Raw genomic sequence first — 230,686 nt, forward strand, 5'->3', positions numbered from 1 at the left:
CTAAAACGGATGAGAGTAGTTTCCGTATTAATGTACAGTTTCCGGTAGGAGAGAATATTGATAAAACCAATTCTGAAGTGAGACAAATGGAAGAGTTTCTTACAACAATACCGGAAGTGAAAAATTATTTGTCAAGTGTTGGTCAACCTGCGGGGAATTATGGCGGAATTAGTGTGCAAATGGTTGACCGTAAAGAGCGTGGAAGAAGCGTATGGCAAGTTACAGATCAGGTTCGCCGCTATTTGCGGGAAAATTTTCCCGAAGCTGTTGTACAGGTTAGTGAAACGCAATCTTCCGTTGCCGGAGTATCAGGCAGTACAGGAACCGGTGGCAATGGACCTAGTAATGCGCCTATACAAATTGAAATACGGGGAGCAAATTTAGAGGGTATTGTTAAAGCTTCCTATAAAGTTCAGGATATTTTAGCAAATCTTAAAGGGACAAAAGATATTCGCAGTTCTTATACAGAAGGGGCACCGGAATTGCGGCTCATAGTAGACCGGGAAAAATTGAAATTTTATAATACGACGGTAAACGATATAAATAATGTATTTTCCGGGGCGATAGCCGGTACACTGGCAGGATATTATGTGAACGACCCAAATAATGACAGCCAGGATACCGATATTTACGTTCGCATTAAAGGCAGTGACGGTTTTAAAGCTTCAGATATCCGTTATATACCTGTGCAGGCCGGTAGTAATTTAATAAAACTCAGCGATGTAGCGAGAGTGGAGGATAATGTCGGGCCGGTAATGCTGCGCCGCGTGGATAAACAAGAGTCTATCAATATTTCAGCAAACATAACGGATCGACCCTTGCAGGAAGTTCTTGATGATATTAGCAAAAATATAAAGCCTGGCGATTTAGGGCAAAACATTACCTACCGGTTTACCGGTCAGGCAGATAATATGAAAACTACTTTTGGTGAAATGGCCCAGGCGTTGGGATTATCGCTGATCCTGGTGTATATGGTGCTGGCTATCTTATATGAATCAATTTCTACGCCTTTAATCAGGATGTGTTCTTTGCCGTTTGGCTTAATTGGTTCATTAGCCTTTTTGGCGATTACTTATAATACGATCAATTTGTATTCGTTGATTGGTATTTTGGTTATGGACGGCGTTGTGGCTAAAAATGGTACTTTGTTGTTAGATTATACTTTAACGTTAATGGAAAGTGGGATGAATGCCCGGGATGCCATCATTGAAGCGGGGAAAACCAGGTTAAAGCCTATTTGTATGACAACATTAACAATGATTTCGGGGATGATGCCGACGGCTTTAGCAATGACAGCTGGTTCGGAAACGAGAGTCAGTATGGCATGGGTTATAATTGGCGGCCTTCTTTCATCTACTTTCTTTACACTTATTGCGATTCCGATTATCTTTTTATTCTTTTATAAATACCCGATGTCTAAGTGGTTTACTCTTTCGGGAATAAGTACTAAGTTAAAACATTTAATACTTCAAAAATCTTGATAAAATCTTGATAATTTCCCAATAAAACCTAGATTTATATTTGTTATCTTAAATAAAAGTGCTTTGTTAATGAAATGCACCGAAAAAGGGAGGAAAGAATCTTGATGAACATTTTAACGAAAAAGAGTATTCTAGGGTTGACGGCGGGCGTAGTTATATTAGCAGGTTCAGTGAGTCCATTAGCTGTTCAGGCAGTTGCTGAAAATGACGGGGCTTGTCAGACGCCAGCCATGCATCAGCGCCACTTCGATCCGGAAAAAATAGCTCAAAGAATAGCTGAGACATATGATGTCAATAAAGACGATGTCTTAAAGTATTGTAATGATGGTATCAGATTTAAAGATATATCTAAAGCAGCTTTTTTAGCCAAAGCCAGTAACAAATCTCTAAAGGAAGTTATGGAAGTAAAAACTTACAATAATACCTGGAAAGATGTAGCTCAATCGTTAGGAGTGACTAGAGAGCAAATGAAAGCTACCCGCAATGACATTGCGGCTACCCGCTTGGAGAACAAATTGCAAATTTCTAAACAAACATCATTGGCTTTGCTGCAGCAAGGCTACCGTGCACATGATATCGCAGTAGCTAATGCATTATCAAACAATACTAACAAACCAATTAGTGATGTGCTGGCTATGAAGAAGATCAACAATACCTGGCATGATGTTGCGAGTGATTTAGGCGTAGACGATAATACATTAAAAAAAGATATGAAAAATATCAGAACAGCTTTTCATAATAAAGGATTTCATGGCCAACATCGATTTTTCATGATGTAACCATAAAGATGGTAGCATATAGGCGGTACTTTTGAGGACATATGGGGAAATTCACACGGGGATGATAATTGATATAAGAGGTTGACCTAAAGAAATTTAGGTCGGCCTCTTTCCTTAATACACAATAAATCATAGGTTAAACTGGCTAAAGGATTTCCAAGGTCGTACTGGAATACTAAAGAAGGGGTGAATCGTAGTGGCGAAAATATTAGTAGTCGAGGATGAGGAAAAGTTACGAAAAAGTGTAGAAAAATTTCTCATTAGTGAAGGATTTACTGTTTGCAGCGCTGATAATGGAATGGATGCAGTAAAGAAGATTAAAGCGGAAATACCTGATCTAATGATACTTGATATCATGCTTCCAGAACTAAGCGGTATTCAGGTGTGTCAAATTGTACGACAGGATAGTGACATTCCCATTATTATCGTGACTGCCTTGGGCTCTGAGGAGGACATACTTACCGGACTCGGCAAAGGTGCTGACGATTATATTGTAAAACCATTCCGGATGCGGGAACTTGTGGCGCGTATTCAAGCGGTGCTGCGCCGTCGCTTACCGGCACAATTTTTAAAAAAAGTGCTGTATTTGGGTGAACTTACGATAGATCTTGAAACTCTGCGTTTGTTTAAAAATGGTAATAGAATATCTCTGACGCCAACGGAGTTTCGATTACTGAGTATGCTGGCTAAAGAACCGGGAAGAGCATTTACCAGGTTGCAATTATTAGAGGGAGCAATAGGAGAATCTTATGAAAACTATGAGCGAGTCATTGATACCCACATTTTTAATTTGCGCAGAAAAATTGAATCAAATCGCGGAAAACCCCGCTATATTGAAACGGTCTTCGGAATAGGATATCGATTTGGAGACACGATATGAGATTGAGAAAGCGAATTCTTAAATATCTTATTTTATTAATCGTGATTACTTCTATGACTAATATAACGATTAATTATTATCTAAATCAGCGTTACGTAGAATACTTTAATAATGCTATACAAGATGCTTATTCTAAAGCTATTATGAGTCAATTAATTACTTACTATCAGACTTATGGTTCTTTTGATAACATCAATGATGAGGGCATATTGCCCAAAGAGGTACACGTACAGCTTTCTAAGCATTTTCTCCATAGGGAAATTACTATCCACAAGGTGCATGTCGATGGTATCTGGCGTGTCTTGCTTGAAGATGAGCAAGGGAATATTCGTTTAGGTCAGGATTTAGCAGACAGCCATGTTGGGCCAGGCTATCCTTTAAAACTACAAGATAAAGTTGTTGGCACCTTATGGATTATACCCAAGGACAGCAGCGTGTTAGAGTTTTCTCGCCACTATCTATTAGGGCCATTAGTATTACGCAATATTTGGACGATTATTATTGCTTCAATGGTGGCTTTTCTTATCGCTTTTTTCTTTTCCAATTATTTAATGGAAAGAATTAAATTACTGGCAGAAGCTGCTCGCAAGATTGCCAACGGCAATTTGGACCATAGAGTTAGCATCACGTCTCACGATGAACTTGAAGAATTGTCGGCAGACTTTAACTTTATGGCAGATCGGCTACAAGAAGAAAGGCAACTGCAGCGACAACTGCAAGCCGACGTTGTGCATGAACTGCGGACACCGTTAGCCGTGAGCCAGGCTATTTTAGATTCTCTGGAAAATGGAGTAATCAATTGGAATGAAAAAACATTGTCATCACTGCAAGAAGAAACAAACAGGATGAATCGATTAGTCTCCGATCTTTTCGAACTGAGTAGAGCTGAAAATAAACAGCTTACCTTCCATAAGGAACTCTTTTTGGTTAGCGATCTTCTTGCTAGGATAGAAGAATCCTTTCTCGAAGTAGCCAGAAGACAGGAGGTAAATTTTGGGATAGATATAGATCCTTTATTGGAGAATGCTCTACTTTACGTTGATGCGGATCGAACGGTACAAATATTTGTTAATCTTTTACATAATGCTCTGCGTTATACAGTCCCAGGCGGCAGTATTTATGTGAGCGCTAACAAAAGTGAAAAGACAGCTGTAATTTCCGTCAAAGATAATGGGACAGGAATTCCAGCAGAGTATTTGCCACATATTTTTAATCGCTTCTTCCGGGGAGAAAATAAAGCTCTTCCTAGTGGGGGATCAGGCCTGGGATTAGCAATAACTAAGGAATACACTACCATGCAGGGTGGAAGTATAAAAGTTGAAAGTACTGTCGGAAAAGGGACGATTTTTACGGTTATACTGCCTTTAGACGAATGTGAATGCTGAGTAGATGGACTCGTCCTATAAACTGCTCCTGCGATTTCTTTACAGAAATTAATTATACTTGATTTCGAAATTAATAAAAGTGGAAGAGAGAATTATGTGAATATTACAAATGGGGCTAAAAATAAATTCAATAATCCGTTTATATCTTTAAAACATAAAAATTTCAGATATTATTGGATAGGCATGTGTGTTTCTTTAATAGGTACCTGGATGCAAAATATAGCTCAACCATGGCTAGCATACACTTTAACTAATTCACCATTTCTATTAAGTTTAATTGGAATACTTCAATTTACACCAATGCTACTATTGTCATTATTTGCAGGGGTTATTATAGATAAATCTTCAAAAAAGAAGATTTTAATAGTTACTCAATCAGCTTCACTTATAATTACTTTAATACTTGCAATATTAGTATGGACAGGGAAAATACAATATTGGCACATTCTAGTTATGGCGACAGCCCTTGGAATTGTTAATACCATTGATATGCCATCACGTCAGTCAATGGTCATAGAGCTTGTGGGTGAGGAAGATTTAATGAATGGAATTGCATTAAATTCTATGGCTTTTAATTTAGCAAGAATTATAGGCCCTGCAATTGCAGGACTAGTAATGGGGTATGCTGGTATTGCAGTTTGCTTTTTTATAAATGCTATTAGCTTTGCAGCAGTTCTAATAAGTTTATTTTTTATTAAGATAAAGCCAGTAGAAAGGAAACCTAAAAATAATACCAATGTATTAGAAGAAATCAAAGATGGACTTAGATACATTTATCATAAGGATAGTCTTTTATATACTGTAGTAGTCCTGGCTATAATAGGTACATTTGCGCCGAATTTCAATGTGCTTGTTCCTGTTTTTGCAAAGGAAATACTGAAGCAAAATGAAGCAGGCTTTGGTATCCTAATGTCTTTTCTGGGATTGGGATCATTTTTGGGTGCAATGTTCATAGCTACTTTAAGTAAATCAGGACCTCAAAAGTTTGTTATTTATATTGTGCCTTTAATTGTAGGTATTGCATTAATTATTACTGGTTACACTAATGCGTATTTAGTAACTGGAATACTTCTGTCAATTACTGGATTCTTTTTTATTGCATTTACTTCTAGTGCAAATTCAACATTGCAGCTTAATTCAAGTAATGAATACCGTGGCAGAGTTATGAGTATATATACTTTAGTCTTTTCTGGAACCACACCTTTTGGAAATCTTTATGCTGGATTGTTTGCAGAACATTTTAATGCAAGAGTAGGTTTTGTAGCTTGTGGTGCTATAATAATTATGCTTATGATTCCTTTGTTTATATATAAAAGGATAAGAAAAGTCATTTCCTAAAAAGTTTTGCCACTAACTTTAAGCTCTAAGATTAGTTACAATCAAACAAATTTGCGAAATAATCTTGACGGTACTGGATAGTTTTGAGAATATTATAAGTATTAAAAATTCTAAAAGACAGACTTATTTAGCCTGTCTTTTTTCGTGTGCAATCCTTTTTGTTCGAGTTATAAAGTCGTCCATAATAGTGGCTGCTTCTTGTTCTGCTGATTCAAGTATAGCGTTTTGCTAGTCGAGCGTGTATAAAGCGTTATCAGGCTGAGCAGTCCAGAAAAGACTCAAACTGAGCAACCACTGGTATGATATGTAAAAGCTCATTTCAGTATCACAAGCCTTCCATGTTGGAAGCTAACTCCTTTAGGGTACCTTCCAATATCTGTGCAGCCTTTTCTATAGCGTCCCAATCGGACTCCTCTGCAGGAGAATGGCTAATACCGCCGATACTAGGCACAAAAATCATACCTGTAGGTATATGCTGGGCAAATATCATTGCGTCATGCCCTGCCCAACTGGGCATTTTTTTGCAGGTTATTCTTAGCTTTTTCCCTATATTGCAAATAGACTGTATCACTTTATCATCCATAGGGATAGGTGGTACTTGATTTTCTTTTATGATATCCACATTTACCTTATAGTCCCTCTGAAGTTCTTTCAATTTCTCTATGATTTCTTTTCGAACTCTCTCAAGCCTGGCGACATCTTCGGACCGAATTTCAATAGTCAGCTTAACCTCTCCCGGAACCACGTTTTCAGCATTAGGCCAAACATCCAGTTTGCCAATAGTAGCAACATAATTTCCCTTTGCTGCCAAAGCCTGGTTATATATATAAGATATGAGAGAAGCAGCTGCAACTAAAGCATCCTGACGAAGCTCCATGGAAGTCGTGCCTGCATGATTGGCTTTTCCACGTATGTTCATGACAATCCGGTTGATACCGACAATAGCGGACACTACGCCGACAGCAATACCCTCTTGTTCAAGTTTTCCTCCTTGTTCCACATGAAGTTCAATAAAGCAAAAACCGTTCTGAAAAAAGGAGTCCTTACTAAATGGCTTTTCTCCTAATCCCATCTCTTTGAGAAAGCCTAAAAGCGAATGACCGGAAGCAGCGACAAAACTTTCGGGATTTTTCCCGCTAAATTCACCAAGCATTGCCCGACTGCCAAAACAAACTGTTCCAAACCGTGTTCCTTCCTCTTCGATAAAGGCAATCACCTTTACGGTTCTTAATGGACGCCAGTTCTGCTTATGCCAACTACGTACACACTCTACAGCAGCAATTATACCCAATGCTCCATCAAAAGCTCCGCCATTCGGCACAGTATCAAGATGTGAACCGCTGACAACAGCAAGCAGAGATTGGTCGCGTCCGGCATAGGTTCCAATTAAATTGCCAATCGAATCGATTTCAACGTTCATACCGGCCGTTTCCATATAGGATTTAATCAATACCTGTGCCTGCCTAAATTCAGGAGAAAAAGACAACCGGGTAATCCCGCCTGCTTCATTTTGACCAATAACTTTTAATTTTTCAAAAGATTGCCGAAGTTGCGCTAAATCAATGCTCATTCTAACCTCCCTTATTTTAAAAAATTATTTGATATTTCATTTGCAATTTCTGTAAGATCCGCAAGTAAACTATCTTTAATATTTATAAGGTTATTTACAAAAAGGGTTGTACTAACTGTTGCGATTAATTGATTGCTTTGATTCAATATAGGTACGGCCATACTACTGACACCAAGTTCAAATTCTTCAATTTCAGAAGCATATTTGTTTTTGCGTATTTCGTCAAGATTTTTTATTAAAGCCTCTTCAGACATAATCGTATAAGGTGTATATTTTTTGAATTCGAAGTTTTTTATAGACAATTTATTATTGTCGTAAAGGTTGTAGAGTATAAGGAGTTTTCCCGAAGATGTAGCATATAAGGGTAAGGCTGTATATTCAGATAAAATAATTGTATAGGCTGTATTGCTTGGATAAGCGCAGTATATAGAATAAATTTGATGTTGATTGACTAGTTGTAAACTTGCAGTAACATGATATTTTTCGGCAATATTATTTACGTAAGATTTGGCAGAGGTGATATAACTTTCTACTTGTTTTTGTATAATATTGGCTTTGCCAATAAAATAAAATCCTAAGCTATATAAATTATTTATTTTGTCATGTATTAATAATCCATTGACTGCTAATGTATTAATAAGACCACGTGTCGTATTGATATTTAATTTTACCCGTTGACTTATATCATTTAAAGATAAATGATGTGAAGTATCATTGAAACAATTTAATATATCTATGGACCGTTGAACCGACTGAATTATTTTTATAGACTGGTTTAACATAAAATACCTCCCCAAAAGAATAAAGCGAATATTACACAGATTATAACTTGAATAATGTAAAAAATACACAATTATTTCTAAAAGTCTATTGTTCGGCTGTAGAAAAGGAATTCGCTTTTTCTACAGGGATTCTCAAGAGCGCTACCGTTTGCCGCGGTAAAGAAGTAAAATAGTTATTGACAAATATAATGTAGCATGGTATAACAAACTTGTCAAACGATATTGCAAACAAAAAAACTACATTGTCGTCAAATAAATGGTCGGGGGTGATTATTTAAATCCTAGCGAATACTAGTTATAACAATGGATACAGGAAAAAATTAGTGGAGGAAATGTTACTGTGAAAAAAATTTTAATAGTATTGTCAGCATGTTTAATGATTGGTTCCCTGTTTTTATTTGGCTGTAGCTCTTCAAAATCCGATTCGATTAAAATAGGTGTTGCAATTCCATTAACCGGCGCTAGTGCACAAGACGGCGAAGCAATTAAGAATGGTGTAAAATTGGCCACTAAGTTAATTAATGATGAGGGTGGAATTAATGGTAAAAAGATTGAATTAGTAGTGGAAGATGATAAAGGAGATCCATCGGAGGCGGCAACAGTTGCTAATAAATTAGCGCAAGATAAAGATATTTCTGCCATTGTTGGTCATTTTAACAGTTCTTGCACCCTGGCTGCTGCGCCAATCTATAACCAAGTTGGGGTAGTTCACGTATCACCTGGTTCAAGTGCAGCTGCAGTCAGCAAAGCTGGTGATTATACTTTTCGTGTAATTACGACAGATGCAGTTCAAGGAAGCTCATTGATGAATTGGGCAGTAAAAGATTTAGGTTATAAAAATATTGCTGTCGTATATGAAAATACAGATTATGGTGCAGGATTAGCAGAGGTAGTTTCCAAAGCTGCCGGTGATTTAAATACTAATATTGTAGCCAAAGAAGCTTATGAAGTGGGAGCAACCGATTTTAGCACTGTTTTAACCAAGATTGCCAATAGCAATGCAGATGTTATTATTGTTGGTGGTTTATACAATGAAACAGCTTTGATTGCAAAACAGAAAAATAATTATGGTTTAAGTAAAATGCAAATTATGGGTGTTGATGCAATTTATTCTGATGCTTTGATTAAATTAGGTGGAGCTGCAGTAAATGGTGTTAAGCTGACAGGTTATTTTTCGGACGCAAGTCAGGATCCTGTAGCCCAAAATTTTGTTAGTAAATATAAAGAAGCTTATAATAGTACGCCAAGCACCTATGCTGCGTATGGATATGATGCTACCTTGGTAATCATTGATTCTATCAAAAAAGCTGGTATTGATCGCAAAGCAATTCGGGATTATATGGCAACTATCAAGGATTTAAAAGGAGCAACCGGCAGCAATAGTTTTGATGAAAATGGAGATGTTATTAAACAACCATTACGCTTAGTCATACAAGATGGGAAATTTACTATAGCTGAAAAATAGTATTAGAGGGGAGCTCTACATGTTTTTTCAACAATTGATAAATGGAATTACTGTTGGTGGGAGTTATGCATTGATTGCCCTTGGCTATACTATGGTTTATGGAATACTGAAAATAGTAAATTTCGCCCATGGCGATGTATTTATGATGGGTTCATTTTTAGGATTGTTCTGCATGCAGGTATTGGGAATGCCATATATGGTGGCATTCCCCGTAGCAGCTATAGCAACCGCGGTTATGGGGATCTTTATGGAACGTGTTGCGTATCGTCCTATTCGTGTGGCAGATAGTCTTGCGGTTATGATCAGTGCATTAGGAGTATCCATTTTTTTAGAGAATTTGGCAATGGTTTTATGGGGAACCGGTACCCATGCTTTCAGCGGTATAAGCGGTATTACAATCACCACATACGAATTTAACAAGGTGATTTTATCTAATATACAAATTGGGGTTATTGTTTTATCTATTTTGTTGATGATAGGCCTGTATTTTATCGTAAATAAATCAAAAATCGGTGTTGCTATGCGGGCAACATCACATAGTATTAAATCCGCAAAATTGATGGGAATTAATACAGATCGAATTATCTCCTTTACCTTTGGAATTGGCTCCGCTTTAGCTTGTATAGCCGGTATGTTAGTTGGGATCTATTATGATGCGGTATATCCGTTAATAGGATATTCTTATGGATTGAAGGCCTTCGCTGCTGCTGTTCTTGGCGGAATTGGCAGTATACCAGGTGCAATGCTTGGTGGTTTTGTAATGGGCATTGTCGAAACTCTTGGGGCATCCTACATTTCCACCGGGTATAGAGATGCATTTGCGTTTGCTATTTTAATCATTGTATTAATCTTTCGTCCCGCTGGTATTTTAGGTAAAAAAGAAATCGATAAAGTATAATGAATAATTTTTTTTTGGCTTTGATTGTATTTATGCCGCTTGACGGGGCAGAATGGAGGCTACAATGGATAAAGTGCAGCAATTTATTTTAAAGAATAAAAAGATTGTATCATTATTAGGGGCTGTAATATTATTGATGCTGCCGTTTATTGTTACCAACTCTTATTTTTTGCATATCTGTATTACAGTTTGTATTTACATTATATTAGCCTTGAGCCTAAATTTAGTTACAGGTTATGCCGGCCAGTTAGTATTAGGGCATGCAGCTTTTTATGGAATTGGGGCATATACAGGCGCCATGTTAATGTTATTTTTTCATGTCAATTTTTTTATAGCACTAGTAGGGAGTGCTTTAGTGACAGGTATCTTCGGGTTTCTTTTGGGAATTCCGGCTTTACGATTGCGTGGCGATTATTTAGCCATTGTAACTTTAGGATTTGGCGAAATCGTACGTTTGGTATTTGTAAATTGGAAAGAGGTTACACGTGGACCGGCAGGACTGCCTGGTATCCCGGCTCCTGAAATAGTAGGATTTACGTTAAATGGACGTACTGCATTCTACTATTTGGCTTTGATTTTAACGGTTTTTACAATTTTCTTCATGGTTAAGTTGATTAATTCGGGTGTAGGTATGGCCATGCAAACAGTAAAAAATGATGAAATTGCTGCTGAAGCCATAGGTATACAACCTCGAAAATATAAACTGCTGGCATTTGTTATATCGTCGGTTTTTGCCGGTATCGTTGGGTGTTTTTATGCTTCCTATCTTAGTTATGTAAGTCCAACAGCTTTTGTTTATAATACATCGATGACGATTCTTACCATGGTTGTATTAGGCGGATTAGGAAGTATCGTTGGATCGATACTGGGAGCGACTATATTAACTATATTACCTGAGATGCTACGATTCTTGAGTGACTATCGTATGCTGATTTTTGGTGCGCTGATGGTATTCATGATGATTTATAAGCCGGAAGGCTTTTGGGGGGCAAGTAAAAGAAGAAAAAATATTTATAAAATCAATGCAGGAGGTACTGATCATGGATCAGATACTTAAAACAGTTAATATTACAATGCAGTTTGGCGGCTTAACTGCGGTTGATAATGTAAATATAACGCAAAACGATGGAGAAATCTTATCTTTGATAGGTCCCAATGGCGCAGGAAAAACTACTCTTTTTAATATTTTGACTGGTGTTTATAAACCAACATCCGGACAAATTTTTTATCATGGTGAAAATATTACCGGGCTTAAACCATATCAGTTAGTCAGAAAAGGTATCTCGAGAACGTTTCAAAATATAAGACTATTTAATGATATGACTACATTAGAAAATCTTTTAATTGCTAGTCCAGATTGTAAAGATGAGGGTATTTTCGAGTCAATTGTTGGGGGAGAAAAATTAAAGGCGAAACGTAGAAATGTAGTAGCTGTATGTGAATCGATTCTTGAAACTCTTAAGTTGCAAGATCAGATAGATGAATTGGCATGCAATCTTCCTTATGGTAAACAGCGCCTGCTTGAGATAGGAAGAGCTTTAGCTACAGAAGCAGATTTTCTGCTACTTGATGAACCTGGTGCCGGGATGAATAGCATGGAGAAAGATGAATTAGCACAAGTGATTCATTATATTACCAAGGATCTGAAGAAACATGTGCTGCTAATTGAACATGATATGAAATTCGTTATGGGGATTTCTGATCGAGTTGTCGTATTGGACCATGGTGTAAAAATAGCAGAAGGTCTACCAGCGGAGATACAAAACAATCAACAAGTGATAGAAGCATATTTAGGTAAGGGTATTCCTGATGATGAATAGGAAGTGAATAAGTATGGCACTGTTAGAGATAAAAAATTTACAAGTTAAATATGGGGTTATTCCAGCATTGAAGGGAATATCTTTTTCTGTTGAGCATGGGGAAGTTGTTGCGATTATTGGCGCTAATGGAGCCGGAAAAACGACAACCCTTCATGCGATATCCAGCATCGTTTCTAAAAGTGGCGGCAATGTATTCTTCCAAGATCAAGATATAACAAATAACCCGGCACATGAAATTGTGGCCATGGGAATATCACAAGTACAGGAAGGTAGAGGTGTATTTTCCAATTTAAGTGTTTTGGAAAATTTGCAATTAGGGGCTTATTTAAGAAAGGATAAAGCAGAAATTGCTAAGGACTTTACTTTTATATATGAATTATTTCCCAGGCTGGCAGAAAGGCAAAAACAGCTTGCAGGTACGTTGTCCGGTGGTGAGCAGCAAATGTTAGCGATTGGCAGAGCGTTGATGTCGAGACCAAAGCTGCTGCTGTTAGATGAGCCGTCAATGGGACTTTCCCCGTTAATTACGGAAAATATATTTAGGACAATAAAAAAATTAAATAAAGAAAATAAAATGACTATTTTACTTGTAGAGCAAAATGCGCAAATGGCGTTATGGGCTTCTAATCGTACGTATATCATGGAAACAGGGCAAATAGTCTATAGTGGTAATTCAAAAGAAATGAAAAATGATGATTTTATCAGAAAATCTTATCTGGGCCAATAAGCTTATTTATTGGAAGTGCAAAAATTAGATGGGGGAGATGTAATTATGGAAGATCAAAAAATGAAAGATCCTGTATCAATGTTTGTTTTATTTGCTCAGATGTTTTCTATTACTGCTAAAAATTTAGAGAAAGAATTTGGTCAAAAGGGATTGGATGTTTTGGCGGATTCTGTAAAGGAATTCGGTGTGATGAGAGGAAAAGATATTGCTTGTCGCGCTGCATCCCGCGGCAAACAAAATACATTAGAAAATTATTTGGATAATTATGATATGGAAAGAAGTGAACTTTTCGGATATACCAATGAATTCAAACCGGATTGTGTCTGCCAGGAATTTACAAAATGTATATTTGCAGAAACATGGATGGAAGCTGGTGAGGAGAAATATGGGAGAATTTATTGTAACAATATCGATCCAGCTATTGCTTACGGATATAATAAAAATTTAGAGTGTCAGCATGAAAAAATCATGTACGATGATAAAAGATGCACATTTTGTTTCAAGATGAAATAAAGGAAATGCAATTATTTGATTAAGGTCAGAAGGGTGAGGAATATGGAAACAAGACCTGTAATTTATGATCCTAATGGTAAGCCAAGAGAAATTTACAGTGGCGTTCCATCTTTTTTAGGGCTGCCGGTGGCAAAAAGTAAAGAGGATTTAAAAAATTATGATTTCGCTATTTTAGGTGTTCCCTGGGAAGGTGGATGCACTTATGGAGGATATTCTTCTTGCGTAATAGCACCTAAAACAATTCGGTCCGTATCATCAAGATATACCGGCTATTTACCAGATTATGATATTGATACGTTTGATAGTTTAACTGGCTGTGATTATGGTGATACGGTAGTACAGAATGGAAATTATGAATTAACTTTTAACTCGATACGAGAAAAATATGCGGATATTATCGAAGGCGGACAAATTCCAATTGTGTTTGGAGGAGATCATTCGATAGCCTATCCTCTTATCCAGACCCTGGCAAAAAAGCATAAAAAAAGAGTCGGTGTAATTCATTTTGATGCTCATTTAGATAATTATCCGGCATTTGGTGATGATTTATATTCTAGGTGTTCACCATTTAATCGATTGTATCAGGATGAAAATATGGATCCGACTAAAATCGTTCATATCGGTATTCGGGGAGCAAGAAATCATCCACAAGAACGTAAGGAAGCTCGTAAATATGGCGCAGCGGTGATTACTGCCAAAGAGATAAAGGAAACTGGTTATATGGCTTCCATAAAAAAAGCCTTGTCAATTGCTCAGAAGGATACCGATGTCTTATATGTAACGGTATGTTCCGATGTATTGGATGGAGCTTTCAATCCACAAGGACCGATAGATCCCTGCGGCTTAACTTCATTTGAATTGGCTATGATGGTGAATGAGTGCGCCTATGCCGGTGCATGTTCCTTTGATTTTGTAGAAATTTATCCGGAAACTTCCGGTGCACATGTTTCAGCCCATACTGGTACCTGTTTAGCCTTGTATTTTATGAATGGTGTAGCCAGAAATCGTTTAGAGAAAAATCAAAAATTAAATAATTGTTCTAATTATTGATTTATCAAATTTCCAAGCTGTAGGGCGCAAGTTCGGATCTGTTGCCTGCTCAGTAAAATAAATCCTTCCAGGCATTTGCCAGGAAGGATTTATTTGCAAGTGATATGCTCCCCTTAAAGGAACAGTTGAAATAATAAAAACTGTCTCCTTTAAGGGGAGTTTTTATTATGAGGGGATACAGTTAATTCTAAATTACAAACTTATAGCCTACTCCCCGGAGGGTTTGAATAAAAGAAAACTGAGAATCTGTTCGTTTGATTTTTTCCCGTAATCGGCTTATTAAAACTGTAACAGTATCTTCGTTTCCTACGTAATCATTCTGCCATATTTGGTATAGCAATTGTTTTCGCGTAAATACTTTGTTGGGGTGTTTTACCATAAACCATAAGATATCGAATTCTTTAGCGGTTAGTTCAATAGGATGATCATCCAAGTATACTTCCCGGGATGTAGGATTGATAGTTAATCCATTATGACTGTAGCTCGAGCCGTCAATACTTGACGAATGGTTTTCCTCTTTAGTACGCCGAAGGATAGCTTTTACTCTTAGGCACAGTTCGATTGGGCTAAATGGTTTTGTTAAATAGTCATCAACGCCCAAATTGAATCCTAGAATTTTATCTACCTCTTGATTTCTAACAGAGAGGATGATGATTGGTATAGAAGAGGTTTCGCGAATGGTCCGACATACCTGGAAACCATCCACTTTAGGCAGCGCAAGATCAAGGATAATTAAGTCATAGTCCTGGCGTTGAAATTGCTCAATGGCTTGCTGACCATCAAGGGCAGTGGTAACTTCATAGCCTTCTCGCGTTAGACAATGTTCAATAATTCTCAAGATTTTTGGTTCGTCATCTATAACCAAAATTGTAGGCACCAGAATCGCCCCTTTTTTGATATATCAGTAATTTAAAGATAAATTAAGCTTCAGTTGGGATTTGTTGTATCGGTAAGGTAAAGTAGAAAGTGCTTCCCTTTCCAAGTGTACTTTCTACCCCAATGATTCCACCATGAAGTTCGATCAGATGTTTAGTGATTGCCAAGCCTAAGCCTGTTCCTCCATATTCCTTGGTTGTTCCGGAATCGACTTGGAAAAATTTATCGAAGATAAATGCAAGATCGTCTTTGGACAGTCCCTTTCCAGTATCCTTTACAGATACCAATAGCTTCTCCTCATCGTCCAGATAACTAACTTTTAAATGAATACTTCCACCAGCTGGTGTAAACTTTACGGCGTTGGATAATAAATTCATTATGATTTGCTTTACTTTATTTTTATCAGCTTGAATTACTGGGAGTTCATTAGATATTTCAGTAGTAAGAGTCAAACCGGCTCTGCTGGTTAGCGGTTGGAAAATTCGTTCCAATACTGCAGTAATTTCAGTTATATCGAAGACAACAGGATGAAGAAGCAATTTTCCTTTCGCCACTTTTGACAAATCCAATATATCTCTAATTAAATCCAGTAGATGGTGGGCACTTTGATAGATGTCGTATACATATTCTGTTACTTCTTGTTTTTCTGTTCCGTATTCCAGGATGATTTCAGCATAGGCAATCATCGCTGTAAGCGGCGTTTGCAGTTCATGACTCATAGTAGCAATAAACTCGGATTTAACTTCGCTCACTTCGGCCAATTTTCTATTAATATCTTGTAATTGTTGTTGATGTGCTTGCAGGACTTGGTATGCTGAAGCTAATTCGTTTGTTCGCTCACTAACTTTGTTTTCTAGATTATCGTGCAGTTCTTTAAGGTTCATAGCCATAGATTGAAAGTTATCATACAGAGTTTGGATTTCGAAGTTTCCTATTACTCGCGGGTCACGAACCTCTAGATCGCCCTGACCAATTTTTTGTACTAGCGCTGTCATGTATTCGAGGGGTTTAACGAAATTTTTTCGGATAAGAAGGTAGGTTATAGAAGTCAGAGTCAGCCAAAGTGCAAACATGGCCAGCAAGCGGCCGGTAAGCATCTTTTGGTAATTAGCTTCCATTTGTTCCATTGGCGCTACAATACTTATTGCTCCGGCGAAATCTCCTATTTTCAAGCCTTCTTTAGGGAAACCGGCGATGTCTGGTTGCCCCGCGGGTTCACCATGGCAGGCTAAACAGCTACTGTCATAGTATAAAGGGCGCATGTAACGAAAGACTTTTTTCTCGTTCAGTGTATCAACAGCCCATTCTTCATCAAGGTTTCTATCACCTGACAGTTTTTTTAGCATTTCAACTTCAAATTTATCTGGCGAGTTTTGGGGATTTCGTACAGTTAAGTTAGTTTGCTTGAAAGTATATCCCATTGTACCGTTAAACAATTCAGATATGCCCCGAATAGCAACAGATGGATTAAGATTTTTAAAATGCAGGGCACCATTTTGGTCTTTGTTGATTAACTCCTGCTTTTGGGCGATGAAAGTCCGGGTATAAAGTAAGGAGTTAGCCAGTACCGCAGTGCTTTTATGTAAATCCTCTAACGCTTGCTGGCGTTGGACATAACTATCCCAGGCCAGATAAAGTAACATTAATATAGTAATAGTTGTAGTTAGAAATATCATAATTTGGGTGTTAAGGCGCGTTCGGTTCAGCATTTTTTGCCACCTTTGGATATGTACCTAATAAATAAAGCTTTTCCGGAATTGCCCGAAAAAGCTAACTAAACAGAATAGGTAAGTTTGGTTTCAGGCCAGCAACCAATTCTATCAATATTGACAATACCTGTACGTAACTATGATGCCCATATCTTAGCAGAGGCTGAGTCAATAGTCAATGACCAGCTGCCCTTCCTATCTTCTGTTTAGCTAAATGTAAGATTGAGTAATGATTGGTTAAGGGAAATAATACCTAACTTTTATATTTTGTTTTGCATCTGTTACGCTTAGGGAAAGTTTAATGAAATAAAGTTTGTGTATAATTTAACTAACTTAAATATGCTTACTATCCCGGGTATTGAGTATATGAGAGTAATCTCTAAAGGGGGTATAAACTCAAGGATTTTTGCACATCACGTCGATTTGTCCATTCCTATGTTCACCAGGGTTCAAAAAATTTTTACCCAGTGTTAATGGTTTTCAGTTGCCTATTAACACATCAGAGTTAATATGAGGATAATAACTCTCCCGAATGAGAAAACCGCCAACTGCGTTTCTTTGATTTGGTCATAAGTATGCTAAGTTACTATCGTTAGGAGCCGATAGTGACTCAGTATGCAGGGGTGTACCATTTTCAGCAATTTTGGCAACAACATCATGTTTAGCAAGGTACTGCCGTGGAGCCGGCAGTACCTTGCCATATAACCGTTGTAATGTATTCAGAAGTTATTGCAGCACATGTTGAGGTACTGACAGTCGGAGCCAGTATCTCAACATATGTGGTATGCCTTGGTGATCGATTAGTACCCTTTAGAAAGTGACCTGTGATCTCAATTGGATTATGGTTATTGTGAAAAAACTAGTTAAGTGCTAACAAAGGCACTGGATAGATACGTAATGTAAAATGGATTAGCTAATAGATAGTTGATAATTGATATCCAATGATGGAATATATGGGGGTAAAGAAAATGTCCGAATTTGAAAAATATACGATTGATATAGCGGCTCATCCCATGCTGGATAGAGCGAAAGAGCTAGGATTTCTAACTACTTTTGATAGAGCGAAAGCGCAAGAACCACGTTGTACTTTCGGTAATACCGGTATTTGCTGCCGTATTTGTCTGCAAGGCCCTTGCCGTATACTGCCGAAGAAACCAGGCGGCAACAAAGGTATCTGTGGTGCACGTGATTACACTATCGTTGCCCGTAACACGGTTCGTTATATTGCTGGCGGTGCTGCCGCTCACTCCGATCATGGCCGCGAAATTTCTGAAGCTCTTTTGCATACGGCCGAAGGTCATTTCAAAGATTATCAAATTGCTGATACTAACAAGCTTATGTATGTGGCTAAAAATATCGGTGTTGAAACCGAAGGCCGTGAAATAAATGCTATTGCTAAAGAGGTTGCTAATGCTGCACTGGATGAATATAGGCGCATTGATGAAAATGAAGAAGTTACCTGGCTGAAATCGTATATCCCTGAGAACACTCTTACTATTTGGCGTAAAACAACGATTATGCCTACTGGTATCAATCTTAGTCTGGCAAAATTACTGCATCAAACCCATGTTGGTAATGATAGTGACCCAATTAATATTACCTTTGGTGGTCTGAAGGCTGCACTATGTGACCTTGATGGATCACATCTTGCTACTGATTTATCTGATATTCTTTTTGGTACTGGCGTACCTGTAGTAACGGAAGCTAATCTGGGTGCTATCAAAGCTGATAAAGTGAATATTGCCGTTCATGGCCATAATCCGTTGCTTTCGCAAATGGTTGTTAAAGCTGCCAAAGAAATGCAGGAAGAAGCTAAAGCTGCCGGCGCAGCAGGCATCAACCTTGTTGGTATCTGCTGTACCGGTAACGAAGTTCTTATGCGTGAAGGTGTTGCTATTGCCACTAACTTTGCTACCCAAGAATTAGCAGTTTTGACAGGCGCTATGGATGCTATGGTTGTTGATGTTCAGTGTATTATGCCAAGCTTACGTTCAGTAGCTGAATGTTTCCAGACTAAGATTGTTACCACTTCGCCAATCATGAAAATTCCTGGATCTTACCATTATGGGTTTGATGAAGCTCATGCCATGGATAGTGCGAAAGAAATCATTCGCTTGGCAATTGACGCGTATAAACAACGTGATCAAGCGATAGTTAACATTCCTAATGTTACAAATAAAGTTGTTGCAGGCTTCAGTCTTGAGGCTATGCTCAATATCTTCAAGAAAGTTAACCCGGAACATCCGTTGCGGGTTATCGCAGATGCTATCGAAGCTGGTGAAATTAAAGGCGTTGCTGCTCTTATTGGGTGTAATAACCGAAAAGTTACCCATAACTACAACCACACCATCATCGCTCAAGAATTAGCTGAAAATGATGTATTGTTGCTCGCCGGCGGCTGCTCTGCCCAGGCTCACGCTCTGTCCGGGATGATGAATGGCGAAGCTGTACAGAAATATGCTGGTGAGGGTCTGAAGAAATTTTTTGCTCGCCTGAATGCAGTATCAGGTTTAACTGAAGATCTGCCTTTGATGTTCCATATGGGCTCTTGCGTTGATTATAGCCGCATGCAGCTTTTTGCTAATCTGTTAGCAGCAGAAATGGGCTTAGATCTTGCCGAACTTCCTTATGCAGTCAGTGCTCCGGAAGCTATGTCTGAAAAGGCTGTTGCTATTGGTTCGTGGAATGTTTGCTGCGGTAATCCTATGCATGTTGGTGTTAACGGTCCTACTGTCGGCAGCCAACTTGTTGATGATGTTGTTACCAAAATTGCGGAAGATGTATTTGGTGGATTTTTCTTTTGGGAACCAGATCCCCATAAAGCTTCGGCTAGAATGATCGACATTCTCAAAGAACGTAATTGGAAAAATGTTATGCGTAAAAAAGCCCGTGATGCCAAAGCAGCTAACTAATCACTGTTTCGGACTATATTATTAACTATCAATAGAAGATAATGAGAATTTGACTCTATGAAGGAGGACGAAAAGCAATATGTCTATGGAGCTTTTTAAAGGCGCCTATGAAGGTGCTGTCACAGCTACCAGCTATGCAGAAATTCTTCTGGCAAAAGCGATTAAGGAACACGGTGCTGATTGCCCGGTTAAATATCCTGATACTGCCTACAGACTGCCTGTAATCACTGCGCTGAGCGGTGAAGAAGTAAATACCATTGGTGATCTTGCTCCGATTCTTAACCGGATTCGTACCACCAATATTCGTGAAGAACTGAATTTAGAAAATGCGAAACTTAACGGTGAAGCTACCCTGTATGCTGCTGAAATTATCGAAGCCCTACGGTATATTAATGGTGCAAAACCTGATAAATTTCCGTACTGCGGTTTCGTCACTGATCCTATTCTTCGTAAATTTGGCGTACCTTTGGTTGACCAGACAATTCCTGGTGTTGCCGTTATTGTTGGTAAAGGTAAAGACAGCAAATCCACTGCCAAACTGGTAAAAGAACTCCAGTCCAAAGGCATTATGATTTTCTTGGTTAACGAAGTAATTGAGCAATGTATTGAAGAAAACGTTAAAATTGGTTCTGAATTCATTACCTTCCCAGTTGGTAACTTTACCCAGGTTATCCATGCTGTTAACTTTGCTTTCCGGGCTGGTCTCGCTTTCGGCGGTATCCCTGCCGGTCAGCGTGAACGGGCTATAGAATATCAATTGAAACGCGTTTTCGCGTTTGTTATTCAGCTTGGGCCTAATGATGTTGTTAAAACTGCTGCTGAATTTGGTGCTATGTTCATGGGCTTCCCGACAGTTACCGATCAGCCGGTAGCCGAAGAAATTCCTGAGTGGTATCAATCTGAACCAGATTATGAAAAAATCGGCAAACTGGGTCTTGAGATCCGCGGCGTAAAAATTAAGATTGTTGATATTCCTGTACCTATCACTATTGGACCTGCTTTTGAAGGCGAAACCATCCGTAAAAAAGATGCCTGGGTTGAGTTCGGTGGCGGCCGTTCTACCAGCTTTGAGCTTGTCCGGATGGTTGGTGTTGATGAAGTTGAAGATGGTAAAATTGAAGTTATCGGACCAGAAATTGACGAGATGCCGGAAGGCAGTGTCTTCCCACTTGGCTTTATGATTGATATCTATGGCCGTAAAATGCAGGAAGACTTTGAAGGCGTGCTCGAACGCCGTATCCACTACAACCTTAACTATGGTGAAGGCTTGTGGCATGTAGCCCAACGTAATATGATGTGGGTGCGTATTGGTAAGAATGCCCATGATGTTGGCTTCAAAATCAAAGACTTTGGTGAAATCCTGCTTGCGAAATTCAAATCCGATTTCCCCGCGATTGTCGACCGTGTACAAGTTACCATTATTACCGATAAAGACGTTATTGAAGAAAAAATCAAAATCGCTATTGAAAAATATGCTACCCGTGATGCTCGTCTCAAAGGCCTTACTGATGATGTTGAAACATATTATTCTTGCCTGCTCTGTCAGTCCTTTGCACCAAACCATGTGTGCGTAGTATCGCCAGAACGCTTAGGTTTATGCGGTGCTGTTAGCTGGCTTGACGCCAAAGCTTCTAACGAAATTAATCCTCTTGGCCCAAATCAGCCGATTGAAAAAGGGGAATGCCTTGATGCTGAAAAAGGTCAGTGGAAAAACCTTAATGACTTCATTTATGCTAATTCCCACAACACGGTCGAAGCCGTAAACTTCTATACGCTTATGGAAAACCCAATGACATCTTGCGGTTGCTTCGAAGCCATTATGGCGATTTTGCCGCTGTGTAATGGTGTCATGATTACAACTCGTGAACATGCTGGCGAAACTCCTTGCGGCATGACCTTCTCCGCTTTGGCAGGTACTTGCGGTGGCGGTATGCAGACTCCTGGTTTCATGGGTCTCGGTCGTCGGTACATTACCAGTAAAAAGTTTATCAAAGCAGACGGCGGCCTTGCACGTCTTGTCTGGATGCCGAAAGAGCTCAAGGAATTCTTAGGTCAAGACCTTATTGATGCTGCAGTAGCTGAAGGTCTGGGTGCAGATTTTGTTGATAAGATTGCTGATGAAACTGTTGGCATTAGCGAAGACGAAATCCTGCCATTCCTGGAAGAAAAACAACATCCTGCGCTCAAATTGGATTCTTTGATGTAAGCGGAAGCTTACCTGCGTTGAAAAGGCTGTGACAATCTTCACCAGAGGCTTTTCAACGCATTTTTTCCAAAAAATCAAAGTAGCAATTTTGGCTGACCTATATCGAATTGGCAACCGGTAATATGTTTATGGAAGAACTTCATTAGTATAATACATAGCAAACATGGGAAGAGCCATCCTCACTTAGCTGTTGAGTTATGGCTCTTCCATGTTTTACAAAAGAAAATGCCGGTTAATCATATTGGCGCTTTCAATTTAGCCGTGAGATGAATATGATATTGCAGATTACTGCTAGATAAGGAGGCCACTAACTTGTCTCACTTTGCTATTATCAATGTCGGTAAAGAAGGGTTTGAAATTGTGCCGCTAACACCTGAAGGTAATACCTACATATCGCACTGCAGGGGAGTGATGACGTATTCTAAGCTGAATAATGCCAAATCAGCAGTTAAGCGAATGGAAGTGACATTAAACAAACGTATCAAAATTTAAATAGCCGGTTAATCCGGCTGAGATATCCCATTATAGAAGGAGCCGTGTTGAAACGTAAGAGTTTCAGCACGGTTACTTCGGCACTGTAGACCATTTGTCAGCAGAACGTCTGCCGCTACCGAAGAACAACGGGCTTCGATGGAAGAGATTGCATCGTCTAGCCAGGCGCTGGCTAAAATGGCGGAAGAGCTACGTAATGTTGTATCACATTTTAGAGTATAAAAACCAAGCGTATTCATAGCAGTAGTTGAGCGTCGTGAAGGGTACGTTTCAGGCAAGAGGAATATCCTGACAGTAACAGCGCACGGGGGCAATTTTGTCTTGTTTACTGGGAAAAAATAATAATTGTAAAAATTATAAATATTATAAAAGGTTTGCAGGAATATAGAAATGAACAGCGAATATACATTACTAAAGAGTTCCGAGTTGCTATCGCCAGATAGGTGATAGTAAACGTGGGTGCGAGAAGGGATTTTCGTGCCAGCCATTGCGCAAAGGAAGTCCGTTAACACGGGCTTCCTTTGTTTATTTATCCTATATTAGACATGTAGTTAGTGTTTTGTGAATATTATGTGACGCAAGTCAGAGACGAAAAAACTTAATAGTTGCTTCCGATTTATTACTATCCCACTGGGAGGTGATAAACATACGGTATGATAAGCAATTATCGTGCCCGCCAATGCGCAAAGGAAGAGGTACTAAAATTTTTTAGCACCTCTTTTTTTATATTTAAAAATAAAAAATTAATTAGGAGGGTTTTTTATGAGTAAATTTATCCGTGTAGACATGGCAACAAAGAATGTTGCTACCAACGAGGTTCCTGAGAAGTACGCCGGCATAGCAGGCCGTGCGCTTACTTCCAACTTCGTCGCCGACGAAGTGAAACCAACCTGTCATCCACTGGGAAAAAACAACAAATTGATTTTTGCACCCGGTTATCTTACCGGTACCAACGCTGCCAATTCCGGCCGGCTTTCCTGTGGCGCTAAGAGCCCGTTAACCGGTGGTATCAAAGAAAGTAACACTGGCGGTACGTTTGGTCAAAAGATGGCCAAAATGGGCATTAAGGCAATTGTGTTTGAAGGAATTCCGGCAGAAGATAAGTATTACGTGGTCAAAGTAACTATGAATGATGTGACCATTGAAGACGCTCCTGCTGAAATCATTGGCATGGGTAACTACGAAGCCATTAAAGTCCTGCAGGCAAAATATGGTGCTAAAGCCGGTGTGGCCATCATTGGTCCGGCCGGTGAAATGAAGCTTTCGGCAGCCAACATTTCCTTTGCCGATCCTGAAAGCAACATCCGCAGCGCCGGCCGCGGCGGCCTGGGCGCTGTCATGGGTTCCAAGAAGATAAAAGCGGTTGTTATTGATGATACTGGCGCTCCCGGTGTTCCCATTGTTAATAGCGAGGATTTCAAGAGTGCTGCCAAGCGATTTGCCAAAGCCCTTACAACTCACCCGGTTACCAGTCAGGGTTTAACCAAATTCGGTACCAACATTCTGGTCAACATTCTGAACGAAGCCGGCGGTCTGCCTACTGAAAATTTCCGCCGTGGCCGGAACGAATGGGCCAATGACATCGGCGGCGAAACTATGACTGCGACCATGGAAGCCCGCGGCGGTAAGCCCAGCCACGGCTGCCATGCCGGTTGCATCATGCGTTGCTCCCAGCACTATGTTGATAAGCAAGGCAAATATATTACCAGCGGTTTTGAGTATGAGACTATTTGGGCTCTTGGCGCCAACGCCAAAATTAATGACCTTGACCTTATTGCCTATGCCGACCGTGAATGCGATGATGTTGGTGTAGATTCCATTGATATCACTGTTGCCATTGGTGTTTATATGGAAGGCGGTGTCATTCCCTGGGGCGATGGCAAGGCTGCCCTGGAATTGATTAAAGAAATTCGCAAGGGCACTCCTCAAGGCCGGATTCTCGGCTGTGGTGCAGCAACCGTAGGACGCGTCTATGGCCTTTCCAGGGTTCCTATCGTCAAAGGCCAGGCAATTCCAGCGTACGACCCGCGTACGGTTAAGGGTGTAGGTTTGACCTACGCTACCACTCCGATGGGCGCTGACCATACGTCCGGTTATGCGGTTGCGACCAATATCCTCAAGATCGGCGGCGATGTCGACCCGCTGAAAAAAGAGGGCAACATCGAACTGTCCCGCAACCTGCAAATTGCCACTGCCGCTGTTGACAGCACTGGTATGTGCCTGTTTGTTGCTTTCGCTATCCTGGACATTCCTGATGGTTTCCAGGCGTTGATTGATATGATTAATGCCCAGTACGGTCTGTCCCTTACCGCCGATGATGTTACTGAGCTCGGAAAATCTGTTCTCAAGGCTGAGCGCGGCTTCAACCACAGGGCTGGCTTCACCAATGCCGATGACCGTTTGCCAGAGTTCTTCGAGGAAGAATGTGCACCACATAATACTACCTGGGATTTCACAGATGAAGAAATCGACGAAGTCTTCAATTTCTAGCCGATAAAAGGCCGGGCTTAGGCCCGGCCTTTTTTATAACTAATGGCAAGATAACCAGTTTACTAAGTTGCATTTCATTTGAAGATATGGCTGGAATAGAAGACGGAATTGCCGCCTGAAAAAATATCGTACTGACGCGTTCCATAAGGTCATTGCAAATTATTTTGGTGTATACTACTAAGGGGAGGCGATTAGGTGATACTTGAGCGGGAACAGATAAATAGATATTTAAGGCATATTTTAATACCTGAAATAAGCGGTCCTGGACAGAAAAAATTGTTGGAGTCGTCAGTTTTCATCTGCGGAGAAAATGTAACCGACACGGCCCCTGCTATATACTACCTTGCCGCAGCGGGTGTAGGTCATATAGGGTGCCATTTTGAAGACTCCACCGGGGTTGACAGGCTATTTGACAACATACACGATTTAAACGAGGATGTCACCATTGGACTATCAGACGATAGCAATAGTGATTTTCGCATTTTTTTAGGTAAGCCGGAGTTTATTAGTAAAAAACAGGAGATGATTTATACCAGTTTTGTACCTTCAGTACTATCCCTTTATAGAGGCTGGAAGGGCGGCATGCAAATTTGTAAAAATAGTGACTGTTTGCATTTCTTCTTAGCAAAGCTGGCAGATGTCCAGCGAAAATTGGGGATTGAGGTTCATGATAACACGATGAAGGGGGATATATTCTCGAACTGTGTTTCAGGTGCGCTATGCGCGATGGAAGTTATAAAGCTTGTACTTGGTATCGGCGGATCAGTAGATGATTTTTTATACTTCAATCTTCTATCTATGGAATTTTTAAAATCCGGCGAAACTGAACTTGAACATACGCTACACGAGCTATGTACTCTGAAGCCGACAGATTGTCTAGACGCTGCCTTAGGAGATCGCAAAGTGCTGATTGTGGGGACAGGTGGACTGGGATCTCCTGCCGCGTATGCACTCGCACTAGCAGGCGTTGGAACAATCGGTCTGGTCGATTATGATATTGTTGAGATAAGCAACCTCAATCGTCAAATACTTCATTCTATGTCAAGGATTGGAATGCCTAAGGTGGAATCTGCCGCAGTATTTTTAAAAAGTATAAATCCGGGTCTTACTATAAATCGCTACAACACCAGTTTAAATAAGGAGAATATTTTTGATATTATCGCAGGCTATGATGTTGTAATTGATGCAGTAGATAATTTCCCAACCCGGTTTTTATTAAACGATGCCTGCTTTTTTGCAGGAAAACCGATGATAGACGCAGGTGTAATCAGATTTGACGGTACTTTTAGGACCATTTTACCTCAAAAAGGTCCCTGTTATCGTTGTACACTTCCTGATATTCCATCTTCAGACAGTATACCGTCATGTGCCGAATCAGGCGTACTTGGGCCGGTACCAGGAATAATGGGCTTTATCCAATCAGCTGAGGCTGTAAAATTCTTATCAGGTCAGGGAAATATTTTAAGTGACAGAATGATCTTCTTTGATGGACTGTTTTCTGATTTTTGTACCATAAAAATAAACAGAAACAATACCTGTCCGTTATGCGGTGCAGACCCGACTATACATGAGCTCCAGGAATATGTATTTATGTGCCCGGATGATGTTGATGAAGGCAGCAATTGAATAATAAGTAATTATTAAAAAATTATAAATATTATAAAAGGTTTGCAGGAATATAGAAATGAATAGCGAATATACATTACTAAAGAGTTCCGAGTTGCTATCGCCAGATAGGTGATAGTAAACGTGGGTGCGAGAAGGGATTTTCGCGCCAGCCATTGCGCAAAGGAAGTCCGTTAACACGGACTTCCTTTGTTTATTATCCTATCTTGGACATGCGGTTAGTGTTTTGTGAATTATGTGATGTAAGTCAGAGACGAGAAAACGTAATAGTTGCTTCCGATTTATTATTATCCCACTGGGAGGTGATAAACCGTAAGGTATGATGAGCAATTATCATGCCCGCCAATGCGCAAAGGAAGAGGTACTAAATTTTTTTAGCACCTCTTTTTTTATATGTAAAATTAATTAGGAGGTTTTTATGAATAAGTCAGGCTATCCCGGCCTATGATCCGCGTGCCATTAAAGGTATCGGTCTGACGTATGCCACTACTCCAATGGGAGCCGACCATACATCAGGTTACTGTATTGCTACAAACATCCTGAAAGTTGGCGGTTATGTAGATCCGCTTAAGAAGGAAGGTCAAGTAGAACTTTCCCGTAATCTGCAAATTGCCACAGCTGCTGTTGACGTAACTGCCCTCGGAAAATCAATTCTTAAAGCGGAACGGGCCTTTAATGCAGCAGCTGGTTTTACGAACGCGCATGATCGACTGCCGGAATTTTTTGAATATGAGCCTTGCCCGCCACATAATGCTGTTTGGGACTTCACGCCGGAAGAAATCGACGAAGTCTACAATTTCTAGCCGATAAAAGGCCGGGCTTGGGCCCGGCTTTTTATTAAAATAAGTATAGGGGGGATTTGTATGGTAGTGGAAGTGCGTTTATATGCTACGTTGAGGCGTTATACGCCAACAAGGCCGAATGGTGTAATAACAGTAGAAGTGCCTGCTGGGATTACTGTGCTTGATTTAGTGAAAAAAATTGAAGTTGATCCGACAGAGATTCACTTGATTATGATAAATGGTATAGGGTGTGAGCTTGAGAAGATAATATGTGATGGCGACCGGGTTGGCTTGTTCCCACCAGTAGGTGGTGGTTAGCCGTAAATTATAGCATAAGTGAAGGATTAATAAGAAAGGAGTGGTTTGCATGACGATTGTTGCTTTGCCCATGATGGACCCTGTTTATATTGAATGGAAAAATTTTCTAAAAACGGGTAATCCCTATAAGTGCAACGCTCGTCAGCAGATTGTTGAATCGTGGGACCGGTGTTATCATGGGGGAGTAGATCCTTATGAGAATAAAATTCACCACAGGTTGGATGATTTGAACCTACATAAGGTGTTAAAAGAAAAAGAAAAACTTATTGAGATAGCAAAACCCTTTATGTCTAAGCTTCATGAATTTTTTAAAGGAGCGGGCCTTATCGTTGTATTAACTGATGAAAATGGCTGCATTCTTGAAATGTCGTGCGACGAAGATATGCGGCAGCATCCGATGACTAGCTGCTTTTATCCTGGCATTAGCTGGCAGGAAGAAGTGGTAGGGACTAATGCCATTGGAACGGTACTAAAGCTGGGAGAACCACTCCAGGTATCGGGTGCGGAGCATTATTGTAAAAAAATTCATTCTTTTGTCTGCTCAGCGGCATCAATTTTTGATTCTAATGGACGGATTATTGGCGTTCTGGATATATCCTACCCGTCCCGTACGTCCCAGTTGCATACATTGGGAATTGTAGCAGTTATTGCGGAAGCTATCACTGCAGAGTTAGGAATTTGGGAAAAAAACTGTGAATTGGATTTACTTAATAAAAGGATGACCAAATTTTTTAATACTGTTTCTGATGGTGTGCTTATCGTGGATAATAATGAGGTTGTAGTTGAAATAAACCCTGCTGGCAAAGCTATGCTCGGAAAATCGGAGCAATATGTTGTCGGGATAGAACTTAATCGGTTATTTTACAATAAATCGGGAGCGCTTCTAGCTAATAATAACCGGTATCATAATATCGAAATAATTGTAGACACTAAAGGAGGCGACCAATTTGTAGCTTCCCGGGAGCCGATAATTAATGATCATGATGTGATAACTGGTGGGATTATTTTTCTCAGACATAGTAAACAAGTGAAAAATATGGTGAATTTAAATCATAGTAACGGCAACTCTGCAACCTTGCAGTTCAGTGATATTATTGGCCAAAGTGTTGAAATACGCGAAGCTATACATGTTGCAACACGGGCGGCGGCCACGGCATCAAATGTTTTGCTATATGGTGAAAGTGGTACAGGTAAAGAAATATTTGCTCAGGCCATTCACAATCAAAGTAGCAAGCATAACGGACCATTTGTGGCTGTCAATTGCGGGGCAATTCCACGGGAGTTGATTGGCAGTGAGTTATTTGGCTATGAGGAAGGGGCTTTTACGGGGGCGAAACGAGGCGGAAAACCAGGTAAATTCGAACTAGCTTCAGGTGGAACTCTTTTCTTGGACGAAATTGGTGATATGCCACTTGAACAGCAGACCGCCTTACTAAGAGTGATACAAGAAAGAAAAGTGGCGCGTATTGGCAGCGATAAGATGATTCCGGTTACTATTCGTCTGCTTTGTGCCACACACAAGAATCTACTGGAAGAAGTTGAAAAAGGGGCCTTTCGACTTGATCTTTTTTATAGATTAAATGTGTTATCAATTATTATTCCGCCGTTACGGGAGCGCCGCGAGGATATACAACCGCTTTTTGAACATTTTTTAGAAAAGTTAAGTCACGAACAGGGATGCGAATTTTCTGTGGAAGACGAAGTCATTCCTTATTTAACTGGATATCACTGGCCAGGTAATGTCCGAGAGCTACAAAACGTGATTGAACATACGGCATGTTTAGCTGAAAATGGAGTTATTACGGTTGGTCATTTACCTGAAATGCTTTTTGCACCGGAATCACGCATGGTACTAGCATCACCACAAATAGATGAGACTGTTTTCAGCAGGGAACAGAGACAGAAGATGGCGGAATTTACGGAGAAATATAAGATAATTAGTAAGCTTGATGCATTTGCTGGAAATGTTAGTCGGGTAGCGAAAGAATTAGGGATATCTCGAAAAACTTTATATAATAAGATGCGATTGCACGCTATCAAAAACTAGCCAAAGCAACGTTGGCCAATCTCTTTTTATGTGCTGAATCAAGAGGCTGCTAATTGCTCTAAAGTAAGTGTTACCTTAAAGTGTGTAAAAAGTGTAACCTTATTGCACAATTTTACACACTCAAAGGTAACACTTATGGCGCAGTTGAGTAGCAGCCGATATAGTCCATTGGATTAATCCAATGCCCAAGATAAGCGGAATTGCCGGGTTTAAGACCATTGACACTTTATTTTAAATTTTTTGAATAGTTGGCATAACAATTGCGATAATATATTGCGAAAGTCAAATAGCTAAGTGGGCAGGCGATTACCTTTAGGATAACACTGAATTTTAAAACTAAGGAGGTCGAAACTTAGGGTAATTTCGTTTGAGCCTATTTATAAAAAATTAAGGGGGAATTGTTAAGTATGGAAAAGAAATCATTTGGGTATTTTAATCCGCCAGTAGCTATCATGGGCGTTGGGTGTCTTGAGGATATAGCTGATTACATTAAGCCTATGGGATTCAAAAAAGCGTTAATCGTTAGCGATAAAGTACTTGTTGAAATCAAACTTATCAAAAAACTTACCGATATTCTTGATAAAATTGGCGTAGGTTATTCTATTTTTGATGGCGCTCAACCAAACCCAACAGTTGGTAACGTTAATTCTGGTTTGAAAATACTCAAAGACAACGGTTGCGATTTTGTAATGTCCTTCGGCGGCGGTTCACCACATGACTGCGCTAAAGGTATTGCTCTTGTTGCTTCTAACGGCGGCAAGATCGAAGATTATGAAGGCGTTAACAAATCAGCTAAACCGCAAATGCCTTTGATCGCAGTTAATACCACTTCCGGTACTGCCAGCCAAATGACTCGTTTCTGTATCATTACCGATGAAACCAGACACGTTAAAATGGCTATCGTTGACTGGCATACAACCCCTATTATTGCTGTTGATGATGCTGATTTAATGCTTGCTATGCCTCCTTCCCTTACAGCTGCTACTGGTATGGATGCTTTGACTCATGCAGTAGAAGCTTATGTTTCCATAATTGCTACCCCTGTTACTGATTGCGCAGCTATCAAAGCTATTGAATTAGTTTCCGGTTTCTTGAGAAGAGCTGTTAAAGACGGTAAAGATGTTGAAGCTAGAGAAATGATGACCTATGCTGAATATCTTGCTGGTATTGCATTCAATAATGCCAGCTTAGGTTATGTACATGCAATGGCTCACCAACTTGGTGGTTTCTATGATCTTCCACATGGTGTTTGCAATGCAATCCTGCTCCCGGCTGTTTCGGACTTCAATGCAAAAGTTGTTCCTGAAAGATTTGCCGATATTGCTAAAGCTATGGGCGTAGATACTGCCGGTTTATCTGCTGCAGACGCTGCTGCTAAGGGGATCGCTGCTATTCGCCAACTTTCTGCCGACATCAATATTCCTGCCGGCCTGAAAGATCTTAGAGGCTTCAAAGAAAGCGATATTCCAACACTTACTGCCAATGCGCTAAAAGATGCTTGCGGTCTTACTAATCCTAAACAAGCTACTCCTGAAGAAATCACTGGTATCTACAAAGCTGCTATTTAATATAAGTAGAATTATAAAATCAAACAAAATTGAAATAGTTACCATTTGATAGTAAAAAGGGTTGGTTTATATTCATCATAGTATGATATAAACCAACCTGATTTAATTTTCAGTGAGCACGAGTATAGTCAAAATATGACATTTGATTTTGCGTTAACAGGTCGTTTCAATGTTATTTATGGTATAATGGAACAAATGAAGAGTGTTAGCTATGGTAAATAGAGAATCTACGTATAACATTTGACGGCTTGCAGCAGTTTATATCTGTAGATAGAGAAACTGTTGTCGTAATCACTGATAACCAGAGAGCAAAAACTTCAATACCAAAGCAGCGAAGAAAGCTAATGAAAAAATCGAGACGGTTGCAAAGACGCGTAAGCCGTTTTATCTAAAAATAAAGGAGTGAAAAGCCGGAATAAGAGCGCAAACTTACTAAAACTGGAAAGAAAAATTAACAAAATTTATCCCAAGTAGCGTAAGTTTTGTTATTCGAGTTATAAGTTTTTGTGAGTTTCTTGTAACGGCTTTCGATTATTATGAAATCAATTGCAAACCATGAAGAGCTTAAAAATAAAATTATTGAGTTAGCTAAACAGGGAAAGCTAACTTGTGAGGACGCTCATCAGTTAGCTGAGTCTGAGGGCGTGTCGGTAGTAATCATAGGCAAGGTGGCCGTAGAAGTTGGGGTAAGAATTTGCGATTGCCAGTTAGGCTGTTTTGGGAAGTATAAGGAGCGTTAATTATGGAGTATTTTAATTGTATAGCTTTAAAAGAGGCAGAACAATTGATAGTGAACGAATTAGACGGGCTTATAGTTGGAAGCGAACAAGTCTCTTTGGTCGAAGCTTTAGGACGCATTGCGGCAGAAGATGTTGTTAGTAAAGAAGATTTACCGCCTTTTAGCCGGTCAACTGTTGATGGGTTTGCAGTACATGGCATGGATACATTTGGGGCGGGGGAAGGTGTGCCTGCGTTATTTGATATTGTGGGTGAAGTGGCTATGGGGCAGCAGACTGTTGTTCAGCTAAAACCTGGACAGGCTGTGACTATACCTACTGGTGGTATGTTGCCAATTGGAGCAGATGCTGTCGTTATGATGGAACATGCAGAACGACCTGATAGCAGCAGTCTACTAGTTCTAAAGGCAGTTGCACCCGGAGAAAATGTAGTTGTTAAAGGTGAAGATATTAGTGCGGGACGCCACTTGCTGCGTCAAGGGCAGAAAATTCTGCCGCAGGACATTGGGGCGTTGGCCGCCTGCGGTTGTGCAGCAGTGTTAGTACGACAGAAGCCTGAGGTCGTAATTATTTCCACCGGTGATGAGGTGGTCGATGTGGCTTGTACTCCGGTAAGCGGTCAAATTCGTGATATTAATTCCTATGCGTTGGCAGCAATGCTCGAAGACGCCGGGTGTATAGTTAAGCGTTATGGAATAGTAAAAGACCAATATGAGGATTTGTTAGCGGCATTATCGCAGGCGGTAAACCGTTGTACTATGATAGTTGTATCAGGCGGCAGTTCAGTTGGGGTTAGGGATCATACGGTCAGAGTCATCAAAGAGCTGGGCAAGTCTGATGTAGTGTTTCACGGGGTGGCAATAAAACCTGGTAAGCCTACTATTTTTGGTATGATTGGAAAAGTGCCGGTATTTGGTTTACCAGGCCATCCAGTGGCTGCGATGACTGTTTGCAGTCAAATAGTAAAACCAGCAATACAAATTCTCCTTGGTCAGACGAGTAAAGATGTTTATACTATACCAGCCCGGATGTTGCGTAGTATGGCTTCGGTACCGGGCAGAGATGATTATATTAGAGTGCAATTAATTAAGAAGGCTAGTGAATATTGGGCTGAGCCGGTTTTGGGAAAATCGGGTTTAATTAGCACCATGTCTGCAGCTGACGGCATTGTACATATTGCCGCTGACAAAGGCGGCTTATATAGTGAGGAAATGGTACAAGTGGAACTTATTACAAAACAGTAAGGATGAGGCATTTTGTATAAAGTTAAAGCGTATTTAGATAGCCTGCCCCGGGATCAGGCTGAGAAGTTGTGGTGGGAAAAACTTCTTGCTGTGGACTATTTCACCAATTTACCTGTGGAAGAAGTTAGTATCAATGATGCGTTAGGACGGGTAACGGCTCGGTGCGTGTATGCCAGGCAGTCAGTGCCGCATTATAATGGGGCGGCAATGGATGGTATTGCGGTAAGGGCCCAGGATACCTTTGGGGCAGGGGAAACTACCCCGAAAAAGTTGCTGCTGCTGAAGGCTGGCGAACCATTTGTAGACGCAGGCTGCTATATCGTAGATACCGGGGATTTAATGCCACTCGGTACTAATGCGGTCATAATGGTTGAGGATGTACATTTATCAAATGGATATGCGGATATTATTGCGGCTGCTGCGCCGTGGCAGCATGTTCGTGTTATTGGCGAAGATATTGTGGCTAATGAAATGGTATTGGCAGAGCATCATGTTATTACTCCTTCGGATATTGCGGCTTTGCTGGCAGCAGGACTGGATAGTGTAGAAGTTGTCGCTAAGCCCAAAGTGACAGTTATTCCTACAGGTAGTGAATTAGTGGCGACTCATCAGGAGCTTACGCCAGGGGCTATTTTAGATGTTAATTCTCATATGTTGTGCGCGGCTGTAACCAATTGGGGCGGCGAGCCGACACGTCATGAGATCGTGTATGATGATTACCAAAAGATTAAAAAAGCTATTGCTGATAGTTTGAAGGTCAGTGATATGGTCATTACTAATGCTGGAACATCAGCTGGTACGGAAGACTTTACTGCCGATATACTCTCAGAGCTCGGTGAAGTGCTGGTACATGGTGTAGCAATTAAACCAGGTAAACCGGTAGTATTGGCCATCTGCCAGGGAAAACCTGTCATCGGGCTTCCTGGATATCCGGTATCAGCGATGTTGACAGCTGATCTATTTGTTCGTAATGTGCTGCATGCCAGGCAGAAACTGCCTCAACCGGAGGTTAAAACAGTGGCAGCCACTATGTCCAGACAAGTTTACTCGCACATTGGTGTCGAAGAATATGTTAGGGTGTCACTTGGCGAAGTTCAGGGAAAATTTGTTGCTGCACCGTTAGGACGCGGAGCTGGCTTAATAAGTTCCTTAACTAAGTCTCAGGGGATGGTGGTTATTAAAGAGACTAAAGATGGTCTGGCTGCGGGAACTGTTACAGAGGTTAAACTATTTGGCAAACAACAGGCTAGTAAAAATATTTTATCAATAGGCAGTCATGACCTGGCACTCGAGATTCTGGGCGTATTTTTAGGCCGACAGGCTAGCCTGTCGTTGTCCTGCGCCAATGTTGGCAGTATGGGTGGTATTATGGCGATACGCAATAATGAGGCGCATATTGCGGGGATACATCTGCTTGATGAAAAGACTGGTGAATATAATGTTTCCTATGTAAATCGCTATTTAAAAAACAATGAATCTTGGCGATTGGTGCATTTAGCTATGCGAGATCAAGGGTTAATGGTCTTGGCAGGAAATCCAAAAGGAATTCAGGGACTGGGTGATTTAGTACGCTCAGATATTGAATACGTCAATCGCCAGCGGGGAGCTGGCACACGAATGTTACTGGATTATCAGCTGCAAAAAATGAATATAGAGTCAAGTAAAATAGTTGGCTATGATAAAGAGGTTGGCACTCATATGGCAGTAGCAGCCACAATTGCAGGCGGTTCTGCTGATACCGGTATGGGTATACGTGCTGCAGCTAAAGCACTTGGACTGGATTTTATTCCGGTAGGTCAGGAGCGGTATGATCTTATTTTGAATTTTGCACCTGAAGATGAAAGGCCTGCGCTAATTATAAAGATTTTACAGTCGCCAGAGTTTCGGCAGCAAGTCGAGGCGCTCGGTGGATATGATTTGACAGATGCTGGGAAATTGATGGCTCTGAGTTGATATGGAAAAAAATAATTAGGCACATGTATATAATATAACGTAAGAGGGTATACTAGTTGTGTAGCGGTGTCCTCGAAGAGAAACGAGATTGCGAAACATTATAATTGAGAAATGCGCATATAGTAAGCACCATATACATAAAACTCCTGCCGGTTTTCGGCAGGGGTTTTTAAAATTGTAATAAGGTAAGACTATTGGTGGAGGTGATAAAAATGCCTGTACCCAAAACAGGGCCTGATAAATTTGGCATTGAGCATGAAGTCAGGAATGAAAAAGGGAATAAGGAACTATCTGATGAAGAGGTACGTAAAAAAGCAAAGCATTTTGGGAATAAGGATTAATGTGCTTGAATAAAATAACCCGTTGCCGGCGACACGCCCGGATGGCGCTAGTGCCGATTGCCCCATGGATGGCAAGCAATTCGGCCGTCCTAAAAGACTTGGCACAAGCCAAGTCTTTTCTTATCGCAATACTATCTAACTCTTGGTTATTTTTCTGTTTGCATGATCGATAAAACTGTAGTACAATTTTAATTGTTAACCATATAATTTGCGAATAGTTAACTATAAGCTCATTGTAAACTATAATATTTAAAATAGTTAACATTGAGCGGGGAGGAGTAGCATGAAATGGATGTAGCTATGGCAGAAGATTTGGGGTTGCGGCCCTTAGCGGCAAAAGATGCAAAGTAGAGTTAGTTGGGTAGCTGAAGTTGGTATGTTGGCCGCTCTTATAACAATAACTAGCACCTTCAAGCTGCCAGGACTGTTGCCGGGAACAGAATTTCAATTGTCAGCGCCATTGGCCACAGCTATCTGTGTGGTGTTTGGGTTTGGCAAATATATTACGGCAGGTGTGCTGTCCAGTGTAGTGGGCTTAATGCTTGGTACTCAGTCATTGTTAAATGTGTTTATTGCCATGGTATTTCGTGTCACTGTCGGCATGCTGGTGGTGCTATTAGGACGCTCCTGGCCGGTAATTGTTCTGGCTGGTCCGATAGGTTCGGCTATTGGCAGACTGGTATTGGGTGGGATGATTGGTAAAGCGGTAATTCCACTTTTGTTGGCCGCTCTTCCAGGGATGATTTATACAGCTTTATTGACTTGTCCCGTAACAGCTTTGCTGCAACGGGTAAAAGAACAAAGGGAGAAGGTAATGCGTCATGTTGTACAGCGTTAGAATGCGGGCAGCCCAAGGTGATGCGCATGAGAAGGGCGGCAGGCATATCTCGGGTGCCGAGCGGCTGGTAAGTCAGGACCGACTGCCAGCTGTAGCGGCAGCTATGCTCAGACGCGCTTTGTTTCATAGTCGGGGAACGGCTGATTTTATCAATCTTACTGTCGAAACAGTACTAAATGAAAACATACAAACAGTAAGCTGCCTGCCAATTGCAACTGTTGCTGTTCCTAGTGTAGCTGCAGGCCGGGCGGCGGCACAGGTTGAACTGATTAAGGCCGGTGTTGCACCGGCAGCTGTGGCTGCGGGGATAAAAGCCTTAGCAGGATTAAAAGGAAGTCTGAGGGGCGCTATGTTAGTTGATGCTCAAACTGGTGTCAGACTTGATGATAACGATGAACGGGGAATTCGTGTGTCGCGGATGGATATTGCTGATGAGCAGGCCTATTTGTGTTGGCTGAACCATCAGGGGCACAGCAATATTCATATTCAGGAGGCAGTAGTGCTGGCTTCTAAGGTTATGTCGGCACCCGGGGTAGCCGCCGAGTTATGTTGGTCTGATGACCCTGAATATGTAACAGGCTATGTATCCACACCAATGCTGTACACCCGTTTCACGCAGTTGAAGCCTTATGGCAGTCCTATTGGCGGCCGGATTTTTTTCATAAAGGAAAACACTGACTTGGAGCAACTGGCAGATTATTTGCAATATCAGCCTGTACTGATTAGCGTCCCTGCAGAGGAGGTCAGTGCTGATGCAATTTTTGACTGATTTCTTAGAACAGGCAAAAGCGGGCAATTTGTATCGTAAAACGGTAACCTACAATCCTATTAGTCCGACTTGTGTACAAATGGATGGTCAACGTTACCTAATGCTGGCTTCTAATAACTACCTGGGTTTGACACATGACCCGGCAGTACAGCAGGCTGCTATTGATGGGATACGATTGTATGGTACAGGGGCAGGTGGAGCCAGGCTAACTACCGGAACGTATCTGCTTGTTGATCAACTGGAGCAGGAACTAGCCCGGTTCAAAGAAGCCGAAGCGGCTCTGGTATTTAATACCGGCTATATGGCTAATCTGGGTGTTCTTAGTTCCTTGGCCGAACCCAGGGATGTTATTTTCAGCGATGAATTCAATCATGCCAGTATCATTGATGGCTGTCGTCTCTCCCGGGCGCAGATCGCTGTATATCGGCATGCTGATGTGGAGCATTTACAAAGTTTACTAAAAAATACAGTATGCCAGGGTAAGCGACTGATAGTCACTGATGGTGTATTTAGCATGGATGGTGATCTAGCCCCCCTGGGGGAAATTACTCGCTTGGGCGAGCTATATGATGCGATTATTGTTGTTGACGATGCTCATTCTACGGGTGTGATTGGGCCAGGTGGTAAAGGGACGGCTGCGCATTTTGGTGTAAGTGATAAAGTGCAGGTGCAGATTGGCACACTGAGTAAAGCGCTTGGGGCAGAAGGTGGTTTTGTCGCTGGGTCAAAGGAGTTAATTGATTACATAAAAAATAAGGCGCGCAGTTTTATATTTTCAACAGCCTTGGCGCCGGCAACTATTGCTGCGGCGTTGGCGGCACTTCGCCAGTTGGTGGCCAGACCAGAAATGGTGACAAGGTTAACTGATAATACTCAATATGTAAGAAGGCTGTTACAGGCAGCCAAGCAGCCTGTAGTTGACGGTGTGACGCCAATAATACCGATTATGGTGGGGGCGGAGGAAGCTGCTGTTAGGCTGGCTTCCGAGCTTAAGAAGCAGGGCATTATCATTACTGCTATCAGGCCACCGACAGTGCCTGCAGGCACAAGTCGACTACGACTGACTGTTAGTGCAGCGCATGAGCGGGATGAATTGGCTTGGGCTGTGGACATAATTACTGCTGCAATTAGTCAGCCTGGAATGAGGGTGAGGTAACAGAATGCAAAAAGGGTTATTTATTACGGCAACAGACACAGATGTTGGCAAGACGTTGATTAGTGGAGCTATTGCCGCCGCACTCAAGGCAAGGGGTATAAACGTTGGCGTGGTAAAGCCAGTAGCCTCCGGCGGCGTAAGGAATATAAACGCGAAGCTGGTATCTGAAGACGCCAGCTTTTTAATGGCAGCAGCTGGGCTTGGTGAAGAATGGCGGCAGGAGGTTAATCCTGTTTGTCTGGCTCCGGCACTGACGCCGGCAGTAGCAGCGACTGTGAGTGGTGTGACGATAAACCGGGCAAAGCTAATCGCTATTTGCCGGAGTATGCTGGCCCAAGCGGAGCTAACGCTGGTTGAAGGGGTGGGTGGTATTGCAGCACCTATTTGGGAAGATTATCTTGTTGCCGACATGGTGCTGGAGCTTAAGCTGCCGGCAATCCTTGTTGCCAGGGCTAATCTGGGGACAATTAATCATACTGTCCTTACTGCCTCATATGCCCGGCAGCAGGGCATCAAGTTAGGCGGAATTATTATCAACCGCTGGGATGAAGACCAGGTTACTGTGTTGGAACGCAGTAATCTGGCTTACATCGAACGGCTCACCGGCTTGCCGGTGCTAGGCAGGTTTCCCACGGTTGCGGCAGTTGCTGCAGATTCGGCATCAATGGCCCGACTGGGGCAAGTAGCAGAGCAGCATGTGGCTATTGACGAAGTAGTTAGTCTGATGCAAGGAGGAACAAGTTATGGAGAAACCGGAACAAAAAGATAAGCAGTATGTCTGGCATCCTTTTACTCAGATGCAGGAATGGGTAGCAAGACCGCAAAAGGTTATTGCCGCTGCTGCAGGCATTAAGCTTATTGACACTGATGGCAACGAATTTTATGATGGTGTATCGTCGTTATGGGTCAATCTTCATGGTCACCGCAAGGCTGCAATTGACCAGGCGATTATCGACCAGCTTGGCAAAGTAGCGCATACGACAATGCTGGGCTTAGCCAACATTCCGGCTGCCGAACTGGCTAAGCAACTTGTCGATATAGCTCCTGCCGGTCTAAGTAAGGTCTTTTATTCAGATGATGGTTCAACAGCGGTTGAGGTTGCTCTAAAAATGGCTTTTCAATATTGGCAGCAGCAGGGTAAACCGGGTAAACAAAGATTTATCGCCATAGAGCAGGCCTATCATGGGGACACAGTAGGGGCAGTAAGTGTTGGCGGGATTGATTTATTTCACCGGATATTCAAACCATTGCTGTTTACGCCGACACACATCCCAACTCCATCCTGTTATCACTGCCAACTGGCGACAGATCCGGTGACTTGCAAAATGCAGTGTGCCACCAGGTTGGAACAGGTACTGGCTGAGCACCACGAGGAGATTGCCGGCTTGATTATTGAACCGCTGGTGCAGGCGGCAGCAGGCATGCTAATGTCACCGCCTGGCTATTTGGCTAAAATAAGGGAGATTTCCCGGAAATACAACGTACTGTTCATAGCTGACGAAGTGGCCACAGGCTTTGGTAGAACGGGAAAAATGTTTGCCTGTGAGCATGAAGGCGTAACTCCTGATCTGATGATACTTTCCAAAGGAATAACCGGCGGCTATATGCCGCTGGCAGCGACATTGACCACTGATGAAATATATAATGCTTTCTTAGGTGATTATAGTGATAAAAAAACCTTTTACCATGGTCACTCCTACACTGGTAACCCGCTGGCCTGTGCGGCAGCCTTGGCTAATTTAAAAATATTCCGGGAAGAAAAGGTATTGGAAGGGCTTGTTCCCAAGATAGCGGTTACTGCAGCCAAGCTACAAAAAATAGCCAGTCTTGACCATGTGGGTGATGTCCGCCAACGTGGTTTGATTATCGGTATTGAATTGATGCGAGACAAAAATAGCAAGGTTTCGTATTCTTGGGAACAAGCCGTTGGTGCTAGCGTGTGTCTGCAGGCCCGCAGGCACGGACTACTTATTCGTCCGATTGGTGATGTGGTGGTCTTCATGCCGCCGCTGGCTAGCTCTGCTGATGAACTTGAACAGATGCTGACAATTATTGAATCCTCAATCAGAGAGATTACGGAAGTAGACATTGCCAATTATAGCAGTATTCAGCCGACTGATTTATAAAATGACGATTGCCAATATAACAAAAACAGCGCTGTTAGCGAAGTAGTGCTGTTTTTGTTATAAATAAGGCCGCTCAAGATTACTTAACGTGTCCTTGTTTTTTGTTCTTGTTTAGAAAATTCCGTCATGATATAATCAGTAGTATAGTCAAATGAGAGTATTATGTAACTTAATTTATAGTTAGCAATGCTCAAAGGGGAAAAGCATATGTCTGACAATTATAGTATAGCTAGATATCTTATTTCTCAGCTTCGTCCGGGTTTGCAACTTGGAGAAACAGTATTATCTCCTGATGGAAAAGTGTTGCTGTATGCTGGTACAATACTAACAGAAAAGCATATCGAAAAACTTAGTTACTATAATTGTGAGGGAGTTCGCGTTCGGGAATTGCAATCAGGTGTTGGAATGGGTTTCGATTCTAATCAACAACGGAAGCGGGGTAACGCTGAACCGGAAGAACTTATTGTTAGTCACGAATATTACGAAGCGGATATGGCTGCAACTGTATCAGAACAGGAAACGGAGTTCGCAGGTATATATGGCAATGTGGTGAAAGATTTAAAAAGATGTTTTACAATTGTTCGCCTGGAAAAGCATTTGGATTGTGAATTGCTGCAATCTATCGTCGATGCTTTACTTACCCTTTCTGAGCGGGGGATTGGCGCTACCGCTTTGCTACATACTGCAACTCGCTCCGAAGATTATTTATTTCATCATTCTGTTAACGTTGGTATTTTAGCAAATATTATTGGAAATTTAAGTGGGGCCTTTAAGCCAAGTCAACAGAGAAACCTAATTTTAGCCGGCATTCTGCACGATATTGGCAAGCTAGAGATACCTGTACACGTTTTATATAAGAAGGGGAGTTTAGATGAAGACGAACTGCATATGGTTCGTCAGCATCCAGCTATTGCCTTTAAGTTTTTCCGCCGCTTCAAAGAGATTCCGGAAAGTGTTCGTTTGGGGGTTCTCCAGCATCATGAACGCGACGATGGCTCAGGTTATCCGCTGCAAACCGCTGGCGCTAAGAATCACCCGATTGCCAAAGTACTTGGTATAGCTGATGTTTATGATGCAATGACCTCCAAAAAGGTGTATGGTGAAGAAGTATCGCCATTTGCAGCATTAGATACCATCCAGGCAGACTCTTTTTCAGGCAAATTTTCACCTAAATACTCTACACCCTTTCTTCATGAGTTGTGCCAAACACTGATTGGACGGTATGTGACATTAAATGACGGCAGTACCGGCCAGCTTGTGTTTTGGAATCGCAGCGGGAAAGAAACGTGTCTAATTAGGTTTTCTGATGGCCAGGTAATTGATATTATGAATCAGAATAAACTGAAGGTCATTAAGTTGGTTTGCTGAGTATGATAGCAACAGCGCGAAGAAATTTGTTAGGAGAACGCATCTAAATAAATTTCTCCGATTGGTTGTACTACTGCTTGCGCGGCTGTACAATCAGCGACCAATTGCAGTAGCTTATCTTCGTCGCCCTTACGAGCCAGAGCGATGATTTTGACAATGTCGCTAAACTCTTTGCCCTCAATGGGAAAATTCTTGAGCCGCAATTGGTTTTCTACTGTTCCTAATAAATGATAATTAATTTCGATTACTAAGCGGATATGGAGCTGTTTTTCCACAATAATAGCTGCATTAAGACTATCAACAGTTGCCTTGGTGTAGGCGCGAATGAGACCGCCAGTCCCCAGTTTGATGCCGCCAAAGTAACGGGTGACTACAATAACTGCGTTTTTGACAGCTGACTTATTAATAACTTCTAATATTGGCCTGCCAGCTGTTCCACTAGGTTCACCATCATCATCGGCCTTTTGAGATTGACCATGCTGACCGATGACGTAAGCTGAGCAATTGTGGTTGGCCTCTTTATGGCGTTTTTTTATATCTTGAATAAAGGTCAGGGCCGCTTCTTCCGTTTCAGCAGGGCTGGCATAGCCGAGGAATAGAGATTTGTTAATTTCTAATTTGATTTCACCGGTTTGCTTTATTGTGCGATAGGCAGGTAGCATAAGAACACCTCGTACTTTCCTTGGCTGGGATTACTCTATAAATTACTATAAAGGAACAGCAGAATTTTGGCAATCAGAGATAAACAGGATAAAAAAGCGAAAGCACTATTTGTATATATTGAGGACAAATAGTGCTTTCGCTTTAGTTGAGTTCGTTGCTGTCGCTAAAATCTATGATTCGTGCCATGTCCGCAGGCAAGGGGGCAGCAACAGTCACTGACTGTTTATTTCCTAAATGCTCGAAGGTTACCGAAGTGGCATGTAAGGCTTGCCTGGATATAAGGGGGGAGCGTAATCCATACATTTTATCGCCAAGGATGGGGTACCCAAGATGCGCTAAATGTACTCGTATTTGGTGGGTTCGGCCAGTATCCAGCGTAAGCTTGAGCAGTGATGTATCCGTAAAACTGCGGATAGTCTGGTAATGGGTAACCGCTGTCTCGCCTTGCAGGCTTATAGAACGCCGGTTAGGTAAACTTGGGTGTGGGCCGATGGGGGCATCAATGGTTCCGGAAGGCGGTTCAACAAGGCCTTTGGCTAATGCCCAATAAGCGCGCGTTAGTGTTCTGGTTTTCAATTGCTGTTCTAATAAGGATTGGCTGCGAGCATCTTTAGCGAAGATTACACAGCCCGATGTTTCCCTGTCCAGACGGTGGACAGCGCGCACCGTGCTTACTATGCCTTGCACAGCTAAATGATGAGCTAAATGGTTGGCTAAGGTGCCAGTTGTTGTTTGGCCTGTGGGATGGACAAGCTGGTAGGGCGGTTTATTTAAGACAAGCAAATAAGCATCTTCATAAAGAATTTCAATAGTACCTGGTTCAGGTTGAACTCCGTAAGACGCATCTTCCAAAACCAGGACACGCAAACTATCATTTACTTTGAGCGGTTTTTGCAGAAAAACAGGTTTGCCATTCAAAAAGATACCTTTTTTGCGAGTCAGCTTTTGGATTGTTCGTCCAGATTGATGGAGGATTTGTTTCAAATAGTTTTCAACAGTTAGCCCAGCCTGTTCAGAAGAAATTTTATGGGTCTGAAAAGATTTCAAAAGGCAGCCTTCTTTCCTGATTGGTCTTACTTTATGAATTTAATATAAATGAAAAATACCAATTTGGCAAATTTTGCGAGAGAAAGCGGTTTCGATTATAGATTATAATAAGAAAATAACTATTTCTAAAGAGGAAGGAAGAAATTATGACATTAGCGGCGCAATTGCTGGAGTGGTATTACCAAAATGCCAGGGAATTGCCTTGGCGTGCAGATAAAGATGCTTATAAGATCTGGGTTTCGGAAATTATGCTGCAGCAAACAAGGGTTGAAGCGGTAAAAAACTATTATAAGCGGTGGATAGAACGGTTTCCCACACCTGCAGTTTTGGCGGAAGCCTCAGAGCAAGAGGTGCTCAACTATTGGCAGGGGCTAGGCTATTATAGCCGGGCACGTAACTTGTTAGCCGGTGTTAGGGAAGTATGTGCAGCCTATGGAGGAAGAGTACCAGACGACCAAGCAGCGATACAAAGTTTGCCGGGAGTGGGTGAATATACGGCAGGTGCGATTGCTAGTATTGCGTATAATCGCCCGGCTCCGGCCATCGACGGTAATGTCCTAAGAATTTTCAGCCGTCTATTTTGTTTGGCTGGTGACATTACCAAGCAGGCAACCAAACGGGAGGTTGAGCGCCTGGTACTTACGCACATGCCTACTCAACATCCCGGCGACTTTAATCAGGCGTTAATGGATTTAGGCGCCTTAGTGTGTATTCCCCGGAGGCCGCGGTGTGAAATCTGCCCGTTGACCAATCTGTGCGAAGCTTATATGCGGGAAGTGCAAGATACGTTACCAGTACGGCCTGCAAAAAAGGTTCCGGAACTGATCAGGCTAGCGGCCGGGTTAATAGTGAAGGAAGGCAGCTATTTGGTACAGCAGCGACCAGCAACAGGAATGTTGGCGAGGATGTGGGAATTTCCTACCGTGGAATTGGCCGATGGCGAAGATGCTGTTGAACGTTTGCAGGCCGGGTTATTACAGGAGTTCAGGCAGGATGTTCGTGTCGGAAAAAGCGTATTTCATTATATTCATACTTTTAGTCATCGCAAATGGGATATTTCTTTTTATCAGTGTGAGTGGCTAGCCGGTGATAAGTTACCAACGACAGCTTGCTGGCTGAGTTCATCAGAAGTAACGAGTGTGCCCTGGGCGGGGCCGCATCATAAGGTTGCTCTGGCCTGCAAAAATACTCCCAACCTGTGAGGTTGGGAGTATTTTTGTAGAGGAAGTAGGTTGCCCCCAAATGGTGCAGTTATCGCTATGGCAACATCCAATGTAATACGGTTGACTGGAGATAAGTTAGAATGCCTATAAGAATAATCATGGCAATACTACTGGGCAGCGCAAAACGAAAGATGGTTGATTCTTGCCCTACCAAGCCAGTAGCAGCAGTAGCAACCGAAATACTTTGCGGAGAAATCATCTTACCGCAAACACCGCCAGATGAGTTGGAAGCTACAGTAAGGTTAGGGTCAATACCAATCTGCTGGGCTGCTGTCTTCTGCATTGAGCCGAATAAAGCATTGGCAGAGGTGTCTGAACCGGTAAGAAGCACTCCCAGCCAGCCAAGAAATGGTGCAAAGAATGGGTAAGCCGAGCCGGTGGCAGTAAATGCCAGACCTAATGTTGAACTCATGCCGGAGTAGTTCATAATATAGGCTAAACCAAGAATCATGGCAATGGTAAAAATTGGGTAAATGAGCATTTTAATTGTTTTGAAGAAACAGGAGGTTGCGCGTCCAGGGCCATAGTTAGGGATGATAAACAGTGACAAGATACCGGAAAGGAAGATAGCAGTTCCGGCTGCAGACAGGAAGTTGATAGCATAACTGGCTGCGTACGGAGTATTTTTAGCTACAACTGGAGCCGTTTTAATAACAAGATTGTGCAAGCCAGGCCAAGCAAAGGATGTCAAACCTAAGGATTTTTCCCAACCTACCAGAATGTTCTTAAAGCCGAAAAATTTATCATCAGCCCACATGAAGACCAAGATAGCTAACAAAATGTAAGGACCCCAAGCGCGTAAAACTTCCATGATCGAGTACTGTAATTGAACTTTTCCGTCAGCGGAGGGTATTTCGTCAGGGAAATGCCAGACTTTAGATGGTTTCCATATCTTGAGGAAAATCAGCAGGCCAATGATCGTGACAGCGGCAGAGGTTATATCTGGCAAGTAGACGCTGATATAGTTTGAAGTAAAAAACTGGGTACCGGCAAAACAGATACCTGCTACCAGGACTGCCGGTAATACTTCCATAGCCCGTTTCCAGCCGCACATCAACACAACTACCCACAAGGGAACAATAAAAGAGAGGAAAGGTAGTTGTCGACCAATAATTTTGCTCAGGGTCATTGGTTCAATGCCGGAAACTTGTCCAAGTACGACTACTGGGATACCGATGGCACCAAAGGCAACTGGAGCGGTATTAGCAACAAGACATATACCGGCTGCATATACCGGGTTAAAGCCGAGACCTACTAACATGGCAGCCGTGATGGCCACCGGAGTACCGAAACCGGCTGTACCTTCAATAAACGAGCCGAAAGCAAAGGCAATAAAGAGTGCTTGCAACCGGCGGTCATCGGTGATTGAAGCAAGCGAATTCTTGATGATTTCAAATTCGCCGGACTCAACCGTCATATTGTAGACCCAGATGGCAGTTATAACAATCCATATTATTGGAAAAATACCCACCAAGGCACCATTAAGAGTAGCACTGAGTGCTAGGGCTGCCGGCATTTTAAAGACAAAAATAGCCGTTAAAATTGCTGAAAGTAGACCAAAAAAAGCGGCATTATGACCTTTTGAACGCTTGATACCTAGCATGTATAGTAAGATGAATAGGGGGATAGCGGCGATAAGTGCCGAGAGACCGATGTTTCCCAACGGATTATAATCTTGAATCCATGTCATGTACATACACCCCTTTAAATTATTTTGCGGATTAAAAATAGTGAGCTTCCACCGTAAATTGTAAACAGATCCCCCTTTCAAGTTATGATTTACCAATCAACTGTTTCCAGATAGTCCTGGAGGCTTGGAATGTTGCCCGAATTTGCTACCTTTTGATAGTAGCGGCTAGTATATCAGCAATATGTTTTACCGTAATTTCCGGTGCTTGTTTGTCAAGACCACCTTTGAGCTGCATCATACAGGCCGGACAGCCAACGGCAATAATTTGCGCGCCACACTGCCTGGCATTTTGAATTTTTTGCTTTAAAAGCGGTACCGACAGTTCCGGGTATTTCATACCAAAGGCACCAGCCATGCCACAACATTTATCACAGTCTTTCATTTCTATCAGTTCATACCCAGGTGCATTTTCCAGGAGTTTGCGGGGTTCAGTGTAAATGTTTAGCACTCGTTTCATATGACAGGAGTCGTGCATTGTGACTTTGATTCCGCCGACTGACTTTTTGTTGAGCCGGCCAGCTTTTTCGTACTGTTTAGCTACGAAATGGGAAAACTCATGTACTTTGTGACTGAATATCTTAGCACGTGCCGCCCAATCAGGATCATCAGAGAATATTTCAGCATAAGTGACATGAAGGGTTTCGGTGCAACTTGGGCAAGCAGCAATAATATAATCAACATCAGCCTTTTCGAAAGCCTCAATATTCTGTTTAGCAATTTTCTTTGTGGTCGCAATGTCGCCTGTGCCGATGATTGGTTTACCACAACAGCTTTGGTTTTTTGGAAAAACAACCTGGATGTTGAGGTCTTGAAGAACTTTATACACAGATTCACCGGTTTCAGGAAAGACAAAGTCCAGATTACAACCACTGAAAAAGGCGGCCTTTTTTACCGGATTAGCTAATTTCTTGGTGATTTTCGGCACACGGTCACGCAGTGGTGTGTCAGCAATGGCCGGAAGGCTGCGGTCTTTAGTAAGTCCTGCCAGGAATAACGGCAGGTGTCTGATTAAATCGCCAGACTGGAATGGCTTTTGGCTAAGTGACGCAACCCGCAGCAAAGAATGAAAGACTTTGCGGTTGGAAATAATATTGTCAAAAACAGCTCGAACCGTGAACGGTAAGCCGTGTTCTTTGACCGAACGAACCCGTAGTTCTTCAATCAGACCAGGAATATCGATCTTGCCGGGGCAGATTGTCGTACATTTACGACAGCCGATGCATAGTTCATTAATTGCTTCGAAATCCCCCATACTATTAAGAAAAGCAGTGAGAATAGCGCCAATACCGCCTGAGTAAATATGGCCGTATACATGACCGCCGACTAGCAGGTAAACAGGGCAAACATTTAGGCAAGATGCACAGCGAACACATTGATAAATTTGCTTGAATTTTTCGTCTTTTGCTGCTTTTAGACGTCCATTATCCAGTAGAATGATATGAAGTTCTTTATCGTCTTCTATCCAGTGCCCGTCTTTTTTGATTAAAGTAGGGACTTGACCGGATATCATGCTCACATAGCTGGTAAGGCATTGGCCAGTGGCATTACGCGGAAGGGTGCGCAGAATTGGAGTCGCGTCTTTAATACTCGGGATGAGTTTCTCATAACCTATAATCACGACATGGATACGGGGAAGAGTTGTAACAAGACGGGCATTACCTTCGTTAGTCACCAAGCCAATAGCTCCATTTTCCGCAATCCCAAAATTAGCACCAGTAATCCCCATATCTGCTTGTAAAAACTCTTCTCGAAGGTTTTTTCTTGCAGTTTGTACCATCAACGGAATGTCTGGCTGAATTTCCTGGTTCAATTCTTGTGAGAAATACTCAGCAATTTGCTGCCGGTTAAGATGAATGGCCGGCATAACCATATGCGATGGTTTTTGTCCTGCTAATGCTATAATCCATTCACCCAGATCAGTTTCTTTGACCCGGAAACCAGCTGCTTCTAACGCTTGGTTAAGGTGGATTTCTTCTGATGCCATAGATTTAGATTTGACAATCCGCTTTACGTTTTTTTCCTTACAGAGGGTTAGCAGATAGTTTTTCACTTCATCGCCGTTTGCAGCGCGAAAAACCTTAGTTCCTCTGCGTAAGGCTTCGGCCTCGAATTGATCAGCAATGGATTCAATCTGAGCGACGGTGCTTAGTTTCATTTGTTTTAGCGACTCGCGTAAGGCATCAATGTCAGCAACGTTTTCATACGCTTTGGCGCGAGATTGCGGATACGCGTCGGCAAAACGCCTTAGTGCTTCTCGCAATACATCATCATTTAATTTTTGCTCAATTTCTTGTTTGATATTGCGTTTTTTTTCTTCCAATCCAGAACACATCCTTAGATTTGTTCATCAACCGCAATAATGATTAAGCGGCTGGGACCATGAACGCCGATGGTGAGAACCCGCTCAATGTCTGCTGTGCGGCTGGGTCCGGTTATAAAACTAATATAACCACGGTCATAAATTTGAGAAAGGATATTCATAGCATCTTCAATACCTGGCACTATGTTTGTACTGTTTAAAAAAACCACATGCATTGGAGGCAGAGTCGAAACGAGGCGGCTTTCGATGGAATAGGCATCCTGGCAGACACTGCCTGATTCGGCGATCCCGAATTTAACATCTGAAATACCAATATCGGCTGTTTTGGCATGGAGGGCGATTTCACTAGGTTCGTTATATACTCGAATGCCTAGTGAATGGATTGCATCGCTTATTTTGGCGGCCTGCTGTAACGGACTTTCTACAGCCACAACCTTTGTAGCATTGGCGTCTTTGACAAGTTGGAGCAGCGTGTCCCGTGCCTCAGCTATTGTTTTTACGTGATAAACAGTAGCTGAAGCATTTTTGGCCCGCATCTCAAATTGGTCAAATAAATGGGAACTGCAATTTGAGGTCAATAAAACTTGTTGCCAGTTAAGACACCCCTTTTTCATAATTTGTGCCCCCTTAAGATGATCACAATATATATCTGCAGAATATTGAGAAATGTTAGATTAATCTTACTAAATTATGCCCGTTATGCATGGTCGTTGTAAATCAGGTATACACAGTAAAAATAACGTAAGAAATATCCTATGAATTTTGTAGGATATTTCTTACAATTAGAGAAAAATTTCACCAGAAGCAGTTTATTTTCAGATAGTTTATTATTAATCACAGCATTCTTCCAATTTACCGTTTCAGGATTTACTAATTAAGAAAATTGTGATATTTTAATTAAAGATGGTATTTTTTGGTGATGTTACAAAAGTTTGTAACGGCCTGATAACTAACAACAGCTTGCATTGTGAGGAGAAAATTATGGATAAAATTCGTATTGCCATTGCCGATGACCATACTGTTTTACGATCCGGTCTTAAGGCAATGCTAAATTATCATCCCCAGTTTGAAGTCGTAGGTGAGGCCGCCAATGGATTGGAAACTTTAGAAATGATGGAAAAGTGCCACCCTAATGTACTTATCCTTGATTTAGCAATGCCGGTGATGGGTGGTGTTGAATGTGTCAAGGAAATTCGCCATCGCGGTATTTTGTGCCGGATATTGATCTTAACTATGTATGATGATGAGGAGTACGTCAAAGAAGTCATGCGGGCAGGGGCAGATGGATATATATTAAAGAAATCGGCAGACACTGAGCTTATTGAAGGCATTCTCAGGGTTCATTCTGGCAAGAAATTTCTAAATGAAAATCTGTCGGAAAAATTGATGGAAAACCTTCTGCGGGCTTCGGACGAAGGTCCAGACCATCAAGATCCCTATTATCTACTTAGTAGTCGTGAACGCGAAGTTATCCGGTATCTGGCCCGGGGATACACCAATGGTGAAATTGGCGCAAGGCTTTCACTCAGTCCCAAAACGATTGACACCTACCGCTCGCGCATTATGGATAAGCTAAAGGTACGCCGTAAATCGGAGCTTGTGAATTATGCGATAAAGTATAAACTAATTGATACATAGATACCATTTTGTGTATGTGTGACTTTCTTGTGAAATTTTTTGCAAACTGTAGGAATTTATCCCTCAGCATAGTGGGGATATTCCTACAGTTTTTTTACTGTTTTCGCCTGATTTACACCAAGGCGGTTTCAAGGCAATAATAATAAACAGATCAGAGTTTTTAGGGATTTCAATATTTTCTGTGATTTCAGTATTTTCGATCTTTAGAAAGGGGAGAGATAATGAAAAATCAACTTATCGGTGCTTTTAAAAAAATTGTTGGTGATGAACATGTCCTGACAAACAAGGAAGATCTTTTATGCTATTCATATGATGCAACTCCAGGTTATTCGCATATGCCAGATGTGGTCATATCTCCAGGCAACACAGAGGAGGTTTCCAAAGTGTTGGCTTTGGCCAACAAGGAAAAAATATCAGTTTACCCCCGCGGCTCAGGTACTAACCTGAGCGCTGGCACTGTTCCCATGAAGGGCGGCATAGTCTTACTTATGACCCGCTTCCGGGATATTATCGAAATTGATGCTGCCAACCTGGTAGCAGTAGCCGAACCTGGAGTAGTGGTCAGCAATTTAAATAAGGCTGTTGAAGAATTTGGCCTTATTTATCCACCTGATCCTGGTACTGTGGCCACTGCCACCCTTGGTGGGACAGTATCCGAGAATGCCGGGGGTCTGCGCGGTCTCAAGTATGGCGTTTCAAAACACTATGTCATGGGATTGGAAGTTGTTCTTGCCGATGGCAGAGTAATTCATTGCGGTGGTAAAAATGTTAAAGACGTAGCTGGTTATGATCTGACGAAATTGTTTACCGGTGCAGAGGGGACATTGGGGGTTATTACCAAAATTACTGTTAAACTTGTTCCGGCTCCTGAGACTAAAAAAGCAATGATGGCGATTTTTTCTAAGCTAGATAATGCCGGCAACGCCATATCGGCGATTATTGCCAGCAAGGTAATCCCGGCCACACTGGAAATTATGGATAATGCCACTATTCGCACAGTAGAAGACTACGCCCAGGTTGGTCTTCCTGTTAATGCAGAAGCTGTACTTCTTATTGAAGTCGATGGAATTGCCGAAGTAGTGGAAAAGGAAGCTGCAAAAGTTATTGAAGTACTAAAAGCCAATAAAGCCGACGATATTCAGGTTGCCAAGGATGCTGTCCAACGTGACAGAATTTGGGCTGCCCGTCGTGCCGCTTTACCAGCATTGGCCAAACTGCGGCCAACCACTTTCGTCGAGGATGCTACTGTCCCCCGCAGCAAAGTGCCTGATATGATTCGGGCGGTAAACAACGCTGCTGCTAAGCATAAGGTAACCATTGGTACCTTCGGTCATGCCGGAGATGGTAATATGCACCCGACAATTGTCTGTGATTTGCGAAACCAAGAAGAAATGATACGTGTTCACAAGGCCATGGACGATATTTTTGCTGCTGCGATTGCTCTTGGTGGCACATTAAGCGGTGAACATGGAATCGGTCTAGGTAAGCTTCCATACATGAAAGATCAGTTTGGTGTTGACGGTATGAATGTGATGCAAACCATCAAAAAGGCACTTGATCCCAACTGTATCCTTAATTCTGGAAAACTTGTCGGGGAGTGTTAGAGATGACTGAGGATAAAGAATTGCTGACAGATATTCAAGATGCTATTGCCAATTGCATGAAGTGCGGCAACTGCATGGAAGTGTGTCCCGTCTATAAGGAGCTAAACCTTGAGTCACAAGTAGCCCGGGGAAAACTGGCCCTTATAGAAGCGGTCTTAACAGGTAAGGTTGATATTTCAGATGGTTTTGATAAACGCATGGCAATGTGTTTGTCTTGTAAGGCCTGTGCAGATAAGTGTCCCTGTGGTGTCAAAGCTGACGAATTAATCCTGCGTGGCCGTCAGGCTGCTTTAAAAGCACGCGGTCTGCACCCGATCAAAAAAAATATATTCAAGTTATTATCTAACCGAAAACTATTTGACTTCACTTTGCGTATGGCAGGGTTATTCGGTCCATTACAGATGAAAAAATTACCTAGGCGGATGGCTGTTATAGCTCGCTTTCCAGTACCTGGCCTTGATCGGAAGCGTGTCTTAGCTCCCTTTGCCGCTACGCCGCTCCTGGGGCAGTTTCCCACAACGGTAAAAGTATCTAATCCAAAAATGAAAGTGGCTTTTTTTGCCGGCTGTACCATAAATTATGTCTATACCGATATTGGACAATCTGTCATTAATGTTCTCAAAGCTAATGATGTGGAGGTTATATTGCCTGCATTGCAGCACTGTTGCGGAACACCGGTTTATATGGCAGGCGATGTGGAAATGGCGAAAGCCTTTGCCAAGCATAACATTGAGACTTTCGCGCAAACCGGCGCGAACTATATCGTAGCTGCCTGTGGTTCATGCGCCGAGGCGTTCAAGCTCGAATATCCTGAAATGTTTCATGACGATCCGGCTTTGTATGAACAAGCCAAAAATTTAGCGGCTAAAGCCTATGAGATTAGTGAATTCCTTACTGATGTACTTCATTTTCGTACAGACAGCTTAGGAACTGTCAACTCCACCGTAACTGTGCATGATCCCTGCCATATGGCAAGAGGCCTAAAGGTTACCAGGCAGCCACGGGAAATCCTCAAGGCCATCCCCGGCCTAAAAATCGTAGAAATGAAAGAACCGGCCCGTTGTTGTGGGGCCGGTGGTTCGTTCAGTCTAGCAAATTATGAAATTTCCCGAAAAATTAATGACCGAAAAATAGCTGATATTAGGACCACTAATGCTGATACCATTGCTACCAGCTGCGGTTCTTGCCGGATGCATATTACCGATGGTCTGGTACAAAACAGCATGAAACAGGAGTGTTTCCATGTCGTACAATTGCTGGATAAAGCCTATCAAGCCGGTACTAACAAAAAAACAAGAGGAATCCCGAAGCATTAACTATTAACTAATGTAAAGTGTTAGCTATTGATTGATGTTAATGGTATTGTCTCTTGTGTTTTGGAGTGGAATCACAACTGTAACGGTCGTTCCGGCTCCTTCTGATGATTGAATGGTGAATTTACCTGCAAGTAAAGCGACTCGCTCACGCATGCCGTATATACCGAGACTGCTGTTTTCACAGGCTGTTCGTAAGGACTTAGGAGTAAAGCCGATGCCGTCATCAGTGATACTAAAATGGATCTCCCGGCGCGTTTTTTTCAGACTTACCTTCACGTTGGTAGCTTGAGCATGCTTGGCAATATTAGTCAGCGTTTCCTGCAAAATCCGATATAGCGTAATCTCAATTTCAGGCCTGAACCGTTCGCGCGACAACCCGGAAAAATTGATGTCCGTCGTAATGCCATATTGACGGGAATAATTTTCAATATAACGTTGGGCTGCAGCAACCAGCCCAAGGTCGTCAAGTAGTGCCGGACGCAACTCTACCGCCAGCCGGTGTGCATTATCTAGTGTTTTGGATACAACATCTCGCATCTCCAGTACGAATTTTTGTTCCTTAGAGCCACAGACCTGCTCAGAAAGTACTCTGAGACCAACGATAATTGAGGTAAGTGACTGGCTAATCTCATCATGCAGTTCGCGGGAAATCTTTTTGCGCTCTTCTTCCTGTACATCGATTATTTTATATAGCAAAATTGACTGCAATTCTTCTTTCTCTTTAAGAGCCTGGACTAACTTTTGCTGGCGGGAATTGGATTCTAAGGTTGCTTGTACAAAGCGAGCTGCCAATCTGGCATAGAGTGCCACTTTTTCTGGCTCACCAGTAACCCCGATAACACCGATGCAACGTCCCTCGACTACAATGGGCACATCATATCCTCTACGCACATTTTTTAAGATTTTTTCGTCAGTTGAGCTAATCGAAAATTCGCGGATATTACCTGAACTTAACATGTTAGCGGCACCTTCATGCACCTGGGATATGCGCTTTCTGTCAAAAGCCGCAATAATTACGCCGTGGTGGTCACAAATAATTATGTTTTGGTTAAGTTCGGCTGCAATAATATTTGTAAGCGATTGAGCAAAGGTTGAATCAAGAACATGGTAGTTATCTTTTTTCAATGAGAGAGTTCCTCCTTGTTGATTCCGTGGCGCACCACCATGCTGTAAATCATAGGATAAAGACTTACCAGTAAGTTTGAAGGAGCTTGAAAAGAATGGTAGCCTAAAGATATCTGAGAGAATTGCAAATTAAAATATAGTTGGTAATAGTCATTAGGATGAGCTGGAGGGGGGCTGAATAAGGAAAAATTTCACATAAAAGCGAATAATAATAATTTTAAATAATCAGAATTAATTGTATCATATTTCAATTGTGAAATCAAGGAACATTTGCAATTGTGAAACGGTGAAAAACGAAAAAAAATAGTATTTTTGCACAAAGGATACATTTAAAAGCAGGATTCTGCTTTTTTTAAAAGAATGTATAAAACAGTAATATTAAGAATTTTAATTTTGCGTGGTTTATTGGTGGTTATTAGGTCATTAAGAACTAGTAATTACTAATTCTAATATATTTTTATATGTAAAGGAAGGGATATCCCTATGGCAAAAATGAAAACCATGGATGGAAATACTGCAGCAGCTCATATTTCTTACGCATTTACCGAAGTCGCTGCCATCTACCCTATTACACCGTCCTCACCAATGGCTGAGCACGTTGATGAGTGGGTTGCAGAGGGAAGAAAGAATATTTTTGGGCAGCCTGTCAAAGTAGTAGAAATGCAATCTGAGGGTGGTGCTGCAGGTGCAGTGCATGGTTCCCTGCAAGCAGGGGCATTGACTACTACCTATACTGCATCGCAGGGCTTACTGCTCATGATCCCTAATATGTACAAAATTGCTGGTGAACTTTTGCCTTGTGTATTTCATGTTAGTGCCAGGGCGCTTGCAGCAAACTCCTTAAATATCTTTGGTGATCACCAAGACGTTATGGCAGCTCGCGCAACTGGTTTTGCTCTGCTGGCTGAAAGCAGTGTTCAACAGGTTATGGATTTAGGCGCCGTAGCTCATCTGGCAGCACTTAAAGGGAAGGTACCATTTGTTAACTTCTTTGATGGCTTCCGTACCTCTCATGAAGTACAAAAAATTGAGGTAATGGATTATGCCGATTTAGAAAAACTTGTGGATATGGATGCTGTTACTGCGTTCCGCCGCCACGCACTTAATCCTGACCATCCGGTAGTAAGGGGTACTGCACAAAACCCTGACATCTACTTCCAGGAAAGAGAAGTAGCAAATAAATACTACGAAAATCTTCCTGCTATTGTCGAAGACTATATGGCGGAAATTAACAAATTAACTGGCCGCGACTACCATCTCTTCAACTACTATGGTGCGCCAGATGCTGACCGCATGATTATTGCTATGGGCTCAGCCTGTGAAGCTATTGAAGAAACTGTTGACTACCTGAACGCGAAAGGCGAAAAAGTCGGTCTTTTGACTGTACACCTATATCGCCCATTTTCATTGGAGCATTTCTTCAAATATATTCCTAAAACAGTTAAGAAAATTGCTGTGCTTGACCGTACTAAAGAACCTGGTTGTATTGCTGAACCATTATATCTTGATGTTAAAAATGCCTTCTATGGCAAAGAATTCCAGCCGGTTATTGTTGGTGGCCGCTACGGCTTAGGCTCAAAAGACGTTGTTCCGGCGCATATTGTTCCTGTATTTGAAAATCTTCGTCTTGATAAACCCCAAGATGGCTTTACTGTAAGTATTGTCGATGACGTTACCCATACCTCGTTACCTGTTCTTAGCTATGATATTGATACTACACCTACAGGCACAACGGCTTGCAAATTCTGGGGCTTAGGCTCTGATGGCACGGTTGGTGCTAACAAAAGCGCTATCAAAATTATCGGCGATCATACCGATATGTATGCTCAAGGCTACTTCTCTTATGATTCGAAGAAGTCTGGCGGTATAACTGTATCTCACCTCAGATTTGGCAAAAAGCCGATTAAATCACCATATCTTATTAATAAAGCTAACTTTGTTGCCTGTCACAACCAGTCTTATGTTTATAAATATAATGTACTGGAAGGCTTGAAACCAGGCGGTGTATTCCTCTTAAACTGCATTTGGAATCAGCAGGAAATTGATGAGAAATTGCCTGCCGCGATGAAACAGTTTATTGCTAAAAATGACATACAGTTCTATACAGTGGATGCTGTTGGTATTGCCCAGAGTATTGGCTTGGGTGGACGGATCAACATGATTATGCAGTCAGCATTCTTCAAGCTGGCTAATATCATTCCGCTGGAAGATGCTGTTAAGTATCTTAAACAGGCTGTTGTTGATTCTTATGGTAATAAAGGCCAAAAAATTATTGATATGAATAATGCCGCTATTGATCAAGGCGTTAATGCTGTTGTTAAGATTAATGTATCTGCCGCGTGGAAACAAGCTGAGGACGAAGCTGCCGCTGCTAGTGAAGTGCCTGAGTTCATTAAGAAGATCCTTATTCCTATGAATCGTCAGGAAGGCGACAACTTACCTGTCAGTGCCTTTGTGGATATGGCAGACGGCACCTTCCCAACAGGTACTGCTGCTTTTGAAAAACGCGGTATTGCCATTAATGTTCCTGAATGGCAAGCGGATAACTGTATCCAATGCAACCAATGTTCTTATGTTTGTCCGCATGCTGCCATTCGCCCTATTTTGGTAAATGAAGAAGAAATCAAAGCAGCTCCGGAAGGCTTTACTGCTAAGAATGGTAAAGGCATTAACGACCTGAACTTCCGTATAGCTGTTTCTCCGCTGGACTGCACCGGTTGCGGCAACTGCGCTCAAGTGTGCCCGGCTAAAGAAAAAGCTCTGATCATGAAGCCTCAGGAATCCCAGCATAATCAAATTTCTTTGTGGGATTATGCAATGAATATATCGCCGAAAACCAATCCGATGAATAAACTGACAGTTAAAGGCAGCCAGTTTGAGCAGCCGCTGCTTGAATACTCTGGTGCTTGTGCTGGTTGTGGTGAAACTCCATATGCTAAGCTTGTTACGCAACTGTTCGGTGATCGCATGATGGTGGCTAATGCTACTGGTTGTTCCTCCATTTGGGGCGCCAGCGCACCTTCGATGCCATACTGCAAAAACCATCGGGGTCATGGACCGGCCTGGGCGAACTCCTTATTTGAGGACAATGCCGAATTTGGTCTTGGTATGTACTTTGGCGCGAAAAAGGTTCGTGATACATTAGCTGCCAAAGTAGAAGAAGCTACTAAGCTTACTGTCAGTGCCGCTCTCAAGGCTGCCATGGAAGATTGGCTGGCTAATAAAGACAATGGCAGCGGTACCCGTGAACGCGCCGATAAGCTTATTGGTTTGTTGGTTGTTGAAAAAGGCGATAATGCGCTGTTAAATGATATCTATGATAATCAAGACTTCTTCGTTAAACGCTCGCAGTGGATCTTTGGTGGTGACGGCTGGGCTTATGACATTGGCTTCGGTGGCCTTGATCATGTACTGGCCAGCAACGAAGACGTTAATGTTCTGGTATTTGATACCGAGGTATATTCTAATACTGGCGGGCAAGCTTCTAAATCCACTCCGACTGCAGCTATTGCTAAATTTGCCGCTAGCGGTAAGACTACCAAGAAAAAGGACTTGGGCATGATTGCCATGAGTTATGGCTATGTTTATGTAGCACAAATCTCTATGGGTGCTGATAAAGCCCAAACCCTCAAAGCCATTGCTGAGGCTGAGGCTTATCCTGGTCCGTCACTTATCATTGCCTATGCACCTTGTATCAACCATGGTATTAATATGAGCAACAGCCAGCTTGAAGCCAAAAAAGCTGTTGAGGCTGGTTACTGGGATATGTATCGCTACAACCCAGCTCTTAAAGAAGCAGGTAAGAATCCGTTTAGCCTGGATTCCAAAGAACCGACAGCTGATTTCAAACAATTCCTTATGGGCGAAGTTCGTTATGCTTCACTCAAAAAGCAATTCCCAGAACATGCTGAAGCTCTCTTTGAGAAAACAGCCAAAGACGCTGAGGACAGAAGAAATTCCTATAAGCGTTTAGCCAAGGAAATGTAAGAAGTAACTTTAAGGTAGCAGTTGCTGAGAGATAATGCAGCTATAACCTAAAATGATAGTCAAAAAGAAAGCACTATTTGCCTGCTAAGGCAAATAGTGCTTTCTTAATTTTAAAGATAATATATGTCTGATCTAATTATGTGGGCTTGGCTAGTTGCCGTATTCGTTACGGTGACAGGCAGGTTTGCTGTTGGTTGTTTGGCAGTTATCAGCAACATATCGCCGACGGTTAGCTTGTATAATTCGCCGTTGGGAATACTGACAGCTAGTGCTCCGTCAACACAATAAAGTGCCGAAGTCATACAAGGGAAGCGGTCTGGATTAGGGTTATGTATGTCCAGGGTATGGGGCGTTTGCACAGCTAGTGTAACTGCTGTCAATTTTCCGGAAGCGCCTTCTGCCAGCATCAAATTAAAGTCGCGCACTTTTCCAAAACTTTTGGTTGTCCAATTACCGCTAAAGCTGTCTTGGTCAAATGGTTTTAGATTACTGCTATGATGGCCGGTATGCTCAAGTCTCATTTCGCCTTCCAGCACCATAATGAGGCGCTCAATTCCCGGTAAAGAAGTAAAAAGTGATTCCTCCAAATCAACGCGGGCCGAGCTAATCCGCCAGGTGAAATTACGCTCGGCATAAACAGCGTGTTGGGGATAAATGGCGATTTGGGTTGTTGTACCGCCAGACCAGTCACTGGTGGTCTGATCAGTTTTTCGTATTAATTCAAATATATAGGGCATAAGTATCCTCCGTCTGAAAGCTAAGTCGTACTTTATTATAACATATTGGTTTTAACGAAATAATTTTTGGACATGGAAAAACATATAGAACAGATGCAAAGAGTACATTATAGGCTAGAGGAATGACAACAGGGACGTCAGAGCAATGTCATGATGACAAAATGGGAACGTCCCGTGCGCCAAGAACTTAGGAATGTGTCGCACAATATGTTTCCCTGGACGTAGGGAGAAAACACTGGGGTAATAGGATCCGGATTTCTATAACGTGAATTGGTGCATAATATAACTACAAAGCCATGCTTCACTGTCAAGTTCAGTGAGAGTAGCCTAACGGTCCTGACCGGGTACTCATTGACAACTCAAGGCGACGGGGAAAGCAGGACATTGTTAATCCATAAAAGGTGGAGTGTTCAAAATGGTCGGAGTAGAAATTGACATGGTAATTACAGATAGCTTGAAAGCATTGGAATTATACGAAAAAATATTTGATCTCCAACGTGTTGAGGTTGCAAATTTTCCAAAAGGCGAAAATGAAGTCATTTTTACCCTATATGGAGTACGCTTTCACATGTTGGATGAAAACCCGAAATTCAGCTTGAAAGCGCCAAACCCGGATGAACCCAAATCAATTTGGTTTAACATCCTCGTCCCTGACATCAAGAAAACATTTTCAAAGGCCATCAGCGCGGGCTGTACAGAGCTTCAGCCGGTGACTGAATTGCCCGATTATGGAGTGTCGAATGCTATTTTTAGCGATGCTTTCGGCTATCAATGGATGCTGCATCAAATGCACAAAGAAGTGAGTTTTGAAGAACGCACACGACTTTGGGAGGAAAAAAGGGATAGTTAATAATTGCTGCATTATGAGCATAATGGGAACTTGGTTAAGGCGACAAGTACTGCTTGATGGAACCGAGTTTTTGCCAATGGTTTCCATTCACATGAAATATATGATATTATATTATAAATATTCTGTATTTAGAGTAGGTATTTATGTATATCAGAATTGTAGTAGACAATATTGGTAAAAGATTTGGTGAAAAGATACTGTTTTCAAATGTTTGTGCCGAAGCTACTAGTGGACAGTGTTTGACAGTAATAGGATGTAACGGTTCCGGTAAATCCACATTGCTTAAAATAATTGCGGGACTGGTTCGACCAGGCACTGGTCAGGTTAGGTTAACTTTGGATAATATGCCTAGCCCAAAAGAGCAAATCTTTTATACTGGTTTTGTATCACCTGAAGTGGCAATGTATGCGGCGCTTACGGGAATCGAAAACATTATCTTCTGGACAAAGGTGCGGGGTGTTCCTTGCTCTAAGTCTGAGGCTGCCAAGTTTTGCTGTCAGATGGGGTTAGGCAAAGCCTGCTGTGACCTGGTTGCCACCTATTCCACAGGCATGCGGCAACGGCTAAAGCTGGCAGTTATTAAGGCTATTAATCCACCTGTATGGCTTTTGGACGAGCCTTCATCCAACTTAGATGGCAGTGGGCGAAGTATTGTAAAAAAGCTGATTGACGACGCAGTCATACAGAATATCGCCGTTATACTTGCTACCAACGAGAACGAGGAGGCACTACTATATGGCAAGAATACAATTGAGCTTTAGTAGTGCTGTATGGGCAGTTTTGGCTAAAGATGCGGTATGTGAAAGTAGAACAAGGTATGCGACCGGAGCACTAATTATGTTCGCGCTAACAGCTCTATCAAGTGTCAGTATGGCGATTGCTGGAGCGAGTTTGCCACCGGAATTAGCCGCCGCTCTTCTCTGGGTTGTGTTATTTTTCTGTGCTATGGCCGGTTTGGCGCGGGTGTTTGTCCAGGAGCAGGAAGCAGGCACCTTAATGGGACTGCGATTATATGCTACTGGTCACGCTGTATTTTGGGGTAAGTTGTTATATAACCTGGCTCTTTTACTTGGTTTGGCCTGTCTGGTGGTGCCGCTGTTTACTATTTTTATTGCCGTCGAGGTTGGGGCTTGGCTGCCATTCATCATCGTTTTGGTGCTTGGCTGTACAGGAATAGCGACGGTGTCTACATTGACAGCCGCTATGGTCATGTACGCACAAGGTAAGCATGCTATCTTTACGGTGATTACTTTTCCCGTGCTGTTGCCGCAATTTTTGAGCGCTATTAGCGCGACCTCCAAGATATTATCGGATGGTGTACCTGAATTTAGTGAACTGGTATTTATGGCTGGCTATGACGCTGCTGTTGTGGCTGCCGGAGTACTCTTATTTGACTACATTTGGCAGGATTAGGAGGGTATATGAATCTTAGAATAGTTGCATCATTAATTGCAGTATGGATGGTCGGAGTAGTAAGTGCCGTAGTTTACCTGATCCCGCCTGCTGAAGGACTAGGTTATCTTGTCCGGATTGCTTTTTTTCATATTCCGGTTGCCTGGGTTTCTGTACTGGCTTTTCTAGTGTCGGCCGCAGCTGCTGGGCAGTATCTCAGAACCAGGAAACGTAAGTATGATTGCGTGAGCGCCTGTTCGGCCAAGTTGGGGCTCGGCTTTTGCCTCTTGGCGACAGTTAGCGGTGCAGTTTTTGCCAAACTGACCTGGGGAGCATATTGGAATTGGGATCCCCGGCAGACAACAGTGTTCATTTTGTTATTAATTTACGGTGCCTATCTGGCACTCCGAGCAGCCATTGAAGAGGAAGAACGGCGGGCCGCGGTCAGTGCTGTGTATGCGCTGTTATCCTTTTTAACGGTACCATTCTTGGTGTTTGTTATTCCTCGCATGTATTTTTCCCTACATCCGGAGCCAGTACTTAATCATGCCGGTAAGGTGGCGATGGATCCTCTCATGTTGTATGTGCTGTTAGCCGCTCTAGGCGCTGGTACAGCACTCTACTGCTTGCTGCTAAGCCGGACTGTTGCCAAAAAAACACGACTGTCAGGAAAGGAACTGAATATATGAAAAAATATCGGTTAATTTCCCTGGCCATGATTATTGGTTTTGTGGCCTACAGTATGTTTGCTTTTCAAAGTGCCGTTACGCCCTATGTCACTTTTGCACAGGCTAAAAGCGCCAAAAGTGCTGTCCAGGTCAAGGGAACTATGGGTGCAGGTAAAAAAATACAGGCTGAGGACGGCAAATCCACTCAGTTTGTGTTACGCGATGATATTGGCGAAGAGGTGACGGTAGTCTACCGGGGCGTTAAGCCTGAAGGCTTGGAACAGGCGACAGGCATAGTAGCCATTGGCAAGTATGTAAATGGGCAGTTTCTGGCAGATAAGCTACTAGTTAAATGCCCGTCAAAATACCAGGGGAGAGTGAATCAATGATCGGCTATGGTGCAGTGCTACTGGCACTTGTTGTTACAATGTTTGCAGTAGGTTGCTATTGGTCGTCTGGGAGCAACCCAATAAGAGCAAAACATTTGGCAAGCACGGCGCGCTTTTTGTATAGCGTGTCCGCAGGTCTGGTAGGGGTGGCGGCTGGCTATCTGCTGTATTTAATTTTAGGTGACAGGTTTGATTATGCCTATGTGTTTAGCTACTCCTCTAGGGAGTTAGCTTTAGGATATAAAGTAGCCGCTTTCTGGGCAGGCCAGGAAGGTTCGTTTATGCTGTGGCTGGTATTTCATGCCGTCTTTGGGATGGTGTTATTACAGAAGCCAGCGGCACCGATGCCTGTTATGACAGTGTATGCTCTCATTCAAGCGGTGCTTTTGGGACTACTGTTGGTGAAAAGTCCTTTTATGATGCTGGCTGAGCCACGTGTTGACGGCGTTGGTCTTAACCCGCTCTTACAGGATATGTGGATGGCTATTCATCCGCCTGTACTGTTTTTAGGGTATGCGGCATTGGCGGTGCCTTTCGCTTACGCATTGGGCAGTATGTGGGCCAATCGCCATCAGGATTGGCTGAAGCCGGCGGCCGTTTGGACGCTGTTTGCCTTGTCAAGTCTAGGAACGGGAATGTTCCTTGGCGGTTTTTGGGCCTATAAGGTATTGGGCTGGGGTGGTTATTGGGCCTGGGACCCGGTAGAAAACTCGTCACTGGTACCGTGGCTGGCCGCAGGGGCAGTGATTCATCTGTTAGCGATAGCGAGAGTGCGAGTTGGCGCTATTAAGCAGGCCTATGCCGGGGTAATTGCCAGTTTTATTTTAGTACTATATGGCACTTTTCTCACCCGCAGTGGTGTGCTGAGTGATTTTTCCACCCATTCGTTTACTGATGAAGGGATTGGTGGATTGTTAGGGCTAACAGTCTTAGTAGCGACCTTTGTCGCTTTTGTTTTATATATTGTTAAATGGCCAAGTATGCCGTCCGGGGAGCTTTATTCGCGGCTTTCCGGCCGGGAATTTATGCTGGCACTTACGGCGCTGGTGCTGGCCTTTTTGGGAGCATTGGTGTTTGTCGGCATGTCTACACCGTTGGTTAGTATGGCCTTGGGCAGTGCCCAAAGTGTCAGCAGTGCCTTTTATAACCAGGCTACTTTGCCGTTGGCGGTGGCTATCGGAGCGGCGCTGATAGCAGGTCCGCTGAGTAAGTGGGGCGGCAGTTGTGGCGGTTTGGGCAAAGAATACTGGTGGCTGGGGTTGTTTTTGTTAGGTGGCCTGGGTGTAAGTATGTGGCTGAAACTGATGCAATCACTTGCTGCTATAGCCTTGTGTCTGGCAGTTACTGCTGCAGTGGCCAATGGGTATGCTGCTTGGAAGCGGACTTTGTCCTGGGCAGCAGCCTGCAGTCATATCGGCATAGCTTTTCTGCTTGCCGGGATTATGGCCTCAGGGGCGGCTAGTCAGTCTGTCGTGGTGACGTTTAACAAAGGTCAGATTCAGACTGTTTTCGGTCAGCAAATCAGCTATGAAGGAACCGAGCTAGAACCAGCAGGAAAAGATAGCTATAATATGTTTCACATAGGGCCGGACAAGACCATTGTTCAGGCGTTGACCAAGTTGAATAAGGCCGGGATGCCTGCGGCCAGGGAGCCAGCTATCTATCGAAGCCTGCTGGCTGATATTTATATTGCACCTATCGAGAAGGAGGCTGAGGTCAGTCCTGAACTGACGTTGATTAAAGACCAACCGCTGGCGCAGGAGGACGTGAGCCTTACCTTTGTGAAGTTTAGCATGGCAGGGATGGATGGAAGTGCTGCGGTAAAGGTGCAGACAGTAATTGCAGTGACGGTCGGGGGGCAGACCCAGGAAGTACGGCCTGAACTTACTAATCAAAACGGGCATATTGTTGGATCGACAGTCACGGCCTTTGACCGATATCAGCTGCATATAACAGGCCTGAGACCGGGGGAGGGCCAGGTTACTATAGAGTTTAACGACAAAAAGGTAAGTGCCGTCAGGCCAGTGCGGTTGGAAGCGGAGATCAGTTATAAGCCACTAATTAATCTGGTGTGGCTCGGAGCTTTCCTGATCACCATGGGGACAGGCTGGGCAGGAGCAAAAAAACTACTTTGCCATCGTCAGGTACAGCAAAGGGGTCAGAATCCTGATGTCAGGACTACTAGTAGAACCCGCTAAAAGCTATAAGTGAGGGGATAATTTGGATACTGGTCAATTCCCTTAACCGCAATGCCTTAAAAGTTGCATTGGTTGTCTTGGCACTTGCTGTGCTGCAGTTGCATTTAGCAATGTAAGTTGGTGTAGTACGAAAAAGGAACAGTCTAAAAATTGGGGGTTACCTGTCGGTAGCCTTTTTTCATTTCAGTAGTGTAGTAGGGAAAAATTAAACTTTTGGTTGATTGGTTTATCCAGTCCAGTGCATAAACAATTCCAAGATTGGAAATCTAATAGAGCAAATAGTAGTGCGGACATGAAGCTATAATCAAGGAAGTGACATTTTGGACTGGAAAAAGTACTTGGAAAAGAACAGTATTAAGCTGATATTGATGGGGGCTCTAGCCGCTGTTGTTGGGTTGGCTATCGCTGGCGGTGGCATCGCGTATGCTGATAAGGCCTCCTTTTGCAGCAGTTGTCACTCTATGAAATATGTTGCAGCCACGTGGCAAGTTTCTAACCATCGTCAGTTTACTTGTGGTGACTGCCACTTACCCCAAGAAAATATTGTTGAAAAGTTGATTGTAAAAAATCAAACTGGCATGAACGACACTTACCATGAATTCTTGCGGGACTATCCTGACACGATTAAGGTGAGCGCTAAAGGCAGAGCAATTATCGAACGCAACTGCCTACGTTGCCATGCTCACACTGTTGCCAATACCTTTATGTCCACAGGCGGACAATCATGTACGAAATGTCACCGGGGTATGATTCATAACCAGATTGTTATTAAGGAGGGAGTTCACGTTGAATAGAACTCAAAATTTGCTGATTGCGTTTTTAACGCTTGTTGTTCTGTTTACCGGTATAGTTATTAGCCGGGTTTGGATTTTTAAACCACAGTCAACCGTTAACCTTGTTAAGCTTTCTGTCGGTGAATATGATGTTGAGACATGGGGTAAAAATTATCCGTTAGAGTATGCTGGTTATAAAAAGAATTTAGAAACGACACCATCTCCGACCGGTTACGGCGGTAGCGTCAAAGTACAAAAAGCCGAGATGCAGCCAGAGTTATACACTAATTTTAAAGGCAATGCGTTTAGCAAAGACTATACCGAAGATAGAGGCCACCCCTATGCATTGGAAGATCTGCGTGAATCCAAACGGATTGGTCCAGCCGCTAAAGGAGCCTGTATTACTTGCAAAACTCCTTACATCGAACAATTTTACAAAGAGATGGGCTGGGGCTATGCAACGAAGCCACTCACTGAATTGATGGATAGAGCTAAACATCCTATCAGTTGTGCTAACTGCCATGATCCCGAAACAATGGGTCTTCGAGTCATTAACCCCGCCTTTATTGAGGGCATGCAGAAACGTGGCATTGATGTGAGCAAAGCTAGCCGGGAGGAAATGCGTAGTTATGTTTGTGCTCAATGCCACTCGGAATACTATTTTGAACCAGGTACTTCTAAGGTTATTTTTCCGTGGGATAAAGGATTGACACCACAGCAGATGTACGAATACTATTCAACAAAACCGAACGGTTTTACCCAGGATTTTATCCATACAGATTCCCAGGTACCTGTCTTAAAAGCGCAACACCCAGACTATGAAGAATGGCAGAATGGTGTTCACGGTCAATTTGGCGTTTCCTGTGCTGACTGTCATATGCCATATATGCGTAAAAGTGGGCAAAAATACACTTCGCATTGGATAACAAGTCCACTTAAAACACTTGATGAATCTTGTTCACCATGTCATACGCAAGGAAAAGAGCTATTGTTCAGCCAGGTAAAAGCCTTCCAGGATAATGTTTGGCAGCTTCAGCATACGGCAGGACAAAATATTGCTAGAGCGCATGGCGCCATTCAAAAGGCCAGTACAAGTGGTGCCGCCAACCAGAATCAATTGGCCAGTGCACGTGAGCTTCTGCGTCAGGCCCAATGGTACTGGGACTATGTTGCCGCAGCCAATAGTATGGGCTTTCACAATCCTGTGCAGGAACTTAACACACTAGGACAGGCGATTGACTTATCTCATCAGGCAATTGATGCCGCAAATAAAGCCGCCGGCACCAATTATTTATAAAATAGGTGATAATTAGGACGAGATTGCTATGCTATCGCTCGTAATGACTAGAGGGGATCTCTGGTATTGCGACATAGTAAAGCAATCTCGCCTTTGTATGTGTGAGGTTCAAAAAGAAAGCAGGAAAGACTGGATACGGAAGTTTTAACGGTGCCGATAATATTGCGCCATGAGTACAAGAACTAGTCAAGGAATGAATTTTGAAGGTATTTTGTATAGAACTTTTGCACAAGAAATCGTCAAGGAAATTTTGACAAAACCTTTGGGAAGTACATGCAGTAAAACCGCCGGATGAATTCAACGCCACTGAGCGTTAGCGTTTTTATCTGATGGTTTTCGTTGGAGTCTCTTACGGTAATTGTCACCGTATGCTCATCCATGGCGACAATGCGGGTATTGGATAGGGCTATCCGGTGCGTGTACCTTCCCAAATATCGAACAACAGCGAGTGGACCGGAAAGTATGAGTATCGTCTTTCTATCAAAACACATGTTGAGTCAGTTGAGTTGATACAATGGAAAGGCCAGGAATAGCAAGGTGCCCATTTTTCGGGATACAGTCTAATGTGAGCCGAATTTGACAAACTGTACTTTAAGAATACTAGAAAAATTGAATTTTAAAACGAGTAATGCTAATGTTGACAAATACGATAGGAATTACTATAATTAAATCAGACTAATTCACTCTGGTTTAGGTGGTGATACAATGAAGTTGTCAACCAAGGGGCGTTATGGAGTTAAAGCAGTATTGGAGCTTGCTATCAACCAGGAAAATGGGCATGTTTCAATAAAAGCGATTGCCCAACGGCAAAAAGTTTCAGAATATTATTTGGAACAGTTATTTGCCCAACTTCGCGTAGCCGGCATTGTCAAAAGTATACGGGGAGCTCACGGTGGATATTCATTAAACAGGTCACCGGCCGAAATAACAGTCTATGACATTATTAATGTCCTTGAAGGCTCTATAGAAATATCAGATTGTATTGAGGATACAGTCTGCGATAATATTGATTGTTGTGCCACAAGACTTCTCTGGGTCAGGATAAAGGACAGTATCGATAATGTGTTAAAGTCAACCACACTACAGGATATGATTGATGATTATAGTAAAATGAAGGCTATTAAGGAAGGTGTAAAAGATGAGTAATATTCGCGTTTATCTGGATCATTCGGCCACTACCTACATAAAACCGCAGGTTTATGAAGAAATGCTTCCCTATTTAAACACCTATTTTGGAAATCCATCTTCTATCTATGAGATGTCACGCGTCACGGAAAATGCCATCGACCACGCCAGGGAACAGGTGGCAAAAGCCCTGAATGCCAATAAAGATGAGATTTATTTTACTGGTGGCGGTTCTGAAGCTGACAACTGGGCATTAAAAGGCATTGTTTTCGCTAATAAACACCGTGGCAATCATATCATTACTACCAAAATCGAGCATCATGCTGTTTTACATACTTGCGAATTTCTAGAAAAAAACGGATTTGAAGTGACTTATCTTCCGGTTGATTCAGAGGGATTTATCAACCCTGATGAGTTGCGACAAGCTATTACCGATAAAACCCTGCTAGTTTCAGTTATGTTTGCCAATAATGAAATTGGAACAATCGAGCCAATACAGGAAATCGGCAATATTTGCCGGGAAAAAAAGGTATTGTTTCATACAGATGCTGTACAGGCAGTAGGTCATATAGCAATTGATGTCAAAGCAATGAATATTGACCTGTTAACTCTTGCCGCTCATAAATTTTATGGTCCTAAAGGAGTAGGTGCTCTCTATATTCGTAGAGGAGTCAAGATTGACAACCTCATTCATGGAGGAGGCCAGGAGCGAGGAAAACGGGCAGGAACAGAAAACATTGCCGGTATTGTCGGCTTAGGTAAAGCTCTTGAATTGGCTACGGAAGAGATGGAAACGGAAAACGACAGACTTGTTTATTTACGTAATAAGTTAATCAAAGGACTTTCCTGCATACCATACAGTAAGTTGAATGGTCCGAACAGCGAAAAAAGGATGCCGGGAAATGTAAACATCTGCTTTGAATTTATTGAAGGAGAATCCATGCTGCTGTTGCTGGACAGTAAAGGTATATCCGCATCCAGTGGCAGTGCATGTACCTCCGGTTCGCTTGATCCATCTCATGTATTACTAGCGATCGGACTTCCCCACGCAATTGCTCATGGATCCTTGCGGCTTTCACTGGGAAGTGCTACAACAGAAGAAGATATTGACTATGTTTTGAAAGTATTGCCTGGAATTGTACAGCGGCTCAGAGACATGTCGCCGTTATGGAAAAAACACTTACAAGAACAAGGGGAGATGAAGAAACATGCAATATAGCCAAAAGGTAATGGATCATTTTATGAATCCAAGAAACGTCGGTGAAATTGATGATGCCAACGGCATCGGCGAAGTTGGCAATGCAGTCTGCGGTGATATTATGAAAATCTACCTGAAGGTTGAAAATAATAGGATTACTGATGTAAAATTCAATACTTTCGGCTGTGGTTCTGCAATTGCTTCCTCAAGTATGGCAACCGAAATGATTAAGGGAAAAACATTGGAGGAAGCCTGGGAACTGAGTAATAAGGCGGTAGCGGAAGCTCTTGATGGTCTGCCTCCTGTTAAAATGCACTGTTCCGTTCTGGCAGAGGAAGCTGTTCATAAAGCTATTAATGAATATAGAAAGTCTGTTGGTCTGGAACCCTGGGATACTAAGGAACATGATGATATCCACGCTCAGGTGCATGGAGAATAACATGTATTCTAAATGAAAATCAACTTTAATCTTAGTTGATGTTGACAACATTTATAAAAAGCAGTAAAATCTATACGTATTTTGCTCGACTGATTAGAAAACTAAAGGTCGAAATCAAGTTTTAATCGCTTGATTTCTGACCTTTTTTCTTCTCTCACAAATTTACGGTTCGATAAAGCCACCATTGTCATAGTCGAGCATTAAATTAATTACGCAAAAGTTCAGAAGAAGTGAAACTTATTGTTTGCAAAGTCAATATTTTAGAAGGTTGGAAAGGTAGGAAAGCCGGTATGGAACAACAATCCTTCAGTCAAACAAAACAACTTGTCTATGCAGCATTGGGCATTGCCCTCGTTTTTATTTGTACGGTATTTGTAAATGTTCGTCTTCCTATTGCAGCCAATGGCGGTCTAATTCATTTGGGGAATGTGCCTCTCTTTATTATCGCCATTCTTTACGGGCGCTACTTAGGCGCTTTGGCAGGAGGAATCGGCATGGCTCTTTTTGATGTAGTGGGCGGCTGGTTTTTATGGGCTCCCTTTACGCTGGTCATTGTCGGTCTTATGGGGTATACAGTTGGCGCTATCTGCGAAAAGCACCGGAGCCTGACGGCTTATGTTCTGGCCTTGGCGGCAGCTTGTCTTATTAAGGTGGTTGGTTATTATGGTGCTGAAGGGGTTATTTACGGCAATTTGCTGGCACCGATGACGTCGGTGCCCGGTAATCTCGTTCAGATCGGTGTGGCGTCAGTAATCGTGCTGCCTATTGTAGTCAAGTTGAGAAAGCATGTGGCTGTTATTTCTTGGGCGGCAAGCCGCAAATAAAAAGATACTTCCAGCACAGCCTATTTTACTAAAAAATAAACTGACCCATGCCACAATGGCAGGGGTCAGTTTATTTATGCATGCTCTGAAATGGGTTTGAGTCCCAAGCGGCGAGCTGTGTTAAGGTCGGCAGCTGCTCCGCGCCCGGCTGTGGTAAGATAGTTGCCAATTAGCATGCCATTGATTCCGGAAAGGAACCCCAGTGGAACAAGTTCTCCTAATGCTTTCTCGCGGCCACCGGCATAGCGAAGGATTTTAGTAGGCAGGATTAATCTGAAAATCGCAAAGGTTTGCAGCACTTCCATTGGTTTAAGAGGGGGGCAGTCTTCGAGGGCAGTTCCCTTAACGGGATTTAGGACATTAATAGGTATTGAATCAACATCTAATTCTTTAAGTGCAAAGGCAAGTTCAAGGCGCTGTTCCCAAGTTTCACCCAAGCCAATAATACCGCCAGAGCAGACTTCTAAGCCTTCTGCCTTAACATTCTTAATGGTTTCTACCCGTTCATCATAGGTATGTGTTGTACAAATTTGATTAAAAAAACTTTTACTTGTCTCAAGATTGTGGTGATAGCGTGTAATCCCTGCTGATTTTAGCGCCTTAACATGATCAGGAGTTAAAATGCCCAATGAACAACAGCGTTCTAGACCTGTTTCACGCCCAATGCATTGTATTGACTGGGTAATTTTTTCGAAGTCCGGGTCGTGCTTCATACCACAGCCGGCAGTTACAATGCAAAATCGATAGGCACCATGGGATTCAGCAGCTTTTGCCGCTTGCAGAATCTGATCTTCGCTCAGTAAAGGATAACTGTCGAATTTTACATCATGGTGAGCGGACTGTGCGCAAAATTTACAGTCTTCCGAGCAACCACCCGAACGGGCATTAACTATCTCACAAGTATCTACCTGGTTACCAGTAAATTTTATGCGTACTTTATTGGCAATACCCAGTAAGAGGGGGATATCAGCTTCGTCAATTTGCGTAAGCTGCAATGCTTCTGCAAAGGTTAATTGCTCACGGTTAAGAACTTTTTTACCTAACGTAAAAATTAAATCATAATTCATCATGTTTGCCTCCTAGTTATTTAGAATGGGGACTAAACCGGCATCATTTACCATGATAAAATCTTTAGCGATGTCGCGTCCGCCAAAAGTTAAATAGTTGCCCACAAGCAAGCCATTAGCACCTGCCAGCATAACTGCTCCCTGCATGTCTCGCAAATTGATTTCTCTGCCACCTGCGGGGCGGATTACTTTGCTGGGTAAAATAAATCGAAAGATGGCAAAGGTTTTAAGAATCTCAAGCGGAGATAGCGGAGTTTGTTTTTCTAATAAGGTGCCTTGTATTGGATTTAGGATATTGATGGGAATTGAATCAATATCCAGTGAACGCAAAGTAAGTGCCAGGCTAATCCGGTCATTCCAACCCTCACCCAGCCCGATAATACCCCCGGAGCATAGTTCTAGACCGGCCTTCTTTGCCGCCAGTAAGGTGTTCAAACGTTCCTGATAGGGATGGGTAGTACATATTTGGGGATAGAAGTTTTGACTTGTTTCAAGGTTATGAGCATATCGCTTGATTCCCGATTTAACTAAAAAAGTAGCCTGAGAATAACTAATGGTACCTAGATTTGCGCAAATATTAATTGTAGACTCTGTTGTAACATGCTTAATAAGTGTAACAATACGTTCAAAATCGGGATCATTGTCCATTCCTTTACCACTAGTTACGATACTTGCCCGTTCAGCGCCAGCCTTAGAGAGATTAGTAATTGAATCCAGGGCTTCCTGTTTGGAAATTAGGGGAAAAGGCTGGGAGTTAGTCTGATGGTATACGGATTGCGAACAAAATTTGCAATCCTCAGTGCATAACCCTGAACGCGCATTGATAACTCCGCACATGTCTACTTTTTTACCGGCAAACTTGGTGCGTATTTTATTGGCGTAAGCGCCAAGCAGCGGAATATCATCCTCACAAGTATCTGTTAGGGATATAGCCTCTTGTTCACTGACTATATGACCTTCCAGAACCAGTTCACCAAGACGAATTATTTCATTAGAGTCCATCTCTAGTCTCCCTTTGCATATAGTTAACCTAATAAAAATAAATGGTTTACCAACTAAATATCATTTTATATTGTTTAAGGTGAATTGTAAACTTATATGTTCCTTTCAAATTTATTAAGATAGGATACTGAAGAACCTTAGTCAAAAATTTGACTAAGGTTCTTTACGCTATCTACTTCTGAAATTAATACAAATACTTGTCAAAATGCCAATTTGTTAAATGATGTTGCATTTAATTCTACGGACAAGCTCTTCCATTTTTTTCTTAATACTATCTCTTATCACTCTGAAGTCTGCATCACTTTTTCCAGACGGATCATCTAATCCCCAATCTTCGCGGTGACAACAAGGAATAGCTGGGCAATCAACATTGCATCCCATAGTTATCACAATCTCAGGCTCTGGAATCTCATGAAACATCTTTGGTCGCTGGTGAAATTCCATATCTATGCCTATCTCTTTCATTATCCGAACTGCATCTTGATTGATTATGTCTCTTTTTTCAGTACCAGCAGAAAAGCATTCGAACACTCCTAATCCCATTACTCTTCCAAACGCTTCTGCCATTTGAGAACGACAAGAGTTATGAACGCATATAAAAGCTACCCGCTTCAATTATTAACACCCCTATTTAACCCTTAATAAATTACTTTCAAACTAAACCTAAAAATAAGCTACAAGCTACGGAGTAGAAAGTATAAAATTGCTCCAAATATTGCCGATACGGGGAGGGTTACCACCCATGACAATAGCATATCTCTAACTACTTTCCAATCGACCCCACCGGAACCTTTTTTAAGTCCAAATCCTATAATTGCTGAAGAAATTACATGCGTCGTAGAAACTGGAAGCCCCAAATTAGACGCATAACTAACTAAGAAGGCGGTTGTTAAATTGGCCCCCAATGCTTCACGATCATCCATTTTAGTAATCTTTTCTGCAAGCAATTTTGTTACTGGAAGCCCTTTAACATAACTACCTAAAGTCATTCCAACTGCAGTTACAAGAAAAAGTGGGGTAAGTATAGTTGTTTGATTGATATCGGTAGTCATAACAATAAAAACCCCGAGTGCGACGATTTTGGGCGTATCATTCATTGCCCTTGCAAATGTTGCAAACATACTTGACAAAAAATGTACTAAACGGAGGTAACGACCTTCAGGTAGTCTCGTAATTATATTCCATAAAATATATGCTATTACAATCGAGATGACAGGACTAGCTAGTAGTGGAATAACCACTTTGCCAACCAGCGACCCAAAATTGATATGATTAGCTCCTAAAGAAATTATACCGGCCCCTATAATAGCACCAGTCATCGCATGTGTAGTAGAAACCGGCATTGAAACTCTTGTAGCAAGTGCAACCCAAGCGATTGCTCCAAGCAATGTTGCTAAGCCGATTGATGGTGGAAACGTTGTTCCTTCCAATATTCCTGATGAAAATAGCTTAACCATTTGCCCGCCAAGCCATATTGATGTAATTCCCCCTAAGAGGGTTACAATCGATCCACTTAGAATAGCTGTTCGATAGTTTACTATTCCACCGCCCACCAGCGTTGCAACGCTCTTAGATATATCATTCCCGCCGTTTTCGTAAGCAAGCCAAGCCATACAAGCTGTGCCTACGGATAAAATCCATCCGGCATGAAAAACTACTTGAGTCCCAATGGCAACTACTAACATCATCAAACCAGTTATCACCCAATTAGTATAATTAGTGGATTGTGGTACAGTATTGTTTTCTACAACAGTGTTATTCATCCAATACCTCTTTTCTGCCCTAATATAAGGCTCATTGTTTTGTTTCTTTTATTTCAACGCTCAAGTTAAGCGGGTACAAGAAGTAATAAAAATGATTCCCATTGTCCCTATATACTAGTTGGCAGCATTCGCCACCAGTGTAGTGATAGGTCGGCTCAGTATCAACAAGTCCTTGCGGTTTAATGCACGCAAATTTCGAGCACTTTTTTGGCAGACTGACAACGATACGTCCCACTGTGAGAGAAACAAAGACCAGTATCTTGACAATTGCAAAATAAAAAATACTTGCAATTGTCAAGGACGAAAAAAATGGCATAACTGCGATTCCAGTTTTGCGGTGTGTTTTACCTGATTCCATTATATAGTAACGTCTCATTGATTGCAAGTATAAATATAACTGCAATTGAAATGTTTTACTCCTACATTGAACTGTCCATCAAATCACGATAACCATTCTGCGAAAAATGGACAATTCCCATTCATGGGTGATTACAGGAGGGCATAAGCCGAGCAGTAACGCAAAATATATATTATACAATAAAGAGGCATTATGTAATCACTTATCCTAAATATAATGAATATTATGTTGATAAAGGAGGTGAAAATTTTGAGTGAAGAAACTCAGAGACAGCATTATTATGTAGAAACGGATTACGAAAATATAGAGCATAATCATGCGTTTATCACTATCGTGGATGTAGCCTGCGATCACCAACATGGCATTCTGGGAACAACAGGTCCGGCAATCTATTCAGGCCACAGTCATTTTCATCGTATTTGTGTTCTTACTACTTCCGATCCGAAAGGCGGACCAATTCATTGGCACATAGTTGATGTGGTTACAGGGCCAGCTATTGAAGTGGCAGGAGATGAACACACACATCAATTCTGCGGTGAAACAAGCTGTGTACTTGGGCATGCACATTCCTTCAACAGTACGACAGACACTGCGCCAGAAAAAAAGAAATGTGACTGCGATCATAAAGAAAAAGACTGTGATCATAAAGACTGCGATCACGATCATAAGGGCTGTAAGCGCGAAGATGATTAATAGTAAAGAGGTATCAATTGAATAGTGCTAGATAATGAGCCGGTTGGGGTGGATTTGCCATCACCTTGCCCGGCTTTTTTTGTTGAGCGAAGTGGACACGAGATTGATAGTAACCGTAAGTTATAACAAGATAGAGTGCTGCTGTGGTGCTGAATAAAACCACCTTGGCATGAATGATGCTATTTAGTAATAAGGGCGCATTAATAAGGCGAGAAATACAAATATATTAAGAGGGTGAGTGGTGAGTAGAGTGAAAAGTATTAGGACTCAGTTAATTATCATGATATCAGTTATAACGATTCTTGCATTCAGTGTGCAAGCAGTGACTTCATTGTATCAATTTAATGAATTTGCTTCAGTACAGATTCAAAAACAGTTAATCCTTCAGGCTGAAGAAGAGGCAAACAAACTATATCTGCCGCTAAAAGAAGTCGCAAATGATGCTGTTGATTTATCTTACCTTATCGGGATAAGGCCGGATAACGAAGAAGTAATCTTCAGTTTCACAAATAAGATAGTTGCGAAAAGCAGTGTCATTGCTGGTAGTGGCTACTCTTTTGAACCATATGGCTATAAAGCCACTAATAAATATTATTGGCCCTATATCTACAAAGATAAAAGTGGTAATGCGACTTTGACATGGGACTACAGCGACGGGAAGTCCGACTATTTTTCAAAAGAATGGTATAAGCTGGGCATTAATGCCGATAGTCCTGTTAAATACACAGCTCCTTATGCCGATTCGTTTGATAAAAACAAAATATGGGTTAGCTGTGTTGCCCCGATAATTAAAAACGGTAACAAGATTGGAGTGGCTACAACTGACTTTACACTTGATAGTTTCAAGGAGCAGCTAAATACTGTTGAAGTCGGTAAACAGGGGTTTGCCTATGTAGTTACCAAAGAAGGTTTTTATATTGGAAACTATCGGGGAAAGCAGCAAGCTGATATGGAAAAGCAAAACAATCCAGTAACTTTTGCTCAAGACTTGTCTGCCAAAATAACAGAAGCTGAAGATGATGAGCTGAGAAAATTTGGCGAAACAGTGATTCAAGCTGCTAAATCCGGGATCACAAAACTTAATAGTCAGAATATGTTTGCCGTATATGCGCCAATAGGAGATACTGGGTTATATTTGATCCTTATGTATCCGATTTCTGAGGCGTATAGTGCTTTATATAATGTACTATATACAGATCTGGTTTTAATACTGATAGTTGTGATTTTACTGATATTCTGTCTGAATTATCTAGTTAACAAAAAAATTATCAAGCGACTTTCACAATTAGCGACTATTGCAATCAGGGTAGCTCAAGGGGATTTGGCTCCGATAACAATTTCCAATAAACCCAACGATGAAATCGGCATGCTGATCTCATCATTTGCTACAATGACTGAAAATTTGCGAAGTCTCGTAAATCAAGTTGTTACAGTAACTGATAAAATAACCGTAAATAGTGACCAGCTTCATAATACATCGTCACAATCATCAACGGCTGCTACCCATATAGCTGAAGCAATAAGCGAGGTATCGGCGGCCACGGTTGTTCAGGTGGAGGATGCAGCCAGATCTGTAGTGGCTATGGAAGAAATGGCCGTGGCAATAAATCATATTGCCACAACAGCGGCAAAGCTATCAGAACAATCCTATCAAACCAGCCAGTCGGCTGAGGATGGCGGCCGTTCAGTTGATGATGCGAATAATCAAATAAACATCATTAGCCAGTCTGTTCGCCATTCAGCGCAGGTCGTGCAAAATTTAGGAGAAAGTTCTAAACAAATCAGCGGGATAGTTGATGTGATAAGTGGTATAGCGGGCCAAACCAATCTTCTTGCCCTTAACGCTGCTATTGAGGCTGCCCGGGCAGGTGAACAGGGAAGGGGTTTTGCAGTTGTTGCTGAAGAAGTGCGTAAATTGGCAGAACAGTCACAAGCAGCTGCGCTAAAGATAGTAGGCATAATTAATGAAATACAAAAAGAAACCCAGGTCGCAGTTTCTGTAATAAATCAGGGAGCACAGGAGGTTTCCCAGGGCGCAGAGGTAGTTACTGTTGCCGGGGAGCGCTTTCGGCAAATTGTTTCCCAGATACAAGGTCTCAATAATAATATTCAGGAAGTTACCGCCGCTGCCGAACAATTGACAGCATCAAGCGAAAATGTAGTTGGATTATCTGAAAACGTGAAGGAAAAAACAGCAAGTGCCGCAGATCATATTCATACGATCTCTTCATTTACGGAGGAACAATCTGCCTCCATGCAAGGAATTACCGATGCTAGCAATAGTCTTGCTAAAATGGCTGAAGAATTAAATTCGCTTGTAAATAGATTCAAGTTATAACAAGGGTAGAGAAGTTTTTAATGGTTGCAGAAGTGAAATCACCATCGCGTTAATGAAATAGACCGTGTCCACTCCTGAAATCCTTGCAAATATTCCGAAAAAGGGAGTGCTTAATTCGGACAAATCCAGTAGCAGCTTTCAATAATGAAAGGGTGTACCTGTATTTTGCAGGATTGATTGCGGCGTAAAAAAGCAAGTGATAAATTTTTCGAAATAAATCAGGGGCAAGGTAGTAGGAAATGTCCGGGTTACTCAGAATATTTTACAATTATTTTTCTTATAATCACTTTTAGGCATGTTTATTGCAAGTATATAAAGTAAGTCGGCATAGATCGACAAATTACTAGGGGGGTATAAAAATGGCTGGAATACTTAATACCAAAATTTTATCGACAAATGAAGTTGCTGTGATGAAGGAAAAACTTGAGACACTTTTATCAACTAAGGGGGTTAAGATCGATCATCCTACAGTAATGGGACTATTAAAAGATGCTGGTGCTCAGGTTGAAGCTTCCGGTACGGTAAAATTCCCAAAATCAGTAATCGACAAAGCGTTGAAAAGCATACCTAAAAATTTTACGTTAGCAGCACCTGATCCCCAATACGATCTAACTTTCCCTCATCCCGACGGTAAATTCTATACTAGAACTTGTACAGGTGGTATGAACTATTTAAACGAAAATGGCGAATATCATAATATCACCATCGAAGAGGTAGCTGATTGGGCAAAGCTTATTAATGCCTTAGATAATATCAATTTCTGTGCACTCCCATCCACGTCTATTAAATCGGTTCCAGGCGAAACCATCGATATTCATACCTTACGGACTGTTCTCGAGCACAGCAAGAAACATATTTGGGTGCAGCCCTACGAAGCAGCAAACGCAAAATATCTAATTGAGCTGGCGGCTGCCCGGGTAGGCGGAAAAGAACAACTGAAGAAGAGACCGATTATTAGTTTTATCACTTGCTCAGTACCTCCTTTTCAATATAAATACATGGACATGGAGGCTCTTTATCAATGTTGTATTAACGGAGTGCCTATCCAACCTTGTTCTCTGCCTGCAGCCGGTGCTAACGCGCCTATTACTCCGCAGGGCATAGCCTTGCTGGCATCTACAGAGGTTATGGCGCAAATTATTATGGCCCAGCTTCTTGCTCCAGGCTTACCTGTTATTGCCACACCGTTATTATTTGCTATGGATATGTTAACGACCTATACGTTGCAGTCGCCAATCGAAACAACCATGGGAAGAATGGTTGCTATGCAATTGTTTGAAGAGGGATATGGTATTTATGCTCACAGCTATGGTACTGGAACAGACAGCTTCCTTTTAGATGGTCAGTCAATGGTTGAAAGAACCTCGTTGATCCATATGCTGGCCCTGTCTGGCGCATCAGTACTGGGAGGTGCCGGACAGCTCGAAGTAGCCAAAACGATTAGCCCGATCCAACTTATTATCGACAACGACATTTTTGGCATGACTAAGAAGCTGTTAGGTGGTTTGGAGATTAATGACGATATGCTTGCCTGGAATGAAATGATGGAATTGACTGGCAAAGAATCCTTTGTAGATATGGATCACACGTTTGAGCATTTCCGGGATTCTTTACGGCTGCCGACCTTTAATCGCGATTCCAGACCTAATTGGGAAAAATCCGGCAAAAAAGACATGCTTGACCGGGCCCAGGATATTTATGCAGCCATTAAGAAAGACTATCAGCCGATAGCTGTGGCCAGTGAGGTTCTAAGCAACATGGACGAAATAATGAAGCAAGCAGATGCCAAGCTTGTCGGTAAATAAGCGATTGAGCACTGCTCTACTTGTGATAGGTGATATCTATAGGTAAATGTGAGGTGATAAGCAGTAGGTGGGGAGCTCATAAAAGGGGGGGAGCAATTGTGAAAAAGTCTTATAAAACAACAGAAAAGTGGTGGTTGGGTCTAACAGTACTTTTTTATGCACTGTATAACATACCAGGATTCCCAGTGTATGGGGATTCAAACGCCGCTTTATGGCATGGAGCATTGACCATTTTGCCACTGTGGATCGTTGTTTATGGCGGGATGGCAATACTCCATAAACAACGTAGGCTGAGGAAAAGACCTGATCAATCCCTGCAGGCAGCAGACAGCATGAACACAGATGATCCCATTTCAAAGGGAGGGATATAAATGTTATCTGCTTCGACTACCTGGACGTTATATATCAGTTACATGGGAGCACTTATCGCTTTTGGGGTTTATGTATGGTGGCGGGAAAAGAATAACTCCGCCCGGCATTTTTATACTGCAGGCAACACAATCAACTGGTTTGTCCTGTGTATGACCTATATCGCAGCTCTCATGAGCACCTGGGTATTCTTTGCCGGGCCTGGTGGTTATTACCGTGGCGGCTTTGGCTACTATATGTCTGAGCTTAGCTATATTCCGCTATTCCCGGTTCTTACCTACTTTGTTATGAACAGAGTGTGGTTGTTAAATACCCAGCGGAATTACACAACTCAGGCTGACATCTTTGTTGACCGTTTCCGCAGTCCAACTCTGCGGCTGGTATTGGCATTAGTGTTCTTCTGTGTTTCCATGCCTTATGCTGCTGCAATCTATATTGCCTGCGGCAAGGCAGCTACCGTTGCCACTAACGGAGCTATTAACCAGACTACCGCGGTGATATTCGTCGGTTTGACAGCCCTGCTGTTTATACCGTTTGGCGGCGTAAAATCGGTGGCATGGGCGGCCACAGTCCAAGCCTGGATATTCATGGTTGCACTTTGGAGCATAGGTATCTGTGCCATTGCTTATGGATTTGGCGGCGATGTTTTTGGTGCAGCAGCCAGTGTCTGGGACCACACTAACTCCTGGTTTTCTTATCCCGGTCCCGAAAATTGGGTACCTTATTCTGCCAGGTTCGGCTATCCAATTGCTTGCGCTATTGGTTGGACAATCATGTTGCCTGATGTATTCATCAGGGCCGGATATTTTGGCAAGGACATGCAAACCCAGCGCAGTCTGATGGTTTTGCAGCCTGTTTTGCAAACCGTCGTTTGGACTGGTGTTATGTTTATCGGTTTTGCCGCTATTGCCATGCTGCCTGGATTAAAGGGTGGCGATACTGAGCTGGTTATTCCGTTATTACTTGCCAAGATTATTTCACCACAATCAGCCACTGTTGCATCAATATTAATGGCAGTATTCGTCTGGGGCACATTGGCCAAAGGCTTATCTGCCGCCACCTCCCACCTTTTGGTAGCCGGTTCGATCATATCGGAGGATATTCTTACCAGGTTGCTCAAACTTAAGGTTAGTCCAAATGTTCATATTACCATTGCCCGCTTAGCTGTTGTTGGGTTAGGTTTGACGGCCCTATGGCTGGCTCTTAATCCCCCAGATTTGATGTGGACGTTGATTATGTTTGCCATTGCCCTGGTTATGCCGATTTTCCCTGTATTGGTAGCAGCACTCTACTGGCGACGGGCTACCGCGCCAGCCGCTTTGACTGCTTCTATTGTAGGTGTCATCGGGGTATTGCTTACTTACCAGCATGGCTTGGGTGACAGCTGGTACGGGGTGCTGGGAATGGTGGCCTCCGCTGTTCTAATGGTAGTGGTAAGCTATATGACCAAAGAGACTGATAAAGAGGTGCTTGATGAGTTTTACGGTGCTTTAGCGAAAGCGGAAGCTGAATACTATGAAGACTAAGTAGATAAAACATAAATATACTTGAGGAGGATTTTATAATGAGCGATTTTAGCAAATTGGCACAAGCAGTTTTCAAAGGGGATTTAAAGGGTGTTAAAGCAATAACCCAAGAATTAATTGATAATGGGGCAAAAGCGGATGATATTATTAACCAAGGCTTGCTTGGCGGGATGGATATAGTAGCACCTAAGTTTAAGGCTGGAGAAATGTTTGTGCCTGAGGTACTACGGGCAGCCAAAGCCTTGGGATGTGGTATGGAATTGCTCAAACCATTGCTAGGGGCTGATGGCGGTAGCCTAAAAAAAGTAGCCACCGTTATCATTGGAACTGTAGCCGGAGACCTGCATGACATAGGGAAAAATCTTGTAATTCTTATTTTAGAAAGTTCCTCTTTTAATGTAATTGATCTTGGTGTCGATGTTTCACCGGAAAAATTTGTCGAAGCTATTAAGGAACACAAGCCGCAATTTGTTGGCCTGTCAGCATTGTTAACTACGACCATGATGGCCATGAAGGATACCATCGTAGCGATAAAAGATGCCGGTCTTAGAGACAATGTTAAGATTCTGGTAGGCGGTGCCCCTATTTCCCAGGAATTTGCTGATGAAATCTACGCTGATGCGTTCTGTGCCGATGCCATTGCTGCCAAAGAAATTGCCACAAAAATGCTTGCATAACACTGAAAATCATTCCGTAGGTTTATTGACTAAACATAAAGGAGAAATTTGCAGTGGTAATTATCGGTGAACTTATTAATACAAGCCGCAAAGCCGTTAGTGAAGCAGTAGACAACCGTGATGCCGAATATATAAAAAAAGTTGCCATAGAGCAGATGGAAGCAGGAGCTACTTACATTGACGTAAATTGCGGGAACAAAGTGCATAATGAAGTAGAAGTTATGGAGTGGCTGGTAAAAACGATTCAGGAGGCCGTTGATACTCCGCTTTGTATTGACAGTCCCAATCCTAAGGCTGTAGAGGCTGGATTGGCGCTGGCTAAATGTGGTCAACCTATGGTCAATTCAATAACCGATGAGAAGGCACGGTATGAAGAAGTTCTGCCCTTGGTACTCAAGTACAAAGCTAAGGTTATTGCCTTGTGCATGGATGATACGGGAATGCCGAATACAGCAGAAGATCGTATGCGAGTAGTAAAAAGCTTGTATGCCAAACTTACAGCAGCCGGAGTTCCGGAGGAAGATATTCACTTTGATCCTCTGGTCAAACCGATTAGTGTAGTTGGTGAAGCCGGGTTAGAAGTTCTGGAAACAATCAAATTAATCAAACAGGATTATCCTAAAGTCCATTTCGCTTGCGGCTTAAGCAATGTATCGTTTGGTCTTCCCGGACGAAAAATCCTGAATAGGTTATTTGTCACCCAAACTATGGCACTAGGTATGGATGGGTATATTCTGAATCCAACAGACAAAGGAATGATGGGGTTCATTTATGCTGCTAAAGCTTTACTAGGCCAGGATGAATATTGTGGAGATTATTTAGATGCCTATAGAAACGGTTCCTACGACTAAAATTTAATTTTTGCCATGTAACGCTAAGTCTCACGATAATCGGGGCTTAGCGTTACAATTTTACTTGCGGCTTTTCATAATTGAAATGGCATTTCAAACTTAAAATTTGCCAGAGATAACTGATAATCCAAGGTTTTTGCCAAGTGTATTTCATAATTGAAATGGCAAGGCATTGGACTGGAGGTAAATTACTTTTTAACTAACCCGTATAACACTGGCTAAAAGGGCGGGAATCACTACTTTTTAGAATAATAGTTCGATTGGCGCGAAAAATGCATTAACTTATGATAAGTTGTTGTGGGGAGGGTTGGTTGTTTATGGCAGTGGCGAAGACACTGATTGAATTTACACTAAATGGCAAAAAGATCAAAGCAGAAGTGGCGGCAGACCGATTGTTAATTGATTTGCTGCGGGATGATTTGGGCTTGACAGGGACTAAAAAAGGCTGTGGTGTGGGTGAGTGTGGTGCTTGTACCGTTATCCTGGATGGAAAAACAGTGGACTCTTGCTTAGTGCTTGCTTTAGTAGTGGACGGTTGCAATATAACTACAATTGAAGGATTAGCCAATAACGGCACATTACATCCTTTGCAGCAGTCCTTCATTGACCATGGGGCGGTGCAGTGCGGTTTTTGTACTCCGGGAATGATCATGTCGGCGAAAGCCTTACTTGATGAAAATCCTAAGCCAACCCGAGATGAAATTAAGGTGGCTATGTCAGGGAATGTCTGTCGTTGCACAGGCTATAAAAAAATTGTTGAGTCAGTAGCAGCAGTTAGTGAAGGTTGCAAAGGGGAATGTTGCCATGAGTAAGGATGGTGTAGGAGTCTCGATTGTTAAGCCGGATGCCTTACACAAGGTTACTGGTCAGGCGCTATTTGCCGCCGATATCAGTCGTCCCGGCATGTTGATTGCCAAAGTACTTAGAAGTACGGTGGCTCATGCCATTATTGAATCAATCGACACTAGTGCAGCTGCCAAGCTGCCTGGCGTCGTAAAAGTTCTAACTGCTGATGATATTCCTGGCCCTAATGGTATTGGGATTGTTATAAAAGATGAGCAAGTATTATGCAAAGATAAAATACGCCGGGTAGGTGATGCACTGGCGTTGGTGGCAGCAGAAACGGAAGAAATAGCCAATGAGGCTTTAAAACTGATCAAGGTACAGGTTAAGGAGTTACCGGCAGTTTTTGACGTTAACGAGGCAATGCAGGCAGAAGCGCCGCAAATTCACGATAAAAATATTTTGCTTATTCGCAAAATTCGCAAGGGTGACATCGAAGCAGGATTTGCAGCAGCTGATGTTATTATTGAAAATCGGTATACTACCCAGCGGATGGAACATGCCTACATCGAACTTGAGGCTGGCATTGCCGAATATGACGGTTCCATGCTGACTATGTGGGTGGCAACGCAGAATACCCACTTTGACCGGCGGGAAGTGGCCCGGACCTTAAATCTTGGTATAAACCGGGTAAGAATTATCCAGGCTGTGACTGGCGGTGGCTTTGGCGGTAAACTGGATATTTCCGTGCAGTGCTATATAGGGCTGTTAGCCTACTACACCAGACGGCCTGTAAAAATGGTATATAGCCGGGAAGAATCCATAAGTACATCAGTCAAGCGCCACCCCTATAGTATTGACTATAAGTCCGGCGCTACGAAAGATGGCAAGCTGACAGCCGTGAAAGCGGTGATTATTGGTGACACCGGAGCATACGCCTCTTATGGTCCGGCAGTGCTTATCAGGGCGGCCGTGCATGCCACCGGTCCGTATGAAGTACCAAATGTCTATGCCGATGCGTATGCCGTCTATACCAATAATCCTATTGCCGGGGCAATGCGAGGATTTGGTGTGCCGCAGATGGCTTTTGCTCATGAATCTCAAATGGATTTGCTGGCCGAACGACTGGGAATGTCGCCATATGCTATCAGGTTAACGAATTGCCTAAAAGAGGGAAGTGTGACTGCTACCGGGCAGGTGCTTAACCATAGTGTGGGCATTAGGCCGACGCTGGAACAAGCAGTAGGCAGGGCGCAAGGGGAGGCAATGAAATGAAGAAACGTGGTAGGGGAATAGGGTGTATGTGGTACGGAATTGGCAACACTGCCTTGCCCAATCCGGCCAGTGCTGTTGTTGAGTGGCTGGATGATGCAACAGTTAATGTCCTGGTTGGCTGTGCTGATATCGGTCAGGGTTCTAGTACAGTGATGGCGCAGATTGTTGCGGAAGAGTTGGGCATATCTTCGGCAGATATCACGGTTATCTCTGCCGACACACTCGTTACTCCCGAAGGCGGTGCAACCTCAGCCAGCCGCCAGACTTATATCTCTGGTAATGCTGCCGTGCTGGCAGCTATCGATGCCAAAAAAGTCCCACTAGCTGAAGCTGGAATCATGCTGGGGAAAGATCCAGCCAACATTACGTTCAAGGATGGTCTTGTCTGGGAGAATGAGCGGCAAACCGAATTAACAATCAAAGCGGTAATAGGCAGCTGTCGTAAACAAGGAAAACTGACCTTGGGAAGCGGCTGGTTTAATCCGGCTACCACTACACTTGATCCGGAAACAGGATATGGTATTCCTTATGGAACATATGCTTTTGCTACCCAAGTTGTTGAAGTCGAAGTCGATACCGAAACCGGACGGGTGGAAGTGCTAAAAATATGGGCAGCTCATGATGTCGGACGGGCTATTAATCCGGCACTGGTTGAAGGTCAAATCGAAGGCGGAGCGACAATGGGGCTAGGCTATGGACTGATGGAAGAAATCACAGCAGTCAATGGTGTGATAAAAAATACGAATTTTACCGATTACTTAATTCCTACCATTTTGGATGTTCCTGAAATTACATCAATTATAATTGAGGATGCCGAGCCTACCGGGCCCTTTGGCGCCAAAGGTGTAGGTGAGCCTGCACTCATTCCGACAGCGGCGGCCATTGCCAATGCCGTGTATGATGCGATTGGGGTACGGATTTATTCATTGCCGCTAACACCGGAAAAAGTGTTAAGTGCCTTACATGAGGCTGAATAATATAAGTAATTGTATAAAGGAGTGATAAGTTATGACTATTACTGTAATAACCAATATTGGCACACTGCTGTCTGGGGATATTAACCAGCCAATATTGGACCGTGATACCATTGTTATTGACGTTGAGGCCGGGAAAATTCACGAAATCGGTACGAATGAGTTGCTTAAAAAGTATCCTGGATGCAAAGTTATCGACGCCGGCGGTCTGACAGTAATGCCTGGTTTAATCGATTCTCATGTGCATCCAGTCATTGGCGACTATACTCCCCGGCAAAAGATGAGTGATTTTATCAATAGTTCATTACATGGCGGCGTGACTACCATGATTTCAGCAGGTGAATGTCACACGCCGGGACGGCCGACTGACCCTGCAGGGGTTAAAGCGCTGGCCGTGCTGGCGGCTAAGTCCTCTGCCAAACAACGTCCTGGCGGCGTAAAGCTGCATGGAGGCGCCGTAATATTGGAACAGGGACTTACTGAAGCTGATTTTGCTGAAATGGCCGCAGCGGGTGTATGGCTTGTGGGGGAAGTTGGCCTTGGTTCTGTCAAAAAACCGGCAGATGCGGCACCAATGGTCAAGTGGGCCAAAAAGCAGGGAATGAAAGTTATGATGCATACAGGCGGCACGTCCATTCCCGGCAGTTCCACTGTTACGGCTGATGATGTGATCCAGGTTGCGCCGCATGTAGTTTCCCACATTAATGGCGGACCGACCGCTATTTCTCCGGCTGAGATTAAGAAGCTTGTCGAAGAAACCGATTTTGCACTCGAGATTGTGCAATGCGGCAATTTGAAAGCTGCCGATCTGGTAGTTCGTCAGTTAACCGAGCGTAATCAATTACACCGGGTTATTATTGGTAATGATGCTCCGTCTGGTACTGGCGTCATACCGTTAGGAATTCTACGAACGATTACCCAGCTGGCAAGCTTGTCAGGGGTTCCGGCTGCTCAGGCTGTTGCCATGGCCACAGGCAATACGGCGCAGGTTTACTCATTGAATACTGGCAGTATTGCGCCAGGTAAAGAGGCTGATCTGGTAATCATTGATAAACCGATGGGTTCAGTAGGTGAGGATGCTCTTACTGCAATGGAGGCCGGAGATTTGCCCGGGGTAGCCCTGGTAATCGTTGATGGTAAAGTGTTAGTTACTAAAAGCAGAAATACGCCGCCTCCTGCAGGTAAAGTAATTATCTAAGGCCATAACAGCACAGGGAGGTCTTTGCGATGATTGTGATTCATGATGAATTATGTAAGGGATGTAAGTTGTGTGCCAAACATTGTCCCCTTGGCGCCATTGAAATTGTTAATAAAATTGCCGTGGTGAAAAAGCATTGTTCCAGTTGCGGTATGTGTGTGCGGGTGTGTCCTTGCCAGGCCATAGCTAAAGATGCGCAAACCCAGGGCGGTGTGACGTGTTATTCCTGTCCTATCCAGTGCGAAATTCAATTAGGCTTTGAAGGGGCCTGCCGCCGGTATTCCAATAGTAAGGGAAAACTTGTTCGTAACCGGCCGTTGGTGCTGGAAAACCCGCATGCCGGCTTGCCAGATGCGGAAATACCTGACAAACCGTTGATTACGGCAGTCGGTTCCGGCACAGAGTATCCCTGTTGCAAGCCCGCGCCGCACATTGTGGCTGCTGCTGTGGATGGCGTCGAGGTGGTAACGGTAGTTACCGAAGCGCCACTTAGTTATAGCGGGATCAAGGTTAAAATTGATGCCAATACCCATATCGGAGAAGAAGGGGCTAAGGTACTCAGGGATGGTATGGTTGTCGGTATGGTGGATACAGAAGAGTATGGTGCTAAAATGCTGTCTATCGGCGGAGCCAATACCTTAAGCGGCAGATTTGGTTTTGCCGCTGCCCATACCATTGTCGAATTAGCCAATGGCGAGCGTGTCAAACTGCAAGTGGAAAAGGGCAGTAAATTGGAGCTGCAGGTTGGCTATCCCCCGGTAATTGATGGAACAGCGGAGAAAAAAATGCGGATAGGCTGTGGCAGCGCGACAGTTGGCATGTTTGCCAAAGCCATGGCAGGGGCTGTCGATGAGGCAATTGTTCTTGACCACCATGTTATCGGGCTATTGTCTGAGCACCGGGCGGGAGAAGAAGTGGGGATGCAGTATAGTGGTGTTATACCCAATGGACGCAAAAGCACCCGGGGCCGGTATTTTGGTGAACATGGGCATGGCTGGGGCGGGACCCATGTTGATGAACCAGTGAAAGCGGTAAAATCGGTCGACATGAACATTGCCCGGCCAGGGATGAAGATTCTTGTTACGGAGACTACAGGCCAGAAGGCCGGTCTAGTAGAAGTACAAGCCGACGGGTCAGTAATAGAAATTGCCATGACACCACAGGTGCAAAAGATTGTTGATTTAATTGCCGCGAACTGTGAAGATGCTGTTGTCTCAGCGGTATATGTTGGCGGCACAGGCGGCAGCGCCCGTGCAGGCGTGACCACCTATCCGGTAAAATTGTCCCAAGCCATACATGCCGGTCAAGCCAAAATGACCATTGGCGGTGCGCCTGTATTTATTCTGCCAGGTGGTGGCATCAACTTTATGGTAGACGTAGAAAAAGTAGTACCTAAAGCGTTTACCTGGGTACCGACACCGGCTACGGTAGCTCCGGTAGAATATACCCTGACCCGCAAGACCTATGAGGAAATCGGTGGTCATGTTGCCAGCATTCAGCCGTTGTCCGAACTGGTTAAGGTTGTTGCGGAACGAAAAAATGAGTGTTTATAAAGAATCGGGAGTAATTACGCTGGATTATGGACCGATGCAAATGACGATACAGGCCAGTAGAGACGGACAGCTGCTGCAACCGGCAGCGGCTGACGGCGCAAAGTATGCCGCTACGCTTTTAGACGGCCTGGCCAGGGTTAAACATATTGCAAGAAAGCCTCAGTCAGAACTTGTAGCAAGCAGCGAGTATAGCGATTATCCTGAGGTCTTACAAAAAATGATTACTGCAGTCAGGCAGTCAGGCGATATTACCCTTACGCCTTTGGCTGCTGTTGCTGGAACTATTGCTGATATGGTGGCCGACTATGTGGTGGCTGCAGCCGGAGCCACTAAAGTAATTGTCAATAATGGGGGCGATATTGCGGTAAGACTTAGCGGCCAGGAAACGGTGACAGTAGGGGTAGCGCCTGTAATTGGCAGCAGCTATACACATGTGCTTCATATTACAGCAAATGACGGCGTGGGTGGCATTGCGACAAGTGGTTTAGGTGGACGGAGCTTCACCAAAGGAATTGCGACCGCGGTTACTGTTGCCGCTTCAAGGGCGGCAATGGCTGACGCGTGTGCAACAGCGGTTGCTAACGCTGTCTATACTCCCCATCCTAATATCAAATTGGAATTTGCCAAAAATATTGATCCTGATTCTGATATTGGGGAGCATCAGGTGGTATGCGGGGTTGATGATTTGCCGCCTGAGGTTGTAGAGAAAGCGTTATTAAATGGGTATCAATCCGGGCTAACGTTTTATCACCGTGGTCATATTAGCGGGGCAGCTCTCTTTGTTTATAATCGCGGCATAATGTTGCCTGCAAACTTTATCAGTCAGCTGTAATTTAGCTCTAATTTAGAGGAGGGATTCTTATGAAAATGGAAGGCTTGGAAATTCGCAAAATCGTAACAATTATTGAGGAAACCGGGCGGGAAGCCAATCGGGAATTAGCTACACCTATTAAAAAAGCAGCAGCTGTAGCTGTTTTTACTAATCCTTTTGCTGGCAGGTATGTGGAAGATCTCGCGCCGCTTACGGATGCTAGTGTCAAACTGGGAGATATGCTTGCCAAACAGGCAGTAGCAGCCTTAGGACTGGACGGGAAACAAGTGGAAAGCTATGGTAAGGCGGCCATTGTCGGCGAAAATGGTGAACTGGAACATGCCGCTGCCTTGCTTCATCCCAAACTTGGTACGCCGATGCGGGAAAATATTGGCGGCGGTAAAGCGCTGATACCTTCAGCCAAAAAAATGGGATCATCCGGAACTGCGATTGATGTGCCGTTGGGACACAAAGATGCTGCCTTTGTGCGGTCACATTTTGATGCTATGGAAGTTCGTATTCCTGATGCACCACGAGCTAATGAAATTATGCTATGTGTTGTTATGACCAATGGTGGCAGACCGCTGCCCCGGGTCGGGGGATTAACCGTTGACCAGATAAAAGGCGAAGACGGCTTGCGTTAAAGTTTTTATAGGATAATTGATAGCAAGAACAATTACGGAGGAGGTTTAGGAAATTCATGAAAAGTGTTGCATTTGCCGGTTTGGGAGCCATGGGCAAGCCTATAGCCAAAAACCTCCTGCAAGCCGGGTATTCAGTAACTGTGTTTGATATTTGCCAGGAGGTTGTGCAGGAACTGATCAGCCAGGGAGCTAAGGGGGCAGCAAACCTCAAGGAAGCTGCCAGTGGCAAAGATATTATCTTCATGTCATTACCCAATGCGGCGATTGTTGAAAATGTCCTGCTGCAAGAGGTTGGTCTGTTAGCAGGCAGTCATCAGGGACAAATCATTATTGATCTTAGCAGTGTTACGCCTGGCCATACCCAGAAGATGGCTAAACTGGCTGCCGATAAAGGCGTACATTACCTGGATGCTCCGGTTAGCGGCGGCGTGGCTGGAGCAAGTGCCGGAACCTTGACGATAATGGTAGGTGGTGAAGCGGCGGTTCTGGAGGATTGCCGGGAATTACTGAATGTTATCGGTAAAAAAATCTATCATGTAGGGCCGGTAGGCGCTGGGGATACCATGAAACTTGTTAATAACCTGCTCTTAGGCATTAACATGGTTGCTGTGACTGAAGCCCTTACATTAGGTGCGAAAGCCGGACTAGATCCTGCCACCATGTTGGAAATCATCAGTGTCAGTTCAGGCCGCAGCTATGCACTGGAAGCCAAGGTTCCCGGCTTTATCTTACAAGGAAACTTCGAACCGGGATTTGCTATTGATTTGCAGCATAAAGATTTGGCTATGGCTATTCAGACTGCTGCAGAACTTGGCATTCCACTTAAAGTGGGGAATATGGCGCAGGCTGTCTATGAAGAGGCCCAGGTCAAGGGGTTAGGGCGCAAGGATATTTCTGCTGTTATTACCTTATTGGAAGAACTGGTCGGTATTAGTGTTAGGACTAAAAAATAAATTATTATTTACAGACTTTTGGTTGTAGTGGGGAGGGGTGGGTATTTTGAATGAATTTCTTGATTTAATGCCCAAAAAGGGATATATTCCCGGGTGCCTGACAATCGGTGATTGCATTGAGTTGGCTAACGAACTTAATGTCAGGGTAAGCGATATTGTCATAGGGGAAGCAATGGCTGCCAATAAAATGACCAGGGAAGAAGTAACTTCCTCGGTTATGGCAACATTTTGCCACAACCTGTATGCCATGGAAATGGGATTGACTTCAGGCAAAAGTTTTTTAATGGGTACAGTCGGGCAAGATCTGGCCGATGAAGAAGTTACCATAATTGGTGATAAGTTTGTTAACAAAATTCTAAAGTATACCCTTGCCGCGCAGGTAGGCAATCATGTTGTCGGGCTTATGCCCTGTGCGGGAACCGGTGATTCCTGCACCTACACTGGCTTGGTCAAAGCGTTATTGGATACGTTGGAAGATCAGCAGGAAGTGGCTAGGTTAGTCGCCTTATTATTAAAAATCGGTGTTATTTTCCGGTCTGGAAAATCAACAACTGGCTGCAATATGGAAGGATTTGGCGCTGGCGCCGCAGCTACGGCAGCCGTAGTCGCTGAAATGCTGGAAGCAACACCTGACCAGGTGGGGCAGGCTATTACGTTAGCTTTATCGCCGACCATTGCCACTCCTTGCACTCCCCGGGTTATGGTTGCCGGGTTGTGTGCCGCTCATCTTGGCGGAGGAGTACTAATTGGGCACTTAACAGCTAATCTGGTTGTTAAGACCAACATTCCGGTAACCGTTCCGCCAGATGTTATGATAGCCATGGCTGCCGCGGTCCATCCCTTGTCTGCAAAGCATATTGTGCCTACGGTTATTAAGTATATGGAACCATTTTTCAAAACGAATGAGGCTGTTGAACACTTTGTTAGTCCGGAAACCAAGGAGCAGGATGCCGAACGCATTAAAAGCACGATAGAGGAGGCTCAAACCGGAGCGCGTGCTTTAGCTGCCAGGGCCAATTCAATCATTAAGCCTTTCGGGGATGCCGTCGTTGGCGGCAGCAGCCAGGCGGTTGGTTCGCCAACCAATACAGCCCGGATAGCCCATGCGTTAGCTGAGGGCGAAATTACCGGTGTGAAAGTGGAATTATATCCAGAACTATTTGCCCGCCGGGGAATCAATATACCGGGGATGCTTATGGCAGCAGTGCACGGGGCAAGCACTGACAATGCCGAGTTGTATCGAAAGATTATGGGTGAAGTTATCGACTCCAAACTGCACGTAGAGATTGTCGAGGTTGATGAACCGCAATTGCAGCGGGTCACAATTTATGCCACCCGGAAAAATGCAATGATTGAGGCTCTAAACAGAGGGGGTGGCCGCCTTGTTATCAAAAATGCGCTGCCTTCAGTAGCTGAAGCAAAAGCTGCCGCCCGTAAACTTCATATTGAGGTTGTCGAGTAAGCAAGAGCGAAACAACCAGCAGGTTCGTAAACAAGATTTTTTTTGACTACTGTAACTGGAAAAAGATTGGGGAGATGATGCCCATGTCGTGTTCGTATTACGCGCCCCAACAGTTGGAAGAGCTGCTTGCTATTCTTGCCGAAAAAAAAGAGAAAGCTAAAGTTTTAGCAGGTGGCACAGACTTAGTGATTGCTCTACAGGAGGGCAATCTGGACTATGACTACATTGTGGCGCTGCATAAAATTCCAGAATTAAAAGGCATTTCAATGAGTGGTGATACCATAGTAATTGGAGCAATGACAACCCACACAGAGGTTGAGCGGTCGCCCATAATTAACGCGAATGCCTTACTGTTGGCTCAAGCCGCGGCTTCCGTCGGTTCGCCACAAATCCGCAATGCCGGAACGATTGGCGGTAATATCTGCAATGCTTCTCCTGCTGCCGATACGATACCGGCTCTCATTGCTCTTGATGCTTCCGTAAAAATTGTATCTAAAGGCAGCGAGCGGAAAATGCCGCTCGAAGACCTGTTCTTGGGAATGGGCAAGACCAAACTGAGCTGTGATGAAGTTATTAAAGAAATTTCATTTAAAGCTCTTCCTGATGGTGCAGGCAGTATTTTTATTAAGCTAGCCCGCCGTAACGCACTGGCTATTTCCCGGATCAGTGTAGCCGCTATAGTAGCAAGCAATGAGTATGTTACTGATTGCCGGATTGCTATGGGGGCTGTTGCGCCTAATCCTTTTCGATTACGCGGGGCAGAGCAGGCTTGGTTAGGCAGGACTGTTACTGCTGACAATCTCGATATCTGTGTAGAAGCTGCTTTTCAAGAAATTAGTGCAACATTAGGTCAACGAGCTTCGGCTATATATAAAAAGAGAGCCGGTAAAGCCTTGATTCGCCGGGCACTCAGTATCGCTTCCGGTCAAATGTGACAATAGGAAAAGCAAAAAAGGTCATCCCTTGTTAATAACAAAGGATGACCTTAGAAATAATTGATATCTATTTAAAATCGAGCAGGCTGTGATTGTTTAACCATGATTTTGTACACGCAATAAACTTCTTCACTGCCGGGGAGCAGTTTTTTAGTGAATAGGCGGCAATACCTATTTTGCGGTAATAGGATTGATCTAAGTATATGGTGCAAATATCTTCTGTATTGTTGGCTAGGAGCATTTCGGGAAGAATACTGATACCCAAGCCTTTATTTACCATGGATAGTATGGCCCGGCCTTCTGTTACTTCATATTTTTTTCTTAGATTTACTCCATTTTTACGCAAAATCCTTCCTAAATCATCGTAACTACCCCATTGTGGCATGATGAATTCTTCTTTTGCAATATCATCAAAATTCAATCTGGATTTTTGGGCTAGGGGATGTCCGGGAGGCAGAATGAATAGCAACCGGTCTTTTTTTAGTGGCAGAACTTCATAGGTTTTCGTTGTTGGCAAAGAGACAAAGCCAAAATCAACACGGCCACTTTCTATCCAGTTCTCAATTTCATCGTAATTCCCATCAGACAACTCAACATCTATAAAAGGATGGTACCGATAAAATTGCGCAAAAATTCCGGGCAGCCATTGGCTGGAGACACTGGTAAAAGAACCGATACGCACTGTACCGATTTCTAAACCGTTGATGGCGGCCACTTCTTTTTTTAGGAGCTCGTTGTTGTGTAAAATCTCGCGTATAAATGGCAATAGATGTTCTCCATTGCTGGTTGGGACTACACCTGAGCGGCTCCGGGTAAGCAAAGGAAAGCCTAGTTCGCTCTCCAGGCTGGAAATAGTATGGCTAACAGCCGAGTGGGATAAATTAAGAGCTTCTGCCGCTTTGGACATACTGCCTAAGGTTACAATTGAATTAAAAACCTCGTATTTATTCAAGCTCAAAGCAATTCCACACTCCTATATGTTAGATGAAATATTCTGAACTACTGCATTATAAATATTCACTTCTCTTAAATCTAGTTTACACCTATACTATGACATAAAGCAACAAGTTTTGCAGTAGCCATGAAAGGCTAAAAACGGATCGGTACAGATATTTTTCGGGTGTTGCAATGCAGTGAAAATAAGTTAGAAAGGTATGCAATTATGAGAGATATAGTCATAGTGAAAGGTGGTGGTGACATAGCTACAGGCATTGCCAACCGCCTGTATCAAAGTCACTTCAACGCAGTAATCCTGGAACTAGATAAGCCGACAGTTGTGCGCAGGACGGTAGCTTTTGCTCAGTCAGTCATTCAGAATTCGCCGGTGACAGTGGAAGGTGTGACTGCTAAGGTGGTTACTCTTGATGAAGTGCATGAAGTATTGTCTAGCGGTCAAATTCCTGTGCTTTTGGCTTCAGAACCGTTTTTAGTAAAAAAGGTTATTGACACACTTAAACCTGTGGCGGTAGTTGACGCGATTATCGCCAAGCGTAACCTTGGTACTCGAATCACTGATGCACCGGTAGTGATTGGTGTTGGACCTGGCTTTATTGCCGGGCTGGATGTACATGCCGTAGTGGAAACAAACCGGGGCCATGACTTAGGGAGAGTTATTTATCAGGGGGCAGCAAGTAATAATACTGGTATTCCGGGGAACGTGGGCGGTTTTACTATCGAACGGTTAATAAAGTCGCAAAATGCCGGCAAATTTGTTGGGTGCCGGGAAATCGGTGACCAAATGGCTGCCGGTGAAGTTGTCGGTTATATTGACGGCGTTCCTGTTAAAGTCGCGATTACCGGCATATTGCGCGGTTTACTGCAAACTGGCCTTACGGTTAAGTCTGGTATGAAATTAGGGGATATTGACCCCCGCTGCCGCCGTGAACATTGTTTTACTATATCTGATAAAGCCAGAGCAATTAGCGGCGGAGTGTTGGAAGCCCTGTTACATTGTAGGGGGAATAACAGAGCGTATATGGTCTCTAACTTACCAATGGACTGCAGTGGGATAAAAAGTAATTATTTCAATGGCGGGTGAAATAATGGATAATAAAGAACTATTGGATCATCTGTATGCAGCGGTGCCTTTTATCGCTCGTATTACAGGGGGATTTGCCACTGTGACTGACAAAGCGGGGCGCAGGCTTAAAAGTGTTGATGCACATGGACAAGAAATAGATCAATACCAGGGTGAAGTGTATGAAATAGCCAGGAAGGCCGGTCAACAGCAGCAACCGGTATCTGGGGCATCGCAATTTATCGAAGAAGCCGAAGCCTGGGCGCTGCCGATTGGTGATTATGTGCTTTGCTGCAGCAACGTAGAGCGGATAGAACGTAATAATAAACTGCGTAAAGCATTATCGGAAGCGTTACCGATGATTGCCAAGGTCGCTGGCGGTGATGCCGTACTTTTTGACCAAGCTGGACGACGGTTAGAGACGGCAGACCATACAGGCTGTAGGAGCGAAAAGCTCATTGGAAAAATTAGTAAAGCCGCATATTCTGCCATGCAGGCCCAGAAGCCTGTTATCGGTGAGTCTATTTCCTTACATGGTGTTACTGCGGTACGTATTCCTATTACTGAGGAGTACGGTTTGGGGTTTAACAATCAAGCTATAGTATCCCAAAAACAAAAGCTGCTTAATGAAGTTAAAAAATATCAGTATGCCAGATATACGCTAACAGATATTATCGGTCAGAGCGATGCTATTGAAAGGTGTAAAAATATTGTCAATTATGTGGCAAAAGGCATTTCTTCCGTTTTAGTTTATGGTGCTACCGGTACAGGCAAAGAACTGTTTGCCCAAGCAATCCATAATGCCAGTGATCGCAGTGATAAACCCTTTATCGCAATTAACTGTGGCGCCTTACCGTCTACGTTGATCGAAGCAAACCTATTTGGTTATGTGGATGGTTCATTTACCGGCGCCAAAAAAAACGGGAATATAGGAGTTTTTGAGGCGGCAAATACAGGAACCGTATTTCTTGATGAAATAAGTGAAATGGATTGGGACTTACAGGCAAAACTATTGCGTGTAATTCAGGAGCGCGAGGTCACTCGAATAGGTAGTACGAAGCCAATTCCTATTAGTGTGCGCATTATATCTTCAACAAATAAAAATCTTCAACAGCTAATTGAAGAAAAACGTTTTCGCGAGGATTTATATTACCGTATTAATGTAATAGAACTTCGTGTTCCTTCATTGCGTGAAAGGGGTAAGGATATTTTACTCTTAGCTAATTATTTTATCACTAAATACAATCCAGTATTTGGGAAAAATATCACTGAGATATCTCCGGAAGTATGTGATATTTTCCTGAGTTACCCATGGCCAGGCAACATTCGGGAATTACAAAACTGTATTGAAAGTGCACTGAATATGGTGGATGTCGAAGAAAAAAGACTCGAGGCCTGCCATCTTCCTTCCCATCTTTATAATTCGTTGACGGCGCATAAAAAAGCGGTGAGCAGTGAAGACGACAATTTGGCAGTTATCTTGCGGGCTGCGGAAAAACAGGCTATTTTACGGGTGCTAAAGCAGGCGGACAATAACCGTTGTCATACGGCTCAGCGGCTTGGCGTTAGCAGTACTACTTTGTGGCGAAAGATGCGGGAATATAATATTCCCCTGACATAAAGAGCTATAAATGCAAAGGGAAGTATTGGCAGAGTATGGTATAAGATTAAAATATCATAAAAAATAGAAATTTTATGAAACAAACTGCCCAGGTTTACCCGGCAGTTTGTTTTTTAGTGCGCCCGGCATGGGCGCAGTCTAACGGGTGAAAGTCCCGAACATGCCCGGTAGCGGGAAATGTATAGCTAAAGCCAAGCGCGTCCATCGCGAGGTGGAGTGTAAAGGAAGGCGGCGGCAAATCTCCGGCCTGACGAACAGAAACTGCATCAGGCACAAACTGAGGATAAGGCTGCTAAACAAGTCAAAGTCCAATAGCTACACAGAATTAGTTTGTGTAAATGCGGCAGGTAGATGGAGAGAAAGACTGCGTTCTTACCCGGGGAGGCCTCGCGGACGGTAAAAGCGTATTTGCAAGTGCCGGTTGAAACAAGATTTATCGTGAGGAATCAGATGAAGCCATACTAGCAGTACAGTCAACGGTACTGTGAAGGGCGGAACCCTTGGAGGTGATAGTAAATGAATGTTACCGGGGATCGGAACAGAGACGGCCGAAAACACTGTGAAAGCAGTGGCTGGCCGCAAAAGGATAGTGCGGAACACGAAAAATATGCGGGAGTGCCTACTGGTTTAAGGATAACTGAAAACAACATCACCAATGCCGACAGACCAAGTCTGTTTGTGCATAAACATGGGAGGAGCCGTATACCGAACGGTACGTACGGTTCTGTGGAAGGTCGGCTGACCCAATAAGGGTCAGCCTCCTATCCGATTTGAAATACTGTTGCACTTATGAAATGGTTTTCAAAATTGCAATAGCAAGGAAGCTAATGAATTTTTGCAACAATAACCCAGGTAACAGCTTCAACCGCTTATTTTTCAGGAATATCGATTAAAGTTATTGCCTGGAATTAGCGTTGAAATTGTTGTTTAATAATTGGTACAGTTCTTGCAAGTATATTTTATAAAGTGTAAGCAGTGTGTACATTATTGGCTGAATGACTATTTATTTATCATAAATGTCAGAGAGACTGCAATGCACTGGTAGATACAGTAAGAAAGGGTATGTGTTATGAAAGATAATAAAACTTCCCAGGCGGCCATTGACTATGATGCGAATGTTAATAAGACGATTCCACTGTACCATATGTTTCATGACGAAACGTTGGCTCTAGTTAAGGAAGCTATTTCTAAGCCGCAATCCTGGCTTGATACCGGATGCGGTACAGGAACGCTCTTGGAAAAGATAATTAAAGAATTTGGCCAATTAAGGATTGTAGCTGCAGATCCGGCAGAAGAAATGTTGAAGATTACGGCTGAAAAACTGAAAGAATCCGAAATAACCTATGTTTTATCAGGTAGCGAGGTGCTAGATTATCCTGAAAAATTTGATGTTGTTACCGCCATTATGGCGCATCATTATTTAGATGAAGAAGGCCGTAGAAAAGGCACGCAAAATTGCTTCAATATGCTTAGGCAAGGGGGGATATATGTTACGTTTGAAACTATTAAGCCCAATACCGAAGCCGCAATCCAAATCGGACTTAAACGCTGGCGTACTGCCCAAATTCGGAACGGAAAAAGACCGGATGCAGTAGATAAGCACATCAGCCGGTATGGAAGTGAACTTTTGCCGATAACCATTGAAGCTCATCGAAAGTTGTTGAGTGAAACTGGATTTTCGACTGTTGAGGTTTTTTGGGTTTCTGGAATGCAAGCAGGCTTCTATGGCATTAAATAAGCTTACTGTTGCAATTGTGAAATAAAGGGGAGTTGCACATGAATTTTATTGAGAAGTATTTGGCAAAAGCGGCAGGTTTAGAAACAGTAACGGCGGGCCAGGAGATAAGATGTAAGGTAGATTTGGTTGCCGCGCACGATGTTACCGGGCCAATGGCTATTCAACAATTCGAGCAGATTGGCATTGACCATGTTTTTGATCCCCATAAGGTAGTCATGGTGATTGACCATATCTTCCCTGCAGCTACAGTGCAAGCCAAGACGATGCATTGGATATTGAAAGACTTTGCCCAAAAATATGGTATAACTTTATATGATAAAGGGCAGGGCGTCATTCATCAGGTGTTGTCGGAAAGCCATCGGCTGCAGCCCGGACAAATTTTGGTAGGTGCTGACTCTCATACCTGTACGGCCGGCGGTTATGGTGTTATTGCTATCCCGGTTGGGTCTACCGAACTAGCTGCAGCGATGGCAACTGGGACGATTGATCTCGAAGTGCCGCCAGTAGTTGAGGTTCATATGACTGGACAGATTAAACCCTATGTCAGCGGTAAGGATATTGTCCTTACGCTAATTAAACGTTTTGGCGTTGATGGTCTTACTGATAAGGCCGTAATCTTCACTGGGCAGGGGATTGCCGGCATCAGTATAGAGGAGCGGATGACTATCTGTAACATGGGAATTGAAATGGGGGCAATGATAGCTTGCTTTAGTGAGGAAGCAAAAGCCAATTGTGTCGCAGAAAGTGTTGAGCTGTCCCTAAACGAAATAGTAGCAGTAGCTGCTTGTCCCCATTCTCCGGCAAACGTCCGGCCTGTAGCTGAACTCGGTGACGTAGCGGTAACGCAGGTTGTTGTGGGCAGTTGTACAAACGGGCGTCTCAATGACATTGAAAAAGTAGTCAATGTATTAAAATACCATAAAGTTCATCCGGATGTAAACCTATTGATTATTCCTGCATCGAAAAACATAGTAGATAGTATGGAAGAGGCTGGATGGTGCCGGATTTTACGCGATGCCGGTGCTGTAATAGCAAATCCCGGCTGCGGACCCTGCTTTGGTGCGCATCAGGGATTAGGAACTGAGCGTGATGTGATAGTATCGACTACCAATCGAAATTTCCCTGGACGCATGGGACATCGTACAGCCAATATATACTTGACTTCTCCTGCAACAGCAGCGGAAACAGCTGTACGCGGTAAAATCACCAGTCCGGGAACTTTATCGCAATGGGGGGTGATATAAAATGAGTATAATAAAAGGTCGTGTCTGGATATTTGATGATAATGTAGATACTGACCAAATACTGCCTGGTTATGCAATGGCAGAGGATTTTTCCACACTTTCCCGTTATGCTATGGCTGGCAGCAAAATTCCCGATTTTCCCAAACTAGTGCAGCAAGGCGATATTATTGTTGCCGGTAAGAACTTCGGTTGTGGCTCTAGCAGGGAGCAGGCTCCTGTAGCCTTAAAAGAGGCGAAAGTAAGTCTGATTATTGCTTCGTCGTTTGCTCGCATTTTTCGTCGCAATTCTATTAATATCGGCCTGCCGGTCATGCTTGCCGACATTCGGGACTGCGTTAGACAGGGGGACGTGATTGAGGTTGATATCGAACAAGGCACCATTTGCCTAGGAGACCAAACCCTAGCCGGCAAAGCGTTATCTAATAACATACTGATGACAATTAAGGCTGGCGGATTAATAAACCGGGTGCGACAAGAATTGAAATTGGGAAATTTTAACTAACTCAAGCAGGAGGTGCCAGGCAAAATGCAAGAAAAAACAATCCAAATTATTACCGAAGACTATGACAGAGTCAAAGCTTATGCAGAGACTTTTGGTGTTACCATGCCGACAATTGGCAAGGACGGATCGATTGACGGGCTTCCGGTTCCCTATCCGCGTGAAGCTTACGGTGTTCTGCGCAGCGGCTATCGGATTTATGAATTAGCCCAGCAGGCGGAGAAAACAGGTATGCCGGTACAGAACCCGATCCTTGGTCGCAATACTGCGGAAGAGACTTATAAAGAATCCCTTGAAATGTATAACATGGCCGAAAAACTGGGTATTCAGTTGTTTCACTTCGTACACTCTGAAGCAACAAGACATATTGATCCGCTTAATGGCCGGGAGTTAATTGAGCAATCGCGCGGCAAAGGCGGCATTACACCTATTGGTGAAAGAAAGCTAGTTGAATTGGGTGGTGGTTCGATCCATCCGATGCGGATCAATGCTACCGGAGATACGCCTCACCTATCAATCATTAACGCACTGCTCGCCGGGTTTGACGGTACAGATATCGGTCCGGTTATCCATGTACATTACGGTGGCCGGGGCATCCATGATTATAAGACCAAGGTGATTAATGGTTTTCGGGCTCTCGAGATTTGCGGCGAACATAACATGTTTGTGCAAATCGACTCCCATAAACATCTTAACAATATCGGCGGTACAGACGGCATGGCCCTGGCTATGTGTCTGCTGGCAGAGGGCTTGGGTATTTTGGCTGGATTACCGGCAGAGCTTAGCGCAGTACAAATGAACGTAACCGGTTTAAACTTGTTGGCAGATCTAGCTACCATGAAAGCGTTTAAAGAAACAATGTGGAGTAAGAGTCTTATCGCCGTACCGGAGACTTTCCAAAATCCCCCGGGTGATCTAGTTGCGGAGTCCGCGCATTTTGCGCGTATGGCAATCAGTGCTAAGCTGGGCGGAGCAAATTTCTATCGTCCCAAGGCGGCAGAATCTGTCGGGATTCCGACAGGTGCTTCCATGGCCAAAGCAATTTGGGGAACACATAATGTATTTGAAAACACTGTTAAGGTAGATATCCGTGATCCTTATATTGAGGAACGCAAAAATGAAATACTGAGCGAAGCTATGGCTGTGCTCGAAGGTGTTCTCGGTGTGAACCGCACCCTTGCTCCAGATGAAATCAAAGAAAGCTTCTGGCGTAAATACGACAAGGACGAACTGATTGACAAGATTGTTCGTGCTGGCAAGGCCGGCATTATGGACTGCCCACGCGCCGGCGGCTGGGACCTCAAACGGTATGTGAAAACTCACAGGGATAAAGACGGAATTAAACGGTATGTTCCTGGATTTACGCCGCTAAATCTCGCTGCTGAGCGTTTTGCTGTAACCAGTGAGCCAGTCGTAGTGCCGGAGGATAAAAAACCCACCCGTAAACAGAAAATGGTTTTGGCAACAGTTGGTGCAGATGCGCATGTTATGGGGATCAATATGATTCGGGAAGCCTTTGAAGCTGCCGGTTATGAAGTCATATATCTGCGCGGTATGAATCTGCCTGAAACGGTGGCCGAAGTAGCCGCTGAAGCCAAGGCTGAGATAATTGGTGTTGCTAACTTGTTAGGGCTCGGAAGAGAGCTTTTCCCGCGGGTGAAAAACCGTCTTACAGAACTGGGTATGAGTGACAAAGTTGTCCTCATTGCCGGCGGCAGGATTGCAGAAAAAGAAGAGGAACATGCCCATTTTGAAGAAAAAATATCTAAGGAAGGCCCCGCATTCCTGGGCGTGGAGGCTTTCTTTGGGCCGGGGACTGATCCTGACAAATGCGTTGAATGGACAACAAAAGCGTTGGAGAGGAAGGGTTTATAATGAATGACATGCAAAAAATTCCCTGCGTTATTCTACGTGGAGGTACAAGTAAGGGGATTTATCTGAAAGCCAATCATCTGCCTCAAGATAAAGAACAGCGTGACAATATGATTTTGAAAATATTCGGCAGCCCGGATGTGCGGCAAATTGACGGTCTGGGCGGAGCCGATCCGTTGACTAGCAAAGTGGCTATCATTGGCCCCTCGACCCATCCGGATGCTAATGTGGACTATACTTTCGGCCAGGTCAGTATCAATGACCATTACATCGACTACTCCGGCAATTGCGGTAATATTTCTTCCGGCGTCGGCCCGTTTGCGATTGATGAAGGCTTTGTTGCTGCCACAGAACCGACTACGACAGTGAGAATTCACAACACCAATACCGGCAAGATATTAATCGCTGAAGTGCCGACAGAGAACGGCCGCGCCAAGGTAAACGGCGACTGTAAGATAGATGGCGTCCCTGGAACTGGTGCGAAAATTATGATGGATTTTTCGGGTACGGCCGGTTCCGTAACCAACAAACTTCTGCCTACCGATAAACCGGTGGATACCATCCAAACAAGTGTGGGGCCGCTAGAGATTTCGATTGTCGATGTATCCAATCCTTGCGTTTTCGTACGCGCCAAAGATGTAGGCATGACAGGCCGCGAAACACCGCAGGAAATTAATGGCGATCCGAAGTTGTTAGCGCTAATGGAGGAAATTCGTGCACAAGCCGCTGTAATGATCGGCATGGCACCTGATATTGCTACAGCCACAGCCAAAAGTCCGGCATTTCCGATGGTTGCTTTTGTCGCTCCTGCCGCGGATTATATTGACTTTACAACAGGAAAAACTATTAAAAAAGAGCAAGTTGATTTTTTATCGAGAATGATGTTCATGCAAGTACTTCATAAAACGTATCCTGGAACCGGAACCGCCTGCACCGGGGCAGCGGCCAAAATTCCCGGTACGATTGTGCATGAGGCTATTTTGCATATTGAATCTATCAACGTAATTCGTATCGGACATCCTGCCGGTGTTATCGAGATTGAAGCAGCTTTTGAGAATGGGAACTTGTCACGGGCAGCATTTGCCAGGACAGCTCGCCGTATTCTGGAAGGCTATGTATTTGTGCGCAATGAGTAGCCCAAAGTAGGAGTGATAAGCTGTGCAGGCAAATATAATCGTCTATGATGTGGGAAGTACTTATACGAAGTTGACTGCTTTCTGGTTGGCGGAGGGGGTACTCGATTTTGTTGCCCGGGCCCAGGCTTTGACAACGATTGATGATATTGAAATCGGAGTATTGGCTGCTAAACAGGCATTAGCATTAAAGAAAGTGGAAGTTTGCCGCGATGCTGCTGCTTTTTCTACCAGCAGTGCAGCTGGCGGGCTGCGAATGGTAGCTCTTGGATATATGCCACGGGTAACGGCTAAGGCTGCCAAAGAGGTAGCAATGAGTGCAGGTGCACGGGTACTGGAAATCGTCAGTTGCGAGGATTTGCCTGAATTTCGCCTACAGGTATTGCGGGAGATAAAGCCTGATATTGTCTTGCTGGCAGGCGGTACTGACGGTGGCGATCAGGATTCTATGCTGGAAAATGCGAGAATTATTGTTAAATCAAATAGTAGCGCTGTTATCATTATTGCCGGTAATAAAAATGCCCAGGGTGAAGTAGCTGAGATACTAACAAGCGCTGGTGTTGCGAATATTCGTGTTCCGAATGTTATGCCCACCATTCATGAATTAAAAGTCAAACCGGCCAGAGAAGCGATTCATGAGCAGTTTATCAAGCAAATTACCATGGCAAAGGGTTTAAATAAACTACTTAACGTTGTATCTGACAAAAAAGTCACGCCAACCCCGGGGGCCGTGCTGCTGGGCGCAGAGCTGCTAGCGAAAGGAACTTTTGCCCAGGAGGGTATCGGGGATATCTTAGTCATTGATATTGGCGGAGCGACTACCGATATTCATTCCGTTATGCCTGGACTTGAAAAACTGACCATTGAGGAAAAAGGGCTGGTCATCAATAACGAAAAACAGCCGTCGTACCGCACGGTTGAAGGTAACCTCGGCTTACGTGTCAGTGCGACCGGCATTGTTGAGACTATCGGTCCGACGGGGGTTCTGACTAAAATTGGCTATAAAGGCGCAGAACTGGAGCAGCAATTAATTGATTATGCCGTTTTCTTGGAGAAAAACCCTGGCCATATAAGCCATTCTCCGCTGGAAAAAGATTTTGATCTGGCGTTAGCAATTTGTGCTATTGAGGTGGCATTAAAACGGCACGCGGGTTATATTTCACAAGAGTTTAACCCGGTTATGGGGATTATACCGGGTATTCCCATCGGAAGAGATTTGCGGCGTGTCAAGTATGTTTTCGCTGTTGGCGGACTGTTTACGCATCGTACGCCGGAAGAAAAGCAATTTGTGGTCAAACAAGCCTTTAAAAACCCTGGCATTTCTCTTTTACCAATCGAACCGGTATTTATTTTCGATGAGCAATACCTACTATATTCAATTGGTGTTTTGGGCCAAAAATACAGTGACGTTAGTTTACAGTTTGCAAAAAAACATTTCAAAATAGAAAAGGAAGTGTAGTATGAAAAAAACTACTGTTTTAAGACAATTACTAGCTGGGAAAAGTATTGTTGTTACACCGGGAGCTCATGACGCATTAACGGCCAAAATAATTGAAAAAACCGGCTTTCCGGCAGTATATATGACAGGTTATGGGCAGGCTGCCAGCCATCTGGGTAAACCTGATGTCGGCCTTTTGACAATGACTGAAATGGTGGCTCGCGCCGCCAACATCGTGGAGGCTGTCAGCATTCCGGTAATTGCTGATGCCGATACGGGTTTCGGCAATGCGGTAAATGTTATGCGTACAGTACGTGAATACGAAAAAGCCGGAGTTGCGGCAATTCAGCTTGAAGACCAGGTAGCACCCAAAAAGTGTGGTCATATGACTGGACGTCAAGTTGTTTCCAAAGAAGAAATGGTAGGTAAAATTAAGGCTGCCGTTGATGCTCGCTGTGATAACGATCTAGTTATTATTGCCCGTACTGATGCCCGGACAGTTCATGGAATTAACGAAGCGCTCGACCGGGCCAAAGCGTATGAGGAAGCGGGAGCAGACTTGTTATTTGTAGAATCACCTGAGAGCATTGAAGAAATGAAGCTTATCACTTCATCCTTCAACATACCGGTACTGGCAAATATGGTTGAGGGAGGCCGCACACCATTGCTGCTAAACCAGGAACTGGAAAAAATTGGCTATGATATTGTCATCTATCCCACAGCTTCAACATATAGCGTATGTCTGGCTGTTTCCCGCTTGATGCAAAACTTGAAGCAAACAGGTACAACAGCCGGTATGATGGACGAAATGATTAAGTTTACCGAGTTTAACGAGTTGATCGGATTGCCGCAAATTAGAGAACTTGAAAGAGTATATGTAAAGTAATTCTTGCCAGAATCAAAATCGGTCTCTGCGCCTGCCGCAAAAAGCAGGCGCTTAGATACTGAGTCGTTAAGCTAAGAAGGAGGATTGGAGGAAACTATGGATACTCAGATAGTCTCTTCTTAGGTAACTGCTCAAAATTTAAAAAACCTAAGGGGGAGAAACACAATGAAAAGACAAACCGCTATGGCTCTTGCAGCAGTATTTGCAATGAGCGTAGCAGGAACTGCGCTGGCCGCTCCTGCTAATCCTTTCGTCGATGTGCCTGCAAAACACTGGGCGTACGACTCGATCAACAAACTTGCTCAAGCTGGCGTAATCTCCGGCTACGGCGACGGCACCTATCAAGGCAACAAAACCCTTACCCGTTATGAAGTTGCTACTATCGTAGCCAAAGCTATGGCTAACAGCGACAAAGCTGACGCTGCAACCCAAAAAGAAATTGATGCTCTGAAAGCCGAATTCGGCGCAGAACTCAACAACCTTGGCGTTCGGGTTGACAACCTGGAGAAAAATTCTTCCAAAGTAAAGTTCACTGGCACAATTCGTGCACGGTATGATTACCAGGACAAGGCAGACACTACTAATCCTGATATTGACCGTACTAATGAACGAACTCGTCTGCGTTTAAACATGGAAGCACCGATAGCTGAAAATGTTACTTTCCATGGTCGTTATGAATCACAATCAGCGTGGGGCAGTAGTGCTGGTTCTGAAGCCAAGCTGAGACAAGCTTATATCAATGGAAAACTAGGTGAAGTAGGCTATAGCTTTGGTCGTCAGCCTATCTGGTTGGGGCAAGGTATGATTGCCGATATTACTGGCAATTGCGATGGTTTGTTGTTAAGCGGCGGTAACAAGGTAAAAGTTACTGCAGGCGTCTTTAAATATAACATGGGAATATATGAAGACGACTATGCTAACATGAAAAATTTGAATTATGCTGCTGCCAATATTGATGCGACTATCAATAAAAACCTCAACATGACTGCATCCTACATTGCCGACAAAAACGAGCTCAATTATAAAACCATATCGTCTGGCTTCGCGTATACAGGAATTAAAAACTTCGCCATATCCGGTGAGTATGGCGTAAATGATTCTTACAAGGCTAATTCCCTTAATAAAGGCGATGAAGCCAAAGCCTGGTTTGCTCAACTTAAATACCGGGGTGCTCAACAAGATAAAATCGGTTCATCAGGGATATGGGTAGGTTATAGGAGTGCTGAGAAAGGTTTCGATCCTTCTGAGATGTCTACGCTCGATACCGGCAGATACGCTGATACAACCTATGGCAATTTGGACAATATTAAAGGTATGGAATTAGGGGCTGAGTATACTGTGTTTAAAAACGGTGTGCTGTCAGTTATGTATGAAGATCTGGAACTCAAAGATCCCCAAGCTGGACAAAACAAAGATAAAAAGGGTCTCTGGGCTACTTTAATCTATTCTTTTTAATTTCCGGTCAAAGGGGCTGTCGCATTAAGACCGCCTATGAAACAACAAAAAATGGTATCCGGCTAGTGCCGGATGCCATTTTTTTGTAAGTTGGCGGAAAATAACTTATTGCTGTGTATTTTTATAGTATGTTTAGGTTTTGGCATGATACAGATTATACCTTGTATTAATCAACTTATCAGCAAAATACTAGTAGTAGATAAATGGTTTAAAACTTCTTTTTTGTTAGTACTAATTTGGCGCAAAGGGGCGTGTTTACACAACGGATGGCCGCAATTTATGAATGCGATGAGGCGGCAGCTATTCGCAAGTCCCATGAAAATCCAGCAGTTAAAGAATTATACGATACCTGGCTGGGAAACCATTAGGCGAGAAATCGCATCATCTACTGCATACCCATTACCGGGCACAAGTACGCAAATAAAGACAAAAGGAGATAAGGATGATAAAGGAAAAAACAGCAATCGAAACAGGGTGGAAATTAGACAACAGTTATGCCTGTCTGCCGCAACTGTTTTTTAGTACTCTCAAACCAACCCCTGTCCCTTCACCGAAGTTGGTTATTCTTAATTTTCCCTTGGCAGCATCCCTGGGGTTGAATATCCAGGAGCTGCAAAGCAAAGATGGCGTAGCGGTGCTTGCTGGCAACCGGGTTCCTGAAGGTGCTTTGCCGCTTGCGCAGGCTTATGCGGGCCATCAATTTGGGCAGTTTACGAGGTTAGGGGACGGCCGGGCGCTGTTACTTGGCGAGCAGATCACACCCCTAGGTGAACGGTTTGATATTCAGCTCAAGGGTTCGGGAAAAACACCCTACTCTCGCCGCGGTGATGGGCGGGCGGCACTCGGACCGATGCTGCGCGAATATATCATCAGCGAAGCAATGCATGCGCTAGGTATTGCTACTACCCGCAGCTTAGCAGTAGTAACAACCGGTGAGTCAATAATTCGCGAAACCAATCAGCCTGGGGCAATTCTGACCCGCATTGCTGCCAGTCATCTGCGTGTCGGCACTTTTCAGTATGTTTCAACATGGGGCACTGTTGAGGATTTACGAGTTCTGGCTGACTATACACGGAAGCGCCACTTTCCTGATGTTGCAGTTGATGAGAATCAATATCTCTCCCTACTTAAAGAAGTGATCAAGCGTCAGGCTATACTGATTGCCAAATGGCAACTGGTTGGATTTATCCACGGGGTAATGAATACCGATAACATGGCCCTTAGCGGAGAAACGATTGATTATGGTCCTTGCGCCTTTATGGATGTCTATGACCCCGCAACGGTATTCAGTTCGATTGACATGCAAGGACGCTATGCCTATGGCAATCAGCCATATATTGCCGGGTGGAATCTCGCGCGATTTGCTGAAACTCTATTGCCGTTATTGCATGTTGATCAAGTGCAGGCTGTTACATTGGCCCAGGAGGCGATTGCAGATTTTACTGAGTTGTATCACCATAATTGGCTCGCGGGAATGAGAGCAAAACTGGGAATAGTTAACCAGGAGGCCCAGGATGATGCTCTTATTGATGGGCTCCTCAGTATGATGCAGAAGTATTGTGTGGACTATACGAATACTTTCCGCGCATTAACTTTTGATACGCCGGAGGATACGGTACTGTTTGGCACCACAGAATTTACTGAGTGGTATGAGCTGTGGAAGGCGAGGTTAGGCAGGCAACAGGAAACAAAAGTCTGCTCGCAGCAGTTGATGAAAAACAGCAATCCGGCGATAATCCCCCGTAACCACCAGGTAGAAGCCGTGTTGGAAGCTGCAGTGAAACACGGAGACTACAGCAGGCTGGAGCAGTTCCTTGCGGTTCTTGCAAGCCCCTACGCGCATTCCCCCGAACAAGCTGAGTACGCCACATTGCCTGAGCCATCAGCCCAGCCTTACCGAACCTTTTGCGGTACTTGACATAGCAATTTTCCATTATGTAAATAAGCCATCTATCCGGCCAAAGGCTTGGTAGATGGCTTCATATTTGTTTAATCCTCTATAATCGCTGTATTAAGCCACTGTAAATACTCTTGTCGACTTGATAAAATCCGGTGCACCTTGACTGAAAGATCATCTTCATCTATCACATAAAAGACATAGTGTTTTTCTACAACCAATACACGGTATCCTTTTGACATTAATTCATGAGGGTAGTAAGTGTTACTATTTGATGCCAAAGTAGTTATTGGCGTTATTAAAGCAGATATTTTGTACAATAGAGCCTAACAATGTAATGTCATTCAAGAATTCACCGGCTTCAACCCACTCGCCAATAAGGTTACAGAGAATCCGACGGAAATATTTACGAGAAATTTACTTGCTGTTAACAACACAGAGGAAAATATTACCTAAAATAATACTGTACAATCGTTAAACTAAAGGGGCGTAAAAGAAATGTTAACACATGATGAAAAGGAATTTTCCCGTCGTGACTTTCTTAAGGTTTCCGCGGGTGCGGCAGCTGCGTTGGCAATGATGACAGTCATGCCGACATCAACAACTGCTGCCAAGGCAATGAAAAAGGCCTCAACGATATCGCTAGCTGATTGCCAACGGTTAAGTCCGGCTGATATGGCACAAAAGTCAGTTTTAGTACAGGATGCCTATCAATTTATTCTTCAATCTGCTAAAACAATCAAGGATACTAAGCTGCGGACTGTAGTTATTGATATTCTGACAAATCCGGCACCTAATGTGGCTCAGCGATATATCAGCCTGAGTGAGAGGGAAGCATTGCGAGTAAAGTTAATTGCCAATGGTTTACTAAAAAATACTGTGACAACAGATGAGGTATTACCTCCTATTCCAGCAAATGGACGCAAACCACAAAACTTTGATTCAACTCCGGGTAGCGGATATATGAGTCATCACTCTTATCCGGGTGGGTTGCCGGTGCACACTGCACTTAATGTAAGATCTTCTCTTGGTTTATATCAGGGGTACCTAGATAGTAATACTATTCAGCTCGACCGAGATGTTATATTGGCCGGACAGCTGCTGCATGATCTTCACAAGCCATGGGTTTTTCAGTGGAAGGAGGATGGTAGTTCATTACCTGAGTACCAGATGGCAGGTACTGGTGCTCACCATATCTTAGGTATCGCTGAATCAATCTATCGCGACTTACCGGCAAAGGTGATTGTGGCACAGGCTAGCGCACATGATAACGCGGGTACTCCTGATGATGAAGCAAAGTTGGTAAACTACATAAAAGCGGCTGCAATTATTGCCGGCAAAGACCCAATAGCACAAGGACTACTGGCAGATAACGGTGATACCCTGAAACTGCCCCGCCCCATAGAACCTTTTGTCGTATATTTGGGTGACCATGACTGGATTGTCAGCGTTCCTGCAGCCAAGTGGACCATTCCACTCATTGAGAATATCGCCAAAACGGACTATGGTATAAGTGGCAGCGATAGTAAAGGAAGTCTTTTCTATTCTTTCCGGAACTATATTTTTTCGCAGGCCACCATAATGGGCATTCATCAAATTCATGCCAGCCAGGGTGAGCAGGCTGTACGTGAAGTAGTCCATAGTATGATTTTAGTGCCAAAGTAAAGAGTTCCAAGTACTTACTGTCTGTAATAGGGTGGTAAGTATTTTTTTGCTATACGCTAAAGTTTTTATTCCTGGGAAATATTTCAGAGTTGTGATATGCTTAACTAGTATCTATTTGATATTAATTGATTCAGGGAGCTATTTGGGGGTCAACATTATGAATACTGGCGATAAACAGAAAAGTGAACAATTGGTAGGTGTGTTATCAGCTGCGGGGGCCTATTTGCTATGGGGCATATTGCCTATTTATTGGAAGCAACTATCCCAGGTTCCTGCTTATGAGATTTTAGCTCATCGCGTTATTTGGTCCTGTGTATTTATGGTTGTTATTTTGTTGGTAACGCGCGGGATAAGGCAGTTTTGTAACGAAACAGCGGACATTAGCCACCAGCCTAAAAAACTATTGGGTTTAGTCATTGCTTCTCTTCTTATTAGTGCTAACTGGCTGATCTATATATGGGCTGTTAATGCCAGTAGAGTTGTTGAAACAAGTCTTGGTTATTATATTAATCCACTTGTCAATGTTTTTCTGGGTGTAGCTGTATTGAAAGAAAAGTTGTCCCTGTGGCAGAGTGTGTCTTTTGTGTTTGCTGGTATTGGTGTTATGAACATGGCGATGAGCTTTGGTGCTATTCCCTGGGTCTCGCTGTCGCTGGCTATTACCTTTGCTTTTTATGGCATGTGCAAAAAAATGTTAAAAATTGGGGCGATAACAGCTACCACTCTGGAAACACTGATTGTGGCGCCTGCCGCTTTGCTGTATCTATTTTATCTTGAGGGACAGGGAAGCGGCTATTTCAGTCTTTCTTCCCTGATTACAGCTGGTTTTTTGATAGGAGCCGGTGCTGTTACCGCAACACCGCTTATCCTATTTGCCAGTGGCGCTAACCGTCTGCCGCTCAGCTTGCTGGGTTTTATCCAGTATCTGTCGCCGACAATTACCTTAATGATAGGTGTAGTCTTATATCATGAACCGTTTACAATTGTTCACTTAGTATCATTTAGCTTAATCTGGCTGGCGTTAACCGTATTTTCCTTAGCCGGAACTCAGCCATTTGTGAAGGCCGAAGCATGGATTATCGGCTTGTATAAAGGACAAAACAACGGAGAAGAGAAAACGTATTCTTGACATTAAAGATATTTTTATGTATACTCATTGATAGAATAATATAATTTGTGACGTAGAAGTCGCTGCCCAGATGTCATGGGTTAGCGACTTTTTTTAATTAAAAGGAGGAGTAAGCTATGAACAAGCCCAAATATCATATTTTTGTGTGTACAAGTTCCCGGCCTAATGGTCAGCAAAAAGGCCATTGCCACACTAAAGACGGCGTAGAAATTGTCGCAAACTTTATGGAGGAGATTGAGGAGCGCGAGTTAGGAGGGGACGTTTTTGTCACCAACACCGGCTGTTTCGGAATTTGTGATAAGGGACCTATTGTTGTTGTCTATCCGGATAATGTCTGGTATGGCTCGGTAACACCCGGTGATGTGGAGGCCATAATGGAAGAACACATCGAGGGAGGTGTGCCGGTAGCGCGTTTAGTAATATAATAGCTCTCGTTTTACTTGGAGGCTGCCGGGGGAATCTTTCCACCGGCAGTTATGTTTTGTCCAGAGAAAGTATTCAGAGGCAAGCCCCTGTTTTCTTTACCTTTCATAATTGGCAAATAGCGGGTATAATAATAGCTATATAATTTTTAGCGAGGTATTATTATGAGTAAAATAGTTGTATTAGCTGAAAAACCCTCTGTTGGGCGGGACTTAGCAAGGGTATTACATTGTAATACTAAAGGCAACGGGTACCTTGAAGGGCCAAAATATATTGTCACTTGGGCACTTGGACATCTGGTAACACTATCTGATCCCGAGGCCTATGACGAAAAATATAAAGCTTGGCGGCTGGAGGATTTGCCGATGCTGCCTAAAGAGCTTAAACTTGTGGTAATAAAGCAAACAGGCAAACAGTTTCATGCTGTTAAAGAACAGCTAAGCAGAAAAGATGTCAGTGAAGTTGTTATTGCGACCGATGCCGGACGAGAAGGGGAGCTTGTTGCCCGCTGGATATTGGAGAAAGCCCATATCAATAAACCAGTAAAGCGGCTTTGGATATCCTCAGTCACAGATAAGGCTATTCGCGAAGGATTCGGTAAGCTGCGGCCTGGCAGAGATTATGAGAATCTCTACGCCTCAGCGGTTGCCCGCTCAGAAGCTGATTGGCTTGTCGGCATCAACGCTACCCGGGCGCTTACTACCAAATATAATGCCCAACTATCCTGCGGGCGGGTACAGACACCTACGCTAGCTATTATTGCTGGCAGGGAAGCGGAAATCCGGAAATTTCAGCCCCAAACCTATTATGGTATTACAGCGGCTGCCGAGCGGCTCAAGTTAACCTGGCAAGACACGAAGACCAAAGAAAGTAAGACGTTTGATAAAAACTACTGTGACAAAATAATGGGTACAATAAAAGGGAAACCGGCAGAGGTTCTAGCTGTACATAAAGTGAGTAAGAAAAATTTTTCTCCGCTTTTGTATGATTTAACTGAGTTACAGCGTGATGCCAACAAAATTTTTGGGTTTTCAGCCAAAGAAACGCTGTCAGTTATGCAGAAGCTGTATGAAACCCACAAAGCCCTGACGTACCCGCGTACCGACTCACGGTATATCACTACAGATATTGTAGAGACACTAAAAGACAGAGTGAAAGCTTGTGATACTGGTCTTTACTCGAAACAAATCCTCAAAGTTCTCAAAAGCCCAATTAGGGCCAACGGTCATTTCGTCGATAACAGCAAGGTATCAGACCATCATGCCATTATTCCTACCGAACAGTCAGTGGTGCTTAGCTCATTAACTGATAAGGAAAAGAAGATTTATGACTTAGTTGTTAAACGGTTTTTAGCGGTGCTTTATCCGCCGTTTGAATATGAGCAAACAACAGTGCAGGCGCAAATTGGCAGTGAAAATTTTGTTGCCAAAGGCAAGGTAGTGCTGTCTCTTGGCTGGAAAGAGTTATATAATAACCACCTGGATGACGAAGAAACTGATGATATTGCAGAACAACTGCTGCCAAGCTTAAGCAAAGGTGATATTTTACCGATTACGACGGTTACACAGACTAAGGGCGCAACCAAGCCGCCTGCTCTTTTCAATGAAGCCAGCTTACTATCGGCCATGGAAAATCCGGCAAAATATATGTCAGGCGAGAGCCAGGCACTTAAACAAATTATCGGTGAAACCGGGGGCCTGGGTACAGTAGCCACCAGAGCCGATATTATTGAAAAGCTATTTAGCAGTTTTGTTATTGAGAAAAAGGGTAAAGATATCTTTATTACAGCCAAAGGTAAGCAACTTTTAGACTTGGCGCCTAATGACCTGAAATCACCGGCGTTAACCGCTGCCTGGGAACAGAAACTAAGTGCGATTGCCAAAGGAAAGCTGCAAAAACAAGCCTTTATTTCTGAGATAAGAGACTATACAAAAGCCATTATTATTGAGATAAAAAACAGTCAGGAACAGTTTCGTCATGACAATATTACCCGTACCCGCTGCCCTGAATGCGGCAAGTACTTGCTTGAGGTCAATGGTAAGCGCGGCAAGGTGCTTGTCTGTCAGGACCGTGAATGCGGCTATCGGAAAAACATTGCACTGACAACCAACGCCCGCTGTCCCAACTGTCACAAGAAGCTTGAATTGCGGGGGGAAGGCGATGCGCGCTCCTTTGCCTGTGTTTGTGGTTACCGGGAAAAATTGGCGGTCTTTACTGAACGTAAAAAGAAAGAAGGCGAGACCAAGATTTCCAAAAAAGATGTGTCACGCTATCTGAACCAGCAGCAAAAGACTGAGGGTCAGCCTTTCAATAATGCGCTTGCGGAAGCACTTGCTAAAATAAAGCTGAAATAATGTGGTTTCCAAATGGTCAAAGGCAGGGAATTTTGTGACTAAAGAAATATTAATCATTAGGCTCAGTTCAATCGGTGATGTTATTCATTGTACGCCGGTGGCCGGGGCGCTGAAAGCGGCTTGGCCAGATTGTAAAATTACCTGGCTTGTTGGCGAGGTATGTGCTGACCTGATAAAATATAATCCCGATATTGACCACCTGATAATTTGGTCACGGGAACGCTTTGAAAAACATTTACGGGCTTATGAATTTACCCAGGCCTTTGGGCTGTGGCGGCATTTGCAAGCAGAACTGGCAGCAAAAACGTATGATGCGGTGCTCGATATTCATGGGCTTTTTCTCACTGGGATGATTGCCAGGCAGGCCAGGACTAGCTGGCGGATTGGCCTGCAAGATGCCAGAGAACTAAATCCGCTGCTGATGACAAAGACCGCTAAACCGCTGGGAAACCATATTGTCGAACGGTACCTGGGCGTATTATCCCTGTTAGGCATTACCCCTGTAACCCGGAAGATGACACTTGTTGTACCTGCTAAAGCTAAACAATTTGCTCAAAGTTATTTAAGCAGGGAAAAGGTATCTGCGCAAGACAAGTTAGCGATAGTAGTTCCCGGCACTACCTGGCCGACGAAGAACTGGCCGTCTGAGCTGTTTGCGGCAACGGCAGGAATGCTTGCCCAGGATTTCAAAATCATGCTGTGTGGTGGCCGGAGTGAAGTTGCCAGGGGGCAGGAAATAGCCAATAAGGCTGGTGTGCCGGTAATTAACGCTATCGGCGCAACAAGCCTTTTAGAAATGGCGGCGCTGCTTGAACAGGCGGCAGTAGTAATTGCCGGTGATACCGGCCCACTCTATATGGCAGCTGCCCTGGGAACACCAACAGTGACAATCTTTGGGCCGACTAATCCTGTCACATACACGCCACCTGGTAATCAGAATGCCTTTGTGGTTAATGAATGCCAGTGTTCCTTTTGTCACAAGACAAAATGCCGGATCGGGACAAGTGAATGTATAAACAGTGTGCAGCCAAACGATGTTGTGGCGCAAGTCTATCAGGTATTGCGAAAGCTATGAATAAATAACAGAGACGCTGGAATTTTTTCCAGCGTCTCTGTTATTTACTCATTTATGAGGTAATAACCAACTCCTCTAACAGTTTTGATACAGGTAGTTTCAAGCTTTTTCCGTAAGTAATGAATATACAAATCAACATTAGCTACTTCGCTGGTGGTTTGTAGGCCCCAGACCTTTTCCCAGATGCGTTCCTTGCTAATAACTATGCCGTAGTTACGCATTAATAATTCCAGCAACAGCGATTCTTTCGGTGTTAGTTTGATAAGCTCATTATCTTTGATTACTTCACATTTTAAAGGATCTAATAGTAAATTAGCGGCCTCAAGCGTATCTTCTTCCCAGGTCTTGGTTTGTCTACGGGCTAAGGCACGGAGACGGGCAAGTAATTCATCGGTGGAAAAAGGCTTAACCAAATAATCATCAGCGCCGGCGTCCAGGCCGTCTATCCGGTCTTGGGTAGAATCCTTGGCTGTTAAAAGTAATATCGGAGTGTCAATTTTGAGCTTACGAACTGCCTTGACGATGTCAAGACCATCTCTTTGGGGAAGCATGCGATCTAAGACTAAAATATCATAAGCTTCTGTTGTTGCCAGCGTAAAACCTGTTTCGCCGTCCAAGGCTGTCTCAACAATATAGCCATGTTTTTTTAGCATATGGGCTAATGCTTCTGACAGGCGGCAGGAATCTTCAACTAAAAGTAGTCTCATAGACAAGCTCCTTCTGTCTATCTTTATAGTTATGCATGTTACCTTTAATTGTAAAGCAATACGTTCGAAAAGTCACTTATTTCTTCTCAACCAGGCGGACCTTGCATATAAAAGGACTCTGATAACGATTTTAGCTCATCATCAGAGTCTTTATTAGTGATTTATACAAAAGTTTCAATGTACCTGAACTAAGTGGCGCTTTCACTTGCTTGAGCTTCTAATTGCGTAAGCTCAGTCTCAATTTGCTGAATTTGATTTTTCAATGCCTGTACTTTTTGTTTTTGTGTATTTTCATCGGTTGTGGTTTGTTGCTGAATTTGACTTAATTGTTTTTCTAGTTTATCTTGTTTCTTTTCTAAATTTTCAATCTCGGTTTCTGTTGTATCTGTTGTAGCACTGGTGTTGGTTGCTGGTTTTGTTTGCGATTGTTGCGATCCCTTCATTGAAGCTTGCAGGCCTTGTTGGCTTAATTCGGCACTATCCCCATCGATATTGGTTGCTTCAGTTCCGGCAGCGGTACTCTGTGTAGTTGTTGTAGTAGTGGAACTAGCCGCTGTGCTTGCTTGTCCCGTCGCTGAAGCTTGCAGGGCTGAGTGACTTAATTCGACGGTATCCCCATCGATACTCGTAGCATAGGCATCTGAGTTATTTTCGTCAGTCTTGCTCGGAGTTGCTGCAGACTGTGATGCGGTAGAAGAAGATGTATTTTCAGCTCCATTCTGAATTGTTGAGAGATAAGAGTATTCTTCACTTTGGATGCGCAAGTTTTATTCCTCCTCAAATATAATTATCCATTATTATATCGAGAGTATTCTTTGGAAATTCCTTTGAATTGCAGGACAAAATTACAGATTATTTCTGGTTATATTTATTCCGCAAATTGCAATAGCAAATGCAACACCAAGTGAGAAACTCGGAAATAATATCAGGATAGAGCAGCGAGTTCTTCGTCGAAGCAAGCTTGAGGAGTCTTGTACCCCAGTATTTTGCGTGGTAGTTGGTTGCACCAGTTCTGAATGCGAAGAATGGTTTCGGGGAGAACCTTGGATATAGATGTCTTTTTGGGGATGAAGCGCCGGATGAGGCCATTGTGGCGTTCATTGGTGCCACGCTCCCAGGAAGAGTAAGGGTGAGCAAAGTAGACCTTGCAGTCAGTTGGGCGTAAAAGCGCATCTAGTCCTGCAAATTCAGAGCCGTTATCTGCGGTGATGCTACGGAATACGGCAGCGAAATTTCCGTCCAAAGAAACCATTAACTCATTTAGCCTGGCAGATACGGACGGAGCATCCTTTTTCGGTATCGGCAGGATGTATTCTTGGCGTGTCTTTCGTTCTGTGATGGTCAGGAGTGCTGAATCGCCGGACTGCAGACCAATCACTGTGTCGATTTCCCAGTGACCAAACTCCTCACAATCTAGAATGGCTTCGGGACGTTCTTCGATGCTTTGCCCCAGCAATCGTTTGTGTTTGCGAAGACGGGGTTGTTTTATACGGCGCCGCACTTTCAGTACTAAGTCGATGTTGCGCACCTTCAGCAGACAGCGATCAATATAGTGGTACAGCGTTTTGGTGCATACGGTGACCTTCCCTTGCCATTGCGGCTGTAGGCGACAAAAGCCAACCACCGCATCGGGGGACCAGTGGTCGTGCAGCATCTTTTGCTCAGCAAATTGCAAGAAAGACTCTGCCAAATGTAGCTTGCATTGAAAGCCGTTGTGGGCGCGATTCTTTTCATAGACGCTCTGGCCTGTCTCTGGAAAATATGCTTCATAGTTCGTCCAGTCAGACCGGCGCTGGGTTGTCGTGCCACGACCGACTTCACGCGAGATGGTGCTGACGTGGCGGCCCAGTTGCCTTGCAATATGACGAAGAGAATAGCCTTCTCGAAGCAGAGCGAAGATCATACTTCGTTCGATAAGGCTCAGGTGTTTAAAAGATCGTGCAGATGTGGTATCCTTGGTGATAACAGCCAATGTGAACACCTCCGTATGATTGGGTTTGGTCGCTTTTATCATACATGAGTTCTCACATTGGTTGTTCTTTTTTATTCATTGGGAGTGTTGCATTTCATTTTACAATGAACCGTTATATTTATTCGCATTAACCTGTGACGGGAATCGGTGAATTTGATAAAATAAGGCTAAGGTATTACAGCTTATATAGAATGGGGGGCGTCAATATGTTGGAAAAGGTGGACTTAAAGAAAAAGATTAGTAAAATTGAGTATAAAGGTATGGTTGACGGAATACGCGAGCGACTGGGTGAACTACAGCGTCAGGCCAGGGATTTGGGAATTCCGGTGCTAATCGTTTTTGAGGGCTGGGATTCGGCAGGTAAGGGAACCTTAATTAATGAGCTTATTTTATCGCTTGACCCGCGTGGCTTTAATGTCTACTCGATCGGAGAACCCAATCAAGAAGAAGCTATGCGGCCTTATTTCTGGCGTTTCTGGAATAAAACCCCCCAAAGTGGGCGGCTGGTTATTTTGGACAGAAGCTGGTACACTCAAATAGTAGCTGGACGCGTAAGTAAGAGTGCCAGCGCTCAGGAAACCGAAAAAAAGTTTTATGACAGCATCGCTTTTGAACGGCAGCTAGCAGATGCTGGGACACTTATCATCAAATTTTTCTTACATATTAGTGAAAAAGAACAGCGCAAACGGCTAAAAACATTAGAGCAAGATCCAGCTGCTGCCTGGCGGGTAACAGAGGTTGACTGGGAACAGCATCGGCAATATAATAAGTATCTGCCTGTTGTAGAAGAAATGCTGCAGCAGACAGATGCCAAGAGTGCTCCGTGGACTATTGTTGAGGCTCATGACCGGCGTTATGCTACCCTAAAGATTATTGCAACTGTGGTCCAAGCTATCGAGAAACAGTTGGCGCTTGTTGAGGCGGCTGGCTGTCCTGATGTTGCCGTTGTTGGCAACTCCTTGTCCGGGTTAGCCTCAGCCAAAATATTCACATCCTCTATTCTTGCCGGGGCGGACTTAACAAAAACCGTAAAGGATGCAGAGTATGAGAAAGTCATGAAATTGTACCAGACAAGGATAAGAGAACTGGAACACATTATCTATCAAAAACGCGTTCCGGTAGTAATTGCGTTTGAGGGCTGGGATGCTGCCGGCAAAGGGGGGGCAATCCGTCGCCTTACTGAGCATATGGACCCGCGCGGTTATACAGTTATTCCTACCAGTGCGCCGACAGATGAGGAGAAAGCCCATCATTATTTATGGCGTTTCTGGCGTAATGTTCCTAAGGCGGGCCATATCGCCATTTTTGATCGCAGTTGGTATGGACGGGTATTGGTTGAGCGGGTGGAAGGTTTTTGCCTTGAAAGCGACTGGCGAAGGGCCTACAAAGAGATTAACGAAATGGAAGCACAATGGGTAAACTTTGGGACCGTACTTGTCAAGTGTTGGCTGCATATTGATAAAGAGGAACAAAAGAGACGATTTGAAGAACGCATGGCTAATCCCGGTAAACAGTGGAAAATAACCGGGGAAGATTGGCGCAACCGGGAACAGTGGGAATTGTATGAGGCAGCAGTGGATGAAATGTTTTTTCGCACAAGCACAAGCTATGCACCATGGACATTGGTGGAGGCAAATTCCAAGGAATTTGCCAGAGTCAAGGTTATTCAATCTGTAATTGAGGCAATTGAAGAAAAAATATAAAGAAGGCAGGCTTTTCTGCCGGGGTAAAAGTAAAAAACAAAAACCGGGATGCAAGCTGCATCCCGGCTGTTAACTACCGCTGATTACTACGAGTATCTCTGTTTTTGAATTTCATCCACAAAAAGCGTCCGGCCATAAATACTCCGGCTAATAGTATAACATTAAATAACATGCCGATAATGTTAGCAAACATGCCGGAACCACCGAATCCAAACATGCCACCCAGCATGCTGCCTAACAGCATACCACCGCCAAAGAGACCGGCGTTCCGAAGAAAGCTACTGCTGCTGTTTTGTTGTGCAGGTGCTTGCGTATTAGATTTAGCTGCTGCGGCCGGTGCCTTTTCTCCGTAGCTTTGGGCCGGTGCCGAAGGTTTATATTCGGTAGTATTTGTAGTATTTTGGGAAGGCGCGGTTTGTGTGGTAGGTGGTTTTGCGGAAGGCGATGATACTTTGGATTTAGAGCCACTGACGGCCGCAAAGCTCACCGCATTAAAAGCAAACATAAACATAAAGACAAGCAATATTATTTTTTTCATATAAGGTTATTCCTCCTTGTGGGTTTTTACATCTTCAGGGAAAGTGTATATTTCAGCCAGACTGGATAATTCTCCTGATAAATAACGGTCAATATCATGAACATCGACATAAAATGTACAAGCTACTTCCAAATACCCTTGTTCTTTGCCTTGGCTGAGATCTCTAATAGCTAACAGACGTTCACGAAGGGCCAGGCAATCTTGCTCGGATGCGGTTACGTTAAGGGTTGCTAGAGGAATACCATATTCACGCAGTACATCTTGCAAGCTCATTCTCTCAGACATTAGTAATGATTCACTCCTATCTTTTTTTGTTAGCCAGTAAATACTGACAATACCAATGTAATATGAAAGTAAAAAAAAGTCAAGATCAATAGTAAAGGGATGGTTGCTGGCAGATATCCTTGTTATAATAGAAACTATAATTTAAGTTGTAGTAAGTGAGGTTACACTATGCGCAAATTTGTAAATGTTACCGAGAGTATTTTTACTCCGCTTGAGCCGCGGCGTGCGGGCATTTTGGGGGAAGAATGTCTGGTAGCTGTCCGTTTTGTGGAGAGCCGCAGTGAGACTGCAGGTTGGCTTTATGAATATGAAGTAACCGGCGAGGTGGGTAAGGTGGAAAAGTTTTTTGCCAGAATTAAAGATATTGAGAAGAAACGGGGCTAGGACCGAAGTTTACAGGCCCAGGCGGGTGGTGTGTTGACAACGCTCCACCACTAGCGTTTGACTTCCGCTTTTGCCAACACACCACCCGCCTGCAAAAATCTTTAACGCGTTGTATATAGTTATTGATAGAATTTTATATTTTTGAACAACTGTGGTAAAATTGGCGGAGATTTATGAGGGGAGATGGGCAGTTGCAGCAAGTAACGTTAACAGACGTTTTAGAGGCCAAAGAACGACTGGCTTCTCTTCAGGCTGAATTACGCAGCATTCATAAAATTCCTATTATCAGTATTACCACCAATATTCCAGGGGCAGTCAAAGATAGTACGGAAAGCCGAAATCTGTTGCGGCTGGCTGCTGACCGGGTTAGGAGTATGTCCAGGGAACAAGGCTTTTCTATTGTTGAAGAACGATTTATTTATCCGCTAACGGGGCCAACTGCTGTACTGGCTGTTGCTGGCGACCCGGACAAGCTAAAATTAGCTTGTATCACTATTGAAGAGTCAGGATATTTTGCCAGACTTTTTGATCTCGATGTATTTGATGCCGCTGGCAGACAAATCTCCCGCCGTGGTTTAGGACAGACAGAACGTACTTGCTTTTTGTGTAATCAATCGGCAGTTTTATGCCGGCGCTTAGGTAGCCACGCCAGTCAGGACATTATGAACAATGTTGGTGAGAGGTTATCTTCCTTCGTTGCTGCAGCTACTAATCCATGGCCGAAAGCCGTATGGGATATTGGTTCCTGGGCGTTGGAGGCTATGCTGATGGAAGCGGCATGTACACCATCGCCAGGGTTGGTAGACCGTGATAATGCCGGTGCTCACCGGGATATGGACTTTTTTACGTTTTTGATGAGCAGCAGCGCCCTTGCTGGTACGATGTTCCGCTGTGCTGCTGCCGGCTATCAGCATCAAGGCTTGCTTCAGGATTTACTACCGGTGCTGCGTTATATCGGTAAAGACGGTGAACAGCAGATGCTGCACGCAACCTGCGGGGTTAATACGCAAAAGGGACTTGTGTTTTTACTAGGTATTCTTGCGGCGGCCACTGCTTACACGACAAAGCTGGCAAGTGGTGTAGCTGCTGCACAAATTCTTGATACAGCCGCTGCCATTACAAGGGGAATTGTCGCGCGCGAGCTTGCGCCGCTTGCCGGGGGACTAGGTAACGCTAAACTGACAGCCGGAGAAAATTTATATGTACAGTATGGCGTGACGGGTATTAGGGGTGAAATAGAAGCCGGTATACCCAGTATAAGAGAGTATGGGCTGCCGGCAGTAACGGCAGCGTTAGAACAAGGTTTATCGCTCAATGATGCTCTGGTGCATACGCTCATGAGTTTGATGACAGTTGTGCAGGATACTACCATTTTACACCGTCATGGGATGGAGGTTTTGCTAACTGTGCAAAACCAGGCTAAACAAATCATCGCTCAGGGTGGTATGCTTTCTGACGTGGGTAGGAAGCAAATTAGTGCCCTTGATCAAAGCTTTATTGAACGTAATATTAGTCCTGGCGGCGTTGCAGATTTAGTAGCAGCCACCTATTTTTTGCATCTAACGGCAAAAGCATAAGCTTGTGCCGCAACTGGAGATATCGTAGCAATGGTATGGTAGTTATGGGTTGTTAGTATGTTGTTCTAAAGCGTGAAAACGGCAGGCTTTATTTTTATCCAATAATATGTTATTATTAACCTTTATAATAAATATTTAAGAAAGATAGGTATAACAATGATTAGTACAAGTAACCTGACATTGCAATTTGGCAAACGCATTCTATTCAAAGATGTAAATATAAAATTTACGCCAGGTAACTGCTATGGTCTTATTGGTGCCAATGGTACTGGTAAATCAACTTTTTTAAAGGTACTTTCCGGTGAAGTTGAGCCGACTTCCGGCGATGTGGCTATTACCACAGGGGAACGGTTGGCGGTGCTCAAACAAAACCATTATGAGTTTGACGAGTTTGAAGTTTTACAAACAGTTATTATGGGTCATGCCCGTTTGTATGCCATCATGGAAGAAAAAGACGCTCTTTATGCCAAACCGGAGTTTTCTGATGCAGATGGTATCCGGGTATCAGAGCTGGAGTGCGATTTTGCCGAATTAAACGGTTGGGATGCCGAAACCGAGGCCGCTAAACTCTTAAACGGCTTGGGAATAAAAGAAGAACTTCATCAACTCAAGATGGGAGATATCAGTGGTAATGAAAAGGTAAGGGTGTTGTTGGCGCAAGCTCTGTTCGGAAGTCCGGATATTTTGCTATTGGACGAACCAACAAACCATTTGGATATTGACTCAATTACTTGGCTGGAAGATTTTTTGGCCGACTTTCCAAACACGGTTATTGTGGTATCCCATGACCGGCATTTTTTAAACCAGGTATGTACTCATATTGCTGATATCGACTTTCAAAATATCCAGCTATATGTCGGTAACTATGACTTCTGGCTGGAATCAAGCCAGCTTGCCTTGCAACTGGCTAAAGAGGCTAACAAAAAGAAGGAAGAAAAGATTAAGGACTTACAAAGCTTTATCCAGCGGTTTAGCGCTAATGCATCTAAGTCCAAGCAGGCTACTTCCCGTAAAAAAATGTTAGAAAAAATCACGCTTGATGATATTAGACCATCCTCCCGCAAGTATCCGTATGTAGCGTTTAAACCTGACCGCGAGGCCGGTGCACAGCTGCTCACTGTGGAAAATATCAGTAAAAAAGTGGAAGAGGAGCAGGTTCTTAATGATATCAGTTTTATCGTAAACAAGGGTGACAAGATTGCTTTTGTCGGCCCGGATGGGCTTGCGAAAACGGCTCTTTTTAAAATTCTAATGGGAGAGATGGAAGCAGATAGTGGTTCTTTCAAATGGGGGGTAACTACAAGCCAGGCATACTTTCCTAAAGATAATGCCGAGTATTTTGACGGCGTAGACGTAAACCTTATTGATTGGCTGCGTCAGTTTTCCCGCGATCAGGAAGAGTCATTTATTAGAGGTTTTCTGGGAAGAATGTTATTTTCAGGTGAAGAAAGTTTAAAAGAAGCCAGTGTCTTGTCTGGTGGCGAAAAAGTACGGTGTATGCTGGCAAGAATGATGTTAAGCGGCGCCAACGTGCTGCTGCTGGATGAACCAACAAATCACCTGGACTTAGAGTCAATTACCTCGCTGAATAACGGACTAATCAACTTTGAGGGTACCCTGTTGTTTGTTTCTCATGACCATCAGTTTATTCAAACAATTGCCAACCGCATTATCGAAATAACCCCTAACGGTGTGGTTGATCGTCAGATGCCTTATGATGAATATCTGGATAATGCTGACGTGAAAAAGCAACTAGCGGTATTATACGGAAAATAATAGAACATAAAAATCAGAGATTGCTATGCTGTTGTGCACGATGACTCCAGGTAACTTACTTGTCATTGCAAACAATAGTTTAGCAATCTTTTTTTTACGAGAAAGTAACCTTTCTGGCAGGGTAAAAAAGTCGGCTCTAACTAATAATAATTTTAAGTGTGCTAAAACTGTTACTAGGGAGAATGATATGTCGAAAAAGCCATTTACTAATGTGACAATCGAAAAAGTACAGCGTTCTGATTTAGAGCAACTGGAAAAATTATTTGCCACTGCCTTTGCCGGAGAAGTTGATCTTCAGCAAATTAAGCGCCGCATCCGTCGGGCTCGGCAGTTTTATTATATTTTGCAGCCGTTAAGTAAGTTTTCTGGCTGGATAAAAAACCATTTCGATGTATATGCTGTAAAAATCGCCGGGCAGGTAGTGGGATTTATTCAGCTATCGTATCTTAACTCTGCACAATTGCATATTGATTACATTGCATTCAGTAAGCAATATCGCGGGCAGGGTTTGGGCAGATGGGTTCTAACTACGCTGCTTGAGACTGTTGCTGATGCCAATAATCAGGATGTTGTACTTGAAGTTCGGGTTGACAATCCGGCATACAAATTGTATCAACGTTTGGGATTTAGGTCAGTAACGGAAATACTGCATTATGAAATGATCTTAGGCGGTACTACCAGCTCATTACCGTCACCGGATGATGAATTGCCTGGATTTCGGAAACTTACAGCGAAGGATCGAGGCCAATTATACCGATTATATAAGGCCTCAGTACCACCTGGTTTGCGGCGAGTCATTAAACGCAGCTATAGAGAGTTTAATCCCAGTATGCTGGTTAGGCATTTGGATTGGGCAAAAAACTATTTGATGCGCAAACAGAAAACCAATTTCGTTGTTGAGCAGTCTGATAAAATAGTGGCATTAGTAACAATCAGTAGTTATGTTAAAACCCAAAATTATATAATCAGTCTTATCATTCACCAGTCCTATGAATATCTGCGTCCTGCGCTGCTAAAAAAGGCCATTAATTTGATTGAAGCCAGCCATAAGCAAGGGGTAATAAGTATCACCATTTATAGTGACGATCCCGCTAAACAAGCCACTTTAGAGCAGCTTGGATTTAATAGAGATGCAGCCTATTACCTGATGTTTTACCCAGCGGCAAAAAAACGTAAAGAAACAGTAAGGGCAAGGTCACAAAACACAAGCGGTAAGTAAAAGTAAGAAAACATTGCTTAAGATTTTTAGTCTTAGTAGTAGGTGTTTTATAACGTCGCGCGTAAAACCCCGAATTTCTCCTTTCAAAAGTTTAAATATAAGTCTATACTAAAGTATAGAGAGCATTTCAATAGGGAGATATGTTATGCCAACTATCACCAAAACCATATCCGTAAAAATTGATGACCCGACTAAAACCAAACTGGAAGCATTACAGGACTTACTCACCATTAGTGCGGACTTATCGCGCTACTACGTTGCTAAAATGGAAGCTTTAGACACAGAGTCAAAGAAAGTCCTACATACTGAAACCTACAACGAAGTCAAAACCATGTTTCCTGACATTCCTACCGGGCTCATTCAGACCATCCGGGACAAGTCGCTGGAAACATACAAATCCTACAAAGCCCAGTTAAAGAAGGGTAAAAAAGCAAGTCTACCGGAATTCAAACACCCTGTAGTTAGATTTGACGGCAGGACATTTACCTTGCACACAACCGAAAAATGTTTCACCTACTTTGTATCGGTCAGCACCCGGCAGAAGCGGGTTATGCTGCCTGTACAGTACGGTCATTTTCAAGCGAAAATACTGGATAAGCTGTCTGCTGGCGAATACAAATTCTGTATTGCTGAACTATCATTCAGCTATCGGCTTAATTGCTATGTCCTGAATATTAGCTATAAATATGACGTGCCGGAAAAAGAAACATCAGCCGTCATGGGTATTGACCTGGGTATTACTAATCTCGCTGTCCTTGCCGTGCCTGGGCAGTTACATAAATTTTTCAGTGGTAAATGCTATAATCAAAAGCGTAGTCACTATGCAAACCTTCGGCGTAAGCTTGGCAAGAAAAAACTCTTGAAAAAGATTAAGTCTATCGGAAACAAAGAACAACGGTACATGAAGGATGTAAACCACAAAATCAGTAGGCAGATTGTTGATACTGCCAAACAGTATAATGCAGTTATCCAGTTGGAGGATTTGTCCAACATTAGAGAGCGTGTCAAGTTCTCGCGTAAAATGAACCGCAAACTGCATAACTGGAACTTCTACCAACTACGTTCCTTCATAGAATACAAAGCCATGGCCGAAGGGTTAAAAGTGGTACAGATAAGCCCGAAGTATACTTCTCAACGTTGCCATATATGCGGTCATACCGAAAAAGGCAACAGGCTAAATCAGGCAACTTTTCAGTGTAAAGCCTGTGGCTATCAGGCAAATGCAGACTTCAATGCTAGTATGAATATTGCTATAGCTGGCTAAATGTCGGTTACAGCGGGCTACTGTGAATCTAGTCCAGCCAACTGGCTGTCGTCAGGCGTAAACTCGCAGACGGCTAACCGGGGACGATGAGAAGCTACTGTTTAGGCAGAAGGCTTGGAGTTACCACCGGAAGCCGCGTGGCCTTGTGCCCGCGGTAGTTCACAAACAATGTCAAAATAATATAGGTATGACTTCTGACTATAGTAGGGGGGCTACCATGTTTAAAAATATGAGGCGCAAGGAACGGCAGAGTACAGAGGAATGCGCAGTTGCTATACTCGAAAAATGTGAGTATGGCGTATTAGCCACAGTAAGCCAGGACGGATATTCCTATGGTGTTCCACTGAGCTATATCTATAAGGACGCCAGTATCTACTTCCATAGCGCTGCTGTAGGACACAAATTAGATAATATAGCCGCTAACCACAACGTTTCTTTTTGTGTTGTTGGTGAGAAACAGTCATTGCCGGAAAAATTTACGACAAGCTATGAAAGCGTTGTCATCTTTGGGCAGGCAAGTCAAGTAACCGGAGAAGAAAAAAAGGCTGCATTACTTGCGATATTGGCTAAATATTCGCCTGCTTATATGGAAAAAGGGAAAGCATATATTGAAAATAGTGAGGACAAGACAACCGTAATAAAAATTACTATCGAGCATATGACTGGCAAAGTGAGGCCGCAGTAAAGAAAATGACAGAAGATGAACTTAAACAACAAATATGTCAAATCGGCAAGCGCATGTACGACAGTGGTTTCGTTGCCGCAAATGACGGAAATATCAGTGTTAAGCTAAGTGAAAATGAGGTTCTTACCACTCCAACTGGGGTAAGTAAAGGGTTTATGACACCGGAAATGCTGGTGCGGGTGGATAGCGAGGGCCAGGTGCTGGCTGCTGCCGACAGCTGGCGTCCGTCATCGGAACTAAAGATGCATCTACGAGTATATAAGGAGCGTCCTGATGTACAAGCGGTTGTTCATGCTCACCCGCCGTATGCCACTACATTTGCGATTGCCCGTACTCCCCTCAATAAACCGCTCATTGCCGAGGCTGTCGTAAGTCTTGGCTGTGTGCCTGTAGCAGAGTATGGCACCCCTTCCACCAATGAGGTTCCTGATGCGGTGGCACGTTACCTGGAACATTTTGATGCAGTATTGTTAGCAAATCATGGCGCATTAGCCTGGGGGCAAGATTTACTTACTGCCTATCATAAGCTGGAATCGGTGGAGTTTTATGCCAAGTTGACGTTTTTGTCAACACAATTAGGCATAGCTCATGAATTATCCACCACTCAAATTGAAACCTTATACGAAATCAGAAAGAAGCTGGCATTACCTGGCCGTCATCCGGGTAATAGCTGTGGAGTAGAGTGTAGTTTGCCATGTAACAGATTTTGATTTTTTGCAGGAGGTATTGTTGTGACAGATACTTGCTTTGACCTTAGCAAATTGCTGGTTTATCGCAATTTATTAAACGATAGTTTAGTTAGAGAACTACAAACTCTGGGGGCACTGGGGGCTGCAAAGTGTGATGAGTATGCACTTGCGGCCAGTCTTATTATTTGGGCTGAAGAAACTGGTATGGCAGGTAATATTGCAGAGAACTATTTGTTGTTCCAGCTCGGCTGTGATGAAAATATATTCAGCAGTACTGCCGGGAAAACTGGTGGTCAGCCAGGAGGAAGTCTGTCAAAGGCAGCTGTCCATGATATAACCATATTAAAGGCGTTATTAAACAAAGGGTTGACCCGGCAATTCGGTGAGGAACTCCAAGCAGTTATTAATGACTATCATCCTATCCAAGAGTGCCAAAGTAAAAAACCGGGTAAGTTTCAGGACTTGTCTACGCTTAGGGATTTGTTTTTTGATGTGACAAAAAACTATACGCCGGCAGAGGTAGTGCTGGCTCTTGGCCGCTATTATGACCGTTATGGCTGTGGCAGGTTAGCCGGTTATGGTGCGTTCAAATGGGATTCAGAGCGGCGGGAGCTTGCTGGTATTGAATATACCGATCCGGTACAGCTAAAGGATATTGTGGGCTATGAATATCAAAAGGCTGAGCTTGTCCGCAATACCGAGGCCTTTATTAATAACAAACCGGCTAACAATGTGCTGTTGGTTGGGGCCAGAGGTACCGGAAAATCATCATCAGTTAAGGCGATAGCCAACCGTTATTTTGATAAAGGTATTAGACTTATTGAAATATCCAAAACTGATTTTAAGCACATTCCCGAAATTATGGCGGCACTGCGGCAGTGGGGCAAGAAATTCATTCTATTTATTGATGATTTGTCGTTTGAGGAATTTGAAGCAGAGTACAAAATTTTAAAGTCGCTGATTGATGGTGGCATAGAGGTGCGGCCTGATAATGTTCTGATTTATGCTACCTCCAATCGGCGGAATTTGATCAAAGAAACCTGGGATGATCGCAGCGGCAATGAACTGCACCGTCAGGATACGATCAATGAAAAGATATCGCTGGCTGACCGGTTTGGCATTACGCTGTTCTTTACATTACCTAATCAGGAAGAGTATTTCCGGATTGTTGAGGAAATTGCGCACAGGAGTGGCATCCCCATGTCGGTTGCTGAGCTTAGGGCAGAAGCTTTACGATGGGAGATGTCACATTCAGGCCGTTCGGGTCGGATTGCAAAACAGTTTATTGATTATCTGGCAGGAGAGGTTGCAGACTAGTGTGAAAATGGATAGTCTTCCTATTGATGAAATACTGCCTGAGCTTAAGGCGACGCTTGGTTCACAGGTAAATGCTGTGTTGGTAGCACCACCCGGTTCTGGTAAGACAACACGTATTCCGCTGGCGCTTCTGGATGAAGAGTGGCTCAAAGGGCAGCGCATCATTGTGCTGGAACCCCGGCGCTTGGCGGCCCGCACTGCCGCACGTTATATGGCGCAGCTACTGGGAGAACAAGTAGGACAAACGGTAGGATACCGGGTTAGGCTGGATACTTGTATCGGTTCCAAGACACGGATTGAAGTAATCACAGAAGGTGTGCTTACCCGTATGCTTCAGACTGATCAAGGTCTTAATGGAATAGGTATGGTTATTTTTGACGAATTCCACGAACGCAGTATTCATGCTGATCTAGGGTTAGCGCTGACTTTGGAAACACAAGCCATTCTGCGGGAAGATTTGCGGTTGTTAGTTATGTCAGCAACTCTTGCAGCTGAACCGGTAGCCGGTATGCTCAGCAATGCGCCGCTTATTTACGGCAAGGGACAAGCCTTTCCGGTAGCAACGCATTATCTTGAAAGACGTGGTGAAGAAGGTATAGAGGCTAGTGTTGTACAGACCGTTTTTAGCGCACTAGCCAACAGTAGTGGCGATATACTGGTATTTTTGCCGGGAGCAGGTGAAATCCGCCGGGTTCAGGCGGAACTGACGGCAAGCGGTATCGCCCGGTATGCACAAGTTGCACCACTATATGGGGCTTTGTCGATAGCTGCGCAAGATGCAGCTATTTTGCCTAGTCCGGTTGGTGAGCGTAAGGTGGTTCTCTCCACGTCGATAGCGGAGACAAGCCTAACTGTTGAGGGCATCAGGACGGTGATTGATAGCGGGTTAATGCGTGTTCCGCGTTATTCATCACGTACCGGTCTTACTTCTCTCGAAACCATACGGGTCTCAAGATCTGCCGCCGATCAGCGACGCGGTCGGGCAGGGCGCCTAGGGCCGGGAATGTGTTACCGACTTTGGACACAACAAGAGGATCATTACCTTGAATCCAATACTGCCCCCGAAGTCCTGTCATCAGATTTGACGCCGCTGGTACTAGAACTGGCCGCTTGGGGAGTTGCTAGCCCTACGCAGCTCAAGTGGCTTGATTTGCCCCCTGAACTGGCATTTTTGCAAGCAAGACAGCTGCTTGGTAAGCTGGGGGCGTTAGAAGAGGGTGGCACTATTACCAAACATGGACGGCAAATGCTGCAGACAGGTTTACACCCGCGCCTGGCTCACATGGTACTTATGTCAGCAGAACTCGGTTTGGGCGGGATAGCCTGTGAGCTTGCCGCTATTCTTAGTGAACGGGATTTCTTGCGGGGTTCAGATAGTGATTTGCGTCTGCGGCTTGAAACTATCCATAATTTAGATGCTGCAAAAGTTAACCCTAAACCGATGGTAATGCAAGCCAGTGATAGAGCATTATGCTGGCGGATTAAACAGGAAAGTGACCGCCTGAAACGGGAATTTGGTAATTTGGCTGGTTGCTTGGCAGATATTGCGTACTGTGGCTTGTTATTGGCCTTTGCTTATCCTGATAGGATTGGACAACAGCGAGGTGGGGGAAGATTTCTACTAGAAAGTGGACGTGGCGCAATACTAGTTGACAAGCAGCTGGTAGCGAATGCTGATTATATTGTTGCCGCTACCCTTGATGGACAGGGCACTGAGAGTCGGATTTTTCTTGCTGCACCTATCGAAATAGAACAAATTAGAACCCATTTTGCTCAGCAGATAGTAAATGAAACTATAATTGCCTGGGATGGAGCTGCACAGGCAGTGCGGGCCAGAGTGTATGAACGATTAGGATCGTTAACCTTAAAGGTTAGCCCTTGTCTTAATTCCAAACCAGCAGACATTTTGCGGGCTTTGCTTAGCGGGATTGCCCAGGAAGGATTAGCGATATTGCCTTGGACGCGAGCGGCGCGGCAATTGCGTGAGCGTCTGCTATTCATTCACCACTGGCAAGCAGGATGGCCGGATGTTACTGATGAGGCACTTCTTGCCACTCTGGATAACTGGCTCGGGCCCTATGCCTACGGTTTAACAAGCCAGGCAGAATTGACGCAATTGAATCTTGCTGCTATTTTAGAAAACATGCTTACCTGGGAGCAACGGCAGGAGCTTGCTGAATATGCTCCGACTCACCTTATTGTGCCTAGTCAGCAACACGTTCCTATCGATTACAGCCAGCCTGATTGCCCGGTGTTGGCAGTAAGACTCCAAGAAATGTTTGGCCTTCAGGAAACACCATGTGTAGCACACGGGAAAGTCCGGTTAACGCTGAAGCTGCTATCGCCTGCAAGGCGGCCGGTACAGGTGACACAGGATTTGGCCAGCTTTTGGCGTACTACCTATTTTGAAGTAAAAAAAGATTTAATGGGTAGGTATCCCAAACATTCTTGGCCTGATAATCCTCTGGTTGCCACTCCAACTAACCGTGTTCGTATTAAATAATGCCTTATTGATACCACTGCATTGTGATTTTAGGTTGTTCTTTATTGGCAGAAGCTGCCAGACAAATAATGATTAATAGGGTGCTTGACATAAGGATATTGGTATGATAGAATAAATCCTGTCGTTAGCGACAATAATATGGTGGCTGTGGTGAAGCGGTTAACACGCCGGATTGTGGCTCCGGTATTCGAGGGTTCGAGACCCTCCAGTCACCCCATATCAATAGGGGCGTAGCCAAGTCGGTAAGGCAACGGACTTTGACTCCGTCATGCGTTGGTTCGAGTCCAGCCGCCCCTGCCATTTGAGATGTGGATGCGGGATGTTAGAAGTGGGAAGCTGTGCTAACACAAGCAAGTACCACATTATTTATTGTCTGACCTACTAGCTCAGTCGGTAGAGCACCTGACTTTTAATCAGGGTGTCCCGCGTTCGAGTCGCGGGTGGGTCACCAAATAAGGCAGCGAACCATGTTGTTGCGGACCAATAGGCTAAGCGGCAACATGGATAAATCGCTTACTTATGGTTATAGTTATACCTGACCTACTAGCTCAGTCGGTAGAGCACCTGACTTTTAATCAGGGTGTCCCGCGTTCGAGTCGCGGGTGGGTCACCAATGAATTTTAACCCCAGACTTAGTATAGTCTGGGGTTTTTTATTTTTCACCAATTGTACAACAGTAAGGAACAGGGAAAGGTTATTTATATTTTGGTTGATTTTAGTTATTTTATAGACTATAGTATTAATATAGTATAACCCCTCCCTGAGGGGGCGGATAAACTATGTGAAACATTATTTCAGTTAGGAGTATGAGTTATGGCTAGTGAGCAGATGAAAAAAAGCGTACTTCAAAGATTAGGTACGATTAAAGGTCATATTGCGGGTATTGAAAAAATGGTTGAAGACGATAAGCCATGTGAGGATATTCTCTTTCAATTGAGTGCTGTAATGGGGGCAGTCAACAAGCTCAGTGCGCATATTCTTGAAGGTTATACGGAAGCTTGTTTGAATGACGTTAGTATCGAGGCTGATGTACGTCAGCGAATTGAGAATTTAACTAGAACAATGCTTGCCATGGTAAAGAAAGCCTGATAAGAACAGTTGAATACAGGTTTACAGCGATTGTCTGAAATGCAGTCGGTGTAGAAAAATTAGGTGTTGCAATAGCAACAGAATTAGGGAGGGATTTGTGTGAAAAAAATTGTTGTGATTGGTGGGGTGGCAGCTGGACTTAAAGCTGCCGCTAAAGCGCGCCGGGGTGATCCGCAGGCAAGTATTACCGTACTGGAAAGAGGGAAGATCATTTCTTATGGCGCATGTGGCATGCCGTATTATGTGGGAGGAGACGTTAATGACATTGAAGATTTGATGAAGACGCCGGTAGGTATTGTACGCAGTTCAGCTTTTTTCAAAAATGTTAAGGACCTTGATGTATTAATTCAAACAGAAGCGACTGCCATTGACCGGCAAGCCAAGGTAGTAACTGTGAAGAAACTGGCTACGGGTGAAACAGATACTATACCTTATGATAAATTAGTTATTGCCACAGGTGCTTCACCTATAATGCCACCACTGCCAGGAGTGGCTTTAGATAACATTTTTTCGCTTTGGCATCCTGATGATGCCAAAATGATTCGGCAAGGAATTGAGGCCGGGAAATTTAAGCAGGCAGTAATTATTGGTGCCGGACTAGTAGGTATGGAAATGGCGGAAGCCTTAACGAAACGGCAGCTGCAGGTAACGGTAGTTGAAATGAAGGAGCAAATATTTCCGGCATTTCTTGATGCCGAAATAGCTGGAATAGCCTCTAAGTATGCAGCTGAAAAGGGAATTAGCTTACTGACGGAAGAAAAGGTAGAGCGATTTACTGGTGAAACAAGGGTGACGGCGGTTGAGACCGATAAACGTACTATTCCTGCCGATCTTGTCATATTGGCAATTGGTGCGCGGCCTAATGTGGAGTTGGCTAAAGCCGCAGGTTTGACGATTGGTGCAACTGGTGCCATTGTGGTAGATGAGGAAATGCGTACGAACGATCCAGATATCTATGCTGGTGGCGATTGCGTAGAAAATATCAACCGTTTATCTGGACAAAAGGTCTTTGCTCCCATGGGTTCAACGGCTAACAAGCATGGCCGCGTTATCGGTGAAAATTTGTGTGGCGGTCATGTCAAGTTTAAAGGTGTACTCAACACGGTTGTGGCTAAACTACATACTCTTACTGTTGGCAAAACCGGTTTAAGTGAACGTGATGCCAAACAGCTTGGTTGTGATTACATAACAGCGATGGTTGCAGGTCATGACAAGCCCCATTATATGCCTGGTGCCAAACCAATCACTGTAAAATTAATTGCCGAGGCCCAAACAGGAAGAGTTCTCGGGATGCAGGCAGTAGGCGAAGGCGAAGTTGCCAAACGTGTGGATGTGGTGGCTGCAGTGCTGACTTTAGGCGGTACTATTGATGATTTATTTGATATTGATCTGTCGTATGCTCCACCGTATAATTCTCCTATTGATAATGTAGCGGTGGCTGCCAATGCCGTCATGAACAAACTGGCAGGAAAATTCAAAGGTATTTCGCCGCTGGTAGCCAAGGAAAAGCTGGAAGACGGTAAAACAGTTTTCCTTGATGTTCGCACTCCGGACGAATGTAAGCAGATACGTCTGTCAGATAGCCTCAATATTAAGTATATCCCCTTAGGACAACTGCGCAACCGCGTGGCGGAATTGAACAAACAAGATGAAGTTGTAGCTTTTTGCAAAATCAGTCTACGGGGTTATGATGCCGAAGGAATCTTGGAAGGTGCAGGCTTTGAGAATGTGAAGGTCATGGAAGGCGGGATTGTTTCCTGGCCATTCTCCTGTGAAAAATAACAAGTAAAACTGATTGACTGGCAATGGTGTTATCGGTATTGCTATCGGCGCCTTTTTAGCTGCAGTATCGGAAGCTTCCGTCTCCAAGCTGTGCCTGCTATGCGGCCGGCACGGTTTTAAAAAAACAAGCGCATTTTAGACATTACTATTTGTCTGAAATGTGCTTGCTTTTTTGCCCAGTTGGGGATGACACCTGTACATGAGGGTGCGGAGTTAGGTTTAAAATGTATAATGAAGGGGCTCTTCGCTACGTAAGTTGACAGTGGGGAAGCGGGAACTGAATCTGCTGAGGGAAGCGGCTGCTGAAGTTGCTAAAGGGTAGGTTCCTGTTAAGTAATTTGTCATTGTTTATTACTATGGTTTAGTGTCCGCAAAAACAAATTCTAGACAGATTAAACATCTTTGCCAAACCTGCTGCGGTAACGCCATAATAGATTATCGGTTTCCCCTGCTGCAATTCCTGATAAGTATCATTTACCAAAACGCTGCCTGTGGATAGAACAATATCTGCCCAGGCGACATGTTTGGCATTTTGGGCTGCATCGTTAATGCGCACGCCACAGCGGATATGACCGATATTGTCCGGGTTAAGATCAGTTACGCGCAGGTCAAATTCAGCATTACTAAGAGCCTGGATGAGGCCAGGCTGTAAGCCAATAAAGGCGATCTTGGGCCGGCCATAAAGTTTCTGAATATGCTCCGGCAGTTTCTGGGAGCAGAGCAAGGGCTCACTATCTTTGCAGTGGACTGTTGCTTCTACCTGATTCAAATTGCGCATAACAGCGTTTAAAGTCGCAACAAATACTGCTCTGCGAAAATTGGTATCTAGCGGCAACTGTAATACCTCACCAAGCGTGCCATCAAACCGCCCCGGCTGGTCGGTAAAGGCTTGCCCGACTCCATCGTGAAACCGGGCTTCCATCATGACTTCCTTTCCTGTGAGGAGAGGGTAATCGTCCCGGTCTGGCGTTCCAATTGCTTCTGTTGGCGTGAGATCGTGCGCGGACACAATATGAACTTTTTCGTTTTCATTCCATTTGTGGGCTGCCACTAGTTGAGTAAGTTTTGTTCTGGCCTCTTCCAATAGTGTCATAACATACACTCCTCTATGTGCGCACGCTGTGCGCTTCATATTTTACAACTTTATTAGCAAGATTTTCTGCTGATAAATCATCTTCATTTTTAATAGCTGTAACATTTGAGTTATTCATACTATCCACCATAGTTGCTTATTCTCCACCTGGATAAATAAAGGCGCAACTAGAATAAGCTAGTTGTGCCCGGCCTTAGAGAACGAATTACTTAATGACCGCCGCAGCCATGACCGTGTTCGTGGTCGCAGGTGTTGCCGGAGTCGGCAAGTTCGCCGCGCAGGTACACAGCAACAAGGTTTTCAGGCGTATCCGAAGGGGCACCGCATGATACTTTTACGCCGCGTTGTTGTAAAATAGCCTGTGCGGCTTCGCCCATGCCGCCGACTATGATGTCGGTACAGCCATGATCGGCTACCCAGTTAGGAATGACACTGGGTGCATGAGGGGGCGGAGTTAGGGTCTCTTGCTTGACAATTTTGCCATCGGTTACAGTGATGATAGCAAATTGTTCACAATGACCAAAATGGGTACAAAGTTTTCCTTGAACTACGGGAATAGCAATTTTCATAGTTTTTTCAACACCCTTCTGTTTATTAGAAAGTTTTTGCAGAAACTGTTCAACAATATGTTGCATATTCTCTTTGGTATGACTGGTTAAAGTGTCGATACTGCGACCAGCATCACCAGCGGTGACTATGTTAGGGTCAATAGGCAGTTGTCCCAAGAAGGGAAGGTTATAATCAGCTGCAGTTTTTTCGCCTCCGCCGCTTTTGAAGATAGCATGCATATTACCGCAGGAAGGACAAACAAAGCCACTCATGTTTTCGATAATGCCTAGAACCGGCATATTGACTTTCTTGCAAAATTGGATGGATTTGCGTACATCCGCTAAGGCAATTTCTTGCGGGGTTGTTACGATGATAGCTTGGCAATCAGTTACTGTCTGAGCTATGGTCAGTGGTTCGTCCCCTGTTCCCGGAGGGCTGTCAATAATCAAAAAGTCAAGTGACCCCCAGTTTGCATCTGCTAAGAATTGACGTATAATGCCGATTTTTACTGGACCGCGCCAGATAAGCGGATCGTCAGGCTGATTCAATAAGCCTTGAATTGATACTACTTTTAAATTCTCGTTATAGTGATATGGTTGAAATTGGTCGCCAATGGTATTGAGTCTCAGACCGGTAAGTCCTAAGAGTCCGGCAATGCTGGGACCATGTACATCGACATCAAGCAGGCCAACGTTATAGCCCTGATTACTTAAGAAGACTGCTAGGTTAGTGGCAACAGTACTTTTACCGACGCCACCTTTACCGCTCATGACTAGGATTTTGTGATTGACATTTTGTAAAAAATTGTTGATTTTTTGATCCTGTGCTTGTAATTCTTGATCACTACTGTTACAGGCCATTTTAGAGTCCATCTCCTTTGATAATTTTGATAGTGATATTATTTCTTGATTTCAATAGCGTCTGGTGCGGTGAGGAGCGTTAGTTTGCCAGCTAGAAAAGCTGCTAATGCTTCTTCAACGGTACCGCTCAGAGTGCCTATTGAATACAAGGCAATATTTGCTGCCTTCACTACCTTAAACGCTTTGGGGCCTACATGGCCGGTGATGAGCACGCTGGCCCCGGTTTTGACTAGAGATTGTCCTGCCTGGATGCCAGCTCCATGGGCCGCTTCCAGGTTTTGTGTATTGGGTACACTGTCCCAGATATCTTTTTCTTGATCATAAAGGACGAAATAATCGGCTCGGCCAAAACGGGAATCGATGGTTGCTTGGCGGCTTTCGCCGTGCGCAGTAATGCCAATTTTCATGGTGTGGTCCCTCGCTTTCTTAATGATTTGTTGTAAGGCCCCTATTTCCCACAGGGGGAGCAGCCTAGCCTCCTTGGAAATGCATTTATTAACGGAAAATATTAAATTTCCGACGGAGCAAGTCAAATTTACTGTCATTTGGGGGGATGTTTAATCGGCTTGCGATGTTTTGCCATAGCTCGGTCAGTTCGTTAGTGACATCACCTTCTAACACTTCTAATACTGTTTTTCCGGCTTGAATAGCGCTGCGGAAGGTGTCACTATAGGGGATTTGGGCAAATATCGGAATAGCTTTGCTGTGGCACCAGGTTCTTATTTGCTCCGTATTTTCCTGGTGCAGCGTACTTTTATTGATGCATACGGCTATAGGCAATTGGAAATGGGCAACTAGATCTGTTAACCGTGCCAAGTCATGCATGCTAGACAAAGATGGCTCTACGACAGCCAGTGCTAAAGTGGCACCAGATAAGGCGGCAATAGCTGGGCAACCGATCCCGGGTGGCCCATCAGTGATAATAAGGGGTAGCTGCTCGGCGGCAGCAATTTTTTTAGCTTCTTGCCGGATCTTACTAACCAGTTTGCCAGAGTTTTCTACCGCAAGGCCGAGTTCGGCGTGGATTAAACAGCCAAAACGAGTGTCAGAGATAAACCAGTGGCCTGCTTGTTTTTCCTGCATGGCGATAGCGTGTTCGGGGCAGTTAAAGGCGCATACACCACAGCCTTCACAGTTTAGCGGTGTGGTAATGACACCGGCAGTAATGGCGCCAAATCGGCATAGGCCGATGCATTTGCCGCAGTGTGTACAGACTTGTTCATCAATATGTGGTTGAAACCCGGCTGTAAATGCATGAGTTTCCTTGATCGTAGCGCCGCTAACCAGATGGAAGTTGGCCGCATCCACATCGCAGTCTACCATTACCTTTTGCGGTGCTAGACAGGCGAGAGCCGCGCTGATGCTGGTTTTACCTGTACCGCCTTTACCGCTGACGATAACTAATTCTTTCATGCTCTCGCGCTCCTTTCAGCTTTAAGTTGTTGCCAGATAGTAGCAGCGATGTTTTGAAAGTCAGCTGGTATGCAACCTGCAGCATATTGGCGGGCGAAGGAAAGACTGTGCGGAATTTTGGCTAAGACTGGAATCTGGCGGCTCGTACAAAAGGCTTCAATATTTTCGTCGCCAGCAGCATCACTTTTATTAATCACAACACCAGTCGGTATTTGGAGCAGGTGGGTAATGTTCATGGCTAATTCCAGATCATGTTTGCCAAAAGGAGTCGGTTCAGTAACTAAGATACAAAAATCGCTGTTTTTGACGGCAGTGACCATGGAGCAGGAGGTGCCGGGGGGACAATCTAGCAGGATATCGCCTGTAAGCTGCGAGCTTTCTTGTTTCATTCGTCTGATGAGCGGCACAGCGCTGGGTGTACCCACTTTGAGGGTACCGTTTACAAGGTGAATGCCAGGCTGGGCGGCAGCTGCTCCAGTCATAAGGGTGCCAATTATCTTTTGCTCTTCGCAGATGGCGTTATGCTGGCAGGCAAGCAGGCAACCGCCACAACTATGACATAATTCATCAAACAACAGGGCTGATTTACCGGAAATTGCGACGGCACTGAAGAGGCAAACGGCTGAACAAGAGCCGCAACCGTTGCAACGGTCACTATCAATGCGAGGTACCATGATGGTAATATCCTGTCCTGGGCCTTGCCACTTTGGCTGGAGAAACAAATGACAGTTCGGTTCTTCCACGTCGCAGTCAATCAAGGTGAGCTGAGAATGCGCGACAGCAAGCAATAAGGCTAAGGTTGTTTTGCCGGTACCGCCTTTACCGCTGGCAATGCTGATAAGCACAGAGTTTCCTCCTTTGTAAGTTATGAAGCATATTTCATAACTTTGACAAAATTTTATTCCTCGTTGCGACTGACCGTAGATGCTTCACACGCAGGGTATGATAGATTGCGTAAAAAAACTCCTGCAGGCTTGTAGTGAGTAACTGGTGGTAGTTGTTCAACGCGACGTTCTTTGTGTAGGCGAGCCATAGTGCTCCTTTTAAATTATGAAATATATTTCATAAACAATATATAATATTCTATCCAGTATGTCAAGGAATATTCTTCTATGCAAAATTTATTGTGAATTGAAAAAACGCAGGTTGGGCGCGAGACGAGAAGCTATTATCACAGGCAAATTAAATCCGACAGCATTTGATGTATTAACAGAAGCAAGCGACTAAGGAAAGCTTAAACTAAAATTGCCAAGCCTATCCACGAGGAAAGGGCTTGGCAATTTTAGTTTAAATGCTCAAATAAAATACATAAAAAATTTACATTGCTTGAATTAATGTTTCTTCCCTTGAGGAAGATATAGCTGCTCAGCAAATCTAGTCTGGACATTCTAAGATTTCTTTTAAAATATCCACATTACGAAGCGTGATTGATGTGTGATAAAAATCAATAATATTTTCATCGCGCATGCGAGAAATTTCTTTAGATAAAGCGGGGCGAGAGACATACAAGAAATCAGCTAATTCATTGCGATTTAATGATAGGGTAAAAGTTTTTTCTCCTTTAGATTCATATTGTTCCAGAAGATACATGCAAATTTTTTTTCGCAAGCTTTTGAGCGCAAAATATTCCAGCTTACGATGGAGAAAACAAACATTTTTCGATACCAACATTAACATATTTCGTAATAATTGTTCGAGGCCTAAAAAAGTATTTTTGTTGCCTGCAATTTTTGCACGTGATAAAAACATTACAGTACAGTCAATTTTGGCAACTACAGATATTGGCCAATTAGTTTGCTGCGAAAATATAGCTCTAATTCCGAAACAATCCCCTCTTTGAAATTCTTTAAATAATATGCATTTTCCTGTAAAGTTTTCTTTTATAATTGACGCCTTACCGTGAATTACTATACCTAATCCGGTTATTTTTTCATTTTGTTTAATAATATAGGAATCGGCAGAGTAATGTAGCAATTCTGGTTTAAGATAGGCAAAGATCGTGGTTAACATATCAACGGAAATGCCGGAGAATATAGCAAATTTTGAAACTAATTTGACTAAGTCTTCTTGCAATGGTATCACAACCTTTTTCGATTGGTAATCGAGATTACCGACAGTAGCCTTATAAGTGAGTATACTATATATCGACAATGATTTGCAACAAAAACAAATAATAATGAATATCGGCGATTTAAAAAAGCAAATATGTTTATTTATGTTTATTTTTGTTGGAGAAAAAAATAATCAATTGTGTTTTTAATACGATTGTAAAAGGTCGTATAAAAAGAAAATTAATTAGCAAAAAAAGTATTGAGGAGGACAAAATGAAAGAAAATATGCTTGATTGGACTATTCAGGACATTGTCACAAAATATCCTGAGACGTTGGAGGTATTTAGTAATAACGGTTTTGAAGTGTTTGCCGATGAAGAAGTTATTAATGAACTAGGAGCAATACTTAAGCTCAAAACTGCGTTGCGAGCAAAACAAATAGGGGCTGAAGCTTTTTTAAATCTACTAGACGAAAAAATTGCCGATGTCACCAATACTAACAATCTTCTCACCTCTATGGTTGATAACAATTCAGGAAGATTCAACTTTGTTGCTCAGATTCCCTGTGGCCTAAAAGTTCCTTTAGAACGTGAACTGCAATCAATCTTCCAGCAAGTCCAAAAGAATAGTGAAGAACCGATTAACTATTACACCGGAGCATGCTGCAACGATTTACTCCATCTCAATGAATGGATACCGCATTTTATGAATATTGACGAAGTACCGGATATGGTGTTAACAAAAGGATATCACTTTTTCAATAAAAATTTCATTGAGCGATTTATCAAGCCCGGATATTTTGTAACGCCACAAAGTCAGCTGATAAATAATCAAATGGCTGACATTGATATTGGTGATAAAGAAGAAAATTATCATGTTGTCGGTCTGACTACCAATGTTATGGTAGTGGATAAGTCAAGACTTGGTGATTTGTCGATGCCGAGAACATGGGGCGATTTGTTAAAGCCTGAATATGAGCGCAAGGTTTTGATGAATACTTACGGGGACACTTTTAGCGATGTTGTATTATTAAACATTTATAAGGAATTTGGTGATGCTGGAATTGAGGCGCTTGGCAGGGCAATACATAGCGGGTCACATGCTTCACAAATGATTAAGGGGATGGCGAGTCGTAAAGCGGATGTGCCGCCAATTTACATCATGTCCCATTTCTTTGCTAACGCCATAAGTAATTCAGATAATATTGAGATTGTTTGGCCTGAAGACGGGGCCCTGGTAATGCCGCTCTTCTTTATGGTGAAGGCGGATAAGGCAGAAAAGCTGAAAGACTTAGTTGATTTTGTAAGCAGTTCACGTTTCGGCCAGCTTTGTGCCGATGCCTATTTTCCTTCCCTACACCCAGATGTTAATAATAAATTGGCAGCCAATGCTAAGTTTAAATGGTTGGGATGGGATTTTATAAAGGAAAACGATGTTGAAGAATTGGTAGAGAAACTAAATAAGCAGTGTTGGGAGAGCTATTCTGCCAAGGGCGGGCAGGCGAACAATTCATCTCCAGCTTGTGGGTGTAATTCCGGCAAGGAAAGTTTAAAAACACAGAGTATATGATGGGGGTGAGATTATGCAGTTAATTACTGTATCTGGTCCGCCCTCTGCAGGGAAAACGGCAGTGATTGCCAAGATTGCTGAAGTCTTGCAGCATGACAAAATGAAAGTGGCGGTTGTCAAATTTGACTGTTTGTCGACGAAGGATCAGGAATTTTATCAAAAAAAGGGTATAGTTGCCAAGACTGGACTGTCAGGCAATATTTGCCCAGACCATTTTTTCGTCAGCAATGTTGAAGATTGTGTAGCTTGGGCAAATCGCAAAGGCTTTGATATGTTAATCAGTGAGAGCGCCGGACTATGCAACCGTTGTTCACCGCATATCCGCGGGGCGCTGGCGGTATGTGTGATTGATAATTTGAGTGGTGTTGAGACCCCGCGGAAAATTGGGCCAATGCTAAAACTGGCTGATATTGTTGTGATTACCAAAGGGGACATCGTCTCGCAGGGGGAACGGGAGGTCTTTGCTTTTCGCGTCAAACAGGCCAATCCCCGGGCAGTAATTGTTCATCTCAATGGCATTACCGGGCAAGGAGCTCAGGAAGCCAAAGAATTATTTTGTAACGCCGCGGAGTTTGNAAGTCTTATTGGCAGTCANCTGCGGTTTTCCATGCCGGCAGCCACTTGTTCGTACTGTTTGGGGCAGGTTCGTATTGGCGANGACTTCCAAATGGGTAATGTGAAAAAAATGGAGTTAGACTAAGAAGGGACTGGGGTCTAAGTGTGGGAAAAGCTGTCTTCTATGACTATGCAAGAATTGTTTACTGCCTATCCGTATGCGGCTGATTTTTTTCAAGCCTTACCATTGCCGGTTAAACCGTTTGACCGGGTTTGTAATTATTTTTCAAGTATGGACGAAGAAACTTCCCAGGATTTAGGGATGGATCAGCAGGTTCTTATCGAACAATTTGTCGCTTTTATGACTCAAATGCAGCAACTGCAGGTTGCGGAGGAGGCAGTCCAGTCTGTTACTATTGTTGGCGGACAAGACAAAGACGGTCAGAGTGAAAATATAGCAGTAACAATTAATGCCGGTGAAGTTATTTGCATCGTGGGACCAACCGGTTCGGGGAAGAGTTGTTTGCTGGCAGATATTGAGTGGATTGCTCAACGGGATACGCCGACAAAACGAAAGATACTGATCAATAATCAGATTCCGGATGGCAAACGCCGCTTTTCCATTGAACATAAGCTGGTTGCTCAACTTTCGCAGAATATGAACTTCATTATGGATTTGACGGTTGAAGAATTTGTTCAGATGCATGCCGAAAGCCGAATGGTGGAAAATGCGGCGGAAATTTGCGCTAACATTATTGCGAAAGCCAATGAATTAGCTGGCGAGAAGTTTTTGCCAGGTACGCCGGTTACCTCATTAAGCGGCGGTCAGTCCCGTTCTCTGATGATTGCGGATGCGGCCTATTTGAGCAAATCGCCGATTATCCTGATTGATGAAATTGAGAATGCCGGAATTGACCGCCAAAACGCGATTCGGCTGTTGGTTGACAGACAAAAAATTGTATTGATGGCTACTCACGACCCGATTTTGGCTTTAATGGGCGATAAGCGGCTGGTGATCAAAAACGGTGGAATTAAGAAAGTCATTGTGACTTCAGAGCAAGAACGCCATAATTTGGTCTTGCTGGAGAAATTGGATCGTCAACTATCCGCAATCCGGGATATATTGCGTAACGGAGGGTGCATTGATCTAATACCGGCCGAGCCGGGGGTGACAATTTGTTAAAAGGCGATATTTTTGATAATTTGGATGATGTGCACTACTGCTGATAAATCAGGATAAGATTCAGGAGGTTGAGATATGTTGAAATTAGGGGTTGCTTGTCTGGTCATGGTCTTATTATTAATGCTCATTGCCGGTTGCAATAACAGCCAGCCTGTTGCTCAAAGCAAGCAAAGTCAACTTGAAATTACCGATATGGTTGGACGAAAAGTCACTATTCCCCGCGAGGTCAATAAAATCTATGCGCCAATCTATGGCACAGTTATACTTAATGCAATCGTACCTGATAAGCTTGTCAAGCTAACTAATTCGCCGGGCGATCAGGGAGACAAGCAACCCGGTGGTATGAGTAAAAAGATCAAGGAAGCGGCTCCTGACATTATTGTCGCAAATACACAGATTGATGCCGATAATGCTGCCGTTATCGCCGCCGCCGACAAAATGCAAAACGAACTGGGCATTCCGGTGGTAGTAATTGAGAATAGGTTGGCGGAGTTAGATAAAACCTATGATTTTATCGGTGAGCTGCTGCAGGAACAAGAAAAGGCCAAGGTGTTGGCTGATTATTGCCGGGCTACCTTTGCTGAAATCAAAACCGCTTTGGACAAAATACCGCAAGAAAAAAGAGTGCACGTTTACTATGCGGAAGGCCCGGATGGCCTGGCGACCGATCCGGCACAAACAAGGCATAGTCAGGTGCTTGATCTTGCCGGGGGCATTAATGTCGCTCAGGTTGCTTCCAGAACCGGCCCTGGTCAGACTCCTGTTTCGATTGAACAAGTAAGGGAGTGGAACCCTGATGTCATCATTGCTAACCGTATGAAAAAAGACGACCCGGAAAGTTTCCGCGATTATGTTCTTGGTAATCCCGAGTGGGAGAATATCAAAGCGGTAAATGAACGAAGGGTATATGATATACCGAAACAATTGAATAATTGGTTTGATCGTCCACCCTCTGCGAATAGGGTTATTGGGCTTAAATGGCTGGCTAATCTCCTGTATCCGGATTATGTAAAAATAGATATGAAAAGCGAAACCAAGAAATTTTATAAGCTATTTTATCACTATGACCTCACTGATCAGGAGGTGGAGAATTTATTAGGAAATACTGCGGAATGACGACGTTCAACAGTAAAAAGGCCGTTGTATGCATAATATCCATACTATTTTGTTAGGAGATGATTATGTTGAAAAAGAAAAAACTGTTTCCGGCGCTGGTTACACTCATATTGGTCAGTGCTACATTGCCGGCACTAGCGGAAGAAAGTACTGACAAGCAAAGTGTCGAACTAAATCCGGTTTTGGTATCTGCCAAAAAAGATGCTGCTGAGAGATCAACTGAAAAGGAACCGGTATATAGCCGTTTGGCCGTTCCGCAGAGTGGTGAGGCGGGCACACAAACGATTACTCGCAAAGACATTGAGGCAATGCATCCCAAGGATATAATTGATGTGATTGAACAAGGCCTTGGCGTGACAACGACCTTTCAAGGACGGAGAAATTTAAACTTTTTTCAGGTTCGTGGCAATGGCAGTCTCGGTCTGATTATTGATGGCATATACATTCCGCAAACTCAATCGGGTCGGGAATTAGCAAATTTTCCTCTTGAGGTCGTCGAATCCGTTCAAATTGTGCGGGATCCAACTATGCTGACTTTGGGTCCGGTTTCTGCTTTTACGACTACACAGGGATCGCCAAATGGAGGCTTTATTGTTATTAAGACCAGAAAGCCGACGAAGGCGGAAACCGAAGTTAAGGCCAGTTATGGAACTTATCATACTTACTCAGTTAACACCTATCATGGCGAAAGTAATGGCAATTCTTATTTTGTAGCAGATTACAAAAAGTACCACACTGGCGGAAAAGATGATTGGTTTAATGATGCCAGATCGGGCTCAATTTATTTAAAAGGCGGTTACGCAGATAAGGGTTTAACTAGTAACTTTTCCTTCTTTTATGATAGTGGTTCCCGAAATTTTCAGCGTGGTATAACTGACACTGGAACGATGTCAACGATGCTGTGGGGTTATGATCCGCTAAAGTCCATAATGCTTTCTTTTGATATTAATCGTTTATGGGACAAAGATCATATAACATCTTTTAGCTACGGCTTTAGCAAGACTTGGGACGATTCACATTCGAATGACATTACAAAACCCTTGGTTGATACTGTTTTTGCTGAACGGGACTATTTACGCGAATTCAACTTGTCGCATACGATTATTTCCGATTCAGGTAAAAACACTCTGAAGTTCGGTAGCCAGACTATCTTGTGGCATACGCCGACAGGTGAATTATCCTGGCAGAAAAAAGAACGGGAAGAGGAGTTATATGGCTACTATATTTCCGATGAGCAAAAGGTCAATGATAAATTAACTGTTGATGGCAGTGCTCGAATTGACCGGAAACATATTACCAAGGGAATTGATAAATATAAACCGAGCGATATCAGTACGCAAGTTATCAACGATATGTGGATGAACAATGCAACCAGTTATGCGGTCGGAGCTGCGTATAAGCTTGATTCTGTATATAAACTATCGACTAGAATAGCTTATTCCAAACAGCCCACCGACGCGTTTATGAGCACGGTAAATAATGAGGCGCTTGATCCGGAAGTGCGGCTGAGATACGAACTTGGTATTAATGCAGACTACAGCAAGAATTTGCACGCTGGGTTGACGTTTTTCCAACATAACATAGATGGTTATAAAATTGTGGATCACTACGAAGATAGCCAAGGAAAGATTGTGAAAAGCTCCGCGACAGATGCTGTGAGTGTTTATACTGACGCTGATGTAAAGCAACATGGGATGGAACTAAGCCTGAACGGGAATCTGTTGAATAATTTAAAATATTATCTAAGTTATTCATATATCAAATCAGATTATGCGCCAGATAACGCCACAATGCCTCATAATATTTACACACTGCGGCTCACTCACAACGGTAAAGCGTTTGATACCAATTTGATATTGCGAAAAATGGATTCGTGGCAAAGTGCTCTTACCGACGGTTTTTCGTTAGGAGATTATACTCGGATCGACCTTAACTTGAGTAAAATGATTAATCCGGAGACAAAGGTAACCGTATATGGAAGAAATATTACAGATAAACATTATGCAAGCATGTATAACAACGGCTATTATTATGATGTCGGCGCCGTATATGGAGTTGAATGGAGTAAGAAGTTCTAACGTGGCTCATAACAGGAGGGGGGGCTTTTTATGGATAAGTTCGATGCGAATGACTATGATCAGTCAACTGGAAAATTATTTGCTCCTATCTATCCCGTAATTGCAGAACAAATTTTAAATAAAACGGGGAAAACCAAGGGGAAATGTTTAGATATTGGTACAGGACCGGGGTATTTGGGTATCGCTTTCGCTAAAATTACCGAGATGGATGTTTGTCTGTTTGATATTTCGGAAAATGCATTGAGCCTTGCCACTAAAAAAATTGCCGAAGAGGGATTAGAAGACAGGATGCAGACCTTGCAAGGCGATGTTCATAATATCCCATTGAATGATTCAGTCGTTGATCTGGTAATCAGCCGCGGCTCTTTTATTTTTTGGAAAGACAAGCCGAAAGCGTTTACAGAAATATATCGTATTCTTGCTCCCGGAGGCTTTGCTTATGTAGGTGGTGGTTTTGGCACCGACGAGTTGCGTGCTGAAATTGAGCAAAAAAGGAAGGAAAACAACGATTCCTGGGAGGAGAGAAAGAAAAAGCTTACTGGAGACAATTTTGGCGAGAAAATTGTAGAAGCACTGATGGTGGCGAATATTCCGGATTTTAAGATATCAATGCAAGGTGGATTTTGGGTTATTATGCGAAAATAGTCAGGTTATTTTTTATCCAGATGAAAAGTATTACTTTTCCTGGATTGAATGACAAAGGCTTGTGCCGGCGTCCTAAAGGACGCCGGCACAAGCCTTGGCTTATCTTATGATCGGTATTGTCACTGAAGCGAAGGGAGTGAGGGTAATCATACCGATTATATTTGAATTAAATTATTTTTTATATACCCAATCGTACAATTCGTAATTCTTCCTATCCCAAATTACAACTTCCGGTCTAATCATCAGTGCTTGCTTACTTCCCTTCTGTCCATTTTTATAAGCTTCTTCATGAGTATCAAATATACCTACCAGGCTCCTGATTCCCGTCGATGGATCAGTAAAAACTAAGCCAAATCCCGTTTGACCTTCAGAAAATTCAATTTCTTTATACAACACAGTTCCTCCTTCCACTTTTTATACAAGGTTCGTTCAGTGTTTATGATGAGGACCATCACATTCATCTGTTCCCTCAGGATTCTTAATATACCTTAATAGTTGTCTTTCCATTAAATCAAGTGCAGTTTCAACAGAATGACCTAACCCGAGATATCGTGTTACACATGCTTCTGTTAGTATATTAAATGCTGTTGGGTTTAATTTTCCTGTAATAAGGGCTTCACAGTCATATTGTATAACTTTCTCAGCAAGCTCATCTTCTGACGAATCCTCATTTTTAATAGCTATAACAACCTTCGAGTCATCCATATTGACAATTACTAAATAGTTACATGAGTCAAATTGTTCAGATACTTTACTGTTTAAACTTTGCCCATCAGCACCTATAGCAATATTCATGTTAGCCTCCATATTTCTAAAGTAAAGGCGCAGTTAGAATTACGCAATGTAATTCTAGCTGCGCCGCCTTAGGAAATTAATTAATGTCCGCCGCAGTCATGTTTTTGCTGAACGAGTTTACTAGGAAGTTTATGTAGTAATTGCTCAACAATATGTTGCATGTTCTCTTTGGTATGACTGGTTAAGGTATCGATACTTTGACCAACATCACCGGCGGTGACTACGCTAGGGTCAATCGGTAGTTGTCCTAAAAAGGGAAGGTTATAATCAGCTGCAGTTTTTTCGCCGCCGCCGCTTTTGAAGATGGCATGCATATTGCCGCAGGAAGGACAAACAAAGCCGCTCATGTTTTCGATAATGCCTAAAATGGGCATATTGACTTTCTTGCAAAATTGGATGGATTTGCGTACATCCGCTAAGGCAATTTCTTGCGGGGTTGTTATGATGACAGCTTGGCAATCGGTTACTGTTTGGGCTACGGTCAGTGGTTCGTCCCCCGTTCCTGGAGGGCTGTCAATAATCAAAAAATCAAGTGGCCCCCAATTTACATCTGCTAAGAATTGACGAATAATACCGATTTTTACTGGACCGCGCCAGATAAGTGGATCGTCAGGCTGATCCAATAAGCCTTGAATGGATACTACTTTTAAATTGTCATTATAATGATACGGTTGAATTTGATTGCCAATAGTATTAAGTCTTAGACCGGTAAGTCCTAAAAGGCCGGCGATACTGGGACCATGCACATCAACATCAAGCAGGCCAACTTTATAGCCCTGATTACTCAAGAAAACTGCTAGGTTAGTGGCAACCGTACTTTTACCGACGCCACCTTTACCGCTCATGACTAGAATTTTGTGATTGACATTTTGTAAAAAATTGTTGATTTTTTGATCCTGTGCTTGTAACTCCTGATTGCTGCTGCTACAGCCCATTTTAGAATCCATCTCCTTTGTAAATTATGAAGCATATTTCATGATTTGGATGTAAATTATTCATCATCGCGACTGACAGTCATTGCTTGGCATGCAGGACATATTAGATCATGGCAACGTTGCCCGTTGCCGTGCGGCAATGTCCATTTGTGACCGCAGGTTTGGCAGACAAAATGCCGTAGACCGGTTTGACAGTGATGGTCGATACGAAAAGTCCCACCATAAACCCGCAAGGCATGGCCTCCCCATAAAGCGGCAGCTATTTTTTGATGTGCCGTATTGACAATCCGGTGAAAGGTGGGGCGGGAGACTTCCATACGTGTAGCTGCTGCTGCTTGATCAAGTTGTTCAATATCAGCTAAACGGATAGCCTCCATTTCTTCAATTGTTAATGTAACTTCCTCTAGCTTGCGTAAAGGAACTCCTGCAGGCTTGTAGTGGGTAACTGGGGGGAGTTGTTCAACGCGACGTTCTTTATGTGGGCGACCCATAGTGCTCCCTTCAAATTATGAAATATATTTCATAATAAAATATATAATATTTTGTATAGTATGTCAAGGAGTATCCTCTATTATTAGGGTAGTTTGCTATTTCCACAAGTAGTGGTTTTGGTATTGCCGAAAAGCTTCAGGCCAACAAGCTCAAGGGTACGATCTGTTTCCTAATATAAGTGAAGAGCCGCTCGTGAATGAGGGTAATTTAGAATTCAGTGTTACATTATATAGTATTTGCGCGATATATTTCGCAATTACTATATAATAGGCACAAGGATAATGTCAAGAAAGAAAGTAAATATTTGAATTTGCTGGAAGGCTTATATAAGATAAAAACGAAGTTACTAAACAGGGGGAAGTACATGTGTTGTTTGGGCCAAATGGCACAGGGAAATCTACAGTTGGTGAGATATTTGGCATTTTACCAAAGGACCAAATATCTCTTTCCTCTAATATACATAACATTCCTTGATTTGATATTGACATAGTAAAATAACTATGGTAATATAACAACTGCGGCACAAAGTAATAGCTTATGCGGGAGTGGCGGAACTGGCAGACGCACTAGACTTAGGATCTAGCGCCGTGAGGCGTGCAGGTTCAATTCCTGTCTCCCGCACCATCAAGTAAAAAAGACTCGTAGTCATACGAGTCTTTTTTACTGCGTTACGTACGTGATAGAAATGAGGGAACCGGTAGTGTTTTATGAAAACACTACCGGTTCCCTCATTTCATGAAATATTTTGTATAATAATTTGGCAAACTAAATAGGATATGCAAATCGCGGGTTAGCGATATGACTCTACTTCGCTGAGGGTGGGGGAAACGTACTTGACTGTTCACAAGAAAACAATGCTTATTCTTACTGGTATTTTCTTAGTTGTTTTGGCGTCCATAGCTTGGAATTTAGTGCAACAAGGACGTTACGACTATGCTCAGAATATAGCCATAAAAATAGTTTTATGGGTAATATATACTTTTTGGGAAGTAAAGTCTGGCATTACAATCAGCAACTATATCCGAGCTAGTGTAATGGCAGTACTTACTAGTGATAGTTTTTTCGGTTTATATTTGGATTTTTATGTTACATCATCAATTTTTGATAAAGTTCAGCATGTGTTTGGCAGCTACGTATTTTCGCTGTTTGCCTATAGTATTATTTGTAAACTCACCCAGCCGATGATAGGTTGGGGGTTTACGTTTATCTTTATTCTCACATTAGGACTCAGCATTGGGGCCATATATGAGGTTGGTGAGTTCCTGGGCGATAGTATAGCTAAACCAAGTATGCCAAGCCAGCCCAATTTGCTGGATACGAATCTTGATTTGATTGCTGATATAATGGGTTCGCTGTTAGCCGCTATTCATGTAACAATTATATTAGTAGGAAACTTAAACAACAATATTCGATAATGTGGTTGGCTGTCAGAATATTTCAGCTGAGTTAAAACTCTCCTGAAGTTAAGTACTGTTTTATAGCGGGTTACATAGGCGATGACTGATAGGCATACACATGCGTGGCTGACATTGACGTGGCCGGCAAAAACGCGGACGGCATTGGCGAGGAAAACATTGACGGGGCCAACAAGAAGCCCAGGTAGGCTGGCAGGGACTCCAGGAAGGCTGGCAAGGACTCCAGGAAGGACGGCAGCCAACAGTGGTGACGCGCTCGCTAAAGTTTTCCTCTTCAAAATCAGTGTCCCATTCACTCATTTCCGGGATTTCCCATTTGCGGCTTTTGTATTTGTCATCAGGCATTGCTATTCATCTCCCCATTTTCCAGTATAAGGATTATACGAACAGTCCGCAGGAGCTGCATTCCAACATTTTTTAGTGTCCATGCTTTGTGCTAAGGGGCGACAATCAGCACACGCGTAACGGTATTCGCAATCTTGACATTTAGTTATACAATCTTTGGTTGTCTGCCAGCATGTTTTCAACGGCTGTTCGTTAAGTATCGTATGAAGTGATGTAGCTACTATGTTGCCGCAAACCCGGTCACGGGCGAAGATACAAGGTATGACGTCACCGCTGGCAGTTATGGCTAGGCGTCCGGCTAAACAACTATGGAATTGTTGGGCTTTGACAAAGGATTCCGGGTCAGTAAAAAAAGGTGGTTTGATCGGTTGCTTGGCATAGGATGTGGGTAATAGATCCTGGTCATCACCGCGTCCGGTAGGGCGAACAACATCTGGAGGTGCAGCTTCTACACCAAGTTTAGTGCAGAGGTTCATAATATTCTCGGCTTCATGTTCGTTGGCTTTCATAAGAATGGAGGCGATACGAAGGGGAATATTCTTGGCTAAAATTTTATTTATGGCAGTCATGGTTTTTTCAAAGCTGCCAGGATGAAGGGTCACTTTATCATGGGTTGTGGCATTATTAGCGTAGAGCGTGGTGGCAATGCTGACATCATACTGTTTGAAAAAATTAATACAATCATCATCGATAAGAGTGGCATTGGTAAATATTTCAATTAACTCATAATTTTCTTCGCGGGCTTTGATTACTAATTCCCGCCATTGGGGATAGAGCAGTGGTTCACCGCCGATAAGCTGAAGGCCATAGGCACCCTCCTTGCGGGCTTCGGTAATAAGTTCAAGCCAACGATTATGTGGTACGCAACCAGCTGGTACTTCCGGACTGCTAGTAGAATAACAATGTAAGCACCGGTTATTGCAAGCCGAGGTAAGTTCTAGCCAAATAAATTCTAATTGCGGTTGATAGCAGGGGATAGAGCGTTTCTTTGTGTTTGTTTGGGGATCAGTATAGAAGGCTCCTAATCCTTTGGCAGTTAAGGTATCAAGGAAGGACAGGTATAGCTTATTATCCTTGCAAGTTATATCTAGTAGTGCTTCTAATGCTGTGTTTTGACATGCTTTTAAGAGATCAACCGCTCCCCGGTTGATTGAATATACCCGGCCTGAGTCTAGATTATAGATGGCTCCGCGTGTTTTGCCTTCGACAAGTACGCATTCCTCTTTCAAGTAGTAATGCAATTGAACAGCCTCCTTTGGGAGAAGGTTTTTTTAGCCAGATGGAAAGGTTAACTTTCCCTGGATTGAACGACTAAGGCTTCTGTCGGCATCCTGACGGACTTGACACAAGCCAAGTCTGTTCTTATGTGTCTTATACATAATATGCAAGCCGCTGCATATGTGTTAGTTTCCAAAAGTAAAGCTGAAAGACTAGTTCAGGTGGGGAGTCTGCCCCACCTGAACAAACGCCGCCTGCAGCGGCGGGAGCCTTAACTCGCCGCAAAGGATAAAAAATAAAGTTGACAAATAATTGGGTTATGGTATATAATCAAATTCGTTGTTAGGACATACGCGGAAGTAGCTCAGCGGTAGAGCATCGCCTTGCCAAGGCGAGGGTCGCGAGTTCGAATCTCGTTTTCCGCTCCATATTACACATAACCCAGCATATTCTGCTGGGTTTTTTGCTCATATCTTGTCTTTGGTTTTTAAGTGTGGTATGATATTATGCATGACATTGCTGCAATTTGTGGATACTGGAAAAAAATAATGGTAAAACCAGAACGCCCATGAAATATATGTCAATAATGGGAATACTACTATAAGGGACTATGTTGGCAGTTATAAGCTGTGTCAGCAGTTAATTTCATAAGGAGGAAATACATAGATGAAGGTAACAGCGGAAAGAATAGACAATCATAAAACGATGCTCAATTTAGAAATCCCCCAAACTGAGGTCGCCAAGGCGCTGGAAAAGGCTTACCGCAAGCTGGCTAATCAAGTCAACATCCCTGGTTTTCGTAAAGGTAAGGCCCCTCGTAAAGTTGTAGAAGCGCGCATTGGTAAAGAAGCATTGCTTGATGAGGCATTTGAAATACTGGCTCCTGAGGCTTTTGCCAAAGCGCTTAAAGAGCAGGACATTGATCCAGTTGGCCGTCCTGAGATTGAAGTTGTAACATTGGCAGAAGATCAACCGTTAGTATTTAAAGCTACTGTCGTGAAAATGCCTGAAGTTACTTTAGGCCAATATAAAGAACTTGCTATAGAAAAGACTATTGCTGAAATCACTGACGCAGAGGTAGATTCCGAGCTTGAAAAAAATCGTAACCGCAATGCCAAAATGGTAGTTGTTGAAGATGCTGAACTTAAGCAAGGCGATTTAGCTATTATTGACTTTAAAGGCTTTGTCGATGGCGTTGCTTTTGAAGGTGGTGAAGGTAAGAGCTATCCGCTGGAAATTGGTTCAGGCAGCTTTATCCCTGGTTTCGAAGATCAATTGATCGGGGCTAAGTCCGGTGAAGAGAAGGAAGTAAACGTTTCTTTCCCTGCAGAGTATTTTGTTGCTGAATTGGCTGGTAAAGCAGCTATATTTAATGTTAAAATTAATGATGTTAAGCGTAAGGAAGTTCCGGATCTTGATGATGATTTTGCCAAAGAAACCAGTGAATTTGATACTCTGGCGGAATTAAAAACCGATATTAAGAATAAGTTAGAACAGGCTGCTAGTGCCAAAGCCGAACATGATTTCCGTACTGCAGCTATCAAAGCAGCCGTTGACAACGCTGAAGTTGATGTGCCGGACGTAATGATTGAAAACCAAATTGACAATATGATTCAGGATTTTGACATCAATTTGCAGCAACGTGGAATGAAACTTGATAAATATCTTGAATATACTAAAATGGATATGGCAGCTCTGCGTACTAACTACCGCACTTCTGCGCAATATAATGTTAAAACCGATCTGGTTTTAGAAGCTATTGTAAAGGCTGAAGAATTTACTGGTACTCCTGAGGAAATGCAGCAGGAAATTGAGACCATGGCAGCGAATTATCAGACCACAGCTGAAGAAATTGTTAAGGTAATTCGTGAGACTAACCGATTCCAGGCTCTCCAGGATTCTGTTCTTCGTAAAAAAGCTGTTGAGTTTATAATCGATAATGTAGCAAAAAAATAAATTTTAGGTTTGAGGTGATTTGTAATGCCCTATGTACCAATTGTTGTAGAGCAGTCTAACCGTGGTGAGCGGGCGTATGATATCTACTCACGACTGTTAAAAGACCGTATTGTATTTATTGGTGGCCCTATTGACGATAATGTAGCAAATTTGTTTATTGCACAGTTATTGTTTTTGGAGTCTGAAGACCCTGACAAGGATATCCACGTATATATTAACAGCCCTGGAGGCGTAGTAACTGCTGCTATGGCAATGTATGATACTATGCAATATGTCAAGCCTGATGTAACTACTACCTGCATGGGGCAGGCAGCTAGTGCCGGTGCACTGCTGCTTACTGCTGGGGCCAAAGGCAAACGCTATGCACTTCCGAATTCTAGGATTATGATTCATCAACCGCTTGGTGGTGCTCAAGGGCAAGCTACCGATATTGAAATTCACGCACGGGAGATTATCCGTATGCGGGAACATTTAAACGGGATTCTCGTCCACCATACTGGCCAACCGATGGAAAAAATCCAAAATGATACCGAAAGGGACTTCTTTATGTCCAGCGAGCAAGCCAAAGAATATGGCCTTATTGATGCTGTCGTAGTACGGGGTGACAGACACAAGGAGACTCCCAAGTAGAGAGGTGGTAATATGTTGAAGTTCGGTGATGACAGGGGTCAACTGAAGTGTTCTTTTTGCGGTAAACTGCAAGAGCAAGTTAAAAAACTTGTTGCGGGTCCGGGAGTATATATATGTGATGAATGCATAGAATTGTGCAATGAAATCATCGAAGAGGAACTGAGTGAGGATATAGATGTCGAACTCAGAGATGTTCCCAAGCCCAAAGAGATAAAGGATATTCTTGACCAGTACGTCATTGGCCAGGAGGAAGCTAAAAAATCCCTGGCAGTGGCTGTGTACAATCACTATAAGCGGATCAATCTTGGTGCAAAAATGGATGATGTTGAGCTACAAAAGTCTAACATCATCATGCTTGGCCCGACTGGCAGCGGTAAAACGCTGTTAGCGCAAACCTTAGCTAAAATTCTCAATGTTCCCTTTGCTGTGGCAGATGCTACTTCATTAACTGAAGCCGGATATGTAGGTGAAGATGTAGAAAATATTCTTCTAAAACTTATTCAGGCTGCCGATTATGATGTGGAAAAAGCCGAAAAGGGTATTGTCTATATTGATGAAATTGATAAAATTGCGCGCAAGTCGGAAAATCCCTCAATTACTCGTGATGTTTCTGGTGAAGGTGTGCAGCAGGCTCTCCTTAAAATTCTAGAGGGTACGGTTGCCAGCGTACCGCCGCAAGGCGGTCGTAAACATCCACATCAGGAGTTTATTCAGATTGATACCACCAACATTCTTTTTATCTGCGGCGGTGCCTTTGACGGTGTTGATAAAATTATCGGTGCCAGGACAGGGAAAAAGTCGATGGGCTTTGGTGCTGAAGTCCGTAGCAAAGAGAAAAAACAGGTGGGTGAAATGCTTCGCAGCATCTTACCGGAAGATCTCCTCAAATTTGGACTTATTCCCGAATTTGTCGGCAGACTACCTGTAATTGTTACGCTTGATGCTCTTGACGAAGATGCACTTGTACGCATTCTAATCGAACCCAAGAATGCACTTGTTAAGCAATATCAGAAGTTCTTGGAAATCGATAATGTGCAGCTTGAATTTAAAGACGAAGCATTAAAAGAAATTGCTGCTGAAGCTTTAAAACGCAATACCGGCGCTCGAGGTCTTAGAGCAATCATTGAGACCATAATGCGTAATGTCATGTATGATATTCCATCCCGTACTGATATTGCTAAATGCATTGTTACTAAAGAAGTTATTAGTAACAAAGAAGAACCAGTGCTGGTGGCTGTTGAGCGTAAAAACAAGAAAAAAGAAGAATCTGCCTAAAAGAAGCCGTAAGGCTTCTTTTTTTTTATAAACTGACTTGCCGAGTTTTGCCAGGATAAAATAGTGGTCATTGCCAATACTAGACTCATTACAAAGTAAAAGCAGTTATAAGATTGCCCGGGAAGGAGGTTCGTGGAATTTTGGATTATGCTGTCAACATTATCAGTGTGATTCAGTTGTTTTTTGCCGTGGTTATTGGACTCTATTTCTGGAACCTGCTAAAATCACAACAGGGTAATAAGATGGCGGTAGAGCGCGAATCCAGAAAAGAAATGGATAAACTGCAAAAAATGCGGGAAATATCCTTAACTGAGCCATTGGCTGAAAAAACCCGCCCCACTGACTTTTCGGAAATAGTCGGTCAAGAGGAAGGGTTAAAAGCACTTCGTGCAGCTCTGTGTGGAGGTAATCCACAACATGTTCTCATTTACGGACCACCTGGAGTAGGTAAAACAGCAGCAGCTCGCTTAATACTCAATGAGGCCAGACAAAATGGCTATTCTCCTTTTCAGCTTGAAGCAAAATTCATTGAACTTGATGCAACAACAGCCCGCTTTGATGAACGGGGTATTGCCGATCCGCTTATTGGCACAGTACATGACCCTATTTACCAAGGGGCTGGTCAAATGGGGATGGCAGGTATTCCGCAGCCAAAAGCAGGGGCAGTAACCAAGGCGCATGGTGGCGTGCTATTTATTGATGAAATTGGGGAACTTCACCATATCCAAATGAATAAACTATTAAAGGTATTGGAAGACAGGAAGGTATTTCTGGACAGTTCCTATTATAACAGTGAAGATACCAACATTCCCCAGCATATTCATGACATATTTCAAAATGGTCTGCCGGCAGACTTTCGGCTTATTGGTGCTACCACCCGGACGCCACAGGATATTCCGCCAGCTATACGTTCACGTTGTGTCGAGATTTTTTTTCGACCGCTTTTGCCTGAAGAAATTGCTACAGTGGCTTTAACGGCAGCTAAAAAGGTTAATTATAGTCTTGAGGACGGTGCCTTAGAGGTAATTAAGCGGTATGCAACTAATGGGCGCGAGGCCGTTAATATCATACAAATAGCAGTTGGGATTGTCCAAAGTACATTCAAACCGAAACAAATCATTACACAAGCTGATGTCGAATGGGTCATCAACTTTGGCCAATATAGTCCACGGCCTGAGAAAAAAATTCCGGTTATCCCCCAGGTTGGTGTAGTTAACGGTTTGGCGGTCTATGGCGCCAATATCGGTATGCTTATGGAACTGGAAGTAACAGCGGTTCCTAATAATTACGGTACAGGAAAACTTACTGTTACTGGTATTGTTGATGAAGAGGAATTTGGCTCGCCTGGGCGCACCATGCGGCGTAAAAGTATGGCGAAAGGGTCGCTGGATAATGTACTTACAGTATTAGCAAAAGAGTGTGGTATTGAGTATCATAACTATGACATACATGTTAATTTCCCAGGCGGTATTCCTGTCGATGGACCGTCGGCTGGTGTGACGGTTGCTACGGCCATTTATTCGGCTGTAACCAATATACCTATTGATAATACAGTTGCCATGACAGGTGAAATTTCTATTCGGGGGTTGATAAAGCCGGTCGGTGGAGTGAGTGCAAAGGTAGTTGCAGCCAAACAAGCCGGGGCCAAGCGGATTATCATTCCTAGTGAAAATTGGCAGGATTTGTATAAGAATATGGATGTCGAAGTCATTCCTGTTGAAACACTACAAGAAGTGCTGAAATATGCTATGGTAAAAACCGGTGAACCTGTAAGGCTGGATGTAGGGCCAGCTATGCCCAAGGTTTTGGCAGCTGCTGGTGTTGAGAAGGTGTAAACTATTTAGCCGGGTAATTAAACCCGGCTGTTTTATTGGGGAATAAAAGGATTTTTTAGCAGGTAGTTAGAATATTTTATATAACGGTGTTGAAACTACTGTTAATCGACTTAAATAACTGCAGGGTTACCGAAGGGAGGAAGCAATGTTGGAAGAAAAAAGGCGTACAATACCACTCTTACCGCTGAGGGGCATTTTAGTTTTTCCATATATGATTATTCATCTAGATGTAGGCCGGGAAAAATCCATCAGTGCTTTAGAAGAAGCTATGGTGCAAGACAGGCTGATTATGTTGGCTACACAAAAAGATGCTCAAAATGATACACCTCAACCCGAGGATATCTTTTCTGTGGGCACTGTTGCTGAAATAAAGCAACTATTGAAATTACCAGGAGGCACAATACGGGTGCTTGTGGAAGGCCTATATCGTGGTCAAATCGAGGAGTTTATCAGCTTGGACCCCTATTACCAAGTTCAAATTCGTGAATTTGTCGAGGGCGAGGCCAAAACCCCTGAAATTGAAGCACTTACCCGTACGGCAATTAATCAATTTGAACAATGGGTTAAATTAAGTAAAAAAATACCGCCTGAAACACTGGTATCAGTAGTGGTAGTTGAGGAACCAGGCCGCTTGACAGACCTTATTGCCAGTCATTTGTCACTGAAAATTGAAGATAAGCAAACCCTATTAGAGGCAGTGGGAATTGCTGCACGACTTGAACGGTTGTGTGAAATTCTCGGACGTGAGATGGAAATCCTTGAACTTGAGAAAAAAATTCATGTTCGGGTGCGCAAACAAATGGAGAAAACGCAAAAAGAGTATTATTTGCGGGAGCAGCTAAAAGCAATTCAAAAAGAACTGGGTGAAAAAGACGAACGTACAGCCGAAGTGGAGGAATATCGGGAACGGGTTAAAGAGCAAAATCTCCCTAAAGAAGTAGCAGAAAAAATCAACAAGGAAATTGATCGTCTGGAAAAAATGCCGCCGATGGTGGCCGAAAGCGGTGTCATTCGTACCTATCTGGACTGGTTGTTGGCACTTCCGTGGAATACCGAAACAGATGACCGTTTGGATATCACTGTTGCTGAAGAAATCCTTAATGAAGATCACTATGGTTTGGAAAAGGTTAAAGAGCGGATTTTAGAATATTTGTCAATCCGGAAACTTACTGACAAGATGAAAGGCCCTATTCTTTGTCTTGTTGGGCCGCCTGGTGTTGGGAAAACCTCGTTGGCTCGCTCAATCGCCAGGGCTATGGAGCGTAAATTTGTCCGTATTTCCTTAGGTGGAGTTCGTGACGAAGCTGAAATCAGAGGTCATCGCCGTACTTATGTCGGTGCATTACCAGGACGCATTATTCAAGGTATGCGTACTGTGGGCTCGAAGAACCCCGTTTTCCTCATGGATGAGATTGATAAAATGAGCGCTGACTTTCGTGGTGATCCGTCTGCTGCTTTGCTGGAAGTACTTGATCCTGAACAAAATAACACGTTTAGTGATCATTATATCGAATTACCTTATGATTTATCGCGGGTATTATGGGTAGTTACTGCTAATGGAATGCATAATATTCCACGACCACTATTGGATCGCATGGAAGTTATCTCAATTGCCGGCTATACCGAGGAAGAAAAAGCAGAGATTGCCAAACGGTATTTAATTCCTAAGCAAACAACAGATCATGGTCTGGCTGACAACCGAATTGCTTTTTCTGAAGGAACCATTCAAAAAATAATTCGTGAGTATACCCGGGAATCCGGGGTGAGAAATCTAGAACGCAATATTGCCAAATTATGTCGTAAAGCAGCCCGCAAAATAGTCCAGGACCAGGTAACAGTTATTAAAATTACGGCACAAAATCTGCATACCTTTCTGGGAACCCCAAAATATCGTCATGCACAAGCCGAAGCGAGCAGTCAAATAGGGGTTGCCACCGGTTTAGCTTGGACTGAAGTCGGCGGTGAGGTGTTGCCTGTTGAGACTTCAACGATGAAAGGGAAAGGCAAATTGCTGCTAACCGGCCAATTGGGCGACGTAATGCAAGAATCAGCGCAGGCAGGTTTTAGCTATATCCGTTCACGAGCTAAGGAGTTGGGTATCGAAGAAGACTTTCATGAAAATCTGGATATCCATATTCATTTACCGGAAGGCGCTATTCCTAAAGATGGGCCATCAGCAGGGATTACTATGGCTACTGCCCTCGTATCAGCTCTGACAGGTAAAGCTATTAAGAGTGGGCTCGCTATGACAGGAGAAATAACTCTACGTGGCCGGGTATTGCCTGTTGGCGGTATTAAAGAGAAAATACTTGCTGCTCACCGGGCGGGAATTAAACAAGTGATGTTACCTAAAGAAAATAAACGTGATTTAGACGAATTGCCTGCAAACATAAAACGTAGTCTTGATTTTGTGTTAGTGGAACATATGGATGAAGTACTAAAGACAGCCATGGTGACAGAGTAATGTCTGAAACTGCATCTTTTACGATTATCAAAGCCAGTTATGTTGCCACTGCTGTTAATTCCAGCCAATATCCGGCGGGAGAGTTAACAGAAATTGCCTTTATTGGACGTTCTAATGTCGGTAAATCTTCATTGATTAATTCATTATGCCGTTATAATGGGTTAGCCCGTACCAGCTGTACACCAGGGAAAACACAGACCATTAATTACTTTTGCCTTACCGGCAAGCTTCCTGATGAATCCAGGCTGGAATTTATGCTGGTTGATTTACCCGGCTACGGTTATGCGAAAAGAGCCCAGACAGCCCGTGCGAATTGGTCAAAGTTTATTGAGGAATACTGGCTTACATCACCTCGGCTAAAACTAGTATGTCAATTGATTGATCTTCGCCATCCGCCAATGGAAAGTGACTGCAATGTTTACCGGTGGTTAGTAGAGCATGGGCTTACAGTTCAGGTAGTAGCTACCAAAGCCGATAAAATTCCCAAAAGCCGTATTCTGAAACATAGTCAGGAAATTTATAAAGGCATTGATATGTTGAATCTCAATCCTGACGGGCGGGTGCTGTCTTATTCAATAGTAAGTGGTGTAGGCAGAAATGAACTTCTTGACGTTATCAAGAATATTTTGCTAAAATGATAATATTATACGGAGGGAGCAGTCAGCCGGCTGTTCCTTTTTTTTCCCTAAGCCGTGTTTTCTTTAAAACTATGATAAGCCAGGAGGCGTACATGCTGACCAATTTTGACAAAGAGTTACTTAATCTTATTCAAACAAGGTTACCCCTTGAATCGCGTCCATTTGCTATAGTGGCAAAGTTGCTGGAAGTTGATGAGAACACTGTGATTGAACGATTGTCCTGGCTCAAAGACCATGGTTATATCAGACGATTTGGTGCTTTTTTTGACTCGACTTATCTAGGCTATGTCAGTACACTGGCAGCTGCTAAAGTATGTCCGGAACAGATGACTGAAGTTGCCCAGGCGGTTAATGCCTATGCTGGTGTTACACATAATTATGAACGGGACGGAGAGTACAACCTCTGGTTTACACTTCTCACAGCAAATCAACTGGAACAGGATCAGATATTGGCTGCTATTGGCAGTTTGCCTGGGGTAGAGGCGCTTATTAGCCTGCCTGCCATTGAAAAGTATAAAGTGAGCGTCGCATTCAATCTATAAAATGAGACTTAGCGTTGGTGAGGTGTTTTATGTTAGATAACCTGGACAAAAGGATTATTGCTGTTATGCAAGGGGAGTTTCCCCTGGTAGCTGAGCCATACAAAGAGCTGGCTCAGCGTATTGGGATTACGGAACACCAACTTTTGGAGAAATTAAAGGAATACCGTAAAACGGGAAAGCTGCGCAAAATGGGGGTTGTATTACGTCACCGGGAGGTCGGGTATGCCGCTAATGCACTTTGTGCATGGCAGGTACCCGAAGCAAGGCTTAAAGAAGTGGGGCAGCTCATGACAGCCTATACAATAGTTACCCATTGTTACTCGCGTATTCCCCAACCTCAATGGCCTTATAATTTTTATACAATGCTTCATGCGCATACGAGGGCGGAATGCCAGGCGTTAGCCGCTGAACTGGCCGAGGCAACCGGACTTGAAAACTACCAATTGCTATTTAGTACCCGTGAATGGAAAAAAACCAGTATGAGTTATTTTCCTGAATATGCTAGAGGAGAGTGACGGAATTTTGCCGGAAAAAACTCTCAAGAGCTTTGATGATATACTAAATGCTGTAAAAGGTAAAACACCTAAACGGGTAGCCGTTGCGGCAGCTCAAGACGATGCTGTTCTTGAGACTGTTCGTGGAGCGCGCGAACAAAAAATTGCAGAGTTTACCCTGGTAGGCAATATTGACAAAATAAAAGCCACTGCACATCGGCTTAGTGTTAATCTTGATGAGGTAACCATCGTTCATGAACCTGATAACCGCAGGGCTGCCTACAGAGCGGCAGCCTTGGTGTCTAGTGGCCAAGCTGATGTCCTGATGAAGGGACTAATTAACACAGCTGACCTGCTGCGCGCGGTACTTGATAAAGACGTAGGCTTACGAACCGGGCGGGTACTAAGCCACATTGCTGTGTATGAATTACCTGGTTTCCAGCGGCTGTTGATGATCACCGACGGTGGCATGAATATTACTCCTGCATTACAACAAAAAGCAGATATTATCCAAAACAGTGTGCAGCTGGCTAACGTATTGGGAATTAGTCCAGCCAAAGTAGCCGTTTTGGCTGCAGTTGAGGTGGTTAATCCAGATATGCCGGCAACCCTGGATGCTGCCGCCTTGACAAAAATGGCTGACCGCGGTCAAATTAAAGGTGCTATTGTTGATGGCCCGCTGGCATTTGATAATGCCATTAGCTTGGAGGCGGCCAAGCATAAAGGAATTATCAGTCCAGTTGCTGGATTTGCTGATATTTTAGTTACCCCTGATATTGAAGCAGGCAATATACTGGGAAAATCGTTGGTGTATGCTGCCAAAGGGAAGATGGCGGGCTTGATTTTAGGTGCCGCTAAACCAGTGGTAGTAACATCGCGGGCTGATACCTATGAAGCAAAACTTATGTCGATTGCGTTAGGAGTGTTACTCTCTTAACAGTTGCAGAATATATAAAATTATAGTGTACTGTATGATAGGAAGGTAGGGAAAATAGCCCTGCCTTCCTATTGTTGTATAAGATTCTTATATTTTCTTTAAACTATATACAACGTGTTACAGACTTTTGCAGGTGGGTGGTGTGATGTAAATATACCACCTGCCTGAGCCTGTAAGCTTCTTTAACGCGGAATATAGATAGAGGATACATATTTCAGGAGGTGCTCATATGGCCGAAATTTCACTGCAAGGTGAACAGAGAGTATTCATGACAGGCAATGAGGTGTGTGCCTGGGCTGCGGTAGCCGCTAAAGCCGATATTATGTATGGCTATCCAATCACACCCCAAAACGAGATAATGCATTATTGGACAAGGCTTGCTCCTAAGCACGGTAAGCGCTTTTTGCAGACCGAGGATGAAATATCTGCCGGTTTTACGACTCTTGGCGGCGTAATGTCAGGCAGAAAGGCATTTACGGCTACTGCTGGTCCGGGAAATGTTCTGATGCAGGAATCGGCTGGTATGGCGGAAATGATGCGGCTTCCCATCGTGTACATTATCCAGCAGCGGGGCGGCCCTTCGACAGCTACTGTCATTTATGCGCAACAAGAAACTACTTTGACTACTTTTGGCGGCAATGGTGAGGGGCACCGGATTGTATATTCAACAGCCAGTCACCAAGAATTGTTTGATTACACCATTAAAGCATTTAATGCTGCCTGGACTTACCATTTTCCTACCTTTGTATTAGGTGATGGTTATCAGGCTAAAATGCGTGAACCGTTGACAATTTATGATCCTGAAACAAAAGGCAAGGAAGTGGTTAGCCCGGAGGTATTGCTTGGTGATACCGAAAAGCCCGAACGGGAAAGTAGACACCTCCGTAATACGTATAATACAGAAGATGAGCTTTACGAAGTAGTTATGAAAAATCAGCGTGATTGGGACAAAATGGCTGGGAAAGTCGTTGAATGGGATGCAAAGGGATGTGAAGATGCTGACGTAATCATTCTAACCCATGGTATTGTATCCCGGGCTGCTTTAACCGCATATAACCAACTACGTGCCGAAGGAAAGAAAGTTGGTTATTTTCGCCCAATTACAGTGCGGCCTTTCCCCGGCAAACAACTCAAAGACGCAATTAAAGGAGCGAAAAAATTACTTATTGCGGAATCCGCATATGGTCAGCTGATGAAACTGGTCCAACAGGAAATTTTTGGAAGCGCCATAGAAATTGTGCCCATGCTTCGTCCGGGTGTAGGTATTACTACGGAAGAACTTATTGATGAATATAACAAACAGTAGAAACAGGAGGGAGGACTACCATGCAAGAACTCAAAGAAGATAATGTTCTTCAGCCAGCTATGCCTACCAGTTGGTATGAAGCTAGTAAACCGCATAAATTTTGTCCAGGCTGTGGCCATGGCATTATCCTTAAATGTCTAGGTGAGGCAATTGATGAACTAGGCATCAAAGGTAAAATAGTTTTTGGTTGTGATATTGGCTGTTCATTACTAGCCTGGGACTTTTTTGATGTTGATTCTGTTCAAACCCATCATGGCCGGACAACCCCGGTAATTACCGGTATGAAACGTGCCAATACAGCTATTATCGGCGTGGCGTATATGGGCGATGGCGGTGGTTATGCCATTGGCTCGCAGCACCTTTTCAATGCAGCGGTTCGTGGTGAAAAAATAACTGTTATTCTATGTAATAACGGTAACTACGGCATGACTGGCGGCCAAATGGCACCAACTACCTTGCCGGGTATGAAAACTGAAACAACGCCCTATGGTCGTGATATAGAGGAGACTGGCCCCCCGACCAAAGGTCCGGAAATGGTTGCCGCCGTTGCTCCGGAAGGTTCTTATGTTGCCCGTGGTACTATAGCTAATCCACGTCAACTCAAAGGTTTCATCAAAAAGGCTTTACAAAATCAAATTGATGGCAACGGTTTTTCATTTGTAGAGTGCTTGTCCTCCTGCCCAACTAACTGGCGAACTAATGCTGCGCAGACTTGGGAATTCATAGAAAAAGATATGACTCAATACTTTAAAGTCGGCGAACTTCGCGCACCGCAAGCAAAGGAGGTCTAAATAATGGCAAAAGTGGTTAAAGTGGCTATAGCCGGCGAAGGTGGTCAAGGTGTTCAGTCTATTGCTGAAATTTTGGCCGAAGCCGCTAACGAAGAAGGTAAAAATGCATTATATATCCCTAACTTCGGTGTAGAACAGCGTGGTGGAGTTTCTATCGCTTTTGTACAAATAAGCGACGATGAAATTGGTTTCCCTAAATTCCAAAAAGCAGATATTCTTATTCCCGTAAGTCCGCGGGCCGTGCAGCGGACCACTATGTATGCAGGCAAAGATACTGTATATATTTACGACAATTCGCTTATCCAAGAGGGTGAAGTAAATGATAATATTGTGGGACTGCAATATTTTGATGTAACTCCACCTTGTCCAACTGCCGATCATCCTAATAATGACCAATCCCAGGATATGATTGCCGGAGAACCCAAGACCTGCTCATTTTCCAAACCAGGTCCTGGTGTTGACCCGGGTGACATTCCGGAAGTTAAGAAAGTTCTGGCCATCCCGGCTAACGATATTGCAAAAAATGAGTTGCATCCACGTGTATTCAATATCATTATTCTCGGCGCGGTAATTGCGGCAACAGAAGTATTGCCTATGGACGCTATTAAGAAAGCGCTTGAAACTAAGCTTGGTGACAAATTTAAGAAAAATCCGGCACTTCGCGACATGAATTTCAAAGCTCTTGAGCGTGGCTATCAACTTATTAAGAGTGCAATGTAAGGAGGGGAACAAATGGCTAAAGAGAATTGGCAATCGAAAACCTATGATAGCGAAAAAGGCTTCTGGGCTAATTTTCCAGGTTTATGTAAAGGGTGTGGCTTGTGCATCGAGAAATGCCCGGTAAAATGTATAACCTGGTCAGAGGATCTTGGAGTATATGGCACACCAAGGGTTGAAGCCGACATGAAAAAGTGCATTATCTGCGGTATTTGTCAGATGGTTTGCCCGGATTGTGCTATTCGAGTAGAAAAAAATAAATAAAACCAACTAATATTGTAGACTAGTGCCGGTAAAATGGTGTATTATAGAAACAGATTTTGTCATGTAGGTGATTAACTAGTGAATAAATTCCCGAATAAGATATTTGATATAGTCCAAGAAGATCTCATGGCTGTTGAAAAAGAACTGTATTCTATTATCCAATCGCCGGTAGATTTGGTCAATGATATTAGTGTACATTTGGTACAGGCGGGCGGTAAACGATTACGGCCCGCCTTGTATCTCTTATGTGCCCGTGGTGGTAATAATTCTAACCCCAGCAGTGAGTTACTTCCCATGGCTGTCGCCATCGAACTTATTCATATGGCGACGTTGGTGCATGATGATGTAATTGACAATGCGGATACTCGGAGGGGGCGTCCGACTGCCAATGCACGCTGGGGTAATCATAGCTCGGTATTGACTGGAGATTATTTATGGGCTAAAGCATTTTCAGCCATAGCCATAGGGGCTAAACAAAATATGCTGAAAATTTTAACTGATGTTATTTCAAACATGTGTGAAGGCGAGATAATTCAACTTCAAGAAGCATTTAACGCTGAGCAGGATGAGGCTGCTTACCGTCTCCGGGTAGCCCAAAAAACAGCAGATTTTATTGCTGCCAGCTGTGAACTTGGTGCCTTGGCTGGAGGACTGGATAACAGGGATGTTATGCAAGTTCGAGAATATGGCTATGCAATTGGTATGGCTTTCCAAATCACGGATGATATTTTGGATATTACTGCATCAGCCGAGCAATTAGGTAAGCCGGTAGGCAATGACTTACGCCAGGGAATTGTTACTTTGCCTGCGATTTATGCGTTAAAAACAAGTTCCCATCGTGACGAACTGAGGCGTATCATTGTGAACCAAAATATGTCTGATGATGATGTTAGACGTGGTCTGGAAATTCTTTATGAAACAGATGCTGTAGAGTATAGCTATACGCAAGTGAGTAAGTATTTGCAACATGCACGCAATAGTTTGCCAATAACGCTTAACGGCTCTGTGCGCGAGGCCCTGCTGTCAATTGCTGATTTTGTGGGATTGCGCAAATATTAACAGTGGTAAAAATTACGGCTTTCCTGATAATGTGTCTTTTGCTAACCATATCAGGTGGCCGTTTTTTGGGACGTAATTTGTTGCATTGTTTTTTGGGGAACGTACAGGTATAATAGAACTAGTAGACAAACTAACAAAGGAGATGGAAGTATGTTTAGTTTTAGTATGCCAGAATTGGTTGTAATATTGGTTATTGCACTGATTGTATTTGGTCCGGGTAAACTGCCGGAAGTTGGTAAGGCTATTGGTAAAGGCATGCAGGAATTTCGTCGGGCCAGCAATGAAATGATGAATCCCAAAGAAGAACCGATAAAAGTCGAGGCCAAGGTAGAGAGCGACAGCAAGCAGCCTGAGGAGAAAAAGTGAGGTTGTTTGATGCCAGAGCATGATGAAAACAATAAAAAAATTATGCCGGAATCTGGAGAAAACTCAGGCGTAATTTATAGTGACAAAGTAATACGGGAAGATATAGTGCAAGCGGTTGAACCGCTTGCAGAAGATGTAACTCAGAATGAGTCAAGCGAGGAAGAACCGACGGAAAGGGCAATGTCGCTATTAGATCATCTGGAAGAACTTCGCCGCCGATTGATTGTGGTAATTGCTGCTATTGTTATCGGCAGTACATTCTGCTATTTTTATGCTGCTGAAATAACCGCCTTCATAACGGCGCCAGCAGGGAAATTGTATTATATGAACCCATCCGAGGCTTTCTTTACCTATTTGAAGGTTTCTTTTTTTGCAGGATTTTTATTGGCATTACCAATAGTTATGTATCAGCTGTGGGCTTTTATCGTACCGGCTATGACTAACAAGGAACGCACCGCCAGCCTGTTATTGGTTCCATCATCTATTTTATTATTTTTTGTTGGTTTATTTTTTTCCTATTACTTTGTTTTGCCGGCAGGGATTAAATTCTTTATGGGGTTTGCTACGGAGAACCTGCAGCCGATGTTTTCTATCGGGCAATACCTTTCTTTTGTTATCTCCTTTTTAGTGCCGTTTGGCTTTATCTTTGAATTGCCATTATTTATATTCGTTATGGCTAGACTGGGAATTATTGGTTCGGGATTTTTAGTGGCCAAACGTAAAATGGTATTATTTCTATCCTTTGTCATTGGTGCTTTTATTTCACCAACACCAGATGTTTTCTCACAAACGATGGTGGCAGTGCCAATGATTCTGTTATACGAAATTAGCATCTTAATTGTAAAATATATATTGCGGAAATAGATATACTACTTCTCTGCTGAAAGGAGTATTGTTTTGGCCTATAATGATCTGCGGGAATTTATTACTGCACTCGAGTCGCGGGGCTGGCTTAAGCGGATTACGCAACCGGTTAACTGTGAACTTGAAATTACTGAAATTACTGATCGGGTCTCCAAAATGCAAGGAGATAAGAATGTTGCCTTATTGTTTGAAAATGTTACCGGGTATGATATGCCTGTGCTCATGAATGCCTTCGGCAGCATGGAACGTATGGCGTTAGCGTTTGGGGTGGAGAAAATTGACGATATTGCCCAGGAAATACGGCAAATTTTGAAATTGCCCTATATTTCACTGCAGAATAAGCTTGATTTGGTTAAGATTATTCCAACGGCCAAACGGGCAATTAATTTCCCCAAGTATGTAAAAAATGCTCCTTGCAAAGAGGTTATCATTAAAGATAAGCCCTCGCTTGACAAATTTCCTGTTTTGAAATGCTGGCCGGGAGATGCCGGGCGCTTTATTACTCTGCCATTGGTATTTACAAAGAATCCCCTTACTGGCAAACGCAATGTAGGCATGTATCGGCTGCAGATATTTGATCAGCAGACAACAGGTATGCATTGGCATATTCATAAAAATGGCGCTGAAAATTTCCGGGCACACAGAGAATTAGGCAAGGATAAAATTGAAGTGGCTGTTGCCATTGGTGGCGATCCTGCGATAACTTACGCGGCTACAGCACCATTGCCGCGTGATATTGATGAGATGGTGTTTGCTGGCTTTTTGCGTAAAAAGGCTGTAGAGATGGTCAAATGTGAAACTGTTGATGTTGAGGTACCGGCAGGTTCGGAGATCATACTCGAGGGCTATGTAAATATGGATGAGCTTAGGGTAGAGGGGCCGTTTGGCGACCATACCGGTTACTATTCACTGGCAGATAACTATCCGGTTTTTCATATAACCTGTATAACTCACCGTAAAAATCCGATTTATCCGGCAACTATTGTCGGTAAACCTCCGATGGAAGATTGTTTCTTAGCCAAAGCCACTGAGCGCATCTTTTTGCCACTATTACAATCTCAATTGCCGGAAATTATTGACATTAATTTGCCGCTAGAAGGCGTTTTTCATAATTGCGCTGTTATTGCGATAAAAAAAAGCTATCCCCAGCAGGCTAAAAAGGTAATGCATGCCATCTGGGGTATGGGACAAATGATGTTTACCAAAATGATTATCGTCGTTGACGATCATGTTAACGTGCAAGATATGAATGCAGTTTGGTGGCGGGTATTTAATAACATTGATGCTAAACGGGATATTGTCATGGTAGACGGGCCGCTGGATGTTCTTGATCATTCATCGCCAATGCCCAACTGGGGGACAAAAGTGGGTATTGATGCGACCAAAACCTGGCCGCAGGAAGGCCAAACCCGCGAGTGGCCTGATGAAATAGTCATGTCCGCAGATATAAAAAAAATGGTTGATGCCAAGTGGGCGGAGCTGGGCCTTGAATAAGTTAAAAGCCCATCTTGATAATATTGCTTTGTCCCATTCAATTTTTGCTCTGCCGTTTGCTTATATGGGGGCTTTCCTAGCTGCCGGTTCTGTGCCAAGCAGCCATGACCTTATATGGATTACCTTAGCTATGATTGGGGCTCGCAGTGCGGCGCTTGCACTTAATAATTTTATTGATCTAAAGTACGATAAACTACATCCACGCTTTACCGAAAGACCTATGGTTGCGGGTACTGTTAAACCGTGGGAAGCCATTATTCTTATTGTTGCCTGTTTGGTGTTGTTTTTAGTGGCGGCAGCCCAGTTGCAGCCGCTCTGCCTGACACTTTGGCCACTTGCTTTGATTCCTTTGGTTATATATCCTTATATGAAACGTTTCTCCTGGACATGCCATTTGGTTTTGGGATTAGCTCTAGCAGCAGCGCCTGTTGGCGCGTGGATAGGTGTTAAGGGAGACATATCGCTTGCCGTCTTGTTTTTAGGTTTGGCAGTAGGGGTATGGATTGCTGGCTTTGATGTCATTTATGGCTGTCAGGATGTAGCTTTTGATAAAGCAAATGGACTAAACTCCATGCCGGTGCGGTTTGGTGTCCAAGGAGCATTGCGGCTGTCAAAAATCATGCATAGTATTAGTATTGTTGGTTTTGCACTTGTTGGCTTGCTGCTGCAGTTGCATTTCATTTATTATTTCGGTGTAACATTGGCTGGAATTGTTCTTATATACCAGCATATCATTATTAGTGCTGGTGATTTAAGTAAAGTTACTCAACGGTATTTTATGCGCAATGGCCTAGTAGGAATCTTGCTATTTATATTTACAATAATTGCTTTATTGTATCGAAATCCATGATCTTTTACAATTATTTGTTTGTGCCTTCTTTCCCTGTGTAAAGAGGCACATTTTTCTTTTGATGATCTTCTTCGACAAAAGTTGACAATAATATTTTTTTTGAATAATGAAAAACTAGCAGGAATTTCAGAATATAAAGCGAATTTTTCCAAATAGAATGTATGTGAAATAACAAACTAATTTTATCAGCAGCAGTAAACGTAGTATTATAGTGGTTATAGGCGTAGTTAAATTCAAGACGAAACGGGAGGATTCAAAAGTATGAGTATGCTTGATAAGTCTTGCTCCGAATTTCTGGCAGTATTGGCCTCTAAAGCTCCAGTGCCAGGTGGCGGTGGTGCGGCAGCTCTTGGTGGTGCCATTGGGATGGCTCTTTCCAACATGGTTGGTAATCTAACTGTGGGTAAAAAGAAATATGCCGAAGTAGAAGGGGAAGTTAAAGAGTTAATTATCAAAGGTGAACAGTTAATTGCGGAGTTAAAAAACCTGGTGGATGAGGATGCTGCTGTTTTTGAACCTCTATCTAAAGCCTATGGCTTACCTAAAGACACTCCAGAGCAGATCGCTTACAAAGAACAAGTAATGGAAAAATGCTCCAAAGATGCCTGTGAAGGACCTATGAAGATTATACGTACCTGTTATGCAGGCATAAAAATCCACGAACGTATGGGACAAATAGGAACTAATTTGGCAATTTCTGATGTGGGTTGCGGAGTTGTATTTCTGAAATCAGCGCTTATTAGCGGGATGTTAAATGTGGTAATCAACCTAAATACGATAAAAGACCAAGAATATGTCAGCAAAAACCGGGCGGAAATGGAACAATTATTAGCTGATGGCTCGAAGATTGCTGATGATACATTAGCGCTTGTTCTTGGTAAAATAAAGAAATAGGAGGATTGGATAATGGCCGAAAGATTAGCCGGTAAAGCAGTTGCTGATGCCATGAAAGCAGAGCTCTCCCAAAAGGTGACTGCTATTAAAGCCAAGGGAATTACTCCCAAATTGGGAATTATCCGGGTTGGTGCCCGTCCTGATGATCTTTTTTATGAAGGCGGCGCCAAGAAAACCTGTGAATCTATTGGAATGGCTTACCAGGTTTTCGAGTATCCAGCCGATATAGAACAGGCTGATTTTGAAAAAGCTGTAATTAGTGTTGGGGCAAATAAAGAAATTAATGGCATTTTAATGTTTGCACCTTTGCCCAAACAACTAGATGAAAAGAAAATTCGCAATCTCATCCCTGTCGAAAAAGATGTGGATTGCATGACTATCGGTAGTGCTGCTAAAGTTTATACAGATGATCCTACAGGCTTTCCACCCTGTACTCCGACTGCCTGCATGGATATTCTCAAATTTTATAATATTCCATTAAAGGGCAAGAAGGCTGTTATATTAGGCCGCTCGCAAGTAGTTGGCAAGCCTGTTGCTATGTTACTTTTAAGGGAACATGCTACTGTAACCATTTGTCATTCCCGGACAGATGACCTGCCGGCTGTTTGTTCTGAGGCTGACGTTCTTATTGCTGCCGTAGGCCGGGCGAAAATGGTTAAAGCTAACTTTGTTAAGCCAGGTCAAGTAATTATTGATGTAGGTATTAACGAAGATCCGGCTAATCCTGGGAAATACTGCGGCGATGTTGATTACGCAGAAGTTGAACCAATTGTCGCTAAAATTACCCCAGTTCCGGGCGGAGTTGGATCTGTTACCACAGTTGTACTATGTAAACAGACTATTCAGGCTTGTGAGATGCAAAACGGGTTGGTTTAAAGAAAATCTCGCTTTCCTAAGTTTTTGAGTATCTGTAATTCTTGTTTGATCGCACTAGGAGGCAACATCTAATGGAAACTGATACTATTATTTCACAGCGTTTGCAGAATGGGTATAAGTTGGCATATGAAAAAGCTTGTGCTGGATTGGCTGCCAGAAACCCGGCGGAAATGGCCGCGAACAGTGGGGCTGTTTTTGATGAGACTAACGGTCTATTTATGCTTAAATATATAAATGATGGTTACACTATCAGCTATCCGGCAGGTGAGGTAAAGTTCGCTAATCGTCAGGAAGAAGTTCCTATGCCAGCTAAAATTGTATTGTTGCATTATTTGCTCACAGCAAAAGGACAGCCTTTAGCCGGACAATGGATTTCCTTCAAAGAGATACCTGGTGGTATGATTTATCTACAGCCGTTTAATGGTCGGGTTCTTGGCGGTTTTAAAGCTTTTTTTGGAAAAAATGCAAGTCTTTTAATTAGAGCAGGCGAAAAAATTGGTGGTCATACCGTTAAATTTGGTGATGCGGCTATTACGCTGGATATTCTTCCGCGGGTTCCAGTGACTTACGTCATTTGGGAGGGAGACGAAGAGTTTCCTGCTAATGCCACAGCTTTATTTGATGCCACAGCCCAGTATTACCTGCCTACTGAAGATTTGGTTGTTGCAGCAGCTGCTGGTGCCAGCTTGCTTAATAAAACATCCCGAACGCTGAGTTAGTCGGGAGTGCACGTCTAACACAATTAGACAGAAAATTACATATAATAATATATAATATACAATACTCAATTTCAAAAAAGTCTATTTATTTAAGGAGGTGAGGACTTGAAAATCGCAGTCTCCGGCAAAGGCGGCGTCGGTAAAACGTCTGTCTCTGCCAGTTTGGCTAAATTATTTGCCCGTGAAGGCCGTCGTGTATACGCGGTAGATGCTGATCCAGATGCAAGCTTAGGACTTGCCTTGGGAATTTCGGATGATATCTTGGCTAAAGTAATTCCTTTAATTGAAATGGAGGATGTGATTAAGGCAAAGAGTGCCGGTGGTGGCTTACTCTATAGCCTTAATCCAGATGTTGACGACATATTAGACGAGTATTCCATTAGCGTGGGTAACATCCGATTCTTAAGAATGGGTGCCATTAAACCAGGTGGTTCAGCATGCTATTGTCGTGAAAATGCTTTTTTGTTTTCAGTGGTTGATTCCTTGATCCTTGACAAAGATGATGTAGTCATCCTTGATATGGGGGCAGGTATTGAGCATCTAACTCGTGGCACGTCTAAGGGCATGGATCTTATGATTGTGGTTACTGAAGCAAGTAAGACCAGCGTTCAGACAGCACGGGTAGTAATGCAGTTAGCTAATGATTTAGGAATTGAAGTATCAAAAGTAATTGCCAATAAAATACACTCATCAAAAGAAGACGCATTCATCCAAGCTCAGTTTACTGCGGAAGAACTGTTAGGCGTCATTCGTTTTGATGATGAACTGCTGGATGTTGCTCTCGGAAACGAGGAAGACATACTTACCGGAGCCTTCAAAGCGAGTATGGAAGAAATTTATCAGCGTGTTATTCATTTAAGTGGCGGCAAGACAAGCAATAATGCAAAGTCTTGACGCAAATAAAAAAAGGGGGATTTAATTTATGGCTTGGGATCCTACAGTATTGAAAGATTGGCAAATTGCCGAAGCAGCAGAGGGAAATATCCCTTCTACCGAGAAGTATCAGGAAATGATGGGTCTGCAAAAAGATGAAATCATTCCTTACGGAAAAACCCCGAAGATTGACTTCTTAAAGGTAATTGACCGTCTGAAGAATAAGCCTGATGGTAAATATATTGAGGTAACCGCCATTACTCCTACCCCGCTTGGTGAAGGTAAATCAACGACATCAATTGGTATTATGGAAGGTCTTGGAAAACGTGGCATGAATGTTGGTGGCGCATTACGGCAGCCTTCAGGTGGCCCGACTATGAACGTTAAAGGCACTGCTGCCGGCGGCGGTAATGCTCTACTTATTCCAATGACTGAGTTCTCCCTCGGCTTAACTGGTGATATCAATGATATTATGAATGCACATAACCTGGGTATGGTTGCATTGAATGCTAGAATGCAGCATGAAGCAAATTACACTGATGCTGAATTGGCTAAAAGAGGTCTGAAAAGACTTGACATTGATCCGAAAAATATTGAAATGGGCTGGATCATTGACTTTGCCGCTCAGGGTCTTCGCAATATTATTATGGGGCTTGGCGGTAAAAAAGATGGTTTCATGATGCATTCCAAATTCGGTATTGCTGTTGGTTCTGAGTTAATGGCTATCTTGGCTGTGGCTAAAGATTTGGCCGATATGCGGGAACGTTTTAAACACATTGTAGTTGGTTACAATAAACAAGGTAACCCAGTTACCACCGGTGATCTGGAAGTTGACGGTGCTATGACTGCTTGGATGCGTAATACCATCAATCCGACACTCTGTGCTACTGTTGAAGGTCAACCTTGCTTCGTTCATGCTGGTCCGTTTGCTAATATTGCTATTGGTCAGTCGTCTATTATTGCTGACCGTATTGGTCTGAAATGCTTTGATTACCATGTTACAGAGTCTGGCTTTGCTGCAGATATCGGATTCGAAAAATTCTGGAATGTTAAATGCCGCCTGAGTGGACTTACTCCGAACGTTTCTATCTTGGTAGCAACTGTTCGCGCTCTCAAAATGCATGGTGGTGGACCTACCGTTATTCCAGGTCGTCCGTTGCCTGATGAGTACACTAAAGAAAACCTTGGTCTGCTTGAAAAAGGCTGCGAAAACATGGTACATTTGATCAACATGATCAAAAAATCTGGCATCAAACCAGTTGTTTGTATCAATGCGTTCTACACTGATACTCCTGCTGAACATGCTTTGGTTAAGAGAATTGCCGAACAGGCAGGCGCTCGCGCTGCTGTTTCGCAGCATTGGATGAGCGGTGGCGACGGTGCTCTTGATTTGGCCGACGCAGTTATTGATGCTTGCAAAGAAAAAGTTGATTTCAAATTCCTCTATCCGTTGGAAATGCCATTACGTCAGCGTGTTGAGAAGATTGCCAAAGAAGTATATGGCGCTGATGGTGTTGATTGGGCTCCTCTGGCTCAAGAAAAAGCTGAGAGATTTGAGTCTGATCCTAAGTATGCCGATTTCTGCACCATGATGGTTAAGAGTCACCTGTCCTTGTCGCATGAACCTACTTGGAAAGGTGTACCAAAAGGCTGGAGATTGCCGATCCGTGACATCCTTGTATATGGCGGCGCCAAATTCCTCTGCCCAATGGCTGGCGCAATCAGCTTGATGCCAGGAACTAGCTCCGACCCTGCTTATCGTCGTATTGATGTTGACGTTAATACTGGCAAAGTGAGTGGCTTGTTCTAATTAAAATAAGCTAAACAAAAAAAATCTGATTACTGTGTAAAATATTTTTTAAGCTTGCAGGTATTCGTCCACCTAAGGGCGAATACCTGTATATAGAGTTTGTGAAAAAATCCTCAAAATATCACATGCTCTGCTAGTCTAAGAGTTAAGCTCCTTGTAAGTGGACTCAACTGAAAAACATCTATGATGAACATAGGGAGGAAAAGAAGAATGTCCGAATACAAAACAATCGACGTGGCAGCAACTCAAATGCTCGACAAAGCCAAAGAAATCGGCTTTTTATCAACATTTGACCGTGCCAAAGCTCAAGAGCCTCGCTGTACCTTCGGCAATACCGGTATTTGCTGCCGTATTTGCTTGCAAGGCCCTTGTCGCATACTGCCTAAGAAACCGGGTGGTAACAAAGGTGTCTGCGGTGCTGCTGATTACACTATCGTAGCCCGTAATACAGTTCGTTATATTGCTGGCGGCGCTGCTGCTCACTCCGATCATGGCCGCGAAATTGCGGAAACTCTTCTGCATACTGCTGAAGGTAAGCTGAAAGACTATCAAGTTACTGATGTTAATAAGCTTATGTATGTGGCTAAAAATATCGGTGTTGAAACCGAAGGCCGTGATGCAAATGCTATTGCTAAAGATGTTGCTAATGCTGCGTTGGCAGAGTTTGGCCGCATTGATGAAGCTGAAGAACTTACGTGGCTTAAATCTTATGCCCCTGAGAACACTCTAAATATTTGGCGTAAAACCACTGTAATGCCAAGTGGTATCAATCTTAGTCTGGCAAAATTACTTCATCAAACTCATGTTGGCAATGACTCTGACCCAGTTAATATTATCTTTGGTGGTTTGAAGGTTGCGTTATGCGATATTGATGGTCAGCATCTTGCTACTGACTTATCTGATATTCTTTTTGGTACGGGGGTACCTGTAGTAACGGAAGCTAACCTTGGCGCTATCAAAGCTGATAAAGTTAATATTGCTGTCCATGGCCATAACCCGTTGCTTTCGCAAATGGTTGTTAAAGCTGCCAAAGGAATGCAAGATGAAGCTAAAGCTGCTGGTGCTACGGGCATCAATCTTGTCGGTATCTGCTGTACTGGTAACGAAGTTCTCATGCGTGAAGGCGTTGCTATCGCCACCAACTTCGCAACCCAAGAATTGGCAGTTATGACTGGTGCTATGGATGCTATGGTTGTTGATGTTCAGTGTATTATGCCAAGCTTGCGTTCGGCTGCTGAGTGTTTCCATACTAAGATTGTTACCACTTCGCCTATCATGAAAATTCCTGGATCCTACCATTACGCGTTTGATGAGCATCGTGCTATGGATAGTGCGAAAGAAATCATTCGTTTGGCAATTGACGCTTATAAAACGCGGGATAAAGCAAAAGTTTCTATTCCTAATATTACCAATAAAGTTGTTGCCGGCTTCAGTCTTGAGGCTATGCTCAATATATTCAAGAAAGTTAACCCGGACAATCCGATGCGAGTTATCGCAGACGCTATTGAAGCAGGTGAAATTAAAGGAATCGCGGCCCTCATCGGCTGCAATAACTTAAAAGGCACCCATGACCAAAATCACACCGCGATTGCTCAAGAATTGGCTAAAAATGACGTATTGTTGCTTGCTGGCGGTTGCTCTGCCCAGGCTCACGCTTTGGCAGGCATGATGAATGGCGAAGCTGTACAGCAATATGCTGGTGAAGGTCTGAAAAAATTCTATGCTCGTCTGAATGCAGCATCAGGTTTAACTGAAGATCTGCCGTTGATGTTCCATATGGGTTCTTGTGTTGACTATAGCCGCATGCAGGTTTTTGTTAACATGTTAGCTGCCGAAATGGGCCTGGATAACTCGGAAGTTCCTTATGTTGTTAGTGCTCCGGAAGCTATGTCTGAAAAGGCTGTTGCTATTGGCTCCTGGAATGTCGCTTATGGTAATCCTACCCATGTTGGTGTTATCGCTCCTACTGTAGGCAGCCAGCTTGTTAATGATGTTGTTACCAAAATTGCTGAAGATGTATTTGGCGGCTATTTCTTCTGGGAACCAGATGCGGCTAAAGCCTCTGCTAGATTGATCGACATTCTGGAAGAACGTAATTGGAAGAATGTTATGCGTAAAAAAGCCCGTGATGCCAAAGCGGCTAACTAATTAGCGTTTAGGATCATGTTAATAGCTATTTAATAGATAATGAGAATTGACTCTATGAAGGAGGACGAAAAACAATATGTCTATGGAGCTTTTTAAAGGCGCCTATGAAGGTGCTGTCACAGCTACCAGCTATGCAGAAATTCTTCTGGCTAAAGCGATTAAGGAACACGGTGCTGATTGCCCGGTTAAATATCCTGATACTGCCTACAGACTGCCTGTAATCACTGCGCTGAGCGGTGAAGAAGTAAATACCATTGGTGATCTTGCACCAATTCTTAATAGAGTTCGTACTACCAATATCAAGGAAGAACTGACTTTAGAAAATGCTAAGCTCAATGGTGAGGCCACTCTTTATGCTGCGGAAGTTATTGAAGCTTTGCGCTATATTAATGGCGCAAAACCTGATGTATATCCATATTGCGGCTTCGTCACTGACCCTATTCTTCGTAAATTTGGCGTACCTTTGGTTGACCAGACAATTCCTGGCGTTGCCGTTATTGTTGGTAAAGGTAAAGACAGCAAATCCACTGCCAAACTGGTAAAAGAACTCCAGTCCAAAGGCATTATGATTTTCTTGGTTAACGAAGTAATTGAGCAATGTATTGAAGAAAACGTTAAAATTGGTTCTGAATTCATTACCTTCCCAGTTGGTAACTTTACCCAGGTTATCCATGCTGTTAACTTTGCTTTCCGGGCTGGTCTCGCTTTCGGCGGTATCCCTGCCGGTCAGCGTGAACGGGCTATAGAATATCAATTGAAACGCGTTTTCGCGTTTGTTATTCAGCTTGGACCTAATGATGTTGTTAAAACTGCTGCTGAATTTGGTGCTATGTTCATGGGCTTCCCGACAGTTACCGATCAGCCGGTAGCCGAAGAAATTCCTGAGTGGTATCAATCTGAGCCTGATTATGAAAAAATCGGCAAACTTGGTCTTGAGATTCGCGGCGTAAAAATTAAGATTGTTGATATCCCTGTACCTATCACTATTGGACCTGCTTTCGAAGGCGAAACCATCCGTAAAAAAGATGCCTGGGTTGAGTTCGGTGGCGGTCGTTCTACCAGCTTTGAGCTTGTTCGGATGGTTGGTGTTGATGAAGTTGAAGATGGTAAAATTGAAGTTATCGGACCAGAAATTGACGAGATGCCGGAAGGCAGTGTCTTCCCACTTGGCTTTATGATTGACATCTATGGCCGTAAAATGCAGGAAGACTTTGAAGGCGTGCTCGAACGCCGTATCCACTACAACCTTAACTATGGTGAAGGCTTGTGGCATGTAGCCCAGCGTAATATGATGTGGGTGCGTATTGGTAAGAATGCCCATGCCGCTGGTTTCAAAATCAGAGATTTCGGTGAAATCCTGATTGCGAAATTCAAATCCGATTTCCCCGCGATTATTGACCGCGTACAAGTTACCATTATTACCGATAAAGATGTTATTGAAGATAAAATCAAGCTTGCTATTGAAAAATATGCTACCCGTGATGCTCGACTCAAAGATCTTACTGATGATGTTGAAACATATTATTCATGCCTGCTTTGTCAGTCCTTTGCACCAAACCATGTGTGCGTAGTATCGCCAGAACGCTTAGGTTTATGCGGTGCTGTTAGCTGGCTTGATGCAAAAGCTTCTAACGAAATCAATCCTCTTGGACCAAATCAGCCGATTGAAAAAGGGGAATGCCTTGATGCTGAAAAAGGTCAGTGGAAAAACCTTAATGACTTCATTTATGCTAATTCCCACAGCACGGTCGAAGCCGTAAACTTCTATACGCTTATGGAATACCCGATGACTTCTTGCGGTTGCTTCGAAGCCATTATGGCGATTTTGCCGATGTGTAATGGTGTCATGATTACAACTCGTGAACATGGTGGCGAAACTCCTTGCGGCATGACCTTCTCCGCTTTGGCAGGTACTTGTGGTGGCGGTATGCAGACTCCTGGCTTTATGGGTCTTGGTCGTCGGTACATTACCAGTAAAAAGTTTATCAAAGCAGACGGCGGCCTTGCACGTCTTGTCTGGATGCCGAAAGAGCTCAAGGAATTCTTAGGTCAAGACCTTATTGATGCTGCAGTAGCTGAAGGTCTGGGTGCAGATTTCGTGGATAAGATTGCTGATGAAACTGTTGGCACTAGCGAAGATGAAATCCTGCCATTCCTGGAAGAAAAACAACATCCGGCTCTTAAATTAGATCCGATGATGTAATAAGTCCCACGTATTTATTTAAGGCAGAATTCGGAACACATTATGATAGGAAAAATTAATAACGATCAGATGTGTTCCGATTCTCATATTTATTTTAAGTTCTTATATTCGAAAGGAGAAGAGAAAATGGCATTAACCGGTTTGGATATTTTCAAACAACTGCCCAAAACAAACTGTAAAGACTGTGGTTCACCTACCTGCTTAGCTTTTGCAATGGCAATGGCTAATGGTAAAGCATCCCTTGATATGTGCCCGCATGCAACTGAGGCTGCTAAAGAAACGTTGGGTGCTGCTACTGCACCACCAGTAAAAACTGTAAAGGTTGGCGTTGGTGAGCAAGAAGTAGTTTTGGGTGACGAAACCGTCCTCTTCCGTCATGATAAAACTTTTTACCATCCTACTGCTTTAGCAATTCAGATTTCCGACAAATTATCCGGTGCGGAACTGGATGCCAAAATTGCAAAAGTTAACGATTTGGTAATGGATCGTGTTGGACAAAGAATAGCTATTGATATGATTGCTATTACAAATTGCTCCGGCGATGCTGCAACCTTTAAGGCTGCTGTTGAAGCTGTAGCTGCTAAAGCTAACTTCGCGTTATTGCTGGTTGCTGATGTAGCTGGTCTTGAAGCTGCTGTTCCTGCAGTAGCTGCTAAGAAACCTCTTATTCATGCTGCTACTGCTGAAAACTGGGAGAAGGTTGTAGCTCTTGCTAAAGCCAATAATTGCCCAGTAGTAGTAAAAGGCAATGGTCTTGATGATACTGCTGCTTTAGTAGAAAAAGTAGCTAAAGAATATAAAGAAATTGTTATTGATTTTGGCAACACTGCACCAGCTAAAACTCTTGGTGATATGGTTAACGCTCGTCGTTTGGCAATCAAAAAGAAATTCCGTCCGTTTGGCTATCCGATGCTTGCCTGCGCTTTAGCGGCTGATCCAAAAGAAGAAGTAGTAGAAGCAGTTACTTATGTTGCTAAATATGCTAGCATAGTTTGCCTAAAAGCTGACGAAAAACAGCATTTACTGCCCTTAATGGCATGGCGCATGAACATCTACACTGATCCGCAAAAACCAATGGCTGTTGAAGCTAAAGTTTATGAAATCGGTGATGTTGGTCCTGATTGCCCTGTATATGTCTGCACTAACTTTGCTCTCACCTACTTCGCTGTTGAAGGTGAAGTTGTTGGCAGTAAAATCCCTGGCTATATTGTGGCTGTTGATACCGATGGCGCTTCTGTTCTTACAGCTTGGGCTGCCGGTAAATTCGTTGCTGAGCCTATTCATGAGACTATTAAAGCATGTGGCATTATGGATAAAGTTAACCATAACAACATCGTTATCCCAGGTTATGTTGCCATTATCACCGGCAAACTCAAAGAAATATCTGGGTTGGACGTAATTGTTGGACCACAAGAAGCTGTTGGTATTCCTGCTTTTGCCAAGGCTCGTTACCCCCAACTCATGAAATAATAACTATTTACAACCTTGCTGTCTGAAATGAGAAAACAGTCTTGAGCAACTAGTCAGGAGGGTAATTTACGGATGAATAACCGGTTGGTAACATTTCTTCCCGCAGGAGTAAAAGTAGAAGTAGAGCCAGGTACGGATATCCTTACTGCCGCAGGTAAGGCTAATATCGAGATAAAAGCTCCTTGTGGTGGTGACGGTACATGTGGCAAGTGTGCGGTTCGAATTAAGAGTGGTAATGTTAAAGCCAGAAGAGATAGCTATTTAGCAACAAGAATTGCTGAGAAGGGATTAAATCTAGCGTGCCAGACTTTAGTGCAAGATGAGGATCTAGTGGTAGAAATACCCAATACCTCGTCTATGAGCAAGCATCAGGTGCTAGGTGAAAATACTTCAGTAGGCGCTGGTGTTTCAGATGCCTTAAGTAATTATTTGTTACATGTATGGCAGCTTAAAGAATTAATTCTGGAAAACCAAGAAAGCCCGCTTAATGGTTATCCGCTTAATCCGCTTTGTCGACGTGTTCGGCTAACTCTGCCTGTAGCTAACCTGCAGGATAACCGTGATGACCTTAACCGCCTGACAATGGCTCTTAAGAAAGAAATTAACTGTACGGACATTCGTGTTCCACTTTCGATTATTCAGAAGTTGGGAGAAATCCTCAGGGTTGATCAGTTTAAAGTGACTGTACTGCTATCTGAGGTCGGTGGTAAGGTGGAAATAATTGCTGTTGAGCCAGGCCATGGTCATCAGCAATTATATGGTATCGCTGTTGATATTGGCACTACTACTGTAGTAGCCTACCTCCTGGACCTCGAAAAAGGTAGAGTTATTGATACGGCAGGAACTCATAACCGCCAAGCACGCTTTGGCGATGATGTCATTAGCCGCATTGTATATGCTGTCGAGGAACCTGATGGACTTAATACAGTTCATCAAAGTATCATTGGCACCATAAACACACTCATTATGGACTTGTTAGTGAAACAAAGACATATCAAAGAAACTGATATTCGCGTTATGATGACAGCTGGCAACACAACTATGGCGCACTTGTTCTTGGGGATTAATCCCAAGTTCATCCGCCTGGAACCATATATTCCGACAGCCAACTTCTATCCGGTTGTAAAGGCTCAGGAATTAGGGCTTAAAGTTAATCCTGACGCTTTAGTATTTAGCTATGCGTCAGTAGCCAGTTATGTCGGCGGTGATATCGTTTCCGGTACGTTGTTTACAGCCATGGGCAATGAGGATGCACCAATATCACTCCTGATTGATATTGGTACAAATGGTGAAATGGTATTAGGAGCCGGTGATTGGTTGGTAACTTGTTCCTGTTCGGCTGGCCCGGCATTTGAAGGGTCAGGGATATTGTTTGGTATGAGGGCTATGCATGGCGCTATTGAACGGATGCAAATAGATCCTCAAACCTATGAAGTAGCTTATACCACAATTAACAATGGTAAGGCAATTGGCATCTGCGGTTCAGGTCTTATCGACTGCTTGGCAAAGCTGAAAAGTACGGGTGTCATTGACCGTGCAGGCAAGTTCCAAACCAGCCTGCCGACGGAACGGATGCGTATTGGAGAGACAGGACCTGAGTTTGTGCTTGTGTGGCGCGAAGATACTGATATTAACCGTGATATCGTCATCTGTGAAGCCGATGTCAAGAATCTGCTTAGAGCTAAAGGTGCGGTATTTGCCGGAATTCGTACACTCTTAAATGTGGTCGGTTTTGAGCTTGAAAGTATTGAAAACATTTATGTAGCTGGCGGATTTGGCAACTATCTCAACATTCCTGATGCTATCGCTATTGGACTATTGCCTGATATACCTGTTGAAAAATATAAATATGTCGGCAATACCTCGGCTAAAGGCGCCTGTATGGCGCTCTTATCCCAAGAGGCGTGGCAGGAAGCCAATAATCTGGCAGGTAAAATGACGTACATTGAATTGTCGGTTGGAAATCTGTTTATGGACGAATTTGTCTCATCCTTGTTTATCCCTCATACTGATTTAACTTTATTCCCTAATGTCAGTATTTAATTGCATTAAAACTGAAGTTCGGGTGTATCGAAAGGAGTTTTAAGACATGGCAAAACAAATTGCAGTGGCAGGCAAAGGCGGCACTGGTAAAACTACGTTTACTGCATTACTTATCCGATATCTGGTTAAAAACAATAAAGGCTCCATTTTGGCGGTTGATGCTGATGCGAATGCCAATCTGAATGAAGCACTAGGTATGGAAGTAGAGCAGACAATATCTGAGTTGATAACCAGTACCAAAGATCCTAAGAATATTCCTGCTGGCATGACACAGGAAACATATATTGAATATAAACTCCAAACCTCATTAGTTGAATCAGATTATGTTGATATGCTGGTGATGGGCGGACCAGAGGGTCCTGGGTGCTACTGCTTTCCTAATAACCTTCTTAAGGGGTATATGGATAAGCTTAGCAAAAACTATGGCTATGTACTCATGGATAATGAGGCCGGCATGGAGCACATTAGCCGCCGGGTAACTCAGGATATTGATTATATGTTTGTAGTCAGTGATGCTTCGGCCCGGAGTATTCGGTCTGCAGGTCGGGTGCGTCATCTTGTGGATACACTCAAATCAGATGTAAAAAACATTTATTTGATTGTCACTAAGACGCAAAATGACGAGGATCTTGCTACTTTGCAAGGAGAGATTGATAAAACCGGTCTTAAACTAATCGGGGTAATTCCTTATGATCCTCAAGTAGCTAAATTCGATTTATTGAGTCAGCCACTGTTTGATTTACCAGATAATTCGGTGGCTGTACAGGCGGTCAACGCCATTTGTACAGAAGCAAAAATCTAAATGTTTGGAAGGAGCGTAACTATGGCAACTAATATGTTGAAAGAAAGATATTCCGGTAAAATTAATACCGTTACCATTGGTGCAACCAAAGAACAGGGTGGCACTCGTACTAGCACTGTAACCGTTGGTGGCGATTCCACTATGCCATTCCTCCAATTTGAAGGTGAAATGCCTTTGAAGCCAGTTGTGGCAATGGAGATTCAGGATATTAATCCTGATTGGCATCCTGTATTAAATGAAGTGTATGCCGATGTTATTAATGATCCGGTTGCGTGGGCAAAAAAATGCGTGGAATTTGGCGCTGATTTGATTTATATTAAACTTGCTGGTGCTCATCCTGACAGTGGCAATAAAAGCCCTGAAGAATGCGCTAAAGTAGTTAAAGATGTACTGGCAGCTGTAGGCGTACCTGTTATTGTTGTTGGTTGCGGCGAGGAAGAAAAAGACAACGCAATTCTGCCAGTTGTCGCAGAAGCTGCTGCAGGTGAAAATCTGTTAATTGGCTTGGCTAAACAAGACAACTACAAGTCTGTTACTGCTGCTGCTATGGTTCACAAGCACAAAGTACTGGCTCAAAGCCCACTTGATATCAACATTTGTAAACAGCTCAACATTCTTATTTCAGAGCTGGGTTTCTCCCCGGAAAATGTAATTATTGACCCTTCAACAGCAGCTCTTGGTTATGGTATTGAATATACTTACTCCATCCTTGAACGCGGCCGTCTGGGCGCACTTCAAGGCGACAAAATGCTGTCTCAGCCTGTAATTTGCCAAGTTGGCTATGAAGCATGGCGTGCTAAAGAAGCTAATGCTTCTGAAGAAGATTTCCCTAACTGGGGTAACCAAGCCGACCGCGCTATTCTGTGGGAAGCTATGACTGCAGCTGGTCTTTTACAAGGCGGCGCACATATAATGGTACTGCGCCACCCAGAAGCTGTACGTCTCTTCAAAGTAAATGCTGATGCATTAATGGTAAAACCTGAAATTTAAGCATCTATCTTTTTAGGATTCCAGTAAAGTATCTTAATTAAAAATGAAGGTTCCCAAAAAAAATAATATTATCGAGGAGGATTACAATGATTATCATTGGCGAAAGAATTAATGGTATGTTCAAAGATATCGGTTTGGCTATCCGGGAGCATGACCCGAAACCTCTACAAGAATGGGCTGTTAAACAAAAAGAAGGCGGCGCTAGTTATCTTGACGTTAACACTGGACCTAACTCCGAAGATCAAACGATCGATCTTCCCTGGATGATTAATGTTGTAAAAGAAGTTAGTGATCTGCCGTTGGCTATTGATACTACCAATTATGACGCTATGGAAGCTGCACTTATAGCTTATGGTAAACCAGGTGCATTAATTAACTCCATTGGCTGCGAGCAAGAAAAAATTGATCGCGTTTTCCCAATGGCTGCAAAATATCAAGCCGATGTTGTATGCCTGTGCATTAATAAAGTTGGTATTCCTAAGAGTGCTGAAGACCGTGTTGCTATGGCTATGGAGTTTGTTGCCAATGCTGAAGCATATGGTCTGCAACCGGATAATCTGTTTATTGACCCGATTATTTTGCCAGTTAACGTGGCTCAGGAACATGGCGTTGAAGCTTTAGAAACTATTCGCCAAATTAAAATGATTTCCAATCCTCCTCCCAAAACCACTGTTGGTCTTTCCAACATTTCACAAAAAAGCCCGTTTCGTCCGCTTATTAACCGCACCTTTGCTGTAATGGCTATGACTGCCGGTTTAGATTCAGCTATTTGCGATGCTAATGACGAAGCTTTAGTTGATGCTATTGCTACCGCACGTTTAATCCTTAATCAAGATATTTACTGCGACTCCTACGCTAAGGTGTTCAGACAGCGGTAATATCGCTGGGTTTACGCCAGGAAAGGAGGTCAATGATGTCAACAGTGAACCAACCTACTAAAGGGAAAGCTTCTTTCTGTCAAGAAATTGAGGAAAAATCGCATCAACCGATCAGTTCATGCTATCACTGCATGAAATGTGCTGGTGGCTGCCCAATAAATTTTGTCATGGAACATAACAATTATGAGATATTACGTATGATCCAATTGGGAGAAAAGGATAAAGTCTATAAATCCAATACTCCTTGGCTATGCGTTGGTTGTAAAACTTGCGCCGTAAGGTGTCCGAACGGCATTGACACATCTAAGGTTATGGATACCATTAAAATGGAAACCATTGCTGAAGATAAAATTCCGGCCAGTCATTACAACATCAAATTATTTTACGAATTGTTTCTTGATTCCATGAAAGGGTTCCCGATAATCGGTGGTGAAGGCCGGGGTTATGAAGTTGGACTTATGGGACTTTACAAATTCTGTACTGGAGACTTTTTTGCGGACATGGATCTTGGCAAGGAAATGACAAAACGTGGCAAGATGCCATTTTTGCCTCATAATGCCCTTAAGCGGCGGAAGGGTGAAATCAAGAAAATATTCCAGAGAGCAAAGGAGAAAAAGGCGCCATGAAACTAGGCTATTATCCGGGATGTTCACTTCATTCTACTGCGGCAGAATATAATATGGCCACTGAGGCCGTATTTGATGCCTTGGATCTTGAATTGGCTGAACTTCCAGAATGGAATTGTTGTGGAGCTACCGCAGGTCACTCCACAGATCGTTTTCTCGCGCTTGCTTTGCCGCTCAGAAACCTTGTCATTGCTGAAGCCGAACAGCAAAAAGAACTTATTTTGCCATGTGCTGCTTGCTATAACCTTGTAAAGGCTGCTGATCATTATGTGCGTGAAGGTACTCCGGAAGCTAAAGATGCTAACGAAGAACTGCAAAACATAATGGGATCCTCCTACAAGGGGACAGTCCATGTTACACATCCGCTGGAAGTTATCATGAGGAAAGAGTTTATTGGTAAAGTTAAGCCTCAGGTTAAGAATCCACTCAAGGGCCTCAAAGTTGTTCCTTATTATGGTTGTCTGCTTACAAGGCCTACTTATGTAGCCTTTGACGATGTTGAGCAACCGCAAGCTATGGATCAACTAATGAATTTAGTTGGAGCCGACGTGAAGCGGTGGTCATACAAAACGGACTGCTGCGGTGGTAGTTTGACGGTGCCACGTACAGATGTCGTTTATGAGATAACTAAAAATTTGGTAACAGAGGCGCAACGAGCAGGAGCTGACGCAATTGTAACTGCGTGCCCTTTATGCCAGATGACTTTGGAAACCCGGCAGAAAGAAATTAAAAATCCAATACCAATATTTTTCTTCACCGAATTGCTAGGGATAAGTTTTGGACATCCTCAAGCTAAAAAATGGATGAAGAAACATATTATTGATCCCATACCGCTCTTGACATCATTGCACCTGTTGTAATCGCTTTAGAGAAACCGGCAGAACTATTTATATAGATAGCTATGTCCGGTTTCTCTGCGGTTATATCAGTTAGGTAATGATGGCAAAATAGGATATTTTAGCGAAAGGCAGTGAGAGCCATGCAAAAGGATGTGCTCGTTATTGGCGGTGGCATTGCCGGTCTGCAGGCGGCTCTGGAATTAGCTGGGGCAGGATACCCTGTTCATTTGGTGACAGATGAAGCAAATCTTGGCGGGAAATTAGTTGATTCTTCAGAAAGCAAGCAGTCTGCTTGTGTATGGGGCGATCAGGTAAATATTTCTGCTTTGTATTTAGGTGGTAATCTTCATGCATCCAGTACGGTGCTGGGTTCACTTATTACCCGCGCCGCTAATAATCCACTTGTGCATATCTATACCAGTGCTAAGCTGGTTGAATTACAAGGGGATGTAGGTCACTTCCAGGCTACCATCAGCGATACCAAAGCCGGCAAGCTCACCCAAAAACTTGTCGTCGGAGCGGTTATTCTGGCAGCCGGTTTCAGCATGTATGACGTTTCCCAAAAAGGCGAATTAGGATACGGGTACTATAAAAATGTTGTTACCAGCCTAGAGTTTGAACATCTCTTATCCGAAAGCCGTTATCGCTCAGATTGTATCAGACGCCCGTCGGACGGAAAATGTGCGGAAAAAATTGCTTTTATACAGTGTGTAGGTTCCAGGGATGTAGTATCCAAAGGTGAATACTGTTCAGCTATTTGCTGTATGTTTACTGCTAAAGAAGCCATATTGGCCAAAGAATTTGCTCCCAAAACTGACGTTACCGTCTACTATCTTGATTTAAGAGCATGCGGCAAAAACTTTGATACCTTTTTATCGCGTGCGCAAGAGTTAGGTACTAAATATGTACGTACTATGATTTCTGAAGTAAAAGAAGACCCGGTAACTGAAAGATTATCAATTAACTATGCTGCGGCTAGTAAACCGGTTAAGGAAGAATTTGATCTGGTTGTGTTGGCTGCAGGTATTCGTCCATCTACCCGTTTAAAAGAAACTGCTGGAATATTGCAAATACCATTGAATGAGTTCGGTTTTGTTCAGGCAGATCCGCTTGATCCAGTGATAACTAAGAAACCAGGTATTTTTTCGGTTGGTGGCAGCCAAGGGCCGCTTGATGTTCCTGAAACCATGGCATTGGCAAGTGCAGCAGCTGCGGCTACAACCAAAGCTCTTGGAAAAGGGGAAGCGCGACCAGCTCGCAAACCAGTACCGGAGCGTGATATCAGCAAGGAACCTGTACGGGTTGGCGTATTCCTCTGTAAAGGCGGTTTAGCTGCCATGGGTGCTGATGTCAATGCGGTGATTGATGCTGCTAAAAAACAGGCAGATGTAACTGTGGTGGAATGTGAGCAGGCAGTATGTCAGCCTGAGGCGATAGCCAAAATGCAAAAACTGATTGCTACACAAGGACTGAATCGTATTGTTGTTGCACCTTGTGTATTAAAGCATAACTTAAACCTGTTCCAAGAAACTGTCCAAGCTGCTGGTTTAAACCGAATGCTTGTAGAAATGGCGGCTGTGCCCGTAAAAGCTTGGGAAGGAAAAACAGATAAGGCTACCAGTGCTGCTATGCAAGTCACTACCCGTGCAGTGAGTGATGTCAAAACCTATAAGCCACTTAAATGGCATGCCGAGCCTGTAGTATCCCGTGCACTTGTCCTTGGTGGCGGTGTTTCCGGCATGGCTGCTGCGCTGGCATTAGCTGACCGCGGATTTGGTTGTACCATTGTTGAAAAATCATCTGAACTTGGTGGATATGTTCGTGATCTTACTGGTTGTTTAGAGACCGAAGAGCTCAAGCAAACTATTGATAAAATGGAAAATCAAGTGCGGAAAAATAACAAGATTGAGGTTCTAACCAATTCAGAGGTTGTTGAGTTTAGTGGTCGCCAAGGTCACTTCATTACAACGGTTGCGACTGGACAAACAACCCAAAAAGTTGAGCATGGAATAGTTATTCTGGCTACTGGTACTACCACCTATGTTCCTTCTGAATATTTATATGGTCAGGATCAGCGCGTGATTACCGGTGTTGAGGCTATGCATCGTTTGGCAGACGGGCGTATACCGGCTAAAGGGGAAGCTACTTACGTCTTTGTACAATGTGTTGGCTCCCGTAATGAGGAGCATAAATACTGTAGCCGTACTTGTTGCGGGGAAACGGTATTTGCGGCGACTAAGATTAAAGAGCAAAATCCTGAAGCTAAAGTGTATGTTTTGTCACGCGATATCCGCACACCAGGCTACCTTGAACTGAAATACCGCGAAGCACGTAAAGCGGGTGTAGTGTTTATTCACTATGAAGAAACTAATAAACCGGTATTAGTAAAAGATAGTGCTGGTAATCTCGCGATGAAAATAAATGATCCGCAGTCTGGTCTGGAGCTAAACCTAAAGCCTGACCAAGTGATTTTGGCTGTTGCTCAAACGTCAACTCCGGAAGCAGCTCAGATTGCCGACCTCTTTAAGATCCAGGTAAATGATGATGGTTTTCTTTCAGAAACTCACTCTAGCTTTGGCACAATTGCTTTCCCCGGTGGCGGCATCTTTATTACAGGTGCAGCTCATGGTCCAAAATCAGTTGTCGAATGTCTGACTCAGGCCAAAGGGGTAGCCGGACGTGCTGCTCGTATCTTAGCTCAGCCTGCGTTAATGATGGGCGGTACGGTAGCTGAAGTAGATTGGGAAAAATGTGCAGCTTGCTTAACCTGTGTACGGACATGTCCTTACACAATTCCGCAAATTACTCGTGAGAAAAAGGAAATGGGCGCTGCCTACATTTCTCCTGCGGATTGCCGCGGCTGTGGCATGTGTGCATCAGAATGCCCGAATAAGGCTATTTTCGTACATCATTACCAAGATGATGAGGTACTGGCCCGGGTTAAGACCGCGTTGACGGAGGTGGGTTAACTATGAGTGATGTTAAAGTAGTAGGATTTGTTTGTCGTATGTGCGCACTAATTAGCTCTGACCTTGGCCCACCAGCTGATGTTAGCATTACCATTGAGACCGTCGAGTTACCCTGTGCTGGTAAAGTTGACGGCAGACTGCTGTTAGAGGCGTTTGAAAAAGGCGCTGACGCTGTATTTGTCGCTGGCTGTCCTGAGCATGAGTGCATGAACGTGAAAGGCAGTTCACGTGCCCGGAAACGTTTGGAGCATATCAAAGAAATTTTGGATCAAGTGGGGGTTGGCGGAGAACGTCTGGTTATGTATAATGTATCCGGAACCCATGGTCCGCGTTTCGCCCAGATCGCCCGGGATATGGCCGGACTGCTTGAAAAGTTAGGTCCGAGTCCGCTTAAGGCCCGGAAGGCCTAGAAAGGAGACGAGTCAAGCGATATGATAGTTGCAGAAATCAAGCCGATTGAAGAAATTGCCGAGTCCATAAAAAACGCGAAAAAAGTGCTGGTTGCCGGTTGCGGCGGCTGTGTTACTGTATGTCTGTCCGGCGGACAGAAAGAAACTGATATTATGGCTAGTGCTCTTCGAATGAAGATGGAAGTTGACGGACATCCTGTGAAAATTGAAACAGCTACCTATGAGCGTCAATGTGATCCTGAATATGCGGTAAGGTTTAAAGAGCATCTCAAGGACGTAGATGTTGTTGTGTCCATGGCTTGTGGCGTTGGCGTGCAATTTATGGCAGAAAATTATCCTGATATCATCTTTGTTCCTGGTCAAAACACTAAATTTGCTGGTGCTGCTGTTGAACACGGTATCTGGGAAGAACGCTGTATGCTGTGTGGCGAGTGTGTGCTGGCCAAGACTGGCGGCGTATGTCCTGTAATCCGTTGTTCCAAGAGTCTCTTGAACGGCCCTTGCGGCGGTTCCCAGAACGGGGTTTGCGAAATAAGCAAAGATACTCCTTGCGGATGGCAGCTTATCTATGACCGCCTAAAAGGCCAAGGACGTCTGGACATGATGACAGAAGTATTACCGGCTAAAGACTGGTCGAAAAACAGAGACGGCGGTCCTCGCAAAATTGTGAGGGAGGATGTGCGGTTATGAGCGAAGCAGTAGCTATTGATAAACAAGCTGTTTTGAAAACAGACAGCAAATTAGAAAAACTGTACTCTCTGGGTCATTTTGTGGTGACAGGTGAACTTGGGCCACCCCAACATTCGGAAGGTCATGAATTAGAGCATCATGCCACTGAGCTTAAAGACATTGTTGATGGTTTTAACCTCACAGACAACCAAACCGCTATTGTACGGTTGTCCAGTATTGCGGCAGGTGTTCATGTGTTGAAGGGCGGCGGAGTACCGATTATTCAGATGACTTGCCGGGATCGTAATCGCATTGCAATGCAAAGCGATTTACTTGGTGCCTATAGCTTAGGAATTCGCGATGTATTGTGCCTAAGCGGTGACCATCAATCGTTTGGTAACCACCCGACCTGTAAAAATGTATATGATGTTGACTCTGTGCAATTGATTGCCATGGTCAAGAAAATGCGTGACGAGAAAAAACTTCTGTCTGATGCTGCTATCAAGACCAATGAACCACGGTTTTTTATCGGTGCCGTAGAAAATCCATTTGGTGATCCGTTTGAATTCCGGGCTATTCGTCTTGAAAAGAAAGTAAACGCAGGTGCTGACTTCATTCAAACGCAGGCAATATTTGATATTGAAAAATTTGCCCGTTTCATGGAAATGGTAGTAGCCCGAGGTATTCATGAAAGAACAAAGATTACCGCAGGTATTCTCCCAGTGCGTTCGGTAAAAGCGCTGCAGTATATGAAGAAAGATGTTGCTGGGATGGAAATCCCCGACAGCTTGATTGAGCGCATGAAGAAAGCAGAGGACCCGAAAAAAGAGGGTATCCAAGTTTCGATTGAATTGTGTAACCAACTCAAGAAAATTCCAGGAGTAGCTGGTATTCATATTATGCCTGTTGGCTGGGAAGCAGCCTTGCCGGAAATTGTTAAAGGTGCTGGATTCTTACCAAGGCCAAAAGTATAAGGTTAGGGAAATGTTACTTTGTAGTTGAAAATATATACTTTAGGTTTTCAGACGAAGCCGTTTCCTATTAGTGGGGTCAGCTGAAACCAGCTGACCTCACCTCATATTATCTTGTATATACAACAAAATATGAGGTGTAAGATACTGGGAATTACGAGGAGGTAGAATTATGTGTAATTCGTGCGAAAAAGAGCTCGAAACAAAATTTCCCGCCGATAAAATAGATTTGACATTGCTCGAACCCGTATTCAAAGAATATGCGGGTAAAGCTGGCAGTATTATCGGGATACTGCAAAAAACTCAGGAAATTTACGGATATTTGCCATTAGCCGCATTGCAGGCTATAGCAGATAATACTGATAATAAACGGGCCAAGATTTATGGGATAGCGACCTTTTATTCGCAATTCAGGTTAAATCCTGTCGGCAAATATGTTATCCTGCAGTGTCAGGGTACAGCCTGCCATGTACTTGGTTCCAAGGCGATAGGCAGCGCCATTTGCGATGAACTGGGGATTACCCCCGGCCAAACAACTGCTGATGGACTGTTTACCCTGGAGGATGTTGCTTGCTTGGGGTGCTGCAGCTTGGCACCGGTAATTATGATCAATGGTGAAGCTTATGGCAAACTTACGCCAAACAGCGTAAGAAAAATTTTGCAGGATATAGCAGAAGCCGAGAAAGGCGGTGTTGTAAGTGAAGGTTAGAGTAGGTCTTGGCAGTTGCGGCATTGCTGCTGGTGGACGTAAAGTAATGGACAGACTGGCCCAAGAAATTAAAAATCATGGTAAAGAGATTGAATTGTTGCCAACAGGCTGTATTGGAATGTGCTTTTATGAGCCTATTGTCGATGTATTTGATGGTGACAAGGTATACAGTTATGCTAACGTAACTGCCGATATTGCTACAGAAATATTCAACAGTCATATCATCGGTGGACAACCTCTTACTCAATATATTGTATCCACAACAGAAAAACCGTATGCCATATTAGCCAAACAGGTACGGATTGCGCTAAGAAATTGTGGAGTAATTGATCCCGAAAATGTGGATGAATATAAGGCAAATGATGGCTACAAAGCTTTATCGAAAGCTCTTAAAGAGATGACTCCGGAAGAAGTTATTGAAGAAATCAAGGTAGCAGGTTTGCGTGGCCGAGGCGGCGCAGGTTTCCCGACCTGGTTCAAATGGAATGCAGCCAGACAATCAAAAGGAGAAATCAAATATGTAGTATGTAACGCTGACGAGGGCGATCCCGGAGCGTTCATGGATCGCAGCGTACTTGAAGGTGACCCGCATGCTCTTTTAGAAGGCATGGCTATTTGCGGTTATGCAATTGGTGCCAATGAAGGCCACATCTACTGCCGGGCCGAATATCCTTTGGCAATAAAAAGATTGGAAATTGCGATTGCTGATGCCAAACAGCGCAACTTGTTGGGTAAAAATATTATGGGGACCAACTTCTCCTTTGATATGAAAATTAAAAAAGGAGCCGGTGCTTTTGTCTGCGGCGAAGAAACAGCTTTGATTGCGTCGCTGGAAGGCGAGCGGGGTATGCCGCGCCTTAAACCGCCGTTCCCAGCCCAGTCTGGCTTCTGGGGAAAACCTACCAATATTAATAACGTTGAAACCTTTGCAAATGTTCCTTGGATCATGTATAATGGCGGCAGTGCTTATGCAGCCTATGGCACCGAGAAAAGCAAAGGTACTAAAGTATTTGCACTTGCCGGAAAAATCAAAAATGGCGGTTTGGTTGAAGTACCGATGGGGATGTCGCTGCGGGAAGTTATCTATGATATCGGTGGTGGTATTCTCAACGACAGAGAATTTAAAGCTGTACAGATGGGTGGACCATCCGGCGGTTGTATACCCAAACAATTACTGGATACTCCTGTTGATTACGATTCAATCAATAAAACCGGCGCTATCATGGGTTCTGGCGGCATGATTGTTATGGATGAAACTACATGTATGGTTGACATGGCAAGATTCTTCCTGGATTTTACAGTCAAAGAGTCTTGTGGTAAATGTATCTACTGCCGTATCGGCACTAAGCGGATGCTGGAAATTCTGGAAAGAATCACCGCAGGCGAAGGCCGTGAAGGTGATATTGAAGAATTAGAAGAACTGTCCATTAGCATTAAAGATGGGTCATTATGTGGTCTGGGTCAAACAGCGCCCAATCCAGTATTAACAACTATCCGTTATTTCCGGGATGAATATGAAGCCCATATCAGAGATAAAAAATGTCCGGCCAAGTCCTGCAAACCATTATTAACATATACTATTCATCAAGATAACTGTAAGGGTTGTACGTTATGTTCTCAAAAATGTCCTGTACAAGCTATTAGCGGCGAAAAGAAAGCCCCACATGCTATTGATCAGGCATTGTGCACCAAGTGTGGAAACTGTGCGAGCGTTTGCCGATTTGACGCAGTTTGTATTGAGTAGAAGGGAGTGGTGAATAATGAGCAAAATTAGTATAAATATAAATGGCCGTGAGATAGTTGTGCCGGCAGGACAAACGATTCTGCAGGCCGCTGCTGAACATGGAATAGAAATACCGCATTTATGTCATGATGAAAGAATCCAGCCATATGGCGCATGTGGACTTTGTGTGGTAGAAGTGGAAGGAAGCCCTAAACTCGTCCGCTCTTGTGCAACTTCTGTGCAAAACGGTCAGGTTATTAGAACAGATACCAGCAGAACAGTTGTAGCCCGGAAAACTGCATTGCAATTATTAGCCTCAGACCATCGGGGTGATTGCAGACCGCCTTGTATGCTGGCTTGTCCTGCGCAAACCGATTGCCAGGGTTATGTTGGTCTTATTGCTAATGGACAGTATGAAGAAGCATTAAAACTTATTAAAGATAAAATGCCGATTCCGGCCAGTATTGGAAAAATTTGTCCACATCCTTGTGAAACCGCTTGCCGGCGCGAATTGGTGGAAGAGCCAATTTCTATTGCTCAATTAAAGAGCTTTGTTGCGGAGGTTGACCTCAATGGAAACAAATATCAGCCGCCGATGAAGCCGGCGACTGGTAAAAAAGTCGCCGTTGTGGGTGCTGGTCCTGCTGGACTCACTGCTGCTTATTTTCTCGCGCGTGATGGACATAAGGTTGTAATTTATGAAGCTATGCCTCATCCTGGCGGTATGCTGCGTTATGGTATTCCGCAATATAGGTTAGACAAAGCTTTGCTTGATGCTGAAGTCGCGCTGATGACGAAAATGGGCATAGAGATTATCTATAATACCAAAATTGGCGATGATGTTAGCCTGGATTATCTGCATGACAACTATGATGCCGTATTCCTGGGAATTGGCTCCTGGCAGAGTCAGGGACTGCGTTGCAAAGGTGAAGACATGGAAGGCGTTCTTGGCGGCATAGATTTTCTGCGGGAAGTCACCATGAACAGCAATATTACCTTAGGCGGTAAAGTATTGGTAGTGGGCGGCGGTAACACCGCTATGGACGTGGCCCGTACTTCGAAGCGACTAGGTGCTGAAGAAGTAACCATTATCTACCGTAGAACTATTGATGAAATGCCGGCTGAAAAAATCGAAATTCATGAAGCCCAGGAAGAAGGCGTTAAATTCCAGTTGCTGGTGGCGCCAGTCGAAGTATTGGGTGAAAACGGTCAGGCCAAAGCCTTAAAATGTGAAATTATGCGGTTGGGTGAACCGGATGCTTCTGGCCGGAGAAAACCTGAGCCTACTGGTGAAACTGTCGTATATGAAGCCGATAGAATCATTGCTGCAATCGGTCAAAAGACAGTGATCGGCAATATAAAAGATATAGCTACTGATAAATCCGGCAATATTATTGTCAACGGCGGTGCATTTACTACTAACAGGGACAAAGTATTTGCTGGCGGCGACGCTGTCACCGGTCCGAAAATTGCTATTGATGCTATTGCCCAAGGTAGAAATGCTGCCCAAGTAATTGACAATTACCTTAACGGTTGCTTGGTGCCACATGCCGAGAGTCAATATTTCACTCAGAAGGACATAACTGCAGCTGATTTGGCCGACAGAGCCAAGGCACCTAGGGCTAATCTGACAGTGGAAGACGCCGACGTAAGAAATAAGAGCTTCATGCAAGTCGCAAAAACCTTTACGGAAGAGGAAGCCCTGCGCGAAAGCAAGCGTTGTTTGGAATGCGGTTGCCGGGACTACTTTGAATGTCAGCTTATTAAATATATTCAGGATTATGACGTTAGTACGGAAAAAGACAGTAAGGTTGAATGCCACAAAACAACTGAATTTGATAATCATCCGTTCATCGAACGTAATCCGGACAAATGTGTATTATGCGGTTTGTGTGTCCGTGTTTGTGAAGAGGTTGTTGGTGCAACTGCCATTGGCCTGGTAGGCCGCGGTTTTGATTCAGTTATTATGCCGGAATTTAAAATGCCGCTGAGTGAGACAGCTTGTATATCCTGTGGCCAGTGTGTGGATGTCTGTCCGACTGGTGCCTGCATGGAAAAACAAGTCAGCTATAAGCAAATACCGGCCAATATGGACAGCATGGCCTCGGTTTGCGGCTACTGCGGCGTAGGCTGCAACGTTAATGTAGAATATAAAGGTGACGTTGTATTCCGTGTTACTCCAGACAAGGTTAACGACGATGGCTGGTTGTGCCAGCGAGGTAAATTCGGTCTTGGCCATGTTAATGACAAAGCCCGGCTGACAGCACCGGTTATCAAACGCAACGGGCAGTTTGTCAAAGTAGACTGGAACGAAGCCAATTTGGAAGTGGTTAAACGTCTGCAGGCTGTTGTTGCTGCTTATGGTAAAGACAGTGTTGGCGTTGTCGTATCTCCCCGGCTAACCAATGAAGAGTTGTTTTTGGCTGGAAAGCTGGCTGATGCCGTGAAATCAACCATTAAGACTTCATACAGTGTCGATGGAGGCAGCGGTCTAGGTTCTGTATTGGGATATGATGCTTCCACAAATAGTTATGCTGAACTTGATAATAGCGACTTTGTGTTAACTTTAGGCAATGTTAAAGAAAACCATCCGGTACTGGATTTCAAAATCAGACTGTCTGGTGTTAATAGCATAGCTTGGCCTCAATCACTGGCAAATACTGCAGATATGAAGGTATTCCTTAAGGCGCTGCTGAACTTAGGTGTGGATGAGAACAAAGTAGCTGAAAAAACCGAAGGTTTCGCCGAACTCAAAGCATCATTGGCTGATGTTACGGTCAGTGAAGAGGTACAAGCTCTGGCCCAGAAATATGCGAAAGCAGCAAAACCACTCATTGTAATTGATGAGGACACTGTCAGTGCAGAAGCGGTAAAACTAATGGCTTATGCGGCAGTGTTAACTGGTAAAATTGGTGCTGCATATCGTGGAATTATACTTGTCAGAACCAAAAATAATACTCAGGGTGCAGTTGACATGGGCTTTGTGACGCCAGTCAGCGCTGTTGCTCAGGGTATTGAAAGCGGTAAAATTAAGGCGTTGGTGGTTATTGGCGAGGATCCGGCCGCTTATCCACAAGAATCTGCCTTATTGCAAAAACTTTCCTTCCTGGTTGTTTATGATATGTTCATGACCAAGACGGCAACTGCCGCTGATATGGTTGTCCCACTGGTAAGCAGTGCGGAAGTCAATGGCACCTACACCCGGAGCGACCGTCGAATCCAGGCAGTACGTGCGGCAATTCAACCTAAAACGGGTAAAGCAACACTGCAAATATTAATTGAAACTTTAAATAGCTTAGGAATTAAATATGAAAATATTGCTGATGTCAGAGCAGCAATTGCCAGTGAAGTTCCCAATTATGCCGGCATGGATGTTGCTGACTTTGGGAATATGGTTTACTGGCCGAACAATAAAAATGTTTTGTATACTGATGGTTTTGCAACTGAGGGGCAAAAGGCAATTTTTGCCGCAACTGGTGATGTTCCAGTATTCGTAGAAAAGAAAAAATATGATTCTGTGGAAATGTATTTTGCAAATGGTAAGCAGAGTTTGTAGTTCTGCTAATTCAAACAGAAATGGGTCAGGGTTCGCCCTGGCCCATTTCATTATGTAGATAGTAATATTAGTAGTAATTCTGGTATAATAATGCCGAGGAGGAATGAAAGATGATACTAATGATCGACAACTATGATTCTTTTGTCTACAACCTCGTTCAATACCTTGGCGAACTGGGAGAGGATGTTCGGGTTTTTCGTAATGACAAAGTGACTATTCCTCAGATCGAAGAGTTGTCGCCAGACCATATTATTATTTCACCTGGCCCTTGTACACCGAATGAGGCTGGAGTGAGTCTTGAACTTATTGATTATTTTAAGGGTAAAATTCCGATTCTTGGTGTATGTCTTGGTCATCAGGCTATTGGACAGGCGTTTGGTGGTGATGTAATTCGTGCGCCGCGATTGATGCACGGTAAAACCTCGCTTATCCATCATGATGGCAAAGGCGTTTTTAGCGGTTTAAAAAGTCCGCTGACAGCTACTCGTTATCATTCGCTAATTGTAAAAAGGGAGTCTCTGCCTAATTGCTTAGCTATTACTGCAGAGACCGAATTAGGCGAAATTATGGGTATTCGTCATATAAAGTATGCGGTTGAAGGCGTACAATTTCATCCGGAGTCTATTCTTACCGAAGATGGACATGCTATGTTAGTTAACTTCCTCGCTTCAAATCCAAACTGGACATGCAAGAGAAAGGGGCCAGCCGGTACATGAAACCGACACCGATTATTCGTGAGATAACGATTACCTTATCGCCTGCTGAGGTATTTGCGCTGTTTGCCCAGCAGCCCTATAGTGTATTTTTAGACAGCGGCAAGGACATTTATGGTATGGGGCGCTATTCCTTTATTGCCTATGACCCATTTCTTATATTCTCAAGTAAAGGACAGACAATACATATTGAGGAAAAGGATGGCCGCCGCACTTTTGAGGGTAATCCTTTTGCTGAGTTAAAGCGGCTGCTTGCAATATATAAAACCCAAAAAGTTTCCGGGTTACCACCTTTAACAGGTGGAATTATCGGCTATTTTGGCTACGATATGGGATATTTACTGGAAACTATTCCAGATTTTAGTATAGATGACTTAAATAATCCTGATTGTATGTTAGGCTTTTATGATACTGTTCTGATTTTTGACCACCATGCTAACAAGGCTTATGTTGCCGCCAATGGTTTGCCGGAACAGGATGAACTGCTCCGGCAGCAGCGGGCTGAGCGTCGTATTGAAGAGTTAACGGCGCTAGTTGCTCAGGCTAAACCTTTACCTGTGCCAGAGCCGCAAGTGCCTGAGGGTGATTATCAATCTAACTTTACCCGTGAGGGCCACTGTGCAATGGTACAAAAAGGCATCGACTATATTGCCGCTGGCGATATTTTTCAAGTTAACCTGACCCAGCGCTTCAAGGCCAAGGTAACGGTTCCGCCCTATGAGTTATACCGGTATTTGCGACATATTAACCCGGCACCCTTTGCTTCCTATTTGAATTTTGGCGAAGTAATTGTGGCCAGTTCTTCGCCGGAACGCTATTTGTTAGTTAATGGTAACAGGGTAGAGACCAGGCCAATAAAAGGTACAAGACCGCGCGGCAAAAATCCTGAGGCTGACCGTTTGTTACGCGAAGAACTGGCTGCCAGTGAGAAAGATCGGGCCGAGTTGGTTATGATTATCGACCTTGAGCGTAATGATTTGGGGAGAGTATGTGAATTTGGCAGTGTCCGTGTGCCTGATTTAATCAGGCTGGAAGAGTATGCGACAGTATTTCATTTGGTGTCAACAGTAGTCGGCAAACTATCTGAAGGCAAAGATATTATTGATTTACTTATGGCCTCTTTCCCCGGAGGTTCCATTACCGGCGCACCCAAAGTACGCGCTATGGAAATTATTGATGAGCTTGAGACAGTACGTCGCAGCATTTATACTGGTTCAATCGGTTATATTGATTTTAACGGCGATGCGGATTTAAATATTGTTATTCGGACTTTTGTTATTAAAGATGAGTATGCGTACTATCAGGTAGGTGGCGGCATAATAGCCGATTCTATACCAGAACTTGAGTATGAAGAAAGTTTGGATAAGGCACGGGCACTTATGCGGTCATTAGGTTATCAGGTCTAATAGGAAAGGCGGCTGATAGAATGATTATTTATTTTAATGGTCGGCTTATTTCAGCCGATGAATTTGTTGTTTCTCCCCTAGACCATGCGTTTCTTTATGGACATGGTTTATTTGAAACTATGCGCGTCTATAATGGCAGAGTGTTTAGATTAGATGAACATTTAGATCGCCTGAAAAATGCCGCAGATTACTTACGGTGGCCTACACTTCCTTCGCATGCTGAACTCAAGGCGGCTATTACGAGCGTGCTAAACGAAAATCAGCTAATAGATGCTTCAGTACGTCTGACTGTATCAAGAGGAAGCGGGAACCCGCGGCCTGACCCTGGTAGATGCGGTCAACCGGCAATAATTTTGTTTGCCTTGCCACTGCCGGCGCCGCTGCCGCCAGAGGGTTGGAGCATAGCTACGGCTACGCTACAGCGCAACTTATCTTCGCCACTAGTAGGGATAAAGTCAGCTAACTATCTTGACAATATTCTGGCTAAAAATGAGGCCAAAGCGCGGGGGGCTCAGGAAGCCCTTATGCTCAATACAGCCGGTTTCGTAGCCGAAGGTTCAATGAGTAATCTGTTTTTTGTTACAGCAGGCAGGTTGATTACACCAGATGAAAATAGTGGGATCTTACCTGGCATTACCCGGAATTGTATTATTGAATTGGCACAGGCTTCAGGAATGCCTGTAGAAGTAAGACCAGTTAAACCTGAAGAGCTAACTGAGGCTGATGAAATATTTTTAACAAGTTCTGTTATGGAAGTGATTCCGGTAAAAATGCTTGACGGCCGTCCAATTGGCAGACAGCAAATAGTGCCTGGCTGCTTTACGGCTAGGTTAAAAGAATTGTACCGGGAATGTACCCAAAAGGAGTGAGATCATGGATGCACTCAAAGGAACGAGTAATTATCCAGTTATTAAAATTCGTGGACAGGAGATTGTCAAGATAGAGGAACCGGTTGTCGAGGAAATACCGCTTACGATCTATTTGAATGACAAGGAACTTGTTACCATGTTAGCTGCCGCTGGTGAGGAAAATTATTTGGTGATAGGTTTTTTGGCTACAGAGGGTATTATCCAGACGGTTGATGATATCAAAACTCTTGCTATTGATACAGGTAAAGGTGTCATACATGTTACCACAACTTCAGGTCAGATTGCCGCCGAAAAGATGTTTTTGAAACGATATCTGACTGCTTGCTGTGGTAAGGGGCGCAGTGCCTTTTATTTTGTGAATGATATTTTGACAGCTAAGACAGTGGCGACAGATTTAACAATTACACCCGGCGAGGCTATGCACTATTCCAAATTATTAGAGGCAGCGTCGGAAACCTTTCGCCTCACCGGCGGTGTGCATGGGGGTGCGTTGGCCGCTGCTGGAGAGTTGATTTGTTGGAGTCAAGATATTGGGCGGCACAATGTATTTGACAAGTTGTATGGTCGTTGTCTACTGGAAGGAATTAGTACTCGGGATAAAGTGTTGGTTTTTTCCGGACGGGTATCCTCGGAGATATTGCTCAAAGTCAGTAAAATGAATATCTCGGTCCTTATTGCTCGCTCAGCCCCTACTACGTTGGCCCTTGATATGGCTGAAGAACTTGGTGTAACGGTTATTGGCTTTGCGCGGGGTGAACATTTAAACATATATAGCCATCCAGAACGAGTCAGAGGAATCTAGCAGGTTAATCCGAGACTACTTGCAGGCGACAGAGTAAGTAACAGGATTTTGCGGAAATGGGCAGACTCTGTATCGACTGTAAAGAATGTTCCTATTCCGTGTTACGCGTTTGGAAAATAAAAATAAAGGAGGAAATAATCTAGTGTCAGTAAAACTGGAAATTGCTCAGGAAATTTTGTTAAATTTAGTAACAGTAATGCCTAAGGAACGAGTGGCATTACACGAGTGCTGGCAACGTATCTTAGGAGAAACAGTAACCTCTGACATGGACTTTCCACCATTTAATCGTTCGCCGCTTGATGGCTATGCTATGATTGCCGAGGAAGTGACTACTGCAACTCCTGAAAATCCAGTAATGCTCAAGCAAATTGACTATATTCCGGCAGGCGGAAACCCTAGTAAAACTATTAGCGCCGGAACAACCAGCCGCATCATGACAGGTGCGCCTATACCGCTTGGAGCTACCGGCGTAATTCGTTTAGAGGACACGCTTGTAAATGGCGATAGTGTCAGCATTTTGGATGGCAGAGGCGCAGAAAAAAATATATGTTTGCAGGGAGATGAAATATTTCAGGGGGAAGAGGTTGTTGCCCAGGGGACGATCATAAATGCCGGGGTAATGGGGATGTTAGCCGTCCTCGGTAAAAGCCAGCCTTATGTTTTTCGTAAACCACGAGTAGCACTTATTGCCACAGGTAGTGAGATTATACCTATTGATTTTCCCCTCGCACCAGGTAAAATTCGTAACTCAAATAGTTATATGCTTTGTGCGCAAGTAGCTGAAGCAGGTGGACAGGCAGTATTCTTAGGTAACGCTTCTGACAATATTGATGAAATTGCGCATTTATTAGAAAGTGCCTCCGACTGTGACGTATTCATAACTACCGGTGGTGCTTCGGTAGGCGATTATGATCTTATTGGTGAAGTATACAAAAAATTAGGCGTTACCTTACTATTTGACAGAGTGAGTATGAAACCTGGAATGCCTGTATTAGCCGGGGTTCGCAATGGAAAACTCTTTTTGGGCTTATCAGGTAACCCGGCAGCAGCAGCAATTTCTTTTGAACAATTGGGGCGGCCCATGCTTATGAAAATGGCGGGGCGTAAGGTGTGGTGGCGACCGAGAATTAAGGGCATATTGGCTTCTCCTTTTAAGAAAAAGACAGGTGACAAACGTTTTGTCTGGGCACGGTGCTGGCAGGCTGATACAGATATTTTAGTTGAACCATCACGTGCCCAGGGCAATGGTATGTTAAAATCGGCTATGGCCGCCAATGCACTGATTGTTATTCCGGAGAATTCGCCGCCGCTAAAGGTAGGTACTGAGGTAGAGATTATCTTACTGGCAGATGCTTAAAGTAAAGAGAATATTTTCATAGAAAAAGAAAAAGCCGCCTAAAATTATTCATTCTAAGCAGTTTTAGAGCCATATTCCCGGCAGCCCTTGCATTTATCTAGCACACGAGTTAAGACTTATCTATTTTTTTGTAAGAGTTCTTTTTCCAAAAAATCAGCCATAGGAGCAGGATCATTTACCGAAAAATGAGGAATATCATCATAGATAGTTGTATCAGAAGCGATTGCCAGTAATTCTTCTTTTGAGCATAGCGGGCTTTCACAGGCTTCTTTGCGAAATACCTCAATCCGGAGCTTACTTTCTCGCTTGTAGCCTTCTGTAAAGATAATATCAACCCCATTAATATGGGCGGCTACTTCTTCAAGCAGTAATTCTTTGGTTACTTTTTTTATCATTGCCATTTTTTCTGGTGAGGAGATGCAAACAATATCGGCACCTGCTTGCGCATGACGCCAGGTATCTTTACCAGGCTTGTCAATGTCAAAGCCATGAACATCATGCTTTATGGTAGCAACCTTGTAGCCTCGCAGTTTTATTTCCCGAATTAATTTTTCCAAATAGGTAGTTTTACCACAGTCTGAGCGTCCCACAATTGATATTACTGGAATCATTGCAATAATTACCTCTTTTCTTTATCTAATGGCTTATACAAATTCCATTATAAATGCAGGATAAACTTCAGTGCAAGTAGTTGTCAAAAAATAGTATACAAATGTTATCTGTGTGTTGAAGTAACCGCTGGATCGCAATGTGTGAAAAGGTGTCCCTTTGGGATAAAAAAATCTGTGGCACTTAGCTAAGTGCCACAGATCTTATGTTTTATAGCTTCTAATTAATTAAGCTTTTCGACTTTGACTGCACATACTTTGTATTCGTAGGTTTTGGTTGTTTTGTCTAAGTTACCACTGGTAAGTTCATTGGTTGGGGTTGCGAGATAGTGGAAGGACATCCAGATAACTCCCGGCAATACACGGTCTGTAATCCACGCTTTGGTTTGAACTTTGCCGCGGCGTGAGGACACACTAATGATTTCTTGATCCTGGATTCCCAGACGTTTTGCGTCATCAGGATGTAGCATGGCTTGTTCTTCAGAACGGAAATCAGTCAGTGTTTTTGAGTAACCGGGGGTAGTTATGTTGTAGTGATAAAGAATTCGGCCTGTGCTTAGCAGGAACGGATACTCTGGATCTGGTTCTTCGCCAGGAGCCTGATTGTCAATGGCCACAAACTTGGCAGTACCGCAGCTGAACTTGCCATTGGCATGCAGATACTGGGTACCAGGATGGTTTTTATCCGGAACCGGCCATTGTAGGCCGCTTGCTTCAAGACGATCATATGAGACACCCGCCAAGCTTGGGGTGAGAGAGGCTATTTCATCCATGATTTCACTCGCATGATTGTAGGACATCGGATAGCCCATCCGTGTGGATAAGTCCACCAAAATCTGCCAGTCTGCGCGGCTGTTGCCGACCGGATTGATGGCTTGGCGAACCCGTTGAATACGACGTTCCGTATTGGTAAAGGTGCCGTCTTTTTCAGCAAAGGAGGCTCCTGGCAAAACGACATCAGCTAACTTGGCTGTTTCGGTTAGAAACAGATTTTGTACAACAAGGAAATCCAAATTCTTGAGTCCTTTGCGGACATGATTGGCATCGCCGTCAGTTAGAACGGGATCTTCGCCCATAACATACATGGCTTTGAGTTCGCCGCTAACGGCTTTATCGAACATATCTGGAATCATGAGTCCCACTTTATTCGATAGTTTTACGCCCCACGCCTTTTCAAATTTATCTTGAACCATTGGGAAATCGACTTTTTGATAGCCTGGATAAACATTCGGCAAAGCACCCATATCACAGGCACCCTGTACGTTGTTTTGGCCACGCATTGGATTTACACCAGTATTAGGTTTGCCGATATTACCTGTCAGTAGGGTAAGGTTGGCTAAACTCATAACGTTATCTGTACCGCATACGTGTTCGGTTATTCCCAAGGTATAAAAAATCTGTGCTTTTTCAGCTGTGCCATAGATTTTAGCTGCTTCAAGCAGTAAATCTTTTGGCACGCCGGTGATGCTTTCTACATATTCGGGGGTATATTTTTCTACTGTTTCAGCAACCTGCTCATACCCGTTTGTGCAGGCTTCAATAAAGGCTTTATCATGCCAGCCGGACTTGATAATGATGCGCATAATACCGTTAATTAAAGCAATATCAGTGCCTGGTTTCAAACGCAGCCAAACATGGGCTTTGCCAGCCAGTTCGGTTTTTCGCGGATCAGCTACCACGAGTTTGGCACCGTTGCGGAGAGCTTGCCGCATTTTTGCGCCAATGACAGGGTGGGCTTCAGTTGGGTTAGCCCCAATTACAAACAAAACTTTGCTGTGGGGAATTTCATTAATAGAGTTGGTCATTGCTCCGGAGCCGAATGAAGTGGCCAGACCGGCCACAGTGGGAGCGTGTCAAGTACGTGCGCAATGATCGACATTGTTGGTACCGATCGCTGCGCGCATAAATTTTTGCATGATATAGTTATCTTCGTTAACGCATCTGGCAGAACTAAGTGCTCCTATCGCGTCGCCACCATAGGCAGTTTTTATTTCACCAAATTTGCTGGCAATTAGATCAAGCGCTTCATCCCAGCTGGCCTCAACAAATTTGCCGTCTTTTTTTATCAATGGCGTGGTAAGGCGTTCCGGGCTGTGGATATAGTCAGTACCGAAACGTCCTTTAACGCAGGTAAGACGACCATTAACCGGACTGCTTAGATTGGAGGTAACACCAATAACCTTATCGTCTTTTACATTTAGATCGAAGTTACAGCCTACACCGCAGAAGGGGCAGGTTGTTTTAACTTTTTTATCAGGCAAACCAGCAAGATGCATAGGCTTTTCGGTCAAAGCGCCTACTGGGCAAGCCGATACACAGGTTCCGCAAAATAAACAACTGGACGAATTGACCATGTCTTCGTCAAATGCCGGTGCGACCTTGGTATCAAATCCCCTGTTTGTCCATTCAAGGGTATCGCAGCATTGCACTTCCCGGCAAACCCGGACACAACGTCCGCAAAGAATACATTTGTTATTATCCCGAATGATGAAGGGATTGCTGTCATCTACAGCAAAGTTACGGCGCTCGCCTTCAAAACGAACTTCGCGGATGCCGAATTGGTTTGCCAGCGACTGCAACTCACAATCCAGGTTGCGCTGACAGGACAGACAATCTTGTGGATGGTTAGCGAGCATAAGTTCAACTACGCTTTTGCGTGCTTCGCGGATGGTTGCCGAGTTGGTGCGTACAACCAGCCCTTCGGATACTGGGTAGGTGCAGGCGGTAACAAGTCCTTTGGCTCCTTCCACTTCTACGACACAGACACGGCAGGACCCTTCAGGGGTTAAATCAGCGAGATGGCATAAAGTGGGAATAGTTACTCCCGCTTGCTGGGCAGCCTCTAAGACAGTACTTCCTTTGGCAATTTCGATGACTTGTCCATCAATAGTTAGTTTTACCATTAACTGTGTTCACACTCCTTGTGATAGAATAGAAACTACTGGGTACTGGGGAAAACGGATAATAAGAACGTAATATTTTTAATATTCAATAATGAACTTCAACGTTATAATGAATTTTCCTTCTTTTTAAAAGAAAATATGTACTAAGTTTCACAAAAGATTTAATTAAGGCTGAAGACTTACAATATGAACCGGTTAGAACTTGACACTGTCCACTGTGATAGGTATAATAAAGTCAATTATATATGATGAATAGTGATGAACGGAAGAGTACGCTAGCGCGACTGTTCAGAGAGGAAGCTCTTGGCTGCAAGGTTTCTCAGTGCGCATGCTGAAGGTCATCCGGGAGCTGCTGTGTTGAAAAATTAAGTAGGTACAGCCGGGTTTTGCCACGTAATGGCAATGTGAGTGTCTGGCTGTTAGTTTATGCCGGAAACAAAGGTGGTATCGCGGAAGAAACAAAAGCTCTTTCGTCCTTAGAGGACGAAAGAGCTTTTTTATATTTATCCAAGGAGGAACTATGGAACAAGAACAGACCAACAATATTTCAACCGTTTATGACCCCCAGGCAGTAGAAGCCAAGTGGTATAAATTTTGGGAAGATAACAGGTTATTTCATGCTGAAGTTGACCCTCAAAAGCAAGCATTTAGTATTGTAATACCGCCGCCGAATGTAACCGGGCAGCTCCATATGGGTCATGCGCTTGACAATACTTTGCAGGATATCCTTATTCGATTTAAACGTCAGCAGGGCTATAATACCTTATGGATGCCAGGTTCCGACCACGCCGGAATTGCTACGCAGATTAAAGTGGAGGAAGTATTGGCTAAGGAGGGTAAGACCCGTTATGATCTGGGGCGTGAAACATTTATTAATCGAGTTTGGGAATGGAAAGGCCAGTATGGCAGTCGGATAACTAATCAGCTCCGGCGCCTAGGTGCTTCCTGCGACTGGGAACGAGAGCGCTTTACTATGGATGAGGGTTGCTCTAAGGCCGTACGCGAGGTTTTTGTCAGCTTGTATGAGCAGGGGCTTATTTATCAGGGACACCGCATCACTAATTGGTGTCCGCGTTGTAATACGGCTTTAAGTGATATTGAAGTTGAGCATGAAGAACAACCGGGCCATCTCTACCATGTCCGATATTTGGTAGAAGGTACTGACAGCGAGTATGTTACGGTAGCAACTACACGGCCTGAGACTATCTTAGGTGACAGTGGTGTAGCTGTTCATCCTGAGGATGGACGCTACAAACATTTGGCCGGCAAATATTTAATTTTGCCCCTTATTGGCCGCCGCCTGCCGCTGGTAGCTGATGAATATGTTGATCCTTCGTTTGGGACCGGGGCCGTAAAGATTACACCCGCTCACGACCCGAATGACTTTGATATGGGCCAAAGACACAAGTTAGCCGAATTTGTTGTTATAAATCCTGATGGTACAATGACAGCTGATACCGGTAAGTATGCGGGTATGGACCGCTATGAATGCCGTAAAATGTTAGTAAATGACTTGAAAGACCAAGGCTATCTTGTAAAAATTGATGAACATAGTCATGCGGTCGGGCATTGTCAACGCTGCAACACAGTAGTTGAACCATTAGTATCCAAGCAATGGTTTGTTAAAATGGAGCCACTAGCCCAACCAGCTATTAAGGCCGTAGCTTCAGGCCAAATTCAATTTGTTCCCGAGCGGTTTACAAAAATCTATACTAATTGGCTGGAAAACATTCGGGACTGGTGTATTTCCCGTCAAATCTGGTGGGGGCATCGTATCCCGGCTTGGTATTGCGAATGTGGTGAGGTTACTGTATCCCGGGAAGATATAACCGTTTGCCCTAAGTGCGGCGGGAAGGTTGAACAAGACCCAGATGTGCTTGATACTTGGTTTAGTTCCGGGTTATGGCCGTTTTCCACCATGGGCTGGCCTGAGGATACGGCTGAACTCAAGCAATTTTACCCCACAAGTGTACTGGTAACCGGCTATGACATTATTTTTTTCTGGGTAGCCAGAATGATTATGATGGGGCTGAAGTTCCAAAAAAATATTCCTTTTAAGCATGTGTTTATTCATGGTTTGGTGCGCGATAGCCAGGGTCGGAAGATGAGTAAGTCGCTGGGTAACGGCATTGATCCGCTGGAGGTAATTGATAAATACGGTGCAGACACACTGCGATTTATGTTAATAACGGGTAATACCCCTGGTAATGACATGCGTTTTTATTGGGAACGAGTGGAGTCCAGCCGGAACTTTGCCAACAAAATCTGGAATGCCTCACGCTTTGTACTGATGAATTTGGAAGGCTTTGAGCAGGAGGTTACGCCTGATTCTAAGGCGTTTACACTAGCTGACCGCTGGATTTTGAGCCGTTATAATGCCACCGTGGCTGATGTAACACGCAATCTTGAGCGTTTTGAGCTGGGGGAAGCGGCTCGCATGGTATATGAATTTATCTGGGACGAGTTCTGCGATTGGTATATTGAATTGGCAAAAAGCCGCCTTTATAATAAAGAAGATGACAAAAGCCGTAAAGTAGCGCAATATCTTTTACACTATGTTCTTAGTAATACCTTGAAGCTGCTGCATCCGTTTATGCCATTTATTACCGAGGCTATTTGGCAGAGTCTGCCACACCAGGGAATTAGCATAATGACAGCTGGCTGGCCAGTGGAAGATACGAAGCTTACTAACCATGAGGACGAACAACTGATGGGCGTCATTATGGAAACCATTAAGGCAGTGCGCAATATGCGGGCCGAAGTCAATGTACATCCTGGCAAAAAGAGCCAAGTAATTTTAAAAATGGCTTCCTGTGAGCTCAAGGAAAAAATAGAGGATAATAGCAGCTATATTAAAACGTTAGCCGCTGCCGAGCCGATAACTATTCTTGCAGCTAGTGATGTCACGCCTGAAAATGCTATGACAGCGGTGGTTAGCGGTGTTGAAATTTATTTGCCGCTTAAAGGACTTATTGATGTCGAAAAAGAAACTGCTCGTTTGAACAAAGAACTCAGCAATTTAGACAAAGAGTTATCACGTATTAGCGGTAAATTGGGTAACCCCGGCTTTACCGCCAAGGCTCCTGCTGATGTCATTGAGAAGGAAAAAGCCAAACAGGCCGAATTCGTAGAAAAGCAAATAGCTATTAAAGAACGCTTGGTGTATTTGGCTCAGCTATAGTAAGGTCGGTGCATGAAGAAAACGGAGGTGCAACAGATGAATTATGAACAAACGTTAGCCTATCTTGAAAATTTGAGTAAGTTTGGTATTAATCTGGGAATGGCTCGTATTGAGCGCTTGCTTGCGCTCATGCAGCATCCGGAACAACGTTTTAAATCCATTCATGTTACCGGTACAAATGGCAAAGGTTCCACGACAGCTATGCTGTCAGCTATATTGACTGCCAGTGGGGTTAAAAACGGAATGTATACTTCTCCCCATCTTCATGACTATCCGGAACGGATGGTCGTCAATGGACAGGAAATAACCAAAGATGAATTTGCTCAGGCAATTACCTATACCAATAAATTTGTTGAACAGATGCTGGCAGAGGGCTTTGAGCAACCCACAGAATTTGAAGTAATTACTGCTGCTGCTTTTTACTATTTTGCTGCTGTGGGTGTAGAGTATGCTGTTATTGAAGTCGGACTGGGCGGGCTGTTGGATTCTACGAATGTTATTATCCCGGAAATTTCGGTAATTACCAATGTTACCCTGGAACATACGGATCGTTGCGGTTCTACAATTGCAGATGTTGCCCGCCATAAAGCTGGCATAATTAAAGATGGCGTGCCGGTGGTAACAGCCGCAAAAGGTGAGCCACTTGCTATTATTAAGCAGACAGCGGCTGCAAAAGGTGCTAGAGTTTATGTGAAAGATGAGGATTTTTCAAGTGAGTTTCAAGGATTAGCCAAAGGCAAACAGCAAATGTTTATTGATGCCGGTGGTTTAGGTCAAGCTGAAATTGCACTAAATATTATTGGTTGTCACCAAGTGGAAAATGGCGCAGCTGCTGTTATGACTGCACTCCTTCTGGGGACAAAGGAATCGCGCATTACTTTGCAGACAATTAAGAGCGCCCTTACTACAGTACGCTGGCCAGGCCGGTTTGAAATCGTTCCTGGCAGTCCGGTTATTATTATTGACGGAGCACATAATCCGGATGGGGCCAGAGTGTTGCGACAAAACCTTGATTTGGTGTTTCCCGGACGAGAGATAACCTTTGCTTTAGGTATTCTCCGTGACAAAGATGTAGCAGGAATTATTCGTGCGCTTATTCGTACGACTGATACGGTTGTTACTGTTCAGCCACTCTCGTACCGGGCAGCAACTCCAGAAGAAATTGCCCGGGAAATAGAAGCGCGTCACGTGGAGGCTGCTGGCACAATTGAGGCTGGTATTGAGCGTGCTAAGCAATTGGCTGGTTCTGATGGGCTTGTTTGTGTCGCAGGTTCGCTATACTTAATCGGAGAGGCTCGTCAGATTATCTTTAATAAGTAGACAATGTAACTATAATTGTATATAATAAATAGTGGCGCTTGGGGCATAATGCAAGCGCCACTATTGTTATACTTTTTGCATGCGAAAAAGTATAACAGTAAAACCCAATAGGAAACAGTAAGTTGAACCGGGAATTTTTTGAACCGTAGGTGAAAATGTGTATATTGCATATTCGTTCAACAGTCAAACCCAATATCGTCTTGATTTTCTCATAGAACATTGCATTTTGGCTGTAGCCTTTTTTTTACCGATGTCGCTGGATGCCGCTACTTTGTTTCTCGGAGTGGGAACTGCTTTATGGACAGTTAAGATGATAGCAGTGAAGAGACTGTTGTTTAAACGGACACCATTTGATGAGAGCATTGCTCTATTGGTTATTTTGTCAGCAGCATCTATTGGTGGTTCACCAGATCCGAGCTTTAGTTTTTATAATTATTACCATCTTATGGGACGATATATATTACTATATTATCTTGTTATTAATAATTTGAATTCTTTGCAGCAAGTACAACGATTAGTGTGGGCGGTTATGGCTTCGGCTTTATTGGTAACCTCCTATGGGTTTTATCAATATGTACACGGTGTAGATATATCCACATTTCACTGGGTGGATGGTGAACAGTTTCCAGACCTTAAAGTCCGGATTTTTTCTACCTTGCAAAATCCTAATTTGCTAGCCGGGTTTTTAGTGGTTGTTATGTCCTTAGCTATTGGACAGGGATTATATACCGAAAGAATCGGCAGTAAATTATTGCTGTTTGCGTTGGTTATTGTATTGGGAACCTGTCTGGTACTTACTTATTCGCGGGGTGCATGGCTAAGCATAGTGGCAGTTGCAACTATTTGCGGGCGGTTCTATAACCGCAAGGTGCTGTGGCTTTTTTTATTAATTCCGCTGGGTGCACTTTTTTGCCAGGATGCAGTAATGGAACGATTAATGTCTATTTTTAATCCCACAGATACTTCTTCAACCTTGAGAATAGCCTTATGGGAAAGTACGATTGCCATGATTTGGGATAAGCCACTGCTCGGAATTGGCTGGGGATCCTACTGGCTAGTGTATCCTGAGTATGATTTTTTCCTGAATAACCCTGCTGCCCGGATTGTTCATGCTCACAATATGTACCTGCATATTGCAGCTGAAATTGGGATACCAGGATTGCTTGTATTTTTAATTATTATTTATGGACATACTAAGAAAGCAATGGATATTTTAAGTCATACCAACAATCGTTGGGTAACCGGGCTTATGCTTGGCATAGTGGCAGCTGTTCTGGGTTTGGCAGTCAATGGTTTTACTGATTATATTATGTTTAATGTGCAGTTGTCGATGCTGTTTTGGCTCCTGAATGGGGTAATTATTACCATCTGGCAAGAAGTTGCCGCAACAACTAAAAACAATTGAGCAATTTGCCGCGGTAAGCCTGAATATATCTATATTTATCGCCGCTGCTTTTTGGTTGTCGGATACCATGTGTTTTTTGAAAAGCAACCTAATTATTTTAGAAGTCGCAGCAGGATTTATTAGAAATAACGCGAATATACACAAATAGTAAGTTATTTAGTATAACTATCGAGGGGGATTAGCCCCTTAATTTTTTATGCGGAATTTAGTGAAATTTCGAACAAGAGTTAATTTTGGCTCATGGAGGTGCCGTGTTGAAACTGGCACAAATAAAAATTATGTTGGATGCTGAGGTACTTTGCGGTATAGAATGGCTTGACAGAGAAATTAAAAGCGCTTGCGGCGCAGACTTAATGAGTGATGTTTTGGCTTTTACTAAAGAAAATGGGCTTTTGTTGACAGGTCTGACAAACATCCAAGTAATTCGTACCGCTGAGGTGAGTGACTTAGTTGCCATATTGTTTGTACGCGGTAAACGGCCAGGGCCAGAGGTTGTTGCAATGGCAAAGAACATGCAAATTCCTTTGCTTTCAACTAGAAAACAGATGTATGAAGCTTGCGGTTTGTTATATCAAGATGGTCTTGCGGGTTGTACGCTAAAGGAGGAACCCTTTTGTTGCCGGGACAAGGAATAGAATTAGAATTTGTATTAGAGGCTGCAGATTTTGACAGCGCAGGAGAAGCGTCAAGCAAGATCAAGCGCACATTGCAGCAACTTGGAGTACGTCCTGATGTTATAAGGCGAATCGCTATCAGCGCCTATGAGGCCGAAATGAATGTGATTATTCATGCGTGCCGCGGTGTGATGAGGGCAGAAATCTATTCTGACCGTACTGAGTTGGTTGTAGATGATGAAGGTCCGGGAATTTCTGACGTTAATCTTGCAATGCAGGCAGGATATTCTACGGCTCCCGATCATATCCGCGAAATGGGTTTTGGTGCCGGTATGGGCTTGCCCAATATGGTGCGCTGTACAGATAAGTTTGACATCAAAAGTGAAAAGGACATTGGAACAAAGCTTAGTATGATTATTTACCACTAAAATAAGTGTTTGATATTTGTATAGATTGAGTGGTGGAAGTGATGGAAGTGGCGGAGGAACGTTTTCACTCTGTGCAGCTTACACCTGAACTGTGTCAGGGCTGTGTGAATTGTACGAAACATTGCCCAACGGAAGCAATCCGCATTCGTGGTGGCAAAGCCCATATCACATCTTCTCGCTGCATAGATTGCGGTGAATGTATCAGGCATTGCCCTGGACATGCTAAAACTGCTGTGACCGATGAATTATGGAACCTTAAAAAATTTAAGCACAATATTGCATTACCGGCACCGGCACTCTATGGTCAGTTTAACGCTGATATTCCGGTTAGAGCTATTTTAGCCGGTTTGTTAAAACTGGGTTTTGATGAAGTGTTTGAAGTAGCTCATGGCGCAGAAATTATTTCGCTGGCAATTAGAGAGTACCTTAAGCGTCCAGATGTTGTTCGCCCGGCAATTTCTTCCGCTTGTCCAGCTATTGTCAGGCTTATTCAGGTCAAATTCCCCGAACTTATTGAAAACATAGTACCTTTTGACGCTCCGGTTGAGGTGGCAGCCCGGTTAGCAAGGGTTGAAGCTCAACGGCTGCACGGCCTCAAATCAGAAGATATCGGTGTATGGTTTATTACGCCCTGCCCAGCAAAAATGACGGCAGTATACCAGCCTCTTGGTACTGAAAAATCAAGTATTAGCGGTGCCATTGCCGTTAATAAGATTTATCATGATTTATTTAAAGTAGTTACCGCTGAAGTTCAGGATGCCCGTCGGCAAGCTTCGTGGGTAGGTGTCGGTTGGGCGGTACCTGGCGGCGAAACATCAGCTATTGGTGTTGATAACGTATTAATAGTACATGATATTAATCATGTTACGAATGTATTGGAGCAAGTGGCCTTAGGCAAACTCAAAGACGTTGATTATATTGAGCTACTGGCATGTGCCGGCGGTTGTATTGGCGGTGCATTAACAGTAGAAAACCATTTTGTAGCTGAACATCGTATGAAACGGCGAATTGAAAAGAAAAAAATTCAGGATCCCAAGCGTGGTATATTGCCCCGCACTGCGTGCACTGATTTTGAACTCGGGTTAACCGGGCGGCGGGCTATTGAACCTAAACCGGCGCTGCGTCTTGATGCTGATATTTCTAAAGCTATGTCCAAAATCGAAATAATGGATGCAACATTAAAAAGTTTACCTGGTCTTGATTGTGGTTCGTGCGGTTCGCCCAATTGCAAGGCTTTGGCTGAAGACATTGCCCAGGGGCGAGCCAGCCTGACTGACTGTGTATTTCTTTTGCGCAACAAGGTGCGGGATTTGGCCTACGAAATGGTTAATCTGGCTGCCAAGTTACCGCCGCCGCTTGATAAAGAGAAAGAAGAATAGGATTCAGTATGGGGGGGATAATTGTGACTATTCAGGAAATAATGAAAGCCTTACCTTTGAAAGTAATAGCAGGCCAGTCTAACCTTGATAAAGAGGTCAGCGGTGGGTATGCGTCAGATCTGCTGAGTAATGTCATGGGTCAGGCGCAGGTAGGGAATATATGGGTTACGATGCAGGGCCATCAGAATGTTGTGGCTGTAGCGTTGCTGGCTGGACTGAGTGCTATTGTTATTGCCGGCGGCGTGGAACCAGATCCGGAGGCCGTACAAAAGGCCCTAACAGAAAAAATAGTTATACTGACAACCACTCTTTCTGCTTATAAAGTGATTGGTCGCTTATATCAGTTAGGTGTCACGGGGGAATGATGCGACGGTTTGTGGCCGATCTTCATGTACACTCCTTGTTGTCGCCTTGCGCTGAAATTGAAATGACACCAAATAATATTGTTTGGCATGCAGTGCAACATGAAGTTGATATAGTTGCCATTACCGATCATAACGCCTGTGATAATGTCGCTGCTGCTTTAGAGGCAGCAAAAGCTACTTCTGTCACCATTTTGCCGGGGATGGAAGTTGAGAGTAAAGAGGAAGTTCACCTGATTGTTTTATTCGAAAACATGCAGCAACTTAAAGCTTGGGAACAATTTGTTCAGCAGCATATGTCAGGACGCCTCAATGACGCTGAACGTTTTGGTGCGCAGTTTATTGTTGATGCTGACGATAATTTTGTTGCTGAAAAAACAGAAATGCTATTAGCATCGCTGACTGCCGGTATTGCAGATATCACGGCACAAGTGAAAAAACTCGGTGGAATTTGTATTGCCAGCCATGTAGACAGGCCTACCTATAGTATAATTTCGCAACTGGGTTTTATTCCACCGGATATCGAATTGGACGCGGTGGAAGTGTCCAAAAATATGAGTGTAGAGCAGGCGTCACAGCGTATTCCCACTATTGGACGCTTTCCTATAATAACAGCCTCGGATGCTCATGTAATGGATGATTTTATTCATGGCCCGAAGACCGTATTCTATATCGAGCAACCGACTTTGGGGGAAATCCGACAGGCATTATTAGCTCAAAATTTGCGAAAGGTGGTGGTTTAGCCACTGTTTATCACTGGTTTTTCAAGTTTAATTGTGATTTTTTTCATAAGGAGGAGTTAACATGAACAGCGAAAAAGAAACTAAAGGCTGCTGCTGCGGCGGCGGTGAAGCAGGTAAGCTGGCTCTCGATCAATTGAATGTAATTCTCACTAAATGGCAGGGCGTAAAAGGAGCTCTAATTCCGGTGCTACAGGAAGCACAAGAGGCTTATGGATACTTGCCGCGAGAAATTATTCAAGCTATTGCTGTAGAATTGAAAATCCCGGTTAGCCAGATTTACGGTGTAGTGACTTTCTACTCTCAATTTCATCTCAATCCGCGTGGTAAAAACATCATCCGTGTTTGCCAGGGAACTGCTTGCCATGTGCGCGGTGCTAAGGCTATTCTTGCCGCACTGGAAGACAAGCTGCAGATTAAAGCTGGTAGTACTACTCCTGATCTTACTTTTACATTAGAAACCGTGGCTTGTATCGGTGCTTGTGGTTTGGCTCCGGTACTGATGATTAATGACGATACCCATGGTCGCCTGACCCCTGACTCAATTCCTAAGTTATTGGCCCAATACGCCTAACATTGGCCTATGCGCGAAATATCACTTCATATTCTTGACTTAGTTCAGAATTCAATTGAAGCTGGGGCGACAGCCGCCAAATTAGAAATTATTGAAGATATAATTGGGGATAGTATGATTATCAGGGTTTCTGACAATGGTCGGGGTATGAATAAAAAAATGCGGCAATTAGTAATTGACCCCTTTATCACCACAAGGACTACCCGCCGAGTAGGATTGGGGTTGCCACTAATGGACATGTCTACTAAGCGTTGCGGCGGGTATTTGAATATTGATTCCATACAAGGTCAGGGTACAGTGATTGAAGCGATGTACCAATATAGCCACTTGGATAGGCCACCAATGGGAAATTTAGTGGAAACAATTAAGAGCATACTTGTTGCGAATCCGGTACTGCAATTTTCCTATCATCATACGGTCAATAACAAGAGTCTCTCAATTTCTTCCCACGAGATAACCGATATTTTGGATGGTATACCATTAACGCAGCCAGACGTATTGATTTGGTTGCACGGATATTTGTCAGATAATATAGCCAATTTGTACGGAGGTGCTGAAGATGAAAACAATTGAAGATTTGAAACGTCTGCGGGAACAGCTTAAAAACAAAAACAACCTGCGTCATGACGGGGGAACGCAGGTAATTGTTGGTATGGGTACTTGTGGTATTGCTGCCGGAGCAAGGCAAGTTATGACTGCAGTATTAGAAGAGGTTGCCAAGCGGAAACTGGAAGACGTTAAAGTCTGGCAAACAGGTTGTATCGGCATGTGCGAACAAGAGGTGCTTCTTGATGTTGTGCGCCCCGGTGAACCGCGGATAACGTACGGCAGAGTTACGCCAGCAGATGTCCCCAAAATTATTGCCGAACATGTAGTTAACGGACGGATTGTCGCCGAGCTGGCTATTGGTAAAATAGCTGAATAATTTTTTGTAGAGTACAGGAGGGGATAACATGGAACATATCAGAGCACATGTGCTTATTTGTGGCGGTACTGGTTGCGTAGCTTCAGGTTCAAAAAAAGTTGAAGCTGCACTCCAGGCCGAACTGGTCAAAAAGGGTTTAGATAAAGAAGTAAAGATTGTTGAAACCGGTTGTCATGGCTTTTGTGAAATGGGTCCGCTGGTCATTATTTATCCTGAAGGTACCTTCTATGTTCGCGTTCAGGAATCTGATGTGGCTGAATTGGTTGAAACCCATCTTTACAAAGGCCGCATTGTTGAGCGGTTATTATATAAAGAGCCTGTTACTCAGGAGAAAATTCCTAATTACAGCGACATGGAATTTTATAAAAAGCAGATGCGCTTTGTATTAGCCAACTGCGGTCATATCAATCCGGAAGAGATCAATGAATATATAGCTGAGGGCGGTTATGAAGCTTTAGGTAAAGTTTTGTCAGAAATGAAACCGCAGGACGTGGTCGAAGAAGTTAAAAAAGCTGGTCTGCGTGGCCGGGGAGGCGGCGGTTTCCCAACAGGTATGAAATGGGGTTTTGCCAGTAACTCGCCTGGCACGAAAAAGTATGTTGTTTGTAACGCGGACGAAGGCGATCCTGGTGCATTCATGGATCGTAGCGTACTTGAAGGCGATCCCCATCGTGTAATTGAAGGTATGGCTATCTGCGGCTACGCAATTGGGGCTGATGAAGGCTATCTCTATGTTCGTGCAGAATATCCGTTGGCTATCAAACGGCTGAAACTAGCTATTAAGCAAGCAGAGGAACTGGGTCTGTTAGGTGAGAATATCCTAGGCTCAGGCTTCAACTTTAGATTAAAAATCAAAGAAGGTGCCGGTGCCTTTGTATGTGGTGAAGAAACGGCACTTATAGCATCCATTGAAGGTAAACGCGGTATGCCTCGTCCCCGTCCGCCATTCCCAGCTGTTTCCGGCTTGTGGGGTAAACCTACCAATATTAACAATGTTGAGACCTTTGCTAACGTACCGCAGATCATCACTAAGGGTGCTGATTGGTATGCTTCGATCGGCACTGAGCGCAGTAAAGGCACGAAGGTGTTTGCACTTACTGGCCGGATTAATAATACTGGTCTGGCTGAAGTTCCTATGGGTATTACCATGCGTGAAATTATTTATGAGATTGGTGGCGGCATTCAAGGCGGCAAAAAGTTCAAAGCAGTTCAAATCGGCGGTCCGTCTGGTGGCTGTCTGCCTGAAAGTCTGCTTGATTTATCAGTAGACTATGATTCACTTATTAAAGTTGGTGCCATGATGGGTTCAGGTGGTTTAGTCGTAATGGATGAGACTACTTGTATGGTTGACGTTGCCAAATTCTTCTTAAACTTTACGCAATCTGAGTCCTGTGGTAAATGTACCCCTTGTCGTGAAGGCACCAAGCGTATGTTGGAAATTCTCACCCGGATTACCGAAGGGGAAGGCCGTGAAGGAGATATTGAGTTATTAGAATCCATGGCCAAAAACATTAAAACTACGGCTCTTTGTGGTTTGGGTCAAACTGCTCCTAATCCGGTATTGTCTACCTTGCACTATTTCCGCGATGAATATGAAGCCCATATCAAGGAAAAACGTTGTCCGGCTGGTGCTTGCACCAAACTCTTGAATTATAGTATTACCGATGCCTGCAAAGGCTGTGGTTTATGCAAAAAGGTATGTCCGGTCGAGGCAATCAGCGGCGAAAAGAAAGAGCAGCATGCAATCGATAGTGCTAAATGTATTAGATGCGGTGCCTGCTTTGGCAAATGTCCATTTGAATCAATTGCTAAAGGCTAAATTTGCCAGTTAGTTTTTGGTATTATATACTGCCTAATAATTACCGAGAAGAGAGAGGGTGACACGACTATGGAAATGGTTAATTTAACAATTGATGGACAGCAAGTAGCTGTGCCGAAAACATCAACTGTTTTGGAAGCTGCACTTTCGCTTGGCATAAAAATTCCGACTCTATGTTATCATCCCGAGCTACGTGTTGAAGGTGCTTGCCGGGTCTGTATGGTAGAAGTTGAAGGTGCTCGCAGCTTGGTTGCATCTTGCGTTTATCCGGTAAATGAAGGAATGGTTGTTCATACTAATTCTGCTGCTGCGCGTGAGGCACGTAAGTCCGTTGTTGAGTTGTTACTGGCCAATCATCCGACTGAATGCTTATCTTGTCAACGTAATTTAAACTGTGAACTGCAAAATATTGCCGCTGATGTTGGCGTTAGAGAAATTCGTTTTGATGGCGAAAAGAAAAACTATCCGCTTGATGATCAAAACCCGTCATTGGTTCGTGACCAAAACAAATGTATTTTGTGTGGCCGCTGTATCCGTGCCTGCAGTGAGCGTCAGGGTGTACATGTATATAGCTTTGCTGACAGGGGCTTTAATACCACTGTTGTACCTGCCTTTAGCTTAGGATTGGATCAAGTTGCATGTACCTTTTGTGGTCAATGTGCTGCCGTATGTCCGACCGGCGCTATTGTCGAAAAAGACGATACCGAGGCAGTATGGGCAGCTCTCAGCGATCCGAAAAAACATGTAATTGTACAGACAGCACCTGCTGTTCGCGTAGCCTTAGGTGAAGCCCTTGACCTGCCTAATGGATCTATTGTTACCGGCAAAATGGTGGCTGCGCTAAAAAGGCTGGGCTTTGATAAGGTATTTGATACCAACTTCAGTGCTGACCTCACGATCTGGGAAGAAGGTTCAGAGCTTATTGACCGCTTGACTAATGGCGGCACACTGCCGATGATTACTTCCTGCAGCCCAGGGTGGGTTAACTTCATTGAATTAAAATATCCGGACCTGTTAGACCATCTGTCAACTGCTAAATCGCCGCAACAGATGTTTGGTGCAGTGGCTAAAACCTATTATGCTGAAAAAGCTGGTATTGATCCTAAAGATATTGTTTCCGTATCAATCATGCCATGCACAGCTAAGAAAGCGGAAGCTGCTCGTCCTGAAATGAATTCCAGTGGCTATCAGGATGTTGACTATGTTTTGACAACTCGTGAATTAGGCCGCATGGTTCGTGCAGCAGGCATTAACTTTGCTAAGCTGACTGAGACTGAATTTGATGCACCGCTTGGCATCGGCTCAGGCGCTGGCGTAATCTTTGGTGCTACTGGTGGTGTAACTGAAGCCGCTCTCCGGACAGTTGCGAAACTGGTATCAGGTAAGGAACTTGACAATATTGAGTTTCAAGCTGTACGCGGTATGACCGGTATCAAAGAGGCTTCAGTTCAGTTAAAAGAAGGCTTAACCGCTAAGGTTGCTATAGCCCATACCTTAGCTAATGCGCGGGTAATTCTGGAAAAGATTCGTGCTGGTGAAGCCGATTACCACTTTATTGAAATCATGGCATGCCCTGGTGGCTGCTCTGGTGGCGGTGGACAGCCAATTATTACTTCGGCTGAAAAACGGCAAAAACGTATGGATGCTATTTATGAATGTGATCGATCTTCTGAGATTCGGAAATCACATGATAATCCAGCAATTAAGGAACTGTATGATACTTTCCTTGGAAAACCGCTGGGTGAAAAATCACATCATCTTCTCCATACTCACTATCATAAGCAAGATAAATGCTAAAAAGAAAGGGGCAGTCCATAGTGGACTGCTTCTTTTCTGCTTTTTTAGTATAAATTTATGATAATATGTGAAAAGATATAACAAATAGGAAGGAAATTTACCGCAAAGTGAGAATAAACTACTAATAAATTAAAATAAAAGCTGCTTATGTGAGCGCGGACTACTGCTAGGGAGAGTTGTTAATGAAAGAAAGTAAAGAAAATGCGGTAATTTCAAGAGCAACGGTTGATCGGTTGCCACTTTATTTTCGCACCCTTAAACTTAGTCAAGAAGAAGGGTTAGAAATCATATCTTCTGATGAATTGGGTCGGAAGATCGGGGTTACTCCTGAACAAATTCGTAAGGACTTATCGGCATTCGGTGAGTTTGGTAAGAAAGGCGTAGGCTATTATGTGCAGGAGCTTATGCGTAATATTGGTGAGATACTCGGGCTAAATCGCAATTGGAATCTTGCTATTGTAGGTGTTGGCCATATGGGGTGGGCTTTAGCCAATTATTCTAATTTTTCTTCGCAGGGGTTTCAGATACGGGCAATTTTTGATATTGACGATGACAAAATCGGTCGCTATATTAATGAGGTAGAAATCTTTCATATTGACAGTATGAAAGAAATTATCCAGAAGTGTGACATCCAAATTGGCATCATAACTGTACCAGTTGCCTATGCGCAAGATATGGCGAATTGTCTTGTTGAAGCCGGAGTTAAAGGTATTTGGAATTTTGCCCCAATGAAAATAAATGTTCCTGCTAATATTTATGTCGTTAGTGAGGACTTATCGATAGGGTTAAGCAGCATTTCTTATTACCTTTCGCGACAAAACAGTTAATTAGTTAATTAACTTGTTAACTTGGGAAAAGAAGCCTGCGTTAACAAAAAAAGCAGGAATTTACAGTTTAGTGTAGAATAATACAATCATATATAAAATTCATATTATACAGACAGGTGACAGGCACTTTGATCCTAAAAGCATAGCTTACACTACGCCATTATGGTCTGTTACGTGCTCCGTAATAGATGACGAGTAAGCGCACCTTGGCTTGGTTTTGTTATTACAAAATGAACCCATAGGTGCTTTTTATTGTGCGTAGAATGCGTGCTAGAATATTTTTCGCCATTTTCCTAACAATAATAAATCTGCATACTTGCTTCCTGGAAACAGGCAGTATGAAATAAGATAGGAAGAAGTTTTTTCTTTCTATAGCACTTCTTTCAAATGTACTAGGGAATACATACTTATAAGGGAGGAATTATATAATATGTGCACAGCTAACACAGATAGCCTGGTCAAAAAAATGGCTGAGTACACCGGCAAGGTGGAAAAAGCACTGGCAAAATTTCCCGAACGCAAAAACTTGCCTCAAAACAGAGTATATACGCCACTTGACGTTCAAGATCTTGATTATGAAAAAGATCTTGCCTTTCCCGGTCAATACCCCTTTACCCGCGGCGTACAGCCTACTATGTATCGTGGGCGCTTCTGGACTATGCGTATGTACGCCGGTTTCTCAACGGCAGAAGAATCTAATAAACGCTATCGATATCTCTTAGAGTCAGGCGGAACTGGTTTATCTTGTGCATTTGATCTGCCAACTCAAATTGGTTATGACTCTGACGATCCCATTTCAGAAGGTGAAGTTGGTAAAGTAGGCGTTGCTATTGACTCTCTGGCAGATATGGAGATCCTGTTTGATAGTATTGATCTTGGCAAAGTATCGACTTCAATGACTATTAATGCTCCTGCCTCGGTACTGCTTGCCATGTACATTGCAGTGGCTGAAAAACAAGGTGTTAGTCCTGATAAACTCAAAGGTACTATTCAAAATGATATCCTTAAAGAATATGCTGCCCGAGGCACTTATATTTTTCCGCCTAAGCCCTCAATGCGGCTTATTACTAACATATTCGAATACTGTTCCGAAAATGTTCCCAACTGGAACACGATTTCCATTTCTGGTTACCACATCCGTGAAGCAGGCTCTACTGCTTCGCAGGAAATTGCCTTCACCATTGCTGACGGTATTGCTTATGTTGATGCCGCTATTAAAGCTGGCTTAAATGTTGATGATTTTGCTGGCCGACTGTCCTTCTTTTGGAATGCTCATAATAATGTATTAGAAGAAGTGGCCAAGTTTCGTGCCTCACGCCGCGTATGGGCCAAAGTAATGAAAGAACGGTTTGGTGCTACCAATCCCAAGTCATGGATGCTCCGCGTGCATACCCAGACTGCTGGTTCTATGCTTACTGCCCAGCAGTCTGACAACAACATTGTCCGTGTGGCATTGCAAACAGCAGCTGCTGTACTTGGCGGTACCCAATCGCTGCATACTAACTCCAGGGATGAAGCGCTGGCTTTGCCTACCGAAGATTCAGTGCGTATCGCGCTCCGTACTCAGCAAATCGTAGCTTATGAAAGTGGTCTGGCTGATGTAGTTGATCCATTGGCAGGTTCTTACTATATCGAAGCGCTTACCAATCAAATAGAAAAAGAAACCTGGGACTACATTGAAAAGATTGATGGTATGGGTGGCGCTGTCGTAGCCATTGAAAAAGGCTATATTCAACGTGAAATTCAAGAAAGCGCTTACAAATGGCAAATGGAAGTGGAAAACAAACAAAGAATTATCGTTGGTGTTAATCAGTTTCAAGTTGAAGAAAAGCCAGTTACAGGTCTCTTACGGGTTGACGCTTCTGTTGGTGAACTACAGAAGAAGAAACTGGCAGAGCTACGCGCTCGCCGGGACAATAGGATGGTTCAAGCTACCTTGGTTAAACTGGAAGCTGGCTGTAAAGATGAAAACACTAATCTTATGCCGCTGATTCTTGATGCCGTTAAGGCCTATGCAACTCTGGGAGAAATCTGTGGTATAATGCGAAAAGTATTCGGCGAATACGAAGCGCATGTAAGCCTATAAGCTAAAGTGGGGAGGAACAATGATGGAAAAACGTATTAGAGTATTGGTTGCAAAGCCTGGCCTGGACGGTCATGATCGTGGCGCCAAAGTCGTAGCACGCGCTCTCCGCGATGCTGGTTTTGAGGTCATTTATACTGGACTTAGGCAGACACCGGAGCAAATTGCAGAAGCAGCATTGCAAGAAGATGTAAATGTAATAGCCTTAAGCCTATTATCTGGTGCCCATAACCACCTTTTCCCACGCATTGCTCAACTATGCAGGCAAAAGGATATGAGTGATGTACTTATTGTTGGTGGTGGCGTTATTCCTGATGCCGATATACCTGGTCTTAAAGCGGCTGGCATAGCTGAAGTGTTTACGCCTGGCACTACAACTGGTGCTATTATTGAGTTCATCAGGACTAATGTAAAATAGTAGCAGTTTGTCCAGAGGGAAAGGGGATAGCAGGTGATAAAGGATGAATGTTGTTGAACAAGTGCTGACCGGGTCCAAACGGGCCTTGGCCCGTGCCATCACAGCTGTAGAAAATGATTATGATGAAGCGGCTGAAATTATGCAGCAGCTCTATCCTCACACCGGAAGAGCTCATGTTATTGGTATTACTGGCCCACCGGGAGCTGGTAAAAGTACGCTTACTGATAAGCTTGCCAAGGAGTACCGATCTCAAGGCAGGACTGTGGGGATAATTGCTGTAGATCCAACTAGTCCCTTTTCCGGTGGTGCAATTTTAGGTGATCGTATTCGCATGAATGAACTTACTTTAGATGAAGGGGTGTTCATTCGGAGTATGGGAACAAGAGGCAGTCTGGGTGGTTTGTCACGCAAGACTGCTGAAGCAGTCAAAATCATGGATGCATTTGGTAAAGATATTATATTTATTGAAACGGTAGGTGTTGGCCAGTCTGAAGTTGATATTATCAAGGCTGCGGATACTACAATTGTTGTACTAGTACCTGGTCTTGGCGATGATATCCAGGCCATTAAGGCGGGCATATTGGAAATTGCAGATATATTTGCAATCAATAAAGCCGACCGGGATGGCGTTGAACGGTTAAATACCGAAATTGAAATGATGCTTGAATTGAATCAAACCAAAGTTGATTGGCGGCCGCCAGTCAAACGAACTGTCGCCAGTAGGGGAGAAGGACTGACTGAATTGCTCACTGCTATAGAAGAACATAGCAGTTATTTGCACAGCTCGGGTCAGCTATCTATTCAGCGCACGAATCGAACCCGAAATGAGCTGCTGGCGTTACTTGATGAAAAAATTGGCCGGTACATACTTAAGCATGTTACAGACAGCGGGGACTTTGATTCTGTGGTCGCTGCTGTTGAAAGACGGGAAAGTGATCCATACAGCGTTGTTGCTGATTTATTACGACAAGTACTACGTTAATGAATTTTTTAAAAAAATAATAGGAATTTATAGTACCTGATATTAAAATATGGTATTATATATAAAGATTGGATTAGTCAGTCAAATTTGTAGCAAGGAGGCAGGAATATGTGTCAAGATTGTAATTGCGGTGTTAATGCCCGCAAATTCCAAGTGCTTAGAGTTGATCATATCGGGATTGCGGTAAAAAATATGGAACAAGCCAAGAAGTTTTACACTGATGTGCTTGGTATGGCGGCGATGGGCGAAGAAGTTATTGAACAGCAAAAAGTTAAAGTTTGCTTTATTCCCTGTGGTGACAGCGAAGTTGAGCTGCTAGAATCAACTTCTCCTGATGGGCCTGTTGCCAAATTCATTGAAAAGAATGGCGAGGGTATCCAGCATCTTGCACTTCGTGTGGACAACCTTGAGGCTGCGCTCACTGATCTTAAAGAACAAGGCGTTCGACTAATCGATGAAACACCGCGTTATGGTGCTGGCGGTGCCAGCATTGCTTTTGTTCACCCGAAGGCTACCGGCGGTATTCTATTAGAATTGTCTGAACGCAAATAGTTTCTAAGTAATGGAGGTGTTTTTCAAATGGCTACAATCCAGGAAAAAATTGATGATCTGAAAAAACGCCAGGAAAAGGTTAAATTAGGCGGCGGCCAAAAGCGTATTGATAAACAACATGCCAGTGGCAAGCTAACGGCCCGGGAACGTGTTGAAAAACTTTTGGATGTTGGTACCTTTGTTGAATTGGATCAATTTGTCTGTCATCGTTGCACCAACTTTGGTATGGAAAATGTTGAATCTCCCGGCGAAGGCGTAGTAACAGGTTATGGCACGATTGATGGTCGCCTGGTATATGTATACGCGCAAGACTTTACTGTCATTGGTGGCTCATTAGGTGAAATGCATGCCAACAAAATTGTAAAAGTACAAAAACTGGCTCTTAAAATGGGAGCTCCTTTAATTGGTATAAACGATTCAGGTGGTGCACGGATTCAAGAAGCCATAGATGCTTTATCTGGATATGGAAAAATATTTTATCAAAATACGGCAGCTTCAGGTGTTATTCCCCAAATTTCCGTTATCATGGGACCGTGCGCTGGCGGTGCAGTATATTCGCCGGCGATTACCGACTTTATCTACATGGTGAAGAACACTAGTCAAATGTTTATTACCGGCCCACAGGTTATTAAGTCAGTTACTGCTGAAGAAGTAACTGCTGAACAGTTAGGCGGTGCTCTGACCCATAATGCGACCTCTGGTGTGGCTCATTTTGCAACTGAAAATGACGATGACTGTATGCAGCAAGTTCGTTATCTTTTAAGCTTTTTACCAAGTAATAATTTGGACGATGCGCCGATCGTTGAAACTGGTGATGATGCTAACCGGATGGATGAGGGACTTAATACTCTTTTACCAGACAATCCTAATCAACCATACAATATGAAAGATGTCATTAAATCAATTGTGGATAATGGTGAATTCTATGAAGTGCATACTCATTTCGCGAATAATATCATTACTTGCTTTGCCCGCTTTGATGGACAGCCTGTAGGCATTATTGCCAACCAACCTAATGTTATGGCCGGCTGCCTTGATATTAACGCTTCTGATAAAGCTGCCCGGTTTATTCGTTTTTGTGATGCTTTTAACCTGCCGGTAGTAAACCTTGTTGACGTTCCTGGTTTCCTGCCTGGCACTGACCAGGAGTATGGCGGCATAATTCGTCATGGCGCTAAAATGCTGTATGCCTATTGTGAAGCAACTGTTCCCAAGGTTACAGTCATTACCCGCAAAGCTTATGGGGGCGCTTATCTGGCTATGTGCTCCCAGGACCTGGGTGCTGATCAGGTATTGGCGTGGCCAAGCGCTGAAATTGCCGTTATGGGACCGGCTGGCGCTGCCAACATCATCTTCCGCAATGATGCTGACGCAGCAGAGAAAACAGCAAAATATGTGGAAGATTTTGCAACCCCATATAAAGCGGCAGAAAGAGGCTTCGTTGATCAAGTTATCGAGCCGAAGGAAACCCGACCACGGGTTATTACCGCACTCAACATGCTGGTTAGTAAGCGCGAACAACGGCCGGCCAAAAAGCATGGTAACATTCCGCTATAATTCTCGTTGAACTTTCATACTGGAAAGAAAGGGGATAATTAACGTGGGTTTTTTAGATTCCTTATTGGGAAAGTCTGAGCCGCCTAAGGCTAAGAAAAAAAAGCAAAGCCCAGATGCAGCAGTAACCGAAATAGCGGCTACAGTTTCGATGGCGGTAGCGGCAGAGAATATTAGCCCGGAAATTGTTGCTGTTATTACTGCCAGTATCTATGCGATGATGGGGACGGGTAACCTAGCCGTTAGGATTACCCGTACCAGCAACCAGTGGGGAAATGTGGGGCGACAAAAGATTATGGACAGCCGTCAGTTTGTCTAAGTAAAATACGAACACCATCAATGAATGGAGGGTCCGCTAGGATGAAAAAATTTAA

The 230,686-nt window shown here is 43.4% G+C and carries 205 protein-coding genes, 6 tRNA genes, 2 pseudogenes and 1 other annotated feature (2 of these 214 cut by a window edge); of the genes and pseudogenes, 174 read left to right on the forward strand and 39 right to left on the reverse strand.

All coding sequences use genetic code 11. The annotated features are described in order from the left end of the window. The 5 genes from SALPA_RS19765 to SALPA_RS19785 form a co-directional block, all read left to right on the forward strand. A protein-coding gene (locus SALPA_RS19765; RefSeq protein ID WP_145097911.1) for an efflux RND transporter permease subunit crosses the window boundary here: on the forward strand, positions 1-1,481 show its 3' portion. Its footprint begins 1,657 nt before the window's first position; the window shows 1,481 of its 3,138 coding nt (coding positions 1,658-3,138); its start codon lies beyond the left edge, outside the window; the stop codon is at positions 1,479-1,481. Between the two features lie 101 nt (positions 1,482-1,582). After that, entirely contained in the window at positions 1,583-2,260 is a 678-nt protein-coding gene (locus tag SALPA_RS19770; RefSeq protein ID WP_370516715.1) for a hypothetical protein, read from the forward strand. Between the two features lie 196 nt (positions 2,261-2,456). Continuing rightward, on the forward strand, positions 2,457-3,140 hold the full coding sequence (locus tag SALPA_RS19775) for a response regulator transcription factor (RefSeq protein ID WP_255451276.1): 684 nt from the start codon (positions 2,457-2,459) through the stop codon (positions 3,138-3,140). Next, positions 3,137-4,525: a cell wall metabolism sensor histidine kinase WalK gene (locus tag SALPA_RS19780; protein ID WP_145097917.1), complete on the forward strand. Its 1,389-nt coding sequence runs from the start codon at positions 3,137-3,139 to the stop codon at positions 4,523-4,525. Before SALPA_RS19775 ends, SALPA_RS19780 begins: the two co-directional genes overlap by 4 nt. A gap of 96 nt (positions 4,526-4,621) precedes the next feature. Beyond that, positions 4,622-5,863: an MFS transporter gene (locus tag SALPA_RS19785; protein ID WP_145097920.1), complete on the forward strand. Its 1,242-nt coding sequence runs from the start codon at positions 4,622-4,624 to the stop codon at positions 5,861-5,863. A 325-nt stretch (positions 5,864-6,188) separates the two neighbouring features. Here SALPA_RS19785 and SALPA_RS19790 read toward each other — a convergent pair whose 3' ends face one another. Both SALPA_RS19790 and SALPA_RS19795 read right to left on the reverse strand, forming a co-directional pair. Further along, the gene (locus SALPA_RS19790) at positions 6,189-7,433 is read right to left on the reverse strand and encodes a Zn-dependent hydrolase (protein ID WP_145097923.1); all 1,245 of its coding nucleotides are present in this window, start codon (positions 7,431-7,433) and stop codon (positions 6,189-6,191) included. An 11-nt stretch (positions 7,434-7,444) separates the two neighbouring features. Next, positions 7,445-8,215 (reverse strand): IclR family transcriptional regulator, encoded by a 771-nt coding sequence (locus tag SALPA_RS19795; RefSeq protein ID WP_145097926.1) that lies wholly within the window; start codon positions 8,213-8,215, stop codon positions 7,445-7,447. A 340-nt stretch (positions 8,216-8,555) separates the two neighbouring features. On the opposite strand from SALPA_RS19795, the gene SALPA_RS19800 reads away from it, so the two are divergent. The 7 genes from SALPA_RS19800 to SALPA_RS19830 all read left to right on the forward strand — a co-directional run bounded on the left by SALPA_RS19800 (position 8,556) and on the right by SALPA_RS19830 (position 14,688). Next, the gene (locus SALPA_RS19800) at positions 8,556-9,680 is read left to right on the forward strand and encodes an ABC transporter substrate-binding protein (RefSeq protein ID WP_145097929.1); all 1,125 of its coding nucleotides are present in this window, start codon (positions 8,556-8,558) and stop codon (positions 9,678-9,680) included. A 19-nt stretch (positions 9,681-9,699) separates the two neighbouring features. Next, a complete protein-coding gene (locus SALPA_RS19805; protein ID WP_145097932.1) occupies positions 9,700-10,578 on the forward strand; it encodes a branched-chain amino acid ABC transporter permease in 879 nt (292 codons plus the stop codon). Between the two features lie 64 nt (positions 10,579-10,642). Further along, entirely contained in the window at positions 10,643-11,635 is a 993-nt protein-coding gene (locus tag SALPA_RS19810) for a branched-chain amino acid ABC transporter permease (protein WP_145097935.1), read from the forward strand. Further along, positions 11,619-12,398, forward strand: a complete 780-nt coding sequence (locus tag SALPA_RS19815) for an ABC transporter ATP-binding protein (RefSeq protein ID WP_145097937.1) — start codon at positions 11,619-11,621, stop codon at positions 12,396-12,398. Before SALPA_RS19810 ends, SALPA_RS19815 begins: the two co-directional genes overlap by 17 nt. 13 nt (positions 12,399-12,411) lie before the next feature. Continuing rightward, positions 12,412-13,125, forward strand: coding sequence for an ABC transporter ATP-binding protein (locus SALPA_RS19820; protein ID WP_145097940.1), 714 nt, complete (start codon positions 12,412-12,414; stop codon positions 13,123-13,125). 45 nt (positions 13,126-13,170) lie between these two features. After that, a complete protein-coding gene (locus tag SALPA_RS19825; RefSeq protein WP_145097943.1) occupies positions 13,171-13,638 on the forward strand; it encodes an L-2-amino-thiazoline-4-carboxylic acid hydrolase in 468 nt (155 codons plus the stop codon). Between the two features lie 42 nt (positions 13,639-13,680). Continuing rightward, complete coding sequence (locus tag SALPA_RS19830; protein WP_145097946.1) at positions 13,681-14,688, forward strand: agmatinase family protein; 1,008 nt, start codon at positions 13,681-13,683, stop codon at positions 14,686-14,688. 187 nt (positions 14,689-14,875) lie between these two features. Here the strand turns inward: SALPA_RS19830 and SALPA_RS19835 are convergent, their stop codons facing one another. After that, positions 14,876-15,565: a response regulator transcription factor gene (locus tag SALPA_RS19835; RefSeq protein WP_145097949.1), complete on the reverse strand. Its 690-nt coding sequence runs from the start codon at positions 15,563-15,565 to the stop codon at positions 14,876-14,878. Between the two features lie 43 nt (positions 15,566-15,608). Beyond that, on the reverse strand, positions 15,609-17,273 hold the full coding sequence (locus tag SALPA_RS19840) for a DUF3365 domain-containing protein (protein ID WP_145097952.1): 1,665 nt from the start codon (positions 17,271-17,273) through the stop codon (positions 15,609-15,611). A 968-nt stretch (positions 17,274-18,241) separates the two neighbouring features. Between SALPA_RS19840 and cooS (SALPA_RS19845) the strand changes: the two genes are divergently transcribed. From cooS (SALPA_RS19845) to SALPA_RS19935, 20 genes and pseudogenes are all read left to right on the forward strand, one after another. Beyond that, a complete protein-coding gene (gene cooS, locus SALPA_RS19845) occupies positions 18,242-20,185 on the forward strand; it encodes an anaerobic carbon-monoxide dehydrogenase catalytic subunit (protein ID WP_145097955.1) in 1,944 nt (647 codons plus the stop codon). A gap of 79 nt (positions 20,186-20,264) precedes the next feature. Continuing rightward, entirely contained in the window at positions 20,265-22,391 is a 2,127-nt protein-coding gene (gene acsB / locus SALPA_RS19850; RefSeq protein ID WP_145097957.1) for an acetyl-CoA decarbonylase/synthase complex subunit alpha/beta, read from the forward strand. A 312-nt stretch (positions 22,392-22,703) separates the two neighbouring features. After that, positions 22,704-22,883, forward strand: coding sequence for a hypothetical protein (locus tag SALPA_RS19855; RefSeq protein WP_145097960.1), 180 nt, complete (start codon positions 22,704-22,706; stop codon positions 22,881-22,883). Between the two features lie 108 nt (positions 22,884-22,991). Beyond that, positions 22,992-23,105, forward strand: a pseudogene (locus SALPA_RS33305) (methyl-accepting chemotaxis protein); the annotation flags it as partial. 540 nt (positions 23,106-23,645) lie between these two features. Beyond that, complete coding sequence (locus SALPA_RS19865) at positions 23,646-25,373, forward strand: aldehyde ferredoxin oxidoreductase family protein (RefSeq protein WP_145097963.1); 1,728 nt, start codon at positions 23,646-23,648, stop codon at positions 25,371-25,373. Positions 25,374-25,568: 195 nt separating this feature from the next. Beyond that, entirely contained in the window at positions 25,569-26,999 is a 1,431-nt protein-coding gene (locus tag SALPA_RS19870) for a HesA/MoeB/ThiF family protein (RefSeq protein WP_145097966.1), read from the forward strand. Positions 27,000-27,433: 434 nt separating this feature from the next. After that, complete coding sequence (locus tag SALPA_RS19875) at positions 27,434-27,802, forward strand: aldehyde ferredoxin oxidoreductase C-terminal domain-containing protein (protein WP_255451439.1); 369 nt, start codon at positions 27,434-27,436, stop codon at positions 27,800-27,802. Between the two features lie 60 nt (positions 27,803-27,862). Then, on the forward strand, positions 27,863-28,099 hold the full coding sequence (locus SALPA_RS19880) for a MoaD/ThiS family protein (RefSeq protein ID WP_145097969.1): 237 nt from the start codon (positions 27,863-27,865) through the stop codon (positions 28,097-28,099). A gap of 49 nt (positions 28,100-28,148) precedes the next feature. Next, complete coding sequence (locus SALPA_RS19885) at positions 28,149-30,146, forward strand: sigma-54-dependent Fis family transcriptional regulator (RefSeq protein ID WP_255451277.1); 1,998 nt, start codon at positions 28,149-28,151, stop codon at positions 30,144-30,146. Between the two features lie 407 nt (positions 30,147-30,553). After that, positions 30,554-31,714, forward strand: a complete 1,161-nt coding sequence (locus SALPA_RS19890) for an iron-containing alcohol dehydrogenase (protein ID WP_145097972.1) — start codon at positions 30,554-30,556, stop codon at positions 31,712-31,714. Positions 31,715-32,250: 536 nt separating this feature from the next. Beyond that, complete coding sequence (locus SALPA_RS19895) at positions 32,251-32,454, forward strand: hypothetical protein (RefSeq protein WP_145097975.1); 204 nt, start codon at positions 32,251-32,253, stop codon at positions 32,452-32,454. Positions 32,455-32,456: 2 nt separating this feature from the next. Beyond that, a complete protein-coding gene (gene glp / locus SALPA_RS19900) occupies positions 32,457-33,695 on the forward strand; it encodes a gephyrin-like molybdotransferase Glp (RefSeq protein ID WP_145097978.1) in 1,239 nt (412 codons plus the stop codon). A gap of 12 nt (positions 33,696-33,707) precedes the next feature. Continuing rightward, complete coding sequence (locus tag SALPA_RS19905; RefSeq protein WP_145097981.1) at positions 33,708-35,648, forward strand: molybdopterin biosynthesis protein; 1,941 nt, start codon at positions 33,708-33,710, stop codon at positions 35,646-35,648. A gap of 212 nt (positions 35,649-35,860) precedes the next feature. After that, entirely contained in the window at positions 35,861-35,989 is a 129-nt protein-coding gene (locus tag SALPA_RS31615) for a hypothetical protein (RefSeq protein ID WP_255451278.1), read from the forward strand. Positions 35,990-36,329: 340 nt separating this feature from the next. After that, complete coding sequence (locus SALPA_RS19910; RefSeq protein WP_186451149.1) at positions 36,330-36,827, forward strand: hypothetical protein; 498 nt, start codon at positions 36,330-36,332, stop codon at positions 36,825-36,827. Next, on the forward strand, positions 36,811-37,596 hold the full coding sequence (locus SALPA_RS19915) for a 6-carboxyhexanoate--CoA ligase (RefSeq protein WP_145097983.1): 786 nt from the start codon (positions 36,811-36,813) through the stop codon (positions 37,594-37,596). The genes SALPA_RS19910 and SALPA_RS19915 overlap by 17 nt, the downstream gene beginning before the upstream one ends. Then, positions 37,580-38,752: an 8-amino-7-oxononanoate synthase gene (bioF, locus tag SALPA_RS19920; protein WP_145097986.1), complete on the forward strand. Its 1,173-nt coding sequence runs from the start codon at positions 37,580-37,582 to the stop codon at positions 38,750-38,752. Before SALPA_RS19915 ends, bioF begins: the two co-directional genes overlap by 17 nt. Positions 38,753-38,756: 4 nt before the next feature. Continuing rightward, a complete protein-coding gene (bioD, locus tag SALPA_RS19925) occupies positions 38,757-39,521 on the forward strand; it encodes a dethiobiotin synthase (RefSeq protein ID WP_145097988.1) in 765 nt (254 codons plus the stop codon). After that, positions 39,496-40,878: an adenosylmethionine--8-amino-7-oxononanoate transaminase gene (gene bioA / locus SALPA_RS19930; RefSeq protein WP_145097991.1), complete on the forward strand. Its 1,383-nt coding sequence runs from the start codon at positions 39,496-39,498 to the stop codon at positions 40,876-40,878. The genes bioD and bioA overlap by 26 nt, the downstream gene beginning before the upstream one ends. A 207-nt stretch (positions 40,879-41,085) precedes the next feature. After that, positions 41,086-42,246, forward strand: a complete 1,161-nt coding sequence (locus tag SALPA_RS19935; protein ID WP_186451150.1) for an HD-GYP domain-containing protein — start codon at positions 41,086-41,088, stop codon at positions 42,244-42,246. A 29-nt stretch (positions 42,247-42,275) separates the two neighbouring features. Here SALPA_RS19935 and SALPA_RS19940 read toward each other — a convergent pair whose 3' ends face one another. Then, positions 42,276-42,908: a YigZ family protein gene (locus tag SALPA_RS19940; protein WP_145097996.1), complete on the reverse strand. Its 633-nt coding sequence runs from the start codon at positions 42,906-42,908 to the stop codon at positions 42,276-42,278. 142 nt (positions 42,909-43,050) lie between these two features. Further along, entirely contained in the window at positions 43,051-43,956 is a 906-nt protein-coding gene (locus SALPA_RS19945; RefSeq protein WP_145097999.1) for an RluA family pseudouridine synthase, read from the reverse strand. A gap of 146 nt (positions 43,957-44,102) precedes the next feature. Between SALPA_RS19945 and mutY the strand changes: the two genes are divergently transcribed. Beyond that, the gene (mutY, locus tag SALPA_RS19950; protein ID WP_145098002.1) at positions 44,103-45,158 is read left to right on the forward strand and encodes an A/G-specific adenine glycosylase; all 1,056 of its coding nucleotides are present in this window, start codon (positions 44,103-44,105) and stop codon (positions 45,156-45,158) included. Positions 45,159-45,213: 55 nt separating this feature from the next. Here mutY and SALPA_RS19955 read toward each other — a convergent pair whose 3' ends face one another. The 3 genes from SALPA_RS19955 to SALPA_RS19965 all read right to left on the reverse strand — a co-directional run bounded on the left by SALPA_RS19955 (position 45,214) and on the right by SALPA_RS19965 (position 49,803). Continuing rightward, positions 45,214-46,869, reverse strand: a complete 1,656-nt coding sequence (locus tag SALPA_RS19955; protein ID WP_145098005.1) for an L-lactate permease — start codon at positions 46,867-46,869, stop codon at positions 45,214-45,216. A 145-nt stretch (positions 46,870-47,014) separates the two neighbouring features. Continuing rightward, positions 47,015-49,189, reverse strand: coding sequence for an L-lactate dehydrogenase (quinone) large subunit LdhH (gene ldhH / locus SALPA_RS19960; RefSeq protein ID WP_255451279.1), 2,175 nt, complete (start codon positions 49,187-49,189; stop codon positions 47,015-47,017). A gap of 14 nt (positions 49,190-49,203) precedes the next feature. Then, positions 49,204-49,803, reverse strand: coding sequence for a lactate utilization protein (locus tag SALPA_RS19965; protein WP_145098011.1), 600 nt, complete (start codon positions 49,801-49,803; stop codon positions 49,204-49,206). 367 nt (positions 49,804-50,170) lie between these two features. Here SALPA_RS19965 and SALPA_RS19970 point away from each other — a divergent pair, with 367 nt between their 5' ends. From SALPA_RS19970 to SALPA_RS19980, 3 genes are all read left to right on the forward strand, one after another. After that, positions 50,171-50,827, forward strand: a complete 657-nt coding sequence (locus tag SALPA_RS19970) for a response regulator transcription factor (RefSeq protein WP_145098014.1) — start codon at positions 50,171-50,173, stop codon at positions 50,825-50,827. A gap of 221 nt (positions 50,828-51,048) precedes the next feature. Beyond that, entirely contained in the window at positions 51,049-52,431 is a 1,383-nt protein-coding gene (locus SALPA_RS19975; protein ID WP_145098017.1) for an FAD-binding oxidoreductase, read from the forward strand. A 2-nt stretch (positions 52,432-52,433) separates the two neighbouring features. Next, the gene (locus tag SALPA_RS19980; protein ID WP_145098020.1) at positions 52,434-53,747 is read left to right on the forward strand and encodes a (Fe-S)-binding protein; all 1,314 of its coding nucleotides are present in this window, start codon (positions 52,434-52,436) and stop codon (positions 53,745-53,747) included. A 24-nt stretch (positions 53,748-53,771) separates the two neighbouring features. On the opposite strand, the gene SALPA_RS19985 is transcribed toward SALPA_RS19980, so the two are convergent. Beyond that, complete coding sequence (locus SALPA_RS19985) at positions 53,772-54,872, reverse strand: sugar diacid recognition domain-containing protein (RefSeq protein ID WP_145098023.1); 1,101 nt, start codon at positions 54,870-54,872, stop codon at positions 53,772-53,774. Positions 54,873-55,355: 483 nt separating this feature from the next. Here SALPA_RS19985 and nifJ point away from each other — a divergent pair, with 483 nt between their 5' ends. Further along, complete coding sequence (gene nifJ / locus SALPA_RS19990) at positions 55,356-58,859, forward strand: pyruvate:ferredoxin (flavodoxin) oxidoreductase (protein WP_145098026.1); 3,504 nt, start codon at positions 55,356-55,358, stop codon at positions 58,857-58,859. Between the two features lie 110 nt (positions 58,860-58,969). Here nifJ and SALPA_RS19995 read toward each other — a convergent pair whose 3' ends face one another. Further along, entirely contained in the window at positions 58,970-59,596 is a 627-nt protein-coding gene (locus tag SALPA_RS19995) for a HutD family protein (RefSeq protein ID WP_145098029.1), read from the reverse strand. 415 nt (positions 59,597-60,011) lie between these two features. On the opposite strand from SALPA_RS19995, the gene SALPA_RS20000 reads away from it, so the two are divergent. The 8 genes from SALPA_RS20000 to SALPA_RS20035 all read left to right on the forward strand — a co-directional run bounded on the left by SALPA_RS20000 (position 60,012) and on the right by SALPA_RS20035 (position 67,163). Then, positions 60,012-60,446, forward strand: a complete 435-nt coding sequence (locus SALPA_RS20000) for a VOC family protein (RefSeq protein ID WP_145098032.1) — start codon at positions 60,012-60,014, stop codon at positions 60,444-60,446. 143 nt (positions 60,447-60,589) lie between these two features. After that, entirely contained in the window at positions 60,590-61,207 is a 618-nt protein-coding gene (locus SALPA_RS20005; RefSeq protein WP_145098034.1) for an ATP-binding cassette domain-containing protein, read from the forward strand. Further along, positions 61,182-61,859 (forward strand): heme exporter protein CcmB, encoded by a 678-nt coding sequence (locus SALPA_RS20010; RefSeq protein WP_145098037.1) that lies wholly within the window; start codon positions 61,182-61,184, stop codon positions 61,857-61,859. Before SALPA_RS20005 ends, SALPA_RS20010 begins: the two co-directional genes overlap by 26 nt. Before the next feature lie 8 nt (positions 61,860-61,867). Further along, on the forward strand, positions 61,868-62,527 hold the full coding sequence (locus tag SALPA_RS20015) for a cytochrome c biogenesis protein (RefSeq protein WP_145098040.1): 660 nt from the start codon (positions 61,868-61,870) through the stop codon (positions 62,525-62,527). Beyond that, positions 62,524-62,895, forward strand: a complete 372-nt coding sequence (locus SALPA_RS20020; protein WP_145098043.1) for a cytochrome c maturation protein CcmE — start codon at positions 62,524-62,526, stop codon at positions 62,893-62,895. The genes SALPA_RS20015 and SALPA_RS20020 overlap by 4 nt, the downstream gene beginning before the upstream one ends. Continuing rightward, the gene (ccsA, locus tag SALPA_RS20025; protein WP_186451151.1) at positions 62,892-65,093 is read left to right on the forward strand and encodes a cytochrome c biogenesis protein CcsA; all 2,202 of its coding nucleotides are present in this window, start codon (positions 62,892-62,894) and stop codon (positions 65,091-65,093) included. Before SALPA_RS20020 ends, ccsA begins: the two co-directional genes overlap by 4 nt. A gap of 320 nt (positions 65,094-65,413) precedes the next feature. After that, a complete protein-coding gene (locus SALPA_RS20030) occupies positions 65,414-65,887 on the forward strand; it encodes a NapC/NirT family cytochrome c (protein ID WP_145098049.1) in 474 nt (157 codons plus the stop codon). Beyond that, positions 65,880-67,163: an ammonia-forming cytochrome c nitrite reductase subunit c552 gene (locus SALPA_RS20035; protein ID WP_145098052.1), complete on the forward strand. Its 1,284-nt coding sequence runs from the start codon at positions 65,880-65,882 to the stop codon at positions 67,161-67,163. Before SALPA_RS20030 ends, SALPA_RS20035 begins: the two co-directional genes overlap by 8 nt. Positions 67,164-67,402: 239 nt before the next feature. Here the strand turns inward: SALPA_RS20035 and SALPA_RS20040 are convergent, their stop codons facing one another. After that, complete coding sequence (locus SALPA_RS20040) at positions 67,403-67,654, reverse strand: transposase (RefSeq protein ID WP_145098054.1); 252 nt, start codon at positions 67,652-67,654, stop codon at positions 67,403-67,405. A 214-nt stretch (positions 67,655-67,868) separates the two neighbouring features. On the opposite strand from SALPA_RS20040, the gene SALPA_RS20045 reads away from it, so the two are divergent. From SALPA_RS20045 to SALPA_RS20060, 4 genes are all read left to right on the forward strand, one after another. Beyond that, positions 67,869-68,309, forward strand: coding sequence for an Rrf2 family transcriptional regulator (locus SALPA_RS20045; protein ID WP_145098056.1), 441 nt, complete (start codon positions 67,869-67,871; stop codon positions 68,307-68,309). Further along, a complete protein-coding gene (nifS, locus tag SALPA_RS20050; RefSeq protein WP_145098058.1) occupies positions 68,302-69,507 on the forward strand; it encodes a cysteine desulfurase NifS in 1,206 nt (401 codons plus the stop codon). Before SALPA_RS20045 ends, nifS begins: the two co-directional genes overlap by 8 nt. Then, complete coding sequence (nifU, locus tag SALPA_RS20055) at positions 69,497-69,925, forward strand: Fe-S cluster assembly scaffold protein NifU (protein ID WP_145098060.1); 429 nt, start codon at positions 69,497-69,499, stop codon at positions 69,923-69,925. The genes nifS and nifU overlap by 11 nt, the downstream gene beginning before the upstream one ends. A 290-nt stretch (positions 69,926-70,215) precedes the next feature. Further along, positions 70,216-70,749 carry an ECF transporter S component gene (locus SALPA_RS20060; RefSeq protein WP_145098067.1) on the forward strand — a complete coding sequence of 178 codons (534 nt, stop codon included), beginning with the start codon at positions 70,216-70,218 and terminating at the stop codon, positions 70,747-70,749. A 74-nt stretch (positions 70,750-70,823) separates the two neighbouring features. Here the strand turns inward: SALPA_RS20060 and bioB (SALPA_RS20065) are convergent, their stop codons facing one another. The 4 genes from bioB (SALPA_RS20065) to SALPA_RS20080 form a co-directional block, all read right to left on the reverse strand. Next, a complete protein-coding gene (bioB, locus tag SALPA_RS20065; RefSeq protein ID WP_145098070.1) occupies positions 70,824-71,819 on the reverse strand; it encodes a biotin synthase BioB in 996 nt (331 codons plus the stop codon). A gap of 9 nt (positions 71,820-71,828) precedes the next feature. Beyond that, positions 71,829-72,818 (reverse strand): biotin synthase BioB, encoded by a 990-nt coding sequence (gene bioB, locus SALPA_RS20070; RefSeq protein ID WP_145098073.1) that lies wholly within the window; start codon positions 72,816-72,818, stop codon positions 71,829-71,831. Positions 72,819-73,034: 216 nt separating this feature from the next. After that, positions 73,035-73,433: an arsenate reductase ArsC gene (locus tag SALPA_RS20075; protein WP_145098076.1), complete on the reverse strand. Its 399-nt coding sequence runs from the start codon at positions 73,431-73,433 to the stop codon at positions 73,035-73,037. Between the two features lie 59 nt (positions 73,434-73,492). Continuing rightward, positions 73,493-74,581, reverse strand: coding sequence for an inorganic phosphate transporter (locus tag SALPA_RS20080; protein WP_145098079.1), 1,089 nt, complete (start codon positions 74,579-74,581; stop codon positions 73,493-73,495). Between the two features lie 607 nt (positions 74,582-75,188). Here SALPA_RS20080 and SALPA_RS20085 point away from each other — a divergent pair. The 17 genes from SALPA_RS20085 (at position 75,189) to SALPA_RS20165 (ending at position 93,786) form a co-directional block, all read left to right on the forward strand. Then, positions 75,189-75,632 (forward strand): YmaF family protein, encoded by a 444-nt coding sequence (locus tag SALPA_RS20085; RefSeq protein WP_186451152.1) that lies wholly within the window; start codon positions 75,189-75,191, stop codon positions 75,630-75,632. Between the two features lie 241 nt (positions 75,633-75,873). After that, positions 75,874-77,970, forward strand: coding sequence for a methyl-accepting chemotaxis protein (locus SALPA_RS20090; protein ID WP_145098085.1), 2,097 nt, complete (start codon positions 75,874-75,876; stop codon positions 77,968-77,970). 359 nt (positions 77,971-78,329) lie between these two features. Continuing rightward, positions 78,330-79,775, forward strand: coding sequence for a trimethylamine methyltransferase family protein (locus tag SALPA_RS20095; RefSeq protein WP_145098088.1), 1,446 nt, complete (start codon positions 78,330-78,332; stop codon positions 79,773-79,775). Between the two features lie 98 nt (positions 79,776-79,873). Then, on the forward strand, positions 79,874-80,146 hold the full coding sequence (locus SALPA_RS20100; RefSeq protein WP_186451153.1) for a hypothetical protein: 273 nt from the start codon (positions 79,874-79,876) through the stop codon (positions 80,144-80,146). After that, positions 80,147-81,670, forward strand: coding sequence for a sodium:solute symporter (locus tag SALPA_RS20105; protein WP_145098090.1), 1,524 nt, complete (start codon positions 80,147-80,149; stop codon positions 81,668-81,670). Between the two features lie 38 nt (positions 81,671-81,708). After that, positions 81,709-82,347, forward strand: a complete 639-nt coding sequence (locus SALPA_RS20110) for a B12-binding domain-containing protein (RefSeq protein ID WP_145098092.1) — start codon at positions 81,709-81,711, stop codon at positions 82,345-82,347. 53 nt (positions 82,348-82,400) lie between these two features. After that, on the forward strand, positions 82,401-83,198 hold the full coding sequence (locus tag SALPA_RS20115; protein ID WP_145098094.1) for a methyltetrahydrofolate cobalamin methyltransferase: 798 nt from the start codon (positions 82,401-82,403) through the stop codon (positions 83,196-83,198). 317 nt (positions 83,199-83,515) lie between these two features. Further along, the gene (locus tag SALPA_RS20120; RefSeq protein ID WP_145098097.1) at positions 83,516-84,010 is read left to right on the forward strand and encodes a (2Fe-2S)-binding protein; all 495 of its coding nucleotides are present in this window, start codon (positions 83,516-83,518) and stop codon (positions 84,008-84,010) included. Beyond that, entirely contained in the window at positions 84,003-85,256 is a 1,254-nt protein-coding gene (locus tag SALPA_RS20125) for a xanthine dehydrogenase family protein molybdopterin-binding subunit (RefSeq protein ID WP_145098100.1), read from the forward strand. The genes SALPA_RS20120 and SALPA_RS20125 overlap by 8 nt, the downstream gene beginning before the upstream one ends. Beyond that, positions 85,253-86,233: a xanthine dehydrogenase family protein molybdopterin-binding subunit gene (locus SALPA_RS20130; protein ID WP_145098103.1), complete on the forward strand. Its 981-nt coding sequence runs from the start codon at positions 85,253-85,255 to the stop codon at positions 86,231-86,233. Before SALPA_RS20125 ends, SALPA_RS20130 begins: the two co-directional genes overlap by 4 nt. A 31-nt stretch (positions 86,234-86,264) precedes the next feature. Beyond that, positions 86,265-87,428 (forward strand): amidohydrolase family protein, encoded by a 1,164-nt coding sequence (locus SALPA_RS20135; protein WP_145098106.1) that lies wholly within the window; start codon positions 86,265-86,267, stop codon positions 87,426-87,428. Positions 87,429-87,457: 29 nt separating this feature from the next. Beyond that, positions 87,458-88,981: a DUF362 domain-containing protein gene (locus SALPA_RS20140; RefSeq protein ID WP_145098109.1), complete on the forward strand. Its 1,524-nt coding sequence runs from the start codon at positions 87,458-87,460 to the stop codon at positions 88,979-88,981. Next, on the forward strand, positions 88,953-89,813 hold the full coding sequence (locus SALPA_RS20145; protein WP_222428069.1) for a hypothetical protein: 861 nt from the start codon (positions 88,953-88,955) through the stop codon (positions 89,811-89,813). Before SALPA_RS20140 ends, SALPA_RS20145 begins: the two co-directional genes overlap by 29 nt. 29 nt (positions 89,814-89,842) lie before the next feature. Continuing rightward, on the forward strand, positions 89,843-90,436 hold the full coding sequence (locus tag SALPA_RS20150) for an amino acid synthesis family protein (protein WP_222428070.1): 594 nt from the start codon (positions 89,843-89,845) through the stop codon (positions 90,434-90,436). 56 nt (positions 90,437-90,492) lie between these two features. After that, positions 90,493-91,389 (forward strand): NAD(P)-dependent oxidoreductase, encoded by an 897-nt coding sequence (locus SALPA_RS20155; protein ID WP_145098115.1) that lies wholly within the window; start codon positions 90,493-90,495, stop codon positions 91,387-91,389. A 46-nt stretch (positions 91,390-91,435) separates the two neighbouring features. After that, entirely contained in the window at positions 91,436-92,851 is a 1,416-nt protein-coding gene (locus SALPA_RS20160; protein ID WP_222428071.1) for a hypothetical protein, read from the forward strand. Positions 92,852-92,934: 83 nt separating this feature from the next. Continuing rightward, the gene (locus SALPA_RS20165) at positions 92,935-93,786 is read left to right on the forward strand and encodes a xanthine dehydrogenase family protein subunit M (RefSeq protein WP_186451155.1); all 852 of its coding nucleotides are present in this window, start codon (positions 92,935-92,937) and stop codon (positions 93,784-93,786) included. A gap of 67 nt (positions 93,787-93,853) precedes the next feature. Here the strand turns inward: SALPA_RS20165 and SALPA_RS20170 are convergent, their stop codons facing one another. Beyond that, a complete protein-coding gene (locus tag SALPA_RS20170) occupies positions 93,854-94,744 on the reverse strand; it encodes a LysR family transcriptional regulator (RefSeq protein WP_145098121.1) in 891 nt (296 codons plus the stop codon). A 204-nt stretch (positions 94,745-94,948) separates the two neighbouring features. On the opposite strand from SALPA_RS20170, the gene yqeB reads away from it, so the two are divergent. Further along, complete coding sequence (gene yqeB / locus SALPA_RS20175) at positions 94,949-95,824, forward strand: selenium-dependent molybdenum cofactor biosynthesis protein YqeB (protein ID WP_145098124.1); 876 nt, start codon at positions 94,949-94,951, stop codon at positions 95,822-95,824. 4 nt (positions 95,825-95,828) lie between these two features. Then, positions 95,829-97,424 carry a sigma-54-dependent Fis family transcriptional regulator gene (locus SALPA_RS20180; protein ID WP_145098126.1) on the forward strand — a complete coding sequence of 532 codons (1,596 nt, stop codon included), beginning with the start codon at positions 95,829-95,831 and terminating at the stop codon, positions 97,422-97,424. A 94-nt stretch (positions 97,425-97,518) separates the two neighbouring features. Here the strand turns inward: SALPA_RS20180 and SALPA_RS29165 are convergent, their stop codons facing one another. Further along, on the reverse strand, positions 97,519-97,698 hold the full coding sequence (locus SALPA_RS29165) for a hypothetical protein (RefSeq protein ID WP_186451156.1): 180 nt from the start codon (positions 97,696-97,698) through the stop codon (positions 97,519-97,521). A gap of 242 nt (positions 97,699-97,940) precedes the next feature. On the opposite strand from SALPA_RS29165, the gene SALPA_RS20190 reads away from it, so the two are divergent. The 11 genes and pseudogenes from SALPA_RS20190 (at position 97,941) to SALPA_RS20240 (ending at position 109,607) form a co-directional block, all read left to right on the forward strand. After that, complete coding sequence (locus tag SALPA_RS20190) at positions 97,941-98,174, forward strand: hypothetical protein (RefSeq protein WP_186451157.1); 234 nt, start codon at positions 97,941-97,943, stop codon at positions 98,172-98,174. 319 nt (positions 98,175-98,493) lie between these two features. Further along, positions 98,494-99,162, forward strand: a complete 669-nt coding sequence (locus tag SALPA_RS20195) for a class I SAM-dependent methyltransferase (protein WP_145098129.1) — start codon at positions 98,494-98,496, stop codon at positions 99,160-99,162. A 38-nt stretch (positions 99,163-99,200) separates the two neighbouring features. Beyond that, positions 99,201-100,406 carry an aconitase/3-isopropylmalate dehydratase large subunit family protein gene (locus tag SALPA_RS20200; RefSeq protein ID WP_145098132.1) on the forward strand — a complete coding sequence of 402 codons (1,206 nt, stop codon included), beginning with the start codon at positions 99,201-99,203 and terminating at the stop codon, positions 100,404-100,406. A 1-nt stretch (position 100,407) separates the two neighbouring features. Further along, entirely contained in the window at positions 100,408-100,908 is a 501-nt protein-coding gene (locus tag SALPA_RS20205; protein WP_145098135.1) for a 3-isopropylmalate dehydratase, read from the forward strand. A 24-nt stretch (positions 100,909-100,932) separates the two neighbouring features. Further along, complete coding sequence (locus SALPA_RS20210) at positions 100,933-102,780, forward strand: cobalamin-dependent protein (protein WP_145098138.1); 1,848 nt, start codon at positions 100,933-100,935, stop codon at positions 102,778-102,780. Next, positions 102,780-103,913, forward strand: a complete 1,134-nt coding sequence (locus SALPA_RS20215; protein ID WP_145098140.1) for a 2-methylaconitate cis-trans isomerase PrpF family protein — start codon at positions 102,780-102,782, stop codon at positions 103,911-103,913. The genes SALPA_RS20210 and SALPA_RS20215 overlap by 1 nt, the downstream gene beginning before the upstream one ends. A gap of 22 nt (positions 103,914-103,935) precedes the next feature. Next, on the forward strand, positions 103,936-105,369 hold the full coding sequence (locus tag SALPA_RS20220; protein WP_145098143.1) for a glutamate mutase L: 1,434 nt from the start codon (positions 103,936-103,938) through the stop codon (positions 105,367-105,369). A 1-nt stretch (position 105,370) separates the two neighbouring features. Next, a complete protein-coding gene (locus SALPA_RS20225) occupies positions 105,371-106,234 on the forward strand; it encodes an oxaloacetate decarboxylase (protein WP_145098146.1) in 864 nt (287 codons plus the stop codon). 165 nt (positions 106,235-106,399) lie between these two features. Then, positions 106,400-107,689: an S-layer homology domain-containing protein gene (locus SALPA_RS20230; RefSeq protein WP_145098149.1), complete on the forward strand. Its 1,290-nt coding sequence runs from the start codon at positions 106,400-106,402 to the stop codon at positions 107,687-107,689. Between the two features lie 266 nt (positions 107,690-107,955). Further along, positions 107,956-108,113: pseudogene (locus SALPA_RS33310) on the forward strand (iron hydrogenase small subunit). 18 nt (positions 108,114-108,131) lie between these two features. Continuing rightward, positions 108,132-109,607, forward strand: coding sequence for a YdiU family protein (locus SALPA_RS20240; RefSeq protein ID WP_145098151.1), 1,476 nt, complete (start codon positions 108,132-108,134; stop codon positions 109,605-109,607). 71 nt (positions 109,608-109,678) lie between these two features. On the opposite strand, the gene SALPA_RS33315 is transcribed toward SALPA_RS20240, so the two are convergent. Together SALPA_RS33315 and SALPA_RS20250 are read right to left on the reverse strand one after the other, a co-directional pair. Beyond that, positions 109,679-109,828 carry a hypothetical protein gene (locus SALPA_RS33315; RefSeq protein WP_370516741.1) on the reverse strand — a complete coding sequence of 50 codons (150 nt, stop codon included), beginning with the start codon at positions 109,826-109,828 and terminating at the stop codon, positions 109,679-109,681. Positions 109,829-109,853: 25 nt separating this feature from the next. Then, entirely contained in the window at positions 109,854-110,003 is a 150-nt protein-coding gene (locus SALPA_RS20250; RefSeq protein ID WP_145102140.1) for a glucuronate isomerase, read from the reverse strand. Between the two features lie 81 nt (positions 110,004-110,084). Here SALPA_RS20250 and SALPA_RS20255 point away from each other — a divergent pair, with 81 nt between their 5' ends. The 5 genes from SALPA_RS20255 (at position 110,085) to SALPA_RS20275 (ending at position 116,232) form a co-directional block, all read left to right on the forward strand. Next, on the forward strand, positions 110,085-111,251 hold the full coding sequence (locus SALPA_RS20255) for a twin-arginine translocation signal domain-containing protein (RefSeq protein ID WP_145098157.1): 1,167 nt from the start codon (positions 110,085-110,087) through the stop codon (positions 111,249-111,251). 157 nt (positions 111,252-111,408) lie between these two features. Then, positions 111,409-112,380, forward strand: a complete 972-nt coding sequence (gene rarD / locus SALPA_RS20260) for an EamA family transporter RarD (RefSeq protein ID WP_145098160.1) — start codon at positions 111,409-111,411, stop codon at positions 112,378-112,380. Positions 112,381-112,496: 116 nt separating this feature from the next. Next, positions 112,497-112,805, forward strand: a complete 309-nt coding sequence (locus SALPA_RS20265) for a 2Fe-2S ferredoxin (protein ID WP_145098163.1) — start codon at positions 112,497-112,499, stop codon at positions 112,803-112,805. A 162-nt stretch (positions 112,806-112,967) separates the two neighbouring features. After that, complete coding sequence (locus SALPA_RS20270; protein WP_145098165.1) at positions 112,968-115,157, forward strand: DNA topoisomerase III; 2,190 nt, start codon at positions 112,968-112,970, stop codon at positions 115,155-115,157. 34 nt (positions 115,158-115,191) lie between these two features. Continuing rightward, positions 115,192-116,232: a glycosyltransferase family 9 protein gene (locus SALPA_RS20275; RefSeq protein WP_145098168.1), complete on the forward strand. Its 1,041-nt coding sequence runs from the start codon at positions 115,192-115,194 to the stop codon at positions 116,230-116,232. A 44-nt stretch (positions 116,233-116,276) separates the two neighbouring features. On the opposite strand, the gene SALPA_RS20280 is transcribed toward SALPA_RS20275, so the two are convergent. The 3 genes from SALPA_RS20280 to SALPA_RS20290 all read right to left on the reverse strand — a co-directional run bounded on the left by SALPA_RS20280 (position 116,277) and on the right by SALPA_RS20290 (position 118,911). After that, a complete protein-coding gene (locus SALPA_RS20280; RefSeq protein ID WP_145098171.1) occupies positions 116,277-116,939 on the reverse strand; it encodes a response regulator transcription factor in 663 nt (220 codons plus the stop codon). 188 nt (positions 116,940-117,127) lie between these two features. Beyond that, positions 117,128-117,703: a hypothetical protein gene (locus tag SALPA_RS20285; RefSeq protein WP_145098174.1), complete on the reverse strand. Its 576-nt coding sequence runs from the start codon at positions 117,701-117,703 to the stop codon at positions 117,128-117,130. A 161-nt stretch (positions 117,704-117,864) separates the two neighbouring features. Then, complete coding sequence (locus SALPA_RS20290; RefSeq protein ID WP_145102142.1) at positions 117,865-118,911, reverse strand: IS30 family transposase; 1,047 nt, start codon at positions 118,909-118,911, stop codon at positions 117,865-117,867. Positions 118,912-119,117: 206 nt separating this feature from the next. Here SALPA_RS20290 and pap point away from each other — a divergent pair, with 206 nt between their 5' ends. After that, entirely contained in the window at positions 119,118-120,614 is a 1,497-nt protein-coding gene (pap, locus tag SALPA_RS20295) for a polyphosphate:AMP phosphotransferase (RefSeq protein WP_145098177.1), read from the forward strand. 73 nt (positions 120,615-120,687) lie between these two features. Here pap and SALPA_RS20300 read toward each other — a convergent pair whose 3' ends face one another. Then, positions 120,688-121,152 carry a hypothetical protein gene (locus tag SALPA_RS20300; protein WP_145098179.1) on the reverse strand — a complete coding sequence of 155 codons (465 nt, stop codon included), beginning with the start codon at positions 121,150-121,152 and terminating at the stop codon, positions 120,688-120,690. Positions 121,153-121,158: 6 nt separating this feature from the next. Continuing rightward, entirely contained in the window at positions 121,159-121,437 is a 279-nt protein-coding gene (locus SALPA_RS20305; protein WP_145098181.1) for a hypothetical protein, read from the reverse strand. A 168-nt stretch (positions 121,438-121,605) separates the two neighbouring features. Here SALPA_RS20305 and SALPA_RS20310 point away from each other — a divergent pair, with 168 nt between their 5' ends. The 15 genes from SALPA_RS20310 (at position 121,606) to SALPA_RS20380 (ending at position 135,722) form a co-directional block, all read left to right on the forward strand. Beyond that, positions 121,606-121,821: a hypothetical protein gene (locus SALPA_RS20310; protein ID WP_021167111.1), complete on the forward strand. Its 216-nt coding sequence runs from the start codon at positions 121,606-121,608 to the stop codon at positions 121,819-121,821. A 191-nt stretch (positions 121,822-122,012) separates the two neighbouring features. Continuing rightward, positions 122,013-123,398, forward strand: coding sequence for a citrate lyase holo-[acyl-carrier protein] synthase (gene citX, locus SALPA_RS20315; RefSeq protein WP_255451281.1), 1,386 nt, complete (start codon positions 122,013-122,015; stop codon positions 123,396-123,398). A gap of 156 nt (positions 123,399-123,554) precedes the next feature. Next, complete coding sequence (locus SALPA_RS20320) at positions 123,555-125,174, forward strand: ABC-F family ATP-binding cassette domain-containing protein (RefSeq protein WP_145098187.1); 1,620 nt, start codon at positions 123,555-123,557, stop codon at positions 125,172-125,174. 187 nt (positions 125,175-125,361) lie between these two features. Beyond that, positions 125,362-126,393 (forward strand): GNAT family N-acetyltransferase, encoded by a 1,032-nt coding sequence (locus SALPA_RS20325; RefSeq protein ID WP_186451158.1) that lies wholly within the window; start codon positions 125,362-125,364, stop codon positions 126,391-126,393. 145 nt (positions 126,394-126,538) lie between these two features. Next, positions 126,539-127,657 (forward strand): RNA-guided endonuclease TnpB family protein, encoded by a 1,119-nt coding sequence (locus SALPA_RS20330; protein ID WP_145098193.1) that lies wholly within the window; start codon positions 126,539-126,541, stop codon positions 127,655-127,657. Positions 127,658-127,874: 217 nt separating this feature from the next. Continuing rightward, entirely contained in the window at positions 127,875-128,342 is a 468-nt protein-coding gene (locus tag SALPA_RS20335; RefSeq protein WP_145098196.1) for a pyridoxamine 5'-phosphate oxidase family protein, read from the forward strand. A gap of 5 nt (positions 128,343-128,347) precedes the next feature. After that, complete coding sequence (locus tag SALPA_RS20340; protein ID WP_145098199.1) at positions 128,348-129,052, forward strand: class II aldolase/adducin family protein; 705 nt, start codon at positions 128,348-128,350, stop codon at positions 129,050-129,052. Between the two features lie 21 nt (positions 129,053-129,073). After that, positions 129,074-130,348 carry an ATP-binding protein gene (locus SALPA_RS20345; protein ID WP_145098202.1) on the forward strand — a complete coding sequence of 425 codons (1,275 nt, stop codon included), beginning with the start codon at positions 129,074-129,076 and terminating at the stop codon, positions 130,346-130,348. A gap of 7 nt (positions 130,349-130,355) precedes the next feature. Beyond that, positions 130,356-132,851 (forward strand): ATP-dependent helicase HrpB, encoded by a 2,496-nt coding sequence (gene hrpB / locus SALPA_RS20350; RefSeq protein WP_145102144.1) that lies wholly within the window; start codon positions 130,356-130,358, stop codon positions 132,849-132,851. A gap of 141 nt (positions 132,852-132,992) precedes the next feature. Next, positions 132,993-133,068, forward strand: a tRNA-His gene (locus SALPA_RS20355). A 7-nt stretch (positions 133,069-133,075) separates the two neighbouring features. Continuing rightward, positions 133,076-133,151: transfer RNA gene (locus SALPA_RS20360), tRNA-Gln, on the forward strand. A gap of 75 nt (positions 133,152-133,226) precedes the next feature. Then, a tRNA-Lys gene (locus tag SALPA_RS20365) sits at positions 133,227-133,302 on the forward strand. 86 nt (positions 133,303-133,388) lie between these two features. Next, positions 133,389-133,464: transfer RNA gene (locus SALPA_RS20370), tRNA-Lys, on the forward strand. A 200-nt stretch (positions 133,465-133,664) separates the two neighbouring features. Further along, entirely contained in the window at positions 133,665-133,940 is a 276-nt protein-coding gene (locus tag SALPA_RS20375) for a metal-sensitive transcriptional regulator (RefSeq protein ID WP_145098205.1), read from the forward strand. Positions 133,941-134,039: 99 nt separating this feature from the next. Next, entirely contained in the window at positions 134,040-135,722 is a 1,683-nt protein-coding gene (locus SALPA_RS20380) for an FAD-dependent oxidoreductase (RefSeq protein ID WP_145098208.1), read from the forward strand. A gap of 361 nt (positions 135,723-136,083) precedes the next feature. Here the strand turns inward: SALPA_RS20380 and SALPA_RS20385 are convergent, their stop codons facing one another. From SALPA_RS20385 to SALPA_RS20410, 6 genes are all read right to left on the reverse strand, one after another. Beyond that, positions 136,084-136,815, reverse strand: coding sequence for a Rossmann-like domain-containing protein (locus SALPA_RS20385; protein WP_145098210.1), 732 nt, complete (start codon positions 136,813-136,815; stop codon positions 136,084-136,086). Between the two features lie 209 nt (positions 136,816-137,024). Continuing rightward, positions 137,025-138,224 carry an iron-sulfur cluster carrier protein MrpORP gene (locus tag SALPA_RS20390; protein ID WP_145098213.1) on the reverse strand — a complete coding sequence of 400 codons (1,200 nt, stop codon included), beginning with the start codon at positions 138,222-138,224 and terminating at the stop codon, positions 137,025-137,027. Positions 138,225-138,262: 38 nt separating this feature from the next. Further along, complete coding sequence (locus SALPA_RS20395) at positions 138,263-138,631, reverse strand: NifB/NifX family molybdenum-iron cluster-binding protein (protein ID WP_145098216.1); 369 nt, start codon at positions 138,629-138,631, stop codon at positions 138,263-138,265. An 88-nt stretch (positions 138,632-138,719) separates the two neighbouring features. Continuing rightward, positions 138,720-139,637, reverse strand: a complete 918-nt coding sequence (locus SALPA_RS20400) for an ATP-binding protein (protein WP_145098218.1) — start codon at positions 139,635-139,637, stop codon at positions 138,720-138,722. Next, positions 139,634-140,482 carry a 4Fe-4S dicluster domain-containing protein gene (locus tag SALPA_RS20405; protein ID WP_145098221.1) on the reverse strand — a complete coding sequence of 283 codons (849 nt, stop codon included), beginning with the start codon at positions 140,480-140,482 and terminating at the stop codon, positions 139,634-139,636. Before SALPA_RS20405 ends, SALPA_RS20400 begins: the two co-directional genes overlap by 4 nt. A gap of 529 nt (positions 140,483-141,011) precedes the next feature. Next, positions 141,012-141,719, reverse strand: a complete 708-nt coding sequence (locus SALPA_RS20410; RefSeq protein ID WP_222428072.1) for a Crp/Fnr family transcriptional regulator — start codon at positions 141,717-141,719, stop codon at positions 141,012-141,014. A 146-nt stretch (positions 141,720-141,865) separates the two neighbouring features. Between SALPA_RS20410 and SALPA_RS20415 the strand changes: the two genes are divergently transcribed. From SALPA_RS20415 to SALPA_RS20440, 6 genes are all read left to right on the forward strand, one after another. Next, on the forward strand, positions 141,866-143,257 hold the full coding sequence (locus SALPA_RS20415) for an ABC transporter substrate-binding protein (RefSeq protein WP_222428073.1): 1,392 nt from the start codon (positions 141,866-141,868) through the stop codon (positions 143,255-143,257). A gap of 13 nt (positions 143,258-143,270) precedes the next feature. Further along, on the forward strand, positions 143,271-143,957 hold the full coding sequence (locus SALPA_RS20420) for a GTP-binding protein (protein ID WP_145098229.1): 687 nt from the start codon (positions 143,271-143,273) through the stop codon (positions 143,955-143,957). A gap of 39 nt (positions 143,958-143,996) precedes the next feature. Then, the gene (locus SALPA_RS20425) at positions 143,997-144,995 is read left to right on the forward strand and encodes an ATP-binding cassette domain-containing protein (RefSeq protein ID WP_255450700.1); all 999 of its coding nucleotides are present in this window, start codon (positions 143,997-143,999) and stop codon (positions 144,993-144,995) included. Between the two features lie 75 nt (positions 144,996-145,070). Beyond that, entirely contained in the window at positions 145,071-146,111 is a 1,041-nt protein-coding gene (locus tag SALPA_RS20430) for an ABC transporter substrate-binding protein (RefSeq protein WP_145098232.1), read from the forward strand. A gap of 65 nt (positions 146,112-146,176) precedes the next feature. Next, positions 146,177-148,189 carry a TonB-dependent receptor gene (locus SALPA_RS20435; RefSeq protein ID WP_186451159.1) on the forward strand — a complete coding sequence of 671 codons (2,013 nt, stop codon included), beginning with the start codon at positions 146,177-146,179 and terminating at the stop codon, positions 148,187-148,189. 30 nt (positions 148,190-148,219) lie between these two features. Further along, the gene (locus tag SALPA_RS20440; protein WP_145098238.1) at positions 148,220-148,834 is read left to right on the forward strand and encodes a class I SAM-dependent methyltransferase; all 615 of its coding nucleotides are present in this window, start codon (positions 148,220-148,222) and stop codon (positions 148,832-148,834) included. Positions 148,835-149,005: 171 nt separating this feature from the next. Here the strand turns inward: SALPA_RS20440 and SALPA_RS20445 are convergent, their stop codons facing one another. The 4 genes from SALPA_RS20445 to SALPA_RS20460 form a co-directional block, all read right to left on the reverse strand. After that, positions 149,006-149,227: a hypothetical protein gene (locus SALPA_RS20445; protein WP_145098241.1), complete on the reverse strand. Its 222-nt coding sequence runs from the start codon at positions 149,225-149,227 to the stop codon at positions 149,006-149,008. Positions 149,228-149,263: 36 nt separating this feature from the next. Then, a complete protein-coding gene (locus tag SALPA_RS20450; protein WP_145098243.1) occupies positions 149,264-149,629 on the reverse strand; it encodes a NifB/NifX family molybdenum-iron cluster-binding protein in 366 nt (121 codons plus the stop codon). 80 nt (positions 149,630-149,709) lie between these two features. Then, positions 149,710-150,564 carry an Mrp/NBP35 family ATP-binding protein gene (locus SALPA_RS20455; RefSeq protein WP_145098246.1) on the reverse strand — a complete coding sequence of 285 codons (855 nt, stop codon included), beginning with the start codon at positions 150,562-150,564 and terminating at the stop codon, positions 149,710-149,712. Between the two features lie 56 nt (positions 150,565-150,620). After that, positions 150,621-151,055, reverse strand: coding sequence for a DUF134 domain-containing protein (locus SALPA_RS20460; protein ID WP_145098249.1), 435 nt, complete (start codon positions 151,053-151,055; stop codon positions 150,621-150,623). A gap of 540 nt (positions 151,056-151,595) precedes the next feature. Between SALPA_RS20460 and SALPA_RS20465 the strand changes: the two genes are divergently transcribed. Next, positions 151,596-151,680: transfer RNA gene (locus SALPA_RS20465), tRNA-Leu, on the forward strand. Positions 151,681-151,889: 209 nt separating this feature from the next. Further along, positions 151,890-152,471, forward strand: coding sequence for a hypothetical protein (locus SALPA_RS20470; RefSeq protein WP_145098251.1), 582 nt, complete (start codon positions 151,890-151,892; stop codon positions 152,469-152,471). A gap of 60 nt (positions 152,472-152,531) precedes the next feature. Here the strand turns inward: SALPA_RS20470 and SALPA_RS20475 are convergent, their stop codons facing one another. Continuing rightward, positions 152,532-152,816 carry a hypothetical protein gene (locus SALPA_RS20475; RefSeq protein ID WP_145098254.1) on the reverse strand — a complete coding sequence of 95 codons (285 nt, stop codon included), beginning with the start codon at positions 152,814-152,816 and terminating at the stop codon, positions 152,532-152,534. 2 nt (positions 152,817-152,818) lie between these two features. Next, positions 152,819-154,057 (reverse strand): radical SAM protein, encoded by a 1,239-nt coding sequence (locus SALPA_RS20480; protein ID WP_145098257.1) that lies wholly within the window; start codon positions 154,055-154,057, stop codon positions 152,819-152,821. 330 nt (positions 154,058-154,387) lie between these two features. Here SALPA_RS20480 and SALPA_RS20485 point away from each other — a divergent pair. From SALPA_RS20485 to glp (SALPA_RS20705), 45 genes are all read left to right on the forward strand, one after another. Further along, positions 154,388-154,462: transfer RNA gene (locus SALPA_RS20485), tRNA-Gly, on the forward strand. A gap of 238 nt (positions 154,463-154,700) precedes the next feature. Beyond that, entirely contained in the window at positions 154,701-155,990 is a 1,290-nt protein-coding gene (gene tig, locus SALPA_RS20490; RefSeq protein ID WP_145098259.1) for a trigger factor, read from the forward strand. A gap of 24 nt (positions 155,991-156,014) precedes the next feature. Continuing rightward, complete coding sequence (gene clpP, locus SALPA_RS20495; protein WP_145098262.1) at positions 156,015-156,620, forward strand: ATP-dependent Clp endopeptidase proteolytic subunit ClpP; 606 nt, start codon at positions 156,015-156,017, stop codon at positions 156,618-156,620. Between the two features lie 12 nt (positions 156,621-156,632). Beyond that, positions 156,633-157,895 (forward strand): ATP-dependent Clp protease ATP-binding subunit ClpX, encoded by a 1,263-nt coding sequence (gene clpX / locus SALPA_RS20500; protein WP_021167155.1) that lies wholly within the window; start codon positions 156,633-156,635, stop codon positions 157,893-157,895. A gap of 140 nt (positions 157,896-158,035) precedes the next feature. Continuing rightward, entirely contained in the window at positions 158,036-159,730 is a 1,695-nt protein-coding gene (lonB, locus tag SALPA_RS20505; protein ID WP_145098265.1) for an ATP-dependent protease LonB, read from the forward strand. A gap of 148 nt (positions 159,731-159,878) precedes the next feature. Further along, on the forward strand, positions 159,879-162,194 hold the full coding sequence (gene lon, locus SALPA_RS20510) for an endopeptidase La (RefSeq protein ID WP_145102146.1): 2,316 nt from the start codon (positions 159,879-159,881) through the stop codon (positions 162,192-162,194). Then, on the forward strand, positions 162,194-162,832 hold the full coding sequence (yihA, locus tag SALPA_RS20515; protein WP_145098267.1) for a ribosome biogenesis GTP-binding protein YihA/YsxC: 639 nt from the start codon (positions 162,194-162,196) through the stop codon (positions 162,830-162,832). Before lon ends, yihA begins: the two co-directional genes overlap by 1 nt. A 92-nt stretch (positions 162,833-162,924) precedes the next feature. Continuing rightward, a complete protein-coding gene (locus SALPA_RS20520; RefSeq protein ID WP_145098270.1) occupies positions 162,925-163,374 on the forward strand; it encodes an Lrp/AsnC family transcriptional regulator in 450 nt (149 codons plus the stop codon). Positions 163,375-163,403: 29 nt separating this feature from the next. Then, complete coding sequence (locus SALPA_RS20525) at positions 163,404-163,889, forward strand: Lrp/AsnC family transcriptional regulator (protein WP_145098272.1); 486 nt, start codon at positions 163,404-163,406, stop codon at positions 163,887-163,889. Positions 163,890-163,896: 7 nt separating this feature from the next. Then, complete coding sequence (locus tag SALPA_RS20530; RefSeq protein WP_255451282.1) at positions 163,897-164,805, forward strand: phosphate butyryltransferase; 909 nt, start codon at positions 163,897-163,899, stop codon at positions 164,803-164,805. 229 nt (positions 164,806-165,034) lie between these two features. After that, a complete protein-coding gene (locus tag SALPA_RS20535) occupies positions 165,035-166,111 on the forward strand; it encodes a ferredoxin oxidoreductase (RefSeq protein WP_145098278.1) in 1,077 nt (358 codons plus the stop codon). A 20-nt stretch (positions 166,112-166,131) separates the two neighbouring features. After that, positions 166,132-166,902 (forward strand): thiamine pyrophosphate-dependent enzyme, encoded by a 771-nt coding sequence (locus SALPA_RS20540; protein ID WP_145098281.1) that lies wholly within the window; start codon positions 166,132-166,134, stop codon positions 166,900-166,902. A 3-nt stretch (positions 166,903-166,905) separates the two neighbouring features. After that, positions 166,906-167,622 carry a 2-oxoacid:acceptor oxidoreductase family protein gene (locus SALPA_RS20545; protein WP_145098283.1) on the forward strand — a complete coding sequence of 239 codons (717 nt, stop codon included), beginning with the start codon at positions 166,906-166,908 and terminating at the stop codon, positions 167,620-167,622. Between the two features lie 12 nt (positions 167,623-167,634). Further along, positions 167,635-167,883, forward strand: a complete 249-nt coding sequence (locus tag SALPA_RS20550) for a 4Fe-4S dicluster domain-containing protein (RefSeq protein ID WP_145098286.1) — start codon at positions 167,635-167,637, stop codon at positions 167,881-167,883. Between the two features lie 99 nt (positions 167,884-167,982). Further along, entirely contained in the window at positions 167,983-168,942 is a 960-nt protein-coding gene (locus tag SALPA_RS20555) for a polyprenyl synthetase family protein (protein WP_145102148.1), read from the forward strand. A gap of 150 nt (positions 168,943-169,092) precedes the next feature. Then, positions 169,093-169,308, forward strand: coding sequence for a twin-arginine translocase TatA/TatE family subunit (locus SALPA_RS20560; RefSeq protein WP_145098289.1), 216 nt, complete (start codon positions 169,093-169,095; stop codon positions 169,306-169,308). Between the two features lie 9 nt (positions 169,309-169,317). Next, a complete protein-coding gene (gene tatC / locus SALPA_RS20565) occupies positions 169,318-170,172 on the forward strand; it encodes a twin-arginine translocase subunit TatC (protein ID WP_255451283.1) in 855 nt (284 codons plus the stop codon). A gap of 33 nt (positions 170,173-170,205) precedes the next feature. Continuing rightward, positions 170,206-171,666 (forward strand): menaquinone biosynthesis decarboxylase, encoded by a 1,461-nt coding sequence (locus tag SALPA_RS20570; RefSeq protein WP_145098292.1) that lies wholly within the window; start codon positions 170,206-170,208, stop codon positions 171,664-171,666. Further along, complete coding sequence (locus SALPA_RS20575; protein WP_145098295.1) at positions 171,659-172,516, forward strand: UbiA-like polyprenyltransferase; 858 nt, start codon at positions 171,659-171,661, stop codon at positions 172,514-172,516. Before SALPA_RS20570 ends, SALPA_RS20575 begins: the two co-directional genes overlap by 8 nt. 261 nt (positions 172,517-172,777) lie before the next feature. Then, on the forward strand, positions 172,778-173,410 hold the full coding sequence (locus SALPA_RS20580) for a cyclodeaminase/cyclohydrolase family protein (protein WP_145098297.1): 633 nt from the start codon (positions 172,778-172,780) through the stop codon (positions 173,408-173,410). A gap of 12 nt (positions 173,411-173,422) precedes the next feature. Next, a complete protein-coding gene (locus tag SALPA_RS20585) occupies positions 173,423-174,286 on the forward strand; it encodes a bifunctional 5,10-methylenetetrahydrofolate dehydrogenase/5,10-methenyltetrahydrofolate cyclohydrolase (RefSeq protein WP_145098299.1) in 864 nt (287 codons plus the stop codon). 71 nt (positions 174,287-174,357) lie between these two features. Beyond that, on the forward strand, positions 174,358-175,005 hold the full coding sequence (locus SALPA_RS20590; protein WP_145098302.1) for a DUF3786 domain-containing protein: 648 nt from the start codon (positions 174,358-174,360) through the stop codon (positions 175,003-175,005). A gap of 105 nt (positions 175,006-175,110) precedes the next feature. Further along, positions 175,111-175,899 carry an ArsA-related P-loop ATPase gene (locus tag SALPA_RS20595; protein ID WP_145098305.1) on the forward strand — a complete coding sequence of 263 codons (789 nt, stop codon included), beginning with the start codon at positions 175,111-175,113 and terminating at the stop codon, positions 175,897-175,899. A gap of 28 nt (positions 175,900-175,927) precedes the next feature. Then, entirely contained in the window at positions 175,928-177,688 is a 1,761-nt protein-coding gene (locus SALPA_RS20600; protein ID WP_145098308.1) for a formate--tetrahydrofolate ligase, read from the forward strand. 210 nt (positions 177,689-177,898) lie between these two features. After that, complete coding sequence (gene cooS / locus SALPA_RS20605) at positions 177,899-179,836, forward strand: anaerobic carbon-monoxide dehydrogenase catalytic subunit (protein ID WP_145098311.1); 1,938 nt, start codon at positions 177,899-177,901, stop codon at positions 179,834-179,836. Positions 179,837-179,912: 76 nt separating this feature from the next. Further along, positions 179,913-182,039, forward strand: a complete 2,127-nt coding sequence (gene acsB / locus SALPA_RS20610; RefSeq protein WP_145098313.1) for an acetyl-CoA decarbonylase/synthase complex subunit alpha/beta — start codon at positions 179,913-179,915, stop codon at positions 182,037-182,039. 126 nt (positions 182,040-182,165) lie between these two features. Further along, the gene (gene acsC / locus SALPA_RS20615) at positions 182,166-183,509 is read left to right on the forward strand and encodes an acetyl-CoA decarbonylase/synthase complex subunit gamma (protein WP_145098316.1); all 1,344 of its coding nucleotides are present in this window, start codon (positions 182,166-182,168) and stop codon (positions 183,507-183,509) included. Positions 183,510-183,581: 72 nt separating this feature from the next. Beyond that, positions 183,582-185,552 (forward strand): ASKHA domain-containing protein, encoded by a 1,971-nt coding sequence (locus tag SALPA_RS20620; RefSeq protein ID WP_145098319.1) that lies wholly within the window; start codon positions 183,582-183,584, stop codon positions 185,550-185,552. 46 nt (positions 185,553-185,598) lie between these two features. Beyond that, entirely contained in the window at positions 185,599-186,354 is a 756-nt protein-coding gene (locus tag SALPA_RS20625; protein WP_145098322.1) for an AAA family ATPase, read from the forward strand. A gap of 21 nt (positions 186,355-186,375) precedes the next feature. Then, positions 186,376-187,344, forward strand: a complete 969-nt coding sequence (locus SALPA_RS20630) for an acetyl-CoA decarbonylase/synthase complex subunit delta (protein ID WP_145098324.1) — start codon at positions 186,376-186,378, stop codon at positions 187,342-187,344. Between the two features lie 86 nt (positions 187,345-187,430). Further along, positions 187,431-188,222, forward strand: coding sequence for a methyltetrahydrofolate cobalamin methyltransferase (locus tag SALPA_RS20635; protein ID WP_145098327.1), 792 nt, complete (start codon positions 187,431-187,433; stop codon positions 188,220-188,222). 32 nt (positions 188,223-188,254) lie between these two features. Next, positions 188,255-188,848: a 4Fe-4S dicluster domain-containing protein gene (locus SALPA_RS20640; RefSeq protein WP_094604811.1), complete on the forward strand. Its 594-nt coding sequence runs from the start codon at positions 188,255-188,257 to the stop codon at positions 188,846-188,848. After that, the gene (locus tag SALPA_RS20645) at positions 188,845-189,708 is read left to right on the forward strand and encodes a CoB--CoM heterodisulfide reductase iron-sulfur subunit B family protein (protein WP_145098330.1); all 864 of its coding nucleotides are present in this window, start codon (positions 188,845-188,847) and stop codon (positions 189,706-189,708) included. Before SALPA_RS20640 ends, SALPA_RS20645 begins: the two co-directional genes overlap by 4 nt. Before the next feature lie 119 nt (positions 189,709-189,827). After that, positions 189,828-192,656, forward strand: coding sequence for an FAD-dependent oxidoreductase (locus tag SALPA_RS20650; RefSeq protein ID WP_145098333.1), 2,829 nt, complete (start codon positions 189,828-189,830; stop codon positions 192,654-192,656). 2 nt (positions 192,657-192,658) lie between these two features. Then, positions 192,659-193,066, forward strand: a complete 408-nt coding sequence (locus tag SALPA_RS20655; protein ID WP_145098336.1) for a hydrogenase iron-sulfur subunit — start codon at positions 192,659-192,661, stop codon at positions 193,064-193,066. 21 nt (positions 193,067-193,087) lie between these two features. After that, positions 193,088-193,756, forward strand: coding sequence for a methylenetetrahydrofolate reductase C-terminal domain-containing protein (locus SALPA_RS20660; RefSeq protein WP_145098339.1), 669 nt, complete (start codon positions 193,088-193,090; stop codon positions 193,754-193,756). Further along, complete coding sequence (locus SALPA_RS20665) at positions 193,753-194,709, forward strand: methylenetetrahydrofolate reductase (protein WP_145098342.1); 957 nt, start codon at positions 193,753-193,755, stop codon at positions 194,707-194,709. The genes SALPA_RS20660 and SALPA_RS20665 overlap by 4 nt, the downstream gene beginning before the upstream one ends. A gap of 169 nt (positions 194,710-194,878) precedes the next feature. Then, positions 194,879-195,415, forward strand: coding sequence for an NADH-quinone oxidoreductase subunit NuoE (gene nuoE, locus SALPA_RS20670; RefSeq protein ID WP_145098344.1), 537 nt, complete (start codon positions 194,879-194,881; stop codon positions 195,413-195,415). Positions 195,416-195,461: 46 nt separating this feature from the next. Further along, the gene (locus tag SALPA_RS20675) at positions 195,462-197,159 is read left to right on the forward strand and encodes an NADH-ubiquinone oxidoreductase-F iron-sulfur binding region domain-containing protein (protein WP_222428195.1); all 1,698 of its coding nucleotides are present in this window, start codon (positions 195,462-195,464) and stop codon (positions 197,157-197,159) included. Between the two features lie 16 nt (positions 197,160-197,175). Then, a complete protein-coding gene (locus SALPA_RS20680; RefSeq protein ID WP_145098350.1) occupies positions 197,176-200,694 on the forward strand; it encodes an FAD-dependent oxidoreductase in 3,519 nt (1,172 codons plus the stop codon). Between the two features lie 110 nt (positions 200,695-200,804). After that, positions 200,805-201,410 (forward strand): aminodeoxychorismate/anthranilate synthase component II, encoded by a 606-nt coding sequence (locus tag SALPA_RS20685; protein ID WP_145098353.1) that lies wholly within the window; start codon positions 200,805-200,807, stop codon positions 201,408-201,410. After that, positions 201,407-202,813 carry an aminodeoxychorismate synthase component I gene (gene pabB, locus SALPA_RS20690; protein ID WP_145098356.1) on the forward strand — a complete coding sequence of 469 codons (1,407 nt, stop codon included), beginning with the start codon at positions 201,407-201,409 and terminating at the stop codon, positions 202,811-202,813. The genes SALPA_RS20685 and pabB overlap by 4 nt, the downstream gene beginning before the upstream one ends. 20 nt (positions 202,814-202,833) lie before the next feature. After that, positions 202,834-203,682: an aminotransferase class IV gene (locus SALPA_RS20695; protein ID WP_145098358.1), complete on the forward strand. Its 849-nt coding sequence runs from the start codon at positions 202,834-202,836 to the stop codon at positions 203,680-203,682. A gap of 4 nt (positions 203,683-203,686) precedes the next feature. Beyond that, positions 203,687-204,484 carry a formate dehydrogenase accessory sulfurtransferase FdhD gene (gene fdhD, locus SALPA_RS20700; protein WP_145098360.1) on the forward strand — a complete coding sequence of 266 codons (798 nt, stop codon included), beginning with the start codon at positions 203,687-203,689 and terminating at the stop codon, positions 204,482-204,484. Between the two features lie 142 nt (positions 204,485-204,626). Next, complete coding sequence (gene glp / locus SALPA_RS20705) at positions 204,627-205,841, forward strand: gephyrin-like molybdotransferase Glp (protein WP_145098363.1); 1,215 nt, start codon at positions 204,627-204,629, stop codon at positions 205,839-205,841. A gap of 116 nt (positions 205,842-205,957) precedes the next feature. On the opposite strand, the gene mobB is transcribed toward glp (SALPA_RS20705), so the two are convergent. Together mobB and fdhF are read right to left on the reverse strand one after the other, a co-directional pair. After that, on the reverse strand, positions 205,958-206,452 hold the full coding sequence (gene mobB / locus SALPA_RS20710; RefSeq protein ID WP_145098366.1) for a molybdopterin-guanine dinucleotide biosynthesis protein B: 495 nt from the start codon (positions 206,450-206,452) through the stop codon (positions 205,958-205,960). A 221-nt stretch (positions 206,453-206,673) separates the two neighbouring features. Further along, a complete protein-coding gene (fdhF, locus tag SALPA_RS31625) occupies positions 206,674-209,352 on the reverse strand; it encodes a formate dehydrogenase subunit alpha (RefSeq protein WP_145098369.1) in 2,679 nt (892 codons plus the stop codon). A 249-nt stretch (positions 209,353-209,601) separates the two neighbouring features. Further along, positions 209,602-209,833 (forward strand) — a binding site (T-box leader). Positions 209,834-209,872: 39 nt separating this feature from the next. Here fdhF and SALPA_RS20720 point away from each other — a divergent pair. From SALPA_RS20720 to SALPA_RS20820, 21 genes are all read left to right on the forward strand, one after another. After that, complete coding sequence (locus SALPA_RS20720; RefSeq protein ID WP_145098372.1) at positions 209,873-212,533, forward strand: valine--tRNA ligase; 2,661 nt, start codon at positions 209,873-209,875, stop codon at positions 212,531-212,533. Between the two features lie 36 nt (positions 212,534-212,569). Continuing rightward, entirely contained in the window at positions 212,570-213,853 is a 1,284-nt protein-coding gene (locus SALPA_RS20725; RefSeq protein ID WP_145098375.1) for a folylpolyglutamate synthase/dihydrofolate synthase family protein, read from the forward strand. Between the two features lie 157 nt (positions 213,854-214,010). Then, positions 214,011-215,258 (forward strand): O-antigen ligase, encoded by a 1,248-nt coding sequence (locus tag SALPA_RS20730; RefSeq protein WP_145098378.1) that lies wholly within the window; start codon positions 214,011-214,013, stop codon positions 215,256-215,258. A 254-nt stretch (positions 215,259-215,512) separates the two neighbouring features. Then, positions 215,513-215,893, forward strand: coding sequence for a DRTGG domain-containing protein (locus SALPA_RS20735; protein ID WP_145098381.1), 381 nt, complete (start codon positions 215,513-215,515; stop codon positions 215,891-215,893). Then, complete coding sequence (locus SALPA_RS20740) at positions 215,872-216,300, forward strand: ATP-binding protein (RefSeq protein ID WP_222428076.1); 429 nt, start codon at positions 215,872-215,874, stop codon at positions 216,298-216,300. The genes SALPA_RS20735 and SALPA_RS20740 overlap by 22 nt, the downstream gene beginning before the upstream one ends. Positions 216,301-216,341: 41 nt before the next feature. Continuing rightward, positions 216,342-217,679, forward strand: coding sequence for a [Fe-Fe] hydrogenase large subunit C-terminal domain-containing protein (locus SALPA_RS20745; RefSeq protein ID WP_145098384.1), 1,338 nt, complete (start codon positions 216,342-216,344; stop codon positions 217,677-217,679). Positions 217,680-217,702: 23 nt separating this feature from the next. Then, entirely contained in the window at positions 217,703-218,044 is a 342-nt protein-coding gene (locus SALPA_RS20750) for a DRTGG domain-containing protein (RefSeq protein WP_145098387.1), read from the forward strand. Further along, the gene (locus SALPA_RS20755) at positions 218,041-218,784 is read left to right on the forward strand and encodes a PHP domain-containing protein (protein ID WP_255451284.1); all 744 of its coding nucleotides are present in this window, start codon (positions 218,041-218,043) and stop codon (positions 218,782-218,784) included. Before SALPA_RS20750 ends, SALPA_RS20755 begins: the two co-directional genes overlap by 4 nt. A 61-nt stretch (positions 218,785-218,845) precedes the next feature. Further along, a complete protein-coding gene (nuoE, locus tag SALPA_RS20760) occupies positions 218,846-219,355 on the forward strand; it encodes an NADH-quinone oxidoreductase subunit NuoE (RefSeq protein ID WP_145098390.1) in 510 nt (169 codons plus the stop codon). 9 nt (positions 219,356-219,364) lie between these two features. Continuing rightward, positions 219,365-219,928, forward strand: a complete 564-nt coding sequence (locus SALPA_RS20765; RefSeq protein ID WP_145098393.1) for an ATP-binding protein — start codon at positions 219,365-219,367, stop codon at positions 219,926-219,928. Next, a complete protein-coding gene (locus SALPA_RS20770; protein WP_145098396.1) occupies positions 219,915-220,280 on the forward strand; it encodes a ferredoxin in 366 nt (121 codons plus the stop codon). Before SALPA_RS20765 ends, SALPA_RS20770 begins: the two co-directional genes overlap by 14 nt. A gap of 28 nt (positions 220,281-220,308) precedes the next feature. Continuing rightward, positions 220,309-222,099, forward strand: a complete 1,791-nt coding sequence (gene nuoF, locus SALPA_RS20775; protein ID WP_145098399.1) for an NADH-quinone oxidoreductase subunit NuoF — start codon at positions 220,309-220,311, stop codon at positions 222,097-222,099. 69 nt (positions 222,100-222,168) lie between these two features. Further along, positions 222,169-223,896: an NADH-dependent [FeFe] hydrogenase, group A6 gene (locus SALPA_RS20780; protein ID WP_145098402.1), complete on the forward strand. Its 1,728-nt coding sequence runs from the start codon at positions 222,169-222,171 to the stop codon at positions 223,894-223,896. 182 nt (positions 223,897-224,078) lie between these two features. Continuing rightward, the gene (locus SALPA_RS20785) at positions 224,079-224,723 is read left to right on the forward strand and encodes a redox-sensing transcriptional repressor Rex (protein ID WP_145098405.1); all 645 of its coding nucleotides are present in this window, start codon (positions 224,079-224,081) and stop codon (positions 224,721-224,723) included. 466 nt (positions 224,724-225,189) lie between these two features. Continuing rightward, positions 225,190-226,809, forward strand: coding sequence for a methylmalonyl-CoA mutase (locus tag SALPA_RS20790; protein WP_370516742.1), 1,620 nt, complete (start codon positions 225,190-225,192; stop codon positions 226,807-226,809). Positions 226,810-226,831: 22 nt separating this feature from the next. Continuing rightward, positions 226,832-227,224, forward strand: coding sequence for a cobalamin B12-binding domain-containing protein (locus SALPA_RS20795; RefSeq protein ID WP_222428196.1), 393 nt, complete (start codon positions 226,832-226,834; stop codon positions 227,222-227,224). 43 nt (positions 227,225-227,267) lie between these two features. Beyond that, the gene (gene meaB / locus SALPA_RS20800) at positions 227,268-228,206 is read left to right on the forward strand and encodes a methylmalonyl Co-A mutase-associated GTPase MeaB (protein ID WP_145098414.1); all 939 of its coding nucleotides are present in this window, start codon (positions 227,268-227,270) and stop codon (positions 228,204-228,206) included. Between the two features lie 108 nt (positions 228,207-228,314). Then, positions 228,315-228,758: a methylmalonyl-CoA epimerase gene (gene mce / locus SALPA_RS20805; RefSeq protein ID WP_145098417.1), complete on the forward strand. Its 444-nt coding sequence runs from the start codon at positions 228,315-228,317 to the stop codon at positions 228,756-228,758. Between the two features lie 27 nt (positions 228,759-228,785). Next, positions 228,786-230,315, forward strand: coding sequence for a carboxyl transferase domain-containing protein (locus tag SALPA_RS20810; protein ID WP_145098420.1), 1,530 nt, complete (start codon positions 228,786-228,788; stop codon positions 230,313-230,315). A 43-nt stretch (positions 230,316-230,358) separates the two neighbouring features. Beyond that, a complete protein-coding gene (locus tag SALPA_RS20815) occupies positions 230,359-230,631 on the forward strand; it encodes an OadG family protein (RefSeq protein ID WP_145098423.1) in 273 nt (90 codons plus the stop codon). 41 nt (positions 230,632-230,672) lie between these two features. After that, positions 230,673-230,686, forward strand: partial view of a biotin/lipoyl-containing protein gene (locus SALPA_RS20820; protein WP_145098426.1) — the 5' end (the start) only. The gene runs 370 nt beyond the window's last position; 14 of the gene's 384 nt are visible here — the first part of the coding sequence; it begins with the start codon at positions 230,673-230,675; the stop codon falls past the right edge of the window.

Source organism: Sporomusa sp. KB1 (genome assembly GCF_007830295.1).
GTDB lineage: Bacteria > Bacillota > Negativicutes > Sporomusales > Sporomusaceae > Sporomusa.

Excerpts from the sequence above, each read along its gene's own strand:
- SALPA_RS20580 (WP_145098297.1), top strand. The coding sequence starts at position 172,778 with ATGAGTATGCTTGATAAGTCTTGCTCCGAATTTCTGGCAGTATTGGCC.
- SALPA_RS20745 (WP_145098384.1), top strand. The coding sequence starts at position 216,342 with ATGGAAGTGGCGGAGGAACGTTTTCACTCTGTGCAGCTTACACCTGAA.
- SALPA_RS20080 (WP_145098079.1), bottom strand. The coding sequence starts at position 74,581 with ATGAATAACACTGTTGTAGAAAACAATACTGTACCACAATCCACTAAT.
- SALPA_RS20270 (WP_145098165.1), top strand. The coding sequence starts at position 112,968 with ATGAGTAAAATAGTTGTATTAGCTGAAAAACCCTCTGTTGGGCGGGAC.
- mutY (WP_145098002.1), top strand. The coding sequence starts at position 44,103 with ATGACATTAGCGGCGCAATTGCTGGAGTGGTATTACCAAAATGCCAGG.
- SALPA_RS20385 (WP_145098210.1), bottom strand. The coding sequence starts at position 136,815 with ATGACACTATTGGAAGAGGCCAGAACAAAACTTACTCAACTAGTGGCA.
- mobB (WP_145098366.1), bottom strand. The coding sequence starts at position 206,452 with ATGATTCCAGTAATATCAATTGTGGGACGCTCAGACTGTGGTAAAACT.
- SALPA_RS19815 (WP_145097937.1), top strand. The coding sequence starts at position 11,619 with ATGGATCAGATACTTAAAACAGTTAATATTACAATGCAGTTTGGCGGC.
- SALPA_RS19825 (WP_145097943.1), top strand. The coding sequence starts at position 13,171 with ATGGAAGATCAAAAAATGAAAGATCCTGTATCAATGTTTGTTTTATTT.
- nifS (WP_145098058.1), top strand. The coding sequence starts at position 68,302 with ATGAGTAATATTCGCGTTTATCTGGATCATTCGGCCACTACCTACATA.
- SALPA_RS20020 (WP_145098043.1), top strand. The coding sequence starts at position 62,524 with ATGAAAAAATATCGGTTAATTTCCCTGGCCATGATTATTGGTTTTGTG.
- meaB (WP_145098414.1), top strand. The coding sequence starts at position 227,268 with ATGAATGTTGTTGAACAAGTGCTGACCGGGTCCAAACGGGCCTTGGCC.
- SALPA_RS20780 (WP_145098402.1), top strand. The coding sequence starts at position 222,169 with ATGGAAATGGTTAATTTAACAATTGATGGACAGCAAGTAGCTGTGCCG.
- SALPA_RS20785 (WP_145098405.1), top strand. The coding sequence starts at position 224,079 with ATGAAAGAAAGTAAAGAAAATGCGGTAATTTCAAGAGCAACGGTTGAT.
- SALPA_RS20685 (WP_145098353.1), top strand. The coding sequence starts at position 200,805 with ATGATACTAATGATCGACAACTATGATTCTTTTGTCTACAACCTCGTT.
- SALPA_RS19780 (WP_145097917.1), top strand. The coding sequence starts at position 3,137 with ATGAGATTGAGAAAGCGAATTCTTAAATATCTTATTTTATTAATCGTG.
- SALPA_RS20120 (WP_145098097.1), top strand. The coding sequence starts at position 83,516 with ATGGCAGTGGCGAAGACACTGATTGAATTTACACTAAATGGCAAAAAG.
- SALPA_RS20165 (WP_186451155.1), top strand. The coding sequence starts at position 92,935 with ATGTCGTGTTCGTATTACGCGCCCCAACAGTTGGAAGAGCTGCTTGCT.
- SALPA_RS20095 (WP_145098088.1), top strand. The coding sequence starts at position 78,330 with ATGGCTGGAATACTTAATACCAAAATTTTATCGACAAATGAAGTTGCT.
- SALPA_RS20400 (WP_145098218.1), bottom strand. The coding sequence starts at position 139,637 with ATGAAAGAATTAGTTATCGTCAGCGGTAAAGGCGGTACAGGTAAAACC.
- SALPA_RS19880 (WP_145097969.1), top strand. The coding sequence starts at position 27,863 with ATGGTAGTGGAAGTGCGTTTATATGCTACGTTGAGGCGTTATACGCCA.
- SALPA_RS20790 (WP_370516742.1), top strand. The coding sequence starts at position 225,190 with ATGGCTGAGTACACCGGCAAGGTGGAAAAAGCACTGGCAAAATTTCCC.
- SALPA_RS20655 (WP_145098336.1), top strand. The coding sequence starts at position 192,659 with ATGAGTGATGTTAAAGTAGTAGGATTTGTTTGTCGTATGTGCGCACTA.
- SALPA_RS20590 (WP_145098302.1), top strand. The coding sequence starts at position 174,358 with ATGGAAACTGATACTATTATTTCACAGCGTTTGCAGAATGGGTATAAG.
- SALPA_RS20475 (WP_145098254.1), bottom strand. The coding sequence starts at position 152,816 with ATGCCTGATGACAAATACAAAAGCCGCAAATGGGAAATCCCGGAAATG.
- SALPA_RS31615 (WP_255451278.1), top strand. The coding sequence starts at position 35,861 with ATGCCTGTACCCAAAACAGGGCCTGATAAATTTGGCATTGAGCATGAA.
- bioB (WP_145098073.1), bottom strand. The coding sequence starts at position 72,818 with ATGGACTCTAATGAAATAATTCGTCTTGGTGAACTGGTTCTGGAAGGT.
- SALPA_RS33315 (WP_370516741.1), bottom strand. The coding sequence starts at position 109,828 with ATGTCAAAAGGATACCGTGTATTGGTTGTAGAAAAACACTATGTCTTT.
- SALPA_RS19915 (WP_145097983.1), top strand. The coding sequence starts at position 36,811 with ATGTTGTACAGCGTTAGAATGCGGGCAGCCCAAGGTGATGCGCATGAG.
- tig (WP_145098259.1), top strand. The coding sequence starts at position 154,701 with ATGAAGGTAACAGCGGAAAGAATAGACAATCATAAAACGATGCTCAAT.
- SALPA_RS20725 (WP_145098375.1), top strand. The coding sequence starts at position 212,570 with ATGAATTATGAACAAACGTTAGCCTATCTTGAAAATTTGAGTAAGTTT.
- SALPA_RS20265 (WP_145098163.1), top strand. The coding sequence starts at position 112,497 with ATGAACAAGCCCAAATATCATATTTTTGTGTGTACAAGTTCCCGGCCT.
- acsB (WP_145098313.1), top strand. The coding sequence starts at position 179,913 with ATGTCTATGGAGCTTTTTAAAGGCGCCTATGAAGGTGCTGTCACAGCT.
- SALPA_RS20225 (WP_145098146.1), top strand. The coding sequence starts at position 105,371 with ATGAAAAAAACTACTGTTTTAAGACAATTACTAGCTGGGAAAAGTATT.
- SALPA_RS20620 (WP_145098319.1), top strand. The coding sequence starts at position 183,582 with ATGAATAACCGGTTGGTAACATTTCTTCCCGCAGGAGTAAAAGTAGAA.
- SALPA_RS19810 (WP_145097935.1), top strand. The coding sequence starts at position 10,643 with ATGGATAAAGTGCAGCAATTTATTTTAAAGAATAAAAAGATTGTATCA.
- SALPA_RS20540 (WP_145098281.1), top strand. The coding sequence starts at position 166,132 with ATGCAAGAACTCAAAGAAGATAATGTTCTTCAGCCAGCTATGCCTACC.
- SALPA_RS20450 (WP_145098243.1), bottom strand. The coding sequence starts at position 149,629 with ATGAATATTGCTATAGGTGCTGATGGGCAAAGTTTAAACAGTAAAGTA.
- cooS (WP_145098311.1), top strand. The coding sequence starts at position 177,899 with ATGTCCGAATACAAAACAATCGACGTGGCAGCAACTCAAATGCTCGAC.
- SALPA_RS20550 (WP_145098286.1), top strand. The coding sequence starts at position 167,635 with ATGGCTAAAGAGAATTGGCAATCGAAAACCTATGATAGCGAAAAAGGC.
- SALPA_RS20675 (WP_222428195.1), top strand. The coding sequence starts at position 195,462 with ATGGACAGACTGGCCCAAGAAATTAAAAATCATGGTAAAGAGATTGAA.
- SALPA_RS19955 (WP_145098005.1), bottom strand. The coding sequence starts at position 46,869 with ATGACATGGATTCAAGATTATAATCCGTTGGGAAACATCGGTCTCTCG.
- SALPA_RS20330 (WP_145098193.1), top strand. The coding sequence starts at position 126,539 with ATGCCAACTATCACCAAAACCATATCCGTAAAAATTGATGACCCGACT.
- SALPA_RS20770 (WP_145098396.1), top strand. The coding sequence starts at position 219,915 with ATGAAAACAATTGAAGATTTGAAACGTCTGCGGGAACAGCTTAAAAAC.
- SALPA_RS20335 (WP_145098196.1), top strand. The coding sequence starts at position 127,875 with ATGTTTAAAAATATGAGGCGCAAGGAACGGCAGAGTACAGAGGAATGC.
- SALPA_RS20255 (WP_145098157.1), top strand. The coding sequence starts at position 110,085 with ATGTTAACACATGATGAAAAGGAATTTTCCCGTCGTGACTTTCTTAAG.
- glp (WP_145097978.1), top strand. The coding sequence starts at position 32,457 with ATGGAGTATTTTAATTGTATAGCTTTAAAAGAGGCAGAACAATTGATA.
- SALPA_RS20720 (WP_145098372.1), top strand. The coding sequence starts at position 209,873 with ATGGAACAAGAACAGACCAACAATATTTCAACCGTTTATGACCCCCAG.
- yqeB (WP_145098124.1), top strand. The coding sequence starts at position 94,949 with ATGAGAGATATAGTCATAGTGAAAGGTGGTGGTGACATAGCTACAGGC.
- SALPA_RS19795 (WP_145097926.1), bottom strand. The coding sequence starts at position 8,215 with ATGTTAAACCAGTCTATAAAAATAATTCAGTCGGTTCAACGGTCCATA.
- nuoE (WP_145098390.1), top strand. The coding sequence starts at position 218,846 with ATGAACAGCGAAAAAGAAACTAAAGGCTGCTGCTGCGGCGGCGGTGAA.
- SALPA_RS20630 (WP_145098324.1), top strand. The coding sequence starts at position 186,376 with ATGGCAACTAATATGTTGAAAGAAAGATATTCCGGTAAAATTAATACC.
- SALPA_RS19980 (WP_145098020.1), top strand. The coding sequence starts at position 52,434 with ATGACTGAGGATAAAGAATTGCTGACAGATATTCAAGATGCTATTGCC.
- SALPA_RS20310 (WP_021167111.1), top strand. The coding sequence starts at position 121,606 with ATGCGCAAATTTGTAAATGTTACCGAGAGTATTTTTACTCCGCTTGAG.
- bioF (WP_145097986.1), top strand. The coding sequence starts at position 37,580 with ATGCAATTTTTGACTGATTTCTTAGAACAGGCAAAAGCGGGCAATTTG.
- SALPA_RS20650 (WP_145098333.1), top strand. The coding sequence starts at position 189,828 with ATGCAAAAGGATGTGCTCGTTATTGGCGGTGGCATTGCCGGTCTGCAG.
- SALPA_RS20665 (WP_145098342.1), top strand. The coding sequence starts at position 193,753 with ATGAGCGAAGCAGTAGCTATTGATAAACAAGCTGTTTTGAAAACAGAC.
- SALPA_RS19820 (WP_145097940.1), top strand. The coding sequence starts at position 12,412 with ATGGCACTGTTAGAGATAAAAAATTTACAAGTTAAATATGGGGTTATT.
- SALPA_RS20455 (WP_145098246.1), bottom strand. The coding sequence starts at position 150,564 with ATGGGCTGTAGCAGCAGCAATCAGGAGTTACAAGCACAGGATCAAAAA.
- hrpB (WP_145102144.1), top strand. The coding sequence starts at position 130,356 with ATGGATAGTCTTCCTATTGATGAAATACTGCCTGAGCTTAAGGCGACG.
- SALPA_RS19940 (WP_145097996.1), bottom strand. The coding sequence starts at position 42,908 with ATGCTACCTGCCTATCGCACAATAAAGCAAACCGGTGAAATCAAATTA.
- yihA (WP_145098267.1), top strand. The coding sequence starts at position 162,194 with ATGTCTGAAACTGCATCTTTTACGATTATCAAAGCCAGTTATGTTGCC.
- bioA (WP_145097991.1), top strand. The coding sequence starts at position 39,496 with ATGGAGAAACCGGAACAAAAAGATAAGCAGTATGTCTGGCATCCTTTT.
- SALPA_RS19890 (WP_145097972.1), top strand. The coding sequence starts at position 30,554 with ATGGAAAAGAAATCATTTGGGTATTTTAATCCGCCAGTAGCTATCATG.
- SALPA_RS20130 (WP_145098103.1), top strand. The coding sequence starts at position 85,253 with ATGAAGAAACGTGGTAGGGGAATAGGGTGTATGTGGTACGGAATTGGC.
- SALPA_RS20140 (WP_145098109.1), top strand. The coding sequence starts at position 87,458 with ATGATTGTGATTCATGATGAATTATGTAAGGGATGTAAGTTGTGTGCC.
- SALPA_RS20135 (WP_145098106.1), top strand. The coding sequence starts at position 86,265 with ATGACTATTACTGTAATAACCAATATTGGCACACTGCTGTCTGGGGAT.
- SALPA_RS19830 (WP_145097946.1), top strand. The coding sequence starts at position 13,681 with ATGGAAACAAGACCTGTAATTTATGATCCTAATGGTAAGCCAAGAGAA.
- SALPA_RS20210 (WP_145098138.1), top strand. The coding sequence starts at position 100,933 with ATGCAAGAAAAAACAATCCAAATTATTACCGAAGACTATGACAGAGTC.
- fdhD (WP_145098360.1), top strand. The coding sequence starts at position 203,687 with ATGGATGCACTCAAAGGAACGAGTAATTATCCAGTTATTAAAATTCGT.
- SALPA_RS20040 (WP_145098054.1), bottom strand. The coding sequence starts at position 67,654 with ATGTGTTTTGATAGAAAGACGATACTCATACTTTCCGGTCCACTCGCT.
- bioB (WP_145098070.1), bottom strand. The coding sequence starts at position 71,819 with ATGATGAATTATGATTTAATTTTTACGTTAGGTAAAAAAGTTCTTAAC.
- SALPA_RS20395 (WP_145098216.1), bottom strand. The coding sequence starts at position 138,631 with ATGAAAATTGGCATTACTGCGCACGGCGAAAGCCGCCAAGCAACCATC.
- SALPA_RS19790 (WP_145097923.1), bottom strand. The coding sequence starts at position 7,433 with ATGAGCATTGATTTAGCGCAACTTCGGCAATCTTTTGAAAAATTAAAA.
- clpX (WP_021167155.1), top strand. The coding sequence starts at position 156,633 with ATGTTGAAGTTCGGTGATGACAGGGGTCAACTGAAGTGTTCTTTTTGC.
- nuoE (WP_145098344.1), top strand. The coding sequence starts at position 194,879 with ATGTGTAATTCGTGCGAAAAAGAGCTCGAAACAAAATTTCCCGCCGAT.
- SALPA_RS20755 (WP_255451284.1), top strand. The coding sequence starts at position 218,041 with ATGATGCGACGGTTTGTGGCCGATCTTCATGTACACTCCTTGTTGTCG.
- pabB (WP_145098356.1), top strand. The coding sequence starts at position 201,407 with ATGAAACCGACACCGATTATTCGTGAGATAACGATTACCTTATCGCCT.
- SALPA_RS20320 (WP_145098187.1), top strand. The coding sequence starts at position 123,555 with ATGATTAGTACAAGTAACCTGACATTGCAATTTGGCAAACGCATTCTA.
- SALPA_RS20205 (WP_145098135.1), top strand. The coding sequence starts at position 100,408 with ATGAGTATAATAAAAGGTCGTGTCTGGATATTTGATGATAATGTAGAT.
- SALPA_RS20535 (WP_145098278.1), top strand. The coding sequence starts at position 165,035 with ATGGCCGAAATTTCACTGCAAGGTGAACAGAGAGTATTCATGACAGGC.
- SALPA_RS20695 (WP_145098358.1), top strand. The coding sequence starts at position 202,834 with ATGATTATTTATTTTAATGGTCGGCTTATTTCAGCCGATGAATTTGTT.
- SALPA_RS20195 (WP_145098129.1), top strand. The coding sequence starts at position 98,494 with ATGAAAGATAATAAAACTTCCCAGGCGGCCATTGACTATGATGCGAAT.
- SALPA_RS20305 (WP_145098181.1), bottom strand. The coding sequence starts at position 121,437 with ATGTCTGAGAGAATGAGCTTGCAAGATGTACTGCGTGAATATGGTATT.
- SALPA_RS20600 (WP_145098308.1), top strand. The coding sequence starts at position 175,928 with ATGGCTTGGGATCCTACAGTATTGAAAGATTGGCAAATTGCCGAAGCA.
- SALPA_RS20215 (WP_145098140.1), top strand. The coding sequence starts at position 102,780 with ATGAATGACATGCAAAAAATTCCCTGCGTTATTCTACGTGGAGGTACA.
- SALPA_RS20105 (WP_145098090.1), top strand. The coding sequence starts at position 80,147 with ATGTTATCTGCTTCGACTACCTGGACGTTATATATCAGTTACATGGGA.
- nifU (WP_145098060.1), top strand. The coding sequence starts at position 69,497 with ATGCAATATAGCCAAAAGGTAATGGATCATTTTATGAATCCAAGAAAC.
- SALPA_RS20390 (WP_145098213.1), bottom strand. The coding sequence starts at position 138,224 with ATGGCCTGTAACAGTAGTGATCAAGAATTACAAGCACAGGATCAAAAA.
- bioD (WP_145097988.1), top strand. The coding sequence starts at position 38,757 with ATGCAAAAAGGGTTATTTATTACGGCAACAGACACAGATGTTGGCAAG.
- SALPA_RS20560 (WP_145098289.1), top strand. The coding sequence starts at position 169,093 with ATGTTTAGTTTTAGTATGCCAGAATTGGTTGTAATATTGGTTATTGCA.
- SALPA_RS19895 (WP_145097975.1), top strand. The coding sequence starts at position 32,251 with ATGAAATCAATTGCAAACCATGAAGAGCTTAAAAATAAAATTATTGAG.
- SALPA_RS19935 (WP_186451150.1), top strand. The coding sequence starts at position 41,086 with ATGTCTGACAATTATAGTATAGCTAGATATCTTATTTCTCAGCTTCGT.
- SALPA_RS19865 (WP_145097963.1), top strand. The coding sequence starts at position 23,646 with ATGAGTAAATTTATCCGTGTAGACATGGCAACAAAGAATGTTGCTACC.
- SALPA_RS20150 (WP_222428070.1), top strand. The coding sequence starts at position 89,843 with ATGAAAATGGAAGGCTTGGAAATTCGCAAAATCGTAACAATTATTGAG.
- SALPA_RS20155 (WP_145098115.1), top strand. The coding sequence starts at position 90,493 with ATGAAAAGTGTTGCATTTGCCGGTTTGGGAGCCATGGGCAAGCCTATA.
- SALPA_RS20435 (WP_186451159.1), top strand. The coding sequence starts at position 146,177 with ATGTTGAAAAAGAAAAAACTGTTTCCGGCGCTGGTTACACTCATATTG.
- SALPA_RS20340 (WP_145098199.1), top strand. The coding sequence starts at position 128,348 with ATGACAGAAGATGAACTTAAACAACAAATATGTCAAATCGGCAAGCGC.
- SALPA_RS20545 (WP_145098283.1), top strand. The coding sequence starts at position 166,906 with ATGGCAAAAGTGGTTAAAGTGGCTATAGCCGGCGAAGGTGGTCAAGGT.
- cooS (WP_145097955.1), top strand. The coding sequence starts at position 18,242 with ATGTCCGAATTTGAAAAATATACGATTGATATAGCGGCTCATCCCATG.
- SALPA_RS20635 (WP_145098327.1), top strand. The coding sequence starts at position 187,431 with ATGATTATCATTGGCGAAAGAATTAATGGTATGTTCAAAGATATCGGT.
- SALPA_RS20000 (WP_145098032.1), top strand. The coding sequence starts at position 60,012 with ATGGTCGGAGTAGAAATTGACATGGTAATTACAGATAGCTTGAAAGCA.
- SALPA_RS20645 (WP_145098330.1), top strand. The coding sequence starts at position 188,845 with ATGAAACTAGGCTATTATCCGGGATGTTCACTTCATTCTACTGCGGCA.
- SALPA_RS20325 (WP_186451158.1), top strand. The coding sequence starts at position 125,362 with ATGTCGAAAAAGCCATTTACTAATGTGACAATCGAAAAAGTACAGCGT.
- SALPA_RS20640 (WP_094604811.1), top strand. The coding sequence starts at position 188,255 with ATGATGTCAACAGTGAACCAACCTACTAAAGGGAAAGCTTCTTTCTGT.
- SALPA_RS19975 (WP_145098017.1), top strand. The coding sequence starts at position 51,049 with ATGAAAAATCAACTTATCGGTGCTTTTAAAAAAATTGTTGGTGATGAA.
- acsC (WP_145098316.1), top strand. The coding sequence starts at position 182,166 with ATGGCATTAACCGGTTTGGATATTTTCAAACAACTGCCCAAAACAAAC.
- tatC (WP_255451283.1), top strand. The coding sequence starts at position 169,318 with ATGCCAGAGCATGATGAAAACAATAAAAAAATTATGCCGGAATCTGGA.
- SALPA_RS19910 (WP_186451149.1), top strand. The coding sequence starts at position 36,330 with ATGCAAAGTAGAGTTAGTTGGGTAGCTGAAGTTGGTATGTTGGCCGCT.
- nuoF (WP_145098399.1), top strand. The coding sequence starts at position 220,309 with ATGGAACATATCAGAGCACATGTGCTTATTTGTGGCGGTACTGGTTGC.
- SALPA_RS20765 (WP_145098393.1), top strand. The coding sequence starts at position 219,365 with ATGCGCGAAATATCACTTCATATTCTTGACTTAGTTCAGAATTCAATT.
- SALPA_RS20110 (WP_145098092.1), top strand. The coding sequence starts at position 81,709 with ATGAGCGATTTTAGCAAATTGGCACAAGCAGTTTTCAAAGGGGATTTA.
- SALPA_RS19840 (WP_145097952.1), bottom strand. The coding sequence starts at position 17,273 with ATGCTGAACCGAACGCGCCTTAACACCCAAATTATGATATTTCTAACT.
- SALPA_RS20300 (WP_145098179.1), bottom strand. The coding sequence starts at position 121,152 with ATGAAAAAAATAATATTGCTTGTCTTTATGTTTATGTTTGCTTTTAAT.
- pap (WP_145098177.1), top strand. The coding sequence starts at position 119,118 with ATGTTGGAAAAGGTGGACTTAAAGAAAAAGATTAGTAAAATTGAGTAT.
- SALPA_RS19885 (WP_255451277.1), top strand. The coding sequence starts at position 28,149 with ATGACGATTGTTGCTTTGCCCATGATGGACCCTGTTTATATTGAATGG.
- SALPA_RS20200 (WP_145098132.1), top strand. The coding sequence starts at position 99,201 with ATGAATTTTATTGAGAAGTATTTGGCAAAAGCGGCAGGTTTAGAAACA.
- mce (WP_145098417.1), top strand. The coding sequence starts at position 228,315 with ATGTGTCAAGATTGTAATTGCGGTGTTAATGCCCGCAAATTCCAAGTG.
- SALPA_RS20180 (WP_145098126.1), top strand. The coding sequence starts at position 95,829 with ATGGATAATAAAGAACTATTGGATCATCTGTATGCAGCGGTGCCTTTT.
- SALPA_RS20060 (WP_145098067.1), top strand. The coding sequence starts at position 70,216 with ATGGAACAACAATCCTTCAGTCAAACAAAACAACTTGTCTATGCAGCA.
- SALPA_RS20795 (WP_222428196.1), top strand. The coding sequence starts at position 226,832 with ATGGAAAAACGTATTAGAGTATTGGTTGCAAAGCCTGGCCTGGACGGT.
- SALPA_RS20660 (WP_145098339.1), top strand. The coding sequence starts at position 193,088 with ATGATAGTTGCAGAAATCAAGCCGATTGAAGAAATTGCCGAGTCCATA.
- SALPA_RS19965 (WP_145098011.1), bottom strand. The coding sequence starts at position 49,803 with ATGAAAAAGGGGTGTCTTAACTGGCAACAAGTTTTATTGACCTCAAAT.
- SALPA_RS20045 (WP_145098056.1), top strand. The coding sequence starts at position 67,869 with ATGAAGTTGTCAACCAAGGGGCGTTATGGAGTTAAAGCAGTATTGGAG.
- SALPA_RS20005 (WP_145098034.1), top strand. The coding sequence starts at position 60,590 with ATGTATATCAGAATTGTAGTAGACAATATTGGTAAAAGATTTGGTGAA.
- SALPA_RS20430 (WP_145098232.1), top strand. The coding sequence starts at position 145,071 with ATGTTGAAATTAGGGGTTGCTTGTCTGGTCATGGTCTTATTATTAATG.
- SALPA_RS20625 (WP_145098322.1), top strand. The coding sequence starts at position 185,599 with ATGGCAAAACAAATTGCAGTGGCAGGCAAAGGCGGCACTGGTAAAACT.
- SALPA_RS20280 (WP_145098171.1), bottom strand. The coding sequence starts at position 116,939 with ATGAGACTACTTTTAGTTGAAGATTCCTGCCGCCTGTCAGAAGCATTA.
- SALPA_RS20440 (WP_145098238.1), top strand. The coding sequence starts at position 148,220 with ATGGATAAGTTCGATGCGAATGACTATGATCAGTCAACTGGAAAATTA.
- rarD (WP_145098160.1), top strand. The coding sequence starts at position 111,409 with ATGAATACTGGCGATAAACAGAAAAGTGAACAATTGGTAGGTGTGTTA.
- SALPA_RS19805 (WP_145097932.1), top strand. The coding sequence starts at position 9,700 with ATGTTTTTTCAACAATTGATAAATGGAATTACTGTTGGTGGGAGTTAT.
- SALPA_RS20520 (WP_145098270.1), top strand. The coding sequence starts at position 162,925 with ATGCTGACCAATTTTGACAAAGAGTTACTTAATCTTATTCAAACAAGG.
- SALPA_RS20015 (WP_145098040.1), top strand. The coding sequence starts at position 61,868 with ATGAATCTTAGAATAGTTGCATCATTAATTGCAGTATGGATGGTCGGA.
- clpP (WP_145098262.1), top strand. The coding sequence starts at position 156,015 with ATGCCCTATGTACCAATTGTTGTAGAGCAGTCTAACCGTGGTGAGCGG.
- SALPA_RS20525 (WP_145098272.1), top strand. The coding sequence starts at position 163,404 with ATGTTAGATAACCTGGACAAAAGGATTATTGCTGTTATGCAAGGGGAG.
- SALPA_RS19970 (WP_145098014.1), top strand. The coding sequence starts at position 50,171 with ATGGATAAAATTCGTATTGCCATTGCCGATGACCATACTGTTTTACGA.
- ccsA (WP_186451151.1), top strand. The coding sequence starts at position 62,892 with ATGATCGGCTATGGTGCAGTGCTACTGGCACTTGTTGTTACAATGTTT.
- SALPA_RS20585 (WP_145098299.1), top strand. The coding sequence starts at position 173,423 with ATGGCCGAAAGATTAGCCGGTAAAGCAGTTGCTGATGCCATGAAAGCA.
- SALPA_RS20240 (WP_145098151.1), top strand. The coding sequence starts at position 108,132 with ATGATAAAGGAAAAAACAGCAATCGAAACAGGGTGGAAATTAGACAAC.
- SALPA_RS20680 (WP_145098350.1), top strand. The coding sequence starts at position 197,176 with ATGAGCAAAATTAGTATAAATATAAATGGCCGTGAGATAGTTGTGCCG.
- nifJ (WP_145098026.1), top strand. The coding sequence starts at position 55,356 with ATGGCAAAAATGAAAACCATGGATGGAAATACTGCAGCAGCTCATATT.
- SALPA_RS20190 (WP_186451157.1), top strand. The coding sequence starts at position 97,941 with ATGAATGTTACCGGGGATCGGAACAGAGACGGCCGAAAACACTGTGAA.
- SALPA_RS20125 (WP_145098100.1), top strand. The coding sequence starts at position 84,003 with ATGAGTAAGGATGGTGTAGGAGTCTCGATTGTTAAGCCGGATGCCTTA.
- SALPA_RS20810 (WP_145098420.1), top strand. The coding sequence starts at position 228,786 with ATGGCTACAATCCAGGAAAAAATTGATGATCTGAAAAAACGCCAGGAA.
- SALPA_RS20375 (WP_145098205.1), top strand. The coding sequence starts at position 133,665 with ATGGCTAGTGAGCAGATGAAAAAAAGCGTACTTCAAAGATTAGGTACG.
- SALPA_RS20010 (WP_145098037.1), top strand. The coding sequence starts at position 61,182 with ATGGCAAGAATACAATTGAGCTTTAGTAGTGCTGTATGGGCAGTTTTG.
- SALPA_RS20425 (WP_255450700.1), top strand. The coding sequence starts at position 143,997 with ATGACTATGCAAGAATTGTTTACTGCCTATCCGTATGCGGCTGATTTT.
- SALPA_RS20460 (WP_145098249.1), bottom strand. The coding sequence starts at position 151,055 with ATGGGTCGCCCACATAAAGAACGTCGCGTTGAACAACTCCCCCCAGTT.
- SALPA_RS19995 (WP_145098029.1), bottom strand. The coding sequence starts at position 59,596 with ATGCCCTATATATTTGAATTAATACGAAAAACTGATCAGACCACCAGT.
- acsB (WP_145097957.1), top strand. The coding sequence starts at position 20,265 with ATGTCTATGGAGCTTTTTAAAGGCGCCTATGAAGGTGCTGTCACAGCT.
- SALPA_RS20230 (WP_145098149.1), top strand. The coding sequence starts at position 106,400 with ATGAAAAGACAAACCGCTATGGCTCTTGCAGCAGTATTTGCAATGAGC.